We start from the raw sequence: 230686 nt of genomic DNA, 5'->3' as shown, positions 1-230686 counted from the left end.
TCAGGTTCAAACTTATCCTTCCAGAAAGCACATAAACCAGCATATAATCCTTGCCTCCCGGTAAGATCACATTACTGTCCTTAGCATAGGTTTTTACTACTCCTATATGCGTGAATTCCCTCAGTTTTTCAATTGGATAGAAAGTGTCAGGAATAGCCCTTGCCCCCTCGCATCTTCCATAATCGTATTGCATACGCCTCCCCCTTCCCAATTATTCACCGCCATTACCAGCCCCAGGATTTATTTTGTCACCCACTAAATCCTTTTTGTAATAACAGATGTACGTCCCGCAACTAAACTCTACACCAAAAAACAATTAAAAACGTAACAATTGAATCTAGTCCACGCCAAGGAAGAACATATTAACCAAATACCGTACTTAAAAAGCAATGCAAAGCGAGTACATATATTTTACATTATTCTTAAATTTATTATACAATCATTTTTGCTATTTTAATTTAATATATAACTAAAACCTCAAGTTTTACATTTTTATATTTCCTCTGATCAGGTCTGCAACACTCAGAAAAAGGTAATTCTTTCTACAATTCGATTAAGTATTATTAAGAGGCACGTTCAATAACGTGCCTCTTAATAATACTTAGAAATTAAGTTAATTCAATTAACTGGGAATATTGATTTTATAAAGCTCAGGCCATTCCAGCCACCATTTATATTGGGTAATCTCTTCAGTACCGTAACCGAACATATCATCAATGCTCTTAAGCAATGAGGATGCGGCCTCGCCTTTACTGCCGATCCACAACCCTGCTTCATGGAACCAGGAGTCTTCTTTAGAATTCCACGGACAGACTTTTAAACATCTGCCGCAGTTGACACCTTCGTCATTGCCGGCCCGGAAGGCTGCGCATTTCTTCATATCACTGTTCCAGCGCAGATAACCGTTTTGTACAACAGGATCTTTATCATGGGTAATGGCACCGGCCGGACAATTGTCCGAACATTTATTACAAACCCGGCAGAAATCCAGAAGTCCGAAATCAATAGGTTTATCGGGAACGAGTGGCAAATCTGTTGTGACTGCGCCACATTTGTTACGGAATCCCATTCTGGGATGAGCAACGCAGTCTCCCGTACGGCTGAGCTCGCCCATTCCGGAAGCGATAAGCGCCGGCGGAACAGCCAGATCATAGTTGCCAAAGTGATGCGCCCTGGCATTATAACCTAAAGTCCGAATGTATCGGGCCATAATAACGGCAATATTCGCTACGGCATGATAACACCGGAATGACTGGGATACGGAAATCCCGTCATAGCCGGTCGAGGCCAGATAGGTTTCCAAATGCTGCTCCACCGCAAACGTAATAACATAAGGCAAATCCGGTTCTGTGTTCGGGATCTGGTGAATCGGCGTATCCGGCGGAACGATACCCGCGGGGAACAACCCCTGCGGCGGAACCTGCTTAAACCCATAATAAGCATAGGACGGCATATTGCCGATACCGACTTCATCTGCCCTGAGATAATACGCAACGTCTTTCATATGCTGGGACATTTGTTCCGGATCGGGAATCGGAAGCTTCTCGGCATTCGGGACACCAATACAAATCTCATCCAGGCTGATCGGCCCTATGGCCCAGCCTATTCCATCTGTTAGTGGATATCTCTTGGTCTGGGTAAGGAATCCCCATCTGGCCTTCTCTCCGAGTAACCCTCTAAGCGCCAATGTGAAACCTGAGTCGTATTCACTTGATCTTTCAACCTTTCCCACAATCTTGCTTGTTCCCAACCACTGGTCATTATATTCGGCATAACGGACGCTAGCACCGCCATAGTTGGGTGTGGGCCGCAATTTTGACCATTGTCCCTTTGCGGGCGCATAGTTTAGGGTACTTACAGTAGCGTTTGCTATCTTCGATGGAGCTGCAACCGCTCCCATTACGCCCATAGCTGCTGCAGCCACACCAGTTTTCAAAAAGCCGCGGCGGCTTACCTGCCCAGGCAGCTTTTTACTTTCGGAATGATCCGACATCAATTTTCCTCCCCTCAAGCCTTTATAGACTCGTTGACCTTCTTTTTCATACCAATAAATCCTAAAATACGGGCTAATACGATGGCCAGTACTACCGAGATTCCCCCAAATAGAAAGATAGCTGTGCTTGTCGCCTTGACGTGTCCCACACTGGCATTAATGTAAACAAATGATACCCCTATACATGTCATGAAAAACCAAACAACAAAGGTTACCCAAACAGCCACGGTTTGCCATGTTTTATTTTGCTTGGCCCTGGGTTTGACAAAAAGAATCCCCGCTAAAAAAAGAATACCAGCCAGGAAAATTAACAAAGTACTCATTTTTTCACCTCCTTTAATCTTACGAATTGTATCTCTTACACGCTTCATTGTACTCATTATTAAATGTTGGGCATTATCGGCTGTTAATATTTTCTTCGTTGCTACTAATATTTTTTATCAATGTTAACATAGATGGTCATCTTTTATCTTGACAGATTATAGCCGAAACAGATTAAGTATTTTACTAGGCCCTAAAATATAAGAAGCTGCTGCCAACAAACATAAGTTTGTTGGCAGCAGCTTCCTGTTTAGAAAATAGTATTTATTGCTTATCTGCCGGTATTCTGATCTTATACATTTCCGGCCATTCCAGCCACCACTTATATCGGGTGATTTCTTCCGTTCCGTAACCAAACATGTCATCAATATTTTTAAGCAGTGATGAAGCTGTCTCTCCCTTGCTGCCGATCCATATTCCGAGATCATGGAACCAGGATTTTTCCTTGGAATTCCATGGACAGGTCTTTACACATCTACCGCAGTTCACGCCTTCCTCGTTGCCGGTTCTGAATGCCGCACATTTATAGGCATCGGTATTCCAGCGCATATAGCCGTTAAATTCAACAGGATCCACATCATAGGTTATCGCTTGGTTCGGGCAGGTTTCGGCGCATTTTTTACATACCCTGCAGAAATCCAGCATGCCGAAGTCAAGGGGTTTATCCGGTACCAAAGGCAAATCTGTCGTAACTGCGGCTACTTTATTTCTGAAACCCATTCTTGGATGCGCTACACAGTCCCCCGTACGGGTAAGCTCTCCCATACCCGCCGCAATTAATAAAGGCCCCATAACTGCTTCATAATTCCCAAAATGATGAGCCCTGGCATGATAGCCTAAGTTGCGGATATATTGAGCCATGACGACAGAAATATTGGCTGTCGCATGATAACTGCGGAATGACTGCTCAAGGGAAATTCCGTCATACCCCGTTGAAGCCGCATAAGTCTCCCAATGCTGTTCCACAGCAACACAAATAACGTAAGGCATTGACTCCGTAACAGGTACATCTACATAAGGGGTTTCAAGGGTAACAATGCCGGCAGCATAGGCTCCTTCAGGCGGATCCATAACGGCTTTGTAGTAGCCATAGGATGGCATCTTCCCGATCCCTACTTCATCTGCTCTCAAATAATATGCAAGATCTTTGATATGCATAGACATTTGTTCCGGATCAGGAATCGGAAGTTTTTCCGGTTTCGGAGTACCACTTACAATATTTGGTTTGCTTATTTCCTGCGTTGGAAGCATCAAGGCATCCCCGAGAGGATATCTTATCGCCTGCGAAACAAATCCATATTGGGACTTCGTTCCCAGCAATCCTCGAATTGCATATGGAAATCCACCGTCAGATTCATTCGTTCTCTCTACTTTTCCAATAATCTGAGATGTTCCAAGCCATTGATCATTATGTTCTACAAAATGGACTGAGGCACCGCCGTAATCCATTTTCGGCTTTAATTTTGACCATTGGCCCTTTATTGGTGTATAATCCATTTGTTTATATAATGAGTTTCTATACCCGAGATCAATTACAGCGTTTGCCACTCCGGGCGAGCTTGTAATTGCTCCCACCACGCCAAGGGCCGTTGCAGCGGCCCCTGCACTTGCCTTCAAAAAACCCCGTCGGCTTAAGCGTGTTTGCTGATTGGGTTTTTTATTATTTTTTTCCGGAATTTCTGACATCAGTTCTCCTCCTTTAAGCTTGTGTCGTATGGTCTACTTTTTTCTTCATCGTGATAAATCCCAAGATACGCGCTAAGATGATAGCCAGCACCACGGAAATTCCTCCAAATAAGAAGATTGCGGTGCTTGTCGCTTTGACGTGCCCTACGCTGGCATTAATGTAGACAAACGAAATTCCAATCCATGTGATGAAATACCAAACGACAAATAGAGTCCATACCAGCACTGTCTGCCAAATTTTATTTTTAGCAGCGCGCGGCTTGATAAAAAGGATACCGGCTAAAAAAAGGACACCCGCTAAGAAAATTAAAAAAGTACTCATTGTTTTACACCTCCTTTTACCTTCTCGTTAATAATATCTTGATTAATTAACATTGTATTAAATTTAACAAAACCAGACTTAGTCTAGTATAAGAATTTTTCTATCACAATTTATTTTTTTTATAATGGTATAAATAAAAAAAAATGCCGACAATCACTTTGTCGACAGTCTAAAATGTGATCTTTCGGCTGTGTTTAAGTTTTCATCCACTCTTCAATCAAATTTTGTAACCGAGGCAAATCATAAATGATGATCTTACCTGAATTTTTCTTCAGAATATTCTCTTTTTTCAAATAGCGAAATAGTTTGCAGATTGTCACAAAATGAACACCGGTTATTTCAGATATCGCCTTCTGCGATACTCTTTCATCAATCTCATAAACATGGTCAACCTGGTCAACTTCTTTTCCCTTCTGACGGCAGAGTTCATAAAGCAACCTTAACACCCGGACCGATGGTTTATAAATTGCCATTTCTTTAGATTCACGCATAAAATAAGTGCATTTGGATGCATAACAGGTAATAAATTCAATAAGAACTTCTTTATCCTGTTGGAATATACTAAGAAGTTGTTCTTTATCGAAGAAGCAAACCGTACTCCTTTCCTCTGAAACAACATGAACAAAACATTCCTCAATGGCAAATAATCGATCCGCAAAAGTAAAAGGATCAGCGTAAAACATAAACTTTTGCCTTCCATCATCATTCATAAAGCTAATACCCAATTTTCCCGAAAGCACAAAGACAACTTTATTGATGATCTCTCCAGGCAAAACAATCGTATCTCCTTTGCGATAATTACGTATGACCCCCAAATGCGTATAATTACATAGTTTCAAAATCGGATAAAAATTACCGGGCAAAATACTATAGTGGTTGCTTATTACCCTTTCCATTTTTTGTCCCCCTCCCCGCAAAAGAGTTCCCAAAACAAATTCTAATAATTTCTTTAATAACCTTTTTTAGCATAGGCTAAGATCTGACTGAAGTCATAAAAAAATTAATCTATACTAAGTTCTTACGTTTTAATATTAAAAAAACACCGCTGCCGGTGTTTAGTTTTTGCTGTTCTCATTGATTATTTCTTTAAGCCTCTCTAAATCATTAATAATAATTTTACTTGTTGTTTTATGCAAAATATTTTCTTTTTTTAACCAGCTAAATACTCTGCAAATGGTGACAAAATGAACACCCGTTATTTCTGAAATAGCCCTTTGAGATAATTTGACATCTATTTCATAGACGTTATCATCAACTACTTTACCTTCAGTAATGCATAATTCATGAAGCAATCGCAAAACGCGAACGGATGGATTGTAAAGTGCCATCTCCTTTGATCCATTCATAAAATGAAAACATTTTGATGAATAATTCACAATAAATTCATTAAGTATTTCATCATCCTGTTTAAGGATCATAAAAAGCTGCTCTTTGGTAAAAAAACAAATTTTACTTTTTTCTTCTGAAATAACATGAACAAAACAATTCTCTAACGGAAATAGTCGATCAACGATGGAATATTTACCGGCTTTGTACATTAATTTTTGCCTTCCGTCATCATTAAGAAAATTTACTGTGAGTTTGCCGGAAAGCACATATATTATTCTATTTATCGTTTCTCCAGGCAATACAATGGTTTCCCCTTTTTGATAATTACGGACTACCCCCATATGGACAAAATTCTGCAATCTTTCTATAGGATGAAAAGAATCTGGAATAAGTTGCTCTTTAAGAGTTTCCTTCATAATCATTCACCCCTTCAAAAATTTAATCATGCCAAAAAATTTATGTCGAGTTAGGATAATGTTTGCATACACTAATTTAATCATAGCTTATACCAGATAAGGAATTAACATTATTAGCGTGCGTTAATAATTATAATAAGAAATTTTGTACACTTTATTACTGTTCATAAGATTACTGTCTTTTTAATATAACTACACCATGTTGAAAGAGGTTATATTGAAGTGCCGTTTGAAAAATACAGTCTTAATCATAGAATGTATTTATATTGATAAAATAATTCACACAAATATTAACAAACACTAAAATATCTAAATTAATTGGGGATTATAATTTGATTGCATCCGTCTTATAAGCGTTGCGATTTGTAGAATACTTGGCACTTTATCTATATAATAAGGATTCTAATAGCCCTTTGCGGTTCTGGAGGATTTTTGAAGGTCCGCTGCTATACTTAAGATTGAAAAATTATGGTTTCAAGTAATATGCCGAAAAATAAGAACATATAAAAAATAACCCCTTCAAGCAGGGGATTATGTAATCTAACCCACCGCCTTAAGAGGCGTATCGTTAAGCCTTAATATCCAGGTAGTGAGACTATAGAAATTAAGCAGCTTCACTTTATCAAAGCAGACTTCTCCTGCTTGTCTAATACATCTTTTTCTTTAATTTTGCAGCATTTCTTTCGAATAGCTTTGGCCAAATCCTCGAGTATATCCAAAAAAGCACCGGCTGGACAGAATCCCACGCACCACAATTTTCGGAACAAAAAAGCAGATATAAGCGCTGCGAAAAGGATATACCACAAATAGCTTTCCGCTCTTAAATCCAGTCCAAAGGCGACCCCAAACGGCTCATAAGTTATTGCGTTGGCCTTGGCGGTTATCACCGCTCCCATCAGGACCGCAAATAATAACAGATTGCGTAACCTGACCAGCCAAATTCGCGCTTTTCGGAGCGGTATGTTTTTACCGCTTATTTTGTAAGCCGCTTCTTGTATCCCGCAAAACGGACAAACATAGAGGCAATATATATTTTTGCCGGAAAAAAGAATGGGTGCGATAACACCTGCCAGAACGATATAAAATAACAAATTCGTTTTGGGTGAAGGCAAATATCCTAAAAACAACGAAGAGAACTGGGCAACAGACAGCGATCTGTTCAGCCAAAATCCGAGAATAATAGTACTGGCTCCTAAGAATATCAAGCGATACTTCTGAAGTTTTTTGACCTTGTAAATAACAAAACTCATCGTAAACAGCAAGATAGCCATCATTTCTTTCATACCAAATTGCCACTGGACCACAGGCTGTTCCGGATTCTGATGAAACGCTACGCGGGCTATACTGTGCGCATTCTCCCTTACGCTGTCGCTCACAGCACGGCTGGCCAAAGTTGCGCCGGTAATGGCATCTAAGTCCTGATTTAACATCAAGATGCTGTTGACGGGTAAATCCATATATTGTTTATAGTACCCGCCAGCAGCTAGACGCATCAGGAAAGAGGGAGTCTCATTGTTCTCTAAAATTACCGGTTCCCTCAATTTACCCGAAGGATCAACGATGGTGCCGACCAACATCGGACCACCATAGCCATTATGGGAACTAAGACCGACATAAGCCATGAGTTTACCGGTTGCATCAAACGCTTGGGCCGTTCTGTCGCTCATCGGCTCAAACTTTGCTGCTTCCGGAATTAATTTTTTGTACAGGCCGGCTATAACTTTCTCATCCATTTTCTGTTGGCTGATTCCATAGATATAGCCCCCAATCAGAAAGATGATAGCCACACCTGTAATGATCCACTTTCTTTGCATTCCCCAAAATACCTCCGTGGGGGTCCATTAAAATTATTAGATTTTTTAATTAACGTCCTGTTCGACTGGTTCATTAATTCTTTGTTCTCTTTTTATACCCACAAAAAAGAACCGGAAAAATACGACACCGCTGATTGCTAACAAAACCAGGAATGTAATGCCGCCACGCAAGGCCACCTGGGGCGACCCCTCACCGATCGCTGTTCCAATAAAAGCAAAAACAATCAGTACGGCAAGCAGCCATAGGATGGACAGCGTCCATTTCCACCAAGCGAGTTTTTCGCCCTTTTCTTTTTGATAATTAAACAAGGCGTAGATTGCTATCAGAAGGCTAATTATAACCAAACTGTTAATAATAAGTTCGAACATTTCCTTACCTCCTTCTCTAACTTTCTTTTAAGAAATCTTTAGACTCAAAGAACCACGGTTTTTCGCCGACGAGGCCATATTGACGTGAGCCTTCCTCATAATGATAATGTTCCGGCGTATTCTCCCCATAGAAAGCCCTCTCCATCCATGTAAGGCCCTTGGCTGTTAAACCGGTACGGTCGCGTATCGCAATATCTCTGGCAGTGGTATGCAACCAATTGGATTTTTTGGAGAATGGGCACACCGCAATACAGACACGGCAACCTCCGTTGGGAACTTCCAGCCAGAAATTATGGCATTGCGCTGCATTGATCTGCCATCCGTCATAACCACGGCCACCAATCTCCTTGGGTCCGTCGAGGGAAATAGAGCGGCTTGGGCACTGCTCAGCACAGATCTTACAGTTCATACAGAAATTTCGCACACCGATGTTGATCGGCTTGTCGGGCTCTAATGGCAAGTCAGTTACGACCATACTCGGACGGAAATTTGGCCCGAATTCCGGTGTTATGACGAGTCCATTTCGTCCCTGCTCTCCTACTCCTGCAGCCACCATATGCGGCGGCATGATGAACTCATAACGAGCGTGGGGGGAGTTTTCCCTGGCAGGATAACCGAGCCTTTTTACAAAATCCGACATTCTGGCGGCGTAAATACTGGAATTACCATAAGCTTCCAGAGTATGAAAATAGGAAGGGGCTCCGCCGAGCGTCTCCCACGAAAGGGGTTGGCCCATAATGATACCGTATTTCCAATGCTCCGGTATATTTACGGGCTCTCCGCGAGTATAACCACGGATACTGTCAGGGGCCCGTTCATAGCTCCATTCGGGATTGAGTTTGACAATGCGCACGATCGGTGAGCCAAATAAGGTTCCGATTTTTTTGATGAGCCTGCTCATTTCTTTGGGATCTTTAATCTCGTACCTTTTTTTGGCTACGCCTTGAAAATCGCTATCCTTGGAAGAAACCCTGGAAACATGGTAACCCATATGGACGCTCTGCGCCCATTCGTAAGCGTTGGCTATGGCAAAATCGAAAGCTGTCTCAGCGTTGATCCGGGCGAATCTCGGCTGAACTTCCAGGATATGCCTCAAATCTTCCGCAAAATAGTTCCAACCGTACCGATTAAGGACACCCTGATAGAATGCGGCCAAATCCTTATCTTTAATAATACTTAAGGGCGTATTCGCCAGATTGTTTACATCTACCACCGACTTGAGATAAGCATTGAAGGGCATTCCCTGAGGTACGTCAAAAGCCTTGCTTAGGGTTGACCGGCGGAGCTGCGTTTCTGCGTACATCTCCACGCGTTTTGGTGTTCCTACTTTATTGAAAGGGAGCTGATCCGTTTCAAACGGGGTGCGGTCAAAGAGTTCACCAGGAGTAACGCTTTCCTTTTCCCAACCAGTGTTGGTAGATGGGTCAGCGCCGTTCAAATAGCCGACAACCCCAGCAGAAGCCGCACCTGTCGCTACCGCCGCTATCCCCGCGAGCTTAAAGAAATCTCTTCTTTCCATATCTTTTTTCTCCTCGTATAATAAATTCATTAATTAATCGTGATATATATTGATCGTTAAGGAAGGGTGGAGATTTTCGCCGTCCGAAGGAAATACTACCCGACCTTGACAGCTGGAGCATATTGCACACTGCTGCTTGCCGCACTTGCAACCTTACCAGGGGCCTTCAGTACGCCAACGGCTCCCAAGACTGTCGTTGTCAACGCCGGCTTCCTTCGATTCATCTTTGGTCCGTCACTCACTTCTTTTCCACCTCTTTTCAAGCTTGTTTAGTACTAATTTTTTTGTTTTTCCTACAGTGATGAAACCTAACAAGCGTGCCAAAACAATTGCTAGTACGACGGATATTCCTCCAAACAGGAATATGCTGTACTTGTTGCTTTAACATGCCCTACGGATGCGTTGATGTAAACAAAGGAAACCTCCCATACAAACGATAGCAAAGAAAATAACATTATAAGATCCAAATAATTACCGTTTTCCAGGTCTTATCCTGCTTCGCGCGAGGTTTGATAAAAAGGACACCAACTAAAAAAATTCCCGCCAAAAAAGATTAAGAATTACTTATTTTTTCACCTCCCCTTAACTTGTTTGAATTGATAATATAAATTTTATTAAGTTCATTTTAATCCTTTTTCAGTTTTTGACTTTAGCTATACCTAAGATCGTAAAAAAAGGGACACTCAATATACTTTATCTTAGTGGCCTCTTTTCGTTGCACAATAAAATCAAAAATGCCGCCTTTTAGCGGCATTTACATTTAATGCTTATTATTTAAATTTATCATATCTTTAAGCCTCGGCAAGTCATAGATAATGATTTTATTTGGAGTCTTATGCACAATTTTTTCTTTTTTGAGCCATCCAAAAATTCTGCAGACACTTACAAAATGAACACCTGTTATTTCGGAAATTGTCTTTTGTGTTAATTTAATATCTATCTCATAAATATTATCAACAACCTTACCTTTCGTTAAGCAAAGTTCATAAATCATTCTTAAAACTCTGGCGGTCGGAGTATAAAGGTCCATCTCTTTGGAGACATACATAAAAAAGCCGCATTTACAAGCAAAATTCGAAAGAAACTCTAGATGAGCTTCATCATCCTGTCTAAAAATTTCAAAAAGCTGTTCTTTTGAGAAAAAACAAACCGTACTGTTTTCTTCTGAAACAACATGTATGAGACCAATTTTAAATCCAAACGCCCCATCAATGGGACAATAACGGCATGCATAATACATTAATTTTTGTTTGTTATCTTCGAGAAAGTAAACGCTAACTTTTCCTGAGACCACATAGATGACCCTGTCAAGTACTTCTCCAGGAAAACTAATGGTATCTCCTTTCCGATATTTGCGTACTACTCCCATATGAACATATTTTTGAAGACTTTTAACAGGGTAAAAATTATCTGGGACAATACAATAATCTCTGTTAATATCTGTCATAGATCATTTCCCTCCCAAATAAAATTATGCACACAACGTAGATAACCGTTACGTATGCATTAATAATATTAGCGTAGGATAACTTTTCTGACATAATCGTACCACGCAATCTTCAAAAAATCTACATTAAGTTAATACATAAAAAAGTGTCCCAAAAGTTTCCTTGATACTTTCCGGATTTTTTCACCTCCCCTTGACTTGTTTGAATTGATAAATTACTTTCATCAAGTTCATTTTAATCCTATTATAGTTTTGTACTTTAGCTATACCTAAGATCAGAAATAATTTGAATTCGATAACCAAACAAGGGAGCGCCGCAAAACCTAAGTTTTGTTGCACTCCCTTGTTGTCTATTGGAATATCTTCAATTATCAAAAATTCGAAAACTTCTTTTCTTCGGTAAGCGTATGCTCAAGCGTTACCGTGTCGCCCGGCTTTAACGTAATAAACTCTTCATCCCATGGTCCAAGAAAAAGTTTCTTCAAATAACGCGATGAGCCCGTAATTGTTTCATGTTGCAATTTTAAGGATTTAGCAAAGTTTTCTGTTCTGGCCATAATTTCCTCGGGCCGGCAAGTTTGCGTATCAATGATCATTAATCTTTGATAATGATGCAGCATGGTCTTCATGATCCTGTCGGCTTTGGCTGATCCGTATTTTTCGACATAATGCTGATATTCCGACAATAGGCTCTTCTCATTATCGAGCCAACCTTTAGTCAAGAAATAAGTTCCCATTTCCCGGGAAAGATTCATCCTCTGCTCGTGAGAACCCAATAACAAAGAAATGCAATCATCCACCTTCGGGATTATCAGAGTAGCCGTGGGTGATATAAGCCCAACCAGGCTATTTCCGCAATAACCAAAAGCAAAGAGAATGGTATCAACGTTCTCCAGTTGATTAATGGATTCTTGAAGCCTTTTCCGAAGTAAGTCCGGATAGTTGTGAAGGCCCGATTCAATATATAGCACCGGATAGCCTACCCCGGTCTCTTGCAAAGCTAAACGTACTTCATCTTTTATCGTTTGACAGGCAATGATAATCTTGGACATTCTAATCAAATCCTTTCTTTAAGATGAAAAACGCATCAAAAGAGCACTGCTTTATTGTATACACGTGTATAGTTTATATTCAATTTAATCATGTTCATATCAGATGTCAATAACTTTTCTCCACATTTATAATAATTATTTTCAATTATCTTTAATTGTTTGTCAGATCTTAGAACTTATAAAGAGAAAGCAGCCTTTATTGCTGCTTTCAAAGAAAAATTCACTAAGATAATTAATATTAAACGACTTAAGGAACTTATATATTACATATGATTCTTACGTTTAGAAGCCTATAAATTCATGAAGTTTGGAGCATTGTTAATAATCAATCCTTCTGCGCCGATAACTAACGTTGCAATAGAGGCAGCATTTTTCAATGCCGTATAAGTTACCTGGACAGGATCGATGATTCCACTTACTATCATATCAACGTAGCTATCTTCGGCAGCATTATAACCATGTCCGGCAGGAAGTTCCCGGACGTTTTCAATGACGGAATCTCCGTTTTCGCCGGCATTCTCAACAATCTGGCGTAAAGGCGCTTCCAAAGCCTTTTGGACAATCCGCAGTCCGACCATAGCTTCAGGATCATCCAGCTTGATCTCTGCCAATGCATCCGTTGCTTCGAGCAAAGCGATACCTCCGCCAGGTACAATCCCTTCTTCAATCGCTACCCTTACTGCATTGACAGCATCATCAATCCGATCCTTTTTCTCCTTCATTTCCAGTCTCGTGGCAGCACCGACTTTAATGATAGCTATTCCGCCCTGCAGCCACCCCAGCCTTTCCTGGAGTTTCTCTTTTCTCCAGCCGGGAAGCAAAGGCTCATATTCCGCACGTACTTCAGCGCAACGCGCCTCAATCTCTTCTTTGTCACCTTGTCCGCCAATAATGGTCGTATTCTTCGTATCAACCAGAATCCGCTTTGCTCTTCCTAAGTGGTATCCTTGTACTTCTTCAAGTGGGATTCCGGCCTCTTCTGAAATAACCGTGGCACCAGTAATAACCGCTATATCCTGCAAGTAAGCTTTACGCCGCTCCCCATGACCGGGGGTCTGAATAGCAATGACATTCATGGTCCCTTTTTGCTTATTTGCAAGCAGAAGAGCAAGCAAATCAACAGAAATATCTTCAGTAATAATTACAAGAGGCTTGCCGCTTTTTACGACCTCTTCCATGATGGAGAAAATCTCATAGATATAGCTAATCTTGGTATCGGTTACAAGAATGTACGGATCTTCCAAAACCTCTTCTTTTTTCTCCCAAGACTTTACGATTTTCGGTGTAAAACATCCCTTGTCAAAACGTATCCCTTCCGTAACCTCTAACCGGGTTTTCAGCGCTTGATCTTCTTCCACCATGATCATCCCATGGAAACCAACTTTTTCTACAGCTTCGCTAATAAGCCCCCCGATCTCCGGATCTCCTGACGATACAGTAGCCACCTGCTTAACCTTCTCCAGACTGGATATCTTGACTGCGCTTTTATTAATAGCCTCAATAGCGCTTTCAATTCCTTTTTCTATGCCGCTTATAAGAGAAGTGGGATTACTACCCGCCGCAATATTTTTCATCCCTTCCCGAATCATGGCCTGGGCCAGAACAATCGATGTCGTTGTCCCGTCACCCACCCTGTCGTTGGTTTTGTCTGATACTTCTTTGATAATCTGGCATCCTAAATTTTGGAACCGGTTAGGTGTGGAAATGATATTGGCAATACTAGCCCCGTCATTTGTAATTTTCGGAAGACCAACCACCGGGTCTAAAACAACATTTCTTCCTTTTGGTCCCAGTGTAACCTTAACACAAGAGGCGATAAGGTCTATTCCTGCTGCGAGTGATTGTCTGGCCTTCTCCCCGGCCAATAATGTTGTATCCATGTTGATTACTCCTCATTATTCAGAAATCATCAGGCATTCCAATTACTTATCAAAACCAAAACAATCAGCAAGATGGTAAGGCCATACAAAGCAAAAAGCAAAATTGTAGAAGTTTCTGTCTTTTTTTTCCCCACTTCTTGATCTTCAGGTTTTACTACGGGTTCAGCTTTTTCAGACATTCATATTCTCCACCTTTCTAACCTTTTTCTTGGAGGGCAACCCAATGATTTCCCGAATTTTCCGTCCCAGTTGTGCGACCTTGTCCACAAATGTCCCAACCGGACAAAACGCAACACACCAGAACCGGCGGTAGAAAAAGCTGGTAAGCAATATGACAAAAAGCAAATACCACTGATTACTGGATCCGTTTAAGCCAAATATCGTTCCAAAGGGTTCAAAACTGGAACATGAAGGGTTTACAAAGAGGAAGGCAAAGAACAAAACTAAAAATAAGATAACTTCTTTTATTGTGTGGAACCATTTAACATATTTTCCGATCGGTATATTGACTTTACTAATCATGTGGGTAGCTTCCTGCAAGCCGTGGAAAGGACAAACATACGCACAGTAGATGTTTTTACCGGTTATTAAAGCAGGTGCCAATGCTCCCAACAAAACAAGATACCATATCAGATTTTCGCTCGGAGACGGGAAGTATCCAAGAAGCAGCGCACTGATGTGTCCCATCGATAATGACCTATTTAACCAAAAACCTAAAATAACGATACTAAGTCCCAGAAATACCAACCTAAACTTCGCCAATTGCTTGAAACGGGGTATGAAAACAGAAAGTATAAAGAGTAAAGCAACTGCGATTTCTTTTATTCCTATATTCCAGGAGATCTCTGCTTTTTTAGGTGTAACATTCAATTCTTGGACGGCCACTGTATGCGCAACATCATTCACAGATTTTGCGATAGCCCGTGTGGAAAGCGTTGCCCCCGATACTCTGTCAATGTCAGCGTCCAAAACCAGCGGATCATCCGCATGTTTTTTGGTGTACTGGCGGAAATAGCCGGCCTGGGCTATCTTGTTGAGATAAGAAGGAGTCTCCTTATGCTGCAGGATCACTACATCCTGAATACCCCCGGTCAGATTGATGATAGTCCCTACCATCACGGGCCCCCCATAGCCGACATTACTGCAGATCCCGACATAAGCCATAAGGTTTCCGTCTGCGCCTATCGCCTTGGCCGTCCGGTCACTTATTGAATCAAAATGGTCTGCTTTCGGAAACAACTGCTGGTAATACCCTTGGACAACATCCTGATCCATTTTATTGATGTAATACCCATATACCATTGTTAGAACCAAAATTACAATAGCAAATAATGGAATAAATTTTTTAGCAATTAATATAAATTTTTTCATAAAACTGGCCTCTCTTTTTTATGGCTTGAAACAAATATAAAAGAAATCTGTTTTTTCAACCTAAATCATGGTACTTAGATCAATTGTAAACTGATATTGTTTATCAATGACCCCTTCTGTTGTAAGGAGGATTGAAGCAATACCCATAGCCTTGTTCAACGCGGTAACTGTCACAGCAACCGGATCTACGATCCCTTCAGCCATCATGTCTACAAATTTTCCTGACATTGCGTCGTATCCCATGCCAGGTGCAGCCTTGCTGGTCATCTCTACAACTTTGTCTCCGTTACCACCGGTATTATTTACAATCTGGCGCAACGGTACGGCTAAAGCCTGTCGAATGAGACGGATACCAGATAGCTCATCCTCTGAATCCGCTTTTAAATCATCAAGTACTTTTGCTGCCCTTACATAGGTTGTGCCTCCGCCAGGGACGACTCCACTCTCCACCGCCGCTTTCGAAGCCTGTACAGCATCTATAACACGGTCTTTAAGTTCCTTTAGCGCAATCTTCGTATCAGCGCCAACCCTGATAACGGCTATTCCACCAGAAAGCTTGGCTATCCGTTCTTGCAGCTTCTGGCGCTCTCCAGACTCTGATGTTTGTCTGATTAGTGCTCTCAGCTGGTTTGATTTTTCTTCAATCATTTCACTACTGCCACCACCACCTATCACAGTCGTTTTTTGACGCGTGACAATAATCTTTTCTGCATTACCAAGCATGGATTTCTCAATATTTTCTAACGATAACCCGAGCATTTCCACTAAAACAGAACCGCCTGTCTTGACTGCCAAGTCCTCCAAAATACCAAGACGGTACTCTCCGGTACCTGGAGCCTGAACTGCGATCGCCTTGGCCTCCCTAGCCTCCGTATTATGTGTAATCAGCATTCCCAGCACATCTTTTGTTACTTGCTTTGCTACGATCAACAGCGGCTTTTTCTCCCAGATACACCAATTAAGAACGCGCTTAATTTGCTGGATATTGTCAATCATCTGGTCCGTCATTAAAATATAAGGTTTTTCCAGGTTTAAAATCATACGATCGTTTTCGGATAAGAAATATGAAGAGAGATAACCGCTCTCCAATTCCATACCTTCCGTTGTTTCAATGAAAGTACGCCGTTCGATGGTTTCCTGGACTGTTACAATCCCATTCTGTCCAACTTTTTCTACTGCCTGAGCAATAAGTTCTCCAGTCAAGCGGCTTTTAGCCGATATGGACGCAACTTGGGAAACAGTTTCCGGAGTAGCCGGAACGCCAAGCCTTCCAATTTCTTGGCTGACTGCCTGTACGGCCTTTTCCATCCCTTTTTTAAGGCGGATCGGGTCTGCTCCCGCTTCGACCAGGGGCATTCCACCCTTTACGATGGCTTGTGCGAGGACGATCGACGTCGTAGTGCCATCGCCGACCATGTCGTTGGTTTGCCTGGCAACTTCCTTACACAAACGGGCTCCCATATTTTCCCTAGGGTCAGGCAAATTAATGTGTTTCGCAACCGTTACGCCGTCTTTTGTAACCAGAGGATAACCCATCATCTGTTCAATGACAATGTTTCTTCCTTTAGGTCCAAGCGTTACTTTGACCAAATCAGCTACCTTGTCAACTCCCCTGGCCAACGCATACCGGGCTTCTTCATTTAATGTGACCGTTGTTTTCTCCTGTGAGGTCATTGCCTAATCTCCACAACTACTCCGTCTTTAAAAACAATTTCAGCTTTGGTCGCCGTTTCCAATTTGTCTCCAACCTTGAGTTCATAAGGCCCTTCCACCGAACCAATCACGATTTCTTCACCGGTTTTCAGTTCATCAATCGCTGCCATATTCATCCTAATTTCGTCCATCCCAACATGAAATTTTGTAGCCTGCGTATCAAATTGCTGCCGGATTTGATTAAGTTGAGTAGCTTCAGCTCCTTTCAACGAGAATTCTGTAAGCATTTTGTTTTTGTTTTCTTCGAACTCCGTCTTTTCGTCGTTCAAAGCCACCATTTGTTCGCGCAATTGCTTACGGGTCCTCTCCTTGGATTCTTCCGTTACAATTTGCTTGAGCGTAATCTCTCTGAAAATTTTGATGAATTCCATATGCTTTTCTCCTTGTGTTTTATTATGCATTAAAATCTTAACCTAGGTATACAAATAAATCTTTAAAACATGCTAATTAAGTATAACATAATTGCATATCATGACAATATTTTATCGAATTTTTGTAAAATAAGAATTATTTTTTGTTAAATAAGAATTAATGTGTCAGTATTTTACTTTCTTCCCCCTCCTTATTTTTCATCTGCTCCTAAATATCCCCACAAAAGGTTATTTTTAACCCCCTCCTATATAAAAAACAAAATTTTTATTTGCGCATATTAAAGTGTGATAAACTATTTTATGATAGACTATTCCATGATAAAATAACAACAAAAAAATAATAAAAGAAGGAAGTAGATTGGGCATGCATGAAATCAAACTTGGATCATATAAAGGATTAAAGCTTCCTCCAGTATCTATGTTTTCCGAAGATGATTTGAACCTGGGGGCGAGGGAAGCTGTAAAAAAACTGGCAAACCAATGGGCAAAAAATAATATGCCTGCGGTGTATGGTGATGAAGTTGTCATTGGCCTTCGTGCGGAATGCGACAATATGTTCGTTCCGGAGTTATCGAATTCGAATCTAAAGTTTACCTTGGGGGATCCTTCTGTTCTTGAGGCATTCAGCCAGATTATTAATCACAAAGCCGGAGATGATTTAGTGCTGTCTGTTACTTTCCCCGAAGGTTTCACCGTTGAACGGATGGGCGGAAAAACAGTTACCTTTCAGATTGCCATCCATGAAGTTAACCATAGACTACCCGTTGAACTCTCGGATGAAATCGCCAGGCAAATTAATCCTGAGGTTTCTGGAATAGATGAGCTGCAGGCCAACTTACGCAAAATAATCTCTGAAAACTGGTTACAAAAGATCAAGGAAGAGAGAATTCGATCCATAATCGACACCATTGCCTCGGGTTCGGAATATACTTTAGATCAAAAGGAATTCCAGGAAGTTCTGGATATTCTTAATACCCAATCGCAAAAGGAACTTTTCTCGTCAGGGAATCCTCAAAACCTTGAAGCGCTTATGTCCGGAGATAACAGGATGTTTGAAATGAAGAACATGGCGTTGGCTGAGAAAACCCTTGTCGAAGAACTCATTCTGACCGAAATTGCACGGCTAGAAAACATCGACATCAGTCCTGAGGAAATTCAGGAAGCAAAATCCTTCTTCTTAAAAACATCTCCCGACAAAGCGCAATTCAGTCAGCTCTTTCCAAATGATGAATTTTTGGGGGACTACTTGTTTAGAGAAAAGATTATTCACGCTCTTTGGAAATGGAACGATTGCGATATTTACGGCAAAAGTGATTACGAAAGAATTTTTACATTACAATAACCTAAAACATTTTACTATATTATCTTACCAGATTATTTAGTCCGCGTTAAACTACCATGAAACTTTGGGGCTAATAAAAAGACATGCCGGAAAGTTTTCTCCGGCATGTCTTTAAAATCCACAAATATTGTCCCCGTAGCTTAGTACTCAATAACTTCATTGATTAAACTTTTTAGTTTTTCAATATTATAAACATAAATTTTATTTTTGACTTTTTTGAGGACTTCTTGTTTTTCAAGTATGTTAAATAATTTGCAAACCGTCACATAATGTGTCCCCGTAATATCCGCTATTGCTTTCTGCGTAAGCTTTGAAGTAATGACATAACTACCGCCTACAAACTTCCCTTCATGAATGCAAAGATTATAGAGCAAGCGGAACACTCTACTGGAAGGACGGGAATAGTTTAAATCTCTGGCATGTGCCATAAAATAATATACTTTACTGAGAATATTATGCAAGATATCAAGGATTACTTGTTCATCGTCATGGAAAATTTTCATAACTTGCGCAATGGAAAAAAAACAAACCGTACTGGTTTTGACCGCATGAATTTGCAATTCATGATATTCATTTAGAAATGCTGTCATTCCGACGCAACCTTCAGTAATATTAAACAGGAATTTATTATGACCGTCTTCCATCCCGATACCTACGGATAAACATCCTGATTGTACATATACAATAGAATTTGATTCTGCACCCTGTCCAAGCACAATGCTTCCTTTGGTAAAAGTTCGGGTATTTGCGAGATGCGTGTACATTCCCAAACGTTCAATTCGATTGAATGTTTCAGGAATTAAAATATCAGGAATTTTTCTCTTTATATTATCATCCATCATCCTATCATCCATTAATTTTCCCCTTCTCCTAAAAAATTCGGATGATCAAAAACATAAAGATACTTCAAGTTTTTAAATAATCGATTGTTTTTTGCATTTGATTTCAAGGTTGGCATATGCTAAAATCTAGATGCTTAATTTATGATAACATGAAAGTGTTATGACTGCAATTTTCATATTATTTTTATATTAAATGGAGGCACTATCAATGCATCATTTTCAACTGGGTCAGTATAAAGGAATGAAAATCGCCCCTCAGCCCACGCCTACAGAAACGGAGTTAGAGAATGCGGTAATTCAATCTGTTTTAAAAATGCTTAACGAATGGTCAAAAGACAATATAGTTGTCGAAGAAGGGGATGAGGTTGCAGTCAGCATTTTTGCAACTTGCGACGGTTTGGCTGTTTCGGAACTTTGTTCATCCTATTTAAAATACAAAGTTGGCGATCCCATGATGTTTGGCCAATTCAAAAATGTCATCGGAAAAAAGAAAGCAGATCGTTTCCAAATGATGATTGATATCCCACACAATAGTCCGCTTCAACACGTTGCAGGCAAGAAAGCTGAGTTTTTGGCTACCGTACTGGAAGTCTGGCCGTCAAAACAACTGGAGGTCACAGACGCAATTATCCATGAAATGGACCCGGAAGTTCCGGACTTGAAAACGCTGAAAGAGAAAATCCGCAAGTCCTTGATAGCTGAAAGCCAACAAACCATCGCAGAAAATAATCTACAAACGATCTTAGATACAATTATCGAGAGCTCAACATATGAGTTGGATGAGGAAATGCTGGCCGCCACGACAAAGCAAGTAATAAACAATGCACTTAAAGACTATGAAATCATAAAGAATCAAAACGCAAATACACCTTTTGGCTCAAGTGAGGCTGATGAATATTTCTATGAGGATTGTGCTGTTTTTGCTAAACAACAGCTTCTCCTCAGTTTGGCTTTTACGGAGTTAGCACGTGTTGAAAATATTTGTATTTCCGATGAAGAAGCAGAGTTAGGAAGAAAGCAGGTTCTTGAAGGAATCCAGGGGGATCAACAAATGTTTGAAAAGCTTTTCCCTACCCCCGAACTCTTAAAAGAAAGTCTGCTGCATGAAAAGATTGTCAAACACCTATTTGAATGGAATATCGGTGATAATTGATTTTTCTAATATTCAAGAACTTCATTAATCATATTTTTTAGTTTTTCTAGGTTATAAACATAAATTGCATCCTTGGTTTTTCTCAATACTTTCTGCTTTTCAAGGATCGTCAATAATTTGCTAACCGTGACATAATGGGTGCCGGTGATTTCGCCGATCGCTTTTTGTGTCAGATTTGAATGAATGATGTAATAGTCTTCAATTTGTTTTCCATCATGAAGACATAGGTTATACAGGAAGCGAAACACCCTACTCGCGGGACGGGAAAAATTTAAATCTCTTGATTGTGTCATAAAATAATATACTTTTGAACTAAGATTTTGAATGATATCGACAATCAGTTGTTCATCTTCGTGACATATTTTCAAAACCTCTTCAATGGTAAAAAAACAAATAACACTGTCTTTGACCGCAACGATCTGTAGTTCATGATTCTCACTTAAAAAGGTTGTCATCCCAATGGATTGCTCGCCGATCTGGAACAAAAATTTATTATGACCATCATCAGTCCCCATGCTTACGGCAAGACATCCCGACTGCACATACATTACATTATTGGTTTCACTGCCCTGAGAAAGTACGACGCTTCCTTTGTAAAATGGACGCGTACATCCGAGATGTACATATTTTTCCAATCTTTCAACACGATTAAACGATTCAGGAATGATTGTTCCTGGAATCTGTCTTTTTGTGCTATCATCCATCGATTTTCCCTCCCCTAACAGCAGATGAGTCAGATCGTCAAGCGATTTATCGTATGAACCAATTTGGATAACAATTTAAAAAAATTTGCAAATGCTAAAATTAATTTTACATGACCTATGATAACATTAAATCATTAATATATACATTTACAATAATTTTTAGCCTAATTTAAGGAATAGCATCCGTTTTTTGAACACCTTTAAGCGGCAAGAGAAAAACTCCGCCGCTTAAAGATATGCCTGGTATATGCCTGATGAAAAACTGAACAGCTTAATGCTTGGTAGCTAATACATCATATCTTTCAGGCCACTCCAGCCACCATTTATATTTCTCGATCTCTTCTGTGCCATAGCCAAACATATCGTCGATTTGTTTAAGCAATCTGGATGAGCTCTGGCCATGGCTGCCGATCCAAGTACCTGCTTCGTGGAACCAGGATTGTTCCTTAGAGTCCCAAGGACATACCTTCATACACCTGCCGCAGGAAGAGCCTTCTTTGTTTGTTGCCCGGAATATTGTGCATTTTTTAGAATCACTGTTCCAACGCAAGTAACCATTAAATTCTACTGGGTCCTTATCCTTTGTAATTGCACCGGAAGGGCAATTATCTGCGCATTTGCCACAGACACTGCAAAAATCAAGCATGCCGAAATCAATCGGTTTGTCAGGGAGAAGGGGCAAATCGGTGGTCACAGCTGCTACTTTGTGGCGGAATCCAAGACGCGGATGTGCAGTGCAGTCACCTGTTCTCGTTAATTCACCCAGTCCTGCAGCTATAATGCAGGGACCCATAACCGCTTCGTAGTTGGTGAAATGCTGTGCTCTGGCATTATAACCCAGGTTACGAATATAACTGGCTAAAATACAGGAAATAACACCAGTTGAATGATATGAACGCATGGATTGGGCAGCGCTAATACCATCATATCCGGTCGAAGCCAGCATTGTTTCCAAATGCTGGTCAACCATGACGACAATAACATAGGGTAGATTCTCCGTGACCGGTGTCGATTTAGATAGATCATCCCTAAGCAAATCTTCCAGACTAGGCGTTTTATAGGTATAATAAGCATACGGGGGCATCTTGCCGATTCCTACTTCATCCGCCCGCAAAAAATAGGCGCAATCCTTAATGTGTTGGGACATTTGTTCGGGATCTGGAATCGGTAACTTTTCAGGGGCCGGCTGTCCGCTCACCATGGGTTCAGGAGCAAGATTGACGGCGAACCCGGCAATAGCTGCGTTAAACGGATGCTTAAAGACGAATTGATAGTTGTACGACGTTGTTTGAGCTTCTGCTGTAAGTTTACCACGCATCGCATAAAAGAATCCCGAGTCTGCTTCATGGCTCTTTTTAATAGGACCAACTAGCTTTGAAGTTCCAAGCCATTGGTCGTTATGCTCGACAAATCGGACACTGGCACCGCCATAATCCATATTGGGATGTAGCTTGGATTTGGCTCCGTTCTGGGGGCCTGTCTGGCTTGCCATAGCTTCAGCTGCTTCTGCCGGCAAAACTCCGATTGCGCCAACAATCCCTGCTGCCAGCGCAGAAGCAGCCCCTGCCTTCAGAAACTTGCGGCGGTCCATCTTAAACCGCTGATTCTGTTGGCTTCCTTCTTGTTCTGAAGATCTAAACATCTTTTTTTCACCTCTTTACGCCTTTGCGCTTGAATTGATATTTTCGCGTTTTTTTCCTAAGAATCCTAAAAGTCTGGCTAATACGATGGCTAGAACGATCGATAATCCGATAAACAGAAAGATTGCTGTACTTGTGGCCTTCACGTGTCCTACGATTGAGTTAATATAAATGAATGAAACCCCTATTGCTGTGATCGAATACCACAAGACGTATAATACCCAGTTAAGAACAGTTTTCCATCTCAGCTCCTGCTTAGCTCGCGGCTTTATAAAAATAATTCCGGCTAAGAACAGAATTCCGGCTAGAAATACCAAGAATGTTCCCATTTTTTTCACCTCCCCCTACGCAAAATACTTTTTGGAAACGCGGTTCAGTCTATCGTAACCTTACCGATTTCCAAGGTGCTATCTGAGTCAATCATACCAGGTTGGTGAAAAATATTAATTTAGTATGTATTAACAGCGGCTAATATTTCGTCAGATTAACGAATATTAACCGCTGTTTTGTTAGAAGCCATTCACACTGTAGACAAAATCTTTTTAGAAAGTACATTTTAATGGCATAATAAAAATCTATTGCAGCGTACCCCGGGGTAAGCCGCAATAGATTTTAAAAGCGATGAGTATAAAATCTCACCGCTTTTAAAATTACTAATTATATTGATTGTTACTGTCTTAGTGCTTGAGTGCCGATACATCATACCGTTCCGGCCATTCCAACCACCATTTATATCTTTCAATCTGTTCTTCGCCATAGCCAAACATATCATCAATTTTCTTAAGAAGACTGGCAGAAGCTTCTCCTTTGCTGCCAATCCAAGTGCCTGCAGTATGGAACCAGGATTTTTCCTTGGAATTCCAGGGGCATACCTTCATACACCTGCCGCAGGAAGAACCTTCTTTATTCGTTACACGGAATTCCGTGCATTTTTTAAAATCACTGTTCCAGCGCATATATCCGTTGTATTCAACCAAATCCCGGTCTTGGGTAATGGCACCTGACGGGCAATTATCCGCGCATTTTGCACAGACGCGGCAGAAATCAAGCAAACCAAAATCAATCGGTTTATCCGGAACCAAAGGTAAGTCTGTGGTCACAGCCGCAACTTTGTGGCGGAATCCTAACCGGGGATGAACCGTACAGTCACCTGTCCTGGATAGTTCACCCATCCCTGCAGCCATGATAAGAGGAGGCATGACTGAAGCATAGTTGGTGAAGTGATGAGCCCTAGCGTTATAGCCCAGGCCACGAATATAATTGGCCAGAATAACCGCAACTACGCCGGTCGTATGGTAAGAACGCATGGACTGGGAAGCACTGATGCCGTCATAGCCCGTAGAAGCCAGCATGGTCTCTAAATGCTGGTCAATCATAACCACAATAACATAAGGGAGACGTTCCGTCACAGGAATTGACTTTGACAGGTCGTCTTTCAGCAGATCATCCTGACTGGGAGCCTTATGGGTATAATAAGCATACTCCGGCATTTTGCCGATTCCCACTTCGTCAGCGCGCAAAAAATAGGCAGCATCTTTAATATGCTGTGACATTTGTTCCGGGTCGGGAATCGGAAGTTTCTGCGGAGACGGTTGTCCGCTCACCATTTGAGGGGCCATAAGCGACATTGCAAACTGGGCAATGGCAGCACCAAATGGATGTTTCATGACAAACTTATAATGATAAAATCCTTGCTGCGCCTCCGGAGAATATTTTCCACGATTGGCCATATAAAAGCCCTGTTCCGCTTCGTGATACGGTTTGATCGTGCCTACAATTTTGGTTGTCCCCAGCCACTGGTCATTATGCTCAACAAAACTGACACTTGAGCCGCCATAATCTACAACAGGATGAAGTTTGGATTTGGCTCCGGTTTGGGGACCGGCTGTGTTCTTCACAGCTTCAGCGGCTTCAGCCGGCAAAACGTTCATCGCACCGACCATTCCGGCGGTAAGAGCTGAAGCAACCCCGGCTTTCAGAAACTTGCGGCGGTCCATCTGGAACCCCTTTTTACTATCTTCGTGATCCGAAGATCTAAACATTGCATTTCACCTCTATGCTTCTATATTTGTATTTTGCTGATTGCGTTTTTTTCCGATAAAACCTAAGAATCTTGCCAGCACAATTGCCAGAACAATCGATAAACCTAAGAAAAGGAAAATGGCAGTACTCGTTGCTTTTACATGTCCGACGCTTGAATTAATATAGATGAAAGAAATCCCGGTGCCAGTAATTGCAAACCATAAAACGTACAAAACCCAATTAACAATTGTTTTCCATTTTACATCTTGCATAGCCCGTGGTTTGATAAATATGATGCCGCCTAAAAATAAAATACCCGCCAGAAATACCAAAAATGTTCCCATGTTCTTTTCACCTCCTCTGTTTCCAAAACACTTCTCCTGGAATCCGATACAACCTATGTTATACCGTTTTCAAATGAAGCTTTATGGAGTAATCTTAGCATGATATAAAAAAACCAACGTTATCATTGCTAATATTTTATTTTAATTTTTCTTTTCTTCATTATTTCTGAATCGAAATACAATTTAGGACATAAAAATGCGGCGCACTTAGACGGTGCGCCGCATGAAATTGTACATTAGGTTTTTGACTACATTAGGCGTTTTGACTGTACCTTTAGCTTGGCATCTTGATTTTATAGAGCTCAGGCCACTCAAGCCACCATTTATAATCTTCAATAATTTCAGTTCCGTAGCCAAACATATCATCGATGCCTTTAAGAAATTTTGCAGCACCTTGCCCTTTGCTGCCAATCCAGATGCCTGCTTCGTGGAACCAGGAATCCTCTTTGGAATTCCAGGGACACACTTTAATACATCTGCCGCAGTTGACGCCTTCTTCATTACTGGCCCTGAAAGCTGTACATATTTTTGCATCCGTATTCCAACGCAGATAGCCGTTATGTTCCACTGGATCTACGTCGAAGGTGATCGCTTTAGAAGGACATTCATCTGCACATTTTTTGCAAACCCTGCAGAAATCCAACATCCCAAAATCAATCGGCTTATCCGGGGCTAACGGTAAATCGGTGGTCACAGCTGCTACTTTCGTGCGGAATCCAAATCTTGGATGAGCAACACAGTCTCCCGTGCGGGTAAGTTCACCCATTCCGGCAGCAATCAGGCACGGACCCATTACGGCTTCATAGTTGCCAAAATGTTGGGCTCTCGCATTATAGCCTAAATTCCGAATGTATTGCGCCATAATGACAGAAATATTGGCTGTAGCATGATAGCAACGGAACGATTGCGATACGGAGATTCCATCATATCCGGTCGTTGCCAAGTAGGTTTCCAAATGCTGCTCTACCGCAACAACAATAACATTTGGCAGGTTACCCGTCACAGGAGCTTTTGAGATCGGGGCATCAGGGGGAACTGCGCCCGAAGCATACGCTCCTTGCGGTGGTGCCATTGTACTTGCATAATAAGCATAGGAAGGCATTTTGCCAATCCCTACTTCGTCAGCTCTCAGATAATAAGCAAGGTCTTTGATATGCTGAGACATTTGTTCCGGATCCGGAATCGGCAGTTTCTCAGGGCTGAGGGGTCCATCCACCATATTATCCCCGCTGATTGCCCCAAGAGGGTTTAAGAACCCGGTTCCCAGTGGATATCTTGGGGCTTGCTGGAAGTACCCATATCTTGCTTTTTCACCCAAAATACCTCTGATGGCCAGGCAGAATCCGCCGTCCTGTTCATCGGTCCTTTGAACAGGCCCGAGAAGCTTGCTGGTCCCAAGCCACTGGTCGTTATGCTCCACAAAACTGACCGAGGCTCCTCCGTAACTCATCTTCGGCTTTAATTTTGACCATTTACCCTTGCCTGCTGCCTCATAACCCAACGTATTAACAGTTGCGTTCGCCATCTTTGATGGAGCCGCAATTGCACCCATAACACCCATAGCGGCAACTGCTGCCCCGGTTCTCAGAAAACCGCGGCGGCTTACCGAAAATTGCTGCTTGGATTCTTTCTCTTTATTTCCTGAAATTTCGGACATTAACTTTCCTCCTCTAAGCCTGTAATGACTCGGCCTTTTTCTTTGTACCGATAAATCCTAAGATACGGGCTAAAACTACAGCCAAAATCAGCGAAATCCCCCCAAACAGGAAGATAGCCGTGCTTGATGCTTTGACATGCCCTACACTGGCATTGATGTAAACAAAGGAAACTCCCATACAAGCGATAACAAAGAAAATTACATATAAGGTCCAAATAATCACGGTCTTCCAAGTCTTATCCTGCTTCGCACGCGGTTTGATAAAAAGGACACCGGCCAAGAAAAGAATCCCTGCCAAAAAGATTAAAAATGTACTCATTATTCTTTTCACCTCCTTACCCTAATTTCTTTTAGAAGTTACATCTCCATAATTTATTTTAAGCATAATTTAAATTTAAAGTTTTAGTCTCACATAAAAGTATTATTTATTAGGCAAAAAATTTTATATTTTTATTTTAACTGGTTTCAAATTAACACCCATTAACTTTTTTATGTGTATTTTGTATTATACTAATTGATAAAAAGAATCAAATGGGAAATTTGTATCAAAGTTCCATCCACTCATTAACTAATTCTTTAAGCCGTTCCAAGTCAATAACCATGATCTTATTTGTTGTTTTATACAAAATGTTTTCTTTTTTTAGAAATCCGAATATTTTGCTTATAGTCACAAAGTGTACACCTGTTATTTCAGAAATAGCCTTTTGAGATAGTTTAATGTCTATTTGATAGACATTATCCACCGACTTCCCTTGGGTAAGACAAAGCTCGTAAAGTAAGCGCAAGACCCGGACAGATGGATTATAAAGCACCATCTCCTTGGCTTCCCGCATAAAATAGCCACATTTTGATGAATAGTTTGTGATGAAATCAAAAAGCACTTCTTTGTCCTGCTGGAAGATTTCAAAAAGTTCTTCTTTAGAGAAAAAACAGACTGTGCTATTTTCTTCTGCAATAACATGAACATAACAATCGTCAAATGGAAATAATCTATCGGCATAGGTATGAGGATCAGCATAGTACATTAATTTTTGCCTTCCGTCTTCATTTAGAAAGTTTATGCTCAATCTTCCTGAAAGCACATAAACGATCTTGTATATTAATTCTCCAGGCAAAACAACGGATTGTCCTTTGGAATAATTTCGAACAACTCCCATATGAATGTAATTTTGCAGCTTTTTGATGGGATAAAAATTATTCGGTAAGATGTAATAACTATTTGTTTTTTCCATACTTACATTCTCCCCTTGAATTTTTACTGACAACTTTCTCACAGGTAAAAATACTTAGTTTACAAAAAGATACTTATCTTCTTATACTTTTTATTCCCTACATCACTTCCTTACCTTACAGAAGATGGTGAGAAAAGGCAGAAGACCATCTTTGATTTGCTTTGCAGTTCAAACAATTCACAAAGCTTGGTTATAATATTATATTTTTTTTCTATATATTTTTTTAGTAGAAACTAAATGGCCTGGATTTATTTAGCATGTGCTAAATGGCCTGCCATTATAACATGATAGACTTCTATGTGATAACCACTCGATAAGAGTGGTTATTTATTATTTCCGTTCATTATTTCTTATATTTTTATTTTTCCAAAGGGAGGATTTATTATGGAAAATGCAAATCAAGAAAACCCTTATAATCCTGAGGCCGGTAATGGAGCTGATATTCTGGAATGTCTCAATAGAGCACTCCCTTACTTTCACAAAATGATACCTCTGGATAACATGATTGCCCTCTCTGATACCGAAAAGTATCTTAACAGTGTCGAAAGTGAAAAAACAAGGATGCCTTTCAACGTCATAGGAATGCCGCTTCCTCCGGGTGATGCCCTTGCTGAAGCGGTACGCACTGGTCAGCATACTGTTATGACAGTCCCTGCGGAAGTATTTGGTTTTTCCTTTAAAGGCTTTTCCTTTCCGGTCAAAGATGATAACGGTAAAATAATCGGAGGCATCGGCCTGGCCTTTAATCTGGAAACCCAGAATTTACTTACCGACACAGCACAATCTTTGTCCGCCTCTTCACAAGAGGTCACAGCAACAACCGAGGAATTGTCTGCCGCTGCCATGAAACTGGCCCAGGAATTGGAAGGAATAAAATCCAGGGGCGAAAGAGTTTTGGAAGAAATCAAAAAAACCGATGAGATCCTCAAGTTTATTAATGATCTAGCAGCCAACTCCAACCTCTTAGGCATTAATGCCGCTATTGAAGCTGCCCGGGCAGGCGAACAAGGACGCGGATTTGCCGTTGTCGCGGAAGAAATAAGGAAGATGGCTACCAACAGTGCTTCTTCAATCAAAGATATAAAAGAAATTGTTTCTTCTATTAAAGACGAATCCACTAAGTTAATTAGTCAAGTAATTCAGGCCTCCGGATTAGGCGAAAGCCAAGCTGCTGCTTCTGAGCAAATCACAGCGTCCATGTCCGAATTGGCATTATCCGCTGAAAATATCATGAAAGTAGCCCAGATACTTTAACTTAATACGAATACCGAAATTTGACTTTATTAAATCTAAGATAAAAATGCAAACAGATTTAACTACATCGAGAATAAAGCAGTAGACCCAGCTACTGCTTTATTTTCATCTCCAGAACAGGTACCTTCATATTATTTTATCCGTTAATCCAAACAAAACTTAGTAGTCTGGACTACACAACAACATTTTCTCCTCCTGCGGCAATTTGCTGCAGTCACTTAGGCCATGATGTATTTACATGAGAGACATGAATACAGTGAAACCGATTAGCAACCCTGCTTTAGCTTCCTCAGAAGGAAGAAAGTCCAACATGGACTTTAAGGCCTCATGCCCATCTGGATATTTTGTGTAATCAATTTTTTCTCCCATTATCTATTCCTCCTTATTTGTATAAAATAATTATTATTTGTAATTCCTGACAAATTCACTGACAGCTAATAAATTTTCCCTGTTGCAATCCTGCGGTACTGTTGTAAACTTGTTTGTGCTGAGAATAAGACCCCCATCTGTCCCAACTTCATCAATAACCTTTTTTACATAATCAATACATTGCTGCTTTGTTCCCTTGCTAATTAAATCCAGAGGTATTCCACCCCATAAGCATAAGTTCGGGAATCTCTTTCTGGCTTCGAATATGTCATCCGATTCAACGTAGAAACAAAAATGTCCTTTGGGAAGTTCCTGCAAGTATTCCGTTATATGCTTTGTTGTTCCTTCACTAAGTATAAACATTGTATTGCCGGTTTCGACGACCTTATCCACAATTTCTTTAAAGTATCGCCAGTAATAAGTCCCAAACTGTTTGGGGTTAACCATATTCTGGCTTAATAAGATGGCGAATGCTGTAAAAACTCGTTGGGGAATCCACCTTTTTGATTTTATTGATCTCATTTTTGACAAAAAACTCATGATACGTATCGCAAAATGCCTTTACTTTTTCGGGGTGAACCCTAAGGTCTCTGGAAAGTCCCTTCATACCCCTTAAGAAATTATATAAACATTCAAAAGCAGGGTATATTCTTGCGCCATTTTGCACATCTAAGATGGGCGGGACTCCGCACTCATCAATAAGCCTTATCGTTGTTTTCTCCATGGCTTGGGCGTATTCCAAAAATTTGCCCAGAGTATTCTGCAAAGTCTCTAGCGGCATATCCTTCGTAAATAAAGAATACTTTCTCGGCATGATGTCTTCCCACAAGGTCTTAACAGGATTATTAATAAACTTGTCATAATCCTCTTCTAGGAAAAAGCATTGTTCTTTTAACATCATCGTGTTATTTTCGTCATTGATGAGATATTCATAATTACCCAGACTTCTTGTCATTTGCAATGGGTTTCTGTCTCCGATGTCCAATAGCAAGTCAAATTGATACCTTTTTTGAAAGTTAATAACTGCATCTTCTACACCCTGCGTACTTAACAAAGCCTCACTCAATTTCATACCTAAGTCATGATAACGCCACAGACAGTCATTGGTAACAAAGGGTACTCTGGATGGGCGTTTTTTCATGCGTACGGCATCATCAAATATCTGAATCCTTTCGTTAAACAGTTGTTTGCTGTCCATAATCTCACCTTTCTTCACATGATTATTTTTTTTAATTCACCTGCCGTTTGTAATAAACAATATTTTAGCCTTAATTTACCCATTTTTGACATATTGTTACGCCTTCTGCAGCATTCGTGGTAAATGCATCTGCACCAATCTGTTTGCAAGCTTCCGCCGTAACAGGATTCCCGCCAATGATCACCTTCACTTGCTCCCGTAACCCCGCATCCTTAATAGCTGCTGCGGTACTTTTCATAGAATCCAAAGCAATGGTCAAAACGCCGCTCATACCTACTATTTGAGGCTTTGTCTCTTTTACTTTTTCTACAATAGTATTGGCAGATACGTCGATCCCGAGGTCAATGACTTCGAAGCCGGCTGCCTCCGACATGCTCTTGAAAATATTTTTGCCGATATCGTGCAAGTCACCTTGAACCGTAGCGAGGAGAATTCTTCCGACTTTTTCAGTATTTTCTCCACCCAGAAAGGGCTTAAGCGTTTCAATTGCAGCTGTAAGCAATTCCCCGGCGAAAATCAGATCGCCAACAAAATACTCACCCTTTTCGAAAAGATCTCCAACTATCGCCATTCCCTGTTGGCAAGCATTTAGGACCTTTCCGGCTTCATTGTTACTGGGGTTGGTTGCCACAAATTCATTTAAGATCCCTAGCACCTGTTCTTCATTAAGATCCCCATCGCCTGGGTCAATATCTGGTAATCTCTCATCGCAAAATCTCTCCCTTTCATATTTTTTGATTTTGACCAACCTTTCTAACTATATTTCCAGCCATTTTGTGCTTGTTTCATATAATTTTTTAATTGTTTCAGGTTTATCCTCTCCCGCAAGATTGATATCGATATCGTATCCCTCCTTGGCAAGCATATAAGAAAGGCTGGCATAACTCGGCCGGTATTTTCTTAATTGCTCCTCCTGGATGACAATTTGATTATTCGGATAAACAGGGACTAATAAATCTTTTTCGCAAATACAGTCAAAAGAAGAGATTCGCCAAATACCTTCTCTTTTTTCCACTCTAAAATGCAGCCTTGAATATGACATAAGATCTACCGGAAACCCGTCGAGTTCTCCAAATATATGAATAGTTGCCATCATCTCGACAACTGCCCTGTATTTGTTCAACCAAATCAAGGTGTCATTAATTTTATGCTTCGCATTGGACTGCATTTTCTTGGACGCTTCAATAAATTCATGTCCCGTTCCACTGAACCATGATATATTGACAGAAGAATCAGGATGAAAACATTTTTCCATTTCATCCCATAGTTTCTGATCCCTGCAGTATCGCTCAAACTCAACCAATTCTTTAATATTAAATTTATCAATAATCTCTTCTGCCGTGTTATTACCCATGCTTCTTTCAAACAACCTATACCGCCTAATATAAACATATGTCTTTATGAAAGTTGTACACTCTATTTTCTTACTGAATTAATAAGATCTCAAAGCGATATTACCGATTTTTGTCACCCAGCTGTTATTCAGCTGGCAAAAGAAGAAAGGGATAACGGGACGCCTTTTCTAGAAACACTAAAATATTATTTATACTATACACATTCTCCGAATGATGCCGCTAAAACTTTGTGCGTTCATCGCAATACATTATTTTATAGAATTAATAAAATAAAGCAGCTTACGGGCGTCACTTTGGACAACGCTGATGAACGCTTCCAACTTTATCTTTCAATATTGTTATTGGAGTTTAGTAGTATAAGTCCGGTAAATTTATAAAAAGCGATGACACAAATAAATGTGCATTTTCTAAGTTAAATAAATATTTTCATTTAATTAATTCCTGCTAAACTTTTATTGAATTAATCGTATTATAATATTTAATAGTTGCAATTCACCATTTTTGATGGCGTTGCAATTGTACCCATAACACCCATAGCAGCAACTGCTGCCCCGGTTCTCAGAAAACCGTGGCGGTTTACCAAAAAAATTGCTGCTTGGGTTCTTTTTCTTTAACCCCTTACCCTAATTTATCGAAGATTGCAACTTCGTGGATTTATTTTACGCTTAATATGTACAGGCGCTTTTCGTGTTGTTAATAAAATACGGCGTACCTAAAGGCACACCGTATTTTACCGAATATTATTTCATAATAATTATTCAAATCATATGATCTGATTCTCCATCAGTGATGAATAAAACAAATCATTTTTTTACCGGTGGATATCCGGCCGGCATAGGAAATAGTTCAGGCCACTCCAGCCACCATTTGTATTTCGTGATTTCTTCAGTACCGTATCCAAACATATCGTCGATCTGTTTGAGAAGAGATGCTGATTGTTTTCCTTTGCTTCCGATCCAGACACCGGCCTCATGGAACCAGGAATCTTCTTTAGAGCTCCAAGGACAGACCTTGACGCAGCGTCCGCAACTGAATCCCTCCTGATTGCCTGTACGGAAAGCCGCACATTTCCTAAAATCGCTGTTCCAGCGCAGGTAGCCGTTGTATTTTACGGGTTCTTCATCAAACGAAATTGCTTCACCCGGACAATTCTCTGAGCATTTCCTACAAACCCGGCAAAAATCAAGCATTCCAAAATCGATTGGTTTATCCGGGACAAGCGGGAGATCCGTAGTAACAGCCGCAACCTTATTGCGGAAACCCATACGCGGATGAGCAACGCAGTCACCGGTGCGTGTCAGTTCTCCCATACCGCACGCAATCAGGATCGGTCCCATCACTGAAGCATAATTGGCAAAGTGATGAGCACGGGCCCGGTAACCAAGCGAACGAATATACTGCGCCAGCATAACGGTAATGTTGGCTGTTGCGTGATAGGCACGGTAGGATTGGCTTTTGGCGATGCCGTCATAACCGGTGGAGGCCAACCACGTCTCAAGATGCTGCTCCACAGCGACACAGATAACATACGGCAGCCGCTCCGTAACAGGTATTTCCTCCATGAGAAGATTGGGATCAATTTTGCCGGTAGCATAGTCCCCATGTGTCGGCGAGATTCTATGAGAATAATATGCATAAGCCGGCATTTTGCCGATACCAACTTCGTCAGCCCGCAAGTAATAACATGTGTCTTTGATATGCTTGGACATGATTTCAGGATCAGGTACAGGCAGTTTTTCCGCCCTCGGCGGGGCAGGACCTTCCACGGCTTTGTCTGTACTTAAAAAACTTATGGCAAAACCCAAGCCGGAAGCCATTGGATCGCGTTTGCCCTGGGTCACATAGTTCCAACGCGGTATTTCGCCCAGTTCTCCGCGGATCGCCATGGTAAAACCATTATCGTACTCACTTATATTTTGTACTTCGCCTACAATCTGTGATGTGCCCAACCATTGGTCGTTATGCTCCGCATAACGCACGGAAGCTCCACCGTAATTCATTTTAGGCACGAGTTTGGACCAGTTCCCGCTCGCGGGTGATGCATAATCCAACGAAACCAACGAAGCATTTTCAGCTTTCAGGACATTCGGATTGATTGCACCCATCACTCCTGCCGCTGCCGCCGCCACGCCAGCTTTAAGGAATCCACGTCGACTAAAGTTTATCTTTTTATCTTCCATCTTGAATCTTTACACCTTCTTTACTGAATTTTTACCATTAAGCCTGCATCGTTTGATTGCTCTTCTTTTTGATACCGATATAACCTAATAGACGGGCCAGAACAACAGCCAATACAACAGAGATTCCTCCAAACAAGAAGATTGCTGTACTCGTTGCCTTAACATGTCCGACCGAGGCATTGATGTAGATAAAAGAAATTCCAATCCAGGTTATTGCATACCACACAACGTATAAAGTCCAGTTTAAAATTGTTCTCCACTTCAGTTCATGCTTGGCACGGGTTTTCAAAAAGAGTCCGCCGGCTAAAAATAAAATGCCCGCCAGAAAAATTAAAAATGTACCCATAACTTTCTCACCTCCTTGCCGGTAAAAATAACCTTTATGGATACATTATATTTAAAATTTCAAGCTCAAAGTTTTATCACGACTTTAACATTTTTATTATTTTTTACAAAGAGAACAAATCGTTATCCAAGCTTCTGCCTTGATTACTAAAAATGTGCGTTTCTTGCGTCAGGCGTTTTAATCCTTTCAGATCATGAATGATGATTGTATTCTTATTCTTTTCGATGATATTCTTTTTTTTCAGCCCGCCCAATACCTTCGAGACTGTAACATAATGTGCACCTGTGATTTCTGAGATCCTTTTCAGAGAAAGGTCGATTTGTATTTCAAATGAATCTCCTACGGCAACACCTTTCGTCATACACAGTTTATATAATAACCTTACCACCCTGATCGTGGGATTATATAAATCCATTTCAGCCATTTGCCGCATGTAATAAGAAATTTTAGCATGATAGTTTTTTATAATATCAAAAAAAACTTCCTGATCTTTTTGAAAAATTAGTTCCAACTGCTGTTTTGTAAAATAACAAATCTCTGTTTTCTCGAGCGCAACAATATAATACTGATTATAAGCTTCAAATAATCTGCCCATCATATTGTATTTACCGGCAGTATAAATAAACCTTTCCCTTCCATCATCAACTACCAAATTAACTCTTATTCTACCCGATAGAATATAAATGAGAGCCTTGGGTTCTTCTCCCGGTATAAGGACGGCACTGCCTTTTTTAAAAGTTTTTCTGGTCCCCAATTCAATGTACGCGTATAATCTTTCGACGGGATACAAAGAATCGGGAATAATCATTTCAAATTTGATTTCTTCAATACTGCTCCCGCCATTTTTCCCTTGCATTTTCTTGCGTGTCGTTGAAGGATTCATTTTTACACCCCATTTTTAGGATTGATTAAATATTTTCACTTTCCAAAAAGAGGTCAGAATCATAATAAATGTATAAGTTCTTGTGGCAATTAACAAATTGTTTTGTTTAATAGCTAAAATGATAACAATTCCATAAAAAATAATAAATATTTCTCTAATTATCATTACGTATCTGGTATTCTTTGATTCAGATCTGACTTCATGTTTCCATTTCTCCTTTCTTAATTATTTTATTACAACTATTGAATTTATTTATATCCTGATCCGTTAACAAATTTATGATTGATTGTAGAATCAAATACAACACATAAAACAATAAAACCATAACATGAAACCGAGTACAATCTTGGTGTCTAATCAAATGACATACGGAGGTTTCATCTATGGCTCAAAAAATAATACCACATCCGCACGTCATTTTAAACATCTTTCAACTTATTGAACGCGGTAGTATCATGCACTGATATAAAAGGTTTCTAGAAGTGTTGCATTTAATATTAATTCAAAGGTCAACAAATATATGAGTAAAATTGAAAATGTTCAAACTAATCTTATGTGTTTACTATACAATAGTAAGAAGGATCAATTGTTTAAACCGTGATAACATTTTTTACGGTTTAAAAATCAATACACACCTCAATATTGCCCAATATTTATAAAAAATTTCAATTTTATTTGCATATATTAAAGTTTTAAAACTATATCCCTGTTAAAATGCAGAGTAATGGGACAACTGATAAAACTAACGTAACCATAATAAAAGGAGTATCCTAAGCTACTTAAATTAGTAGTTTAGCAATACTCCATAGTTAATCTGCTCTTTATTAATGTTTATTATTTATTGGCCATCATTAATGCGTCAGAATGCCAGGGCCATAGATTAGTATTTTTGAAGGCCTGGCAGTACTTCAGGGGTAGGCCAAAGTTCCGGCCACTCCAGCCACCACTTGTACTTTTCAACTTGCTCAGTACCGTACCCGAACATATCATCCATGGACTTGAGCAACGTAGATAAAGTTTCTCCAGAACTACCGATCCATACCCCAGCATCATGGAACCAGGATGCCTCTTTCGTGTTCCAGGGACAAACCTTCATACAGCGGCCGCAGGAAGCGCCTTCTTCATTCGTTGTACGGAATATGGTACATTTTTTAAAGTCACTGTTCCAGCGCAGATAACCGTTATACTCAATAGGATCGGCATCCTGGGTAATGGCGCCGGCCGGACAATTGTCCGCACACTTTTTGCATACCTTGCAAAAGTCTTGCAGACCAAAATCAATGGGTTGATCGGGAAGCAGCGGCAAATCCGTCGTAACAGCGGCAACTTTATGACGGAATCCTAAGCGTGGATGAATAGCGCAGTCGCCCGTTCTGGAGAATTCGCCAAGACCGGCGGCAATGACGCAAGGAGTCATAACTGCTTTATAATTGCGGGCGTGATGAGCCCGGGCATTGTAGCCAAGGCTACGAATGTAGTTAGCAAGTGTGACAGCAACGACACCGGTAGCATGGTAACCCCTAAACGATTGCGCAATACTGATTGAATCATACCCTGTAGACGCTAGCATCGTCTCCAGATGTTGGTCAATCGCAACGACGATGACGTAAGGAAGTCTGTCCGTTACCGGCGTAACTGCATTGGCAACATCATTCATTGCCAACGCTTTTGGATTTGTAATCTTATCCGAATACCAAGCATACTCCGGCATACGGCCAATTCCAACTTCATCGGCCCGCAGGTAATAGGCAAAGTCTTTGATGTTTTGAGACATTTGTTCCGGATCAGGAATGCTCAGTTTAACAGGAGATACTTTGCCTTGCACTGCAGCCTCTGTGGCCAAAATCACTAAAGTATCATTCTCAGCAGCTCCTTCTGGAGCCTTTCTAACAAAATACATCCTGCCTCGTTGGGCTTCAGGGCCGTATAAGCCGCGGCCAGCCTGTGAAAATCCTGCTTCCGCTTCACTTATATTTTTGATTTCACCAACGATCTTCGAGGTGCCAAGCCATTCATTATTGTATTGAGCTAATTTGACTTTTGCTGCTCCATATTGTCCACTGGGTTTTAATTTAGATTGTGCTCCATTTCTGGCAGCGCTTGATCCAACAGCAGCCTCAGCAGCAACAGCAGTTTTCGTACCTATTGTGCCCATAATTCCCATCGTTACTGCTGCAGCAGCCCCTGCTTTTAGAAAATTTCTGCGGTTGATTTGCAACTCTTTTTTCTGACCGTTATTCTCCATTTTTTTATCACCCCCCTGTTAAGCTTGTAATGTAGTTTCCTTTTTCTTAGCACCAATGAAACCGAGTAAACGGGCCAGGACAACTGCAAGCACTACCGATATCCCCAGGAACAGGAATATTGCCGTGCTTGTTGCTTTGACATGCCCGACTGAGGCATTGATGAAAATAAAGGAAATCCCGATCCAGGTTATCCCATACCATACAACATACAGGCTCCAGTTAAGGATCGTTTTCCACCTCAGCTCCTTTTGGGCGCGAGGCTTAATAAAAAGAATACCGGCAAGAAATAACAGACCCGCTAAAAAGACTAAAAATGTACCCATAGCTTTTTCACCTCCCCTTTTCCAAGTGGAAATTAAATCGTTACAGGTACATTGTATTAAATCAGTATCGCTCAATTTATGTCGTGGATTAAATCTATATCCTTTTTAAGATATTTTTTTAAATTTATCATCATCGTTATCATGAAACAGGATTACTTTCATGACCGGTAAAAATATGCGTTTCATGTGTCAACATTTTAAGTTTTTCCATATCATAAACAAATATTTTCTCCCTCTTTTTTTCCAAAATATGATGTCTTTTTAAGTAACCTAATGCTTTGGAGACGGTTACATAGTGGGCCCCGGTAATTTCTGAAATACTCGTTAAAGATAAGTCATTATTTACTTCACAATAATTAGCCTCTGCTGTACCTTTCGAATTACAAAGTTCATACAGCAGCCGTATGACTCGAACTGCCGGATTAAAATAATCCATCTCGGCGACTTGCCTCATGTAATAAGATGTTTTAGAAAGATAGTTTCTTATCACATCGAAAATAATTTGTTGGTCCTCACGGAAAATTCTTGCAAGCTGCTCTTCATTTAATAAGCAGACCTTGCTATCTTCCATCGCAATAATATGAAGATTATGATATGTTTCAAATAACCTCCCTACAAAAGTATGCATGCCGGCAAAATACATTAATCTTTCCCGGTCATCATCAAAAACCAAGTCAACTCTTATCTTACCGCTTAATACATAAATGATTGCATGTGGCTCTTCTCCCGGAAAAACCACGGTACTGCCCTTGGCAAAAGATTTTACTGTTCCCAAGTGGACATAGTCCTGTAATTTTGGAACAGGATAAAAGGTATCGGGTACAATTGCTCCACACTTTCCGAAGTTTTCCATCCCCTTCTTTTCCCCCTTATCAACTTTCTTTACCAGAGATTAATATTCAATTTTCCCCATATTTCATCCCTCCATTCTCTAAAAATCTTTAATTTGTTTACATACATTAAGATTATTTTGAATCGTCTGTGCTAAAATATTAAATTGATAAGTTCATTGTCTTTAAGAGTGAAAAGATAGCACAAATATTATATAATAAAATTTCTTTGTATGATTTAATTCACGACAACTTTATGTACGAAGGTTTGTTAAGATTGCTTATTAGGATCATTGATTGGTTAGTTATATTTTGATTCAAAGAAAAAAGGAGTGATGCTAACTACTAAAATATGTAGTTAGCGTCACTCCTTAATTTGATTTGGTATATCGCGGTTAATTATTTATTGAATATTATTAGGTGATTATTGGATGGTTAAAATACGGCGATTAGTATTTTACAAGGCCTGGCATCTTTTCAGGCGTAGCCCACAATTCCGGCCACTCCAGCCACCACTTGTACTTATCAATTTGTTCGGTACCATAGCCAAACATATCATCCATGCCTTTAAGCAGTTTGGATGAGGCTTGCCCATGGCTGCCGATCCATACTCCGGCAGCATGGAACCAAGACTCCTCTTTTGTATTCCACGGGCATACCTTCATGCACCGGCCGCAGGAAGAGCCTTCTTTATTTGTCGTCCGGAATTTCGCACATATTTCCATGTTACTGTTCCAACGCAAATAGCCGTTATACTCAACCGGCTCTGTATCCTGGGTGATGGCACCCGAGGGACAATTGTCCGCACATTTTTTACATACCCTACAAAAGTCCTGCAGACCAAAATCAATCGGTTGGTCCGGGGCCAACGGCAAATCCGTTGTAACCGCAGCTACTTTGTGGCGGAATCCTAAACGCGGATGGATGGAGCAGTCTCCTGTTCTGGATAATTCACCTAGTCCGGCTGAAATAAGACACGGTGTCATAACGGCCTTGTAGTTTCTGGCATGATGTGCCCTGGCATTATAGCCAAGATTACGAATATAATTGGCTAAGACGACAGCAATAACACCGGTAGTATGGTATCCTAAAAAGGATTGGGCGCCGCTGATCTGATCATACCCGGTAGAGGCCAACATTGTCTCTAAGTTTTGGTCGACCATGACCGTAATAACGTACGGTAATCTGTCTGTCACAGGAGTAAGTGCTTTCTCAAGATCGTTCACTGCCAAAGCATGCTGATCCGTGACCTTATGAGAATACCAGGCAAAATCCGGCATTTTACCGATTCCTACCTCGTCGGCCCGCAGGAAGTACGCAAAGTCCTTGATGTTCTGGGACATTTGCTCCGGATCAGGAATATTCAGTTTGACTGGGGACACTTTACCTTGGACTGCCGGTTCTGTTGCCAAGATCATTAAAGTATCGTGTTCGGCTGCCCCGGCAGGATCTTTTCTAATAAAGTACCCCCTGCCAATTTGAGACTCTTTTCCGTATAAGCCACGACCGGCCCGTGAAAACCCTGTCTCTGCTTCGCTGATATTTTTGACCTCGCCAACGAGCTTTGTCGTGCCAAGCCATTCATTATTAAATGTAGCAAATTTGACCGAAGCAGAGCCATATTGTCCGGTGGGCTTTAGCTTAGATCTCGCACCATTTACTGTAACGCTTGAACCTACAGCCGCCTCAGCAGCAACAGCAGGCATCGTGCCAACCGTGCCCATAAGTCCCATGGTAACCGCCGCTGCTGCACCGGCCTTCAGAAACTTGCGACGGTTCATCTGAAGGCCCTGCTGTTGGTTTCTATCATCAGCAAGATTTTTTGACATGACTATTTTGCCTCCTTCATTTGTTTCATTAGGCTTAATCCATTTTTCCCGAGGAAACCCAGGAGCCTCGCCAGAATAACCGCAAAGATAATGGACAGACCAAAGAATAAGAATATTCCCGTACTTGTAGCTTTGACGTGACCAACACGGCTATTCAGAAAAACAAATGAGATGCCTGTACATGTAATCAAGTACCAAATGACATAAAGAGACCAGTTGAGGACCGTCATTATTTTATTTTCGCGTTTCATAAATGGTTTTAGCGCTAAAATACCGGCTAAGAAAGCAATTCCGCCAATAAAAACTAAGAATACGCCCAAAAGACCCACCTCCATAAAATTTTGTAGTTTTTTGTACGTACATTCACTACCACTAAACTAAAAGTACCAAACTGAATACCCAAAAACTTTAGCTAGTGCTAAATTTGATTATTTTCATTCTTCGTGAAGTCTTTCTGATAGATTACAACATCCGTTCATATAGATATCTGAATTTTAATTCCTGCTAAAAATATGAGAGATCCCGTTTGTTACAATAGGTATGATAACGCGTACTGATAACGCGTACAAAAAGGATGGTTCTGAAAAATGCATCAATTTCAATTGGGGCAATATAAGGGCTTAAATATTAGACCTGAACCTATGTTTTCAGAGGCTGATCTGGACACTGCTGTAACCGAAGCAATTTCTAACATGTCCTACCGATGGGCAAAAAAAAATAAGCCTATTTCCATAGGTGACGAAATCATCGTCTCAGTAAATGCACATTATGAGAGGCAAATTGTCCCGGAATTATGTATGGCAGATTTTAAATATACCCTCGGTGACCCGAAGCTCCAAGAACAATTTAAAAACGCCCTCGGAAAAAAAGAGGGCGAGTGCTTTGAAATGGACATTATGATTTCCCAAAACAATCCGATTGAACGTTAAATAACAGCAAAATAATTGCTAAGGATTTAGACGATTAAAAAACATGTGTCCCCTGAGTCATCATTTTCAGTTTTTCTGCATCATAAATGATAATTTTTTTTCTCTTTTTTTCCATCACTTTATTTTTTCTTAACCAGCCTATTACTTTGGAAGCGGTGACATAATGCGTCCCCGTTATTTCAGAAATATTCTCTAGAGATAATTGAATGTTAATTTCATAATGATCACCGGTTTTTACGCCATTGGCAATATAGAGTTCATAAAACAGCCTGACGATCCTGACTGCTGGATTGAAATAATCTATCTCTGCAGCTTGCTTCATGTAATAAGAAGTTTTTGATAAGTAGTTTCTTATGATGTCGAAGGGGATTTCATCATTCAAGCTGAAAATTTTTTTAAGCTGTTCTTTTGAGAAGAAACAAACCTTACTGTCTTCAAGCGCGATCGCATAACTATCATTGCAGGTCTCGTATAACTTGCCCACTAAGCCATGTTTTCCGGTAAAGTAAACAAGCCTTTCCCTGCCGTCATCGAGTAGCTTATTTACTCTTAGCCTTCCGGAGACCACATAGATGAGTGAAGAACATTTGTCTCCCGGCCACATGACAGCACTGCCTTTAGCATAAGTCTTTACAGTCCCCAAATTAATAAATTCCTGCAACCTTTCAACTTCAAAAAATGTATCCGGAATAGCCCCTCCACATTTTTCGTTTTCTTCCATCCACTTTTCCCCCTTCACCAAGATTTTCACCGAATCCACATCATATTAAAATTCTATCATATTTTGATCCACCATATTCTAAAAAAGTATAATTTGTTTGCATAAAGTATAATTCAGATCATTTTTCTGAAATAAACGAACCCTCATGAATAAAAATCCATGAGGGTTTGTCTATCAATAACTTCTGCACATATTCTTAACTCAGTCTCGATATAAAAAAGCTGTTGACGCCCAGCTTTTTCGTTCGTCGTACAACAGCTTTTTTATTGCATTCATTAATTTTTCAGAGATACCTTTGGAAAATTAAAGTTTATAGAACTCCATGAGACGGCAGCGGCGCGGTTAGAATGCTTACGGGAGGCAGTTTGTAATTTTCCGGCCACTCAAGCCACCATTTATATTTCTCGATCTGCTCGGTGCCATATCCAAACATATCATCAATGGCTTTCAGCATCGACGCAGAGGTTTTAGTCTGGCTTCCAAACCAAGTTCCCGCCTGGTGGAACCATGAATCTTCCTTCGAATTCCACGGGCAGACCTTCATGCATCTCCCGCAGGATGCACCTTCTTCATTACTTGCCCGGAATTCGGCACACTTGTCTGCATTGGTGGTCCAACGCAGGTAACCGTTCACTTCTTTCATATCATCATCGAGTGAAATAGCGCCGGAAGGACAATTGTCGGCACATTTTTTACAGATACGGCAAAAGTCAAGAAGGCCAAAATCAACGGGTTTATCCGGAGCAAGCGGCAAATCTGTTGTAATAGCAGCCACCTTATGGCGGAATCCCAAACGGGGATGAATGGTACACTCACCTGTGCGTGATAATTCACCCAATCCTGCCGCTATAATAACCGGAGGCATATTTGCGTTATAATCCACAGCGTATTGCGCCCGGGCGTTATAACCAAGATTTCTGATATATTGAGCGATGATAACAGAAATCATTCCTGTTGAATGATATCCCAGGAAAGATTGGGAGAGGCTGATGGCATCATAACCTGTGGAAGCGAGCGTTGTTTTCAAATTCTGATCGACCATAACCACAATAGCATATGGCATGTCCGGTTCAGTCATCGGTTTGACGCACTTTTCCCTGGGCAACTCTAACAATTCTCTTCCGGGAAACGGTTCATATATTACCTTTTCGGAATAGTAAGCATACGACGGCATCTTGCCGATTCCCACATCGTCGGCTCTTAAAAAATAAGCCAGGTCTTTGATATGCATCGACATTTGTTCTGGATCAGGGATTTCCGTTTTCACAGGAGCAACAGGACCTTCCACGAGGGGTTTCGGTAGGGCGGTGCTCATAACTATCGCCATGGCCATGGGGTCTTTGGGTATAAGATTGTAGAGTCCCAATTGTCCCCTTTCACTGACTTTTCCCTCAGCACAACGATCAAACCCGCTGTCGTATTGGCTAGTTCTCTTTATCGGTCCGACAATTTTAGTAGTTCCCAGCCACTGGTCGTTTTGTTCTACAAAACGAAGTGAGACGCTGCCCATATCATGAACAGGATGTAGTTTGGACCATTGACCTTTGGGTGCGGGTGTATACTTAAACGTCTCGCCCGCCGCACTGGCGACCTTGGCAGGTGCTGTCAGCGCCCCAACAACTCCCATAGCAGTAGCTGCAGCACCGGCTTTCAGGAAATTTCTCCGGTTTATCTTTAACTGCTGTTTTTGTTCGTTACTCAATTTTTTCCCTCCCAATCAAGCTTGTTGTGAACTTGCGTTTCCCGTTTTTTTCACGCCGATAAAACCTAGCAACCGTGCCTGAACGACAGCAAGCACCACTGATATCCCTAAGAACAGGAATATAGCCGTACTTGTTGCTTTAACATGGCCGACCGATGCGTTAATGTAAACAAAGGAAACCCCCATCCACGTGATGGCATACCAAATAACATATAAGGCCCAGTTCAGTACTGTTTTCCACATTAAGTCCCTTTTGGCGCGAGGTTTAATAAAAAGAATCCCCGCTAAAAATAACACACCGGCAATAAAAATTAAGAATGTACCCATTATCTTCACCTCCCTTTTAATATAATTTTAAAGATTTACTTGATAGGAATTTTAGTATGAACTAAGCATTAATAAATTTTTCGTATCATCACCTTCTGTAATTAGTTATAAATCCGATAAATAAAATATAAATAAATTTATATTTTTTGATATCTGTAATAAACAAACCCTCAGGAACAAAAATCCATGAGGGTTTGTTTATTGCAGATATAGTGTTTTAGAAAAATTTGTATCTATATGTTACTATCTTTAAAAAAGACGTTTTTCAAATGTTAACTCTTTTAATCTATCTAAATCATGGATAATGATTTTGCCTTTTTTTTTCTCAATAATTTTTTGCTTTATTAAATATCCTAATACTTTAGATACTGTAACAAAATGGACTCCTGATATTTCAGAAATTTGTTTCTGAGACAATTCAAGACGGACTTCATATGAATCCCCTACTGGTATTCCGTTAGATATGCATAGACCATAAAGAAGTCTTACAATTCTGACCGTAGGATTGTATAATTCCATTTCAACGGTCTGTTTCATAAAATAAATGCCTTTGGCAAAAAGATTTTTCATAATTTCAAAATATAAATCACTGTCAGTTTGAAAAATTGTTAAAAGCTGCTCCTTTGAAAAAAAACACACTCTGCATTTTTCTATTGCAGTCGCGTAGGCATTATCATTATTCAGCTGAAAAATCCTATCCATGACTCCATTTTTGCCGCAAAAATATACCAACCTTTGCCTACCTTCCTCTGTAACCATGTTGAGCTGGATTTTTCCCGAAAGTACATAGATTAGCATGCACTCATCCCCTGGTAAAATAACGGCACTTCCTTTGGCATAGGATTTCACAACTCCTAAATGGACAAATCTTTGCAATTTTTCAACGGGATAGAATGTGTCAGGAATTGTTCTTGTCAATTCATTAAAAAAATCGTATTCCATGGCTTTCTAACCCCCCCAATAATATACTTTCTTATTAATTTATATATTTTCCTTAAAAAATAATCTTATTTGTTTGCGCATGTATTAAATTTTTTTGTTAGTAAACTGTGTTAAGATACGATAAATAAACGGAATAATAACTTCATATATTGTTTTTTTTCAATTTCCATACATGCCGAAAATCATAATTTTATTATAGAATTTGCGATATTAGAATACAATAACCTTTTATCAAACTTTTTTATCAATTATAAAAATGCTGGTAACGGTCTATCTGACTATTACCAGCATATATCGGACTATTTACTCTTATTTAGGTTATTCCAACGTTTGATATAGAGCCATTAATTATAATTCAGGTCTGGTTATCAGAATGGCATTTTATCCGGAATTGATAACAGTTCAGGCCACTCCAGCCACCATTTGTATTTTAAGATCTGTTCCGTACCATAGCCAAACATGTCATCAACCGATTTGAGCAATTTGGCTGATGCTTCATTTTGGCTTCCGATCCAAGCCTGATGGAACCATGAATCTTCCTTGGAGTTCCAGGGGCAGACTTTCATACAGCGACCGCAGGAATTACCTTCTTCATTTGTTGCCCGGAAATCCGAGCACTTTTTGAAATCACTATTCCAACGCAAGTATCCATTATATTCAACAGGACTCTCATCATGTGTAATTGCTTGGACTGGACAGTTTTCCGCACACTTTTTACATATTTTGCAAAAATCCTGTAAACCGAAATTAATTGGCTTATCGGGAGCAAGCGGCAGATCCGTAGTAACACAAGCACCTTTATGGCGGAATCCAAATTTAGGATGGACTGAAGTATCACCTGTACGGGATAGTTCCCCTAACCCACTAGCTATAAAGGCAGGAGTAAAAACCATTAGAGAATTTTTAGCATGATGAGCCCTGGCATTATAACCAAGTTTTCGGATGTATTGAGCCAAGACAACAGCAACACCTGCTGTTTCACTTGTAGGACTGCGTACCACTGATTTGGTCATACCCTGTGGAACCCGACATCGTCTCCAAATGCTGGTCAATAATAAACGAAATAACATAAGGAAGGCGTTCAGTTACCGGGGCGACACATTGTTCCCAAGGCTTTTTAAATAGGCCTTTAGGATCTTCTACATGGTAGGAATAATATGCATATTCCGGCATTTTCCCTCCCAATCAAGCTTGTTGTGAACTTGCGTTTCCCGTTTTTTTCACACCGATAAAACCTAGCAACCGTGCATGAATTATAAATTTTCAAATTTTTTATATCGTTCGTACAATCCATATTAACTTTTTTTGCATGAAAAGATACTGTAAAAGAGGTGCTTCTCCAAGCACCTCTTCTTTTTGTCCCAAACCCAGAAATAACTGACGAAAGGTTCGTCAGTTGCTGATCAGATCTTTAAGTCTTTTTAAGTCAAAGATTATAATCTTATTGGATGTTTTACGCAAAATGTTCTTTTCTCTTAGATTTTGGAATATTTTGCAGACAGTCACATAATGGACACCTGTCATTTCAGAAATAGCCTTTTGCGACAACTTAATATTAATTTCATAAACATTGTTAACTAACTCTCCTTTAGTAAGGCAAAGCTTATAAAGTAATCGCAGAACCCGAACCGAAGGATTATAGAGCGCCATTTCCTTAGATTCATGCATAAAATACCCACATTTTGATGCATAACTCGTAATAAATTCACAGAGAACTTCCTTATCCTGCTGAAACATCTCAAGCAACTGGTCTTTTGAAAAATAGCATACAACGCTCTCTTCTTCTGAAACAACATCAACGAGACAATCATCAGACTGAAATAATCGATCAACAAACGTGCCAGCATCAGCATGGAACATCATCCTTTTTTTTCCATCCTCAGTTAGAAAGGTAATACCTAATTTTCCTGAAATAACATAAATAACGCTATCGATGATCTCTCCGGGTGAAACAACGGAATCTCCTTTTTGGTAATTTCGGACAATCCCCATATTGAGATAATTTTTTAACTTATTTATTGGATAAAAATTATTCGGTAAAATATAATTGTTGTTAAAAATTTTTTCCATAATTATTATTCCCCTAAAAATTTCATTCTATTGTCCTTTTTGTTTCTACGGCCTCCGACTTGTTATATGAATATTATCATAATTTAAAAACTCATAATGTTGGCGCATGCTACATAACATAAAAAATATTATGATCTATATCCCCTCCTTAAAATTTTATATAACATTTTGTTAATTCTGTATGATTAAAGTAACTCGATTATCTAAAAATAGAGAACTGTTCCCTAATATGAAAGGTCAGTCCTCTGCGATTATTTTCGTTGTATTTACTTAACGGAAGACCTTGATCTTATAGCCTTTCAAATTTTCGAAGTCCATATCACTAAACGGGGAATAAAATATCTGTCTTAACAAGTGCTTTCATGTTTAAATATCTGTGTTTGTTGCATTAACTTTTTTAGTTTTTCTTTATCATATATCAGCAATTTTTCCTTCTTCCTTTTTAGTATTTTCTGCTTTTTCAAGATACAAAATACCTTAGAGACCGTCACATAATGGACTCCGGTTATATCCACTATTGTATTATAAGATGGCAGCATGCTCGCTTCAATATGGTTATTGACAGGTATCCTTGGAAACACACAAAGATTATAAATCAATTTTACAATTCTAATCGTTGGGTTCAAAAATATTAAGGGGAAATTGAAAGGTTAAATCGATATGGTATAATTTGAAATCTAGTATAAACTAAACTAAAAACCTTTATCATTTAAATGACCATAAAGTAAATTACTAGAGGTATATATGGGAAGGGGCGAAGAAGGTATGAAATACGATTTTTCTGATGAGGTGTCAAGAACCATTCCTGACACATTTTACCCTGTCGAGAGACTGCAAAAATTTACCCATCTAGGAATTGTGAAATCCTATGCAAAAGGGAGCGCTATTACTTTACCAGGGGATAGGGAGCCGATGCTAATCTATGTGCTTTCAGGAAAAGTCCAAAACAAAATGGTAACAGAGGACGGCAGGGAAATATTGCATTATTTTTGCGGCAAAAATGGAATCCTGTGCAAGCTCTTTCCGATGAAACATGATAATTCCTATATAACTACTATAGAAAAATGCAGCGTATGTTTTTTCACGGAGGCGCAGCTCAAAGTAATATTTCAAATAGATGATGATATATTTTTTGAAATCTTAAAGAACACTTTTTCTAAAAGCCTTTATTATATGATGCAAACAGTTGAAATGGAATTATACAATCCGACGATCAGGATAGTAAGACTGATTTACGGTCTATGCATTTCCAACGGAATACCCGTAGGAAATTCATATGAAATCCGTCTCGAATTGTCTCAGAGAACTATTTCTGAAATCTCAGGAGTCCATCATGTCACGATATCCAAAGTATTAGGATATTTGGAAAAGCAAAAGATTATTGAGAAAAAGAAAGGCAAAATCATTATCCATGATTTAGATAGATTAAAAGAGCTAACATTTGAGAAACATCTTTTTTAGAAAAAACAAGGCTTATAATATATTCTTGCAACAACCAATTTTGAAGGGTGTCGTAGGTCAGACCAAAAGTATTATTAAGACTAGTCAGATGATGAAAGAGGTAGATCTCATCAATCAGGCAGTTACCAAATCCTATATTACAACAGTTCAGGATAGTGCTTCCGGAGAAATCCGGGAGATTTTTTTTATGTGCACAGGCCTGAAAAATATTAGCAATGTTAATTTAAATTAACATTCCCACCGGATAAATCAGTAGACTTATATCTAAAAGGAGGTGGATTTATGAGTACATTCTTAATTTTTCTTGCCGGTGTGTTATTTTTAGCGGGGATACTTTGGATTAGACCTCGCGCCCAAAAGGATCTAATGTGGAAAACGGTACTGAACTGGTCCTTATATGTTATTTGGTATGCCGTTACTTGGATGGGGATTTCCTTTGTTTACATTAATGCTAGCGTAGGACACGTTAAGGCATCCAGCACGGCAATTTTCCTATTCGGAGGCATTTCGATCATAATGGCAATAGTGCTGGCGCGCTTCTTAGGGTTTATCCGTATCAATAAAAAGGTCAATGAATCAATCGAGGCTTAGAGGAGGAAAATTAATGTCCGTAAATTCAGAAAATAAAGAAAAAGGAATAAGCCGCCGTGGTTTTCTGAAAACCGGGGTAGCAGCCACTGCAATGGGCGTCATGGGTGCGATTGCGGCACCCGCCAAGATCGCCAACGCAGCGGTAGCATCACCTAGTTTGGACTATCAGACCACCAAAGGACAATGGTCAAAATTGCGTCCTAAAGCGAATTATGGCGGTGCATCCGTCCGTTATGTCGAAAATAACGATCAATGGCTGGGGACAACCAAGATTGTTGGAAAAGTGAAGCAAACCAATGAGAAAGATGCCGGATTTGCCCTGGCTGTATCAGGAGAATTGGGTGATAAAGCAAGGGCCGGACTTTTTACTACACTGTTTAGACATCCTATGGCATTACCGTTTGCAAGTGCTATTGGAGCAGTCTCAGGTATATCTATGCTTACAGGAGAGCCAAATCCGCATAAATTGCCTATACCAGACCCTGAACAGATGTCCCAGCATATTAAAGATTTCGCCTATTACCTTCGAGCAGACGAAGTAGGTATCGGCAATATGCCTGATTTTGCTTATTACGAAAGTAACATGGAACCGCCCTTAGCCGCATATCTCATGCAAGCTGTTCCCATCAATACACCATTTGGAAAGGTGCCTATCACAGATAAAATGCCTTACGTTATTTGTATGGCTGTAGAGATGCATTTGGAAACTTGGTTGGGTTCAACAGGATATGACGCCATGGGTGTCACCCAATCGAATCGGTGTTACCATGCCGCTGCCAATGCGGCAATCATCATGGCAAGTTATATTCGTCAGTTGGGTTATCATGCCAGGGCCCATCATTTTGGGAATTACGAGGTTCTTATTCCACCTTGTCTGATTGCCTGCGGAATGGGTGAACTTACCAGGACAGTTGATACTGCTCTTCATCCTCGTATTGGTTTCCGTCATAAAACTTCAGCAGTTACAACGGATTTGCCTTTGGCAACGGATAAACCGATTGATTTTGGTCTGCAGGATTTCTGCAGAGTATGTAAAAAGTGTGCGGATAACTGTCCTTCTCAAGCTATTAGCTTTGATGATGACCCTGTACCGCACAATGGTTATCTCCGTTGGAATACTGATTCTAAGAAGTGTACGGTATTCCGCGCTGCTAACGATGAAGGCGTCAGCTGCGGAAGATGTGTGAAAGTATGTCCTTGGAACTCCAAAGAAGATTCTTGGTTCCATGAAGCTGGCTTGTGGATTGGCAGTAAAGGAGAGAATGCTTCAAAATTGCTTAAAGGTATCGATGATATGTTCGGATACGGCACGGAACAGATTGAGAAATATAAGTGGTGGCTGGAGTATCCGGAACTTTATAAGTATGACGTTGAAGCAACTCTCAAACGCATTAACTCTGCTGCACCTGCTGCAACTCACGGAACTCACGGAACTCACGGAGCTTCCGGAGCTTTATAAGTATGACGTGAAGCAATTCTCAACGTATCCAGTTAATCGGAACGATTTTAAGGCGTAATTTTTGAGGACTTTATCTTCTAAAAGAACTGGTGACAGTCTATCAAACTGTCACCAGTTCTTTTGTGGCTATGGCTAACGTGATTGATCCGCTTTTAGCGGATCCGTGTGTAGACGGGGCGAAGAATCTAAATATTTATTAAGAAATAACATGGTGAGACTGAACTTCACTTATTACAATCATGATGGCGACAGCCAAAGTCAATAAGATAAATAATAAATCCTCCATGCTTAATTTGCTTTTCATTCTTTTACCTCGATGTTATCCAATTCATTTGCAGATCTTACTTCAATTGCTTCGATTCCTTTGATTCCTTTACTTCCCCGAACTTTTTTCAATTTGGCTTTTTCTAAAATCCCCATAATATATCTCCTAGGGCGCAAAATGATCTCATTGAGTATCAAGCCCGGACAGAAAAACCTGCACCAGAATCTGCTGATAAAGAAGGAACTAAAAATCACGACCGGCAAGATAAGCCACTGAATGCCGAACCCCTGCCGGCCAAACAAAGTAGCAAAAGGTTCGTAGCCGGCAAAACTCGGTGATTTTGTCAGGAATGCGCCTATGAGTGCCAGGTAGATGAGTACATATCTTATTTTAGCCGCTTTGGCTTCGACTGCTTTATTGCAGCATTTGAATTTGCCGCCGCCTACTTTGGCCGTGATTTCCTGCAAAGCACCAAACGGGCAAAGCCAGAAACAGTAAACATTCTTTCCTAAGATAAAGGTGATCACCGGGATGCCGATTAAGAGGATATACCAAACGAGGTTTTCACGAATAGACGGGAAATTCCCCATGAGAAGTCCGGTAATATTTGCAAGCGAAATGGGCGTATTATATTGGAAACCAATGATGACTAAACTTCCTAAAAGGGCAAGCCAGCGTAATTTTTTTTGTTTGAATGCCACGCCAATCACCATCAGGATGACCAACGCTATGACGGCAATTTCCTTGGATCCGAACTTAAACGGTTCCACTTCATCCTTAACATTCAGCCCGAACTCGCTCCTGGCTACGGCATGGCTTCCCTGGGAAACCGCTTTGGCTATCCCCCTTGTAGAAAAGGTTGCGCCCGATATCCGGTCGATATCCTTGTTAATGGATAAAGGATCTGTGATGTCTTTTCCGATAAATCTTTCCAAATATTTCTGATCTAGAATATTATCGATAAATGATGGTGTATCCTTGTGTGCGGCGATAACCGTCCCGACAATTTTTCCTTGCAGGTTAATTCCGGTAACCATCTTGATCGGACCGCCATAAGCAACCGCTTGCTCGATTACGACGTAGCCTATTTTTTCTTCGCTGCCGTTTTGATCTTTTGTTTGCCCTTCGTATATAACAGGGGAAGACGCAATCTTTTGAAAAGATTGCGCTTCCGGAAAAACTTGATTCATAAAAGGCATGATATCGTTATCTGTATGAGTCCAGCTGAAACCTAACGTTATGAGGAATATAACTGCTGCAAACACAATGATTTTATTTGCTGAGTTTTTCATTTCTTGCTCCTGTTAAAGGTCTGCCTGACTGAAATTATGCGGCCTCTACTTTATCAGCTTTCTTTTTGGAGGGTATTAAAGAATTTAACCGTACCGTAACGATAACTAAGACAAGAAGGATCGCTCCGAAGATTAACAGCCCCATGCCTGCAGCCTGCATCTCACCTTCGGCAATGCTGTAGACGATCCAAGCCAGGAGAAATGCTCCCCAGATCACGGATATTGCCGTTAAGATCCAGCGGGCTAAGGACATTTTTCCTGCAGCCTGGAATTTGATATATACGAACCATATGGATGATGCCATGAGTGCTCCCAAGATTAACCAGAAAATAATCATATTACCTCTCCTCTTTTCTTATTTATTCCAGAATTCCTTTATTGCATCCGGAACAGAAATCTTACCATAACCGAACAAATCGTCAAAGAACCTCAGAACGGGTTTTGCAGGTGTTTCTGTGCCCAACCTTACTAAGTCGTGATGCCATTCCTGGCGTTTGTTGTAAGGGCAGACCTTAATACAAATACCGCAGTCAGTACCGACTTTTGACCATTGGGTCATACACTTCACGCCATCTTGAGCCCATTTTTTGACTCCTGGATTCGTTATGGAAGATGTTTTAAAACTTGGTTCTACATCATGGGATATGGCTTGTGACGGGCAAGCGTCAGCACATTTCATGCAGGTTTTGCAGAATTCCATCGCTCCGAAGGTAACCGGTTTATCAATAGCCAATGGCATATCCGTGAACAATTTATATATCCGCACTCTCGGCCCATATTCCTTAGTGACCATAATACCGATTCTGCTGATCTCCCCTAGGCCGGCCTGAATTGCCAAGGGAATACTTAAAGCCGTATCATTGGAACAAGGTATGGCCTGGTAGCCTAATGTCCTGATAAATTTAGCCAACTTATGGAGGAGAACACCCGCATCGGAGTATTCATTGCCGGAAGCAGCCCCTTGGGGCAAAGCCGGGGCAGTCTGATAGCAGTCATAATCCATTTCAAAAAGCGCCACAATAACATTTGTAGGCGTAAACGGTAACTTATTTGGAACAGGTTTACCCGTTGCGAGATCGAGAACTTCAGAAAAGAGCCACCGTTCATCATAAGGGCCAATCCCGACCTTACATGATCCCCAGAATTTTGTTACTCTTTTGATGATCGCGCTCGCAGCTTCGGGGCTTTCAAATTGGTACTTGTTGGGGTTTACTTCACCTTCCCAAGTAAATAACCCTTGCGATTGAAAACCCGGAGCGCCCAGACCCTTATTGATATCCTCTTCAATCGACCAGCAGGCATGATCAAAGGCGAACTCAAGCTGTCCCCAGCCCTCTCCTCCTTCTTGAGGTATTGTCCCAAACCTTTTTCCGGCATATTCTGCAGAGACAGCACCAATCGGAGCCTGAGAAGCCATGCTATACCGTTTGTAGTCACTGGAGATTTCCACCGGCATGTCATCATGCTCGACAACTTGTGCATTGGCGATGCTATTACTTCCCAGCAGTTCAGAACCGAACAATGCGGCACCTGCTGCTCCAACCCCTACTCCTAGAGAGGTCTTCAAAAAACCGCGTCTGCTAAATTCTTTGGAAAAGGTTTTTTTCTTCTGAGTTTTTTTCTCTTTGTCATTTTCAGGAATCATACCTTATCTCCTCCTTAAAATATTTGAACTACAAATATCATAGATAAAATAAAATATAATGAATAGATCTCTATTCAACAGATGTTCACTATACAACATTAATTAAATTTTAGGACAAAATAGAATTAGTTGTTTTAATATTAAAAGGGAGAATCAAGCGTAATAAAAAAAATTAGGCTGGTCTCTGACAAAAAATTGGTGTACACTAAATATTGTCAAAACAATATTGCAGGATCATATTAAAGAAATATCCTCTAACAACGAAATTATGATGCTTTATACCCTAGATGAATTTCAGGAAAATCTATCGAAGGTGAGTGTGCCATTTATGAAAGAAATTAGAAAAGATAATTTTACACAAATCATCAAACTTTCTAATATCTCTCAAAAATTATTGGACGTAGGAGAAGAAGTTTTCTTTGCCAGAAATAAGATACTTGTTTCTGCCGGAGATGTCCCCGATGGATTTTATTATCTAAAAGATGGACTGGTTAAATCTTGTGTATACTCTACAAATGGTGATGAATATGTATGTGGCCTTATAGACAAGGGAAGTATCTTTTTGGAAGCCAACGCAATTTTCAGTATTCCTAGTGATGGTTATTTCAAAACCATGGAGCCTTCGCATTTACTTTTTTTTAAGAAAGAAAACTTTTTGAATTTGTTACAAACCGACTTTGATGTAACGCTATTAATGTTACGATCGATTACCTGCAAATTTTTAGCAAGTGGTTATTTTTTCACTGAACTGCTGGCTCATGACTCAGAATGGAGACTATGCCGCCTATTATTAACATTTGCCGATAATTTTGGAATAGAAATAGAAAATAAAATAAAGCTGAATATTAAAATCAGTCAGCAGTTTATTAGTGACATGCTGGGTGTCAATAGAGGTACGGCCATAAAGGTGATCAATAAATTAAAAGAAATGAATTTAATCGAGCAAACAAACGGCTATTATTTTATTAAAGATTTGCAACGGCTAAAAAACCATCAGGCCAAAATTACGACTTAAATGGTAGCTGATACTGTCCATCCCCCGTAAAAGTCGCCAATGAAAAAATAACCAAGGCTGAAAGCCAGGGCTATAGTGAATTTTATATTATTAATAAACTTACTTTTTGGAGTATTGCTTATATGCGATGTTTCATATTATTACAAACATAAGTCAAAATATTTGTTAAGAAACAGCATGATAAGCCTGCCATTCACTTATCATAATCATGATAGCGACAGCCGATATCAATACAATAAATAATAAATCCCCCATGCTTAATTTGCTTTTCATTGTTTAACCTCGATGTTATTCAATTCATTTGCAGATCTTCCTTCGATTCCTTGGGTTCTTTCAATTCCCGGAACCTTTTTCAGTGTCCCTTTTTCTAGAATCCCTTTTTCTAAAATCCCCATGATATATTTCCTGGGACGCAAGATGATCTCATTGATGATGAGTCCCGGACAGAAAAACCTGCACCAGAATCTGCTGATAAAGAAAGAAGTAAAAAACACGACCGGTAGAATAAGCCATTGGATGCCGAACCCCTGCCGTCCAAATAAAGTAGCAAATGGCTCATAACCGGCAAAACTCGGGGACTTCGTCAGGAATGCGCCTATGAGTGCCAGGTAGATGAGTATATATCTTATTTTAGCCGCTTTGGCTTCGATTGCTTTATTGCAGCATTTGAATTTACCGCCGCCCACTTTTGCCGTGATTTCCTGCAAAGCGCCAAACGGGCAAAGCCAGAAACAGTAAACATTTTTTCCTAAGATAAAGGTGATCACCGGGATTCCGATTAAGAGGATATACCAAACCAGGTTTTCACGGATAGACGGGAAATTCCCCATTAATAGTGCGGCAATGTTAGCAAGGGAAATCGATGTGTTGTATTGAAAGCCAATGAAGACTAAACTGCCTATCAGGGCAATCCAGCGCAGTTTTCTTTGTTTGAATGCGACGCCAATTACCGCCAGGATGACCAAAGCGATGACGGCAATTTCCTTTGACCCGAACTTAAACGGTTGAACTTCATCCTTCACATCCAGCCCAAATCGCTCCCTGGCTACGGCATGGCTGCCCTGGGAAACCGCTTTGGCTATCCCGCGGGAAGAAAAGGTAGCGCCCGATATACGGTCTATATCTTTATCAATCGACAGAGGGTCCGTGATATCTTTCCCTATAAACCTCTCCAGATATTTCTGGTCGATGACCTTATCAATAAAGGACGGCGTATCCTTATGGGCGGCGATAACTGTCCCGACAATTTTTCCTTTGAGGTCGATTCCAGTGACCATTTTGATCGGCCCGCCATAAGCAACAGCTTGCTCGATTACGACGTAACCTATTTTTTCTTCTTTACCACTTTGATCTTTCGTTTTCCCTTCGTATATAACAGGGGAAGACGCAATCTTTTGAAAAGATTGCGCTTCCGGAAAAACTTGATTCATAAACGGTATGATATCGTTATCTGTATGAGTCCAACTGAAACCCAACGTTAGGAGGAATATAACTGTTGCTACAAAAACAATAATATTACTTAAAAATTTTTTCATAATTTTTTCATTTTTGCTCCTGTCAAAAGGTCCTGCCTTACCCTGATGTTATGCGGCCTCTACTTTATTGGCTTTCTTTTTTGAGGATATCAAAGAATTTAACCGCACTGTAAGGATAATTAGTCCAAGAAGAATGGCTCCGAAGATTAACAGTCCCATACCGGCAGCCTGCATCTCACCTTCAGCAATGCTGCTGACAATCCAGGCCAGGGTAAAGGCTCCCCACAGTACGGATATGGAAGTCAAAACCCAGCGGGTTACGGACATTTTGCCAGCAGCCTGAAATTTGATATATACAAACCATATAGATGATACCATGAGTGCACCTAGAATTAACCAGAATATGATCATATTAGCTCTCCTCTTTTCAATGAAATATTCTTACTTATTCCAGAAATTTTTTGTCGCATCTGGAACGCTTACCTTCCCATATCCAAACAAATCATCAAAAAACCTTAAAATAGGCCGGGCTGGAGTTTTTGTTCCCAGCTTCACGAAATCATGGTGCCATTCATCAAGTTTGTTATATGGACATACTTTAACGCAGATTCCACAGTCAGTTCCAACTTGTGCCCATTGGGACAAGCATTTTTCGGCATTTAAAGCCCATTTTTTTACACCGCCACTTGTGGATACCGTTATAGTTTTAAAACTTGGTTCTTTGTCATGCAATATCGCTTGTGAAGGACAAGCGTCGGCGCACTTCCTGCAGGTCTTACAAAATTCTGCAACCCCGAAAGTAATCGGTTTATCAACAGCTAACGGCAAATTGGTAAAGATTTTGCACAATCTGACTCTTGGTCCATATTTAGGCGTAATGAGGATCCCAATTCTGCTAAGTTCTCCTAATCCTGCGTGAACGCCCAAGGGAACACTTAATGCTGTATCATTGCCGCAAGGTATGGCCCGATAACCTAATCTTCTCAAGAAAGTTGCCACCTTATGAGCCGTTACACCCATATTGGAGTAGATATTGCCGGCAGAAGCACCTTCAAGCAGGGCCGGAGCAGCTTGAAAACTTTCATAATTCATTTCAAAAGCCATTACGATTACGTTTGTCGGTTCAAACGGGAAGACATTTGGTTTTAAAGTCGCCGTCTTCGGGTCAGTGATAACATCCGTGTAGACCCATCTATCATCATAGGGTGCGATTCCTACTAAATCTGCTCCAAAAAAGGTGGCTGCCTTTTTTACCGCTTGGCTTGCAAGTTCAGGCGTTTGAAATTTGTAAGCATTAGGACTTACTTTTCCTTCCCAGTTATATAATCCTAAATTTGCGAATCCAGGAGCATGATAGCCATTGACATCATCCTCAACGGACCAAGCTGCATCATCCATAGCATATTCAAGCTGGCCCCAGCCCTCTCCGCCTTCTTGAGGGATTTCACCGGTTTTTTTCCCGACATACTTAAAAAAGTCTGCTTGAACAATTTGATCCCCGCGAAAAGCTCTCATAAACACAGTATTCTTTTGATTATAACGTTTGTAATCACTCGAAATCTCCATCGGCATCGTATCATGTTGTTCAATGCCTGCAGCATTCGCTACGCTGTTTACCCCAGGAAGCTCGTAACCTAACAAAGCCGCACCGGCTGCCCCAACCCCCATTCCTATAGATTTTTTCAAGAAGCTCCGCCTACTCAGCCTTAACTTTTTTCCATCAGAATCCACTTTGACCAAAGTCATGTTTTTGCCTCCTTTTTTCTTATTTTATTCAAAATACCATGGAGAAAAAAAGAGAACCAGTAGTCTGGATTACCGTGGTGAACCCAAATTACTAGTTCGTATATCTGAAATCGTATTTTATAAGAAAATTATTTAATCTTTTTTCTTGCCTGGTACTGTTCTAGTCCGTTTAAATCCTTAATATAGTAGTAGCCGTCAATTTGCTCAATATAATTCATACCTTTAAGCTTTTTGATAATTTTGATGCTGGTGATCCTATTGATCCCGAGTAAATGGCCAATAAATTGGTGACTGATTTTGAAATTCAATTTAATCATGTTTTCTGTTTCGATACCATAAGATTTGGCCATTGATATAAAAAGATTGCATATTCTCCATTCAACATCATGAAAAAGTAATTCTTCTATCCGAGACATGCTTGAAAAAAATTTCTTTGTCAATGATTCCATAATAAATAATGATATATCCAGATTATTCAATATTAATTCCATAAGTTTATTTTTGGATAGATGAATTATATAAGAATCTTCAACTGCTTTGAAGTATGTAAAAGCCGGAACATCGAAAAGCAGATTAGACTCTAGGAAAATACTTCCATCTTCAAGAATGAATTCTATTTTTTCGTTACCTTCAGGAGAGTATTCTATACATAATACCCTTCCCTTTAAAATATAATAAAATTTGTCAATGATTTCGCCTGGCGAAGCTATCGTTGTATTTTTTTTGTAAAATACTTTCTCTCCCGCTTCAATTAAAGTCTTTGATACTCTTTGTGATCCGAGGATGCTAGAAAACATTTCTTTCAAAATTAATTCACCCCCTAAGACCAATTTTCAGAAAATCAAATTGGAGAGTCTCTATCTTAGATCAGTTTTTATCAAATGTTCTCATTTTGGACACCTCCGTGATTTATTTTATCACGCGTTCCGGGTGTCTATAAAATCGTGGTAAGGTCACTCAGAATATTTTAAGAAATAGTATAATCCTGCCTAACATTCAGAATATAGCAAAATACAGAGATTAACTAGTAGTCCAGATAACTAACGACCCTGGCTTTTGATCCGTTATACCCTTTATCTGGAATCCTGAAATTCGCCAACGTAAAAATGACCAAGGCTAAATGCCAAGGTCATAGAGAAGTTGAGATATTTGTTTAAGAAATAGCTTGGAAAGCCTGCCATTCACTTATCACAATCATGATGGCGACAGCCGAAATCAATAAGATAAATACTATATCTCCCATACTTAATTTGCTTTTCATTCTTTGACCTCGATCTTATTCAATTCATTTGCAGATCTTAATTCAATTCCTTCAATTGCTTCGATTCCTTTGATCCCCGGAACCTTTTTTAATTTCCCTTTTTTTGGGATTCCTTTTTTCAGAATCCCCATGATATATTTCCTGGGACGCAAAATTAGTTCATTGAGTATCAAGCCTGGACAAAAGAATCTGCACCAGAACCTGCTGATGAAGAAAGATGTGAAAAACACGACCGGTAAAATAAGCCACTGGATACCAAACCCCTGCCGGCCAAACAAAGTGGCGAATGGCTCATAACCGGCAAAACTCGGCGACTTCGTCAGGAACGCACCTATGAGTGCCAGGTAGATGAGGATATACCTTAATTTAGCCGCTCTTGCTTCAATTGCTTTATTGCAGCATTTAAATTTACCGCCGCCTACTTTTGCCGTGATTTCCTGCAAGGCGCCAAACGGGCAAAGCCAGAAACAGTAAACATTCTTTCCTATTATAAAGGTGATCACCGGGATTCCGATTAAAAGGATATACCAAACCAAATTTTCACGGATAGACGGGAAATTCCCCATGAGAAGTGCGGCAATGTTGGCAAGGGAAATCGATGTGTTGTATTGGAACCCAATGAAGACCAGACTGCCTATCAGGGCAACCCATCGCAGTCTTCTTTGTTTGAATGTGACACCAATCACCGTCAGGATGACCAAAGCGATGACGGCAATTTCCTTTGACCCGAACTTAAACGGTTGAACTTCATCCTTAACATCCATCCCGAATTGCTCCCTGGCTACGGCATGGCTGCCCTGGGAAATAGCCTTGGCAATCCCGCGGGAAGAAAAAGTAGCGCCCGATATACGGTCAACATCTTTGTCAATCCACAAAGGGTCCGTGATATCTTTTCCGATGAATCTCTCCAGATATTTCTGGTCGATGACTTTATCAATAAAGGATGGCGTATCCTTATGGGCGGCGATAACCGTCCCTACAATCTTTCCTTGCAAGTCAATTCCGGTGACCATTTTGATCGGACCGCCATAGGCAGCAGCTTGCTCGATTACGACGTAACCAACTTTTTCTTCCTCATCGTTTTGATCTTTCGTTTTTCCTTCGTATATAACAGGGGAAGACGCAATCTTTTGAAAAGATTGCGCTTCCGGAAAAACTTGATTCATAAATGGGATCATATCATGATCTGTATAAGTCCAGCTGAAACCTAACGTTATGAGGAATACGGCAGCTGCTGCAAACAAGATGATTTTATTTGCTAAGTTTTTCATTTCAGCTCCTGTAAGATCTGCCTTACTGTATTATGCGGCCTCTACTTTATTGGCTTTCTTTTTTGAGGATATTAAAGAATTTAACCGCACTGTAAGGATAATTAGTCCAAGAAGAATGGCTCCGAAGATTAACAGCCCCATACCGGCAGCCTGCATCTCACCTTCAGCAATGCTGCTGACAATCCAAGCCAGCGTAAAAGCTCCCCATAGTACAGATATGGACGTTAAAATCCAGCGAGCTACGGACATTTTGCCTGCAGCCTGAAATTTGATATAGACAAACCAAAAAGATGACGCGATGAGTGCTCCCAGGAACATCCAAAATATTATCATATTATCTCTCCTTTTCTCACAAATACATTCTTATTTTTTCCAGAATTCTTTTACTGCATCAGGAACCGTTGCTTTTCCATATCCAAACAGATCATCAAAGAACCTCAGAATCGGTCTCGCGGGTGTCTTTGTCCCCAGTTTCACTAAGTCATGATGCCATTCATTCGGTTTGTTGTACGGACATACTTTGATACAAATTCCGCAGTCAGTGCCGGCATCTGCCCACTGTTTCAAACATTTTTCAGCATTGCACGCCCATTTTTTTGCACCGCCATTTGTGGAGATTGTTATCGTTTTAAAACTTGGCTCTTTGTCATGCGATATCGCTTGCGAAGGACAAGCGTCGGCGCACTTCCTGCAGGTTTTACAAAATTCTGTAACCCCAAAAGTAATCGGTTTGTCAACAGCCAAAGGCAAGTCGGTAAATATTTTGCATAACCGTTGTCTCGGTCCAAATTCCGGAGTGATAAGAATCCCTATTCTGCTAAGTTCTCCCAATCCGGCATGAATAGCCAGAGGAACACTTAAAGCAGTATCATTGCCGCACGGTATGGTCTGATAACCTAAGCTTCTTATAAAATGAGAGACCTTATTCACTAATACACCCATATTAGAATAAATATTTCCGGTAGCAACAAGTTCGAGAGCAGTCGGGGCAGCTTCAAAAGCCTGATAATCCATTTCAATGGCCATAACAATAACATTTGTAGGTTTAAACGGGAACTCATTGGGCACGCTATCCAGTTTTTGCATATCGAATACATGTGAAAGTACCCACCGCTCGTCATACGGGGCTATCCCGACTAAACTTGCGCCAAAAAATTTTGCGGCTCTTTTTACAGCCTGACTTGCTGCTTCAGGGTTCTCAAAAGTGTATTTATCAGGGTTTACTTTGCCGCTAACTTGTGAGGGCTTCCATTCATAGAGTCCCTGACTGGCAAAACCCGGTGCATGATAACCATTGAGTCCATCTTCTACACCCCAGGCGCCGGCTACCATAGCTTCTTCAAGTCTGCCATAACCGTCCCCGGTATTTATCGGTATCAACGCATTGTGTTTCCCGAAATACGTCTCAAATGAAGTCTTGACTGCCGGATCTCCCATAAGAGCACGCATAATCACTTGATTTTTTTGATCATACTGTTTGTAATCTGCGGAAACTTCCACTGGAAATGAATCATGCTGTACGACCTCTGCAGCATTGGCTATGCCATCGTAACCTAACATAGCTGCACCTGCTGCCCCAACCCCCATTCCGACTGAGGTTTTTAAGAAACCTCGTCTGCTAAATTTTTGAGAAAAGGCCTTTTCTTGTTTTGTACTTTCTTGCTTTGTGCTTTCAGTTTTTTCATTGTTTAGATCCATAGTGCATCTCCTCCCTAAAATATTTCTACCCATAAATTATCATGTCTCAAAATTTAAAGTAGGTGTCCACACTACAAATGTAGTCTGGACTGCATTTTATTTATTTTGATAAAAGTATAATTAGTGTGTAATAATATTAATGCAGGAAGGGAAAGTACTATTAAATATTGGGGAGTTTGATTTTTATGAAATACTCACCCGTTGAAGAATTTTCAAGAATCTACAAGCTTGATAATTTTTCTAAAGCACTGACTGAAAATGGCAAGGAATTATTCTTTAAAAAAAATTCAGTTATTGCGTCTCCCGGAGACGTCATGGAAGGATTTTATTTTGTCAAGGAAGGCAGAGTCATTGCTTCTGAATTCTCTCCTAAAGGAAATGAACGGATCATATGCATTCTTGAGAAGAGTAGTATTTTTTTGGAGTCCAATGTTCTTTTCAATGTTCCGGTTTTTTGTTACTTTAAAGCAAGTGTGGATACCACGCTAGTCTTTATGAGAAAAGAAGATCTATTGGGTCTTTTGTCAACAGACTTAAATGTAACGCTTTTTCTCTTGCAATCCCTCACAAAGAAATTTTATTCCAATATGAATCATATTGATGAATTGCTTTATCATGATACCGAATGGGGGATGTGCAACATTTTTTTAACACTTGCCGAAAATTTCGGAGTGGAAGAAGACACAAAAATTAAGTTAAATATTAAGATCAGCCAGCAGTTTATTAGCAATCTTCTTGGTATAAATCGAATAACGACATTAAGGAATATTAAAAAGTTAAAGGAATTAAAGCTAATAGAGCAGACCAACGGGTATTACTATATTAAAGATATTCAGAAGTTAAGAGACTATCAAACAAGTATCTATACGCAATTATAAATTTCTATTGGTTTCATAAAAGCATTTAATAAATTTGAGAACTCTATTTTCCCGTCATAAGCGTACCATTCTGCCAACAGGCCATAAAAATAAGTCATGATAAACCACGCAGCCTGTCTATTTACCCTAACTGCTTTTCGTCATTGCGCCCTCCTTCGCAAGCCGCTCCTTGCCATCCTTGGACGTCGAAAAGCCTCGCTCAACAAAGTGAAAAACAGCGGGTTATGAACCGCGCTGTCGATAAAGTAAATATTCGGAGAATGGCAAAGACGTTCTTTTATACTGCATTATTAATCAGGATACCAATGAAAATTGTTTATTTGTCCACGATTTTTGCACCAAAGGGAACCAAAGCCAGCTGAGCAAACTTAAAATGCTGGAGCCCAAACGGAATGCCGACGATGGTGATGCAGAAAATAAGGCCGATAATTAAATGATGTACGGCCAGCTCCCATCCCAGGAAAATCAGCCAGAGAATATTCAAAAGTAATCCCCCAACCCCAAAGCTGCCAAGGATAACTTCTTTGCCGAATGGCCACAAAACGAGCAGGGATATTTTAAAACACTGAAGGCCAAAAGGAATGCCGACGATTGTGACACATAAAACCAATCCTGCCATAAACCATAGAATTGCTCCGATAATGCCGCCCAATATCAACCAAATCAGATTGCCAATGAAGTTCATCTTTGTTTTCCTCCAATCCTCATTGAACGTATAAGCCTATAGCCCTCGTTCTGCTTATTTGATAACAAGTCCGAACAAGCTGGCCAGAGAAACAGCCTGCATCGCATTGACGACAGCTCCGTTCACGTCGGCAAAGTTGACACCCAGCCCTTCAATATCACAGCTGGTGAAGTCGATCCCTTTCAGCTTGGTGAAATTGAATTGCGTCTGACGAAGATTGGAATCCGGAAACTCGACTTTCGTAAATGCACAATTTTTAAAATCCGCGAAGGCCAGCTGGCATTGCAGAAAGGATACCTGTTTGCAATTCGCATAACTGAAAAAAGCATATTGGCCATTGCAATTTTCGAAGGTCGCATCCCGCAGCGTGGCTTCACTTAAATTAATCCCGATCAGCTTACAGTTAATAAACTCAACGCGATGCAGGATCGCTTCACTAAAGTCAGCATTAGACAAATCACAATTCTGGAACCGGACATTCATCAGGTCGGCACGCGGAAAGGCTGCTTCAGTAAACATGACTTTTTGGAAGACGACTTGTTTAAACGTGATCCGGTCCGCTTCAATATGATCGAGCGTGCAGTCGCTCACTTCCACGTAGGAAAACATTGCTTCATCCGTGATATTCTCTCTTAATAACGTGGCAGGTTCCAGTTCGTTATCAAATATTGGGCGGGTCGCATAAAATTGCTTATTCTGCATTGGTACTCGGTACTACCGGGATCTGAACCCATCTGCCCCTCTTTTTATCCTCAGCATAAACCACATAGGTATCGCCGATGATATCGGTCAAGGCCTGTTTTCGAGGATGAAATGCGCAAATCAAATAACCCAAGTAGGTGCCGAGCAGCTGTGCCAGTGTTCTCCCGGCGACTTCCCGCATGGCCACCGCAGACCAGCTGAGAGGGCTTCCATCTTTGCTTACAACTTTAATTCCCATGATCATTTTCCCGAGCGTTTGTCCGAAATACATCGTCAGCAAAACGAAATATATACTTCCCCAGATGCCCGGAAAGAGTGCATTGATCAGGACAAATGATTTAATGGTTGTCGTTTCAAGACCTGCCGGCCATATAACCCGGAAAAATATCTGACTGCTCATTGCAATGACTGCCAGATCAATGACAAAGGCCCAGAATCGGGTCCAAAAACCAACGACTCTTAAATCTACCACATTGACACTTTCCACTGTATTTGCACTTTCTGCTGTCTGATCACCGCTGTTTGTAATATGATCAATATCCATGGATGATTCACGCTCCTTTAGCGATACAGGTACATCACGGTAGGTACCGCGCTGTCCTGCAAATCCTGTTTGATCCCCAAGAAATCAAGTTGGGGCGACACCATGGAAAAGAGCCGATTCAAATCAAACAGCGTTTCATTTTGATATTGGATAACGTTGGGATCACTTTCGTTAATCATTTTTGCTGCTTCGGCAATAGCTCCATCCAGATCGCCGATCTGATCGATGAGGCCCAGCGATTTGGCCTGTGTCGCTGTATAAACCCTTCCATCGGCGACTTTGATGACGGCCTGACGGTCCATTTTTCTTCCTTTAGCCACTGCATCGACAAAATAGCCATAATACTCATCAATGATTCCCTGCATGATCTGCTTTTCTTCCTCTGTCGCTTCACGCATCGGATTCATGATGTCTTTGTTTTTACCGCTTTTGAAGACAATTTCGTCAACACCCAATTTTTTTGCCAGCTCGCTGTAATTATACGTGCTCATAATGACGCCGATGGATCCGGTCAGCGTATCCCGAGTCGCCAAAATTTCATCCGCAGGCATCGAAATAAAGTAACCGCCTGAGGCTGCCAATGTCCCCATCGAAACAACCAAAGGTTTTGGGTATTTTTCTTTTAAGCTGATCAGTTTTTGATAAATCTCATCACTTTCATATACCCCGCCGCCAGGCGAATCAATAGCCAGGACAACCGCCTGAATCTCAGGATTAGTAAAGGCATCTTCAATTTCCTGTAAAAATATCTGGTGATTATAGGTATCGGTGGATGACAATGAATCACTTGTGGACTGAATAGTTCCGTTGACGTTGATCAGCGCAATCGTTTTACCGGTTCCTTCCTGATAAGTCCCGGTGGTGAATGAGGATTCTGAAGGCAACAGGGATTTTTCCAATTTCCCCATGTTTGTTCCCCCGGAAATAACATCTGTCTGTACATATACCACCAGCAAAACAATGATAACCGCGATAGAAATCCAGCGTTTTTTATTCATACTCTCCTCCTACTGTTTTTCAACATTGATCGTAAATTAAGATTGGATATGATTGGATATGATTTTGTATCTCCTAGATGTTATTCTATGCAAAACCTTTTGTATTTAAAAACGGAACTATTTCCTTTTCTGTTAATATAAACTTTTAGAATAATTCGCTAAATTTCCGCACTTTCCTTCAAAATATCCATATTTTAGACGATAAACCTCCCGGAGCACATCCCCAGGAGGTTTACAGATCTTCCTCTATCACGTTTTTGACAAGGTTTCAGGATTTTTTCGTAATCGGCAGCCACACCAGTATTAGATAATAAAATAATAGCAGTGAGTATGTAGAAGAAAGGTTAGCCCCCTTTGCTTGGTGGCTAACCTTTCCGCGCTTCATCTCTTCTTTGTCCAAACACACGTGGAGTACTCAGATGAAGGAAATCGCTCCATATTAAGCATTGGATATGATGTGCCGATCATCAGATGCCGACCAGATTCCAATCGGCAGACCGCATTTGGCGCGGAAACCACATGGTATAGCTCATATCTTATTTTTCACTTGTCAATGAAGACTTTACTTAATAGTTATAGTTTCCGGAATTTTGTACATTTCCGGATATTCAAGCCACCATTTATAATCCAAAATCTGCTCGGTGCCATATCCGAACATATCATCAATCTTTCTAAGGAGACTGGCTCCTGCCGAATTCTGGCTTCCCATCCAGGTTCCCGCCTGATGGAACCATGAATCCTCTTTGGAATTCCATGGGCAGACTTTCATGCACCGTCCGCAGGAAACGCCTTCTTCGTTTGATACCCGGAATATACTGCACTTTAAAGTACTGACGTTCCAGCGCAGGTATCCGTTATATTCCACAGTATCGGCATCATAGGAAATGGCTTGAGCCGGACATTCCTCCGCGCATTTCTTACACACTCTGCAGAAATCCTGCAAGCCAAAATCGATTGGCTTATCCGGAGCAAGCGGCAGATCCGTAGTAACGACAGCAGCTTTATGGCGGAATCCTAGCCGGGGATGGAGACTGCCGTTACCTAAGCGGCACATCTCTCCCAACCCGGCTGCGACAAGACAAGGGGTAACTGCCACAATGTTATTGAAAGCATGAGAAGCCCTTGCATTATAACCAAGCCTGCGGATGTAATTTGCTATGATGACAGATACAAAAGCTGTAGCAGAATAAGCATTAAAGGACTGCGCATCACTGATCCCGTCATAGCCAGTGGAACCCAGCGTCGTTTCTAAATGTTGGTCTTTCAAAATCCCGATGACATATGGCAACCGTTCGGTTACAGGTTCGATGCATTCCTCCATAGGTTTTTTCGCCATATCCTTCAAGCTTAGATAATGATGGGAAAAGTAGGCATATTCCGGCATTTTGCCAATTGCTATATCGTCGCAATGCAGAAAGTAACCCAGATCTTTAATGTGCATTGACATTTGCTCGGGATCAGGTATCGCCAATTTATCCGGATTAGGCTTTCCTGACACAGCTGCCGGCGTAGCAATAAGAACAGCGGCTTGACCAATTGCTGTGTTTAAAGGGTGTCTCGCAGTTTGGGTCATGTATCCGCGAAACGCCTTATCTCCAACCCCGTTAGCTCCTAGTTCACCAAGCTGACGTCTTACTACCAGTGCAGTAGCATTTTCAGCTTCGCTGATATTCTTGATCTTTCCAACGATCTTAGTGGTTCCCAACCATTGATCATTATGTTCCACATAGCGTACTGCAGCACTCCCCATATCGTGCACAGGATGAATTTTGGACCATTGTCCTTTTGGCGCAGCAGCGTACTGCACAGCGTAGTTGTTTGCTGCACTTGCAAACTTACCAGGTGTTTTTAATACTCCGGCAACACCAAGGAATGTGGCTGCAACGCCGGCTTTCAGAAAATTCCTTCGGTTGATTTGAAGTTGTTTTTTTTGCTCACTACTCATTCTTTTTCACCTCTTTTCAAGCTTGTTCAGTATTTGCCTTTTTCGTTTTTCCAATAGTGATGAAGCCTAACAAACGTGCCAGTACAACTGCAAGGATGATAGCTAATCCTCCAAATAGGAATATTGCAGTACTCGTTGCTTTAACATGCCCTACTGATGCGTTGATGTAGATAAAGGAAATTCCCGTCCAGGTAACAGCATACCAAATCACAAATAAGACCCAGTTAATTACTGTTCTCCACATTTGCTCCATTTTGGCGCGAGGTTTAATAAAAAGAATTGCAGCTAAAAATAACACGCCAGCAATAAAAATCAACAATGTACCCATCATTTTCACCTCCTCTCTTAGCGATTTGGCCAATCCGGATGACTAGGTACATTGTACAAAATAAGGTAATTAAATGATTCAATCTAAATTGAAAATGGAAATATTTTATTCAATCTAAACTGAAAATGATAATATTTTATAAATGAAAATAATAACAGTGAGTATGTAGCAGAAAGGTTAGTCACCTTTGCTTGGTGGCTAACCTTTCCGCGCTTCATTTCTTCTTTGTCCAGACACACGTGGCGTACTCAGATGAAGGAAATCGCTCCATATTAAGCGTTGGATATGATGCGCCGCTCATATCTTATTTTACACCTGTCAATGAAGTCCTTGTTGTAGTCAATGTTTCCGGAATTTTGTGGTTTTCCGGCCATTCAAGCCACCACTTATAATCCAAGATCTGCTCGGTACCATATCCGAACATATCATCAATCGATTTAAGGAGACTGGCTCCTGCCGAATTCTGGCTTCCGATCCAGGTTCCCGCCTGATGGAACCATGAATCCTCTTTGGAATTCCATGGGCAGACTTTCATGCACCGTCCGCAGGAAATACCTTCTTCGTTTGTTACCCGGAATATTTGGCACGTATTAGAATTGACGTTCCAGCGCAAGTATCCGTTATATTCCACAGGATCGGCATCATAGGAAATGGCTTGAGCCGGACATTCCGTTGCACATTTCTTACACACTCTGCAGAAATCCTGCAAGCCAAAATCGATTGGCTTATCCGGAGCAAGCGGCAGATCCGTAGTAACGACAGCAGCTTTAGTGCGGAATCCGAGCCGGGGATGGGCACTGGTGTTACCTGTGCGGGATAGCTCTCCCAACCCGGCTGCGATAAGACAAGGGGTAACTGCCAAAATGTTATTGAAAGCATGAGAGGCCCTTGCATTATAACCAAGTTTGCGAATGTAATTTGCTATGATGACAGATATATTAGCTGTAAGGTGATAAGCATTAAAGGACTGCGCATCACTGATCCCGTCATAGCCAGTGGAACCCAGCATCGTTTCTAAATGTTGGTCTCTCAAAACGGTGATGACATATGGCATCCGTTCAGTTACAGGCACGACGCATTCCTCTACAGGTTTTTTCGCCAAATCAAACGCGTTTAATGTATGATAGGAAAAGTAGGCATATTCCGGCATTTTACCAATTGCTACATCATCTGCACGCAGAAAGTAAGCCAGATCTTTAATGTGCATTGACATTTGCTCGGGATCAGGTATCGCCATTTTCTGAGGGGCAGGCTTTCCTTCCATAACTGCGGGCGAAGCAATAGGACCAGCGGCTTGAGCAATTGCTGTGTTTATAGGGGATCTCAGAGTTTGGGTCATGAATCCTCGAAATGCCTTATCTCCAAGTTTACCTCTTAATAGCAGTCCACCACCACCGTCAGCTTCGCTGATATTCTTGATCTTTCCAACGATCTTAGTGGTTCCCAACCATTGATCATTATGTTCCACATAGTGTACTGCAGCACTGCCCATATCGTGCACAGGATGTATTTTGGACCATTGTCCTTTTGGCGCAGCAGCATATTGCACACTGCTTGCTGCACTTGCAAACTTACCAGGTGTTTTTAATACTCCGGCAACACCAAGGAATGTAGCTGCAGCGCCGGCTTTCAGAAAATTCCTTCGGTTGATTTGAGGTTGTTTTTTTTGCTCACTACTCATTCTTTTTGACCTCTTTTCAAGCTTGTTCAGTATTTGTCTTTTTCGTTTTTCCAATAGTGATGAAGCCTAACAAACGTGCCAGTACAACTGCAAGGATGATAGCTAATCCTCCAAATAAGAATATTGCAGTACTCGTTGCTTTAACATGCCCTACGGATGCGTTGATATAGATAAAGGAAATTCCCGTCCAGGTAACAGCATACCAAATCACGAATAAGACCCAGTTAATTACTGTTCTCCACATTTGCTCCATTTTGGCGCGAGGTTTAATAAAAAGAATCGCGGCTAAAAATAACACGCCAGCAACAAAAATCAACAATGTACCCATCATTTTCACCTCCTCTTTTAACGATTTGGTCAATCGGATGACTAGGTACATTGTACAAAATAAGATAATTAAATGATTCAGTCTAAATTGAAAATAATCATTTTATAAATGATAATATTTTACAAATGCTAATAATCAGTGCCATCATGTTTGAATAATTGTGTTTCTTGTGTTAATTCTTCCAGCTTTCTGATATCAAAAATAACGATCTTGTCTCTCTTCTTATCTAAAATATGAAGCTTATTCAGCGTGCAGAATACTTTGGAGACGGTTACATAATGAGCTCCGGTTATTTCAGAAATATCTCTCAAGGGTAAATCAATGTTGACCTCTATATGATTATTAACAGGCTTCCCCTGAGAGACGCATAATTGATAAATCAATTTCACAATCCGTATTGTCGGATTTAAAAAGTCCATCTCGGCCGACTGTTTCATAAAGAAATTGCATTTGGCACTCTCATTTCTCATTATTTCAAAGAAAAGATTTCCGTCCATATGAAAAATCTTTTCAAGCTGTTCCCAAGAAAAAAAACATAGTTGGCTGTCTTCTAAGGCTATAATATAAGCCGCCATACGATTGTCGGAGTTATATTGAAATAAATAGTTGAACATACAATGTTTGCCGCCAAAATAAACCATCCGTTCTCGTCCATCGCTGAACACAAAGTTTACTTGCAATTTACCGGTAAGCACATAGATAAATTTATGGATTGCTTCACCCGGTGAAACAACTAAACTATCTTTTAAGTAAGATTTGACAGTACCGTATTGAACATACTTCTGCAATTCGCTTATCGGATAAAATGTATCTGGAATACCCACCCTCCATTTTTCAAAATTCTCCTGCATAATTCCCACTCCTTTCTTACAATTTCCTTTTTGTCAATTATTTCAAAGCTTTTGTGTCAATAATCATAAATTTAGTATAGGCTTAATTTATGAAAAATTCTTCAATTCATACTTATTTTGCTTTGCAATGCCGTACGCACCAATAAACCATGACAACATGCTCCTAAGTGTCCCGGCTATTATAACAAAAGGGTGTATTTGTTATATTGAGGGTTGGCTAATAACCTATTTAATTTTATTGCTTAAAAATATTTTTGCCTTCAACTTAAGGCTATGATTGAACACGGCCACGAAGGGGACGTAACGAAATTTTATTTCGCGACGTCCCCTTAACCTATCTAGCCCAATTTTTTCAGCTCATCTTTTATCAGTTAGTACTGCCATCTTCCTCATATTATGAGCAACACAGTGCAAATGCTTACCCTAATATTAGAACCTGATTATCCAAAAAGTATATCATGATTAAGTTTTTTTTGAGTCATAGAATAGAATTTAAACAGTTATAATGTTTACAGGAGGAAAATCATCTTTACGCTCGTCATAGTTTCTGGAAAGTTAATTGACTAATTTTTTTAACGTTTCTGCTAATTTAGAATATAATTCATTTTCATTGTTAATAAAAACTATCAGGGTAATCTTGGCCGTGACTTTTGGTTTCAAGGTTTCCTTGATCTGTACATCTTCGCCTGTCGTGGATAGCATGCAGGTATAGCCGGTTTCAGCAAGAAAAGCCTTGATATGCCCCACAAGCCCTCCCTGCTCTTCAACCCAACCGGCTAAAGACTGTAGCTCTTTGTTGAGCCTATCTCTTACCCACGAATATTCTTTGGCAATGACACGTTCAGTAGATAAAATAACGGCTCCTTCATGGTGGGTAACTGTGATTTCTTCCTGATTGCAGAGCACCGATTTCTCATGCTGTTCATGCTGTTCATGCTGCTCGTCATGATGGTGTCCGCACTGACAGGCTTGGCCTTCGTGTTCATGGTGTTCGTGGTGTTCGTGGTGTTCGTGTGCCATTTTAGATCCCCGCCTTTTCAAATAAATCGTTCCAAAATCCGGTTGAAAGCTCGTTAGTAGCGGATACAGGGTAACAGTACGCATCCCGGTTATATTTCCGGATACTCTCCTGTACTTTTTCCACTGTCGTTTCATCTACCAAATCAATCTTGTTAACTAACACTGACTTCGTATCCTCTAGCTGCTCTGAGACGAAGTTTTCCATAGCACCAACCAATCGGAACCACCGTTTGGCATCAACTACAATAATTGTCATAGCCTGCATCCCGAGTTCTGTCTCCACCGCGCTTTTTATTTTACTCGGAAAAGCAAGCCCAGTTGCCTCAATGATGATCCATTCCGGGCTGTATTCCTTACTAAGATAATTAACTGTATCCGTGAGTTTAGCGGAAGATGTACAGCAGGCGCAGCCGGCAAAAAGGTTCTTGACGGTAAAATCTTCATTCTCTAGTAGAAGGTTATCAATTCCGGCTGTACCGATTTCATTTTCTATGATTACAACCTTTTTGTCGTTCTCATTACCATTAGAAGTTTCAACGAGATGTCTTGCAAGCTGCATTAACACACTGGTTTTACCTGACCCCAAGAATCCGCTTAATATGATTACTTTGATGGCAACCCTCTCCTTTTCAGTATAATCGTGCTTCTGGGCCCTCTCCAGTACTTATATAGAGAAATCTGTTTGCTATTCGGGGATCTTTTTTAACTATGGGGTCCGGAAAAGAGCCATTCGAATATAAGCAAAATCCCCTTGAATAAAATTATCCAGAGGATTTTGCAATCTTTCACTTAAATAATGATTTAAATATTTATTCTATTGAGTGTATTATAACTTATTGACTTCATGCCAGGTTTTCATTAACGCAGGAATTCTTTCGTCACCGGTCATAAAGGCATGCCCTTTTTCGTTCATGAGTACTGGGAACAGTATAAAATTTCCTTTTTTCCCGTATTGCTCTGCACATCTTTTCGTTTCTTCAATGATTGCTTCTACGGGAGCGCCAATATAACTGGCAGGTCCGGATGTATCCCAACCGCCTTCTACAATTAAGCGGCCATGATATTTCGTCAGGATTCCCTCCAAATCATTACAAACCTGAGCAGCATCCCATATTTTAATACCCATTTCAACATAGTCTTCGATGATATCTTCACATTTCCCACATGTATGTTGATTAAAGATAACGCCACGGGAAGTCACAGCCTCAATGATTCTTTTGTGGTGCGGCTTAATGACTTCGCGGTAGGTTTTTGGTGACATAAATAGTCCGCGAGCAGTGGCAAAATCATCAAAATAGATGATGACATCCGGCTTATATACATCGATATATCGGTTTATACAAGCGATTTTGTAATCCGCCATTGCCTCGAAGAATTCATTACAGGAATCCGGATCTTCAATCAAAGCACATAAGGTATTTTCAAACCCCATAAATGCAGCCATCCGTTCAAAGAGACCACATGCATTAAATACTGCAACCGGTTGTTCCTTTCTTTTTTCGTCAGTAAAGTCAGCCAATTCAATTTGTGCCATCTGCTCAATTCCAAGAGAATCAACATCAGGGAATTTCACATATTTTTTCCAATCGGCGATGTCATCAAATAATATTTTTCCTGACTCCGGTATGACTCCCTCAGCCGTGGCTACCCAATTTACGCCAAACGGATCCTTCCCGCCTTGCCATGGTTGGTCTGTATTATTCGTTGCTAACATGCACACTTTATATAGTTCATACAGCAAAGGGGCGAATTCCGGTTTTCCTCCGTTAAGCATGATCTCAAAATTTTCTCTCTGAGTCAGCGTCATATTGATTTACCTCCCTTTATTTAGCAAGATCTTTCATCTTATAAAGATTTTACCAACTCAGCAGCTTTTACTGCAGCACTGCCGGCATCAGGAGCAAAACCATCGGCATTGATTTCATCAGCGAATTGCTGGGTAATAGGAGCACCACCGACGAGAACTTTAAAGCCTGTCAAACCGCTGGACTTGACCGTTTGCACAGCGTCCTTTAATGCTGGCATCGTTGTGGTCAAAAGCCCGGAACAAGCTACTAAGGTAACATTTTGATTTTCTTTGATAGCTTCAATCCATTTTTCATGCGCTACGTCCACACCGAGGTCAACCACGGTGAATCCGGCACTTTCGATCATCATAGAAACAAGGTTTTTACCGATATCATGCAGGTCGCCTGCTACGGTTCCGATAATGCAGGTACCTAAGGAGCTTGAGGTGTCGCCAGCCATCAGCGGTTTCAGAACATCAACACCTTTGGCCATGGCTTTGGCGGCCATTAACATTTCAGGAACGAAGATTTCGCCTGTGGAGAACTTGTCCCCGACAACCCCCATCGAATCTACCATTGCCTGCAGAATTTCTTTTGCTGCGCTTCCTTCATCGAGCGCTTCCTGTACCAATCCAGGAACAAGTTTTGCTTTTCCTGCTTCTACCATTGCTTTGACTTCTTCAATTTTAGCCATTTTTTATAATCCCCCTTAAAATTTTATAATTAAACAACAATTTTGTGATTGAACAGCGCTTATAACTATTTTTTCTGACCAAAACGTCCTTCTCTGAAGGCTCCAATGTATTCCATGCAATATTCATCCTGACCTAAGAGTGCTTCCGTCGCAAAGATCATACCGACCAAATCCTGATTCGTCGGGTCAAGGATCCCGCTGTCCATGCCGGCGTTCATTGCCAGAACGCAGAAGGCCTGATTGACAAGCTTTCTAGCAGGCAAGTTAAACGAAATATTGCTGAATCCGCCGGTGATGTGAATTGACGGATATTGTCTTTTAATCTCTTTAATCACGTCAACAATCATGTTGATACCTTCTTCCGAAGTACAGAGCATTTCGACCAGTGGATCAATGTGCAGACGAGACGGAGCAATATTAAATTCTTTAGCTCTTTTCATGATGTTTGCAAATACTTCGAGACGTTTCTCCGCAGTCTTGGAAATTCCGCTGTCATCGCAAAGAAGCGCAACGCATTCCCATTTGGTATCGGCAATGACCGGGAATACGACATCGATCTTGTCTCCTTCGCCGGATACGGAGTTGATGAGTCCCGGACGTTTGCAAAATTGAATCGCATCGACGCAGGTCTGATCATGCGGGCTGTCGATACAAATCGGGGTATCTGTCACTTCCTGTACCAAGTCAATCAGCCATTTTAAGGTTTCGAGTTCAATTTTGACGTCCGTGGATGCACAGACATCAATAAAATCCGCGCCGGCATCAGATTGAATTTTGGCGAGATTTCGGATGAAGCCTGCATCCTTCTCAGCGATTGCTCTCGCTACAGAAGGAATGGCACCGTTGATTTTTTCTCCAATAATAATCATAGATAGTCTACCTCCAGTAATACTTTGTTTTTCTGGTTTCGAATAATTGTGTTTCCTGTGTTAATTCTTCCAGCTTTCTCATATCAAAATAACGATCTTGTCTCTTTTCTTATCTAAAATATGAAGCTTATTCAGCGTGCAGAATACATTGGAGACCGTTACCTAATGAGCTCCGGTTATTTCAAAAATATTTCTCAAGGGTAAATTAGTGTTGACCTCAATTTACTTATTAACAGGCTTCCCCTGAGAAACGCATAATTAATAAATCAATTTCACAATCCTTATTGTCGGAGTTGTATTGTAAACCATTCGTTCTCGTCCATCGCTGAACAGAAAGTTTACTGCAATTTACCGGTAAGCACATAAACTTATGGATTGCTTCACCCGGTAAAACAACTAATTCACCTCCTCTTTTAGGAATTTGGTCAATCGGATGACTAGGTACATTGTACAAAATAAGATAATTAAATGATTCAGTCTAAATTGAAAATAATCATTTTATAAATGATAATATTTTACAAATGCTATTCAATTAGTGCCATCATGTTTGAATAATTGTGTTTCTTGTGTTAATTCTTCCAGCTTTCTCATATCAAAAATAACAATCTTGTCTCTCTTTCTATCTAAAATATGAAGCTTATTCAGCGTGCAGAATACTTTGGAGACGGTTGCATAATGGGCTCCGGTTATTTCAGAAATATCTCTCAAGGGTAAATTAATGTTGACCTCGATATGATTATTAACAGGCTTCCCCTGAGAAACGCATAATTGATAAACCAATTTCACAATCCGTATTGTCGGATTTAAAAAGTCCATCTCGGCCGCCTGCTTCATAAAGAAATTGCCTTTGGCATTCTCATTTTTCATTATTTCAAAGAGAAGATTTCCATCCATATGAAAAATCTTTTCAAGCTGTTCCCAAGAAAAAAAACATAGTTGGCTATCTTCTAAGGCTATAATATAAGCCGCCATACGATTGTCGGAGTTGTGTTGAAATAAATAGTTGAACATACAATGTTCGCCGCCAAAATAAACCATTCGTTCTCGTCCATCGCTGAACAGAAAGTTTACTTGCAATTTACCGGTAAGCACATAGATAAATTTATGGATTGCTTCACCCGGTAAAACAACTAAACTATCTTTTAAGTAAGATTTGACAGTACCGTATTGAACATACTTCTGCAATTCGCTTATCGGATAAAATGTATCTGGAATACCCACCCTCCATTTTTCAAAATTCTCCTGCATAATTCCCACTCCTTTCTTACAATTTCCTTTTTATCAATTATTTCAAAGCTTTTGTGTCAATAATCATAAATTGAGTATAAGCTTAATTTATGAAAAATTCTTCAATTTATACTCATTTTGCTTTGCGATGCCATACGCACCAATAAACCATGACAACATCTTCGTGGCAAAGAATCGTTCGTTACATCCATATTAAGAAAAGGCACCGAAATTTCGGTGCCTAACAAATCATAGCCTAGATAAATATTCATTTGCCACTTACAATTTTGATGGTTCGATGGGCATGACAATTTCCGTAACATACTTATTGGGGTTCCCCCTGAAAATCATCCCGGGACCTTTATGATAAATCTCCCTGGAAGGCAGCTTGTACTCCAGGCTATGCTCGCTGGCATAATCCAGCACAGCTTTATAGGCGAAACTCAAATTTTCATAACTGCCGACATGCGTTGTGCAGATTGCTTTGATCTTCGGTAACTTTTTGCAGTGTATATTCGATCCGGTCACGGGTCCTTTGACCGGAACGCAAAGCTCGATATCCGCTTCTTCTTTGAAATCCTCATCGTAATAGCAGCAAAACGGTTCTCCGAAAGTCTTTCCTCTTGCTTCTTTATAAATGGTCCCAATGTACTTCCCGACGTCGCTGTACCTGCCTTTATAGCGGATTGCGGCGACTGTCATTTCCTCAAATTCTTTCGTCTCAATGTTGTAGTTCATACTCCCTGCCTCCATTTCTTTGGGTCCAAGGTAGAGGTTCATCTTTTTAATCAGTTCTTTCTCTTTGCTAATCTGTTCCGCAAGCATATCTTGCTTTTCAGCTAAATAGTAGGACAGATCATCGGGACTTTCACAATGGGCTAGGATATCCTTAATTTCTGAAATAGAAAAGCTTAGATCACGCAATAAAACAATCAGCCTTGCCCGGCTAAAATCATGGTTGTCATAATAGCGATAGGAATTTTCCGCACGGTAAGACGGTTTCAAAATATCTTGGTCATCATAATACCGCAAGGCCTTAACCGTTATATTGGTGATCTTGGAGAACTCACTGATTTTATACACGACCTCACCTCCCTGCAAACAGTATAAACCCTCCACTACGGGGGAGAGTCAAGGCCATTACTCCTTTTTCTCTTTCTTTTTCTTTCGGGATAAGGACGCCCCACCGAAGCCGCTGATCACAGCAATATAAAAGCCAAAATCATACCACCAGCCTGTATTTACGGTCTCATAGATTCTGATATTATCCTTAAATAACCCGACAATCAGTGAAATTGGCGCAATCCACCCATGCCAAACGCCCCATAAAAACCCTGCCGGTCTTTCAGATGTATACGTGCCATCTCCCGGTATACATCCTGTCAATGTGAAGGAAATTAAGATTGCCATAATCATGAAGATAATATATTTCTTTTTCATAGATAGGCCTCCTTATTATTGTTCATTGATATTAGCTTATTTCCATTTTACATTTGTTGCCGCTTTTTTAAAAGGTAAATTTGACAGTCTGTTTGCAGCCAACTACAATTAATTTCAGACTTAATCCATTGAGAGATGATATCACACTAAACGATGGCAGGAGATAAATCATGGACTATTTAGGCAAAAATATACGGAAGCTCGGTTTTGGACTGATGAGGCTTCCGATGATCAAAAAAGAAATTGACCTTGAGCAGACCAAAGAAATGGTTGATCTGTTCATGGCCAAGGGTTTCACTTACTTTGATACGGCGTACGGCTACATCAACGGGAAATCGGAAGCGGCCATAAAAACAGCCCTTGTTGACCGCTATCCCCGCGAAAGCTTTCAGCTTGCTACTAAGCTTCCGGCCTGGGCGGTCTCCACTGCCGCAGAGGCCAAAGAGATGCTCCATACCTCGCTTAGGCGCACAGGAGCCGGATATTTTGATTACTATCTGATGCATAATGTGAGTGAAAGCCGCAAGAAAGTCTTTGACGACTTCGGTATCTGGGATTATATGCTGGAGCTGAAAGAGAAGAGACTTGCCCGTCATATCGGTTTTTCCTACCATGACAAGGCTGATTTACTCGACCGCATCCTGACTGAACACCCGGAGACAGAATTTGTTCAACTCCAGATCAACTATGCCGATTGGGAGAGCGAATCCGTCCAGTCGCGCCAATGCTATGAAGTGGCACTTAAGCATAACAAACCAATCATTGTCATGGAGCCTGTGAAGGGCGGCGTACTGGCAAATCCAGCCGACAGTGTCCGGAAAATATTTGAAGAAGCTGATCCTAAGGCCTCTTTGGCATCTTGGGCCATTCGCTTTGCCGCTTCTTTGGACAAGGTCATCACTGTGCTCAGCGGGATGTCTACCACCCAGCAGATGAAAGACAATCTTTCCTATATGGAGGATTTCCGGCCTTTGAGTCTGGAAGAAACGGCCGTGATCGTACGGGCACGGGAGGCTCTCCGTGCGATTCCCTCTATTCCTTGTACCTCGTGTGCGTATTGCGTCAAAGGATGCCCGCAGCAAATTCACATACCGGTTTTTTTAGATGCCTTGAACCGGAATATGATCTTCGGTGATTTACAAGGTGCGAAAAGGACTTATCAAATTGCCTTGATGCTGGGCAGCACAAAGCCTTCCGCGTGTATTGCCTGCGGCAACTGTGAAGACGTCTGTCCTCAGCAAATCCATATTATTGACACGTTAAAGGATGCTGCAGCTCTCTCGGAATAGGATCAATTCGTTTGCAGTTCAACCATCTTGGCTTGAATTGCATTCAATAAATCCTGCCAAGTCTTGTTATATTTTTTAAGGAACGGGATTGGATCAATATGATCTGTTTCCCGATAGGCATAAGAGATGTCCATATGACTGAAGATATCTTTTTGAGGGTCCCAGCCATACCGGATACAAGCATCTGCAACCAAAAGAACGGTCTGATCCCAAACTTTTTTAAATTGCTCGGGCTGATTTCCTTCCGGTTCACACATTTCTACGGAAAGGTACCTTTGGTTGGCTGTTTGGGCAGCATGCCAGGCCATTTCGTCTTCCGGAATCATTTGCACGGTTTCAGTCCAATCCGCAACATAATGGGTAGAGGAATAACGGTTGGGGTAATTAAAATATTGAACTATTTTCTGCGCGGTGGCCCCAGGATCCGCTGTGGAATGAATGACAAATCCTTTTGGGGATAAAGGCGTAGCCGGCCGGTTGTAAGAGAGCAGCTGTATCCCCACTTTAAGACTCGGGAAACGAACTGGAAGCGTCCTTGACTCCGTAAGACTTCCTGAGCTTGGTCTAAGAATTCCTGAGCCATCTGCATCCGCGATCACCTTAAAACTGTAGTTGCCAACGTCCTGAACGCTTTTGTCATTGAGTGTCAGGATTATTTTTTGACCGGTCGTAACGTTCAGTCCCGATATCCTGACCCTTTGTCCAGCATCGGAAATCTGTTCAGAGGTTAATGAATTTACAATGCCGTTTATCGTGATTTTATCCTGTCCGGCTATCGCCAAGTACCTATCCGGAAGGAAGAACTCCACGGTTCCGTTGTTCATGTCCTCCCCAGGAAGATAGACCAGGTAAATATTCTTGATGGCTCCCGCGATTGTACTCGCCGGAGATACTGAAAGTTTGCCATCATTGGTATTGGCTAAATTAATGATCCGCTGCAGGACCGAAGATTTAACCGCATTCTCTCCGCCAAGTCCCGTCACAACCGTAAAAGGTGTGATCTTCCCTTTGAGATATTTTTGCGTGACCTCCGGCAGGGTGTCACGCACGAGAATAAGCGGGGATGATGATTTAGCAGCCAGTACAGCACCGGTTAAAGCATCGGCGAACTCTGTTCCTTTGGGCCCCTCACCCACCGCGACAAACAACCTGGAAAGGTCCAATTGGCCGGAAAAGTGTTCTAAAACCGCTACATTGGTGGCATAACGGTCAGACCCGGCTAACCGGAAAGCTCCCGGCACTTGTTGGGCTACCCCCTCGCTGATTACGCCTGTACCTCCAACAATATAGGCTTGCTCAATGTTCTGTTTTTGCACATATTCCTTAACGCTTTGCGGCAGCCTGTCTTTACCGGCGAGTAAGATCGGTATTTCCGCTTGGGCTGCCACCACCGCAATGGAGAGTGCATCCGGATAATTCTTCCCTGTCGCCAGAATCATCTTGTTGCTGTTTAACGCTTCGGCAATTTTTACTGATGTTTCATAGCGGTCATTACCGGCGAGACGAACAATCTCGATTACACCGGCTTCACGCAGCGTTGTCTCAATCTCCGCAGAGATGCTCGAAGTCCCGCCTGTAATAAATACGCGCTTGACACCAAGCCGTTGAATCTCACTCTGTGCATCAGCATTCAGGGATTGAGACTCAGTCAGTAGGATCGGAGCATGATACTTCGCCGCCAGTGGTCCCGCGCAGAGAGCGTCTGCAAAGTCATCGCCGCGGGCCAAGACAGCATACTCCGACGATTCCCATCCTTTCTGGGAAATGGCTGCCGCTGTCGCATAACGGTCTGAACCATAGATTCGATCGATTTGAGTCGTATCTGCATTCACTGCGCTTGTCATCCATCCGGTGAAAAAAAGAAAACAAAGCATAAGCAATCCACCGAACCGAAGATGCCGTAATAATTTTATGTACAATCTACTTTCCTCTTTTGTTTTATTTCTTGCCAAATCATGATGTTTCCATAAGAGAATTGTACTATATTCATTCCTTTCACCACTAGTTGATATGTTTTCCTCTCATGTAAATAGATGTAAAACCTCCAAACAAAAAAATTGTAAGGAGGTTTTGCGAATCCAGGATTTTATTTTTGAATAACCGGCATTACAATTTTGGTCAGAAGTTCACTCTCCGGAACATCGCTGGGGGCATTATAGTAGTATTCGTAATACTCGCCTGCCGGTTTGCAGCCATTTTCTTCGATCCAGCGGAACATTTCGTTATAAGGCTGCTCCATCCCGCTATAGGGTCCTTTGTAAATGCAGCTGGCAAATTTGCCGGCTGGAATCTCCCGAGCATGAATGTCCTCCTTATCCGGGAAAAGCTTAGCAACGGGAAACCCCATTTCTACATCCAAGTTTTCCATATCCAGGTTGTAGTAGGCGGTATATGGAGCATCGATCGGCTGGACACCGAGTTCATTCAGATACCCCATGATCTTCCCATAGCTTTCGCCGATCACTTTCGGCAGTTCGGCCACGGCCGTTTTCGCTCTGACCACCAGAGCAGGCTGAGCTTTACGCTCCAAGAGTTCAACTTGAAACATCATGACACTTTTTCTCCCTTTCAAATATTATTGTTCCATTAAGTTTTCACTACCTCTATCTTACTGGAACGTATTGACAATAGGATGTCATATTTGAGGAGTTTCGTATTTTTCTAAAGCCTGTTTTAACCGTTCGGTAACGATTCGCCGGATATGTACGGGCTCCAATACTTCAACATAGCTGCCGAAAGAAAGGATATAGCCATAGACCCACTCATCTTCCGGAAAGTCCACCTCGACGACCAAAGTGCCGTCCTCATTTTTCTGAATGAGTTCCTCGGCAAAATCATCGTAAATCCGGTTTAAGATCCTGGGCTGAAACTTTAGTTTTAGATGGACAGAATCCGGTAGGCCGCTTGCCTCTTCTTCCCATTCCGGACAAAGCCTCGGGGTAAATGGCTCTTCCAAGACCGTGACGTTTTTAACTCTTGTCAGACGAAAAATGCGGTGCTCTTCCCGCTTGCGGCAGTAAGCAATTAAATACCAGGTATGACTTTTGTACAGCAGCCTTTCCGGCTCAGCCGAACGGCTGCTTTTTAGGCCATTAGAATTTACATAATCAAAAGAAATTACCCTGTGCTGCCAAATCGCTTCTTTAATATCGTTGAATTTATTCTTCTCATTGGGCGTGCTGTTCGAATAAGAGAAATCGATCTCGACCCAATCCTTGCGGGAGGGCTTTTTTAACACCACTCCCAACTTTGCCAGGATATCCTCACTTTGCGGATACCTGGTAGCCTGCAGGGTCTGCAAAGCAAGCAGCAAACCGTCCCTCTCCTGCTCACTGATCATGACCTTGCTCAGAGAATACTCCTCCAGCAGCGATATTCCCCCACCGTTACCTCTGGTCATCACCACCGGAACCCCGGACGTGGATAGAATATCAATATCCCGGTAAATCGTCCGCACAGATACCTGAAACCGGTCGGAGAGTTCACCGGCAGTGATGGTCCCTTTATTCAGTAAAAGAATTATCATTTCCAAAAGCCGGTTGATCTTCATCGTTTCACCGTCTTTCCATGTCAGATTTTTACCGGCGCTATAACTCTCAATAAAAATAACCGGGTTATTTCCCCTAGAATTGGCTCAAAAATTTTGTTTCTTTAAAGCTTGGGGGTAAAAATCAAAATACTTTTCTAAGATCTCCAGCTTTAAGGGACCGCCGAATGATTGTTCCATTAGTAACCTCTTTTTGCCTCTCTTAGAACATATGTTCTATTGGTATTTTATACCATCAACAGATTAAATGCAATCATTTGAGGTTAAAATTTATTTCTTCTCTTATTCTTCCTTTGATATCCCGACAATACCTGACGAGAAATACATAGGAGGCCAATTGGCTGATAGAAGATCTAGCCTATTGCTATTTATTCAATAATAGCTAATACTAAAATGCCAGAGTTTTTTTATACATAATGGCAATTATCTTCTGGAAAGATCTTCGCTTACTCAAAATAATATGATTATGAAGGGGTTAACAGATGAAAAAAGCAAATACCAAACATCGTCCTGAGAAACAAACTTCCCTTATCGTTGATAAAGAAAATGAATTGTTAAAATTCCTTATTGCTCAGTTGCCACAACAAGGGAGAAACTCTATCAAGTCACTTCTCTCCCATCGCCAGATTTCTGTAGACGGCGAGGTAACAACTTTGTTTAACTATCCGTTGGTTGCAGGTCAAAAGGTTAACATTAATCGGAGCAAAGTCTATCAAGAAAGAAGAGAGCTCAAGCCCCTGGGGCTAAAGATTTTCTTTGAAGATGAATATCTTATCATCATAGAAAAACCTGCCGGAATGCTTTCAATCGCGACCGACAGAGAAAAGGAATTAACAGCTTATAATGTTTTAAGTACACATATCAAAAAAAGAGATAGTCAGAGTCGGGTTTTTGTTGTACATCGGCTGGATAAAGAAACCTCCGGGGTCATGATGTTTGCCAAAAGCGAAGAGATAAAGGAAAAGCTCCAAAACGCCTGGAAGGAAGTTGTTCTGGAAAGAAGTTATGCCGTGGTTGTTCATGGTCCCCTAACCGATGATCAAGGGACTATTACCTCTTGGTTAACAGAAAATAAAGCGCTTCGAATGTACTCCAGCAAGACTCCCAATGGTGGGCAAAAAGCCGTGACCCATTACAAGGTATTGGAAAAAAACAATTCCTATTCTTTATTGGAGGTAAAACTGGAGACCGGCCGCAAAAATCAAATACGTATTCATATGCAAGACATCGGGCACAGTGTTATCGGGGATATAAAATATGGAGGAGTAAAGAGCAGCATCAACCGGTTAGGACTTCATGCTCACATCCTGGCTTTCAAGCATCCGGTAACCAATGAAATTATGCATTTTGAAAGTCCGATTCCTAAAGAGTTCTTGAGTCTTTTTCATAAAAAACAAAATAAGTAATCCTAGGGAATGATTTGTTTTACTCGGCCTACAATGCCATTACTTAGCCGGACTTTAATTCCATGAGGATGATTCGATGAATTGGTTAGAATATCTTTAACGATTCCTTCGGTCAATTTTTCTGTTCGCTGATCTTGTTTTTGTACGATAAAAACGTGTGTACCGGGCTTAATATCGGCACGGTTATTTCCATCCATTAATATAAACACCTACTTATTGCTAATTTTTCCGGCAGCTAAATCTCAGAAAAAATATCAGGTAAAGGTATCTCCAAATCCGGAAAGACAGTCGATTGAATCGTATCTCCCTGCTGGAGACTCCTTAGATTGTCTATATCCCTTTCTTTTGAAAAAGAATATTGAAGAATACTTTTGTTTTCCGGGTTTACAACCCAGTATTCTAAAACGCCGCTTTTCATATAGAGATTTAATTTTGCAACCAGATCTTTGGCTTTGGTGGATGGCGACAAGACTTCGACCGCCAGTGTCGGTATACCTTCATACTTGTTCTTCTCATTCACCTTGTCTTCATCACAGATCACGACGACATCCGGCTGAACCACATTCGGATCTTCTTCGAACTTCGTCGCATAACCAAATAGCCGGACATCCAACGGTGCGGTTAAGGAACGGCAAGGTTTTCCCTTAAAATAGTTATAAAAACAACCTGAAATTTCGTTAACGACTACCTGATGGGTGAATGATGGCGACGCTAACAGATAAATCTCACCGTCGATCAGTTCATACCTTTGATCAGAGGACTCTACCAGCTCCATGTATTCTTCATAGCTCACCGTTTTTGTCGATCGATATGTATTTGCTTCTTCATGGACAAGAAAATAGTCCGGTTCGTTATAGCGGATGAGTTTGGCAACACTCTTGCCGTTCTTTGTAATAATAATATCTTCCTTCTCTACCAGAGAAAGATATTTTCCAAAAGCATTTTGCATATCTGTGGTGTTAATACGCATAGGATCACCTTCATCCTGAATTTACTAATTTAGGTATAATTATAAAAAATATTAGCTACTGTGTCAACTTATTATTAGCTAATGTTCTTTTCTCACATTTTTATAAAGCGAGAATAAGGATGGTCTATGTACTGCAATGATGCAGGACTTCAATAAGCCACCCTTCGAAGTCTATATGACGGAAATCGGTATTGTATTGGATGAAATCAGATTCCATATTCGCCATCTGCCCGGATGGAGATGTTTGACTCTTTTCATCTAGAGGTATTATTCCTTCTAAGCTGCTCAAAATAAAGACAGGAAAGGGCAAGTTAAAATAAAGGAGGGCTTATAATTAACAAAACAAAGTTAATTGCATTATCCCTAACCGTTGCTTTAATTTTTACTTTGTCATTGTCTTTCGTGGCAATTGCTGCTACGGAGCAGAATAGTCCGAACGTACAATCCCCATCCTGCTATGACAAAATGATCGACAAAATATCGCAAGAAAAGGGAATTACTAAGGAAGAAGCTAAAGTTCGATTAGAGGCAAAGCTCAAGGAGATCGCCCAAAAAAAAGGTATTACGGTCGAAGAACTGAAAAAGCGGATTGCGGAAGGTAAATGCTGCAAAGGCCACGGAAAAATGGATGAAGCGAAACTTAAGGAAATAGCTGAAAAAAAAGGCATAACGGTTGAAGAGCTAAAGCAGAGGATAGAAGAACATCACAGCATCAAGGAAAAAGCTCTTCAGTAGAGGATAGACACCCTGCTGACAACATGATTATTCTTGCCCTTTCCTTTACCATTCACCTCAATCTATTCTTGTCCAAACAACTGGAAAGTGATATGATATTGCTAAAGGTCAGGAGGACGTGCCTATGGATAAATCGGATATAATCCTGGATAAATTAAATTCAATGGAAAAAGCTTTGCGCGTAGAAAATAAAACGCTAAGTGACAAAATAGATAGACTTGAGAACAAAGTTGAAAAACTCGAGAACAAAGTTGATAAAGTCAGCGAAAAGCAAGATATGTCCTGGCAAGCAATACAAGAGATACGGGATGATTTGACGGAAAACAGTGCCCAAATTAAAATCATTGATAACAAAGTGAAGGCTTTATAGCCTTTATTTTTTTATTGAATTAAGATTGATTCAATGTAATAGCCAAAGTCATCTAAATAAAAAAGATAGCCGTCGACGAGATACTCGGCTTCATAATCATCGCAAGGCAGCTTAACCCGATATGTCCCCCTTTGACCGATGGGCCCGCCATCTATCGTGTCGGGCGTAAATTATTACGAAATAAATTCTACCCTTTGGAACATACTAATTGGAACATACGAATTCAAGGCAGAAAAATAGGGGTGAGACTATGGTCCCGGATAAAATCTTCTATGAACCGGCAATCCTTGATTATAAACTGGGGAAAAAATTAAAGCATCAATTTCAACAAATCCCCTGGATTCCAATAGAAAACCACAATAACATTACGTCATTGCGGCAAAATGAAAACCGTGAATTCGCCAGGATGAAGCGGCATCTTATCATCGGCGTCCGAAAATCGTTAACCTATACACCTAATCACAAAGTCTCCGATTACCTGGTCCCGTATACGTCCTCCGGCTGCAGCGCCATGTGTCTTTATTGCTATCTGGTCTGCAATTACAACAAATGTTCCTATCTCCGACTCTTCGTCAACCGGGAGCAAATGATGGAAAAGCTGCTCAAAACGGCACGGAATTCGGATAAAGATCTTGTCTTCGAAATCGGCAGTAACAGTGATCTGGTGTTGGAAAATACCATCACCGGCAACCTGGAATGGACGATCGAGCGCTTCAGTCTGAGCGAAAAAAGCTTTTTGACCTTTCCAACCAAATTTGATCATATTGGCCCTTTGCTTCCCTTAAATCATCGGGGCCGTATCCTGATGCGCATGAGTATGAACCCCCAGGAGATCATCCAAAAAGTCGAGTTCGGAACCTCCTCATTGCAAACACGGATCGCAGCGCTTAACCAGATGGGTGACGCCGGATACAAAGTGGGGATACTGATTGCCCCCGTCGTCCTCGCGGACAACTGGAAGGCGCTCTATGGTCAGCTGATCGATGAATTGGCTGACAAGCTCTCCGAGAATACCAAAAAGCACTTGTTTATTGAAATCATTTTTATGACCTACAGTTATGTGCATCGCGCCATCAACACCGAGGCCTTTCCGAATGCGCTGGAATTATACGATAAATCCCTGATGACCGGGCGCGGCCGAGGAAAATACTGTTACCGTCCTGAAGCGCGGGGGGAAGCAGAGCAATTCTTAAGAGAACAGCTTGCGCAAAAACTTAAAGATGTTCCGATCCTATATGTGGTCTAGATCGCGAAACCATATAACTACCTCTTGACGTCCATTTAATTCCGATGTAGAATTAAATTACTTCGAAGGAGGAACTAAGTTTGGATGCTGAAAAACTCTTAATGGAAGATACCCTATTTCAGTTCATCGACCGGATCAAGCCGCTGATCGCTGGTGATCTATGGGCGAATATTCTGATGAACGCCACCAAAAACGAATTACTCGTCCTGCTGCTTTTGTATCGTCAAGAGGATGTCACCATGACGCAGGTTGCCCAGTATCTGAATGTCCCGCTGAATACGGCTACCGGCATTATCTCCCGCATGGAGAAGCAAGCATTGCTCAGCCGCGAGCGGAATGACGACGACAAACGGGTCGTGACCATCCGCCTCCATGAATCCGGCAGGAACCAGATCCGCCAGATTCTTACGACCTTCAGGCAATACGGGCAAAAGGTGCTCGCCGAGCTGACCTCCGATGAAACAGCCCTGCTCTTCACGATCATCGAGAAAGTCTTCTGTGTCTTGCAAAAGGAACAGTCACGAGCGATGAACAGTCCCGCGCAGACGATACGAAAAATCATCATCGAGTGAGTCATCGAGTGAACATCAACTGAATGATCAATGAGTGAATGATTACGATTAGTCTGCTTCAGAGTAAATACTTCCACGCTAGAACTATTCGTATCTCGAATTTAAGAAAGGGGTCTATTAGATGGGTACGATTTTGATATTTACAGGCAAAGGCGGTGTCGGCAAAACGAGCGTCGCTGCAGCCCATGCCATGCTTTCCGCCGGTGAAGGCAAGAAAACGCTTCTTGTCAGCACCGACATGGCCCATAACCTCGGCGACTTATTTGAATTGACCCTTGGCAGCGAGATCACCGTTCTGGACAACGGCCTGCATTTGCTGGAAATCGATCCGCACGACGTCATGGAAAACGACTTCAAGGATATGAAAAAAGCCGTCCTCGGCCTGATTGGCGAGAGCGGCGTGGGCGGTGAACAATTGGAACAGCTCGCCGTTTTTCCGGGTATGGACGAATTGTTTTCCTTGCTTAAGATCTTGGCGCTGCATCAAAGCGGCCGTTATGACCGCATCATCGTAGACTGCGCACCCACAGGCGAAACGCTGGCGCTGCTTAAATTTCCTGAACTGCTGTCCTGGTATATGGAGAAAATGTTCCCGATCGGCAAGGCCGCGCTAAGGATTTTGTCGCCGATATCCAAAACGCTCTTCAAAGTCCAGCTGCCTGACCGCAAGGCCATGACGGATATCGAAAGGCTCTACGCCACACTCCTTGAACTTCAGACGCTGCTTAAAGATCCCGCCCTAACGGCCATCCGGCTGGTCACGATCCCTGAAAAGATGGTGGTTGAAGAAACCAAACGCAACTTCATGTATCTGAATCTTTACGGCTTCAACGTGGACTGCCTGTATATCAACCGGATATTACCGCAGGATCTGGATAATCCGTTCTTTGCTGAATGGATAGCCATCCAAACCCAATACACCGAAGAACTTGAAAGTTTGTTTGCCGGCAGGACGATCCGCCGCATCCCTTGGTTTGACAGCGATTTAAACGGTGTCGGCGGCATCGGACGCCTGGCGGATATCTTGGCCGAAAGCAGCCCACTGTTCGAGCTTCAGCCCCCTTCTTTGGGTGAGCATTATGAAAAGACCGAAACCGGCTATGCCTTAATCCTGGATCTGCCGTTTGTAGAAAAAGACGACATCCGTTTCAACGAATCCGCAACCGATCTGATTCTGAAAATCGGTAACTTCAAACGCAGCATCCCGAAACCGTCAACCCTTCGCCATCATCTGGTCAGCTCCGCCAAGTTAACCGATGGCAAGCTAACAGTACGGTTTGAACCAAAATAGAGGAGGTCACCCCTATGGATACAACCATTAATCCTGAATTCATCCAAAAAATGCTCGAAGCGAAACGGCTGCAAAAAGAAGCCCTGGAAACCCTGATGCCCGAAAATGTCAGAGAACACCTGTCCGTCATCGAAAAAGAAGTCAAAGACTTGCTGGTGGAATGCCTGGTGAACAGCTCCAAAACCTCGAAAACCACAGACCCTACTAAATCTGACAGCAAAGTTCACACGGTAACCATCGATTAGGAGGAAAAGAGCATGCGTATTATTTTATATACCGGCAAAGGCGGGGTCGGCAAGACCAGTGTCGCCGCCGCAACCGCCATCAGGCTGGCCACAAAGGGCCGTCGCGTCCTCCTCATGAGCACCGACCAAGCCCATAGCCTGACTGATTCACTCGACATGAAGCTTGGCAGTGAACCGACTGCGGTCATCCCCTGCCTTGACGCCCTGGAAATCGACGTCGTCAGGGAAAGCGAGGCGGCTTGGGGAAGCTTAAAATCCTACATCAAGCAAATGATCCTGTCACGGGCCGAAGGCGGAATTGAAGCGGAAGAGCTCCTCATTTTCCCCGGTCTTGAAGAGCTGTTTTCCTTATTTTCCGTGTTGGACTATTACGAAAAGAATAAATATGATGTGTTGATCGTCGATTGTGCGCCGACGGGTGAAACGCTGAACCTGCTGAAATACCCGGAAATGTTCGGAGAAATGGTCAGCAAAATTCTTCCCGTGAAGCGCCAGGCCGTCAAGGTCGCCGGGCCGGTCATCGAAAAAGTCCTCAAGATGCCGATGCCCAAAGACAATGTCTTTGAAGACCTGACGAAGCTGATGGCTAAGCTCGAACGCCTTCAGGCGCTGATGCTCAACAAAGATGTCCTGACCGTACGCCTCGTCACAACGCCTGAAAAAATCGTCATCAAGGAAACAAAACGCAGCTTCACCTGGCTGAGCCTGTTTGATTACCAGGTAGACGCCGTCATCATCAATAAAGTATTTCCGCAGGAGGCGCTGTCCGGTTATTTCAACCGGTGGGTTGAACTTCAAAATGAAGGCTTAAATGAAATCAGGGAAAGCTTTGCCGATCTTCCCGTCTTTTATCTGAATCTGATGAAGCACGAACTCAAATCGGTCCCGGTACTGGCCCAAATCGGGGATCTCTACGGTAAAATGAATCCGGAGGCCGTTTTATGCCGGACACGCCTGATGGAGACCTTCCGGGACAACGATCAGGATGTCCTGATTTTCCACCTGCCCTTTGCCGACAAATCGGAAATGACGCTTTCTCAGGCCGGTGGCGAGATTCATATCGCCATAAAAAATGAAAAGCGGTGCATGATGCTGCCACCGCATTTATTGAATAAACAGATTGCTTCCGCCAAGCTGGATGAGGGGAAATTACAGATCCGGTTTCATCATCATGTTTGATCGAAAAGTAGAATAAACAGTTTGTGGTAAAGCCGAATCATTTTCCACTTGTATCGGCAAGTACTTTAATCTGGTTTTTGAAAATTGATTTTAGTATGGGGAACATAAAATGCTCTTTATTCAAAGAGTATAAATTCCAAACTGCTTCTTGGCGTTTTATAAGAAGCTCATTGTCGGAGAGTATTTTTAAATGGTATGAAAGTGCAGATTGCGATATTTTAAAGTAATCAGTTAATTCGCATACGCATTTCTCGCCATTCTGATAAAGATGGAAAAGAATATTTAGCCTTAACTCATCCGACAATGATTTAAAGTGGCTTGCATAGTCAGAAAATGAAGGATCTATGGTTAACGCCTCCTTTTATATCAAATAAAATCGATAACAATATCAAATATGCTTGATATAGATCATACACCCATCTCATCCTGTATATATTTTTTAATTTCATCTTTACTTGGGACTCTTCCCATAGATTTTACTTTCTCATTTATAACAATGGCTGGACCCTTCATAACGCCATAGGACATTAGCGTTTTCATATCTTTGACTTTCTCGACTGTCGCGTCTATACCTATTTCTTTAATCACTTCATCGGTTTTCTCTTTTAGACCATAATCGGAACAGCAGGATACCAAGACTTTAATATTCATTGAAAATTCAACCCTTTCATATTTAAAAAATTGTCTAGCTATTTCACCTGTTTAAAAGGTCCCTGTAAGCGGAGTGATTTATTGCCCGGCAGCGTTATATTTGTGTAAACGATACCTTTTTCGAAATCCTCAATATGGGTTACGGTTGTTTGGTTTTCTTCCTGCCAACCAACCATAAATACACCTGGCCGAATGGGCATTACACTTATCTCAACAGTTTGGGTAAATCCCTTGTGTTCGCCTTTCAGTCCATAAATTGTCATTGAATTTACAGAGTATTAATGCAGGTACAATGATTGATTATTCTAGACTAAAATTATATTGAAAAAGTAGCCTATAAATATAATGGTAACTGCCATAATCCCTATAAATACTGCAAGTAATTTGGGCTTTAAAACCTTGCGGAGTATTATCATTTCCGGCAGGCTTAAGGCCGTTACCGCCATCATAAACGACAACGCCGTACCCATAGGGACTCCCAACTTAGTGAGTTCGCTGATAATAGGCAGTGTTCCTGCAGCATTGGAATACAGGGGTATACCCATAAGAACGGCGATTGGAACTGCAAAAGGATTGCCTTTTCCTGCATACTTTGCAAGCCAGTCACCAGGAGCCCAACCGTGTATGGCAGCTCCAATTGCCAGGCCGATAACTACATACGGCCAGATTTTCTTGAGCAAATTCAGGTCATAGCGCCAGGCATCTGAAATTCGCTGCTTCCAGGTAGGCTTTACTAGCTCAGCATCGCCCATACGTATAGAAAATACATCGTCTTCAAGATATCTTTCCATCTTTAGTTTGCCAATGATGAATCCTGCAACAATTGCTACGATTACTCCTGTTGTAATGTATAAGATAGCTATTTTCCAACCGAACAAGCCCCAAAGCATGACGAGTGCAACCTCGTTTACCATTGGTGAAGATATAAGGAATGAGAAGGTTACGCCCAAGGGTATTCCTGCTTCTATAAAACCTATAAATACGGGAACAGCAGAACAAGAGCAAAAGGGAGTTACAATACCCAGAAGGGCAGCAGCAATATTACCGATAAACCCGCGCGCTTTTCCTTGCTCCCCCAAAAGTTTTTTGGTTCTTTCAGGAGGAAAGAAGCTCCTTAATATTGATACGATGAATATGATAATAATCAGCATCAGGAAGATAACTATCGCATCTGTGAAAAAGTATTCTACGGAGTCCTTGAAACGTGCTGAATTCAGGAATTCCGGATTTTGGCTGAACAAGCCAAAGATCCATTTTAGCAACGCAGTTAGCAAATTGTATAAAAAACTTGATATATGACCAATTACTGAGAACACCTATACCACACCTCCAATTTTGAACCCATAATCACCTTTGCGAATTATAGCCACTGCCAATTCGGTATAATGAGTGAATTGCGTCTCCTTTGCTGGATTTGAGCTGACCGCGACTGTTTCTGCATATCAAAATAATTTGTTATATATATCAAATTATTTTGATATAATAGAGTATATGCTACACAAAACAAAAAGTCAATACATCAAATATATTTGATGTATTGACTTTGGAAAAGTACTTAACCGTTTTATTTAAATATGAGCCTGAGGATGACAGGAAATAACTTTTGAAACTTTATTACTTTCCAGTTCTCAGCACGGGCATATCCATGCGGTGCAAAACGCCCCTGGACAGCGCGAAGCAGCCGAGCGCAGCCAGCAATTCCCATAAGGCCAGCACCCCAAGTCCGATCAGCACGCCGCTTCCCGCGATCTTACTGCCGATGACAAAGGCGGCAATCAGGCCGGGCAACATGATAACGATAACGGCAATGGTGTAAATGAAAATCAGGAGCCCCGCGCTGATGTCCGCGCCCGTCCAGCGCAAAGAAAGATAGTTGACGCCCAAGAGTAAAAACGAAAATAGGGTGAAAACCACAATGGCCGCAGCAATCAGCCAAACCGAATCCCCCATGATCAGGCCCGCGATGCCGAAAATAACCACACTTTCTACCAGTACCTTAAACGCGATTTCCAGGTTGCTCCAGACGATTTTCCGAAAAGAGCTTGCGGGAATCAGGTAGATATAATGCATATAAAGCTCTTTCAAGCCGCGGCCCGTTCCGATCAGAAAAATCTGCATCCACATCAGAGTTTGCAGCAAAATGAAGGTCCCGCCGTCCTCGCCGCGCAGAAACATTGAAAACAGGGCTGCGCCGAATACCACGATGATGGACGACACTCCCCAAAGACCGAGACGGTTGGCACGAAAGGATTCCCGCAGGTGCTTATAAAAAATGGTGCTGGGTCCCAGACCATTGATACCGGTTTTTGCAACCTTCACTTTTTTTGTTGATAACGCTTCTGTGTTGATCTGCCCTTCGGCTAAGACGCGCTTTTTCTCAAACGCGGTTTCCGTGGCAACCAGGACATCTTCATAATAATCGGGGTTGCTCAAGGCGATATAGAGAATTAAGAGCGCCCCGGACAGCACCAGCAGCCCCAGAAAGAAAAATCCGGTTCCCAGATCGCCGGAAATCAGGGAAACTGTACCTGCCGATGCCCAGCCTGCCACCGGCGTCCAAGCGGCAAATGGCGAATGCAGCGTGTTTTCCAGCGCCGAAAGAAGATCACCTGTGCCGAGAAGCTGGATGCCGGTATAAACAATAAGCGGGAGAAAGGCCAGAGCGGTAAGCAGCCGGACAGCCAGCTTCCGCGCCGGTTTTCCATTGGTCAGGCTGTAGATAAGAAGCGACAGGATTTGGAGCATGCCGACAGCCAGGATAAAACCGAGCAGTACCAGGAGCACCGCATCAAAGCCGACCCCAAAGCCCTGGCTTAAGGAATTGCTTTGAAACAGGATAAAAAAGCCTGCCAAGAAAGACATCTTTGCCATGCGCACGATGCCGTACATCAGGATCATACGGGAACTGACCGGTGAAACAAACAGCAAATTGACATCGTTCATCTCGAAAATAACGTCACCATTGGCTAAGCCCTTTTGGATGGCGGTCACGACAAAAATCAGGATGAGAAGGAAAAGGATGCCCTTGAGCCAAACAAGATCATGCGAACCGGCCGTGCTTTGCTTTGTAAACAGGGAAGTGAGAAACACTCCGCCAATCCCTGCAATCACAAGCACCCATAACACCAGCTTCGCCGGCTTCCGAAGCAGCTCCAGCAGTCTGTTCCTGGCGCTTTTTACCAGCAAAAAAACGAGACTGTTCATGGCGTTTCCTCCTGGATTTTTCCTTCCGTGATGCTGAAATAAACATCCTCAAGGCTTTGGCCGGCTGCGATATCCGTACGGCGGCAAACGCGCGCGATCCGGCCCTTGACCATGATATAGGTTACATCCCAGTTTTCCTCCAGGCTTTCGATCATATGGGTGCTGACAAGCAGCGCGCAGCCGCTGTCCCGCAGCCCCGCAATGACCGCTTTCAGTTCACGGATCCCATGCGGGTCCAGACCGACCAGCGGTTCATCCAGAATAACAGCCTTGGGCTGGGGCAGGAGCGCACAGCAGACACTGACCTTTTGCTGCATTCCTTTGGAAAGCTCTTTACCAAGCTTCATTTTTTTATCGTCCAGCTCAAAACGGCGAAGCAAGGCCTCCCCTCTTTCCTCCCAAGCCACCAGCCGGTATGCTTTGGCAATGAACTCCAGGTGCTCCGCCACTGTCAGCATCGGGTACAACACAGGAAACTCCGGCACATACCCTAGTATCCGTTTGGCCTCCACCGTATGATTCTTATGCCCGTCGATGGTGATGGTACCTTGGAAACGCAGCAGACCGCAAACAGATTTGATCAGCGTTGATTTACCCGCCCCGTTGGGGCCGAGCAGTACGGCCAGCTCGCCGCGTCCCACGGACAGGTTAATGTTGTCATTGGCCGCCAGCTTGCCGTATTTTTTGGTCATGTTCCGGACGTCAATCATATATTAATCTCCTTTACTGCAATCGATAAGTTCGTTTTATAATTCTCTATCCTTCTGCATATCCCTTTTTTAGTATCTGTACAAAAATCCTGCGATCATAATAAAAATCCAGCCGGCTTATGAAAAAGCCAAGCTGGATACACAGCGTCAATCTGACCTATATGAAAAATGGACTCGTACAGGGCCTCGGTTTCTGCCGGGGATTTGCCGTTGACAATGACATATCCCGGATTATCCCCGTCCAGCTGCAGTACAATGTATGATCCACCTTGCTTATATATCTCTGCGCCCAAATGACTGAATCCCGAGCAGCAGAATCAAGAGTACATAAACAACACAGTAAACGAGCATCAGGGTACTCGGCGAACCGGTGCCAAAGAGAAGGGAAGCCGGATTAAAAGATCCGGCATTGCCGGCGTCCAGGAGGGTGTTCATATAGCGGAACAGCGTATCGGCGGGAAACAGCAGGCTGGATACGACCCCAATATTCACTAAGGCTGTGTTTTGCAGAATGTTTCCCAGTTGTTCCACAAAACCGCCGATAAAGCTCATGCCATAGAGAACGATCAGAATGATCCCGCTATTCATCGTACCGAAATTCGCACTGAAGAACAACGCCGGAGCAATCATGATCAAGGGAACGCAGGCGAAAACAAAACTTGCTTTCAGGATGTTGCTGAAGAGCAGATTCGCTTGCAGCAGACCTCCAAACAGATGATTCACGAGAATGATCGCAAGAAAGAAAAACAACGTATATCCCATCAAAAGGATTCCATATCCAAGATATCTACCTAACACAAAATCCATACGCCGGATGGGCCGGGTTAGGATCGGATCGATTTGATGGCTTTCGATATTACCGGCAATACTGCCTACCGTTGCCAGAATCGTCAGCAGACCAATAATAAAGTTGGCAAAAAAGAGGCCCATACTCAAAAGCTGTGAACCGACCATTTTCAGTTGCAGGCTCATGGCTGCTTTTTGGTCCGGATCCATTTGATTCAGCGATTCCAACGATGACGCCGCGGCATAATGGGTCGCGATTCCATACAGCAGCAAGTAGGCCAACGTCATGATCAGAGCAATCAGGAAGATGCGTTTATAGAGGATTTCTTTGAAAGAAAGTTTAGCGATGGTCCACATTTTCCGGCTCCTTTCGGTTCATCCAATACAGGAAGATTTCTTCCAGATGCGGTTCCAGCGGCGTGAGCTCGTAGACCCCGATCCCGTGCTCACTGAGTGTCCGAACCAAAGCCGGAAGTTCTTCGGTGCTTTCGATCTCAATCTGCCATTCCGTTTTTCGGGCCGTCCCTGCTTCAGCTTCGAATGTTTGACGCTGCTCTGCACGAAGGACGCTCGGAAGTGTGCTTAAGACTTTCGGGTCCAGACCGGAAGCGATCAACTTGTACCGGTTTTGAAAATGGCAAAGTTTACGCCAATCTCCTTGCGTGATCAGCTTTCCGCGATCGATGATCGCGACCTGGTCACAGACCGTTTCGATTTCCTGCAGCAAGTGGCTGTTCAAAAAGACCGTTTTGCCTTCGCGCCTTAGCTCTGCCAGGAGGTTGCGAACATCCATCCTCCCCAGCGGATCCAACGCGGAAGTCGGTTCGTCCAGAAAGATTAATTCCGGATCCCCAAGCAACGCACAAGCCAAACCGATTCTTTGCTGCATGCCCTTGCTGTATTTAGCGATTTTTTGTTTTTCGCTGCCGCTTAGACCTACCCTTTCCAGTAATGTCTGAAAGTGCTGGGGGCGCAACGACGATTTCATCCCGATCAGATCGGCATGCGTATGTAAAAGCTGGAGTCCGGTTAACCAATCCGGATAACGAAAAAGCTCCGGCAGATAGCCAATTTTTCGGCGTGCTTCGAGGTCCCCGAGCGGCTTACCTAAGAGTTCGGCCTTGCCGCCGGTTGGCTTCAGTAAACCTAAAAGCGTACGGACAAAAGTGCTCTTGCCGGCACCATTGGGGCCGATAAATCCATACACCACACCTTTAGGGACATGGAGGGTAATGTTTTGGCAGCCTCCTTTGCCGTTGTATAGCTTGCTTAAGGCGGCGGTATTGATTGCCGAATCCGTCATCAAAGGTCTCCTTTCCTAAACAATAAATAGCCGCAGCAGGACAGCAGGATATATCATCTGGGTTAGTCTGTGTGTCACAATACTGCTTTTCGGCTGTTTGCGCCCTCCATGGCGCAAACAGCCGCGCTACGCACTCCATACTACGCTTGCCGCAGTACTTGTGACCCACAGACTGATTTTAAGCTTTGAGCAGGTATGCATGTCGTGTTTTGCGCAGTTATCCAAATACAAAAATATTCATTTGGATCTGGTCTGCGCGCCGCATTCCGCTTACGCTGGAGCTGTAGCACACAGGCCCAGCTATGAAGGTTTTAATGTCTAGTTATTTAGAGAACGGTATACTCGTTTGCCTGCTGACGGCAAGATGAGCGTAGGAAACTAGAAATTTTCAGCAAGTTTCAGTAAATCCGCTTTCACAGAGTTTCCATCTGCTCCCGCGGTGAGGTTTGCCCGTAGAGAATGCAGCTGACCGGCGTCTTCCCAGAGAAGGATCGCGGAATGGTCTTTGGCCAGCATATAGGCGCCGTTCCCGCCGTTCACCGTGACTTTTTCGGTGCGGTCAATTTCTGTCGTTCCCTGAATTGCCGGGACAGGAAGCGTATTCTGCCAGTCGTCGATACCGGCGAGTTGGCTGCGGATATTTTCCGGAATAAACGGAAGCTGCAGCAAGGTGGTTCTGAGCTTTTCAATATCGGTCACAGATGGCGCCTGAATTTCCGGAGAGTTCATGACGGTGTATGTCAAATCTGTATAGGTTTGATCCGAGTCTCCCTGATACGTTATATCGGTAAAGCCGGGCCAAGCGACACTGAACGTCTTGCCGTTAAGGCTTTCATCGAAGGTCGCCTCGGAGCCTAAATTTTTCATGGCAGCATTGATCGTTTCCGTATTGAGCTTCATATCTACTTTGGCCGCCGATTGCACAACGACATTGCCTACCGTGTAACCATCAGGAGATGCCGGGAGACTGACACCGGCCGCTTTGGCTTCGGTGGCGGAAGCATAGACAGTTTGTTTGAAATCACCTTCGGTGATCGTGATCGTGCCGATATCATCCATGTCAATCTGGGCGTTTTCCCCGGATTCAAAAAAGTTTTCGATTTGCTGAAGATCCTCAGGGGTAAAAGTTACAATTTCAATCTTATCCACTCTGAATAACGCCAATACTTCTCCGGCGAACGTCTGAACCTGCGGGATCATCAGGAAAGTAACGAACAAGACAGCGGCAGCGAGACCTGTCGCCAGTTTACGGTATTTTTTCATAAGGGTTTTCCAACTCCTTTCAAGATAGGTGGGTGAACCAGTCGTTAAAGAAGGAATCTGCGACGAGCAAGGCTCTATGGGTGAAGAGGCGGAATCCAGGGTGTCCGTGCCGAAATCGCCCGCGCTGATTTTTTGGCTGAATCTTGTCCAGGCGAATTCAGGATTGGTCTGTTCCGCAGACAATACAGACGCATCAGGAAAAAAAGCTTGATCGAAAACTTGGTCGGACCATTTGGCAAGGCCGTCCAATTCTACGAGCTGATCACGGCAGGAAGAGCATTGTTCGAGATGGATCATGATCGCTTTGCGCTCTTCTTTATTCAGTTCTCCGTCCAGATACGCTTGCAGTTGGTTTTCAAATGAACAGGTCATGCATCTTCCCTTCCTTTCTGATATAGATTTTGAAACTGTTTTCTGGCCCGGGCCAGCAGTGTGCCAACGGAAGCGGGGTTCAGCGCTAAGGTTTCAGCGATTTCCCGGTAGCTGTAATCCTCATACTTCAGCAAAAGGAGCAGCCGGTCCCGTTCTTCGAGTTCAGAAAGCGTCTCAAATACGGCATGTCTTGTTTCTTCCCGGATCAACAACGCTTCGAGCTGGGTTTCTTCATCCGACTTCAGATTCGGATAATTCATCTGGTAATCCAAGGCCTCCCGGGCCACTCTTCTTTTCTCTCCGCGGACATAATTGCAGGCGGCATGAAAACTACATTTCGTAAGCCAGGCATTCAGGTTCTGGATTTGGGCCCAATCCACATTGTATAAGCGGAGAAAAACCTCCTGAGCAAGGTCTTCGGCTGTAGCGGTGCTTCCGGTAAAACCGGAAATTTGCCGGACAACCTTCGGATAGTGCATCCTGAAGATCGTTTGAAAATCAGGATGGGGCAGTTTCTTGCTCAAGGTTATACCCTCCATTCGACGATCCTCCTTTAAATGGTTTCATTCTTTGGAAACCGCTAAAGGAAGTTTTGTGACAAAAGAATTGATCGTCCCATATTATACCATAATACTTCCTATTACTTTCACATTTAATTATTTTTGGCAGTAATGAGTTTGTAAAAAAAATGGCGCCCTAAATGGCCGCCATTCTATTTATTTATCCTGCTTTTTCTTTATTGCAGCAGATCTTCAAATGCACTGATGAATCCACCCAGGATCGCATCTGCGAATTTGTCATCCATGGTAATTGTCCAGCTATTATTATTCTTCACAAGATTCACTTCGATTGTGACTGTTGTTGTCTGGTCCTCATTGGCAATGGCGTCAAATAAGAGCTGCTGTATCGCCTGTTCAGCTTCTTCATCGCTTAATTGTTCCTCTTCAGGCAATAATCCCTGTTCAATCGCCAATTCTATGACCGCATCGAGGTAAGCATCCAAGACCGCCGCGAAATCGGTATTGGTGATTTCCGCTGTCACGGTTGCCGTATCACCGTTTATGGCTGAGGACACAATGTTGTAATCGAGTTTCGCAAAGAAAGAGGCAATATTTTCATCGGTGATCGTGGTGCTGGTCGATTCATCAGAATTCATGAGTCCGTCGTAGCTGAAATACCGGTCAGCGGTATCCTGATCCAGCGTTTTGATCGCGTTCATCGCGTTGGCAAATGCTTCGGCGGGTTGCTCCAAAACGATACAAGAATAGATCTGGTTCAGGGTGAGTGGCTTCACAACACTGGTACCACCGACAGAATAAATTTTATTGATTTGTCCTACCTTACCTGCTAAAAAAGTTTCTACGGAAGGATCAATGCCATTGCCGACGAGCAGAATGGCTTTCCCCTGCTTTGCCGCTAACGCGGAACCTGCCAAGGCATCGGGGAAGTTGAGCCCTGTGGCAACAAAGAGGGTATCCGTCGCTTGACCAAGGCCGTTAATAATGTTGACTGCTGTTTCATAGCGATTATTTCCGCCATAACGGGTTGGATTCGGAAGTATGGATTCGACTTGCGCACTGATGACGCCAGTCCCGCCGGTAATAATCGTATCGGTTACTTGCAGCGTAGTTAAAGCTTCGCTTGTCGCTGCCGGCAGGGAATTTGTTTCGGATAACAGAATCGGTACGCCGTTTTGCGCTGCCCAGGATGAGATCGCCAAGGCATCCGGGAAATTCTGTGCATAGGCGATGACAGCCTTTTTCGTCAGCAGTTTATGATTGTCTTGCAGATATTTGGCAATATTTGCCGAAGTCTCATAACGGTTGCCGCCTGTGATACGCTCGACCGTATAGTCCGCAGACAGATCCTCTTCAATCGCTGCGGATACCGCACCGGTACCGCCAAGGATATAGATCGTTTGCGCTTGGAGCCGTTCGATCTCCAACGCAGTGTCAGGAGAGAGTGATTTACTGTTCGTTAAAAGTATCGGGGCATCATAGGCTGCCGCCAGGACAGCACCGGCTAAAGCGTCCGGAAAATTGTTATCACGGACCAGGATCACGGCATTTGAACCTGCAGCCCATCCCTCCTTGGAGATTTCAATCGCAGTTAGCGTCCTGCTATCCCCAGCAAGTCTTTTATTTTCTACTGCCTGGGCAGCATACGCTTGTAAAGGCATCGCAGGAATCGTAATTGTGATTACCAGTGCAATAGAAAGTAGAAATTTCAGCCAATTTTTACGAAAGTTCAATTCTTTTTCCTCCTTAAAATTGAAAAGATAAAAATAAAAAAATGACACCAAGAAGAATTATATATGGAATAATGTTTTATTTCCTTCTGAAATTACTGGGAAAATGCTTAATGGCGGCCCAGTAGGCCGCCAAATCCTGATTACAAAATCTCCTCTTATCGTTTCAAACTTACCACTTGCCTCGTCCAACATGGCCTGCGATTTCTGCTTTGCTTCTTTGTTTGATGACCCAAGCCTCGTCATGAGCTTGTTTAAACAAAGCAACGCATGGCGGGTCAAGATTGATTTCAATACCTTCTTTTGCTAAATCTTTTATTCTCATCGCTAATTTGATGATTTCCATGTGGATGTCATTGGTTCGGTCTGAATTCAGGATCTTTTTGGCATCTTCTTCAGATAAGACGTTGAATTTTTCCTTCGGCGCTCCACATTTCGGACAAAAATTGGGGGCCTCGCTTCCCTCATGAACGTAACCACAAACAGAACAATCTTATCCAGCTCTTATAAATTGTATCTTATATTCTTCAAATATTCTATGGAGAAGAAACCTGGCTATCCAGCACCAGGTTTCTTCTTTTATATTAAGAGGCGCTTCTCATGGCACTTACATCATATGGCCTGTCTTGCTTATTGGTTCAATTTTTTTGTGAATTACTTTTATTTTATGTTAGAATATAGTCCTTACGGTTTGCCCCACCAAGCAGACCGACCTTAAATGATATTAGAATGGTAAGGTATACACAATGATTTTCTTTGGACATTTGGGATTGACAGGATTGGCTGCCAAAGCAGCCGAAAAATCCTTAGGAAATATTCAAATTGATTATCGAATCGTCTTTGTCGGGTCCATTTTGCCCGATTTGATTGATAAGCCGATCGGCCGCTTTTTGTTCGCGGAAACCTTTCATACCGGCAGGGTATTTGCGCACACCGTATTGTTTCTATTTCTCTTATTGGGGATCGGATACTACCGTTGGCAGCGGTACCGAAAGAATGGCTGGCTGGTGCTGGCTGGAAGCTGTCTTTGCCATGACATTTTTGACGCCATGTGGGTGATTCCTCAGACATTTTATTGGCCGCTTTACGGCCCAAAATTTTATGCTTCAACCGAAGCGTCATGGCTTCAGGCGGATTGGATCAAGCTGATGACCGATCCGGCATCTTATGTACCGGAGATTGCAGGGCTATTAATCATCCTGTATTTCCTCCGGAACCTGATTGTACACCATCAGGTTAAAGATTTCCTTAAAAACGGGGGACTATAAGCATTTTCGACGATGATTCTCCATAGCATTGCGGTACTTAATAATTAAGCGGGCTGTTAGGCCCGCCGAAAGGATACGTATTAACTTTCTTTGTTATTGAGAATTTATTATTATATACGAAAAAACCTAAATTGAGTTTATTGATGCCGTCTTTTTCCACGCCGTCTTATTCCGCCTCCCGAAGCCGCTCGACAATACTTTGCTTGTCAGTCAGGGCATACGATACCAGAGGAATCATCACGCCAAGCACAAGCAGGAAAGGCAGTACGCTCAAAACCGGCCATAAGATAAAATGATAACTGAAGAACCACAGAAGGCGACAAAATGCTTTGACAATCAAAAGTGAAAACAGCGTGGTGAATACGAACGACAGGATGCAAGTGCCAAACGTATAATAAAAACCTTCAAACATTAACATGCGGCGCAGCTGCTTGCGTGTCATGCCAATGCTTTGCAGCATCGCAAATTCCTTGCGTCTAGTCAGAATGCTGGTGAGAATGGCATTGACAAAATTGAGAATGCCAATCAATCCGATGATTAAGCTGAGTGCCCCGCCAATCATCACAACAGTCATTTGCATACCGGAAAACTCCTTGAGGGAAGTAAATTTTGAGGTGTAATTCATAACAGGTTCCACCAGACCAGTGTAGCTTTGCAAAAAACGCTCCATCGCTGCTTCCTGATCTTCGGAAACATTAAAAGCATAGCTCATTATAGCAGGCATTGTGACTAATTTTTTGTAGACATCCGCCGGAAGATAGAAGTTATAGTCCCATCCTGTGCGGTCGGAATTGGAAAAATGTTTAATGGCTACATGGCCCAGCACGATAAACTCCTGCGTCGTGTACTCTCTATCAGTAAATGCTTCCGACGTTCCCTTATAGTTATGAAGCGTGACCGTTTCACCCACTGCAAAATGCGCGCTGTCCATTTTCGGAATGCTGTTGTCATCAAGTTGAACGCCTTCCAGAATATACTTGCCGGTGGCCAGCTTAGCATCATCCAGTTCCCCGTCGATCAGCTCCAGCCGCTGAAGCGGCAGGTCTTCAAGACCATAGCCCGCAGCAAAGAAGTGACCATAAGGGTTTTTATTATAATCCTGGGCGGTGTTTTTTTCGTCCTCGACGGCAAATCCTTCCTCTCTGCCTCCGTACAGTCTTCCACCTTCCTCAAAACCGGGCTGCGCTTTCACCGCCTGGATAAAGCTCTCGGTGGTCTGATTTTCGGAACCGGAGAAGTCATTTTGAAAATAATCGGCATGGGCAATCAGAAAATCGGTGTCTACAAATTTAGCAAGGAACTTATTTATGTCAATACTCTGAGACAACGTAAACACCGTGTTCAGCAGCACAAGGCTTAAGGCCATGTTAATCACGACCAAAACGGTACGCCTTTTGTTACGTACTAAATTAGCCAGGGCCATCCTGGGCATTTTCCCGCCATCCGTAGTCTTTTTCAGTTTGCCGTTTTGTATTATATTTCCGTCAGTATAGCGTACTGCCTCCACCGGTGAAACAGCGGCGGCGATCCTGCCCGGCTTAAAGGTGCTGATGAGCACCGTGACCAAGGCAAACAGCGCAGAACCGATAAAAATCCGGGGGTTTGCTGAGACAGAGACCGTACTCCCGGCATAGGCGGTATTGTTCATGATGATAGGAACAATCGATCTGCCGATGAAGAAACCGATAATCAGTCCGATTGGAATGCCCATAGCGGAAAGGATCAGCGCCTGTCTGCGGATAATCCGGCGGATCTGCGTCCCGGTTGTGCCGATGGTTTTTAAGAGGCCATAAAAGCGGATGTCCCGAATGACGGAAATTTGAAAGATGTTGTAGATAATCAGATAGCCGGTAAAAACGATTAATAGTAAACCCAAAAGCAGTGCCATAACAGTACCTGCGTCCATACCAAAGTTTGTGGAGAGGTATGCCCAGTTCACATTATGCGCCAAATAATTCGGCGCATTTTCGTCAATCGAATAACCGCTGTCGGTAATGACTTTGCTAAGCTTCCCCTCTAAATCCATACTATTTTTGAACATAATATACGCATTAATGGCACCGGCAAGCGAGCTATCTTCCTTATAGGTATTATGCAATTCAGCCAAATGGGCATCCACATAAGCCCGGGAAGCAAAAATCTGTCCCACGTTAAAGACGGGATCGCTCTCCCACCAGCCGGCAAGGAAAAAATTGCGCTGTATTTCTTTCCCACGGATATTCAGTGTCAGCGTAAGCGGCGCGCCGACCTCAAGTGGAACACCCATTAGCTCCAAAGTCCTGGTATCGGCAATCACTTCCTTTTCAGCTACAGGTTTGTGTCCGCTTGTGGGTTCGCAAAATCCGAGTTTCAACCCGACATCATCGTAATACCAAAACTCGGCACGGCGCTTTACAAACGCTTTGTTTTCCACACCATCGCACAGTATACGGTTATAGGCAATTTCTTTGATCAGCGGATGTCCTTTGATATTGTCATATTCCTCGTCGGTGATATATTTGAGCACAGCGTGACCGTCACCGCCTGCCTGCCTCATTGTGGCCTGCTGAATACTCTCCACCGTACCGATCCCCATAGTAAAAAGGGAGGTAAGAAGCACCGTTGTCAAGGCAATGGCAATGATCGCAATGATATTGCGGGCTTTATTGGCCCGAAAACTCTTCTCGGCCAAATGGCGAATCGCTTTTTTGTTTTCTACTTTGATCATTTGCTTTCACCGCCCAAGATTCTCCCGTCTTCAATCCGGATGACGCGGTCGGCCAACTGGGCGATTTCCTCGTTATGGGTAATCATAACAATGGTTTGACTAAACTTCTTGCCTGTAACTTTTAACAGACCCAGGACATCTTGGCTGGTTTTACTGTCGAGATTTCCTGTCGGTTCATCGGCAAGAACGATAGCAGGCTTAGCCGCCAAAGCTCTGGCAATTGCTACCCGCTGCTGCTGCCCGCCGGAAAGATTGTTGGGCAGATTGTTCAATTTGCTTTCAAGCCCCAATGTCCGGATGATTTTATCAATATAGTGTTTATCCGGCTCATTGCCGTCGAGCTGAATCGGCAGGATCATATTCTCGTACACATTTAATACAGGAATCAGATTATAATTCTGAAAGACAAAACCGATTTTTCTACGGCGGAAAATCGTCAGTTCTTCGTCTTTCAACAAAAAGATCTCCTTTCCGTCTACCGTGACTGTTCCGCTTGTAGGACGGTCAAGCCCACCCAGCATATGCAGAAGCGTCGACTTTCCGCTGCCTGATGTGCCTACTATCGCAACAAATTCCCCGTTTTCCACCGCGAGGTCGACACCGTCTAAGGCTTTAACGATTGTCTCTCCGCCACCGTAATATTTTTGCAATTTGCAGGTTTCAAGTATGGGCATGATGTTCTCCTCCCCCAAATCGAAAATAGTCAATATTGCAGTGCCTGCAATATTGACTATATCACAACAATCTTTCAACGTTCTTTCTAAAGTCTAACAGTTTTGACAGATTTCATTTTATTCCTGCTTCACTTTACTCCCGGTAAAAATACCGAAAAGGTAGAACCGCTGCCCAGCTGTGATGACACCTTAATATAACCGCCCTCGGCTGAGATGATCTCTCTGGCCAAAAACAGTCCAAGGCCAACCCCTTCCTGATTGTCCACGGCTCGCGAGCGATAGAACCGGGTAAATATTTTACTTTGTTCATCCTCGGCAATCCCAATTCCATTATCGGTAATATCGATGCGGCAGAACAGTTCATAGGGTATGACTTTTATATGAATACGGCCACCGCTTGGCGTATACTTTACAGCGTTATCGATGATATTATACACAGCTTCCGTCGTCCATTTCAGATCAAAATAGGCCCAACTCGCTGTATCTTCCAGATCAATCAAAATGCCTTTGGCCTCTGCCTTTGGCCTGATTTGCGCCCGTACTTCATCCAGCAGCTTTTGAATGACTTCCTCTTTCGGTGAAACAGTCATAATGCCCGTTTCCAGCCTTGAGGTTTTCACCAAAGCACTGATAAGAAAATTGAGCTTTTCCGCCTGGGCGGACAAAGCTTGCATACAAGCTTTACCGTCTTCCGGCAATTCGTGTTCGCTGAGCAGCTGGGCATAAAGCAGGATATTGGCAAGGGGTGTTTTGGTTTGATGGGAAATGTCTGAAATCAGGCTATTTATTTTATCCTTTTCCGCAAGCAGGTTCTGCGAAGATACTGTACAGATGGAAAGGTACCTGGCCAACTTCGCTTCCACCGCCGATAAAGCAGATTCATCAAAAATACCTTGGGCAAAGCTGCCGTTTATGGCTGTGTCCAACATGTTCGCTATTCTTGCGAGCGTTTTCTTTGTTCTTTGGTGGTAAAAGACAATCGCCATCGCGGCTGCGCCTGCCGCAGCAAGGGCAAACCCGATACAGATGCAAGCAAGTGTATTCATCTCACCGTACCGCCCATGTGTAGCCAAGGCCATAGACTGTTTTGATATATCGCGGTGAAGACGGAAGATCTTCCAATTTCGCACGCAGTCTTTTGATCGTCACCGACAGGGCATTTTCGTCAACATACTCAGCCCCGTCGGTCCAAATCCTGTCCACCAAATCGGCACGGGGAACAGTCTTCCCTCTGTTTTCGATCAAAATCCGGAGTAGTTTCTGCTCGGTTTTGCTGAGTTCAATAGGATTGCCGTCTCGCCAAAACGCCATCTTTTCAAAGGAAAAAGAAAACCCGTCAATCATTACGGTATCAGAAAGCTGCTGCCTCAACTTCCGCAATTGGACGCCCACTCTGGCCCGCAGCACCATCAGACTGAAAGGTTTTGTGATATAATCATCCGCCCCAAGCGCTAACCCGGTTACAATATCCGTCTCCAGATCATTGGCAGTCAGGACAATAACAGGCAACACAAGCGTCTTACGGACTTCCGCCAAAAGGTCAAGACCGTTTCCATCCGGTAGATTGACATCGAGTATTACCAGATCGAAGGCCTTGCTTTGCAGCTGTTTCTTGGCGGAAGCGATATCATAGGCCTGTACAAAGTCACAATGATCTTCTTTGAGGGCCAGGACAATGCCTTTGCTTAAGGTGATATCATCCTCAACGATTAAAATGCGGTTCATCATGCGCCTCCTGTCTAACAGTCGGATAGAATAAACTCAGACGGCACCAATCTTCCGTTAAGCTTAAAGCCGAATATAGATCTTACCAATTTCCTGCCCAAGCTCCAGGAAACTGAGCCTGTGAGGTCTGACTGAATTTGATTATTTTCCAACTCCCTGAGATATCCCTTTAATTTCTTGCTGTCGATAGGAAATACCTGCTTTAATTGCTCGTATCTGTTCCAATTCCATTTGGGATATATTTTTGCGTAGAACTTTGCTGTTTCATCAATACTGTATTGAGAAAAGAAATACAAATCGTCAGGTATGTAAACCATTTGAGCCTTAACCTCAGGATTTTCGTAGACCGGCTTATGGTCAATCGTCACTGTTCCTTGATCCTGGCGGTATAATCCGGTTAAATGCTTAATCAGCGTCGTTTTCCCGGCGCCATTCGGCCCAAGCAGGCCATATACCGATGCTTTCCTGACATGAATATTTAAGTCATCCAAAACTTTATTTTTGTCAAAACATTTGGTCAGATTTTTAACCTCAATCAATTTTCTTGCCCTCCTTCTTAAAATATATTTCTTCGATCCTGGAGATAAGCCGCTCTTTGGGTATATTCATGTAGGCAAGCTCTGAGACAAGTTTATCTATCTCCAGCATCAAGTCACCCCTTCTTGCTTGATTGACTTTGTCATTAAAGGGTGTAACAAAGCTTCCTACAGTTCCGAATTTCTGGTAGGAATTACTTTTTGTGAAATAAAATGACAGAATTGATCTTTCCGGGCATAATGGCCTGGGCATAGGCGCCGAATGACAGATGGCGCATGCATCTGCACCATGTCGTTGGCAGCTTCCATCAATGTACGCATTCCTGTTTGATTTTTCAGTTTGGTCAGGACCATTTCCAGCCATCGACCATTGCTGACCTCTACTTCACAAGTCCAATTAAATTTCCGTACCCTTCCCGCTCCATATCTTCTTTGGGCACGAACCGCAGCGAGGCGCTGTTGATACAGTATCGCAGACCGCCGGATTCCCTTGGTCCATCAGCAAACACATGCCCCAGATGAGCGTCGCCGGCGTGGCTCCTGACCTCGGTCCGCAGCATGCTATGGGAAGTATCGGTCTTTTCCCAGACCACATTGGGGTCAATAGGCTTGGTAAAGCTCGGCCAGCCGCATCCTGATTCGAATTTATCCGAGGAGGCAAAAAGCGGCTCGCCTGTTGTAATATCCACATAAATGCCCGGCCGGAAAGTGTCCCAGAACGCGTTATGAAACGGCGGCTCGGTGGCATTATTCTGCGTCACTTCGTACTGCGTTCCGGTCAGGGTTTGGCGCAGCCTGTCAGGATCCGGCGCATGATAATCGGCCGGGTTGATAATGGCCGCTGCCGCCTTCGTGAATTTATCCTTGCCGATGTGACAGTAGCCATCCGGATTTTTATCCAGATATTTTTGGTGGTACTCTTCCGCCGGACAAAAGTTCTCCATTGCTTTTATCTCGATCACGACAGGTTTATCGTAGCTTTTTTGCAGCTTGGCCACGGATCGTTCTATCACCGGCAGATCATTAATATCCACATAATAAATCCCGGTACGGTATTGGGTCCCCTTGTCGCCGCCCTGCCGGTTGAGCGAGACCGGATCAATCGCCTGATAATATAATTCCAGCAAGAATTCCAGCGGCACAATCTCCGGATCATAGTCTACATACACCGTCTCGGCATGTCCGCTGCCGCGCTGACACACATCCTCATAGGTCGGGTTCGCGGTCTTGCCATTGGCATAGCCCACTTGCGTGGAATGAACCCCGCGAATAGACGCAATCAATTTTTCCACACCCCAAAAACAGCCGCCCGCAAGATAAATCTCAGACATAACAGACCCTCCATGACATTAGGTGAACATCAGATGATTATATAATACTCCCGAAGCATAGGCTTTATCCATACAAAGAAATCCAAGGCTTGTTCAGATGAATGCCTTCAATAACCGAATAAATTGTATGCGCATACTCGAAAACAAGCAGGAATCCAGCTGTTCTACGCAGCCGGATTCCTGCTTATGATTGACACTACTACCAATGACCTATATGACCCAATATTATTATATGACTTGTCTATCATAAGTGTTCAAATTTTACATAGGGTAAGCGCTTTGCCTTTAAGGTTACAAACCTGTTGTCACTGTTGTCAAGCTTATCCCATATGATGCCAATAAAGTACAGGAAAGACGGTATCAATATGAGCGATTTGCTGACAGAACGCACGCCGCCTGTCATCGCGGCTGAAATCAATACGATTAAACAACAAACCAGTAAAATTCTGCTGGCCAGCGCCGTCGAAGTAGGAAAACGCCTGAAGGAAGCCAAAGCGCTGCTGCCCTATGGGGAATGGGGCAAGTGGCTGGAGGAATCGGTAAGTTATTCTCAAAGAACTGCAGATAGGATGATGCAAATCTTTGATGAATATGGGGCTAAACTGCTTGTCTCATCCGAAGATCAGGAAATGTCAGATTCGTCACCGGTGACGAATCTAACCTACACCCAGGCCCTCATTCTTCTTGGGCTCCCGGAAGATCAGCGGGATGCGTTTATCGCTGAGAATGATGCAGGCAGCATGAGCAAGCAGCAGCTGCAGCAGGCGGTATATGTGAGGAACCAGGAGCTTGCCGGGAAAGAAGAGCTGCAGAAAATCTGTGATGAGCAAAAAGATAAAATCTCCAAATTATCAGATGAGCGCGATCGGGCGAAAAAAGAAGCCACGGATAACCTGCAAGCCGTATGGGCCGAGCAAGGAAATGTTTTGAAGCTGCAGCGTAAGCTTGATGTCCTGGAAAATGAAAATACGACAGCCAAACACATCGCCGAGATAGAAAACGAAAGCAAACTCTTAAAGCTCAACCTCTCCATGAGCCAGGCAGATGCCCGCTTTGAGCTGATAACCAAAGGACTGGAGGAACTCTTTGTCGCCATCAAAGAAATGGCCGCAGCGGACCCGGACGCGTGTAGCTTATATATAGCCCATGCCAATCAGTTAATGACAAAGACAATCAACAAGTTAACGCGAATAGAGAAAGCTTCCCGGGCAGCTTCGAAAGTACAGGTAAATCAAGTAATTGATGTAAAAGATTAATTTCTTTACAGTCACCCCCGGAAAACGATGGGCATATACTAAAAAGGACATGCTCTTCGGACAAGCAGAAAACCAGGAAAAGAGGTAAGCTTATGACATTAGTGGTAAACACATTGGATTCAGTGCTGGCAACCCGCTATCAGACAGGGACTACCGCCGGCGGTGCGCCTGTTCTCCGGCAAAAAAGCCTGACCGGCGTTAAAGCAACGGCAACCGATCAGGACGTATACGATGTGGCTGTCGCTTTATCAAGCCTGGTGGATTATCCATTGACAGATATCCGCCGCCTGAAAATTTTCGAGCTGACCGATGAATAAACCGGCCGGAGCAAATAATTCCAGGGTGGTGACAGAGCATGGCAATCACTAACCAGAAAGTTTTAAGAATGGTATTCACGACCGCAGGTGGTAATGCGTTTACCATTACCCTTCCCCAGCCAAAGACAGGCCTTACGCTTACCCAAGTCGGGGCGGTCATGGACCTCATCACGGCAAAAAATATTTTTGCAACTCCCAGTGGGGATCTGGCAAGCAAGAGAGATATTAAAGTGGTAGATACTACCACGGACGACCTCTACGATCCCCCCCAAGAATAAAATATTCCGGCTAAGCTGTCCGGAGAGCATGGCTGGTTCCAAGGCATCATTTTGAGGGATTGGCGGCCGCAAGGCCGCCCTAGTACAATGAGCTTTACGTAATTCTGCACCTTCAGCACTTCCAGCGCCCAACGGCGGAACTGCGTACCCCGAAGGGATTTTACACGATAGCCGACAGAAACTTTTAAAGAAATTTTTTTCCACCAGAAACAGTTATTCGAATTTTTTGAATTACTGTTTTTCTAAATTCCCAAATTTTTTCACAAATATTTAGTAAATTATGTTAAAATAAACTTGTAATTTTCTAAAATCGGAATTTTTAGCAATTGAATCAAAAAATGTATCCATAATTTGAACTGTTATTCTTGAAAGAATAATGGTTCTTATGTTGTTAAGGGGTTTCGACTTTTTTATATAGAAATTTACAATTTTCAACACTTAACTAGGCTCATTCTTTACTATTACTAGGGAGATGTTTCGTTGATAAGAGAAAAAACAAAAACAATTGGAAGAATCCTATTATCTATCGTAATTATTTTGTTGTTATTTTCATCTAATACTTTTGCCCATTCAGGAAGAACTGATTCAAACGGTGGACACAGAGATAACAAAAATGCTAGTGGATTAGGTTATTACCATTATCATCATGGTTACGGCCCTCACTTACATCCTAATGGAGTCTGCCCATATGAAACACCAGAAAAAACAACAATCCCTGAACCAGTTGACGTTAGCTCTGTAATGATCAATTCTATGGATAACACTGTATTAGAAGTTGGAGCCGAAACTGTATTAAGTGCTGCTATTTACCCTTCAGATGCAGAGAATAAATCTATTACTTGGTCATCAAGTGATATCAATGTTGCTATAGTTAGTGAAGATGGTATGGTTACAGCAATAAATCCTGGTTCCGCGATCATAACAGCTAAATCAAGTAATGGAAAAACAAATAGTATCACTTTAAATATTGACGAAAAAGCAAAGCCTGTTTCAACAGTCACTGAAGAACAAGCTTCTTCGGAACAAGAAACTCAAGAAATGATAGAGACAAATAGCAATCAAGATGAATCCGGTTCTTCTGTTCTCGGCTATGGTGTTGTAGCTGCTATTGTGGCTTGGTTTCTATTAAGAAAAAAGAAAAAATAAAGAACTCCTATAAATTAACTTAACCATGATCCCCCGTTTCGATTTTTTAACAACTGATGATAAATTCACTTTAGGTCCCGTTATTATGAAACCTCATTTATCTTTATTTCCTTTCTGATCCGTTCTTTAATATCTCGGCACATTTGCTCCGTTCCGATTCTCTCCCATTCATTTGCGATCTTTTCCGTAACAGTCTTGGTAAGGGCCTCATCGATCACCGGATCGTGGCGATTCTTCATCAAAAGAATGAAGATCATATCGTAGAATGAATATTTCTCCAGCATTTCGATCATTTCGATACACTCTCCCGCTGTCGATTCAAATTCCCCATCACACAGCCTGCTTTGGATTTTGGGATGTTCGGATAACCACCTTACGAGCCGGATCGTATCATCCATTTGCTTATGTTTGCCTTCTTGCATCTTTTCCCGCTCCTCATAAATTCTTTAGGGTTACTTGAATCATCAGGACGGTCATTGCTAACTCAATAAATGATTCTTCGGTATTCATACTATGAGATGATTCAGCAAATACTATTTTATGCGAAAAGCGCATAAAAATCAATATGCGCTTATTGCATAATTTACAATAGTACCCAGGTGATTATTATGTACCAACGACTCAGAGATTTAAGAGAAGACCGTGACCTCAATCAACAAACGCTCGCTGATTTGTTAAATGTCAGCCAGACAACCTATTCCAGGTATGAAAGCGGAACTTTGGATATTCCCAGTGTCTCGCTGATTAAACTCGCGAAATTCTACGGTACAAGTATTGACTATTTGCTCGGGCTTACTGATAATAGAAAACCTTACCGTTAATCACAACAGTGATATACTTAATGAAACTCGCTACAGTGTATTTTTCGAAATAATCATTTAACGGGAGCTTACTTTCGAGAGAGCACCCATTTTTCTATCTGCGATTTATCAATGATAACATGATATCGGGGTGTTATTTATGAATGAAATATTTAGCTGGGCAGCAATAGTGTTTATAGGTGGCCTGTTTGTTCAAGCAATTATTCTATTTAAAATAGAACCTCTTGAACGAAAACTTATTGATGATAAAAAGAAGGTACTTTTAGATTTTGTATTAGGTACATTTATTGGATTTCCAATTTCTTTGGTTATCTATAATTTTTATCTTCAACAAGATTTACAAAATGCAACAGCATTTGTTACAGTCTCAATATTATGTTTTTTCCTTGCATTAGAAGTTCTCTACTTCTTGTTTATTCCTATTGCGGAAAGGCTTGGTTATGGTAAAAACTTCTATATAGAAGACAAGGAACATGATAGACTCTATATAATAAAGAATTCAACTAACAAGTTTATTCTTTTGGCTGATAAACCTATGTTGAAAGAAGCTACATACACAATATTTATAGACGAAGAATCTATAAAGAACCAGAAAATATTTACTGAGAACAAAAAACTAAATAATGATCAAAAGCAAATATCTAATGAAAAAAAAGAAGCTACTAAATGATGAAGAAACACTTTTTTATATCAACTATTTCTTCTGGTCATACGATAAGCATAGCAATTCTTACAGCCGTCAGATATTTTGGTGCAGCCCGTCACCGGATTCCAGGTGTTCTCGGTCCATATAATTTAATGCGCGTAGTGCAGAGCCAATTACAGAACGTATTCTCGAACCTGAACGTTGCCGCTGCAAAACAAAGGAATCGTTTCTTATTCTATTTCCTTATACCTATTCTTATGTTCTTTCTCAATTTGCTGAATGCTCTTCCCAGGTGTCGGTAAATCCTCCGGCATGGTTCCTCCCAATTCTTTGATCGTTTGCCGTACCTTTTTCCCTACTTGGAAATGAGTCTGATTGGCTTTTTCTTTTCCTTTAACATTCTCTCTTCTCAATTTTTCATCGGTTTGAGTGGCCCGGAATAGATTTGCCGCCAGTTCCGTGCTTCCCATATGGTCGAGTATTTTTTGGCTTTTCTTTAAGCCTTTGCGTTCATGGATTTCTTTCACCCCTAAGCCGCCATACAACCCTTGGTACCCTTTATTCTGAAAAATCGCATAATCCTTTGCTTCAACAACGCCGGCCCCTTTTGCCGCCTCAGCTAAAGACTTATTATGGGCAATAATCTCGTTACGGATTGCAAAACGCTTCTGTTCTTCGGTCAACTGGTCATAGTTTTCGATTAATTCTTGTTGACGTGTCTTTACGGCAAAATAGGTTTGTCCGATTGCAATCACTTTTTTACGAGAGTCTCCATTTTGAACAATTAAATAACATGCGTAACGGGAAAGCATTATATCTTCTATCTCTCGTTCAGCACCTGAACCGATATCAACCATTTTGCCAACGTTGGCAAAATGGTCAGACAAAATATTGCCACTGTTTTGGCAAGCAATTTTTGCTTTATCGATAACTTCACTAAACCTGCGCCATTGCTTGTATTCCAAAACAGCCTTTAACTCTCTGGCATACCAAAACTCTATACCTTCTGCAGTAAAATGTTTGATGGCTTCAAAAGTTTTTTCCGAATATCTTTCAATCTCAGTCATATGAGCTCTCCTCCTCTGAGACAATTATAAACGAACATACGTTCTAATTCAACGTAAGCGTCAAAGACACCATCACATAGAATTGTAGCCTTGAAGATAGTACAATCACAATAAATATGGTTGAAAAAGTTGAAAAAGTTTGCACACTTTTTCAACCAAAGCGGAGTGGTTGTATGAATATACAAAAAGTCACAACAGAGTACCGACTATCACAGTGGATGCAGGTGATACAGGACCGGCAATGCAGCGGACAGAGCATTAAGGATTTCTGCCAGGAGAAAGGAATAAGTAAGCATGCATACTTTTATTGGCAGCGACAGTTACGAAAGGTTGCATGTATGGAACTTTCAAAACGGAAAGAAGAAACCATCGTAAGCTGTGTCCCGGAAGGGTGGATGCAACTTTCCCAAGGTCAAGAAATAAAATCAACGCTGGATATTGAAGTCGGTGGCTGTCACGTCACCGTGTATGCGGAGACGGATCCTGAACTTCTGAAAAAAGTCTGCCGCATATTGAGGGTGCTGTAATGAGATGGAGTGACAAACCCGTGTACCTATGCTGCGGGCATACCGATATGAGGAAATCAATCAACGGACTCATGGCGCTGGTTAAAGACAACTTTTCCATCGATCCGTTTTCAGAAGCATTGTTTGTATTCTGCAACCGGCATCGGAACAGAATAAAAATCCTGGAATGGGACGGCGACGGATTCTGGTTGTATTTCAAACGTCTGGAGCGCGGACATTTTCGCTGGCCGGCAAAGGGAGACACTGCCACCATGGTTCTTGAAACCAAAGAATTATCTTATCTTATTGAAGGTGCGAAACTGGAGAAAAAGCTGAAACGAGAAGAAGTTTTCGAGCGGCAAATCTCTTGAAATATTTATCTCGAAACAGCGTTTAGAACCGCATGAAATCTAGCTTTTTTGCGGTTTTTATGGTATAATTTTCTTATGAAAACGCAAGAAACTTCAGCAGAACAACTGCTTGGAATAATTGAAGAAAAGGACCGCAAAATTGCTGAATTAGAGCAACAAGTACAGTGGTTTATGTCACAGATCCGCCTTGCTAAGCATAAACAATTTGGCGCATCAAGTGAAAAGACAGACGGTATTCAGATGCTCATATTCAACGAGGCCGAATCAAGCGCCGATATAAGCAAGCCGGAACCGAAGCTTGCCGAGGTAAAAGCGCATTATCGTAAACGGACACGCCTTACAACTGACAAATTGCCGAAGGATTTACCTGTTGAGGTAATTGAACACGAGCTTCCGGCAGAAGAGTGTATTTGTCCGAATTGCAGCAGTCAGTTACATACAATGGGCAGGGAAACTCGCGAAGAACTCAAAGTCATTCCTGCCAAAGCAATCATTGTACGGCACGTACGGCATATTTACGCCTGCCGTAATTGTGAAGGAACTGCCGAGCATGTTCCTATCATAAAAGCAGATATGCCGGAACCTGTCATCAAAGGCGGATTTGCTTCCCCCGAGACAATTGCCCATATAGCGGTACAGAAATTCATGATGGCATCCCCACTATACCGACAGGAGCAGGAGTGGAAACAAAACGGCATCCTGCTTTCCCGGCAGACGATGTCAAACTGGATGATCAAAGCCAGTGAGGACTGGCTGGAACCGATATATGAAGAGATGAAGCTTAGATTATGTGAGCATGAAGTGCTCCACGCAGATGAAACCACGCTGCAGGTGTTGAAAGAACCGGGAAAGACGGCGCAGTCAAAGAGTTACATGTGGCTGTACCGCACCAGCGGAGATACAAAACACCAGATTGTAATTTATGACTATCAAGTTGACAGAAAACATACCCATCCTGGAAAATTCTTAAAAGATTTTACAGGTTACCTTCATACAGATGGATACGAAGGTTATCATAAGCTTCCTGAAAACATAATCGTTGTGGGCTGCCTGGCACATCTTAGGCGGAAGTTTTTCGATGCCTTTAAAACCCTGCCCAAGGAGAAACAACCGGAATCCAGTGCGGCAAAAGGGGTTACCTATTGTGACAAGCTGTTCCACCTTGAAAAACAGTTTGCTTCCCTTACCCCGTATAAACGCCTTCAAGAGCGCAAACGCTTGTCAAAGCCTGTATTTGATGACTTTTACAATTGGATCAATGGGCTTGCTGCTTTGCCTAACACACTTCTTGGTAAGGCGGTACATTATGCCAAGTCCCAACAAAAATATCTTAAGAGATACCTGCTGGACGGACGTCTTGAAATTTCAAACAACCGTGCGGAACGTAGTATTAAACCTTTTGTAATCGGTCGAAAGAACTGGATCTTTACTAACACACCAAACGGCGCCAGGGCCAGTGCGATTTATTACAGCCTAATTGTGAGTGCGAGAGAAAATGGCTTGAATCCATTTGAATATTTAACATGGATTTTTACAAATGCCCCTAACTTAGGAAGAGCGGGTTACATATCTGAAATTAAAGACTTTTTACCTGGTAGTGCAGCCTTGCCGGAGAAAGTATTCACCCCGCAGCCCGGTAACGGAAGTCCGGAAAAATATGCGTGGGAGGAAGACTGATGAAGGTTGGAAAACATACGGCGTTTATGATAGATTTTATCTCTGATTTTGCTGACGGAAAGATATCAAGATATCTCTTCGAAATGGATTATTCAGGCTATGTTATTGAGCATTTTCCGAAGATGAAAAGGGAGAATGCTCGTTTAGCGCAAAAATTCGTCAGCACTGTCGATGATGTCTTCGAATATGCTCAAGCTAACAACATATCTGATGATGATTTTAGGATAATGGTTAACAATGCTCTTTGCGATCTTCTTGGAGTGGATGAGCCTGATTTAATGTAGCTCACGTCTGAATCTGTTTGACGCTTACAATTCAACTAATAAATTCCATTACTTATATGCAGTGATACCTTTAGTAAGCCAAGCAGTAGGCCAGCTCAACCGGGTATTTCAGAATGAGCTGCGCCAGACCACCTGTTCACAGATTTGAGAGTGGAATTTATTTGTTCATATCTCTCTTTCCACCAACCTTCTTCTTATACTATTTCCATTCTGGAAACTGTTGCTTTCACAGTTCGTTACGAACATATGTTCTATTGGTATTTTATACCATTGGCGATAGTTTAGCAAGAGAATTATGAACAATTATTTGTCTACCCCAAATAAACATTTTGATTATGCCACTCCAGATAATAGGGATCGGGCAGCTGATCCTTCCGCTCCGGCAAAGCAAGCAACTTACTGCCATGATGGGCATATCTCGTTTCCTGCCGGTTAAATTAATTTTTCCATTTGAGTATAAGCCACTTATTCTTTATGCTCTGAACTTATCACATCATCTTCCCTCGCTAACAGAATCATTTTTGGTTCGGAGCTTTCTATGTATATGCGCTCTGTTTGCCGCTGAACCTCCTGCAGCTGCTCAATAATAACGGTTACTACCTTATTGAACAGTTCCATATACATCTTCTTGTAGTCCGCCATTTTGTATCACCTTAATAATTGAATATTTTTCAGATTCTTGCGGTCCCTTGGGATCAGACCCCTTTGGTTCGGTTATTAATAATTCTCGTACGATACCATTCGGTATCTATTTTACTTTTTCTTCCTGATAAAATCAATAAAAAAGGATACTATATAGTATCGTAACAGGAGGAGCGTGCAATGCAAAAATTATTACAAGATGTACACATTGGCGTGAATATTCAACGTTTGAGAAAAAGCCGGAACTATTCACAAACTGATATGATAACCAAGCTGCAATTATTAGGCCGTTCCATGTCAAGAGCCAATTATGCCCATATTGAGCAAGGAGTCAGGAACATCTATGTCAGCGACCTTATTTTATTAAAAGAGATTCTCAATGTTGATTATGAGGAATTTTTCAAGGGCTTAACCGTATGAAGAAGTACGTTCTGGGCCGCTCAAATATGGTATAGATAACTTAATCTTTGCTCCTCAGTCATCAGGTTCAATTTCGCCAAAATCAGTATCTTCATCCAAGATAGCTTATATCTTTTTATCTCGAAGCAGTTCAAATGGATCAGCAGACTTTTTAGGCATTCATTCCCCCCGATTTATTTACTCACGCCGCCTGTGCATTTTTGTTGATGCTTTCAATAACAGTCCGCAGGTTGATGAACACCGCCACATCATCAAACAATTCGCTGATACTTCCCATATCTGTGAATGGGCTTTCCTGCAGCACCGACAGGTCTTTCATCATGCCGTTTTTCACGATGTAATTAACAACCTGCCGTACAAAATACATCTGTCTACTGTCCAACCCAGCTTCATTTAGGAAGCCGGAAAAGGCTTCGTTGGCGGCTTTCTGGCTAAGCCCCACAATGGATCGCACCAACTCGCCAAGTGGGGCTTTTCCATACTGGGCGTCATACTGTTCTTTTGTACCCAACTCGTTCCACAGGATGCATTCGAGCACCTGTACATCATCCGAAGTCAACGGCTGGTTGCTCTTGAGCTTGGCAATAGCCGGAATATCCTGATGCTGAAGGATATAGTAGTTGACCTTTTTCTTGTAGTTTGCCAAATCATCGTTGTCCAATTGGGATTCTTTCCATTCCATGGATAAAACATCATCCGTGAAGTCGGTATCATAACGTACCCGGACCCTTTCCGGTATGAACTTTATCAAATCCCGCAGCTTCAGCCTGATATCCTCATAGTCCGAAATACCCGCGCGATCCAAATAATCGTTATGTATGATTTGCTCAATTAGCTCCTGCTGCTGGGCAATGGCCGGAATCGTACCGTATTTTGATAGTTCCGCCGCTTTGTGAACCACATCGTTTTTTGCCCGTTTGCAGCTTTTTTCAGACAACATAGCCAGCTCAATCTGATAGATGAGCATGTCAAACCGCGCCGCCGCAATATCGTCGGCTGTAGGCAGTACAAGCGGAGCAATATGCTCGGCAATCTGCAGGGTGTTTTCATAAGTCAGGGTATCAAAATCATCCTCGGACTGGTATTTATCAATAATGCGCAGGTGTTGTTTTACGGCAAAGTTGTCCCGCGGCAAGGCCTTCACCTGCGCCGCCAGATCCTGCACAAGCTCTTTACGGTATGCTTTAAGCGCATCTGTCTGGTAAGGGAGTTCTTGCAGCTTGTACACCAGCTCGAGCTTTATATTGAACATACGCTCCTGGAGCGTGCTGACCGTCCCTGCCTCGCGCCCTTTGACATGCAGACGGAAAAATTCAAAGTTTCTGCACAGGTCAAAAATATAAAACAGGCGTTTGTCCCCACTGTCGATAAGCCCTGCGCATGTACGGGTACCACGTCCGATCATTTGCCAGAACTTAGCCCGGCTCATGACCTTTTTAAAAAAGACAAGGTTGAGAATTTCCGGTACATCGATACCGGTATCCAGCATGTCCACAGAGATAGATATTTGCGGCATTTTGTTTTTATCCGAAAAGTCGTCAATAATGCTCTGGGCGTAATTAGTATAGTTATCGATCACCCGCACGTAATGGTTGGGATAATCGGGGAACTCCCGATTCCACACCTCCAGAATTTTTTCGGCATGATTATGATTCTTAGCAAAGATGATGGTCTTGCCAATTTTTTCGCCAAACTCCACCCGCTGTCCATGTTGCATCAGAATATGCAGCGCCTTTTTGATGGTGTCGCTGTTAAAAATCCACTCGTTGAGGGCGCTGGAATCGATGGTGGCAGGCAGATTGCCTTCTTCATCGGCAAAGGTGTTCTCATACTCTTCCTTTTCTTCCGGCGAAAGATCCTCATAAGTGATGCCTTCGCTCATAAATTTCAGCTCGGTTTCGATGGAGACAAAGTCTACCAGATAACCATCCTGTACCGCCTGGGAAAGTTCATAGCCATAAGTAGGCACGCCGCTTTCTAAATCAAAAATCCCATAGGTGTTTTTGTCTATTTCATCCTTTGGCGTGGCCGTCAACCCTACCAGCAGCGCATCAAAATAAGTAAAGATATCCTTGTATTTGTTATAGATACTGCGATGGGCCTCATCGACGATAATCAGGTCAAAATGCCCCGGCGTAAACAATCGGTTATCGTTCTCATCCCGGGTAGCGTCGATACAGTTCATCATCGTCTGATAGGTGGAAAACACCGCACGTGCGCTGGCCTCCTCCTTTCCCTCGGTGAGGTTACACAGCGAAAGGTTTGGCATAAGATTATGGAAGGTACGTTTAGCCTGGGTTACCAATGCATTGCGGTCGGCCAGAAACAGCAGATTTTTCACCCATCCATGGCGGATGAGTACATCTACAAGGGAAATAACTGTCCTCGTCTTACCGCTACCGGTAGCCATGACAAGCAGCGCTTTACGGCGGTTACGTTCGTCAAATGCATCGCAGATTGCTTGTACGGCCTCTTTCTGATAGTAACGGTTTGATAGTTCATCACTGATCCGTACCGCCCTTAGAGCAGTACGGCTTTTCATTTTATTAAACTCTTTTTCCAAATCCCGCTTGGAATAGATACCTGAGACTGGACGCTCAGGATAATATTTGTCACTCCAGATGCGGGTTTCGTAGCCATTGGTCATAAAGATGACCGGCCGCTGGCCGTGTTTCTTTTCCAGAAAGTCAGCATATAATACAGCCTGCTGACGTCCCTTTTCCACATTGACACTGGTGCGCTTGGCCTCAATGACTGCCAACGGCAGGCCGTTATCTCCAAGAAGAACATAGTCGGCGGAACCCTTGCCAGATTTATTTGGCATCTCATCGATGGGATACTCGTCAATCCAATTAGGGCCGCGCTGCCAGCCGGTATCCTGAAGCATGACATCGATATATGCCTTGCGGGTCTGCGCTTCCGTCATATCCATGGGTTTGACGGTATAGCCCTGCTTGAGCTGTTGCACACGCTTGGCAGTGAGCTTTTCGCGTTTGGGGAAGTTCTCATCCAACAGGGTCTGGAAGTCCACCTCATCAGCATCTGGCGGCATTACTGTGACGACTGCCGGTTCCGGTTTTGCTTCCAATAAGGCTTTGTCAAACGTAACCTCGGTGTACTTTGTTCCGTAACAGTAGGCAACGAAATCCAGAAAGCTGTGCAAATTCTGCAAAGCAAGTACCGCCTGGTCGCGGCTGACGCTCTTGGCATTGTGAGTGGCGTTATTGCCAACTTTGCGCAGATAGTCCAACTTGGCAAGCATACCTGGGGGAATTAAATCCTTGAAATCCTCGGTGCTGATCAGGGTAACCAGCTTATCCTCATAGGGCTTTTGAAGTGACCCATCCACACTGTAGACCCACTTGACCGCAAATTCCAAGGCCGTCCGGCACGCGGTAGCGCACAATGCTGGCGAAATGGGCAGCACCCGCTCCGCCGAGACGGCTGCCTCGGCAAAGGGTTTAAATTGTGGATCATTTAATAGGAAATCAAAGTTGGTGCGCATGGCGGGTCACCTCATTATAATTTGCGTCGCATAGAATCCAGATGGTATGAAATGTTCCTCAACGCATTTGCTTCATCGCTAAGATTGCTCTGCTTGTTGTCCGTATACCCCATTTGATGAGCATATTGTAATGTCAGCATATATTTTTCACTGTATTGCTTTCCTCTTCCGTCAACAGATGTATACTGAATACTGACCGCGTAATCATTTTTTAAAGTTTCATCTTTTTTCTCTAATACAATGAACTCAAGTGTTTGAGATGGAGCTAAAATAACATTTTTAAGGAAGTTCTCTGGCAATGCCCCATCACACAATTTGAGATTTGGCGTTATCGAGACATTATCAAACTTTGCACCACTTTTCCCATAGTTCCTAATACGTAAATAAAAGCATAAGTCTCTGGGGTCTTTATCTAAATAAACAAAAACATATGGCCGAGACTCCGCCTCTCTGCTTTCCTTCATTTCTTTGATAGTTTTACGATTATATAAAACAATGATCACTGTAGCAATAACGTATATTAATGTTAGCAGGGACATTACAAATCCTTGATTTGTGTTTAACCAATTGATCATAATCAGAAAACCTCCCCTCTAAAGCACTTTTGCATTAGGGATTTGTAGTTGAGTCTCATCTTTTTGAGGGATTTTTGGAGCAGAGATTTTTGCGCTTCGGTTTTTTCTACAAAAGCTTTAAATTCATTCTGCAGAGAAATAGGCGTTATTGGGATTTTAATATTTTGTAATTCCTGTGCATTTATATTGGCCTGACCAACAATTGCTTTACACATATCATAAAGCAATTCTTTGCCATATCTCGAATTTAGAAATGCGGAGATATACTCAGGATTAGCTTTTTCATTTGTTCTAACACGAATAATATACCCAGCAATAATCATAGGAGTATTTTCTTTGAAAATCGCGGTTTTACCAACTAATTCTTTACTATTAGTTCGGTTAAACAACAAATCGCCTTTACGAATAACATATTTCTCATATTCCTTCTCATCAACATTGATATATTTCAAATCGGTTAAGTCAATACCACCACTATAGGTGATATTGTTCATCCGTAAATAGACGTATACCCCATCTGCTTCTGCGGGCTTACTTGTGCCATACTTCACATCCCTTACCAGATCTCGAATCGCCCCAATCTCCCACCCCTTCGGGTTGGTCGCCGGGTCGCCGAACATCTCGATAAATTGCGATTTTATGAGCAAATCCAGCTTGTCCAGTTGAGCCTTGCGCAGTTCAATAAGCGCGGAGGCTTTGTTCAGCACATCAGCTATCTTTTGTTGGACATCCAGCGGTGGCACAGGGATAGGAAACTCTAGCAATTGATTCTTTGATAACTCGATTTGATTTGTTGAGCCATTAACACACTTTTTGTATAATTCTCGTTGTGTCTCGTCCATCATAAAATAATAACGAACAAACAAAGAATTGATATGATCATAAGGTCTTAACAGCGTTACATGGCTATCTATTGAATAAATAAAAGCATCTTCTATATTAAAGACATTACATCTTCCTAAAGTACCAGTACCTGTTGAATTAATCAACACATCTTGTGGTTGCAGAAAAACAACTTTATCTGCATTATTCTCGTTTTGATACTTCACATTATCTATCCTAATACCATCCCAGTACACACAGGCTTGATTTATCACTCTTATTCTAGATTCTGGCACATAGGTAGGGGATTTTCCGCGCATTACACATGAAAAACAATTTCTAACTTTAGATATATCCCACCTACCCATGGAGCATCTCCTCCAGCTCCGCAAGCCCAGCGGTAATCTCCATTTCCAGCTCGTTAATCTCCGTCATGATCTCCAGAGGATGGAGGTACTCCTCCTCCACATAGGCGCTCTGCTTATATTTGTTGATGGAAAGATCATAATCGTTACTTACAATTTCGTCCTTGGGCACAAGGAAACTCTGCTCGGTGCGCGCTCTGCCTTCTTCTTGATCCAGCGCATGAAAACGCGCCACGATATCAAGGATATCGCTCTGCTCGATCGGCGTACGCTTGTCATCCAGGCTGTAGCCGTCGGACTGCATATCGTAAAACCACACCTTGTCGGTACCGCCGCCCATCTTGGTAAAGATGATGACGGCAGTGCTCACTCCGGCATAGGGCTTGAACACACCGGAGGGCATGGAGATAATCGCCTCCAGCCTGTGGTTTTCAACGATTTCCTTACGGATGGCCTTATGCGCCGTAGATGAACCAAACAGCACGCCGTCCGGCACGATGGAGGCGCAACGTCCGCCGTTTCTAAGCATCCTGAGAAACAGCGCCAGAAATAAAAGCTCAGTCTTTTTTGTTTTTGTCACTTTAATAAGGTCGTTAGATACAATATCATAATCCAAGCTGCCCTTAAAGGGCGGATTAGTCAGGATCTTTGTATATATTCCAGTATCGTTGTTCTGGTCAGAAAGGCTGTCCTTATACACGATCTGCGGATTGGAAATGCCGTGGGTCATCATGTTCATGGCACCGATGCGCAGCATGGTGCGGTCCATGTCGTAGCCGGTGAACATGGTACTATCGTAATGGGTCTTGGCTTCTTTGTTATAGAAAATTTCGTTCAGATAATGTTCTTTCAGATATTCGCCCGCTGCAACCAAAAAGCCGCTTGTACCGCAGGCCGGGTCGCAGATGATATCAATCGGTTTCAGGTCAAGAAGCTCCACCATCATGCGGATAATATGCCGCGGTGTACGGAACTGACCATTGGTGCCCGCTGTGGAGAGCTTGGAGAGCATGTATTCATACAGGTCGCCCCGAGCATCCCGCTTATCCGGCAACTTGTCAATCAGAGCATACATCTCATCAAGAGCTGTTACGATTTTCTCAAGCAACTGCGGAGTAGGCACCTTGAAAATCGCATCGGCCATGTATTTGGCGTAAGTCCCGCTATTTCCGTTTAATTCCTTTATAAACGGGAACACTTCGGCCTGCATTGTCTGATACATGGATTCTGCAGGCTTATCCCGCAGGACAGTCCATTTCAGATGTTCTTTTCCGGCAAACATGCTGGTATAAGGAATACCCAGCATACTGACTTCTTTCTGACGAGTATTATCGGTTTGATCGAGGTCACGGATAAACATTAGGTATGTAATCTGTTCAATGACGTCCAACGGGTTCGTCAGTCCCCCTGTCCAAAACATCTCCCAGAGTTTGTCTACTTTGTTTTTCGGTTCGCCTGTTATCATGCTTGTGCTCTCCAATTCGTATGTTAGTCCTGTTGTAATATTTGTTTTAGTATATCGCAGAAGCGAAATGTAGACAATCGTTGACGTACCTCCTTTTAAGTGCAAAACTGATTTAGAGATAAGCCAACTTTTTTCGTCGGATAATTTTTCCTCCTACAAATGGTGATTAAGCATCAGGCCTTTCTGGACTCCGTTAGGGTACAAATAAATTAGCTTCTTTCGGTTAAATACCGGATTGGTCTATGAATAATACTGTGATGATTAGGGCAAACGATGAGCTGGTTATTCGCGTCATTGTTAAGGCTCTGGACAAAATAATCAATGTGATGCGCTTCGGCAACTTTTGCACCATATTCTGCGCCGACATACTGCCCACAGATTTGGCACCTGTAACCATAGAGCAGTTTTAAGTTCTCTCCGATTTTCCGGTTTAGCTTGCGAAATTTTACTATTCTTTCATCTTCAAGAATGCTCGCGGTTTTATCTTCTATGTCATAATTAAATTTTGCTTCCATGACCAATTCGGACTGGTTTTGGACTGCTTTCTTAATTGAGATAATATCTTCGGCTTCGATAGTCTCCAATATATAGGAACTTCTTATTATTAGCCTATTGGTATAAAAGACTATTAAGTAATATACTTGATTATTTCTTCTTGTGTTGTAACGCTATAGCATCTTCGTGTGTTTGAAATTTTCTTTGAAAACAGCGATAGAACCAGTTGGGAATGAGCACAGCTTTCTTTCGATGATCAAAAATAAAAGATTGTAGAGTTTCGAGTTGGGCATATAATTCTGAATCAGAATAATTTACTTTATTGTTTAGAATCAATTCATACTCATTTTTCAGCTCTTTTAACGTACCTAAATCACAATAAATATCTTTGCACTGATTTAAGAAAAACTGCCATATAGGGATAGCCCATGCCAACATTGCAAAGAACTGGAATAAGCTTGATTTCGCCAGAATAGCAATTAGTAAAATTGCAACTGACAATATCATGCAAGCCGCAATATTAAACCATAAATAATTTTTACGAAGTTTGCCGTCCCATCTGATATTCTCTTGCTGGCAGTGAAATATCTGTTCTGAGATTGAAAGGCTATAATAATCACTATACCAATTTTCAACTTTTTTTAAATCTAGAGAAGCATAGTCAGCTGTTACATTGGCAATATCATCTCTATTGAGTATCCCAAAATTCATATGCATACCATATAATTTAACATCAAAAGTCTGCTGGATTTTGGCACCAATTTCTTTCAAATTATTCGAGATAATTCCACAACAAAAATTGACTGCCAACAAAATCATAGAAAACAAAATAGATAAAGCATTTACTGTATCTGAAGAACATTTAGTTGTGAGAACCGCAAACGCTGCAGTTCCGATAGTACTTAGTATTATACCTATATACAATATTTTTTTTGCCTTGTTGTAAAATTCTTGCTGTGCCATAAGTAGCAATAGCATATCTCGTTTATTCTGTTGTTTATAAATAAATTTTTTATCCATAGGCCGGAAAATCACTCCCAAACACTTCTCCCCAAAGATTTATAGCCTTTTTTTGATCCTTTTCTGTTAATTCTGCATATGAAGCTTTGCATGCCTTATCATAATCTGTAAGCGCTTTATTACTTATTACTACTCTATCTGCATATGAAAGGGCATTGATATCTCCCTGAATATTCTTCATATCATAAATAGGATTGTAAATATGCTGAGATACATAAGGCAAGGCATCTCTGAAGCGCAGATCAATATATTCTGAGAGACTTGAAACTGTTTGACAATAATCTATTAAAAGCGTTTCTAATAGATATGAAGGCAATGTTGTGGCATTTTTTACCTTGTTCCACTTCTTAAACAGTCGTATGAGTTCTAATACTCGTTCATCTTTATTTTGATTTGTGCTTGTGACTTTTTCCTTATCAATAGTAGGATCAGTTTTTTTCCAATTTCCCTTACTATTTGGAATTAAGTAATATGCGCGTCCGTCACTCTCAGTAACTGTATGAAAACATGGTATAATATCAAACGACCAATCTTTGGATCTTAGATTTAGAACTATAGCTTCACCGCTTCGTTTAACTTCTGATCTTGAATATTCTCGAACATTTTCAAGTTGTTTCTTGAATTTGTTAACAACTTGCGTGCTGTTTAATGTTTTATCATCTCTTGTACAATCTTTTTGCGCCTGATTAGTAGTACTAGCTGTAATTCTAACATTATCCCAATTATCATAAGAATTGTAAGTAGCTCCATTGGCTGCAATACCAACCATGAGATCAATATCGTTAAGTTCTCTACATTTTGTATGTCTGGCAAATGACCCAAAATGGATATTAAATGATTCGCATAAATCAAAAAAGCCATCAATGTTATCAAACTCTGCTATATTTGAAAGCAGATTGTCCCGACTTTGTCTAGCATTGGTAGTCACGTTTGGGTCGAGGTTTACTATATCTCTCATAAATTCCGAAAAAGCAGAATTAACTGTTATTGCCATTTGTTACCCTCCCATTCCTTTGCAATATCTTGATGTTTCCATTTTATTCTTTTATACGAATCCAATTTTGGTGCGCATTATAGACATACTCCTACTTCCCTTTAAGGACTAATCGTATCATTCTTGCACCTTCCCCAACCTCTCCGCTACCTCGACATCTGCCGGACAAAACGCATACTGTCCCAACTCCTCCGCCCTAACCCACCGAATATCCCGGTGAACCTTTCTTTGCAACTCCCCCTCAACAATCCGTCCCTCAAAGAAAGTAAAGCTCATCTCTTTATCCCCATATGTATGCCGAGTCTCCGCGAACACCTCTTCGACCTGTATCGTCACTCCCAGTTCCTCCCGGCATTCCCGAACCAGACATTCCGCCAAGCTCTCCCCTTCCTCCAGCTTTCCGCCCGGGAATTCCCAAAGCAGTGGACAGCTACCGCTGTTGTCTCGCTGACAGATTAAGATTTTCCCATCCTGCCGTAGAATTGCCGCAGTAACCTGCGTTATTTTCTTCTCTTCCATCGTCTCAACCCACAATCAATTGATTGGTTTTCTTAATAAATTTAAATTCCTCAATAAGCAAACGAAGCCCGCTCCATTTAATAAAGGAGACGAGCATATCGATCCGGTCGCAGGATAAGATTTCTCTTTTTAGTTCAGCGAACATGCTGGGCTCATGCCCTACTCCGGTGAATAAGGAGCTTGCCGCCAGGGAAGTCACCGGACGCACGACCTCCGCTTTATCATTTAACTTTAAGGCATAGATACTGTTTTCTTTATCGAGCAAAACAAGTAACAGCTCTGCTTTCTCATCAACAGATAATGCTGTGAGTCTGTCTTCGGGAAGATCATTAGCCAGAAGGTCAATCATCCGGTTGGCCAGTGCCGCTTGGTCTTTAATACCGCCGCCATTGTCCTTAACATTGGACAAGGCTGTTTCCAGGACTTCAGCCAGATATTTGGAGAGTATTCTCGGAGCTTCTTCCTGGTCGATTGCTGATGTTTTAATCAGCTTTTCATTGGAGGCGGAAAGTTCTTGACGAAGAAGCTTATTAATCAGTTGTTCATAGAGACCGGTTTTTAGCATAGGTTGTCTCCTGTATATTGAAACAAACATAATATGGGTAAATTCACCATATACGTTATTATTCTCCCTAAATCTTTCATATCCTGTTAATTTTTCCAAAAATAAACTAAAAAACGAAAGAAAAAAACACAGTTTATGACTATGTTTTTTTCTTTCGTTCCATAAAAAGAAATTAACCGCCCACTCAGATGAATAACGGTCTATTCCGTTACAACAGCCGACCGCCCTTAAAGCAACTGTTGCGGGGAATCATGTCTCCAGCACGATTCCTCTATTTGTATTATATACCATATTAAAGTAAAAATAAAGAGTAATTGTAAATTTGTGTTAATATATGGTTTATTATGGTAATTTATGTTATAATAACCCTGCAACAGATGGCGTGCAGGGCGGTCGGCATTCCCTCCGGAAAGGAGGTGATGCCATGGAAGTATATCAAACATTAACACTGATGATATCCTTCGGGACATTGGTGGTTTTGATACTTTCTTTCCACAAACGGAAATAGACCGCCACACTGCAAAGTAAACGGTCTATTTCGTTTACCAAAGCCGACCGCCCTTAAAGCGGCTGTTGTGAGGAATCATGTCTTCAGCATGATTCCTCTTTGCTTATATTATATACCATATTTAAGTTAAAATACATAGTTATATGTAAAATTTTGTTAACCACAGGCTTTCCTCTACATTAATTATACCAAAAACATTTCTCTAATAACATTCTTATATTTATCCTATATTTTGTGTAAGATAGAGATTATCATACTTATGCCAAACTTAGGGGGTAAACTTTTGGAACGGAACGGCCTTGATCAAGATTTTGAAGTCAGGCGCCTGGAGCAGGTGCTGGCTATTGCCCGGGAACAATTAGACTGTGCCCTGCAAAAGAGCGAAGAAAATAAAGACGCCATTATTGCGGCTAAATTAGATATGTGGGAAGATACTTCCCGCTCCATCTCCGGCCTTTGGAATATGGATAATTTTCATGAGCTTGTCGAGTTGAGCCAGTACGCCAATCCGGTGTCGGAACGGGTGTCGGATTATGAACGGGATGCCGCTAAGATCCTGGCTTTAAAAAGATTGCTCTATTCCCCCTACTTTGCGCGGATCGATTTTCAGTTCGAGGGCGAGGAACTGTTTGAGCCTGTCTATATCGGGCGGTCTTCGCTTCAAGACGGCCTTACCCGGGATATAATCGTCTATGACTGGAGATCTCCCATCGCCAGTGTCTTTTACCGCTTCGGCCCGGGGAAAGCGTTCTATGAGTCGCCGGGCGGCAAAATAACGGGAGAGGTTCATTTAAAACGCCAATACGAGATCAAAAACGGCGAGCTGCAATATTTCTTCGATGCGGATATCCAGATCATTGACGAATTCCTGCGCGAACTGCTTTCCCGGAATGCTTCCCCTAAAATGAAAACTATCGTCGAAACCATCCAGAAAGACCAGGATATGGTGATCCGCGATCTGGAAATGGATTTGCTGATGGTCCAGGGAGCTGCGGGAAGCGGCAAAACTTCGGTGGCGCTGCACCGCGCGGCTTATCTGATGTATCAGGGGCTGGCGGCCAAGCTGGCTTCCAATGAGATTGTGATTATTTCTCCCAACACGCTGTTTGAACAATACATCGCCAATGTCTTGCCTGAGCTGGGCGAAAAGAATGTCCATTCGCTCGTCTTTGAAGAAATATTCGGCAAGGTTTTGCAGACTGATTCTATCCAAAGCAGGAATCAATATTGGGAAGGCCTGCTCTCCGTAGGCCTTAGCGGCAGGAGTATCGCCAAAAGCAGCATGGCCTTCAAGGGCTCGGGTGTATTCGCTGAAATTTTAAAACGTTTCATTCAGGACTTGCCTTACCGCTGGCTTCCGTTTGCTGATATTTACTATGACGGAAAGGTTGTTGCCGGCCGGCAATTGCTGAAAGCGAAAATCCTGAGGGGCGGTCAGGAATTCCTGCTGAGTGTGCGGTTAAAGCAATTGGAAGCGTCGATTCTGCAAATCGTCCATGAGCTGCGTCCCAGCCGTCTGGAAAAGTTAAAAAAGTTTATTCAGGCCAAGCCCGAGCATGAATTCGAAGCGGAAGAAGTTACCCGGCGGTTATCCATTCTGGAAAGCGCCGCCTTGCTGAAGAAGATACGAAGGTTTACCGAGCTGGATTGTGCGGAGCTTTACCGGAAGCTGTTCAGTGATAAAAGCTATTTTTATCATTTAGCCGAAGGTCTGGAGCTGCCTGATTGTATGGAAGAGATTATTGACTACACCAGGGAAAACCTGCAAAAGGATGATTTGCTCTATGATGACGCCCTGGCCCTTACTTTTCTCCATTTAAAAACATTCGGGTATACCGCTTACCGGGATATCAAGCAGGTTGTGGTCGATGAAGCCCAGGATTATGATCCCCTGCATTTCGAAATACTCCACGGTCTGTTTCCCAAAGCGCATTATACCATCCTGGGCGACATTCATCAGACCATAGGAAAACGTGTTGATCCAGCACGCTATGAACAGATTGGCAAAATATTCGCCAGACCTAAATCGACGCTGGTGACTTTGGACAAAAGCTTTCGCTCCACCAATGAGATCTTGACGTACAGCGCCAGGTTTCTTGACCAAAGCGTTAAGCTCCATAGTTTCGGAAGATCGGGAGATGTGCCTGCCGTGTTTACGGCGCCAGACCGGGCGGCTCTGACTGCTCTCCTGCTTGCGGAAATTAAAACCTGCCGGGAAAAGGGTTACCAATCGGTCGGATTAATCTGTAAAACGGAACACGACGCCCTTTCCTTATATGCGCAGCTCAAGGACCAAAGCGATATTCAGCTGCTAAAAGGTGACGTTCAATTTGATTTAAGCGGTGTATTCCTGATCCCGGTCTATCTGGCCAAAGGCCTGGAATTTGACGCCGTACTCATCTGTGAAGCCGATCAAGCGCATTATCACAGCGCTGATGATAAAAACCTTTTATATATTGCCTGTACGCGGGCGCTGCATAGACTGAACCTGTTTTATACCGGGGAGATCAGCCCGTTTTTATAATACCGCTAACCAAGGAATTCAATCGTATTGCGGTTTTGCATTCAGCTTTGAATTATAAACCCTGTTCGTTCCGGATTAGTGTCCGATAATATGGATTAGTGGCTTGAATCTTTTAAAGCTTAAGATTGCAAAAAGGAAAAAGATGCTGCAAGTTTAATGTGCAGCATCTTCTTTTGTTAGTATATGGTTTAATCTGGTAATTTATGTTATAATAGCCCTGCAACAGATGGCGTGCAGGGCGGTCGGCATTCCCTCCGGAAAGGAGGTGATGCCATGGAAGTATATCAAACACTAACACTGATGATATCCTTTGGAACATTGGTGGTTTTAATACTTTCATTCCATAAAAGGAAATAGACCGCCACTCTGCAATGGATAACGGTCTATTCCGTTTTTCAAAAGCCGACCGCCCTTAAAGCGGCTGTTGTTGTGGGGAATCATGTTAGCTGCATGATTCCTTTACTTATATTATATACCATATTTAAGTTAAAATACATAGATATATGTAAAATTTTGTTAATCATGCGAATACTCCCTTTCCATTAATTATGCCAAGAACATTTCTTTAATAGTATTCTTATAATTTATTTTTTGGGCTTAATACTGCCTTGGCAATGGCTGCACCGCCATCGGGTTCGATTTGGAAGAATACAACGAGACATTGATTATTTTCAATATCAAGGGTTACAGAATATAAAGAGGTTCCTATTTCTGGCCGGGGGAAATAGATTTTAGCCGGTTTATCCTCAGTACAGTTTTTTAACGCCAAGAACGCTCCAGCCCCATATTCGTTTTTGTCCCCGCCCTCGGTGTTAACCATGATCTCATCTGCAAGTTCTCTGCTGCAAAGGGCTTTAAGATTATCATATTTTTGTTTTTGGGAAGCAATATAGCTCTTAACTGCCCAGCTCATGATTATCTCCTCCTGCCGGGGGGAAATACATTCCAGCAGCTTGGTTGCCTCAGCTTCCGTAGGTTTTTGATAACCTATTTTTGTTCCCATGATTTCTACCAAGCCATCAGAAAAACAGACAATATCATCATACCAATAAAGGCCGTCTTCTGTTAAACTGGAATATCCTGTTACGGTCCAGATACCGCCTTCCCCTTTTTTCTCAGGTTGGACAAGGTTTATAAATACCGCATTATGATCATCCCATGCATAAAGAAATGAAGAAGTCCCATCCGGTCCATGATACAGATTCTCGGCTTGCCCTCCGGAAAGGTTTAACATTCGAATGGCGCTTGTGTCTGGAACCAGGAGAAAGCCTGCCTTTCCGTTATCGGCTTGTTTTTGCAGCGCCGCTGTTTCTTCCCGGGAAAGAGAAGGAATCACCTTTTGATAAGCCTGAGCAAATTTTGCCGGCGAATCAATTTGAGTAGTAGAAAATACGGGAACTTGATTCGCAGGCTCCGATTGGACCTGTGAATTTTTGATTGCTGAACTGCAGCCTGATATGGATCCAAAAATAAAGATCAAAGCAAGCATTACGCTCACTCTGTATATATCGTTGTATATATTGTTGTTTATCCTGAACATCCGGTCCCCTCACCTTACTGCCTAATTCCAATCCATTATATCACTTTTAAGGATTTATTTGTCTATTTGGCCTGTATAAGGTTCGATTATTTTCAATATAATCATAGAGATTATGTTACAATAAATGGTAGGATAAATTATTTCAATCATTCCTGCGCAAACAGCAGACAGCCTCCGCTTATTCAATCACGCATCCGGATCTTCTTCTTCGTTTTTTCCTTCTTTGCCTATATTATACTCAAAGATTAGCGGGAAACAAAACAAAAAGCCGGAACAAAACGAATCGCTCCAGCTTGAATTCCCGCCTTGTGAAACCTATTTTTTCAATTCCCTGACTGGCCTGGCCTCGATATACCCTCTGTAGCCCATGGGCGCCAGCTGGAATCGCGGGCCGTCCTCGTCCGCCCACTGAAAACCATAGATTTCCGGATTGTAACTTTTCATGACTTCCCATAATTCTTCGATCGCCTCGCCAAATTTCGAATCATCAAAAGGCTGACCCTGAAAAACCATCATCTTGCACGGCGACAGGTTCATGCTCTCGTAACCATCCGGAATTTCCCCCGTATAATCCGCCGGAACCTCAACCCCTTGGGCATAAAGCGACGTATCCGGCCGGCGCAAATTGTCCGGCAGCCACATCCCAATGGGTTCATAGATGGCTTCTTTAATTGCGGAGAGCTGTTCCCAGACAGCACACCCTACTTCTTCGCAGTATTCAAAATAATGGGTCGCTTTTAAGCCGCTTTTGAAGATCAGTTTCCGGGCGGAACGTTCCACCACTTGTACAAAGACCGTGTTTAACTGAGAATGATCAGACATATTGCTCTCTCCTTTTTGTTTCGTCAGGTAATAATCACGGACATAGCCGGGTATGAAAAGTTTAAGAGATGCCGTTTCTTTGTTTTGGCTGTACGTTTTCGGCGTAATTCCGAATTCTTTGGAAAAGGCCCGGGTGAATCCTTCATGGGAATCAAAGACGAAGTCGAAAGCAACATCAATGATTTTCCGATCCCTGTCCTTCAGTGTAACAGCTGCCTGGGATAACCTCAAAGCCCGGATGTATTCAAACGGTGCTTTTCCGATCAGATCCTTAAACATTCTGGCTGAATGCCAGGGCGAATACCCCGCCGCCCGGGCCAGAGAATGCAGGGTAATGGGTTCGGTCAAATGTTCATCGATATACTCCTGCATCCGCTGTACTGCTTTAATTTTTTCCCAGTTTTCCATGTTCTCACCTGCCAGTTCAAAGGATAACAAATATGCTTATTTTTTTCTTGACTTCTTTTGCGATTGTGAAGCACCGCCCTGTTTTAAAGATTGATTTCCCATAGTTCCTGACCCCAAAAAAGCTGCACATTTGTACAGCTTTTGTAACGATGGTTTATTTTACCGGAATATGCTTTAACTCTAAAAGTATAACGGTCTAGAATTTGATCCTCGGTATGTCCGCTTCCTTAAGATTGTCTCCCCAGGTCCAGAAATGGGCTTCCCCGTTGACTACCCGGAAAAGAATAAAGTTCGGATTATTCGGGGTATCAAAACCAAGGGCCTTGAGAAAAGGTCTTTCTTCCAGGGCCTTTTCCCTTAAAGCGGAATCCTCAACAAACTCCACATCGCCCATTATCCGTAAATGCTTGATGGGCTGCAAGGTGACAAAACAAAGTTCCACCTTGGAATTGGCACGCAGTTGTTTATACAAATCCTTAGAAGCAGCAGTCGTAAAATAGATTCCGTCATCTTTCACCCACAAAGGAACCATTCCCCTACCCCGGGGCTGGTCTCCCTCAATCGTACATAGGGTACAGGTCGCCTGACTCTCCGTAATAAATTGCATACAATCCTTAAAATCCATTTCAGTACCTCCTTTAGATTTTTCATTTTTTAAAGATAACTTATATTTATCGTATTTTTAGTAAATAGGAAGGGCTGTCCTTCTAGATTATCCTATAAAAATTATCCTGATTGCTGTAATTTGACTTCTTCTATATCCCCGTCAATATCTAATCGTAAACTGGGGTTCTTTCTCTTATAATTTTGATAACTTTCATTATCATGCAAAAAGATATTTTTTTGCTAATCATCGACACTCCTGCCATAGAAGCCCTTTAATTTTGCCTTGTGTGTATACATAGCTTTATCAGCTTGAGTAAATGTAGAATATATACTTTCATTTTCATTTTTAATATAAAAAGAATATCCATAAGCAAGAACAATTTTAATGTCGCGTTTTTCATTAATTGCAAATAAGAAGTGATCTAAATTCGTTAAGGCGCTATCCACTTGTTCCCTCGAAGTCTCCTTGCAAATAATACAAAATTCATCACCGCCAATCCGAAATGCTTTACCAATGCCCGAAAAACTTTCCTGTATGATTTTTGCGGCATGGTAAATTATTTCATCTCCGACTTTATGCCCGTATTTATCATTAATACTTTTTAAGTTATTGATGTCAACCACAACAATTGCTGCATCTTTATCCCCCTTAAGAAATTGATCCATCTCTTTTTCAAATGCTGAGCGATTATTAAGTTCAGTTTGAACATCATGTTTAAATTGTGACTCCCGTAAAAAAATATAATATATCAGTAAAGAAATAGAGACACTTCCCCAAATAACTAGTATTTCTTTAAATAAAATTTGAATAATGATCCCAATTATAGGAATAAAACAGATCAAAGATAAAATAATTTTATCATTCTTTTCAAATTCTGCACTTTTTTCAATGACTGTAATGACCATTAATACGAAATAAAAGATACTAATTATAGTTGGCAGTAGAAATAAATTCCCCCGTGTATATTGATTTTGAGCATCGACGAAAAAAATCCAGCCTGTTTTGTAACTTGAAATGCATACAAAAGCATTAAAATATAAGGGCAAGGCCAAAATACGATTAGCGAAAATCCCTTTTTCCCTTTTGCTATTAAAGAATAATAGAATGTATGGAACTACTGGGCACAAAGAAAAACCTATAATGTTAGCTATGCGGTGAGGTATTACGAGGTGTTTGTTGCTTGATAGTTCCATTAAAATAGTCGTTATTTCTAATAGAAGCAAAATAATTGTAATCAATGACACAAATATATAAATTTTATTCTTATAATTATTAACAACAATGTTCCGCTTAGCCAAATATATTGCGAAGCAAAGAATGATGATTGCTAGAACATCCGTACTGATTGATGTTGTCATATTCGATTCGCTCATTTCATTCGTAAAGATACTATTTAGAATTAAGTATACTATAGAAATGGAAATGTAAATGTAAATAATTTTGGGCAAATAAATTTCTTTGCATTACATTCATATATCTCAGATTTTGGTAATACAGCCTAAGACGCCATGGACGGCGTCTCCCAGAAATCTTTAAGTATTAGAATATTTGATAAAACAATATTGATTTAGTCCGATACGGCTATCTTCCATAGTTTTAATTAGTTGAAATCCCATATGTTCGTACATTGGAATATGATTGGAATTATCTGTTTCTAAGATAATTGGAATACCTTTTTCTTGGCAATTCTCAACAATTGGGGTAATCAATGCCCTTAATTTGCCTTTACCCCGTTCTTCATGGGCAACAGCAACAACATTTATATGATAATAGTTCTTTTTAATAAATTGTTTATGCCAGTTTAAATTAATAGCTTTTGAAACTGATCTGACGTTATTTGCGTATAATTCAAAATCCTCTTTACTAACTTGTTTCCTTATTTTTTGTGTTGCCTGTATACTAAGTATAATTTGCTTTAACATTTTTAATTTCTTTTTTTCATAGCCTATTATTACTGAATTAGACTTATCATCTAACGAGTAAACATCTCTTGTTTTTACAAAAACACCTAATTGAATCTGGAAGAGCTTTGTAAGAAATTCTTCCTGATAAATTATTCCTTTTATCTGTAATACAGTTAAGGGGTCATCAATAAAACACTCTGTCAGAAGCTTAGCAACTGGTTCAATTTGATTTTCAGTTATCCTTATCATATTAACTAACCCCCAGCGAAAATCTTCTACTACTATTCGCACATGGATGTACGGCTATTGCATCCTATTACGTATAACTATGGAATTTCCGAACATTTATTCGGGAATTTCCACTTGGCTAAAATACCCAATTTTGTTTAATTCTCTTTTATTTTTCTATTTCCTTTTCTTTTTTACAATAATTTGCAATAAAACTCTAAGGTATGGACTTTTCCCAATCGCTCCTAAAACAATTCGGACTGACAATTGCGGCACGATTTAAGATCACGGGTCTTTACCACATCATTTTCGCCGACACTGCCAAACAGCAATGGAGATTCCGGATTATGCGCAGCATCATTTTTCTGTGTAACCGGCGAGCTTTGCTGCAAGCGACTTAAAAAACTTAAGATGATACGCCGTTGTATAATCCGCATTGAACAGAATCGGGTCGTACCGCCAAATCACCTTGTCCTTGCCAATTCTTCTAGACAGTTCTTGAAATGTTGGAATCACAATATCATTTTTTGACGGTACATTCGGTTCAATATCTTTTCCGTAGGCATTAAGGGTAAACTGAAAATAATAGGTGTAGGCTCTCAGCTCGTCCAACCGTTCAAGCATCGGCGCCGGATTTTTCGTCCAGAAAACAATACCGTCAACGACATCCGGCGAAAGGTCAATTTTACTGATGTGATGAATATTCATCGGGTTACGGACAAGAACAGACTTTTCCTTTAGGCGATTATAAAACCATTTTGCATAATATGCCGGGATATCTGTTCGCCTGCTTACACTTATTATCATTGTCGTTTTTCCTTTTTAAAATTGGAGAACAAGTTGTAGGCCCGGATAAAAAGAGTTGACGCCAGAGCCCCCAATCATGGAATAACGATGTCTACCTTATACATAAAAAGCATTTAAACAGAGAAACATTAATAACAAATTTTAATACTATGGGGGTATCCAAAAATGAAAGACTCTATTGGAGCTGCTACCATTGCAGGTATTATTGGCACAATGATCATGGACGTCTTATCCTATATAATTATCGCTTTGGGAATTCCGATGACATCTCCATGGAATATAGCCGCAGATGTTTTTCTAAATTGGAGTGAAGTTAATTCACCCATCGGGATATTTTTAGGAATAGTCGGAACAATGGCCTTGGGTATTGGCACAACCATAATATTAGTTATCGTCATGAAAATGACCGGTAAGGATTTTGCCATTTTAAAAGGCATCATCGTGAGCAACGCCGTTGGGTTTGCTTCGATGGGATTGTTTATGCCCTTATTGAATATTGCCCCTCAAATACAATTGGAACCTCTCACCAATCTGTTTGCGCTAATCATTTTAACGATTTTTGGCGTTATTATATCTTTCATCCTTAAAAAATACGGTACATTTGAGATTTAACCCGTTATTTTATTTTCAGCGTTCGCAGGTACGCCTTTGCTTTGTCGCTGATCCGGTAGCTCTCAATCGCTTTCTGGATCGCTTTGTTATGCGTCCACTTCTCCAGACGCTGTTCCTGAATGTACGGTAAAGCCGCTTCGTACTGTTTAGCCAATGCTGTTGCGAAATACCAGGCAATCATCATGTTGACATAATATTCCTCCGACCGGATACCCGCCACCAGATCAAGCATCTCCGGCCGGAAATCGTCATCGAGATAGAAGCTCATCAGCATTCCCATCCCGAAACGCACTGTATAGGTCCGGTTGGATATCAGCCAGACTTTGATTTTTGCGTAGAGCTCTGGTAAATGCTTTTTAAATATCTTCGGTGAAATCAGATCACAGGTTGCCCAGTTGTCGATGTACGGCAGAAAGGCGTCAACGGCGCGAGCTGCGGTCTCATAATCCTTGATCGTTTCAATCAGGAAACCGTGCAGATTATTTTCTTCATAATAGGCGTGCGGCAGGATTTGGAGAAACTCCGAAGCCTCCGGCGTTTTGGCAAATTCCCGGGCGAGCTTCCGCAGATCCGGTGTGCGGACGCCGATCACGGTTTCCGGGTTCACTGTAGGCATAAGTTTGCACGCAAACTCTTTGTATTTCAAATCCTGCAGTTCGAATAGCCGGCGCTGTATCTCTTGTTCTATGCCACTCATCGTTTACCCTTTCATTGATAGAAATCTCGAATTTCCATTTATTTGTATAATAAAATCATCAATCATACCACAGATAATCGGCAGTCTCTTCGAATACCCAAGTAGTCGTTTAACCCCAGATTTAGAATCGTATCCATCTTACCCGAGATTTTTTTGTTTTTTTGAAGGATATTCCATTTATAGAAAGAATTATTTAACTATTGATTGATAAATAAATAATAGGGGGTGTTATTATGGAATTTTCGGGTGCTGCTCTTGGCTTGTATTTTATTTTCATGATTGGAATTATTGTCAGTTATGTTTTTACAATCATCGCAATTTGGAAATTATCGAAAGCCCATCAATCACTCGCAGAAACAGTAAAAGTAATCGCTGAGAACATTAAACCAAAACAGGAATAATAAAGACAAAAATAAGCAGAACACCGATCAAACTGATATGCTCCCCTTGTGTAGACAGTTTAAATAACAAAAACTGTTTATTACAAGGAGGGGCTTTTTTTGGCTCGCGAGTCTAACTCAACGTTAGGAGGAAGTAACGCAAATCCCTTTTTCCGCCGGATTGAATTGGTACCAGAAAACGATCTCCATTTATTCCAATAAAATATCCAGCATTTTTTTCGTGTTATTCAAGAAAGAACGCGTGATTTGATAGTGCTCCGTCTCTTCATAGCGTACCTGCTCAAATCCGTCACGAATCTGATAGATCAAGGCATCCGGGTAGGCCATGATGATCGGGGAATGCGTGGCAATGATAAACTGAGACCCTTCGTTGATCAATTCATGCATCCTTGTCAGCATCGACATTTGCCGTGAAGGAGATAACGCCGCCTCCGGTTCATCCAGAATAAAGATACTCTCCCGGCAAAACCGATTCTGAAAAACCGCAAAAAATGACTCGCCATGCGACTGTTCATGCAGCGATCTTCCGCCATAAGCCCCTTCCAACATTAAATCTTCAACATTGGAGGCAAAATTATAAAAGCTCTCTGCTCTGAAGAAGAAACCATCTCTGGGCCTTTTGGCTCCTTTGATAATTTTGATATATTGATTCAAGTCTGAATGCGTCGCTCTGGAAGTAAAATTGAAATTCTTTGTCCCGCCTTCCGCATTAAAACCAAACGCAACCGCGATTGATTCTAAAATAGTTGATTTCCCCGAACCATTTTCCCCGACGATGAACGTTACTTTGGGGTGAAAAGACAACCTGTCTAAGTTCTTGATGGCAGGTAAATGAAAGGGGTATTCCGCAAAGGAGGGGACACGCTCCCTGTCTAATTCAATATAGCGTATGTACTGGTTAAGGCTGTTGAATTCCATTATCCTACCCCCTTAACGATTTGATCCTAACCGCTCATTGATTGTGAATTCAATAAGGCTCTTGCTTTACCCCGGAAGAATCTTTACCAAAAAAGTCCGTTCTCTGGGACCATCAAATTCACAAAAGTAGATTCCCTGCCATCGGCCAAGGAGGAGCTTGCCATTTTGAATCATCACGGTTTGGGAGGGGCCTACCGTACTGCTTTTTAGATGGGCGGCAGAGTTCCCTTCATAATGCCTGTCTTCAGGATCATGCTGCGGGTAGATCTTATCCAGCCTGCGCAAGAAGTCCGCTTGTACATCCGGGTCAGCGTTTTCATTAATCGTGATCCCTGCTGTGGTATGGACCGAAAAGACAACGGCAATCCCTTCCTGGATGTTTTCCTGCACCAGATATTTTTCAATCTGAGCCGTAATATCCAACATTTCTTCCTTTTTATTCGTTTTTAAATGGATTTCATAGAGCATGATGATTCCTCCGTAAATATGATAGAAGCCAATCACTTATTCCATTTGGTAGTAATATTCATAATTATACCATTATTTATAGTTATTTCTTTTTTCTTTGGTTTTGAGAATATTTTTCTTAGGGCTATTATATTTTCACTTCATGCACCTTGCCCATAAATAGAATCGTCCCCGTTTCATCATCCGCAATGATGAACAGAAATGGCCGGTCGGCGATGAAAGCCAAAGGTTCGCTAAACCCTTCGTCATTTCCACAGCAGTCGCTGCGGCGGCTTCACTGCCCTCTTCGTTGACCTCGATGACCGCTTTATGAAGTACCCGGCTGATACAAATGTCACTTTGGATACCGGAAAAGTCAGCTTTCTCCGTAAAGGCTTCGCCCATCCCCAAAGCGGTCAGGCTGTCGTTTAAATTTTTGATTCGTATTCCAGTTTAAAACGCGGCAGCTGCACCAGCACATTATCCCGTTCTGAGATGCTTTCTTTTATTGCTTTCCACTTACTGGCGTTCAGTGACGCGATAAAATCCCGGAGGGTTTCGTCTTCGCCCGGCAAAATGCAGTACATTGCTGCTTTGCCTTTTCCGTACGGAAGCCGGACAGCGTGAAAATTTTCTCCCTGGCCGTATCCCACCTTCCCCGTTCTGCTCATCATCATCTCGTCCGTCGTGCCGTCTGCCGCATGAAACTCTCGAAAAACATAATAAAAAGAGTTGTTGAAATACATTTTAAAGCATGTTACCGTTCAAATATGTTAATGAAAAAGGAGTGGTGACAATGGCTTATCAGCTTCAAGAAATGCCGGCAAACCGCATAGCATATATGCGGCGGGTTGGCCCCTATGGTGTACAGAATTATACGCTTATGGAGAAATTCAAGGTATGGGTCAAGGCCAATGGTCTGTTTACAAAATCTGCAATCATTTTGGGAATTTCACGGGATAATCCCGAAACAACACCGTCTGAAAGTTGCCGTTATGATGTCTGCATTGTTGTCGCCGATGACTATACAATAACGGATGCTGGTGTAAACGAAGCGAAACTGCCCGGCGGTAGATACGCCGTTTTTACGGTTGCTCACACCGCCGAAGCAGTTCAGGAAGCGTGGAGTGAAATCTTTTCCGAGCTATCAGCCAAAGGCCAGCAGCCGGACGTTTCCAGACCTATCCTTGAAAGATACATACCTGCCATGATTGACAATCACCTGTGCGAGATTTGCGTACCCATCTAGACCGTTCCCCGTATCGCAGCCGCTAAATATTTTATTTTCTTTTAATAAGCTCTGACATCATGCTCAAGAAAAACAATTTCATTTGTCTTCTCATTGAGATAGAATTTAAAACGCTCCGTACTGACCTTGTTAAGTTTAGCCGTATCGCCCTCGTTGATCATTTCCCGGATTGCTTGCCAGACCTTTAGCTTACCGCTTTTAATCTTTTCACCTTTTTTCTCCAGCACATATTGCATAGGTTTGGTTAAAGTTTGTTTGTCATCCGGGGCGAGAAGCTGATAGTCATAGATGGAGACGTAAGCAAATTCATCAAAGCCATATTGTTCCACGACCACATCATAGATCGTTTTGCCGTTCTGCTTGAACGATCGGACTTGCTGTAAGCCGTAGATCGGCTCGAGTCTATAGCTGCCGGGCTTAACCGTATAGACCTTGCCGTCAAAATTCCAGTCTCGGTCTGAAGACTGATGAATGACTTTCTTCACTGGAAAATGGGATGTGATCACATCCTCCACGTATTGCTTGGTAAGATAATTGTGACCCGCTTTCCATTCGTTAATGTCAAAAAGAATGAAGGCATAATACAAGTAATCCGGGCTTTCGGCAGGAGCCTTCCCTTCTTCAAATTCGGGAACATAATCGAACCGGTTGGCGATTGCCAGATCAAATAACCAGGCACTGTCTTTCTTTGCAACAGGTACCTGAAAGCTTACACCGATTATTTTCCATTGCGCTGCCCCACCGGAAGCGGATGTATCGGAAATGCGGTTCAGCTGCATGATCATTTCATTTTGCTTTTGCACCCCGAAACGAACGGTTGCCGTGTATTCGTATTCCGGCGGTGCTCCCTCGTCCAATTCAAAATCTTTGCTGGTTTTCACGACCGGATCAAATGTTTCCAGCTGGTACTGTTCAAACTTAAGTTCACTTCCATTTTCCGGCGGCGTACCTTGCTCATAAAGTGCAATCATCTCCTGAACCGGCTTCAAAAGCTGTTGTTTATCCAGGGTGTCGGGATCGGCTGGAATCACCCCAAAGGCTGAGAGGAGAATTTCTTGATAGGCTTTGGCCTTCAGTTCGCTAATGGCGACATAGGGCTTTTCCGCATAGTACTTGCCGCCCTTCTCATAGAGGTAATAGATATTTTGCGGGGACAGTATGACCTTGACATAACTTTTGGCATCGGGGACAACGTTGATACTCTGCATCTTGGTGGGAGAAGCATCGGTTAACAAGGTAGAAATCCGCTCAACCAATTCCTTGTTGCTTTGCGGAATCGCCACCGTATTTTTGACTTCGGCATTGCGGTACTTGAGAAGTTTGATGTCTGTTGCGTATGCTTCCAGTTGGCCTCTCTGACAAAAGCTTTGCAACAGAAGGGGAATTTCGCTTTGGAGCTGCAGATAGTCGTTTTTCAAGGTGTCATCGCCGGGATCATATTGCCTATCAGTCGGGGTCCGGACAAAATAAATCCAGTCTTTGCCGTCTACTTTTTTTTGAGCGAACGGGATCATGTTTGTTCCCCATTCGCCGCCATCCCATCCGTAGCCTCTCAGCTCATCCTCGGGGATCTGCAGAATGCTGAACAGAAAGCCGAAGTCAGGTCTGTATTCTTTGTATTTATCGTGATTACTTTTACTGTAGACTTGAATAAACGTTCGATCGTCATATTCGTGGATCGGCGCGGTGACATATTTACCCTGCCAGCTTTCCGGAAAAACAAGGCTGCCGCCAGTAACAGAATTCGTATAAACATCCAACGTTTTATCCTGTCCCGACTCCATCGCCGGTGATGCCTGATTGCAGGCTGTGAGCCCTCCGATCAGACAAACTGCTGCTAAGAAAACGCCAAAGACACCCAAACACCTGCGCCTTTTATTGGCGTTTATACAATTGGCAAAGCGTTCCTTCATTCTGTTTTTCCCCCTTAGCGAACAGTTATCCTTCTTCTTTTTAACATCAATAATGATACTATTATTGAGACTTTTGCATGCGATATCGACGAGTCTCTTTCGAGTACTCTTTTATGAATTTACTTCCACCTTGGCTTGGCGATGACTACACTACCATTGGGTTCTGCCTATTCCTGAAACGGCCAGCGGCTGACTTCCCCGATTTGCAGATTGATCCGGGCAAAAGTAGGGGGCTGGGCATTTTCGTCTTCCTCAATATAATAGCCATAGCCGTCCAAATAAAAAAGATATCCGTCGACGAGATACTCGGCTTCATAATCATCGCAAGGCCATTTTACCCGGTATGTCCCCCTTTGACCGGTGGGCCCGCCATCCATCGTGTAAAAATAGAGCCAATCACCATACACATAGCTCATGCTATCGAGTCCAAACCGGTCCATTTTCAGGAAAGCAAGTTTCACGGCTTTTCCTGCTTTTTGATCGACCCGGAAGACCGACCAGCCTGCGGAAGAAGGAATACCATCCGGACCCCGCTCTTCAGTCACAATGTAGAATTGGCCGTTATAACGGGAGCCTCCTCCAAACTGTCCAAGGATAATATTTTCACCGGTCCGGTTATTCAGCAAATGCTGCGTTTCACTGTCTTCGTAATCCGTATAAATCAGATAGTCATTGTCGGCAGCAGTGATATAGGTGCGCCCTTCGGCCAGCAATTCACTGCGGCTCCCGTCCAAGGCCGCCCGGTAAAGGTCCCTGTTATTCATGTGGGTGTAATAAATCCATTCGTCCTGGATGGAAAAGTAATTGCCGACATTCTTGATCAAGATCTGGATGTTGGTGCCGTCTTTATTCATCGTACACAAATTTCCGCGCGGGGTCTGGTTAATATCGTCAAAACCGATCTGATCGGTAAAATAGATCTTATCTTCTGTCAGCCACAATTGCAGCGAAGAGTTCGTACAGATCTTTTCTGTGTTTCCCTTAAGGTCAACCCGGTAAATACCCCGTCCCAGATAATAGTAGGGCACATAGTAGACATAGGTGCCGTCAAAGTAGAGCTTATGCACGGAGTGGGTCTTTACCAGTCGCCGTACTGTATTCTTTACGGTATCCACCATATAAATCCCGTCCTGCAGCTCGGCATAATAAATCAGGATGTTGCCGTTCTTGGCGAAAAACTTCCCGCTGTGCATGCTGTCACTTTTTTCATCCGAGATAGCTGCACTATTCTCACTTGAAGCTCCGGTCTCCTGTAGCCCCGGCGCTGTGTCTCCTTGGCTGCCGGTGTTTTCAGTTGCCGGAGATGGTTCAGCAGCACCGGCAGGACCCGTGGCAGACTCAGGCTGCGCAGCGCAGCCTGACACCAGCAAAAGGATTAGCGCAAGGCAAACCCACCCATATTTCATTTTTTTCATCCGGTGCACATTCATCTTATCTCCCCAAAACCTATTATTTTTTATATTTACTCACCTTCGTTGCTGGCTGCCGTAATCGTTACCAATAAATACCTGATTACCGCTTTCATAAACAGGCAAACTATAAGATAAACTCATTTTCATAGGAAGGATATGATCTTATGGCTTTACTTGGAAATCCATTTGTAGCCAATGTCCCTAAGCAAATGTCCAATGAGGAGTTGGCCCAGGCCCTTCGGGTTGATATTGCAGGGGAGTACGAAGCAATTATCGGCTATGAATCGCATGCTATGGCAACAAATGATGAGAGAGCAAAAAAGGTTCTCCACCATATTGCTGATGAAGAAAGACAACACGTCGGAGAATTAGAACAGCTGCTATCCATGATTAGTCCAAAGGACTTGACGTCTATAGAAAAGGGAAGACAAGCCGTACAACAACAGCAATCTCAAAATTTTCAGGCCCCTATGCAATAAGGACTTCATTTTAGTAAAATTCTCCAAATAAATTCGTTCTCCTTTATTTTCCCCATGCTATCAGCGCTTGTCATAAAAAAACAGCCTTGTCCCAAGGCTGTCACTTCTTCATATTTCCTCACGTTTTAACTGCTCAATTTTCCACTGGCATTTCCACACGATCTTTAACATCGCTAAAGCAATGATCCCAAGTAACACTGTAAAAGCCCCAAAGAGAACCTCACCGCTATCAATGGCTGCCATCAACTCCACCAAGAAACAGATGATTTCTATGGCCAAAAAAACGGTGAAAAAACGCTTGATCTTACTGTATTGCATGATTTTAGATTGGGCATCCGTATACATCTCAAAGGGCCCGTCTGCAGCCTTTTTCCGCAAAAAGACCCATCTCCACCACTGACCGATGACTTCTACGCCCGTATCCGTCATGAAAGATGCATAATCAGCCTTGTCGCCGTTCCAATTATCCAGTAAATCTATCTGATAATTGTATTCACCGGGTTCACAAGGCACAAACGTATAAAATCCAAGGAAAAATCTTTTCAAAGCCCATCCTTCTAAAGACATTTTTTGAAGCCAATCCTGTTCGGCATCTTTGTCATAATACATTCTGAATTTTAACATCTTTTAGTTCCGCCCCTCATCCATCTTTTTTGCATTCTTAACAAGTTCATTCAGCCTTTGAACTTCGTGCTGAAAGACTTCCACACCCCGGCCCGTTAGAAGGTACTCTTTTTTCTTTCTGGATTCCTTATCCTCACTGTATAAACGGATCCACCCTTTTGAAAGCATGGAATTAATCGCCCCGTATAAGGTCCCCGGTCCTAATGTGACTCTTCCGCCGGTCATTTCGCTGATATCCTGAATAATCCCGTAGCCATGATTCGGTGTGCGAACTGCCAATAAGATATAAAACAAGGCTTCTGTCAAAGGTGTATTATTATCCAAACCAATCATCCTCCGATATATCTTTTAACGATATATAATATATCATCTGACGATATATGTGTCAATGGTTCCTCCTTGTCTTGACAAAAAAATTCCGTGGAACACCTTTCCACGGAAACAGCAGCATTTTTATTAAGCCGCCTGCTTAAAACTGTTTTGCAAAGCGAACAGGCCTATAAACCTCGCTTCTTCTAATTATTGATAATCGTCCCGCCGTTGATATGCAGGATTTGGCCTGACATATAGGCGGAATCGGCATCGGCCAGAAAAAGGTAGGCGGGAGCAAGCTCCACCGGCTGGCCGGCACGCTGCATCGGGTTCGTACTGCCGAAGGTATGAACTTCCTCGGCACTGAAAGAAGCGGGAATAAGCGGAGTCCAGATCGGGCCGGGTGCTACGCCGTTGACCCTGATTCCCTGTTTGGCTAAGGATTCGGACAGAGACCGCGTAAAAGATACGACTGCACCTTTCGAAGAAGCATAATCGATTAAACGGACTTCACCTTGATAGGCGGTAATTGAAGCCGTATTGATAATCGCAGCGCCTTTTTGGAGATGAGGCAGTGCGGCGCGGGTCAGGTAAAACATGGCAAAGATGTTTGTCCTGAATGTTCTTTCCAGCTGTTCGGAAGTGATATCCAGAATAGAGTTCTGGGGATGCTGCTCCCCGGCATTATTGACCAGAATATCCAGATGACCAAAGGTTTGGATCGTTTCCCGGACGGCCTGATTGCAGAACATCTCGTCGCCGACATCCCCTGCGATCAGCAGGCAGCGACGGCCAAGCTGTTCTATTCTTGCCTTGGTCATTTCTGCATCCTGATGTTCATTGAAATAGATAATTGCCAGGTCGGCGCCTTCTTTGGCATAGAGAATCGCAACGGCCCTGCCGATCCCGCTGTCCCCTCCGCTGATCAGGGCAATTTTCCCCCGGAGTTTGCCTCCCGGCTGATAGTTGGGATCCTCAAAGGCAGGGCTCGGGTTCATTAATGTTTCCAGTCCGGGCTGAAAATCCTGGTGCTGCGCAGGGAAAGTCGGCTGCGGAATGATTGCTTCTGTCATAACGGTTCTCCTTTGGTTTTTCCTTCATTTTCTCCCAAAAAAGCAGTATTCATTCCGCAAACGATCATTCATCATCAGGGTGCGCCTAATCAAGCTAATGTCCTTTATTCATAAGTTTTGTGACTTACAGGAACGACAATTTATGACCGTTTTCCAGCTGCTGGATCTGCTGTTCCCCTTTTTCAGCTAGTTCCTTGAACTGATTGATCGTATCCCGCATTCTGGGAAGGGCTTCTTGCTTATAGGTACTGATGGAATCCAGAGCGGACAAAGCATCTGCAAAGGCGCTTTTCAGGGTATCGACGGAAATATTTGCTTCCATCGCCTGCTTATGGATCTCCATTCCCTGTTCTTTGAGCATTTTGGAAGTACTGCTGATGATATTATTGGTGGTTTCGTTTAAGAGCTGGATCTTTTTCAAGACGATCTTCTGGTTATAAAGAGCGCTCGCGATCGTTACCGAGATTCGCAGAGCAGAAATTGTAACGTTTTTAGCCCGGTCGACACCCCGGATCAGCTCTTTATTGTTGCGGATCACAATTTCAATAGCCATGATGCCCTGCTGGTTTACGACGATCATCTGCTGCAGATCCATCAGCCGCTGCCGGAGAGGGAAGAGCACTTCTTCCGTAATAAATTTGATTTTTTCCGGGTCTTCGTTATTGGCCTTCGCTATTTCTGCTTGCTTCTCAATCGCCTGGTCCATCAGTGTTCCGAGCTCAATTTCTTTGCGGAGTTTCTTGGTCAGATCCCGCATGGATTGCTGCTCAATCTCCAGTGTTGTATTGTCATTCTTTAAGGTCGTCTTTCCTTTTTCCAAAGAAACGACAATATCGGCAATGGCTGAATCCGCCTTCTCATATTTATCAAAATAGGCTCTGATCGGGTTAAAAATTTTACCGAGGAATCCTGTTTTCGTAAAATCAATGATACTCGGGTCCAGGTCCTTTAATTCCCGGTGAAGTTCCATCAATCCCTGAGCGACGACGCCGCCTTCGTCTCCGTCTTTGGCTAAATTGCCCACAGTGATCTGGAGCAGGGAATTCTTCTCAGATGAGTTTTTCATGGTGGCCGTCCCGAAAGAATCCAGAGACTGCAGGATCTGCCGTCTGCTCTCCAGCGATGCGACGTCCAAAGACATGATTTCCGCGACGTTAGTATTGGCTAAAGTTTGCAGCTGGGCCACCTCTTCAGGCACCGGCTGAACCTGTTCGATCACTTCCTGTTTAATGGCCGCTTCATTGGCGACTTCCATCGAAAAAGACATTTCCTTGTCCTCCCTTATTTATCCGTCCTATATTATAGTATCTTGGCGTTTTTTACATTTGTGCATTGAAAAGGTTGCCGAGCTGATAGACGACATTATCGGTATCGGCGTTGATACTCGCAGCCTCGTTAATACTGGAGATGCTTTGCAGCGCCTCAATTTTGGCATTATAGCCGATCGTGTAAATCGGAATTTGATACGTTTCGAGCACACTTCGGATTTCATCCAGGCTATGGCCTCTATTGGTTGCCCCGTCACTCAGGACAAAGATCATTGGTTTCAGATCCGGATTGGATGCCGTCTGTTCCTGAATCATCTGAGTGGCAACTGCGATCGCATCAAATGTTGCCGTATTACCATTGGCTTCCAGACTATTGACAGCCCCTACAAAATAAGAACGCTGGGTGATATCAAACGGTTGGATCGGAAGATTAATCGTGACATTGTTGGAATAAGAAATCAAACCTACCCGATTGTCTTTGCCGATAAAGTTTGCTCCCTGCAGCAAGGACTGTTTCAGCTTGTTCAAAGGCTCCCCGGCCATGCTTCCGGAAACATCGGCGATGAAAACGGCACAAATATTTTTGGTACCGTTCTTCTTTTCTTTCCACAATTCCTGGGCTTTGCTGATGACGCTTCCGTTAACCGGTCCCAGCTCGGACTTATACTCATTCAAATGATTGAATCCATACTTGGTGGCCAATTTCTGGTATTTGTCCTGCTTGGCAAAATCAATAAAGGTTTTCAGGATATTTGTTTTTTCTGAAGATAAATTGCCAATGGCATAAACCGGGCTGTCATGTCTTACCCCAAACGGTGTGAAGACGTAATCCGATTGCAGCTCCGGCGAATTGGCATATGTCTGATATTCCAGCATGAATCCGTCCAGTACACCGGACTTGGCAGAATCTCTCATCTGCAGGGTGGTATAGGCTACGAACGGAATATTGTTCTGGAACGTTTCAAAGCCCTTTTTTGCTTTATCACTTAACAAATTGCTGCTGTCAAATGTATCCAAGGCCGTTATCAGGAAATTCAATCCTGTCGAGCTGGCAAAAGGATTGGTATATCCCATGGCCAGTTCATTGGCCGAGACTGCATCTGTAACTGTTTTGATATTAATGGCGCCGTATTTTTTGATCAGTTCCTCGTTTTTCGACTTGGAGATCAGGATTCCGGCTACATTTCCGGCCAGCTTCTTCTCTACCAGCTGGGTCTGTACGCCCTCAGACTTTATCATTTCACCCCAAAGTTCATTGGAAGGTGAAAACGCATCCGGCACATACTTGCCGGAAGTAATGTAGTCGGCAGCCACACCGGAGGCAATCCCCCGGATCCTGACCGATACCGGTTTTCCGTCCACCATGATTCCAGCGTTATTAAAGTCTGTGGCGACTTCCGTTAACCAGCCGTCCGTACCGCTGCCCGCTTTTTCCGTGGAAGAGAATATTTCCACATAGGCATCCGTCGTCTTGTCTACCTGCGCGGGATATTTGGAGATATTCGGCAGGGAATCTTTCAGTTTAGCCGCATCCAGGTTCACTTGTCCCTTGACGAGATCAGTCTGATTCACTTTGATGTCTTGGACGATGCTTTCCAGGGTCTTTCCTGCTTTTTCAGCATTTACCTGGACATCATCTTTCCCTAAGTTCTTCGTCAGCGAAATACCGAAGTAGACAACAGTGAAGACAAAAACCGCAGCACCCAGCAGAATCAGGAGCTTTTTTGGAGAACCTACTCTTGCCATTCTTTTGATCCCTTCCCTTTACCGATAATATTTGACTTGTTGAATCAGGTTATTAATTTCTTCCATGCCTGGCATATTTTCAATTTCACTGCTTTCCAGACTGGTTAATTTGGATATTTCAAGCAGCAGCTTATCCAGTTTCAGCAAGATTTGTTCGTTTTGCTGTGCCGCATTGCTGACAAATGCCATATGCTCATGATAGACACTGAGTTTTTCTTTCCTGAATTCTTCCGAAAGCGATTTTCCTGCTTTGCGCGTGATAAATATGTAATCTTCTTCATCAAAGGCATTGAGCCGATTGATAATGCTTTTGATATTAATATAGAAAACTTCTCCCACTTCGGTGACCACTGCCTGAAACTTTTGGAAGCTCATTTCTGACGGGCTGAATTTCTGCTGCAGGACATCTATAATAGTTTCCTGTTTCTTTTCAATTCTCTCAATTTGTCCGGTCAGCAGATCGATGGTTTCGGCAAACGTCTTTTTATGGCGATGAAGCCGTAAGGCTGCTGCATATTCCTCCGGAGAATCAAGCTCTTTGGTCTGAACCATTTTTACTTTTTCCATCAACATTTTGTAATTGCCATAAAGAAACAGGACTGCACAGATAAATAAGATCGTACAGCTCAAAGCGGTGACAAATGCGCCGGATCCCCCTATTTTTAATCCGACAATTCCCGGGGAAAAGATAACAATCAGCACGGCGGCTATGCCAATATTCAGCCCAAGCAGCTTGAGGATTTTATTCATTCCCAATGTCCATCAACGCTCCTAAAAGGATCGGTTATTCCCTATTTCTACAAAATCATACGAAAATAACCTTAAATCCACATTAAAAATAATAAAAGATCATTCTTCCTATAATTATAACATTCTTCATCGGTCTGTGCATTCCTTTTAAGTATTCGGACAATCCATATCCAGATGTAAATCTTGGTTTTATTCTATGATTGATCAATTGAATAAGTTAACATTTGTAGTCAGGTGAGCTTGAACAGTTGCCATACGATCGAAGAGGCAGTCTCGTTGTTCCAGGCAAAAGAAAAGATCCGGTAAGCTGAATAACAGAAACCCTTCAGGATATATTCCCGAAGGGCTACGCTGCATCAAACAAAATTCGACATCTCTGTTCAGGCAGGCGGTTTTGTCCGCTCTTTTTCTTATACGATCTTTATCTTTTCTTTTCTTTTAAATCTTTGACCAGCCAATTACACAGCGAAACAATGAGGGAGGTCACAAAGGCTGCGAAGAACCCGTGAATCCCCAGACCGGGCATCAAGGCTGCCGTCAGCATGACCATCCAGGTATTGACGATCAGGATGAATAATCCGAAAGTCAGTAAGCTGAAAGGAATGGTCAGCAGCAGGATCACAGGCCGTATAAGCAGGTTGATTACGCCGAGCAGCAGTCCGGCCCCCAGCAGTGCTAGCGGATTACTTACCGCAATCCCCGGTACGATATAAGAAGCGATGATCAATGCCAAAACATTGATTAAACATGTCAGGACCCATTTGTGCATGTTCTGTTCCCCTTATTAAAATAAATCCACATAAATTTGAATGGCCTTGTCTTCAACCTCAATCATCCTGAATCTGCCGCAGGTGCGCAACTCCCGGATGATGCCGCTTACGGCTTGAAGCACGGCGCTCACAGGCATCCCTATGATATATTGGCGCCATTGGCTGTCAGCGCGTTTATCCCTGTCGGCTTGTTTATTCTCATCGTGCTTTCCCGAAAGCTTCAGAATCCGCTCCCCTACCCAGGCGATATCCTGTACGGCCTCGAATGTATCTTCCACTACCCAAACCGGAATAGGAATCAGCCATTTCCTGCGGTTTTTGTTTCTGATGCTGACCACGATCAGAAAAGCTTTTCGCGGCCGCTTAGTCCACAAATACCTCAACTTTCATCCTTCCTTCGTGCGGATCATCGACATCGACATCTACCAGTTTACCGCCGGAAGATCCTTGTTCTAATTCCTGGATAAGTTCATTCAGAAGGTATTCAAGGTCGATTCCTCTTTTGTCGATTTCACTTTTTGCTTCCGGCGGGATGAAGGCCATCGCCGCATTGGCCAGCTTTGTCACCGATTTAACCAGGTTCATCGGAATATTGACGTTGACTTTCGGCGCTTTCTCCCCTTCTACCCGGACTCGTAAAAAACGGTTCGCAAAAACCGACACGGCAGGACTGACTTCAGGCGCACTTTCCTCGATGGCTTTCAGAAGCTCCATCCCTTCGGCAGCAGTAATTTTACCCTCTTGGATCATTTCCAGGACTTTTAACCTTTCGCTGCTCATGACACCATTCCCTTTCTTATTTCCACTCTTCTTATTTTCCAGCCTTTTTCAGGCGGCTGGCGGCTTCCTGCGAAGTGATTTCTCCGCGATCCAGGGCGTCCAGAATTTCCTTGCGGTTTTCTCTTTCCTCCTGCAGATCCGAACCATCCACTTTATATCCCAATGCTTGAATGGCGCTGTCCAGGCGTCCCCTGACGGTAGGGTAAGAAATTCCCAGTTCCTTTTCCACATCTTTGATGTTACCCCGGCACTTAATAAAGACTTCAATAAATTCAAGCTGGTCGGGAGGGAGCTGACAAAATTTACATGGGATAAACTGCCCTTCCAGGGTAGTGTTGCAGTTCATACAGTTCAGTTTGCTGACATACAGGCTATGTCCGCAAATCGGACACAAACCCGGCGCTTTGTATTGAATCATTTTCACCCCCAAATTGGAACCACTCTAAGGTTTTACAAATTAAGAATAGCAACAAATATTAATTTTGTCAACTAGTGTGTTAACTATATTAATATAATAATTAATTATATTAATATAGTTGATTATTGTCCTATAATTTATAATCCTTTATAAATTAAGAAATTATAGAAATTGCTTAAGGCGAGAAAAAGCCGCGATGAAGGATCGTATACCCACTTCATCAGCGGCCTGTAGTTAGTCTTTAACCTCTTTGTAAAACCGATTACCGGTTTCCGGTTCATAATAGACTTTAAGTTTCTTCCCGTTAACTGGGTCGATAAAAACCTCATCCGTAGCCATATACCCTTTGGGTATATCGTTTCCCTGATTTTTTCGATAACGTTTATCCCAAAGAAACCAGGAAAGGAAGGCAATGATAAGAAATATACCAACTTCCAATAATATATAGATTTCAGCCGCTATTCTCATCTTAAACTTCTTTCTCCACCACAACCGCAGTCCCAAAGGCGACAATTTCACTCATGGTCTGTCCAATTTCGCTGGAATCAAACCGCATCATCACAACAGCGTTTGCTCCCATAGCCTGGGCATTCTTAACCATACGGTCTATCGCCTGTTTACGGGTATCTTCAAGCAGGGCGGTGTATTCATGGATTTCTCCACCGATAAGACTGCGCAGCCCAGCTATGATATTCCCGCCTAATCCCCGGCTGCGAACAACGAGACCGAACACCTGGCCTTTAACATCCGTTACTTTGTAACCTTTGATATTTTCGGTCGTGACGATTAACATGCTATCGCTCCCTTTTTATTCTTATTTTACAAATCTTTTAGCCAGCTTACAATTACTTTCTGCAATTCCGGATGAATGTGTTGAGAACCGGTATGTAATCCTGATTGGTACGAGAACTATACACATAAATTGTGTCAGAAGTGGACAATGTTCATATGATGTACCAGGGAAAAGTCTGTCCTAATTTTTGGAGGGTGATTAAGTGTTCAATAAATATGGTTTCCAAAAAATAACTCCCCTAAACGGTTTTGATACAAACCCCAACAACGCCATGCAAAACAACTATGCCTGGTCAATGGCTGAGATGGGAGAATATCTCTATGTAGGAACCGGAAGAAATATTCTCTATAACATTCTCCTGACGATTAAGAATGCAGGAATATTGGGGGATTTCGAAATCCCGAAGGAGCTAACCCCTGAGGTTGTCGATAACAGAGCAGAAATCTGGCGTTATAACAAAGCACTTCCCCATGCCGGTTGGGAGAAAGTTTTTAAAGCTCCAGCTGATTTCAATATCATCCAAGGTTTTCGGTATATGATCCGTTATACCGACCTAAACGGTCAAACGGCTCTTTATGTCGGTGGATATTGTCAGAGTAAGGTAAGGACATTTAGGTCAACAGATGGATTGTCCTGGCTTGAAATACCCAATGATAATCTTAACGGTACTTCCACAAGGGCGATGGTGATTCATACCAACCAAAAACTCTATATGTCAACTGTAGATGAGATCTCTCAAACTCTAACTGCTCTGATTTATGAATATATCCCTCCTGCCGTTCACTTTCCAAATGGCAGATGGGAGCAGGTTACTGGGGATCCAGGCAATCCCGGATTTATCCAAGGTAAAAACCCAAGCGGGCAAGTGATGATGATGGCAAGCTTTAAAGGACACCTTTATGCCGCTACCTCTAATCAGGTGGAAGGATTTGAACTTTGGAGAACTGAAGGCACAGGACCAATTATTAATGAATGGAAATTGGTGATTGATAAGGGGGCCGGTGATGCACTTAATATTATTCCCTTAACACTTGGAGCGTTTCAAGATCATTTATATGTTGGCGCCATTATGTTCCCCCTTCTTGCTCAACAGCCGATGAATCTCTCTGCATTTAAACCCTTTGATCTGGTAAGGATAGACGCGCAGGATCATTGGCAGCTGGTAATCGGGAGTAAGGCTAAAAAGCCTACCAATCCCACCACGGGCACACGCGGCAAAGCTTTGAGCCATAAACCCTCGGGTTTAGGAAATCCCTTTAATTTATACTGCTGGCAGCTGGAAGAATACAATGGGGAGTTCTTCCTGGGCACATTTGACTGGTCTGTACTCCTTAAACCGCTCGTTCCCGCTATCATTCCTGCAATTCTAAATTTGCCGGGATTTTTAGAAGAACTTCTGCGAATCATTCTTACAGTGCTGCTTACAGTAGGCGATGCAATCTATCCATTTAATGGATTTGATTTGTTTAAGTCTAAGGATGGCATTCATTGGTCTCCCATTACCTTAAACGGCCTGGGAAATCCTCATAACTACGGCGCAAGGATCTTGTTTAAAACAGCAAACGGGCACTTGAATTTAGGAACAGCCAACCCATTTGATGGTTGTGAAGTTTGGTTCCGCTAAACCAGCGCCTCCTTTGTCACCATTATTAAACAATCAACTATAAGAAAATATTTTTGCTCAAATGGTTATAAATGGTAAAGTTAGTTCTTGTAGAAGTATTCGCATGGTGATATGATAGATCCTAGAAGCAGGGGGATGAGCGTATGGATAAATCGGATTTAATTCTGGAAAAGCTAAACTCCATGGAAAAGGCTTTACGAACAGAGATTAAAATGCTGAGCGACAAGCAAAATGAATTTACTGAAAGACAAAATGAATTTACCAAAAAACAAAATGAATTTTCCGAAAAACAAGATATGACTTGGCAAGCTATCAGGGAAATGAGAGATGAACTGACAAATAATAGCTTAAAAATAAAAATTATTGACAACAAGGTAAAGGCTTTATAGCCTTTATTTTTTTGACATAAAGTTGAACATTCATTTGCATTATAAGGCAATTCTGTAAAATAGTTGATGCTTTCTGAAAAATGATGAAGGAAAATGTAGTTAAAAGTAGAATAATTTGTTGAATAGCCATTGATTACTTTATTGAAAATGATGTAAATCTGATCTTAGCAGTATTTTCATCAGAGAAGGGAAATATGGAATCATCACATTTCTTTTCAGTTTTATTTTTCTTTTCTTGTGTAATGAGCAGCTTTCTTGGGGCCTATACACTTTATCTTGACCCGAAAGCCGGATTGAACAAAGCTTTTTTTGCGCTGTGCATTTCCTTGAGTCTATGGGCTTTCGGGTTTTCCATTTGCGTTTCTGCCCAGACTCAAGAACTTAGCTTAATCTGGCGCAGGATCTCAGTCGTTGGTTGGGGTTCGTTTTTCAGCATCCTGCTTCATTTCAGTATCATTCTAACCGAGAAAAAAAATTTGCTAAACAAATGGTGGCTGTACCTTCTGCTTTATTTCCCCTCGGTCCTGACAATGTATATTTATGGGCTCTCCGGTTCCGCGGAATCGAAGTATAAATTAATCCATACAGCCAATGGCTGGATTAATGTTCCGAATAGCGGCTTTAATTCTTTTTTCAATTATTATTATATTATTTTCTGCATCGTTTCCGCAGGAATGATCTGGTTATGGGGGAGAAAAGCTTCTTCCTGGAATAGTAAGAAAAAGGCAAGGCTCATTCTATCTTGGATTATTGCGACTTTAATCTTTGCATCCTTTACGGATATTGTCGCCAGTACTTTTTGGAAAATGCCGCTTCCCCAATTGGCTCCTTTTATTATCTCGATGTCGCTCATCGTCATTTACTACGCAATTAAAAAATATGGACTGATGAAGCCGGAAAAGATCATCACTGATGAAGAAACCATCTTAAATGAATCCACCCGCGGCAATATTATCAGCTATATGGCCTATGCTATGTTTGCCTGCGGCTTTATTAATTTTGTTTCGTTTTTTCTTTTTGACATGACGAACGATTTGACGCCCGTCATATTGACAAGTATCGCTGTCCTTTTTTTAGGACTTATCATTTTGTTCGTGAAGTGGATGCCTATAGCGGAAGATAAAAAAGATATTACTTATTTTGTGGCGAGTGTTCTCTCCATTCCAATTTTCACTTTAAGGTTTATTGAATCCGGAAGTATTACGGTTTGGGCGTTTCCAATTATTTTTGTAATTATTGCCCTGGTGTTCAATCAACGCATTATCTTAGCTTCATTGGCAATTTCCATCATATCTACCCAGATTCTGGGCTGGTTCATAGCGCCAAAGGTTAACGTTGAGATCAATGCTCAAGACTATTTGGCAAGAATCTTGTTTTTCCTTGTCGTTCTTGGGTTGGCTCTCTATGTCAACAAACTGTACATTCGCAGACTGAAAGAAAACGCTGAGCAGATGAAGCTGCAGAAATTAATCTCGAAGATTTCTTCGGATTTCATTACAGCAAATCAAATGAATTTAGAGCAGAAAATCAGTCAGGCGCTTGAGGAATGCGGACGGTTTTTTGAGATGGACAGGGCATGGATTTATTTACTGGACCGGGAGCTACATCGCGTTACCCTTCCGTTTGCTTGGTACCGGCATGATCGTGTTATCAGAGAAGCGATAGAATGCCCGGGAGCGGAAGACTCGATCCTCATGAATCAGATATCAGAGGGCAAAATGATTCATACAAAATCAGTCATTTGCCTGCCCATTGCTGGAAACGGTCAGATATTAGGCTCATTCGGGATTGACTCCCGCAGAACCCCTAAAAAATGGCGTGAAGACCAGATTGATTTACTCAAGGTCATTGCAAATATTTTGGGAGACGCTCTGACGAAAGTCCAGGCGGAAAAAGAAATTAAACAACTAGCCTACTATGATCATTTGACAAAGCTACCCAACCGGGTGTTGTTCCAGGACAGGGTCACGCAAGCGATCCACCAAGCCGGCCGGATTCAAAAGATGCTCGCGGTGATTTTCCTGGATCTTGATTCTTTCAAAACGGTTAATGATACTTTGGGCCATGAAGGCGGGGACGAACTGATCACTAAAGTCGGGCAGAAATTATTGGAATGCACCCGCAAAACCGACACGGTATCCCGTTTTGGCGGCGATGAATTTCTGATTTTGCTGAATAATATTTCCGACTATCAAGATGTTATGATCATTGCCGATAAAATCATGGGTTTATTCAAAGAACCGGCGGTATTAAGAGGTAAGGAATTCTTTGTTACAGCAAGTGCAGGGATTGCGCTATATCCTATCGATGGACAAGATACGGAAACGTTGATTATAAACTCAGATATTGCGATGTATCAGGCCAAAGAAAAAGGGAAAAACCAGTATGCCCTCTGTTCTTCCGAGATGAAAGAGGACATTCGGAATAAAATGATACTGAAAAACAGTCTGTTCCGAGCTTTAGAACGCGAAGAATTGCTGGTGTATTACCAGCCTCAGGTCCATCTTCCGGAAGCAAAAATCATCGGAATGGAAGCTTTGTTAAGATGGAAGCATCCGGAGTTGGGAATGGTATCCCCGGCAGTATTTATCCCGATTGCCGAGCAAAGCGGGATCATTAACACGATCGGAGAATGGGTACTTAAAACAGCTTGCCGGCAAAATAAGATCTGGCAGGAAAAAGGTTATCCTCCGGTGCGGATGTCTGTTAATATTTCGGTAAATCAACTTCGTGACCCGAATATTGTTGAGCAGATCGCAAATGTCCTTCAAGAAACCGGACTTCAACCCAAGTATCTGGAATTGGAAATTACAGAAGGTTCTGCGATAAATGAAACAAATATTGTTCAGGTTTTAAACGATTTTAAGAAATTAGGGATTACCATCTCTATCGATGACTTTGGCACAGAATACTCCTCTTTAAACAGGCTAAAGAATTTGCCGATCGATCGTTTGAAGATGGATATGCATTTTGTTCATGGTATTGAAAAAGATGAAAAAGACAGAGCAATCACCAAAGTCATCATAAATCTTGCTAAAAATCTAGACCTGGAGGTTATTGCCGAAGGGGTGGAAACCGAGAAACAAGTACAATTCTTAAGCCGGAACATGTGCAACGAGGTTCAGGGTTATTATTTCTACCGACCAATGCCTGCTGAGGAAATCGAAGGATTATTAAGAAAACCATGCGCCAATATCCTATAGATACATAGATTCTCTACAAAATCAGCTCCAACCACCTGTCGTCTTCGCCGTAAATTCCGCATGTACTTTCTTCAGCAAGACCGGGATATTCAGCGCCTGCGGACAATGTTCCTCACAGCTTCCGCAAGAGATACACTGATCAGCACCGGAACCGGAGGGGAGCAAGTTTTCCCTGTACATCCCTTTGTCCACCCAATGCGTTTTCATAAGCTGGTGGCTGTTGTAGAGTCTGAATATTTCAGGAATGCTTACGCCTTGGGGACAGGGCATACAATAGCGGCAGCTTGTACAGCCGATGCTGTTATTGGACTCGAAAGCTTCCCGGATTTTTTTGATCAGGTTTTGGTCAGCCTCGGACATTACGTTGACTGCAGATTCATCAAAGATCCGCAAATTATCCTTCAACTGCTCCAGCGTGCTGGCCCCACTAAGAATTACGGAAACCTCAGGCATATTATAAAGCCAGCGGAAACACCACGCGACCAAGGATCTCTTTTCCGGATATTGATGAACCAAATCAACGACTGCTTCAGGAACGTTCGCCAGCATGTAGCCGCCCCTTAGCGGTTCCATGATAACGACCGCCAGGCCCTTGCCTGCCGCATATCTCAACCCCTCGATCCCGGCCTGCTGATTTTCATCCAGAATATTCAGCTGAATTTGCGCCATTTCCCAGTCAAAGGTATCCACAATCTGTTTGAATGCCGGCAGTGTCCCATGAAAAGAAAAACTCTTGTGCAGTATTTTACCCTTTTGGATCATTTTATCAAGAAAAGTAAGGCCATCAAAATGATTGACTTTCTCCCAATTGTCATGATTCATGTTGTGAAGAAGATACATGTCGATATGATCGGTTCCCAAGCGTTCCAGCTCTTCATCCAAGTATTTCTCAAAGTCTTTGTGACTGCCGATTTTCCATATAGGGCTTTTGGTGGCGATCAACGCCTTATTCCGATAGCCCCCTTGAAGCGCTTTCCCGGTAATTATTTCACTGTTTGGATACATGTAAGCGGTGTCCAGGTAATTGACTCCGTGATCCACCGCATACCGCACCATTTCTATCGCTTCTTTTTCACTTTTCGGGAACCGCATACAGCCAAGCCCCAGCCTTGAAACTTGGAGTCCTGTTTTTCCTAGTATCGTATATTGCATGATATTACGCTCCATTTTATCTTCATTCTTTGTTATACCCTATTGCGTTATTTACTAAACATCCCTTTAATTTTCTTCCACAGTCCGGTGCCAACCATATGATCGGCAACTTTTATGATTTCCTGGACTTTAATCAGGATATCGCCCTCGCCGGCCCAGTGCCTGCGGACAACTTCCGGGTTCGTGTTATTAATAATGGTGTTCAGGACATAAGCAGCCACGGATATATCGTCAACAAATCCTACCGGGCCTACAAAGAGCTCAGGGATTAAATCAATCGGTGAAACAAAATAAGCAATCGCAATCGCCAGTTTTGCTTTATCGTCTACGTTGACTTCCTTGTCTACAGTCAATTTGCACAGAAGATGAAATAAGTCGGGGGCAATCAGGATATACTCTGCATACTTATTCGTTTTACCTTCTTCGCTTGTGAAGTAGTCCTTGATCTTTTTCCTTAGAGATTGATAAAAATCATCATGGTCGTTCTCATGGTCGTTCCTCATTTGGTCACTCATGATCTAACCTCTTTTCGTTATTTTTCGTTATTTTATGTACAACAGAATATTTTATAGGCTTCGTCTTTTATTGCTTTTATTGTATCTTCTTTCTCTAACAATTGCACCAAGGTTTGTCTATTAAAATTGGTGGGCTAAGCTTCATTCAAAGGGTATTCTCTTATCCATGACGAATATCTTCTTAACCGACAATAACCTATTACGTTTGGAGAAGGTAAATCATGAAAATTACTGACAAGAAGCTTCTTACGATTACCGTCCTATTGCTCATAAGTACCTTGATCCTTTCCGCTTGCAGCTTTAAAAACAATTCTTCTGCTCCTTCGGCTGCAATCTCCTCCGCTGGAACCGATGACACCAGTGATCAGGAAGTGGTTTCAAACTTAATTATGAAAGGTACAGGTCTCAGAGAGATTTCTTATCATCTTGTAACAACGAATGCGGGAGTATCTTCCGAAAGCAGCGTTTGGTTCCAAGATACCAAAATGAAAACGGATACGATTACGGATGGGCAAAGAACGATCTCCATCTTCGATTTAGAAAAGGGAGAAATCGTTTCCTACCGGCCAGGACAAAATGTGGCTGCTAAGATAAATATTACCGAATATAAAGGGAATGACAATATTACCCCCATGGACTATTTAGCGGCATTAGATACAGATGAAAACGCTGATGTAAGTTACCAAATCATCGGGACACAAACGCTTAACGGATTGGAATGCAAAATACTTTCTGTAACCAGCGCCCAAGGGAATTATAAAGATTGGTTAAGTACAAAATACGGAATCGTCATTAAGTTTGAACTGGTTCAGGATGGGCAGACCAACACCTCAGAATATACAGACATTAACGTCGGTGCAGGTTCTATCCCCGAAGGTACATTCGACTTACCGAAAGAGATTCTTATTCAATAAATCCATGAGGATATCTATGACTTCTTCCAGATACTTTTAGGAATTTTTTACCGGCATAATGATGTAAATTTTAAGGCATCCTATTTAAGGTTAAAGAAGAGGGAACCGTATTCTCTCACGGTTCCCTTCCGGCTTATCATTTGCTCTCGAAAATCAGTTTTTGTTAACGCATACCAAGGCTTTCAAAAGTCTTCTTCACCATGTATCCACCTACGGAACCATTCTGTCTAGCGGATGTATCAGGGCCTAAGCTTACACCCATTACACTAGCTGCCTGACTCTTGTCTACGGGAAGTCTATATTTTGCCATTACTTTTTCCCTCCTTTCCTTTTGGAATGTACACTTATTATTAACATATTTACCTTTTCTACACTGGCAGTTTTTGTTATCGATTATATAGTCGAAAGAAGACCGGCACTCTTGATACTGCCCCCTGAATATATTGACATTAAACGAAGATGCTTTTGGGCGGGTGGTATCCTATGAACGCTGTGGATCGTATATCCAAAGCTTTTCAATCTGCTGAAGAAATCCCTATTGACGATTCCTCAAAGATGATCTTAATGAGCGATGTCCATAGGGGTGACGGCAGCTGGGCTGATGATTTTTCCGGGAATGAGAATCTGTATTTTGCAGCGTTAACGCATTATTATAAGGAACAGTACACGTATATCGAGCTTGGTGACGGTGACGAACTGTGGAAGTATAAAAACATGTCGGACATCGTGCCTGTTCATAAGGACACACTTTCACTCCTGCAAAAATTTTATAATGAAGGCCGCGTTTATTTCATTTACGGAAACCATGACATGGTGAAAAACAACGATCATTTTGTACGGAAATGCTTTAACCGGTACTATGATGCCGAGGAGAAGCGTCACGTTCCTTTATTTGAGAATGTTAAATTTCGCGAAGGGCTCGTTTTACGGTATAAGGATTCAGAGCGGAAAATTCTTTTGATCCACGGGCACCAAGGCAGTATGTTGGATTATACGTTTTGGGGGTTACGAAGATTTTTGGTCAGATATGTATGGAAGAAACTTGAGTTGTTCGGTTTTAAAGACCCCACCAGTACAGCTAAAAATTATCATAAGAAAGATTCTATAGAACAAAACCTTACTGAATGGGTCAACCAGGAAAAGCACATGCTGATTGCCGGTCACACCCATAGGCCCATGTTCCCTGATGCGGGGAAACCGCTTTATTTTAATGACGGCAGTTGTGTTCATCCCCGTTCGATCACGGGGATAGAGATCGCGGAAGGCAATATTACACTGGTTAAATGGCATGTCAAAACCAAGGATGACGGTACCTTGTATATAGGCCGGGAAGTTCTCGCAGGACCCAGAGGCTTAAAGGAATACCTTTAAGTCTCTGGTCTTTCCTATTATTTTGTATCGTCAGCAGTGTCGCTTTTGGCCTGCTTGCGAAAAGCCTTGAGGGGTCAGGCGTGTTCAGCTATCTTTTGATGATATTGATATTTACAAGCTCCGCATTTGCGCCGACCGAAACCATGCCGGCCGCACTGCGCCATTTTGCGGAGGTTCAACCCATGACGCCGATCATTGATAGTGTCCGCTCCTTATTGATGACTGGGACTGTAAGTAATGCCTTCACAATCAAAAGAGGCTGTCGGAGCTATCAGAGCATCTTTCTGATGCTTTCCGCCATATGCCGCTGAAAATTGAAATCCCGGAATGTCTCTTGACGCGACGCTCCGAGCGCAGATCCAGCTGATTGATCAATGGCTGCTTTAAGATCCGCCTTCAGGCTCTGATCCGTTGTTTCCTGGTATAAGGTGTAGATATACGGGACTGCTGCCTCAGACAGGCTGGACAAAGCCTGCACATCGAGATTCTCCAGTGTTCCGTTACTGTACCTGTCAATATTATAGGCAGCTATTCGTCCGTCGATGTTTCCGTAGCTCAGGACCATGAAAAGCACTACAAATCCGACCAGCATGATCCTGGCTGCGTTAAATTTTTTAAACTGTCTGACAGCGATCACCGCGAATAGAAAGAGCAGCACAAGCATAAACCAGGTCGTATAGACACGCAGCGGGGTCAAACCAAAATAATTAATGTACATCACCATCTTGCTGATGGCCGTGATGATCAACATCAAGGTAAAAAGACATAAAATGGCTGTTTCTATTTGCAGGATCTTGACCTTGTCCCTTTTCACAATAAGATGGGCCACCGTAATCACGACCATATTGATTCCGGCTACCGCACAAAGTTCAAAAAAGCCTCTACGGGCATACTCCGCATGCGTCATGAGTTCCGGGAGACGGTCATTGAATGCCGAGAAAAGATAGGTGACCTGAGAAAGAAAAAAGACCATAAAGACAAGATTCAATGCTGTCAAGGCGGTGTATACGGTCACTCCCGGGGAAAAACGGAAAGCGGCGGCCGTTTTGTCAACAGTCTCGACGGTGACATATCCCGTATTCCTCCCATGCCGGTCGCCGTAAATCAAGCCGTACAGATAACAAGCGACGGGAATTCCCATCAATATCTGGACAATAATATTCATCGATACCGAAAACTGCAGATTGGCGATCACCCCTGCGAAAACAGCATCAGCTCGTGTCAATAGGTTGATGACTGCGGCCAGAATCGGAATCATCACAAGAATACCAACCGCGCCGGCCAGAAGAGATTTTCCCTTTTGATTTCTGCCAAACAGTCCCTTGACCGCACCAAAGCAGCAGGCCAAATTGCAAAATGGGATGACCAAAACTTGATTAAAAAAATCGCCCAGGATATAAACGGAAATCCTTTTCTCCAGGTTTCTGCCCGTAGACAGGCTGATCCAATAGATGACAGCGGCTGTAAGAAAGATAAAATTCAGTCCTTTGATCAGGATATTGTCAAAAAGCAAGAAAACCAGGGCCGACATGACAATAATGATGAAGCATAACAAGCTCGTTCCTGTTTGACGGAACTCACCTGATTTCAGATATAGGACGGTACACAGACAGAATACCGCTGCAAATAAGGTAACCCCTGCGCCAAGCCCGGCAGCCGGGATCAAGTTCCAATATAAGAAGCCGCAGACCAGCATGGCCAATGCGAAAACAATATCACTCCTTGTATAGGTTGCCGTATCCGTACTGTTATTCATCTCCCTGTTATTCATTTTCCTGTTCTCCTTTCCGGTACTCTAATAAATCTCCGGGCTGGCAATTCAGAACCTTGCAAACTTCTTCCAGGGTCGAAAAGCGGATAGCCTTGGCCTTGTTGTTTTTTAGAATTGAAAGATTAGCCGGAGTGATTCCGATTTTATCCGCCAGCTCACCGGCAGAAATTTTTCTTTTTGCCATCATAACGTCGAGATTAACGACAATCAATGAGAATCCCTCCCCCTAAATCGTAAAATCATTTTCTCTTTTAATAACAATCGCCTGTTCAAAAACATTTTTGATCACTCTCAGGATCAGCCCTAAAAAAGCGGCACAAACGGCTATAATCACAAAAAGAATATAATAAAATCCTGAGATGAACAAAATGGCGGAGACGACAAAACTGCACCATGACAACGCCCGCAGGAGCTTGACATTTTTTTCTACAAATACTTCTTCCCGCCTGATGTTGGAAAGAAGCCTGCCAAGGCAGATCAAGGATAACATCCCCGGCAGAACACAGGCATAGACCGTTAGGAGCAAGGAATGAATGATTTCAGGATTTTTTCCTGTGTAGTTTACATATGTAGGGATTAAATTCGGCATAGCAAAAGCTGCGCAAATGACCAGGACAATGGCGATCTTGGTACAAATGGAAGATAGTCTTACGGACTTACTTGGATTCCACATTGTATCATACCCTTTCTATCTATTTTGGTTCTATTGTAAATGGCATATTATTGTAAGTCAATATTAATTTATCATTTATCGATATATTTATGTTGTTTATAGATAAACTCAGATTGAGTCGGATTGAAGCGCAATTCCTGACGGTAATGAAAGAAAGATATTAAACAGATCATGAAAGCAAAATATTAATCGAAAAAAATAACCTTGGAATGACTTGAAGTTCCAAGGTTATTCTTTTTAGTTCTTACCGTTTATAAGTACTACTATTATATCAAACTTATTTGTTTTTAATTATAAGCGGATACAGAGCTCAAATTCATGATGGCAGCAAGGGCACTTTACTGTATGTTTGCCTTTTCGCCGCGGCAGCCGAAGTACTCTTTTACAGTGCGGACATCTGCGGAAACGATGGGTTTTAATTTCTTTGATTCGGCGTATCGTCAAAGAACCTTCAGCCTTAATCCTATTCCACATTTTCATGAATTTATCGTTTTCCTGGCGTCTTTTATAGATGTTCCGGGATAAGGTTCTGAAGATCATTCCAGCCAGAACGGCCCCCATCAAAATACTGATGATACCGGAACGGATAAACGTATTGGCGATCAGTAATACAAACCAGACTCCAAGTAAAGCATAATACAACTGATCAATGCCGTACCGGCCAATCATCAAACGTGTCAGCTTATTTTTCAAATTACCCATTGCACACACTCCTTACGCAATTCTCATCAACAGAACGGACAGCAAAGGTCCGCGATACATAAGCCAAAACAGAGTTTGTCCAGCGTGTCATTCGGCATGCCGAAGCCGCGTCTTTGTTGCTGATAAACGCGTCCGCCGCGTTGCAGCATATTTAAGATGCGTTGGTATTCCGGATTGCCGGGACTCATGCGTACGGCTGTTTCGGCGTGGTTCAGCGCAATGATGATGTTGCCGATACCGGCATTGGCGACGGCACTGCAATAGTACCATTCGGCACTTCGGTCACTCATCCTGGCCAGAATATTCAGTGCCTCGCGAAAATAGCCCAGATTGATATAGTGTTTTACCGAATCATACGCTGAGGAAGCATATTCTCTGGAAGCGTTGCTCCCGTTGTAATAGGTGTTTGGGTAGGGGGTTCCGCTTTTGATCTGTTCGTAAGCGGCATTGATTTCACTCATTTTCTTAGCCGCTTCCGCATTGCCGGGATTCAGGTCAGGGTGGTATTTTTTGGCCAGTTTGCGATAGGCTTTTTTTATTTCACCATCCGCAGCCGTCTGAGGAACACCAAGTACTTGATAAGGATCGGATATCATTCTTTCTTATCTCCCCTTTGCTTTCTTATTCGCTGCTTCATACCTTGTCCAAACGCCTGAATAGAGAATGTTTTCAATAAGGTTTTGATCGCGTTTGATTGGCAGTTGCCGGTATTTTTCCATACAGTCGGCCATGAGCAGGTTTAATATTTGCGGAAAATGATCTGTTGACAACGCCGTCAGCGGATTATAGCATTCCTTTTGGATGTCCTTTTTGAGATCAAGACAGGCATCCATAATGTAAATGAATTTGCCAAGCGCTTCTCCAAAGTTACGTAAGTCTTGGGCATCGTCATCTTCTTGGAAAACGAAGACCTCACCCATGAGCCTGCCGAAGCAACCTGCAGGAAGATCCGGTTTCAGTTCCCCTGATTTTTCAATGTCGGAAAGGGTACTCAAGCACTCACTGATGACAGCACATTGCCGGGGATAGCGAATAGCAGCCTGCCTGTATTTCTTTTCGAACAGCTTGGCTTCACCCAGCGACAGGATCTTCCGTTCGTCCTTCCAATCATCGAGAAATTTGAAATAAGTCAGGACAATACTCATATCGGCGGTATAGTCTGAGATCTCGTTATGCCAATAGCCGTGAGGTTTGCGGGGATGCATGATGCACCGCCCAGTTTGAATGGTGGTATCTTTCTGATAAAGCGCTGAAAGAAACAGTACGAGGAAAGTCATGTCATAGTTTAGGGTGATACGGCTGAGGGTGCCGTGACGCTCTCCCAGCGTTCGGCATAAACCGCAGTAGCACGACCGATAGTGTAGTTTTTCTTCGGCAGTTAGCTTCTCAATATTGGCGACGACATAACCGAACATATTTTTCACCTGACTTCATTCATATCTTATTTAAATATAAATAAAAAAACCTTCACCCCCAAGGGCAAAGGTCTCGCTTACAATGGTCAATTGCAATAAAGCCGGGATCGAAATCCGTCTTGACGACTTTATTATCCAGCTACTCCCCTTTGATTTACGAACAAGGCTATTATATCAGAAGGAAAATTTTGATGCAACTACGAATATTTTGTACGAATATTCTGTATTGCAAAAAATTACTGCTAAAATAACATAAAAAAAACCGGCTGTGATACAATAGGTCTAACTTAAGGAAAGTATTATGTTCATTCAAAAATGATGTGTGTATCCTTAACAGACAAGGAGGAGGCAACATTAATGACTGTCATTCAAACGAAGAATCTCACGAAAAGTTACAACAAGGCAAGAGGCATCGTTGACGTGAATCTTGATGTCACGGAAGGCGAGATCTTTGGGTTTATCGGGCCGAACGGCGCCGGCAAATCGACGACCATCCGAACGTTGCTCGGGCTTATCTACCCCACCGGGGGAAGCGCCGAAATCTTCGGTAAAAATTGCAGTGAGTTCCCGGAAATACGCAAAGAAGTGGGCTATCTGCCAAGTGAGGTATTTTATTACGATAACATGAAGGTTATCGATCTACTCAAATATTCCGCGAGCTTTTACAAAAAGGACTGTATGAAGAGAATCAAGGAGCTTGCGGAGATCATGGATCTCGACCTTAAGAAAAAGATCGACGATCTCTCTTTTGGCAACAAAAAAAAGGTTGGCATTGTCCAGGGGCTGCTCCACGAGCCTAAGCTGATCATACTCGACGAGCCAACCAGTGGCTTAGACCCGCTGATGCAGCAAAAATTCTTCGACATTATCGCGCAGGAGAATCAAAAGGGTGCGACCGTATTCTTTTCATCGCATATTCTCGGCGAAGTTCAGAGGATGTGCGACAGGGTAGCGTTCATCAAAGACGGTAAAATCATAAAACTTGAAAAAATGAGCACGCTTCAGGCAGATAGCTATAAGAGTTTTAAAATTGAAGCAAAATCTCCCATAGCCGGAGAGATCTTCAATATCAGTGGTGTAAGCCGGCTTGAAATCAAAGAGAATACGGCTGATTTTATTTTCAAAGGCAACATTAATTCTATGATGAAAAAAATTGCGGAGCTTGAGCTTGTCAACATATCCATTTACGAACCTGACCTTGAAGAGATCTTCATGCATTATTATGCCAAGGAGGGTTGATCGTTATGAATATGTTCTGGCACGAGCTTAACTCCCTGCGAAAATCGACGATTCTATGGACATGCACTTTGATTGCGCTCGCTGGGATTTACTTTTCTGTCTATCCAGCAATTGCGAATGATGCGGCAGATTTTAAAAGGCTGCTGGGCGGCTACCCGGCGTCGGTGAGGGCAATACTCGGTATTTCGCTTGACAGCATCACCTCTCTTTTGGGCTTTTATTCGATGATATTCTCCTTCATCACATTGTGCGGTGCCATTCAGGCCATGAATCTCGGCGTCTCCATTCTTTCCAAAGAAACGAGGGAAAGGACAGCGGATTTCCTTCTCGTCAAGCCTGTTTCGCGTTCGGCTATTGTCAGCTCCAAGCTTCTGGCTGCACTAACCATGCTCATAATCACGAACTTAATTTATTATGCGGCTGCCTCCATCCTTGCCACCATGGTTAAGACAGCTGATTTCAGCGTTATGCTGCTTTTTATGATCAATCTCACGCTACTTTTCATTCAGCTCATTTTTTTCTCGATCGGGGCTGCGGTCACGGTGATCATTCCAAAGTTAAAATCCGTACTTCCGGTTTCACTCGGGGTCGTTTTTGGATTTTTCTTTATCGGAGCGTTTTTAGCCACCGGTGAAAATGATGCCGCACGCTTTCTCTCACCATTTAAATATTTTAATCCTTCTTACATTATCAGAAATTCAAACTATGAAGCTCCCTACCTTATCACAGGCGCTGTTATTGTTATTATCGCAACGGTAACAGCCTATATCATTTATGCCAAAAAAGATATCCATGCCGTGAGCTGATTAACTTTGGGTTTCACTAAAAGGGAGGTCGGATCATGAATATTTTTTTAAGAGAATTAAAAGCCAACAAAAAAGCGTTGATCATATGGTGCGTTTGTATGTTTTTGGGGGTTCTAAGCGGCATGGGCAAATATACCGCCTATTCGGCAGGCGGACAGTACAACAAAATTTTTGACAATATACCCTACTCCATCAAAGCACTGTTGGGAATGGGCTCATTTGATGTAACCACGATGTCCGGGTATTTTGCAATGTTGTTTCTTTACATTGAGATTGCAGCTGCCATCCATGCTGTTTTGCTCGGAGCCGGTATCGTTGCCAAAGAGGAACGAGACAAGACAACCGAATTCCTGATGATCAAACCCGTCTCAAGAGATACCATTATCACTTCCAAGCTTCTTGCGGCCTTTGTGAATGTGGTTATTCTGAATATTGTAACGCTTGTTTCTTCCCTTGTTATGGTCGCTGCTTACAATAAGGGAAATGACATTTCAAGTGAAATCGTAATGTTCATGTTGAGCATGTTTATCGTTCAGCTTATCTTCCTTTCGCTTGGAACAGCACTGTCAGCTTTCCTCAAGAATCCAAAAACTTCCGGTTCCCTTGCCGCGGGGATACTCTTCGCTGCATTCGTGATATCCAAAATAACCGACATAACAGACAAGCTGAACGCTCTTAACCTGCTCTCTCCTTTTAAATATTTTAGTTATGTTGATTTGGCAGAGGGCAATGGGCTCAACCTAACGGCTGTCATACTCTCGCTTGGGCTTGTTTCTATCTTTTGCATCTCCACCTATATCTTTTACCGAAAAAGGGATCTGCACGTTTAACCCTTCGGCCGGGTATCTTCATCTTCACTTGATCCCTTTCGATAAGGTCTGTCGCAGGTCATTGCATCCTATGAATCTGCAACCGTAATAGGGACCGTATTCGTGTATTCCCTGCATTCTTTCCTGTCAATGCGATCCTCTTTAAATCAATTCATTCCAAAAACTCATAAAAGCATTGCTGTCTACTTTAAAGAATAAATCAACACCGTTGTAGTAAACATATCCCTCTTTAAAAAGCCTTAGTTGGACTTTACTGCCGTCATTCAAGGTTACGTATATAAATTTTTGACTGGTTTCACCTTGATCTTCAAATAAGTCGGGTAAACTCTCCCGCGTATTGGGAACAGCGTTTTCCAGAGCAGCAAGAAAGTGATTGACGCCATCCGGATTCGTCAGAGATTGAACTTCATTCTTACCATTGTTCCAGCTGCCGAAATTTTCATATTTCACTGATTCAATATTGTTTTCCATTTTAAATTTTTCAAAAATATCATTTCCGGTTTTAACTGTCAACCCGTTCAAACACTCATAAAAAAACGCATAAGTTTCACCGTTGATTTTTTCACAGGTCATGATTCTATAACTTTTATCATAGCCTTTAACCGTATAAACTGCTTGTACCCCTACCGTCGAGGCCAATTCGACAGCGTAATCATCCTGCTTGCTCCATTCGGTTATATTGGCCTTGGTCATACCCAGCTTTTCTCCAATCAGTTTCTCCGCATTGTTCGCATCAATTTGCAAGGCGCTTTGCGTATATATTCTGCCTTGATAGACGATTAGCCCGATCATTTTGGCTTTTACTTCCGTGTTCTCAGATATTTGTACCTGCGGGATATAAATTCCAACTTTATTTTGATCAACTTTGCCGAAATTAGAATTAACAAAAGTCCCAGCCCCAATCATGATAACAAGTGCGGCAGCGATGGCAGCAGCAGGTTTTATACTAACTCTCCGCTTCGGCTTTTTTACTAGTTTTTCTGATATTCTATCCGCCATTTCCCGGTCAGGTTCAAGCTTGGCAATCACACGTTTAATATCATTTCCATTCATCTTTCATTCTCCCTTTAATTCAATTCGAAGGATTTCACGACCGCGATGTAAGCGCATCTTTATTGCTGATTCCTTTATCTTAAGAATTTCTGATATTTGCTTAATCGAATAATCTTCAACGTAAAACAGATAGATCACTGCTTTTAATTTTACAGGGAGTTTAAGAATCTCCTTCATGACATCACTGTCAATAGGATCTTCATAGTACTCTTCTATCGCCTCCATTTTTATAACGCGTTTGTGCCATACACTCCGAAGCCTATCTTTGCAAAGATTTACAGTAATTTTGATCAGCCAGGCCTTTTCGTGTTGATCATCGTTAAACCCAGGTGAGTTGTACAAGAGTTTACAAAATGCGTCTTGCATGACTTCTTCCGCATCTTCTTTACTTCCAAGATGAACCATGGCGATTTTAAAAAGCATCTCGCCATAACTACTGTATTTTGTTGAAAAAGTGTTAGTAAGCCGCGGTGACAATTCTTGCATAGGGTAAATTCTCCTTTCATCCATAAAACGAGTGAGCTCTGGAAAAAGTCACATTCTTTTCCAGAGAGTCCCAACCTTACCCTAGACGAACTTTGCACCCTCTTTCTGATATTCAGACTTATATAAAAAAAAACGGATGAACATGTCATTGTTCACCGGTTTTTTCGTAACAGAAGGGAAATATCAATCGTAGCCTGAAACATCTTGTCCCAAAAAGCATATGATGTACAAACTCGAATTTTCAGTTACAGTCATTAATTTTGAGAGAAGGTATGAAAATGGCTACGTTAACCCTGAATATACCCGATACGACTTTCGTATCATCTTACCTGCCCGACATGAATTTTTCATCCTACCCACTGGTTTATTCCGGTACAGATCCTTCATTTCAAAACTGCATCAGTTTCCTGCAAATTGTTTTGCCTGTGTTACCGGTCACTTCCGTTGACAGCGCCTTGCTCGAATTATCTGTGATTGTTAAAAGCGGTGCTGCTCCAAGTCCGCTTGTTGTCAACAGAGTAACCGATCCATTTAGTACAGCCACCGTGACTTACAATACACGTCCTGCTTTCACCGCAACACCATCCGGGATTGATATTACAACAGAAGATTTATATACCACTGTCCAAATTGATGTCACAACGCTGATCAATGATTGGCTGAACGGAGCTTATTCCAACAACGGCATCGCACTGACAAATTCTGACGGCACTTCTGTCGTTGCCGTTGCCACGAATAGCATCAACTACGAACCATTTGATCCAAGATTAGTTTTAACTTACACCCCGGTGAAACCGGATACCGCGCTTTGCTTCAGCTATGCGCAGTTGGCGCACCTTATTGAGCAGCTGATCACCTTGTATCCGACAAATACCATGTCCGTTTTTTTAACAGGTTTTAGTCCTTCCGCGATCACCGGAACTCCGTATCAACTGTATGTATCCCCCGAAGGAACCTATGGAATGATTTTTATTTTGCTTGATAACGGACAGCAAGAAGCGATTCCGCTCAATGCCATTGCCGCAATTTATACAGGCGATGGAACGGTATACGATCCTTCGATCACCTACCTGCCCCCGCCACAGTTCCCAGACGGTTGTGACAAAAACCTGATTACTGCTTATCACGACTATGTGCCGGTTTCAACAGATGTCCAAATGTATTTGGGGTCTATCGTTCAGGCTTCAGGACTGGTTTATAAAAATGAATATGGCATCTTGGTCCTGTCTGATGCAGATGGCAATACGCCTGTCTTTATCCCGGTTATGAATATAACCTCCATTTTCCCGGTAACTCAGAATAGCAGCGGACAAAAGACCGCTCTCCCCCGAATCACCATTACAAACAAAACGTGACCAAAACCGTTCCGCCGTACGCAGTATTCTGCCTTTGAAATCAGGATCTCTTCAATCCGACTTCAAAGGCAGTTTTGTTGGAAGTTCTTCAATTTCTTTCTGAATTACATGTTTAATCGGTTTATTTCAAAATACTTTATGAACATAAGCACCGCTATTTTAGCAAAATTCACACTGAAAAGGACAACCCCGGCTGGTTAATACGGTATTGGTATACGGCATCATCGTAGAAACACCGCTGTTATGACCCCTGATCCGGCCGCATTTGTCGCTGTTGCGCCCGGTACTGTGAAATAGTTTGCGCCAATGCCTTCCAAGGTATATCCTTCTTTCGGAACCAGTGTGATGGTCGCTGTGTATTGCTGGCCTTCCACAAAGAGGGCGTCGGCCGGTGTCCAGGTGACCGACCCCGTATACTGCTCCGTTTCGGTGATCGCTGTCACAGGTGCCGCTCCCGGTGCGGGCGGTGTAACCCCGGCTATTCCCGAAATGTCGATGGTGGCTGCTGACGCTATAGGTGATGACGCCGGGAACACCGCCGTAATGACCCCGGATCCTGCAGCATTATGCGCTGTTGCTCCCGGTACGGTAAAGAAGTTCGCACCGACGCCTTTTAAGGTATACCCTGCTTTAGGAATGAGCGTAATCGTCGCTGTATATTCCTGACCTGCAACAAAGGTACTGTCGGCAGGCGACCAGGTGATTGTCCCCGAATACTGCTCCGTTTGGATCGTCGTCACGGGTATCGCTCCCGGTTCAGGTGCAGTTACGCCGGGTATTTCCGGTATATCAATCCCAGCTGCCGTAGATGGGGCCGCAAGGTGGGATTTAACTTCCGGATCCAAGGAGGCAAGGACCGTACTGTCCCAGACTTTATCGGTGGTTTTACCCAAAAGAAGGTTCTGAGCGACTTCTTTGGCTGCGTCTCTGTTTACCTCCCAGTAGCTTAACCCGTCAAGATTAATCGCATCGCCGGGCAGTGTTTGGGTCACGATCGTTGCATCTTCAAAGGACTTGGCCGCCCCGGCGAGTTTTAGGAGATCTTTCAGAGACAAGTCTGTTTCCACAGCCTTCATTAATTCCGGAATTAGCTCGGGCAATTTTAATATGGTGGCAGGCTGAAGCATTTTTTTACCTACAGCGGTCAGTACTTTCTGCTGCCTGGCGGTTCTCCCGATATCGGCGGTTGCGTCATGACGGAAACGGGCATATTGGAGCGCTTTTGTCCCGTCTAATTCCTGTACCCCGGCTTTTAGGTTGATATAGCCGTCCTCTTTATCCCCGGTCTCATACTTCATGTCTTTTTCCACGTCAATGGTGATCCCGTCCAGCGTATCGATCATGTCCTTGAACCCATTAAAATTCGTCAGGACATACCCGTCCAGCTCAATACCGGTCAGTTCGGTAACCTGTTTTTCCAGCTCCGGAATCCCTTTTAACATGGGAACGGCATTGATCTTACAATAGCTTTTTGATCCGGGGAGCGTTACCCGGGTGTCTCTCGGAATGGACAGTAAGGAAATAAGTTTCGTCTTCGGGTCAAAGCTGGCTACAATAATCGAGTCCGAATTGTAAGAACTTGCCCCTGGCCTTTTATCCGTCCCTATCAAAAGAATACTGACCCGATCGTTCAAATTCACACTGTCGCCGGGCAGATTGCCTCCCTTCGCGAAATAGAAGGCAAATGCTGCCGTCCCGGCAACAATGCCTGCGATTACCAGTGCTATGATCATAAAAACTTTTTTCAGTTTTTTCTTCTTTCTCTTTTTTTCAACCATTACATTCACCCCATTTTGATTTTGTGCCATAAAAAACATACCACTTATTACCGCGGGTATCAATACCAATTTTTTGTTATTCTGCCAACTAAGCAATAAATTTTATCGCAGTATCCAACATTTCTTGCTTAGTGAAATCAATTTGATCTGATTTATGAGATAGTGCCATTATTCTCGGCATGCAATTTGAAAGATAATTGGCAAATAATTTTTATAAAACCAGAGAAAACTAATGAATACTTACTCTTCTAAATGAATACTTACTCTTCTATAGGAGATTTAAAATGGATGAAAAACGAACAGCAAAATTAAAAAGGATCTACGAGTTGGAGAACCTTCAGATCCATTATTATCAGTCCCAATTGTCTGAAAACGACGACCCGGTATTTAACAAAGCTCTATTCAAAATCGTTGAAGCTGATAAAAAGCATGCCAAATTTTTTACTGAGCTTTTTCGTGAACATAACGTAGACATCCCGCTAATCACAGCAAGTATTGCCGACATTGCCGGGAGCATTATCGGGGAGGCGATTGAATTAGCCGGGCAGGAAAATATCTGTAAGATTGGGTTTGCTTTAGAAAATCAGATATTGGAAATATACGCCGACTTAGTAGAAGAAAATCTAAATTCAGATTTATTAGATAAGCTCCTAGACTTTAAGATTGATAAGGAATTTCATGCCTTATGGCTGCAACACTATGCTCATTATCTAAAACACCAAAAATCCCAAAAATCCTATAGTAATAATCTCATCCAAGATTCCATTGAAGATCATCCAACCGTGAATATGAATGTACGTTTGATCTAATAATTTTGACAAAACCATTTACGCTATCCAATGTGAATAATAAATGAATACTAGATTGAAACTAATCTTTAAAAGAAACTGATGAACAAGTCATTGTCCACCAGTTTTTTCATAACAGAAGGAAAATATTTGATGTCAGATGAAGATGGCAATACGCCTGTTTTTATCCCAGTTATGAATATAAGCATGAGCTCGGACATTCCGATACCCATTCTTTTTTTGTGAATCTAAACTAGGACATACTGCTAATATTAAGTAATAAAGCAATAAGAATGATTATATTTACTATGGAAACAAGAACAAGGTATAACTTATCCTGTCGACTCATCCCGGAAATCTTTTGGGGACAAGAAGCATTGTCACAATGATTACAATTTGCATTTTCCCTAATCTCTATTTTCTTTCTCTTTAATTTCCGTTGAAGGCGCGCCATAAAATCCAGCATCAAACCTACTGGACAAAAACTATGGCACCAGAAACGAAACAAAGCAATTGACATCAACAGGATGATCGACATGATGATCCATTGAGCAATATTCCCACTGCCGTCAAAGCAAACAGAGAACGGTTCGTAGCTGGCAATCCCGGCATTATTAAAAATTAACGCGGTCATGGCCGCTACCCACAACATCCACCAGCGATATTTACCGACTTTTGATTGGATGTTTTGAGAAGGGGAAAACTTAAACAGGTTTAGACTGCGATATATTCCCTCCTGAACCGCACCAAAAGGACAAAGCCAACTGCAATAAAAATTCTCCCCCCGGAACAGCGTAATAATCAGGATACCGGGTACCATCAGGTACCAAATCGGGCGTTCTACAAATGACGGCAGGTTACCCGAGAAAAGACTGACAAAGTTACTGAAAGTTAAAGAATTATTTAAAATAAATCCAATGAAAATTACGGATAAAAATAACAGCCATGGGCGTAACTTTTTAATCTTTCTGGCAGAGCAAATGATTGCCGTCAAAACTAAGGCTAGGGCCGCCATATCCTTCCAGGTTGGATTAACGCCATCATCGTTGGGAATTTTCATACCCAGTTGCTCATTCGCTATTTGGACCGAACCCTTTTGCACCGCAGCAATAATCGCTTCCGAAGTTATGGTTGCTCCGGACACCGCATTGATATCCCCAAATCCTTGCTCAGGATTTCTTCCAAGAATCTTTTGCAAAAATCCAGTGGCTAGGACTTTATTCAAGTACAAAGGCGTTTCACTATTTTCGGTTAGAGAAACCTTGGTGATTTGTCCTGCCGGATTCAAGACACTGAGTACTGAGAGTTTGCCGCCATAACCAGAAGCACCGGCAATTACACCGTATCCCAAAAAGTTTTCTTGGGCATCCCATAATTTATAGCTGGGATAGTTTCCACCTGCATTTTCAAAACGTGCTGCCGCCGGTTCTCCCTGTCTTAGAACCGACAAGGTATCTTTTTCGTTAGCAAAATGTTGATAAATGACAGCAAAAATGAGTAGCAATACCGTAATACCTATGAGCTTTTTGTCTCTTTGCTTCTCCTTATTCACTTAACTCCCACCATCTAAAGTAATAGTTTTCTGTATTTTTCTTTAATCTCATCATCAATAGCGGTTTCTTCCCGGCACCAATAACATAAATGCCTGGTATTATCAAAGGTAATACTCGTGCATCGCCGGCATTTTATAGCAGCCGCACTGAAGAGTGTAGTTGCTTCAAAGGGTTTCTCAACTTTTTCCCTGTCTCTGCTTATAGCCTCTCTCGGACAAAACAATTGGCAAATCCGGCAGTCCAAACACAACCCACTGGTAAAATAGCGCGTACAGATACCGCCTTCTACAGTATTTTTCAAGGTCTTTGAGGGACAAAAATTAGTACACATTCCACAATTTACGCATTTGTCATTTATTTGAATTGTTGGCCAATAAGCTGGAGAAGCGCCTTTAATCCTGTTATTAGGATACACTTCAGCCAGACGTTTCTGCCAATCAGGCAAATAACTATTTCGTCGTTCTTGATCACGTTCCTTAGAGAAAGATTTTGTATTGTTACGTATGTTTTCGCTTATCTGCCTGCCTTTGCCTATCACAGACAAAAACAAATCCCGTCGTGAAGTAACTTTGAGTCCGGTTTCGATCGCTTTAAGATTTTTTTTGGTTTTACCCTTACTACTCTGGTGTATATAGCTGATTTCCGGTGTACACCCTGAAGCCTCCAACCATTCAGCCGCTGTCCCTACATTGAAGTCCAACCGGGATAAAGTGCAAGACATAGAACACCCCTCACACTGGTCCAAATGGAGTTCAATTGCTGTTTTTAAGCCGAATTCATACCAAGCTCCCTTAGAAATCATACTTAGACAAGCCGGTAATTGTACTGCTCCCATTTTCCACGTCTTGTCTTTATTAAAAGGAGACGAATGTTTACCACAAAAAAACTCTGTAGCTTTCCATTTCTGTTCCTCTACTTCTTCCACTATTGAGGTCTCATCCCATAGACTGGAGCTAAAGACCTGGGTTGGACAATCATTAAAACATAACCCACAACCACAACATAAGTCTTTATTCAGATAAACGCTATGTTCATGTAATAAAATAGCCTTTGAGGGACAATTCTCTATGCAATGATTGCATTCTACTGCATGATGAGTCTGGTTTAAACATCTATTCTCGGCTATCTTAATCGAAAAACCTTTTTCGAATCTCATGCAAACACCCCTATTTCTTAGGAGAAATTTTTAATAGTTTTTAACCAGCATTTCTCGCATAAAAGCGCTTCCTATTTCTCCGAGAGTACGGTAAACCTCGCTGTTACTTAAGGTAATGCAATGATTAAAGAACTGTTTTGCCCATTTCTTCAAATGTACTTCTGAAAATTCTTGGATTTCCGCCTCTCTCCTATCAAGTTTTTCTTGATTGTTTTCCTGTAAGGCTCTGGCCTTTTCCAGATAAAGATACATCATGAATTCCATCTCAGTGGACATATGGTCACCAGGTTCGTTGACCTCCTTAGTCATCATTAGTCCAGCCTTCTTATAACAACGCTCTGCATCAAGAGCCGCCGGGCTAATGAAAAGACTGGGGCTTCCTTCATTCTTTTCGGGATTAAAGCAAAACAATGTTTCATAGATATCCATTGCCGGTTTTTTCGGATTGGTAAACAATCGTGTATACTCTTGGCGTATCTCTGTAAGAAGCTCTTCCTTTGTCTTTTCATCATTCTGGAACGTTGTAAATTTGGTTTTAATGTGTTGAATCTCTTCTATTGAGAAATTCAGCTCGCAGTAAATAGCTATAACATCTTCCGCTAGACTTCCGTTTAACAAGGCAGTAGCCATTTCCACTGTGGGTAGGCGAAAAAACATAGACAACAATTGATACATATCGGATGCTGCCAAAGATCTTCGAATTTCTTGTTCTTGCGTGTTTACTTCTTGCGTGTTTACCATTTTTTCTCTCCTATCCATTTTCTATATTGAAGATTTTACCGCTTAATTATTAATTGCTTTACCGGCAGGCTGAAACCAATCAGCCTGCCGGTTTGCCGAAAAAAGAGATATTCTCTGACTAAGCCTGCTCAGATCTCGCGCCAAGCCTATGTTTATCCAGGCTTTGATTAGTGTTCGCACCGAGATCAAGCTTATTGAGACCGATCATGACCAGTAGACAACCCAAGGCAATAATACCTACTGCTAGTCCGATTTCAATTATTGAAGGTAGGTAGATTCCCTGACCGCTAACGTAACCTTCAGGACCGGGATAAGAAAGCAGTGGATTAAGTAATTGGGCCTGTAAAAGTGTGTATTTAATCATGAAGATCGCAAGAATCCCGACCCCCGCTCCTGCGACGAGCGTTCCCTTGTTGAGCAGGAGAACCACACCTGTTGCAATAGCAATTAGTTCTATCCAGAAGAGTGGTGCCCCTTTACCGAGTACCAACCAGTTAAGGATCTTATATTCATCTCCAGCACCGGCATACAAACCGATCGCTGCTTCACCGAAGACTACCATCAATTCGACCGCGAGAAATGCTCCGGCCAGCTTGCCCAGTTTAGATAGTTTTTCGTTGCTTATCTCTATATAACCGCTCTTATTAAGTATCGCAAAGAGGATAATCAGCAATGCCAACGCTGCCACTAGGGCTGCCGCCAAAAATGACAGCGGTTCTACCGGGTTATTCCACAAGGGTCTGGCTACCTGCATCGAGAAGGCGAAGGAGGTAACCGTCACGAATAAACCCGCAATAAAGGCTACCAGAGAAATGCCGTACAAGGCCTTCTCCTCTTTTTCGCCCTGTTCCGCCATAATTAACTGACGTGTAAATACAATGCCGATGACAACATAGGCTGCTAAAATCACAGTATCCCAAAACATCGGGGATTCAATATTAGCGCTAAGAATAATATTCCAGACTCTTTCCGGATTGCCGATATCCACAATGATGAAGAGTCCGGCGGCAACTACACTGCCGATAGCCCCGACGAAGGCCGCTATCCTTGTAAAAGGCTTATATTCCGCCATCCCTTTGAAAAGGTAGGCGGAGGAGGAAAAGATCAGAGAACCTGCTGCTATACCTGTGAAAAGCATGAACCCGATAATATAAAGTCCCCAGCAATTATTGTTATCCAAATTGGTCAGCTGCAAACCCTTGGTCAGCTGCAAAACCCAGCAAGCCAGGCCAATCACTGACAGAAGGGCGAAAATAATCAACCAAAGTTTTGAACCACCTTGCTTCGCCACTTTTGCATTCATTTTATTAGCCCCTTTCTTAAGTTAAATAGTACACGGACGGGCCGGTACCTTTTTCTTCAAGCATCTTGACATAGTTGCGGCCTTGGATCGCTTTGCTGACTTCACTGTTCGGATCGTCCAAATCTCCCCAGTAGCGGGCACGACCGATACAAAGCTCCATACACGCCGGCTCTGCACCTCTGGCAATCCGGTTCACGCAAAAAGTACACTTTTCCACCACATTATACTGATGCACCGGGGCATCGATATCACCCAGCGTATGCTCTAAATAATACTCCGGCTTGCTCCAATTAAAGCTGCGGGCACTGTAAGGGCAGGCCACCATGCACATCCTGCAGCCAATACATTTATCATAATCCTGAATGACAATTCCGTCCTCATCCCGTTTGTAGGTAGCTCCTACAGGACAAGCCTTGACACAAGCAGGATTTTCACAGTGCTGACAGTTCATCGGTACATACTGTATTTTTGCATTAGGGTATGTGCCCGATGCCGTATCCATTCCCTCTCCGCCAACGGTCAATACCTTGTTCCACCAAATATGATTAGGCAAGTTGTTATTGGACTTACAGGCCACCGAACAGGCATGACAACCAATACAACGTTTTAAATCTATCGCCATTCCATAACGCATTGTTTATTCCCCCTTTACATTTTTTTAACTTCGCACAAGACATCATAGTAGGCATTATTGGGGACCGCAGGATTAAACGCTCTGGAGGTTAAATCACCTTCGTCTCCATCAATAAACTGATCATGCTCAAACCCATGGTTGAGAACTATCATTCCAGGGCGAACAGCTGCAGTCACAAATGCTTTCAAAACCATATGACCCCGATCATTAATAACCTTTATTGTATCTCCTTGGACAATCCCACGCGCAGCCGCATCCTGAGGATTGATCTTGGCAAAAGGTTCTGGCATTATTTCTAATAACCACTGAACATGGGTAAAACCGGTATTTGCTTTTAATCTACTCCGTTCTGTGGCGAAGATTAAAGGATATTTGGAAGACAACGGATTATCTTGCCAAGCTTCTATTGGCGGTTCCCAATAAGGCAAACTCTCTTTTTTCTGATCAATTTTTTGACCATAATCGAGATAGGGTTTAAAGGCTTCCTGATAGAATTGGGCACGTCCGGTAGCAGTCGGGAAAGAACCATTTCCCGAGTGAGCTTCTGCACCAGTCATAAATGCGGCTCCGCCACCTGACCTGGCATATGCTCCATGAATATAGTCATCCGGCATATAGCGCATTGTCTTTTCCTTTTTCAAATTCTCCCAACTAATGCCGACCGCCTTACAGGCATCGTTATCCATAAGTTTTGTGTAAAACTCATCTCTGGTAACTACGAACTCATCCCCAAGACCCATACCTTTTCCTAGTAAATTGATGATTTCCAAATCTGGTTTGCTCTCATAAAGAGGGTCTATTGCCTTTTCAGTCATTTTAGCAAATGGGTTAAACATAGTGAGTACGCTTTCATATTCAAAGTATCCGCATACAGGTAAAACGATATCTGCATATTTGGCGGTATCGCTCATATATTGATCGGCAATAACAACCAAGTCCAGCTTTTTGAATGCTTCAATCCCAGCTTTTCTCTCGGACTGAGCCCGAAGAAAGTTTGAAGTGCTAAGATATAAACTTTTTAACGTTAAAGGAGTATCACCAATTTTGCCTTCATTCAAAACATCAAGTAACTTAAGTGAAGGAACAACTGGCCCGGGAACTTTCCCCGGCGGGTAGATAATACTTGAACAATCGAATATCGTTCCTAAAGCCATGGACTCATCACCATTAAGTCCTGCTCCAGGCTTCGCCACTTGACCTGTTATCATAGCCAAAGCATACATTGCCATATATGCTGGTGCTCCATTACCCGTATGGTCAATCCCATTAGAGGTATATATGGTAGTAGGACCGGCAGCAAACATACGAGCAAGTTCATAGATGGTCTCCACGGGAATGTCGCAAAGCTCAGAGGCTTTTTCAGGCGTCCATTCGGCTGTTCTTTCCAACAGCAAATCATAAGCGGTGGTTACTTTAACGCCATTAATCTCAAACGTACCATTAATAACGGGGTTGAGAATTTCTGAAGGCAAACCGACTTTCCCGTCGGCTCCTCTGACAACAATCGCGTTATTTTCAGCATTGGCTGCTCCTCCGAGATCACTCTGGCGCAAATATAAACCATCGCTTTCTTTTACTAAGAAGGGGCCAACGGTATTTTGAGCAATAAATTCCTTATCTGTTAAACCTTCCTTAACAACAATATTAATCATTGCCATAGCTAGCGCAGCGTCGGTCGCCATCCGAATCGGTACAAACTGGGTTCCCTTAGATGCGGTAGTTGTGTAATTTGGGTCAATAACGATCAACTTTGACCCGTTTTCAACCGCTTCCTGTACAAAATGCCAATTTTGCTTGTACGACGAGGTAGGATTGGTCCCCCACATAAAGATGTATTTGGCGTTTATTATATCAGGAATAGCATTCCCGAAGAACCAAGGTCCGTAGCCAAATGATCTACCCCCAGAGTCCACTGCCGCCATATCAAACATATGAAAAAGAAAGGTGCCCCCCATCCAATTAAACAGCCTCTTATAATAATTGTTTACGCATACTGTTGAATTTCCTCCACCAAAGGAATAGGCAATACTGGAATTACCAAACTCCTGTTGATAACCTTTCCACTTTTCACAAATATATCGAATGGCTTCATCCCATGAAAGCTGCTCCCATTTGCCTTCACCACGTTCCCCGACTCTACGCATCGGATATTTCAGGCGCCTTTCTTCATAGGTTCGTTGTGCGTGTGAAAGACCTTTCCCACAAATACGATTCCATTTCTTATCTGGAAAATCCCGCTTAGATGTTTTAACGATTTTCCCATTCCTGACATGTACATTGAGGCTACAGCCGCCAAGACAACAGGCTGGGCAGGCACCCGCGAAAATTTGCTCCTCTAGGCTAGTAGTTTGCGCGTCATCACCTGCAGCCAAAGCCTGCAGTACCGTACTTCCCGGAGACGCCGCAACCGCGCCAGCCATCGCTGCCGCAGCCGCCGTGCCTTTAAGGAAGGTTCTTCTGCCAAAATTTCTCCTGAGAATGTTTCCATCTTCTTTTCCCATCAAATTTACCTCCTTTTCGTTTAAAAGCATTTGTTGTTTTTGCAAGGCTTGGTGAAGGGCAGGCAAAAGCATTTTGTCCGCTTTTTCCTTTTCAACAATGAAACAAGCGTCGATGCTTTCTGAATAATGAGCATAGACTGACTCGTCCCTGGAAAGGAGAAGAACAATTGCAAGCGTGGGGTTTTCCGTTTTGAGGCGGGCTATGGTATCTGGACAGCTTTCCTTATAGGCGAAAATGTCAATAATTAAGATACCGCCGGATTTTTTTTTCACCCTTTCATATAATTCCGTCATGCTTTTGACGTGAATATACCCTTTCCTCATCAAGAAAAGCAAATCGACAATCGGTAGCCGCAGCCAGACATTAGGAACAGCTACGATTATTTCAGCTTCCTTTGTTCCTTTGTTTTCCTTCATCCATCTCACCAAAAACAACTCCTTTAAATCGTACGCGCATACAATTTGACTTTAGTTTACAAAAAAGAGATTTATCTGTCTGTCATGAAGAACCATCGATCTTCTTTCCCTATTTGGTCACGTATTCCATGACAACTGCTACATATCTTCAAATATTTTATGACGGATGGTGTATTCCACTAAATCCGCTTTCTTAAATAATTTTAGTTTTTCACTGATACGCCGTTTGTAAGTTTCAACGGTACTGGCGGATAAAAAAAGTATCTCACCGATTTCCCGACTGCTATAACCATGGGAAAGCAGACCAAGTACCTGTCTTTCTCTGTAAGATAGAACTTCAGGGGATATTTCCTTCTGGGGTACTGCCGATGGAATTGAACTCTGAACCCTGTATTGGCCGGCTATTACCTGCACACCATCTGTGCTTAAGAAAACCTCACCCCGCTGAACTTGCTCAATTGCCTTAAGCAGATCCCGGTCAGCCGCAGATTTATGAAGATACCCCATCCCGCCGGCTTCGAGAAACTTTAGCAAATAAAGCTGTTCCGGATGCATGGTAACAGCAATCACTTTAATATTTGGCAGACCTTTGATAATTCGGGCCGTGGCTTCTACTCCATCAAAATCAGGCAGAGAAATATCCATCAGTACCAAATCCGGCTGCAAATAGAGTACTTCCGCAACCGCATCGGCTCCATTGCCTGCCTCGCCAACCACCCGAATATTCGCTTTACTTTCCAGGAACATCCGCAGGGTGTCCCGCAACAGTTTATGGTCGTCTACCAAATAAATTGTTGTCTGCTTTTCCATGCTAACCTCCTACTTGCTTAAACCAAGGGCAGTAAGATATTGAGAGTTAATCCCTGATCCTTTTGATTAAGCAACCAGAATTTACCCTTAGCCAGCTTCACCCGCTCCTCTATCCCCAAAAGACCGAGGCCACTGCTTTTTCTTTCTTCCATGCCTTTACCATTATCTGCAATTTGCAGCAGAAGTTTGTTGCTTTTTACCGTCAAATTAATCATAACGGAACTGGCTCCGGCATGGCGGGCGACATTGGTCAGTCCTTCCTGCACCGCCCGGTAAACGATGATCTCCACATCATCGGGTAAGCGTTCCTCCAGATTATGGTGCCTAAACTCCACCGCAATTCCCGTGGAATCTGTGTATTCCTTAATATGAGATTCCAACGCCGCCTGTAAACCTAAATTTTCTAATAGAGCAGGCCGCAAATTATGGGAAATACGCCGGACTTCCTCAAGGGTTTGCTGCGTAATATGAGAAAGACCACCAAGACGCCCTTTCACATAGTCCAAATCCTCTGATTGTTGCAGAATATTCAATTGAAGCAATATTGAGGTCAGCACTTGTCCCACCTCATCATGAAGGGCTAGAGATACCTGTCTGCGACCGTTTTCCAGCTCTTGTTCAGCTTTCTGATAAAGGATGGACAGGGATTTTTCTCTCTCTTTCAGGGCAGTGATCAGATGCGTGGTGCAATAGATATCTGATAAAAGCTGGGATATAGGCTGCAATAGCCGTAGCTCTTCCTGTAATAAACCGTCTAAAGGAGAGGCCCCCGCCCAGCCTGCCAGCAAAACTCCCTCAATCTTATCTTCTCTTAGCAAAGGCAACAACAGGCATCTCTGCCAGATTCCGCCCTGAAAATAGCGACCGGCTGTTTCTGGAGCGTCAATATATACAGCAGCAGTCGATAAATTCCATCCTATCTGCTGCCAGAAAGAAGCAAAGTGAGAAGAAACCGAAGCAGAATATTGTTTATGTAAAATATAGTTATTAATCTTTTGCTCATAAATCGCACAACCATCTGCCTTGATAACTTCGCAAAACAACTTTGGCAGTTCTTCTTGGATCTGCGGTTGCCCATAATTCGACAGGGCTTCACTTAACTCCAGTAAAAATGACAATAATAGTTTATTCTCCGACACGATATCCCTCCTTTTTTATATCTTTATCTTATTATAAAATATAATTCAGATCATTTCTGTCGTGAAAAACGTTACAAACCTTGACAAACTGAGCTTTTCGTGAACATAACATAGACATCCCGGTAATCACAGCGAGTATTGCCGACATTACCGGGAGCATTATCGGGGAAGTAAGTGAATTTAAGATTGATTTTAAAATAAGCTCATATCAAAGGGCTCGAGCCGTTTTCATTACACTAGAAACACTATAAAATGTACTTATATCTTTGTCCAAAGGCAAAAACGAAAATATTTTGCACAAACATATGTTCCCTTGTATTCCATTATATGGTATAATAAGGATGTCTCAGGAAGTAAAATTACTGAAAGGAGGTAAAACAGATGGATAACGATCAATTTCAGGAACTGGTACTGGATCAATTGGGTTCTCTTGGGAATAGAATGGAACGACTTGATAGCCGACAGGATCGATTCGAAGAAGGGCTACAACAACTTCAGTCTAACCAACAAGAAATTCGGTCTGGCTTACAGCATCTTCAGTCTGACCAGCAAGAGTTCAAGGCCGGCCAGCAGCAAATCTGGACGAGTATAGATACAATTGCTGTTAGCCAGGAGCAGATGCAGCAGGACATCCAAACGATTAAGGCGGACATTATCAACATTCGCCAAAGCCAAGCGCGTGTGGAGCATGATCTTTCTGGAAAAGTCAATGCTTTATTCGATTTCCGCGAGAGCCAGATCGAAACCAATCAACGTGTTTCTGAAAGACTAGAACGGCTTGAAGCTAAACGATAAATATTTTTTGGATTGTTAGACGAGGAATTTTACATAACGGTTTTATTTACGTTGATGAAGATAAAATTTCCCCGTTAAAATAAATCAGATCTCCTTCCGGATAATGCCAGACTGCCTTTAAAATGGTCGGTTTGAAGATACCGTTCTCATTCCTCTCATAACCTTCATATACCGCAGACCAGGGGATGCTTTGCTTACTGCCGTCAAAACTTACAGCCATTCGGTCATTGGTGGTAAATTCAAGTATTTCTCCTGCTTCATTGAAGGTAAAGATGCCACTCGCGCTTATGCCGAAGGAAGTAATCGACGCTTTGGCATGCATATCGTCAATCGCTTCCCAAGTGATGTAGTCTTGTAAGGCAATGTTTGGTACATACAAACTCTCTGCGAGCACCGTTGCCAGACAGGCCTTATCCATTTCGACACCCTTTTGGTCAAACAGCGTAAAGGCTTTGGCGATCACGCCTTTCATAGAGCCCACGCCTTGATTGTAGCTATCGAAGCCCTGAAAAGGGATTCCGTACATCGCACTGTCGATGAAAGCCAAGCGGTTCGGCGTTTCAACAAAGTTATACTGCATATAGTCAATGGTAAGCGTTGCCTTATCCACGCCGGTGGAAAAAGGTACGTCTTTAAATTTGGTTTTCATCCAGGACATTTTGGAAGTACCGATATAGCCGCAGTGAATAAAATATTTTCGGACAGGCTCAGGCAAACGGGCAATATCCTGCTGCGAAAACATTTTTGTTTCCGGTTGGGTCTCAGAAATAAGTTGGGCAGCCGTCTTATTAAAGTCTGATTTTAAAGACGAATAAGGTTGGCTAAAGTAGACGACGGCCAGCAGAATAATCGATGCAAGAATACCTGTAACAACACCTAACGTTATCATTTTTTTACTCCTTAATCTCTTCATTTTCAGTCTCCATCATTTCAATATTGTGGCCGAGCTTGACTAAACCTTGATAAAATCCATCCGTTAATTCAGGGTCAAATCCGTTAAAAAGCTTCTGCATGAATACCAATTCTCTCTGTCTCCGTTCCCCAAAATAGGTGTTGAATTTTGGGGTGAGTGCAATTCTCAAAGCTCTGGCATCTTTTTTATCTTTTGAGATGATTATAAATCCGCTTTCTTCGAGCGTCGCTGCCAAGCGTTTGGCATTCTGCCTGGAATAACCGATGTAATCAGCCGCTTCACTAACCGTCGGCGGCTCTTCAAAATGGACCACACTGACCAGAAAAAGCCACTGCTTAATGGTAATATTCTTATCAAAAGCATCCCCAAGTACCTGCAGCCTGTTTGACAATACAAAGATGGTTCCGAAAATATCAGCCTGTTGTTCCAGTTCGTTCATCATTTTTCGCCTCCATAAACAGAAGGTAACATGTTACGTTGTTATTATACGTAACATGTTACCTTCTGTCAATAACCAATATGTGAAATAACATTCAATTTTCATAAACAAAGTATGTAAGCGAAGTCAACCTATAAGCCGAGTTCTGTACCTCTTGCGAGGTGATGATCATCTATCTAGGACTGCCGTTACCGACAGCCTCAAGCGACCTTACCCGGGAACAGAGCGGGCAGCTCCATCGTTCCTCTATTTGGTCTTGCTCCAGGTGGGGTTTGCAGGGCCAGCCAGTTACCTGACTGCCGGTGAGCTCTTACCTCACCTTTCCACCCTTACCGCTTGGCAGCGGCGGTATATCTCTGTTGCACTTTCCTCGAAGGGATTCTCCCCCCGCCGGGCGTTACCCGGCACCCTGCCCTGTGGAGCTCGGACTTTCCTCAGAGACGACCTTTCGGCACTTGTCCCCGCGACCATCCGGTTGACTTCGCTATCCAATCTTACTAGATTATCTGTTTTTGGTCAAATAATTCTTAAACGTATCTAAAGTAAATCGCCGTAATCAATTTGTTGCTTATTTCATAAGCGTATATCAGGAGTGCAATGATTTGTTTCGACATTAGTTGCTTCGACAAATTACGGCGTAATCACAGTATATCATCCCAAAAACAAAATTCAAGCTACAATTTATAACACTATAATCAAATTTTCCCTATAATTTTGTAATTATTTTAATTCTTAGTTATGCACAAGTTGTGAACAAATTGTGCATAACTTTTGAGCTCTTATGATCATGCGTCCAAAAATAACCAGGACGCTATTGGAGCCAACTATAAATTTATCTTTTAGACAATTCAGTCATGTTGATAACTTTATCCACGTTTCAACCACGGTATTTTGCTCGCCGCGCTGATAACCAGTTCTACGTCATTCATTGTTCGATCGGCTCTAATATAATCGTAAAGCGCATGGATCATTGGGATTTCGCTAAGAAAATGCCCGAGCTCACCGACGGCCATACCTGATTCGAGACAATCCAGCACGTTATGGTAGCCGATTTCCCCTGTGATATATAAATCAGCGCCTTTAAAGGCAGCCTTCGCCACAAAACTGCTTCCGCTGCCGTTTAATATGGCAATTTTTTTGATCTTTCTGTCAGGATCTCCGGCCAATCGCACCGAAGAACAGTCATGGCCATACTTCTCCGTAAGCTGTTTCAGAAATCCTTCCCACAAATCGGGCAGTCTGACAGGTTTCGGTAATGTCCCGACCACCCCGTATCCTCTAGGTTTTCCGGTATTCCGGAGTGGTATCAGGTCGTAAGCGGGTTCTTCATATGGATGTGCCTTATGCAAAGCCTTGACCGCCCTGCCAAGGCTGTGCTCTTCGACAATGCTCTCGAGCCGGATCTCGGGTACTCTGGTCAGCTCTCCGACTTTTCCTATCGTTGGCTCGGCTCCATCCAGCGCCCGGAACATGCCTTCACCGTTCGTCTGGAAGAAACATTCGCTGTAGGCATCACTGTGCTCGCCATCGGTAATTCCACTGCCGACGCCTTCGGCGGTTAGAGCCTTCCGGACAGTCTCGACGTGTTCTTCCGGAACAAAAGTGACGATCTTAATCAGTTTCTCAGCAGAGGTGGTTTCCAGGAACTCTGTTTTCTGCAATCCGAGCATTTTAGCAAACATCAGGCTCGACGACAGATACGACTGGTCCAGATTCGTGTGGGCAGCATAAAATGAGATCCCATTGCGGAAAAGCGATAGGGGGACCAACGCCGCCTGATTGTCCATTCGGAGATTCTTCAGCGATTTAAACAGCAGCGGGTGGTGGGAAACAATCAGTTCAGCTTTTTCCGAAACAGCTTCTTCGACGGCTTCCATGGTTCCGTCCAGCGTCAATAGAATCTTATTGACTCGCTGCGCGCTGCTGCCGACCAGGAGTCCGGGATTGTCCCAGTCTTCTGCCCAGGAACGCGGCGCTATCTTTTCGATGAGTTGTTCAACCTGGCCTACTGATACAGCCATTTTTTTATTACCTCCATCATGGCGATTTCCTGCCTCATCTGTTCTGCTTTCTGGGAAACTGTAACCCTGTTTGTGCGCATCATTTCCAGAACGACTCTTCTGAGATTACTCGTGGTGTCGGCAATGATGTTGTTTAAGCGGGGTTCTTTGCGTTCGATGATCAGCGGTCCGAGCTGCCAGATAAAATTACGCAGCGTCTGTTCCAGATCCTTTGCTGCTTCCAACGCAGGCATTCCGGTACAGTCCGCGGCAATATCCTGAATGATCTGCTTCATCCGCTGTTCGACTTCTTCTCTATCCAGGCCTTCTAAGCGGGACAGGCAAATGACGGTATACAGCCTGCCGTCCTCTTCAGTCAGACATTCTTCGCTCAGCCTCCAACCCTCGGAAAGCAGCTCCAATCTGACTCTATTCTCAGCGCCCTGCGGCTGAAGGATCAGTGTCTGGACGTTCTGCAGCACTTCCGGCTTCGTGGCGAGTATTTCCAGGATCGTCACACCGCCCATACCGGCAATGACCAATGTATCGACTTCCCCAGACTCCAGCGGAGTCAGTCCGTCTCCGTGCCGGATCTGGATTTTGTCCTGTAGTCCATAGGCTTTAACATTTTCGACAGCAGATTCATAAGGCCCGCTGTGAACATCTACCCCGACAGCCTGGCAAATCACTCCGGCCTGTACCAGATAGACAGGCAGATAGGCGTGGTCCGTACCGATATCCCCGACCCTGGCGCCGGCGGGCACCAGTGACGCAATTGTCTCCAGGCGGGAGCCAAGCTTTATGGCCGTTTTATTTTCCAGCTTATTATCTTGCTGTTCTGAAACCATTGTATTCCTCAATGTTATCATCCCTATAACAATAAACTCCGGCTTGCACCAGAGTTTTGTTTTTGATTTCAAATTCATTATTTTTGGTGGTGGGCCCACCTGGGATCGAACCAGGGACCAACCGGTTATGAGCCGGCCGCTCTACCGCTGAGCTATAGGCCCAAAAAATATGGCTCCCCGAGCTGGATTCGAACCAGCAACCTATCGGTTAACAGCCGATTGCTCTACCGTTGAGCTATCGAGGAAAGCCTGCGACGTTTATTATACGGAATTATTGCGCGACGGTCAAGCATGTTTTATCAATTTTATCTTGCGTTATCTGGATTTATCTCAACTTTTCTTAATCCTTTTTAGTCTTATTTATCGTCTTTAACATAAGAAAAATTTTTAAGAAAGTCCTGATTTTAGTCTAAATAATCCTTCAATTTTTTGCTGCGGCTTGGATGGCGGAGCTTGCGCAGCGCCTTGGCCTCGATCTGCCTGATTCTTTCTCTGGTTACGCCGAATTCCTGGCCAACTTCCTCCAAGGTCCTGGTGCGTCCGTCATCGAGTCCGAAACGCAGTCTGAGGACTTTCTCTTCTCTCGGGGTGAGCGTCTCAAGGACCTCTTCAAGCTGTTCCTTGAGCAGGATGAATGACGCGGCTTCAGAGGGAGCCGGAGCATCCTCGTCGGGAATAAAATCTCCGAGGTGGGAATCTTCCTCTTCCCCGATCGGTGTTTCCAAAGAAACAGGTTCCTGAGCGATCTTCAAGATCTCCCGCACACGTTCTTCCGGTATCTCCATGACCTTGGCTGTTTCATCCGGGGTTGGATCGCGGCCCAGTTCCTGCAGGAGCTGTCTGTTGACCCGGATCAGTTTATTAATCGTTTCGACCATATGGACCGGTATGCGGATCGTTCTGGCCTGGTCGGCGATCGCGCGCGTGATGGCCTGTCTGATCCACCAGGTTGCATACGTACTGAATTTAAAGCCTTTGCGGTAATCAAATTTTTCCACAGCTTTAATCAGACCAAGATTGCCCTCTTGGATCAGGTCCAGGAAAAGCATGCCGCGGCCCACATAGCGCTTGGCAATACTGACCACCAGACGCAGGTTTGCTTCCGCCAGACGGCGCTTGGCCATTTCATCCCCGGCCTCCATCTTGAGAGCCAGTTCAATCTCATCTTCCGCTGTCAGCAAAGGAACCCGGCCGATCTCCTTCAGGTACATCCTGACGGGATCGTCTATCCCCACACCTTCAGGAATGGAAAGGTCAATGTCTGTCTCATTAGCGATCTCGTCGGCAAGATCTTTTGTTTCTTTGTCGATGACCACTTCGACGCTGTCATCAACAACATCAATGCCGAGCCCGCTCAGCTGGTCATAGATCTCCTCAATCTGATCCTCAGAAAGGTCGACCTTCTGCAAAGCATTGGCAATCTCATCATAGGTAAGATTACCCTTGGTTTTGCCCAGCTCAATTAAAGTCGAGACATTTTCCTTCTTCATTTCATCTACGGTCACGGAATTCTCCCCTTCCAGCGGATAATTCGCAACAAATTGTTTCTTATTATTTTTCGCCACGTTTCAACCGCTCTCCTATCTCCTGGAGCAGGGCAAACGCCCCAGTCATATCCCCAGTTTTTTCCAATAAAATCATTTTGGCCTGCAAATCTTCGATCGTCTCTTTCTTCTTTGTCTCCTTAATCAAAGCAATGCAGTCCTTAAGGAGCATATCGGCTTTATCGAAATCGATGGACAATTCATATATTTCGGCAAGACGCCTTTGAACCTTCTCATACCAGCTATCATTATTGATAAGATTCAAACTGTTTTCCGGGAAATTCTCGAAGATATATCTATGTTCCTGCAGCCTCCAAAATTCCTTATCCAGGTTGTCAGCTACTTGATTTTTATAATTGGGATTCTCCAGGATGATTCTGAGAATGGTCTGTTCGGCCCGGAAAACTCCTAAATGGACATAAGATTCCTGAGAACTGTCAATGTCCGTCCCTTCTATAGTATTTCTTTTTTTTACAGAAATATCCTGTTGTTGCGAAAAATTTTCGAAATTGCCCCTGTTTTCTCTGGTTTTCTTCGTCAAGCTGTCGATCTCGTGCTGAACTGCTTCGAGCGTGAGACCGAGCTCCAGACTTAGATATCTTTCATATCCTTCTTTCTCAACAACGCTTGAAACTTTAAGGATATCGGGAGCAAGCTTTCTGATCAGCTCTGCTTTATCCGGTATGGTCCGCAGGGGGGTGTCCCGGATCAGCATTTTATATTTAAACTCGATAAAAGTGATGGTATTTTCGAGTTTTTTGCGGAATTCAGCGACGGTGTGCTTTTTCAGGAATTCATCGGGATCCTTGGCATCCTCAAACAGCAGCACCTGAATGTTCAGACCTTCATCAAGAAGGATCTCACCGGCCCGCAGGGCTGCCTGAATCCCTGCCTTATCCGAGTCATAGCCAATTACGATCTTGCCTGAATATTTTTTAAGCAGCCTGGACTGATCCTTAGTCAGGGCGGTTCCGAGTGAGGCGACAGCATTTGTGAAGCCTGCTCTCTGCGCTGCGATTGTATCCATATACCCTTCAAGGAGTAAAGAATACCCTGCCTCCCTGATTCCCCGGGAAGCCAGATGAATGCCGTAAAGATTGCGTCCTTTATGAAAAAATTTTGTTTCCGGTGAATTCAAATATTTAGGTGTAGAATCATCGAGCACCCTTCCGCCAAAAGCAATCGGAGCCCCTTTGACATCGAGGATGGTATAAATCACTCTGTTGCGGAATCTGTCGTAATAACTGATTTCCTGCTCACTGGTTTCCCTGCGGACAGCGAGCCCAAATTCAGCCAGTTCTTCCGGTGCGACTCCTTTGTCTGCAAGCTCCCTGATCAAGCCATCCCACCTGTCCGGCGCAAACCCAAGACGGAAATCCTGGATGACTTCGGGGCCAATCCCTCTGTGTTCAAAGTAAGCCAGTCCATCCTGTCCTTCGGGACGATGCAGAAGCACGTCGTGGTAGTAGCAGGCAGCCCACTCATGAATCTCCCGCCAGCGGCTGCGCTGGGCTTCGTTCTTCCTTTCCTCCGAAGAAAGCTCTCTTTCCGGCAGCTCCATCCCATACTTCCCGGCTACCTTCTTCAAAGCTTCGATGAAGGCTAAGCCTTCTTTCTTCATCAGGAAAGAAAAAATATTTCCGCCGGTGTGGCAGCCAAAACAGTAGAACATCTGACGATCGGGATTTACATTGAAACTCGGCGTCTTTTCAGAATGAAACGGACAAAGCCCTTGATAGTTTTTGCCCGTACGTTTCAGCACCACATGTTCAGAGATAATTTCAACAATGTCAGCTTGGCGGCGTACTTCTTCGATAAAATCCTCAGATATTTTATGATCCATACCAGCACGCCCTTCATGGATTTACGTTTTTCTGACAAGCCTTTATCTTTTTCGATAAACTTTTTATTTTTCCTTCTTATTTTGAGACAATTTTTTGCACTTTTTGTTTAGTACCTTATTTCCCTGCTACTCTTTAGGAATAAAAAGATGTTTGAAGATGCTGATGGCATAGTTGTCTGTCAGACCCGCAACATAGTCAGTGATGGCTTGTTTCAGATCTCCCCCTGTCCATCTCAGATAGTCTTCAGGCAGAATTTCCGGATGATGCAGGTAGTAATCGAAAAGAATTCCCAAAATCAATCGGCTTTTGCTGCGTTCCTCCTGCAGTGAGCTGCTGTAATATACTCTCTCAAACATGAAGTCGCGGAATTCTTTCATGATTGCAGAGATTTCTGCGGACTGACAAATCGTGTCCTTGCCTTCGGAAGCCTGAATCATATCGAGGACCATGGTCGTGATCATTTCGCTGGTGCTGGAGCCGATCTCTTTTCTGATCGTGGCCGGAAGGTCGTTCACGGACAGAATCTCAGCGCGCAAAGCATCGTCAAAATCGTGGCAGAGATAGGCAATCCTGTCTCCAATCCTTACAATCTGCCCCTCCAATGTATTAGGCATCCCAGGACCGGTATGGTGTAGAATTCCGTCCAGAACCTGCTCCGTGAGGTTTAGACCCTCGCCGTTTCCGGTAAGGACAGTGTAAATCCTGACCGACTGTTCATTGTGTTCAAAATGGCCGATCAGGGAGGCCAGCGTTTCTTCTCCGACGTGTCCAAAAGGTGTATGACCGACATCGTGACCCAGGGAAATTGCCTCAATCAGATCTTCGTTTAAGCTCAGCGCCCGGCCGATAGTCCGGCAGATCTGTGCGACTTCCAGGCTGTGCGTCATCCTGGTCCGATAGTGATCTCCGACAGGAGCAATATAGACCTGCGTTTTGTGTTTCAGGCGGCGAAAAGGCTTGCTGTGCAAAATTCTGTCCCTGTCTCGTTGAAACCTGGTTCGAACGCTGCATTCGACTTCTTCTCTCGCTCTCCTTGCTTCGGCGCTTTTCGCTGCCAGAGGCGAGAGCCGCTGAAATTCATGTTCCTCCGTTCTTAACCTGATCGACTGGGACATCTACAACCACCTTCTTCACAAGAATCAAAAGGGATCAGACGTGAAAACAAAAGAAATAGCACCTGAGGCCACAATTCCGCCACTTTCTGGCGGAATAAGCTAAGATTCTGTACTTCGTCTTTTATTTTTCACAAAAATCCTTCAGACGTTCTTTCAATTCTTTAACTGTTTAATTCAACATTAAGTTTAAAAATCCTGCTTAAAGCATTAAATTGTATCATAAAATAAAATATTTACAAAATACTGTAAAAGTCATCTTTCACGTTAAATTGTCAGTTAACTGCGCTCTGAGGCTGATTACTTACCGCATTACGTAAATACATTATACTGACAAGACCTCTCAATATTCGGGTAGGTAGGTATGGGTATCACAATACAGCCTACAACTACAACCACCCAAACAAAAAAAATGACGCCTCAATGTTGTTGATGACGTCATTCCCATGGGTCTAGGTTTTGATATCGTGCAGTGCCGCTTAAGCGCGATTCTTTAAGGCAGCCTGCGCAGCGCCTAGGCGGGCAATTGGTACGCGGAAGGGTGAACAGGAGACATAGTCCAGGTTGATTTCCTGGCAAAATTCGATCGAGGAAGGATCTCCGCCGTGTTCACCGCAGATTCCGATTTTGATGCCCGGATTTGCTTTACGTCCGAGATCGACGCAGATCTTCATAATCTTGCCGACGCCGTCCCGGTCTAAGACTGCAAATGGGTTATTGGCCAAGATATTCTGGTTCAGATAGTCGGGCAGGAATTTGCCTTCGGCGTCGTCACGGGAAAAGCCTAAAACGGTCTGGGTAAGGTCGTTGGTCCCAAACGAGAAAAACTCGGCGAACGGTGCAATTTCGTCTGCGGTAAGCGCCGCTCTCGGCACTTCGATCATCGTTCCGATTTGGTAGTTGATCTTGACGCCTTCGGCTTTGATGATCTCCTGGGCGATTTCCTCGGTCTGCTTGCGCAGAATCTCGAGTTCTTTATGATGAATGACGAGCGGGATCTTGACATGCGGACGCACGTCAACTCCTTCTTTCACGAGTCTAGCTGCAGCTTTAAAAATAGCTCTGGACTGCATCGCGTAGATTTCCGGATACGAGATTCCAAGACGGCAGCCGCGATGGCCGAGCATCGGATTCATCTCCTGGAGACCGCGGACTTTCTTCAGCAGAACCTCTTTAGCCTTGATTTCCTTTTGGACTTTTTCATCCTGCAGGTTGGCCGTGAGTTTTAATTCCTGAATCTCGAGAGCAAGTTCTTCGCCATTTGGCAGGAATTCATGGAGAGGCGGGTCCAGCAGACGGATCGTCACCGGCAGTCCGTGCATGGCCTTCAAGATGCCGTAAAAATCGCCTTCCTGCATCGGCAGAAGTTCAGCCAAGGCAGCTTCTCTTTCGGGGAGCGTCTGAGCCAGAATCATCTTCTGGACAATCGGGATACGGGCAGGATCCATAAACATGTGTTCCGTCCGGCAAAGTCCGATGCCCTGGGCTCCGAATTCTCTTGCTTTGGCGGCATCAGGCGGATTATCGGCATTGGCCATAACCTGAAGCTTTCTGATTCCATCGGACCACTCCAGAATTTTTTGGAATTCACCGCTTAAGTCAGGATCCTTCATCGGAACAGTTCCCCTGATGACCCGGCCTGTTGCGCCGTCGATCGTAATCTCGGTACCTTCGGGATAAGCATCATCGCCGATCATAAAGATCTTGTCGGCAAGGTTAATTTTCAAAGCATCACAACCGCAGACTGCAGGTTTGCCCATATGTCTGGCTACAACAGCAGCGTGGCTGGTCATGCCTCCCCTGCTGGTCAGAATCCCTTGGGCTGCAAGCATGCCGTGAATATCGTCCGGGGTGGTTTCCGTACCAACGAGGATGACTTTTTCTCCGGTCTGGCCAAGCTTTTCAGCTTCATCCGCACTGAAGATAATCTTGCCGGAAGCTGCTCCCGGTGAGGCAGGCAGTCCTGTCGCTACAACATCGAGCTTCGCGGCATCATCGATTCTGCGGTGCAGCAGTTTTTCCAGCTGATGCGGATCAATTCTCTCGACTGCTTCTTCTTTGGTGATGAGGCCTTCCTGACAAAGTTCAACAGCAATGCGGATTGCAGCAGAAATCGTACATTTTCCGTTACGGGTCTGGAGTATGTAGAGTCTGCCTTTCTCAATCGTGAACTCGATATCCTGCATGTTTTTATAATGGTTTTCCAGATTCTTGGCGATCTCGCTGAACTGGCGGTAAATTTCCGGATTGTCATTTTGCAGGCTGTCGATCGAAAGCGGTGTACGGATACCTGCAACGACGTCTTCACCCTGGGCATTCATCAAATATTCCCCATACAAGTGTTTTTCACCGGTTGACGGGTTCCGGGTAAAGGCCACGCCTGTGCCGGAGTCATTACCCATGTTGCCGAATACCATCGACTGGACGTTGACAGCGGTGCCATAGCTGTCCGGAATACCGTTGGCTTTCCGGTACACGATCGCCCGGTGGTTGTTCCAGGATTTGAAAACGGCGGTGATCGCTTCCTTAAGCTGTTCATACGGATCATCAGGGAATGGTACGCCGGTCTCCTGCTTAACAAGCGCTTTAAACTTGACCACAAGTCCTTTCAGACTTTCCGGAGAAAGCTCGGAATCGAACGTTACACCCTGCTTTTCTTTGACTTCTTCCAGGATATTCTCAAATTTGTGGCTGGCTATTCCAAGTACGACATCGCCAAACATCTGGATAAAGCGTCTATAGCAGTCAAAAGCAAATCTCTCATTGCCTGTTGCCTTGCTGACGCCGCTGGCTGTACCTTCGTTCAGACCAAGGTTCAGGATTGTATCCATCATCCCGGGCATGGAAACCCTCGCACCGGAACGGACCGAAACCAGAAGCGGGTTTTCGGGATCGCCAAATTTCTTGCCGCTTGCTTTCTCGACATCCTGGATCGCGGGAAGGATCTGTTCCCATAATCCTCCGGGCAGCTGCTCGCCGCAGTCATAGTATTCGAGACAGGCTTCCGTGGTAATCGTAAAGCCTTGCGGGACATTCAGTCCGATGTTGGTCATTTCAGCCAGGTTTGCTCCCTTGCCTCCAAGAAGGTTTTTCATGTCGGCACTGCCTTCACGAAACAAGTACACATATTTTTTGTCAACCATCTTTTCTCAACTCCCCGTTTATTGTTACTTTCTGCAGAATCACACTTGCGGTTTCTTCGACCGCTTTATTGGTGGTATCTATGATTACACAGCCAATCTTCTTCATGATCTGTTTGGCATAGTCGAGCTCTTCCATAATCCTGTTCAGATTGGCATAATCGGCAGATGCTCCAAGTCCCAGCGTTTTCAGCCGTTCACTGCGTATTTGGTTCAGCTTTTCCGGGCCTAAGATCAGCCCGAAGACCTTATTTCGGGGAACTTCATACAGTTCCCGGGGCGGTGTCACTTCCGGCACCAGCGGGATATTCGCAGCCTTAATCCCTTTATGGGCAAGGTACATGCTTAGCGGTGTTTTTGAGGTCCGGGACACGCCTATTAGGACGACATCAGCATACAGCAGCCCTCGCGGGTCCTTGCCATCGTCATATTTAACTGCAAACTCCACAGCCTCTACCTTCCGGAAGTACTGTTCATCCAGTCGGTGCGTAACATTGGGTATATTTTTGGGATCAAGTCCGGTTTTATCAGCCAATGCCGAAATCAGCGGACTCAAAATATCGATAGTGATTAGATTTTTTTCCTTGGCCCGTCGTTCTATGTAGAGCCTCAAATTTGTCAGGACCAGCGTGTAAACGAGAATTGCCTGTTCCTCTACCGCTTCTTCCAAGATGTCATCGATATGCGTTTCATCCAGAACATAAGGCACCCGGCGAATTTTTGTCTTTATTCCGTTAAACTGTGCTGCTGCCGCTCTGCTGACAAACTCTGCCGTCTCTCCCAGCGCATCGGAAATTACATAAATTACCGGGATTTGATCGGTCACCAAAACACCCCCTCGCTTTCTCCTCTAAAACCACTTTGCGGTATTTGGAAATTTATCCTGTCCCAGTTCTACAAACAGGCTGGTTACATTGGTCTTTGTAAATCTGCCAACTACCTCAAAACTTTCGCGGCCTCCCTCATTGATATAGCTTTCGACGACCGGAAGCGTATCAATTTGGTGCTGTACCAGCTTTTTGGCGGCCTCGAGTACAGATTCATCGGATGCAGCCATGATAATATTCGGCATCCTGGTCATGATGACACTGATCGGCATCCCGTGCAGATCCATATTGCCAAGTGAAGCCTTCAGGATATCCTTGCGGGAAACCATCCCCTTAAGCTCACGTTCATCATTAATCACGATCAGACTGCCGACATTGTTGGTAAACATGGATACGACTGCATCGTAAATCGAGACGCTCTCCTTGACAGCAGCTGCAATCGATTTGAAATCACCGACTCTGAGCTGCCTGACCCTTTGGGCGATAGGTGAAGGTCCCGCATTTCCATTATAAAAATAGCCGACTCGGGGACGCGCCTCCAATACACCCGCCATGGTCAGAATTGTCAGATCAGGTCTTAAGGTCGCCCTGTTCAAATTCAGTTGACTGGCTATTTGTTCTCCCGTCATCGGGCTGGATTTTTTCACAAGTTCGAGGATCTTCTCCTGGCGCTCGGAAAGCTGCATTTTTCTCACCCTCCGGAAAATAGAAACTAAAGTTCAAATATCGTAGCACATTGACGGTAATCCAATGATATAGTATGTCATATTTCTATATTATATAACATATTCGAAAAAAGGAAAGCCTTATCATTAAAAAGAAAAACAAAATATACATTTTAAGAAAATATCCAAAATGCCTCCAGAAATAATCTAAATCAACCCTCAGAAGAATCAGACATACAGAGACGTACAGAGACGTAAAGGGGATCAATGTCATCCCTTTGAAAAATGAGGCTGAACCTACGCTAGAAGTGTCAGGTCTCCGAGACAGCCCAGGGCTTCCACACAGCTCTTCAACAATCCTAAACGAGCATTTCTGAGCTTTTCATCTTCGACCATGATCATGACGTCTTCAAACAGTTTTTCGATCAATGGCACAATCTCAACAGCAAATGCGTAGGCTTTCCTGAAATCCACATCGTTCACAGCCCTCCGGATCAGTGGAGCTTTTTCGTGCAGACATTCGGCGAGCGCCAACTCCGAGCTTACTTGTAAATCGGAAACCTGCCATGCCACGGCAGCTGCTTTCTTACCGAGGTTCACACAACGGACATAGGCATTACTGTAGGAGACAAAGTCAGCTTCATCCCTGACTTGGGCGAGAACCACGGCCTTTTTCATCAGATGAGCAGGCTTTTCTGTTCCGTGGGCCATGACAGCGTCAATCGTATCATAGCGCAGTCCGGATTCCTGGAGCAGGTAGCGGACCCTTTGGACGAAGAAGTCCAGAAGGGCCGGTCTGATCTTCTCTAACGGCTCCAACGTAATTCGCTGTGTGCTGAAGATGCTGTAAGACGCTTCGATTAGCCGTAGAAGAGACAGGTCCAGTTCATCTTGAACCATCAGGCCGACGATTCCAAGCGCCTGACGCCTTAGCGCATACGGGTCCTGCGAACCAGTCGGCTGGATGCCGATCCCGAAAGAACCGACGATCGCATCAAGTTTATCAGCGAGACTAACCACTTTCCCGGTTACAGAGGAAGGGAACGCGTCTCCGGCATGACGCGGCCGGTAATGTTCAAGGATTCCGGCACAAACCGCCGGGTCTTCGCCATTGCTTCCGGCATAGTACGCACCCATGATTCCCTGAAGTTCAGGAAAATCGTAAACCATATGCGACACAAGGTCTGCTTTGGCCAGATAGGCCGTCCGATTGACCCGTTCTGTTTCTTTTGTATCCAGACCCATTTCGTTCGCAATCACGACGGCCAGTTTCTGAAGCCGGTCGACCCTTTGCCCGACTGTGCCGAGCTTTTCATGATACACGACCCTGTCAAGCTTTGAAACAAAGGTATGCAGCGGACTTTTCAGATCTTCCCGGTAATAGAAAGCGGCATCTTCCAGACGGGCTTTGAGCACTTTCTTATTGCCTTCTTTCACGATATCGAGCGAGGTTCTGTCGCCGTTCCGTACCGTAATGAAGTACGGCAGCAATTTGCCGTCCTCCGCCCTGACCGGAAAATAACGCTGATGTTCCTTCATCGGCGTGGTAATGACTTCTCCCGGCAGGACCATATATTTGACATCAACTTCGCCCAAAAGTGCGGTCGGATATTCCACCAGATGACAGATCTCAGTCAGCAGGTCCTCGTCCTGGTCGACTTCGCCGCCGACCTTAGCGGCCAACAGCTGGATCTGGCTCCAGATATTCTGTTTTCTTTTCTCCTGGTCAGCCAGCACAAAGACCGATTCCAACGCGTTCAGATATTCAGCCGGCTGAACAATCCGGATATAGCTGCCAAGCGTACGGTGTCCGCGCGAAGTTCTTCCGGCCTGAACCCCGGCATAGCTGAAAGGAATCACCTCGTCACCAAACAGCGAGATCAGCCAGCGGATCGGGCGTGCAAAGCGGATCTCATAATCTCCCCAGCGCATCGGTTTCGGAAAGTTGAGGCTCGTAACCAGATTCAGCGAGACCTGTGGCAGCAGCTTTTCGGTTTCTTCGCCTTTTTGGGATTTTACAGCATACACATAGGGCACACCATTGATTTCTTTCAGAAAAAAGTCTTCGGTCTTGACGCCCTGTCCGCGCGCAAATCCTTCAGCCGCTTTGGTCGGTTTGCCTTCAGCATCAAATGCTGCCTTCTGGGCAGGTCCTTTGACTTCTTCACTGATATCCTGCTGTTTCTCAGCCAGAGCTTCTACATAGAGCGCCAGACGCCTCGGTGTCACGTAGCACTGCAGATTCTTATACGCTAAACGCAGTTCCGCCAGCATTTTTCGGGCATTGTTCTCCAGCTGGGCCACTGCACCTGGTGCAAATTTGGCGGGCATTTCTTCCATGCCGATTTCCAGTAAAAAGTCCTTGCTCATTTTTATTCCCCCCTTTTTTTCAGTAAAGGAAACCCGAGTGTTTCTCGCTGGGTGACATAGGCCTGGGCACACAGACGGGCCAGGTGTCTTACTCTGGCAATGTACCCGGTTCTTTCCGTCACACTGATCGCCCCCCGGGCTTCCAGAAGGTTAAACGCGTGAGAGCATTTCAGTACATAATCGTAGGCCGGCACGACCAGGCCTGCCTGGACGGTCCGCTCTGATTCCTTCTCGTACATATCAAACCACTGCCGCAGCGCATCAATGTCAGCCACTTCAAAGTTGTAGCGTGAAAAATCAATTTCATTCTGCAGATAAATATCACCGTAGCTAATGTCTCCGACCCACTCAATATCAAAAACGCTCTCCTTGCCCTGAATAAAGGTCGCCAGCCTTTCTATCCCATACGTAATTTCTGCGCAGACGGGTTTGCAGTCAATACCGCCGCACTGCTGAAAGTAGGTGAACTGGGTGACTTCCATGCCGTCCAGCCAAACTTCCCAACCAAGGCCCCAGGCCCCCAGTGTAGGGGATTCCCAGTTGTCTTCCACAAACCGGATATCATGGTCGGCCGGATTGATTCCGAGCCGCTCCAGGCTTTCCAGATAAAGCTCCTGGACATTATCCGGCGAAGGCTTCAGAATGACCTGATACTGAAAATAGTGCTGCAGACGGTTCGGATTTTCACCGTATCTGCCGTCGGTCGGACGCCTGGACGGCTCCACATAAGCCACATTCCAGGGTTCCGGTCCCAGTGCCCGTAAAAAAGTGGCCGGGTTCATCGTTCCTGCGCCTTTTTCAATATCGTAGGGCTGAGCAATAATACATCCCTGCTCCCCCCAAAACTGGTTAAGGGCCAGAATAAGATCTTGAAATTTCATATGATTTCCTCCGTTCAAAAATAAAAACCCCCATCCATACAGCAAATAATTGCTGCAGGGACGAGAGCATTTCCCGCGGTTCCACCCTGCTTGATTCCAATATACTTACGTAACTTTGTCACGTAACTTGGAATCCTCTTTGAACCTGGTCCGCTCCAGACTGCCCAACCTGTTTTCACCTGTCCGGCTCTCACCCTCCCGGACTCTCTTAGCGGCTATCGCAGGCATCTTTTCCATCTATGCGGACAAAATATTTTCCTAAAAAGAAAGCTGCTTACATGCAGTATAACCTTTATCTGAGATATTATATGCCAATAAAGCTTCACTGTCAATCTTCCAGAACTCACCGAACTCACCTTCCAGAACTCACTTGTTCCAGAACTCACTGCCTTGTCTCCAGGCCAGGAGTTTGCGTTCAAATTTTTGTTCACAGTAATGGCAAAGGCTTTCGAGGATTTCCTGCCGCATTTTTTTGTTCCAGCGCAGTCGATCAATCTTCACGAGATCGGCCTGGTACAACTGGCGCATCAGGGCCAGGCTTCCCGGGTTCAGCGCTCTGACGATCCGGTTGTTTTTACAGGCCGCGCAAAGAAAACCTCCGGCCTCCGCACTCAAATAGACCTGCTCGCCGGAAAGGTCTCCGCCACATTCGGTACAACCCTCCATCGACGGCAGATAACCCTGCAGGTGCATGAGCCTGAGCGCATAAGCAGCCTGAGCCATATACGGGTCAAGATGTTTGAGCAAAAAAAGAAAGCTTAAGGTAAGAGTGAACAGTTCCGGATCAGGCTGTTCCCTGACAGTAGAAATATCCAGCAGCTCGACCATTGCCGACGCGGTGATCGTCCGGTCAAAATCGTCCCAGAGATGGATGAAGTTCTCCCGGGGCTGAGCCTGATTCACCGTATCCAGTGTCTTCCCCCTGTACAACAAAAAATCGGCATACGTAAAAAGCTGCGTCCCGCCCCTCTGGGTGCTTTTGGGTTTTCGAACCCCCTTGGCCACAGCCTCTAGCTTTCCTTTTTCCCTTGAAAAAAGCGTGATAAGCCTGTCCGACTCACCATACTCCCTGCTGCGGATCACAATCGCATCCGCCTGATAGACCGCCATCTCCCAACATCATCCCCGGTCGTGTCTTTATTCCCTATTATATTTTCAATAGATGCTATCTATTTGGATAGCATTCCTATTTATGTAATTTCTATTGACTAAACAGTTAATACATCTAAGAACTAGATACTACTGGATTATTACGATCCCGGAGCTGGTTCCGAGTCTGTCGGCACCTGCCTTGATCAGTTCCAAAGCAAACTCTTTCGTCTTGATTCCGCCGGATGCTTTGACTTTAACAACAGGGCCTGCCCAGTTTTTCAGGTTTTTGACGTCTTCAACTGTTGCGCCGCCAAAATAGCCCGTCGATGTTTTGATATAGTTTGCTCCAGCTTCCCGGATAATTTCAGCCGCCTTCCGCTTTTCGTCCTCGTCCAAAAGCCCCGTTTCAATAATCATTTTTATTTTTAGACCGCAGCCCTGGGCCGTCTGAACCATCAAATTCACGTCACGCTGCACGGCTTTCCAATCGCCGGATTTGGCTTTGCCGATGCACATCACGGCATCAACTTCCCTCGCGCCATGGGCTTTCGCTGCCAGAATCTCCTGCATCTTTATTTCGGTAAACTCAGCTCCAAGCGGAAAACCTATGACCGTGCACGGTATGACACTCGTTCCGTGCAGCAGGCGTGCGGCGGTACAGATATATATGGGGTTTACACAAACGGAAGCAAAACCGTGTTTGACAGCCTCATGGCAAAGACCGACGATATCCTTCTCCGTAGCTTCAGATTTCAGAAGCGTATGGTCAATTTTTCCGGCGATATTCATAAGTCTACCTTCCCTTCAGCGTTCTTTTATACTTTCCCGTACCGCTAATATGATAAGATACCTTATTTTTTAATAACCCTAATGTACCCCGCGGCATTTATTCTTTCAGGTCCTTCAGATTATATCCCAGATCCCTGAGCTGGTTATTCTGGTTGCGCCAGTCCTTCTTGACTTTGACCCAAAGTTCAAGGAATACCTTGCTGCCCAGCAGCGTTTCAATTTCTTCCCGGGCAAGCCTTCCGACTTCTTTTAAGACACTTCCTTCCTTGCCAATCACAATTCCTTTCTGGGAATCACGCTCGACGAGGATCACAGCCTCTATCTTAATCAGGGATTTTTTCTCTTCCATCTTATCGACCACGACCGCGACCGAGTGCGGAACTTCTTCTCTGGTCAGGTTCATCAGCTTTTCTCTGATCAGCTCTGCAACGACAAACTTCTCCGGCTGGTCTATGACGACATCATCCGGAAAATACATTGGGCCAGGCAGAAGCGCTTCAAAAATCAGATCCATTAACTTCGTGGTATTCTCGGACTGTAAAGCTGAAATTGGAACGATTTCTTTAAAATCTGCTATTTTGGCAAAGCCGGCTATTTTCTCCAGCAACTGATCCTTGGAAATCAGGTCAATTTTATTTAAGGCCAAAATGCACGGAGCTCCGCTGTCCTTAATGACCTGAAGCACGTATTCATCCCCCGATCCAAACGGTACGGAGGCATCGACGACGCATATCGCAAAATCGACGCCCTGCAAAGTGCTTTTGGCGGCCGCGACCATATATTCGCCCAGGCGGTGCTTCGGTTTATGAATACCGGGCGTATCAAAAAAGATGACCTGCCCGCGCTCTTCGGTAAGGATACACCGGATTCTGTTTCTGGTTGCCTGCGGCTTATCGGATATAATCAGCACTTTCTGACCCAAAAGCGTATTCAGCAAGGTCGATTTCCCGGCATTGGGCCGTCCGATCACCGCAACAAAACCCGATCGAAAACCTTTTTTCTCCTGTTTGTTCAAATGCTTTACCTTCCTTGTATCATAAAATCTTGTATCATAAAATTGTGTATCCTATCGTTGTATATCCTATAGCTGTATATCATGTGGTCTCTTATCCTAAATGCTTTTTAAAAACTCCGGGCCAAACGAATCAGGGAGAAGATCCTTCAAACAAATTTTCCTGATTTCTCCGCTGCCATTGCTGAGCAAAACAAGGCAGTCCGAGGCGAACTCCCGGATCACCTGCCGGCAGGCACCACATGGGGACGGCATCTCCTCGAGCGGAACTGCGATAGCAACCGCTTTGATCCGCCTTTCCCCCAATCCGATCCCATGGAACACGGCATTGCGTTCCGCACAGACACTCAGGCCATAGGAAGCATTTTCGACATTGACACCGGAAGTAATCCTTCCGGATTCCCAGAGAACGGCGGCGCCAACCTTGTAGCAGGAGTAAGGGGCATAAGCCTCTTCACAAGCCTGATGCGCCTGGCGAATCAGCTCCGTAGCCTGATTGATATCCACAGCCTGTTCGTTCTTCATCTCATTCCGCCCCCCGTCTTAGATAATAACAACGCTACGACTTGCAGACCTCCTTAAACAATCCTAAGATCAGTCTGTGGGCTACAGTTCCGCCGTGAGCGGAGCATGGAGTGCGAAGCGCGGCCTTTTGACGGCCACGGATGGCCTAATGTCGCGATGCCATGGATGGCAATGGCAAGAAGCGACGCGTCAAGGAGGACGCAACAACCGAAAGGTGGTATTGTCGCCCACAGACCTACCCTAAAAAATCTTTATCAAATAAGATCCAAAAATAATGATCCCAATAACGACAGCCTGGATAGCGGCAACCAGTACGGCACCGGAAGCAACATCCTTGCCGAGGCCGGCAAGGGGATGGTACCCGGGTTCAGCCAGATTAATCGCCCTTTCCAGCGCGGTATTGAACAACTCCGCCACCAGAACGCTGCCAATGGCATAAATAATAAACAGCCAGTGAACGCCTGAAAGACGAAAGTAAGCGCCTGCCAGAACAACAACCGCAGCGGCAAAAAAATGAAATCTGAGGTGTTTTTCTGTTCTCAGCGAGTAAGCAATCCCGTGCAAAGCCCCTCTGCAGCTGCCGATAAAACCAGCAGGCTTACGGATATCCGGCATTATTCTTCCCCCTTGTCAGCGCAGCAGGCTCAGCTGATCCATAACCTGTTCCTCCAGACGCCGCATGACACTGGAATCCTCCTCACTGCCATGATCGTACCCCAGAAGGTGCAGTGTTCCGTGCACTGCCAGGTAAACAATCTCTCTGGCAAAGGAATGCCCATACTCAATGGCCTGAGAACGGGCTCTTTCGACAGAAATCACGATATCACCGAGAGTCGTATCGCAGTAGCTGAAATCATCGTCATCCTCTTCGTACTCCTCAAAATTATCTTCTTCGTATTCGTCAATATTTTCATCTTCTTCGTCAATAATTTCTTCGAGAGAATACTCAAGCCATTCTTTCTTATCTTTGTCCGACTGAGGATTATAATAAATCTCCGGCTCCCCTTCCCCCTTTTCCCGAAGGGCAAAAGACAGGACGTCCGTAGGGCTGTCAATTCCGCGGTACGTCTTATTCAGGAGATGAATGGATTCATCATCGGTCAGGACAAGTCCGATCTCAGCGTCATCCGGGCCGCCTCCCTCAAGAAGCGCTTTCTGAATGCCCGTACGAAGCAGTTCTGCTATTTTATTTTGTTCATCTTCTGCAACAGAATCCTCTTCCCAACTGATATCTAGTTCCATTTCCCAGAAAAGACCTGCCTTTAAAGAGCAAGTCTTTTTCTCCCCCCTATCCGTGAGAATTATTTTTTTCAGATGACGAACCAGGCTCGCTGTCCTGCTTAGTCGGAGACTCATTCTCTTTTTGCGTTTTGGGTTCCTCCTGTTTCTGACCCGTGCCCGCTTCCTCTGCCACTTTGGTCTTGGCGGACGGCAATTCAGGGTACTCGATCCTGGAATGGAATATTCCGCTTAGAACCTTAACAAATGCTATAGATATCTTATCCAGATCCTTAAAGGTTAAGTCACATTGGTCAAGCAGACCCTCATCAAATTTCTCCTTGATAATCTTACGCACCAATCCTTCAATTTTTCCCGGCGAACTGTCCTTCTGGGAACGAACGGCTGCTTCAACATTATCCGCCAGAAGAACCAGCGCCGCCTCTTTAGACTGGGGACGCTGCCCGTCATACCTGAAAGCTTCTTCCGAAATATCTGGATTCTCTTCGAGTGCTTTATGGTAAAAGAACGATGCCGTGCTGTCCCCGTGATGCTGCGCAATAATATCCTGAATATTGGATGGAAGCTTATGCTCTTTGGCCATTTCTAGTCCGTCTTTGATATGGGAAATGATAATTAGGGAACTAAGCGTCGGGGCAATCTTTTCGTGGGGATTATCCTTGGAAAACTGGTTTTCTATAAAGAAGTACGGTCTTTTCAGCTTGCCGATATCATGATAGAGCGCACCGACTCTGACCAGCACAGGGTCAGCTTTAATTTCTTCAGCGGCAGTTTCAGCCAGATTCCCAACCAGGACGCTGTGATGGTAGGTCCCTGGAGCTTCGATCAATAAGCTTTTCAACAGCGGCGCATTCGGGTTGGATAATTCCAACAGCCTTACCGCCGATGTAATGTTAAAGCCCTGTTCCAGCCAAGGCAAAACACCCATGGTAAGAACAGACGTCAGAAATCCGTTGGCAACGCTCAGCATGCATCCGATCAGCCAATCGGTCGGACTAATCTGAAGGATCAAGGCAACACCGCTTACAAGGGCAATGTTTACCAAAGCCACAAACAATCCTGCCCTGGCCAGCTCAGAACGACGGTCCAGTTTAGCAACACCCTGTATTCCGACGATGCCGCTAAGCAAAGAAAATAAGGCTGCCAGCGAACCTGCTGCTCCCATATTCCCTGGATCTGCCATCATCCCGGTGAAAATAGCCAGAATGACGCCTACCAGAACTGCGATCTTAACGCCAAGCAGGAGTGTAACCGTCATCGTAACCCAGGCCGCAGGTATCAGGATAGCCGTCAAAGTGTTTAAATCATTGTCCCCAAGACTGATCGCCATAAAGGCTTTACCCATGGCCAGCGCAACAATCATCAGAAGTCCGATCAGCACCATCCTTTGCCAGTGGGTAAACGTGTCGGGGCTGAACTGGTAGGCGAACAAAATCAAAATAATCATCGAAACCAAGACAATCATTGCAATACCGGAAGCCGGCTTCCATGGAGATTCTACTTTGATCAATCCGTACGCCTGCAGGGCCTGATAAATCTGATCATCAACAATTTCCCCCGGTCCTATAATTTTTTCATTTTCTCGATAGGTCCGGATGGATGGTTTAACCTTAGAAATGGCAATATCCTGCATTTTCTTTGTCGCTTCTTCATCGATGGTCAGTGTCGGTTTGATCACACACTGTTCAATAAATTCATTGATAAGTTCTTTCACAGGTTCAGTTACATTGGATTGATTGATCTGTTCACTCATTCGGTCCTGTAAAAGTGATACTTCTGCCTGATATCTCGCTCCGGTCTCGGCATCGCTTGCTATCCCAAGGATGACAACTGAACTAGTTCCGGAGGCAGATACAATCTCGTGATCAGACAAATTCAGCAGCGCTTCAAGCGTGCTGTTCGACAATTCGCTATAAGGGACTTTCTTGCGGAGCTCGTCCATTTTTTCTGTAAGACTGTCCTTAGAATCTTTCTGATCCGCCAGAATCTCAAATGTCCGATCCAAATCTTTTGACAAGTTGGAAATTTGATCGTCATCGGCCATATAAACAGGTCCGACTGCATTCGCTGCTGCTTTTTGTTCCTCCTGGAACTTGGCAAGATCCGTCACTTTCTTTTCATAAGGTGCCGTGATCAATTCCGGACTGGGCTCACCGGATTCAATATTTAATTTGGACTGAAAAAGATCCGAGGCCAATATCGCGGTTAAAAGAATAAAGAACAGCAGAAATAATGCTATCTGGTATTTTGTCATAGCATTCTTGGTCTTTTTAGGCAAAAGCATTGTTTTCAATTTTTTATTCAAGTCCCATCAATCCTTACCGGACTGCTTGTCCTCTTTTATATCTTGCGCATCGTAAGCGTGAATAATGCTTTGTACAAGCGGGTTACGTACAATATCGTCCAAAGTAAAGTAATGGAAGGAAATATCTCCGATACCTTTCAGGATATGTTGTACTTCAATCAGCCCTGAATAATTACCGCGGGGAAGGTCAACCTGAGTAATGTCACCGGTAACCACTGCTTTGGAGGCAAATCCGAGCCTGGTCAGAAACATTTTCATTTGCTCCGGAGATGTATTTTGGGCCTCATCCAGAATAATAAATGAATCGTCTAGCGTACGCCCGCGCATATAGGCCAACGGAGCAATCTCAATCGTGCCTTTCTCAATATACCGTGCGGTCGTTTCCGGTCCAAGAAGATCATAGAGCGCATCATAGAGCGGCCTGAGGTACGGATTGACCTTCTCCTGCAAATCCCCGGGCAAAAAACCGAGTTTTTCTCCGGCTTCCACCGCAGGCCGGGTGAGAACAATCCTGTTCACCTCTTTGGCCCTCAGCGCCTTGACCGCCATGACCACCGCCAGATAGGTCTTTCCTGTCCCGGCGGGTCCGATGCCAAAGACGAGTGAATCCTTGGCAATGGCTTTAACATACTTGGCCTGTCCGAGCGTCTTGGGTTTAATCGGCCGCCCCCTTTGCGTCGTCGCGATGATATGGGTGAGGTTTTGAGCCATATCCTTCACGCTGCCCTCTTCCACCTGGGAAACAACATAAGTTACATCGGCCAGAGTCAGTGTATTGCCTTTCCGAATTAAGTCCAGAAGCTGTTTGAGGACTGCTTCGGCAAGCTTGACCTGTTGTTCTTCACCTGAAATCGTCATCTCTTCACTGCGAAAAACAATCTGACAACCAAGACGCTCTTCCAGAAATCTTAAGTTGACATCCTCGAGACCGAACAGGTTTAATGCTTCATCTTTGTCTTTCAGGTTTAGTTTCGATTCATTACGCAAATGTGAGTTCCTCCAAATGCAAGGATATTTGCTTATTTTTTATATACCGCGATATCTTCAAAGGTCTCAATTTCAACCCTGACATGTTCCGTTCCTTTTTTGGATGAAAGGATCCGGACTTTATCGTGCAGTACTTTGACCCCTGAAGGCAGTTTTTGTTTCAATTCCTCCCTGGCCAGGGTCTCGGCAAGCTTCTTTGCTTCTGCTGCTGTACGGCTTACATGTGCTTTTTGAGTTTCTTCATAATGTACTTTTAACAATTCGACAGGAAAACGCCAATTCCTCCAACCGGGCAATGCATATGTGCAGGTTTCTTGGATCGAATCTGAATAGGGGCTGTCCTGATTCATTATCATTATTACACGATTATTTATTTTTATTCCCCAGCCATTGGTCCTATTTGCTGTCTTTTCCGTCCTATCTTCTTCCATGGGAATAATCTTGTCCGCGCTGTACCAGACCCTTGCCCGGACAAAGCCTTTGGCCGCCGGAGCATCGGTCGCGTTTTGTTTGGCTCTGTTCTGACCAGATACATCAAAGCTGTATTCCGTCATTCCTCCTGCAGCCTTGATCAAAACCTGTCCGGCAGTAACCAGCTGTCCTTCAGCAATTAGCGCCTGCCCCTGAATGACGATCACATCTTCCACATAGCCTGTTTTGGCTGCCAGAAGATCTCCCTGGAATAAAACAGTTTGCGGCAGGGTTTTTTCGACGACTCTGATTTTGATATTCGTTCCGCGCTCTTCCATCGTCATCCAGACCAGGTCAGGTATGCTCTCTTGAACTTGTTTGCTCATCTGATCAAGGTCAAGGGAACTTTTCAGCACCCATTTATTTAAGCCGGCTTTCCCGGCTTCAGCAATAATCTGATCCGCTGAAACTCTGCTGTTTCCTTCCACACTAATGGAAAGTACATACTGAGAAAGAACCGTGAGTGCTGCAATGATGATAAAAACACCAAAAATCAGACCCTTGCGTTTTTGCCAGCGTAGCGCTACAAACGGAAACCCGTATCTGTTCCGGATGTTGATTTTGATTCCTGCTTTTTTGGCTGCCTTGCGCAAACGTCTGAAATCTGCGGCATTGATCTCGGCCAAAAAGCTATCCGTCAATTTTTTTCCATTATAAAATTCAATCCTGTCTTTAAGCGCCTCATTAATAAATCCAGCTAAATTCTTACCCTGCGCTTGAATGGTTACCCTTCCGTGCAGGTATCTGCCAAATTTTCCGAACACCTTCAGCCCTCCCCAAAGCTTAGTCCGGTTAACCGGCCGCGGATACTGATCTCATGATCCTGCACAGCGGTAAGAATAAATTTATCTCCGTTAAGGCAGAGTTTACCCTCGGAAGTCCGCAAAGTAATTTCCTGATCCGAAAATCCGACCACTTCATCAAAATATTCTATGATGATCTCACTGCGTCCGATAATGGTTATTTTAGGTCCGTTATCCAGGACATCCGTCGGAAACTCCAGGATCTCACCAGCATGTTTCTGAAGCCTTTTCAGCACGCTTACCACTCCCTTCATAGCATGTCTATGCACCAGGAGCAGAGAATAGTCCAAGCAGTTAGCGGGAGACCCAGAGGAACAGGGGAGAGCAAAGGAAAATGAAAGAGCAGATGCTCGCTCATTTTTAATATGATAGCTTAATGGACGCAAAATTTAACGTCAGATTTAACGTCATGTAGCCTATTCTCGGCCAAGCGGAGCACGCGGCGGCACTGAATGTGCCTAGGGTCGAATGCGTCATGGACGACATGGCATTCGATAAGAAGCGCGGCTTTTCAACGTCCATGGCACAATAGACGAAGAGCGGTTAGGGTTATGGCTTAAACCCAGAGTATACCAATTAAAACAAAAAAACTGCCGCTTATGTTTTAGCGGCAGTTTTTCACTACTCTTTTTTAGGAACCCAAGAGTCCTCTCACGACTTGATTCACAAGCTTCCCTTCGGCTCTTCCTTTTATCTTCGGCGTAATAATTCCCATGACTTTCCCCAGATCTTTGGGGCCTTGGGCACCGGTTTCAGCGATGATTTCTTTAGCTATTTCGCGGATTTCCCCTTCAGTGAGCTGCTGAGGTAAGTATTCCATTAGGATGGCGACTTCCTCTTCGAGCTCCTGAACTTTGTCGGGCCTGTTCGCGTTGGCAAACTGTTCCATCGCATCCCGCCGCATTTTTAACTCGCGGGCAAGAACCTCGATAACCTGATTATCATCGTTGAACTCCATTTTCTTGTCTATCTCAGCGTATTTGATGGCAGCCCGTACCATTCGGATAACAGAAAGTCTAACCTTCCCCTCCTCTTTGGCCTTCATAGCTGTCTTCATATCCTCAACCAGACGATCCTTCAGGGACAATTGGAGCCAACTCCCTTATTTGAATTTACGTTTCCGCGCAGCCTCAGATTTCTTTTTTCTCTTAACGCTTGGCTTCTCGTAATGCTCGTGTTTGCGAGCTTCCGATAATACCCCCGAACGTTGACAATTTCGCTTGAACCGGCGGAGTGCGGAATCCAGGGATTCATTTTTACCGACTCTGACTTCACTCATTTTTTATCCCTCCCTCCACTGGTAAATGATACGAAATAATTATAAAGGATGAATATGGACACGTCAAGCTGGAAGGAGCCTGCTTTTTTGGCATATCAAAACACAACTCAGTCCTAATCTGACGGTTTTTCCAAAAGATGTTTAGCCGATTTTCTTGCCCAGCGGCTTGCCGCCGATCAGATGATAGTGCAGATGTCCGACTTCCTGACCTCCGTCAGGCCCGCAGTTTACAACAACTCTGTAGCCCGATTCCGCGACCCCGAATTCTACTGCAAGCTGCTTGATCAGGACAAAAATCCTGCCGGTCACAGCCATGTCATCTTCTGTCAGATCATTCAGACTGGTCAGGTGTTTTTTCGGAATAACCAGAATGTGAACAGGCGCCACGGGGTTAATATCCTTAAAACACAGGATATCTTCGTTTTCAAAGACGATTGCTAAAGGAATTTCCTTGTTCACGATTTTGCAAAAAATACAATTGTCCATAGGCCGAACCTCCAATTTTTTATCCTGGCGGCCTTTGCTGCCGGGTTATTCGCTTTTCGCAATGACTGTCTTGCTGAGAATATTCTGGTCACATTGCTCCAGCGTCTCTGCAAAAGGAGTAAAGATATACAAAAGGACTGTACTGTCAAACTCCTCAAAATATCTCACATAAATTCTTGTACGGGATGCAATCAGCGGGAAATCCTCCAGGCTGGTTTTTTTGAGCGGATTGCCGTACTGAATGTAAGCGCGACGGCTGCCTTCATATTTGTGGGCCGGACTGTTTACCAGGATGATTGCATCGATTTGTTCCCAGCCCTCATAACCCGCATATGCGACTCTGCTCTTGACCTCGGAGGAAAGAACATCCATTTTTTGCTGCTCGACAGGGCAGCCCAGGCTGTCCAGGACCAGCTTCTTATAATCATATTCCGTTACAGCCGTTATTTCACTGATATTCAGCTTTCCATCTGCAGAAAAACCATACTTGCTTTGCCCAGAGTTGTCCTTGATCAGATATCCGCCATAAAAGCTCGCATAATAAGGCGAATCATCCTTGTAAAGCGTGGACGAACCGTAATTCCAGCTGAACGCGCCAAAATTATAGATCATCGACAGGGAAAGGTCTCTTCCGGTGTACTGCGAAAAACCTTCATTATCGTTAAATACCATGACAAACGGGTACCAGTCTTTTGCTTCCGTACTGGAACCGCCCGGGATCTGAACAGAGACTTGCTGTTTATCCATCAGGCTCTTGGAATTTTCATATTTGGTGTAAGCCCACATCACCGCATAGCTTCGGACTTGTGCGTACAATGGTGCTTTTAATAATAATACACCCAGCGCAATGACTACAATTAAAACAATAATAAGGGGCTTCTTCCAATTCCCGATCTTCTTCATTGTAGCTCCTTGTATTTTGAGGATCATTTGTTAATTATTATATTATAAAATATTAGAAGATTAAACACCATTTGACAAATTGTGCTTTATTCAGCTTCATTGATTTCTCGGCTAGCAGCGTTTCCCGGGACAGAAACCAGATCCTCCTCGCGGACAGTATAAGTGATGAGATCACTCTCAGCCAGGCTGGACGGAATTCGAAGTTCCAGATAATTTTGGGTATGTCCGCGGGCTCTTCCGTCTTGATCCACATTTTCCAAAATTACTTCAAGCTGTTTTCCGATAAATTTTCTCTCGTATTTTCTTCGGCTCTTTTGACCGATCTGAATCAGTTCCCTGACCCTGGCTGTTTTGATACGGTTGGGTATCTGCTCCGGCATATCCGCCGAGGGCGTACCGGGCCTCCGGGAATAAGGGAAAACATGAATACCGGAAAATTCGCAGCTCTCAACAAAACGCAGGCTGTCCTGATAATCCTGATCTGTTTCTCCGGGAAAGCCGACCATAATATCGGAGGCGATTGCCGCGTCTGGAACTCTGGCCCTTATCTGCTTCAGCAAAGCAGCATAATCCTCTGTCGTATAAGGTCTGTTCATTTTTTTCAGGATCTTGTCGGAACCGCTCTGAAGCGGAATATGGAAATGGGGACATACTGCTGCATTGACAGCAATAACCTCCAGCAATTCCAGCGAAAACTCCATCGGTTCAATCGAACCAAGCCGGAGTCTCTTCATCCCCGGAAGCTTCACCAGCTCACTGACCAGAAGTCCCAGATTCATATTCTTATGGGCAAAGTCCCTGCCAAAGGCGCCGATATGAATACCGGTCAGTACAATTTCCTTGTATCCTGCCTTCAGAAGTTCCCTGGCCTCCCGGTAGACATTTTCAGGATCACGGCTGCGTGACGGCCCCCTGGTATAAGGTACGATGCAGTATGTACAAAACTGGCTGCAGCCATCCTGAATCTTCAGCATGGCCCGTGTCCTGTTCTCATTTTTGATCAGCGGAAGCTCCTCATATTTTACGCTTTCCTCAAAGCTTTTGACCTTTCGGAGAGGTCTTAAAGATTCGATCGGCCTCTTTGCTGAAGCATCGACAGCACGTTCGTCCTGAATATCGCGTAAAAACTGAAGCAGGGAACTCCGGTCCTGAGTTCCCATGATCAGACCGACTCCATCGATCCCTGCAACCTCATCAGGACTTAGCTGGGCATAGCAGCCCATGACAGCAATGATCGCCTCCGGATGATCCTTGACCATCTTGCGGATGAGCTTACGGGATTTCATGCTCCCTGTACCGGTTACGGTGCAGGTATTAATAATGATCACGTCGGCAGAATCAGCCTCCTGGACGGTCTTATAACCTTCACCGGCCAGCAGCTGAGAAAGTGCTTCGCTTTCAGTCTGGTTGACCTTGCAGCCAAGCGTCAGAAAACTTACCTTCAAGCCTTTCAGGGTTTTTGAGCCCTCCGGGCCTTCAAAGCTCCCTGCACTTCCTATGCTATCAAAGTTCTCCGAACTCGCCTTACTCCCGGTTATTTTTTGATTATTTTTGTTATTCATACGCTTGGCTTCTTTCCCTCGCAACAAATACAACCTTCTTCAAATAACTGCCTGTATAGAAAACATAAGAATTATTTCCGGCTTATAGACTGACATAAACGACCATATGATCAGGCTGGGGGGCAATTCCGCTGTGATTGGAGCACGGCTTTTGAATGGATTATGCCATCCATGGCACGCGGATATTATGTCCTACAAACTTACCCCAGATTTACCCGAGATCATCGAAGTAAGCGAGCGTCATCACAAGAGCTGCCAGAGCCGCCGTCTCTGTCCGCAGAATACGCGGTCCCAAAGAGACACTCCTGGCCTGAAGTTTTTCCTCGGCCCAGGCCACCTCTTCCGGCGCAAAGCCCCCTTCGGCCCCGATAAGTACAGCAATCGGGTATCTGGGTTCATATCCCTGAAGCACTTCCTTTAAGGAGTGCGTCTTTTCATCTTCATAAGGAATCAGCCACTGCGTCTCTGCCGGCAGCAGTCCCTTCAGTTGCGTCCAATCGGCTACTTCCATAATTTCCGGTTCGATGACCCGGTGAGATTGTTTCACAGCCTCAGCCGCGATTCTTTGCCAGCGGACTACCCTGTCCCGTGCTTTAGTTCCTTCCAGTTGCAGGACAGACCGTTTCATCCTTAAAGGGATAAATCCGGCCATTCCGAGCTCAGTCCCTTTTTGGATGACCCACTCCATCTTTTCTCCCTTGGCCAGTCCCATGACAAGGTATACCCTTGCCTCTGCTTCCACGTCAGGGAATTCCTCTTCAACAACTCTGCAGCGAGCTGAGTCCCTGGCTAGTTCTTCAATGACCCCGACCCACTGACCGCCGGAATTATCAAAGCCCATGACTTTAGCGCCGCATTCAAGCCGCACCACATGCGTCAGGTGATGAAGTTCTTCTCCGGTTATGTTAAAAGTGTCCTTTTCGCGGGACGAGATTTTAAAACGGTGCATAGGATTCCCTCTCTCAATACACTCAAGCAAACGTAGCTTTCAGCAGTACCCAGCCTGCATCTTCAAGCCTTCCGATACAGCGGAGACCTGCCGCATTCATTTTTTCCAGAACATTGTCTTCCCGGGTATCAATGATGCCGGAAGCAAGAAGGATACCCTCCGGTTTCATCAGCTGAGGCAGGGAAGGCAGGAGTTCAATGATTACATCCGCGATGATATTGGCGATGACGACATCAGCTTTCCCCGTAAAGACCTCACCGAGGTTTCCCGTTTCGACCTTAATTTTATCTTCCATGTGATTCAGCGCTGCATTTTGCCGCGCAATCCGCACAGCCAGGCGGTCAATGTCTCCGGCCTGGACGTTTGCGCCAAGCTTGGCGGCCGCCACAGCCAGGATCCCGGAGCCGGTGCCAATATCAAAGACGTCCGAACCTTCCTGAATATGGTCTTCCAGCTCCTCCAGGCAGAGAGCGGTTGTCGGATGGGTACCCGTCCCAAAAGCCATCCCAGGATCAATCTCAATGATGACCACCTGATCCTGCGTATCCACCTGTTCCCAGGTCGGTTTGATCAGGAAGCGTTTGCCGATTCGGACTGGTTTAAAGTATTGCTTCCATTCGTTCTCCCAGTCTTCTTCCTTCACCATCACGGAATTCGTTTCCACTATCCAGTCCGGAAATAATTCCTTGAAGAGCAGAAGTTCTTCCCGTAAGGAGGCGATCCTGGGACTTAAGCTTTCATCCTCCGGGAAATAGCCCTTGACCACACACTTTCCCGTTACTTCCAAGTCCGCATAGATGTGATAATCCCAGATCCCGGATTCAACATACCCATTAATCAGCTCAGGCGATTCGATAACCACACCCTTGCTGCCTATCCGATATAAAAGATCGGTAACAGCCTCCTCTCCCTCAGATGATACTGTTACCGCTATCTCAGTCCAATTCATGGCTAACTCCCTTTTCTCAGATCTTATTCGCCGTTAAACTGCAATTAACCGATAGCATCCCGGACATTATCCTTCACCTTGTCCCAAAGCGATTTTTTACCAAGCTGCTGGCCTTCGGTCGTTATTTTTCCAAATTCGCTGAGCAACTCTTTCTGCCGTTCCGTGAGTTTGGTAGGCGTTGCTACAATCACCCTGACATGCTGGTCACCGCACCCGCTGCCTCTCCGGTAAGGAACACCCATTCCTTTGATTCTGAAGACTTTCGATGTCTGGGTTCCTTCGGGTATCTTTATTTTGACATCGCCGTGAAGGGTAGGCACGTCAATTTCATCACCCAGGGCGGCCTGAACAAAAGTGATCGGAATTTCAACGTAGATATCATTGCCGTTTCTCTGGAAGAATTCATCCTTCTTAACGAGCAGAACAACATACAGGTCTCCGGACGGTCCTCCTCTTTCTCCGGCCTCGCCATAACCGCTGTAACGCAGACTTAATCCATCCTCCGTGCCTGCCGGGATATTGACTTCGATCTTTTTTACTTCTTTTACTTTACCCTTGCCATTGCATTTGCTGCACGGAGAGCTGATCATTGTCCCTTTTCCGCCACAAGCAGCACAAGTCTTGGTCGTAGCGATTTGCCCGAACGGTGTACGCTGAGTTGCCCTGATCTGCCCGGTACCGCCGCATTGTGAACACGTGGTCGGATTCGTGCCGGGAGCTGCACCGCTTCCTCCGCACTCGGTACAGTATACTGAGACCGGAACTTCAATCTGCTTCTTCATGCCAAAGGCAGCCTCATGCAGCGTGATGGACAGATCATATCTCAAATCGGCGCCTTTCACCGGGCCTTTTCTTCTGGAGCCTCCGCCCATACCCCCGCCGAAAAACATTTCAAAAACATCTCCAAGGCCGAAATCAGCAAAATCAGAGAAATCGCCAAATCCTCCAAAGCCCTGTCCGTTAAAGTCCACCCCGGCGTGGCCATATTGGTCATATTTTGCTTTCTTATCCGGATCGCTCAATACCGCATAAGCCTCAGTAGCTTCCTTAAAGCGTTCTTCCGCTTGCTTATCTCCCGGTTTGACATCGGGATGGTTTTCCTTTGCTATCTTCCTGTAAGCTTTTTTAATTTCATCCACGCTGGAAGATTTGCTGACACCCAGAACTTCATAGTAATCGCGTTTCATAATTTAAGCTGAAACTCCTCCCTAAATATCAATACAAGACCGCATGAGACATAAATAAGACCTGCATTCCTCCGAATGCCGAAGCAGGTCCAAAGATACTGCTGCACCCTTAGACCCTTTTGATTACCTATAGACTCTTTCTAATGTATCATTATACTACCATTATTATTAATATGTTAAGATTCAAGGCGCGTTGTACCGGTATTTAGCTTTAAGGCTAAATACCGGTACTTTTTGTGTTTTAATATCGTTGTTATCTGCGGACTCTTCATGATCAATCGATTAAACAAATGATCTGATTCATACTGATTCTGTTTATTTATCCTTGTCCACTTCGGTATATTCAGCATCGACAACATTGTCATCTGCCTTGCCGGCTCCGGTATCCTGCTGTCCTGGGTTTGGTCCCGCGCCAGGTCCCTGCGGACCTGCACCGGGTGCTCCCTGCTGCTGATACATTTTTTCCACAAACGGATAGAGGATTTTGGTCAGCGCTTCCGATTTTGTATTAATTTCCTGGACATTATCGCTGCCGGCCGTGGCTCTGAGTTCTTCAGCAGCCTTCTTAATCGCATCCCGCTCGGCGGCGTCACCTTTGCCTTCAAAGTCCTTCAGGGTCTTTTCAGCCTGGTACGCGAGTGAATCTGCTTGGTTTCTGGCATCAATCAGTTCTCTGGCCTGTTTGTCTTTCTCAGCATTGGCCTCGGCATCCTGACGCATCTTTTCAACTTCATCTTTGCTTAAGCCGGTTGAAGCCGTGATGGTTACTTTCTGTTCATTACCGGTTGCCATATCTTTCGCCGAAACGTGTACAATACCGTTTACGTCAATATCAAATTTGACTTCGATCTGCGGCACACCTCTTGGGGCAGGCGGAATTCCGGTAAGCTGGAAGCGGCCGAGCGTCTTATTGTAAGCAGCCATCTCGCGCTCACCCTGAAGCACATGGATATCTACCGAAGTCTGGCTGTCGGCTGCAGTCGAAAAGACTTGGGATTTGGTGGTCGGAATGGTCGTATTCCGGTCAATGATCCTGGTGAATACACCGCCCAGGGTTTCAATCCCGAGGGAAAGCGGGGCAACGTCGACTAGAACAATATCTTTCATTTCACCAGCCAGAACCCCGCCCTGGATAGCCGCGCCGAGCGCAACGACTTCATCCGGGTTAACACCTTTATGCGGTTCCTTGCCGCTGATTCTCTTAATGGCTTCCTGGACTGCAGGGATTCTGCTAGATCCCCCGACAAGAATCACCTGATCGATTTCGTTGAAGGAAAGTTTGGCATCTTCCATCGCTTGACGGGTAGGTCCCATCGTTTTTTCGATCAAATCTGCTACAAGCTCTTCAAATTTGGCGCGGGTGATATTCATATCCAGATGAAGCGGCCCTTCAGCAGACATCGTAATAAACGGCAGATTAATATTGGTTTGGGCAACGCCGGAAAGCTCAATTTTGGCTTTTTCAGCAGCTTCCTTCAGACGCTGCAGGGCCATCCGGTCTTTGGCAAGATCAACACCGTTGCTCTTTTTAAATTCGGCAACAATGTAATCCATTAAACGCTGGTCAAAGTCGTCACCGCCGAGAAGGTTGTTTCCGTTTGTCGCTTTAACTTCGACCATTCCCTGACTCAGTTCAAGGATCGAGACGTCAAATGTTCCGCCGCCAAGGTCGTAAACGAGTACAGTCTGGTCATGTTCTTTGTCAAGTCCATAAGCCAGTGCTGCTGCAGTAGGTTCATTAATAATACGCAGAACTTCAAGACCCGCGATCGTGCCGGCATCTTTGGTAGCCTGACGCTGAGCGTCGGTAAAATACGCCGGAACGGTGATGACAGCCTGGGTGACCGAAGACCCTAGATAAGCTTCCGCATCAGCTTTGAGCTTCTGCAGGATCATTGCAGATACTTCCTGCGGTGTATAGGATTTATCCATCAAAGTCACTTTATAGTTTGTGCCCATATGACGCTTAATCGAACTAACCGTGTTGTCCGGATTGGAAACAGCCTGGCGTTTGGCCACCTGACCTACTAGTTTCTCGCCGTTCTTGGAGAAGCCGACGACTGAAGGTGTAATGCGCGCTCCTTCAGGATTAGGGATTACAACAGGTTCACCACCTTCAAGCACTGCAACACAAGAGTTGGTGGTTCCTAAGTCAATACCAATTACTTTACCCATTTGATTTCCTCCTTGCAAATTCTCATATCGTATTTTTCGTTTCTTTTAACTCATATACTCTTTGATCAGACTGAGATTTAGCTTAATACTATCAGCCTGAAACTTTGACCCGGCTGGGCCTGATCACTTTATCCTTCAGATAATATCCCTTTTGAAGTTCTTCCAGAATCATATTCTCCGGCTGGTCGGATTCTTCTTTCAGCAGGGCTTCATGGAGATTCGGATCAAATTCCTGGCCGACGGTTTCAATGATCTTGAGCCCCTCATCTTCCAGGACTTTCAGAAACATTCTTTCGATCATTTCCACACCCTGTGATAATGCTTCAAAATCGTTGTTTTTTCGACTGGAAGCAATTGCTCTTTCAAAATTATCCAGGACCGGCAGCAAGGAATGTATGACCCTTTCCGAAGCATACCGGGCAGTGTCTTCTTTTTCCTTCTGGGTTCTTTTGCGGAAATTGTCAAATTCAGCTTTCAGTCTTTGCATCTGGGCATAATAGTCTTCCGCTTTGGACTTATGCTCTTCAATTTCCTCACGCAGGCGCTGCAAATGATCGACAGGATCAATCTCCTCAGTCAGGCATTCTTCATTCTCCTGCCCAATGTTCTGGTATTCTTTATCTTCCTGAGCGTTTGCAGACGCTTGATTTGTTTTTTCTTTGTTCACGCAGTTGCCTCCCTTCTTGATCTAAGTCCGGGGCCTCCGGTACCTCTCTGTCAGCAATTCGGTCAAGCTGTTTGTCATATAGTCTACAATCGCGATCGCCTTGCCGTAATCCATTCTGGTCGGACCCAAAACGCCTACTGAACCAATCTGTTTCCCGTTAACCTGGTAGGTTGCAGATATAATACTGCAGTTTTTAAATACCTGATCAGCATTTTCCGCTCCGATCATGATACTTAATCCTTTTTGATCATGACTTAGAAGCTCCTTCAGCTTATTGTTCTCCTCAAATACGGAAAAGAGACTTCGCACTTTATTGATATCCCTGAATTCAGGCTGATCAAGCATATTTAATGTCCCGCCAAGGTAGACCCGTTCTTCGGACTCTCCATCCTTATCATCAAACATTCTTTCCAGAGTACCCATCATTCCATCAATAATGCGGCGTTTTCTGGAGAGCTCGCTGTATATTTCGTTGATCAGGCCTTTTTTCAGATCCTGTACCCTGGTTCCACTCATTTTCTGGTTGAAAATATTCGCCAGAATCTGAAGTTCCTCCGGGCTTGTATCCGGACCGATATCGACAATATTATTCTCTACCGAACCATTCTCTTTCACGGTCACCATGATGGCCTTCCCCTGCTCGTAGGGGAGAAAATGCAAATTCTTTAGAATACCGCTTCGGCTTTTTGGTCCAAGTACAATGCTGGTCAGGTTCGTCACTTGAGAAATAAGCTTTCCGGTGTATTCGATGACTTCCTGCACTTCGCTGAGTCTGCTGGTGATCTCCTGGTTGATATTTTTCTTTTCATCATGGTTCAGGCTTAAAGGATCCATCAGATAATCGACATAATAGCGATAGCCCGAGTCGGAAGGAATCCTTCCTGCAGATGTATGGGGCTGTTCAATAAGTCCCAACTCTTCGAGATCTGCCATCTCATTGCGGATCGTCGCCGGAGACACCCCCAGCTCAAACTTTTTGGAAACGGTTCTGGAACCGACAGGCTCCGCGGTGGCAATATAATCCTGCACAATCGCTTTTAAAATCTTGTGTTTTCTTTCATCCATTTCCATCAAAGTGCCACCTCCGATTGATTTGTTAGCACTCTACCAAGGTGAGTGCTAATCATCTGAACATAATTTAGCATGATGGTAAAATAATGTCAAGAGGAATCATCATCGAATCGTGTACAATGCAGCTGCAATTCAGCTTAGAGCATCGTTAAATTCAGCTACAAAATGAAATCCACCAGAACCGCATTGAGCACGAAAAAGCAGGCAGGGTTAATTTTCAACCTGCCTTCGGCAAGCCGGAAAATATCTCTATCAATATAGTTTTGCAAAATTTGTCCATAAATATCCTGAATTTCTGTTTGAAATTTGGCAGAAAATTCTACGGTGTCGATTCCATCTGCCGTACGCAGCCCCAGCATCATAAATTCAGAGATCTGCTGCTCTCTGGTCAGTACTTCGGTTGCAGAAGGGTCCAAAGGCCTTTGTCCTGATTCCAGCATCCGTGCATACCCCGCAATATCCTCCGTATTCTTGGTTCTAGCATTGTGCAGGCACGAGACTGCCCCCGGTCCAAGACCGATATAATCCTGCCCTCGCCAATAAGACCGGTTATGTTTGCATTCAAAACCGGGCCTCGCAAAGTTGGAAACTTCATAGCGACCATAGCCGCAGCTTTGAAGATAAGAAACCGCCCATTCGTACATATCGGCCTGCAAATCGTCATCCGGCAGACGATCCAGGCGATTCCGGCTGTTCAAGCCATCCAGGGTTTCTTTGCAGTCCGGACTGCCTGCCTGACTGTATGCATATTCTTTATGCAGCGGGGTATCTTCCTCAAGCGTAAGTGCATAGAGTGAAAGGTGTTCAGGCCACAACGCGATGGCCTGGCGAAGCGTATTCTGCCAATCTCCCATTTTCTGTCCCGGAAGTCCAAAAATCAGGTCAAGATTCAGGTTATCTATCCCCGATTGTCTGACAAGGGTGACGCTCCTGTGAATATCTTCCGCGGTATGAATTCTGCCGATGCTTTTCAGCAGACGGTCATCAAAGCTCTGAGCGCCGAGGGATATCCGGTTAATCCCGTACGTCCGGCAGATTATCATTTTTTCCCGGTCGAGTGTACCGGGATTGCACTCAATTGTCTTTTCGATAACCTGACCGTTTCCGGAAGCATCGCTAAGGGGATTCTTTATTGGATCAGAAATATCTGTTGGGTTTGTCCGGTTCGGGGACTGAAAATAATACCGGCAAATTAGACTGAGCAGCCGGTCAAACTGACCTGCATTCAAAACGGTGGGTGTTCCACCCCCGATAAAAAGAGAAGAAACCCCCTGGGGGGCTTCCTTCGCTCGCAGCTCAAGCTCCCGTTCCAGTCCGTGCAAATAGACGGAGACCAAATCGGAGGCCGGGTCTGACAATAACATATGATCAGCTTCATCTACGCTACCGGATATTCTACTGTCTGCGATAATGGGGGCAGTATAAGGCACCGAATAGAATGCGCAGTAGGAACATTTTTTTATACAAAACGGAACATGAACATATAAAGAAGTCATGCTAATCACCTAATACAGCGGTTTTTAATATTTACGTTCCCAGGCTGCAGACTAAGTCACCGTAATGGATGGTCAACACCAAGCGGAGCACGGCGACGGTGCAGGAGGTGCCTAGGGTCTAACCCGAGCAAAGCAAAAAATTAATCGTCCATCTTGAGCACGGCCATGAAAGCGTCCTGGGGTATTTCCACGCTGCCAACTTGTTTCATGCGTTTCTTGCCTTCTTTTTGCTTTTCCAGCAGTTTGCGTTTCCGGGAAATGTCACCGCCGTAGCATTTGGCCAGAACATCTTTGCGCATAGCCCGGATATTCTCCCTGGCAATGACCTTTGCTCCGATCACGGCTTGGACAGGTATCTCAAACATCTGCCGCGGGATCAGGCTGCGCAGCTTTTCAACAAGTTTGCGTCCACGGGAATATGCTTTGTCTTTATGGACAATGAAAGAGAGTGCATCGACAATTTCAGCGTTCAGCATGATATCGAGTTTCACAAGATCCGCTTCCTTGTATCCAATCAGTTCATAATCCAGAGACGCATACCCTTTGGTTCGGGATTTGAGCTGATCAAAATAATCGTAAACAATTTCGCTTAACGGGAGCTCATAATAAAGACTAACCCGGGAAGCGGTGATGTAATCCATGTTTAGGAACGTACCCCTTTTCTCCTGGTTCAGTTCCATAATGGTACCTACGTACTCGGAGGGTACCATAATCGTAGCCTTGACCACAGGCTCTTCAATCGATTCGATCTTTCCTTCAGGCGGCAGAAGCGCAGGGTTATCAATAAAGATCTGTTCCTTGGCCGTGGTATTGACTTTATAAACAACGCTCGGTGCAGTCGTGATAATACTGAGACCGAATTCCCTCTCAAGTCTCTCCTGGATGATTTCCATGTGCAGGAGACCCAGGAAGCCACAGCGGAAACCAAAGCCCAGCGCTGCGGACGTTTCATTTTCATACATTAAACTCGCATCATTCAGCTGAAGTTTCTCCAGCGCATCCTTCAGCCTGTCAAAGTCGGAGGTTTCAACCGGATAAAGGCCGCAAAAAACCATCGACACCGCTTTGCGGTAACCCGCTAGCGGTTCCGCAGCCGGATGGTCGTTATCCGTCACGGTATCCCCAACGCGGGTATCCCCAACATTCTTGATACTGCCTGCGATATAGCCAACCTGGCCTGCCCTCAGCTCATCGACAATCGTCATTCCTGGGGTAAAAACACCAACTTCGGTGATTTCAAACATTTTTCCGGTGGACATCATCCTGATGTTCGTTCCTTTGGAGACTTTACCGTCAAATAATCGAATATAAGGGATCGCACCTTTGTAGGAATCAAACTTTGAGTCAAAAATCAATGACTTTAAAGGTTCTTCGTCATCGCCCTTCGGCGGAGGAATCCTCTTGACAATGGCTTCCAGGATCTCTTCGACCCCAATCCCCATTTTGGCCGATGCGAGGATCGCCTCACTCGCGTCAATCCCAATCACATCTTCAATCTCCTGTTTGACTCTGTCAGGTTCTGCGCTTGGCAGATCTATTTTATTAATAACCGGAATGATCTCCAGGTCATTTTCCAAAGCAAGATAGACATTGGCAAGAGTCTGGGCCTCAATACCCTGGGCCGCATCGACCACCAGCAAAGCCCCTTCGCAGGCAGCCAGACTCCGGGAAACTTCGTAAGAAAAGTCAACATGTCCGGGAGTATCGATCAGATTCAGCTCATAGACCTCTCCGTCTTTTGCCTTGTAGCGCAAACGGACTGCCTGCAGTTTGATGGTAATACCACGCTCCCGTTCCAAATCCATGGAGTCGAGAACCTGCTCCTTGAGTTCCCGGGTGGACATGGTTCCGGTATACTCAATCAGCCGATCGGCAAGAGTAGATTTGCCGTGATCGATATGGGCAATAATCGAAAAATTTCTGATTTTAGATGAAGCGTTTGCCATGGATTTTCTTCTCTCCCCGAATATAATGCCAGCATATCATTATACCAAACTACCGCCTTGAAAAGCAAGGCGGCTCCGGAATTCCGGGGGACAGGGGGAGTCCTTTTGTCCCCCGGTCCTCCTTATTTGCGTCGTTTGATCAGCATCTCGATGGCCATTTGGTACTCTTCCATCTTCAGCAGACGGGCAACTATAAAAAACACGAGCATGCCTACGAGTGCTCCGCTGATTAAAACAATCGTGGAGCCCATTTTGCCAATTCCGACCCAAATGGTCAGCAGATTCGCCCAAATCATGACGACAGCTGCCATAGCCAAAGCGGCTGCCAGGGTTTTACCAAACACGGCTGCAATTCTGCGCCCGTCAATTTTGCCGAGCTTGCGGCGCAGTACGATAAACAGCAAGAGCATTTGCATAATGGCTCCGAGAGTTACAGCCAGGGCCAAGCCGCCGCAAGCCAAAGGACCTACTAAAATGTACATCCAGATTATGCTGGCAGCCATG

The 230686-nt window shown here is 43.3% G+C and carries 231 protein-coding genes, 2 tRNA genes, 1 other RNA gene and 7 pseudogenes (2 of these 241 running past the window's edge); 47 read left to right on the top strand and 194 right to left on the bottom strand.

What is annotated here, in order from left to right; genetic code table 11:
• From NC238_12900 to NC238_12810, 19 genes and pseudogenes are all read right to left on the bottom strand, one after another.
• Positions 1–193: the beginning of a Crp/Fnr family transcriptional regulator gene (locus NC238_12900; protein MCM1566813.1), read on the bottom strand. It extends 521 nt beyond the left edge of the window; the window shows 193 of its 714 coding nt (coding positions 1–193); its start codon is at positions 191–193; its stop codon lies beyond the left edge, outside the window.
• 429 nt (positions 194–622) lie between these two features.
• Entirely contained in the window at positions 623–1993 is a 1371-nt protein-coding gene (locus NC238_12895; protein ID MCM1566812.1) for a reductive dehalogenase, read from the bottom strand.
• Between the two features lie 14 nt (positions 1994–2007).
• Positions 2008–2316: a dehalogenase gene (locus NC238_12890; protein ID MCM1566811.1), complete on the bottom strand. Its 309-nt coding sequence runs from the start codon at positions 2314–2316 to the stop codon at positions 2008–2010.
• A 262-nt stretch (positions 2317–2578) separates the two neighbouring features.
• On the bottom strand, positions 2579–4000 hold the full coding sequence (locus tag NC238_12885) for a reductive dehalogenase (protein MCM1566810.1): 1422 nt from the start codon (positions 3998–4000) through the stop codon (positions 2579–2581).
• 13 nt (positions 4001–4013) lie between these two features.
• Positions 4014–4322: a dehalogenase gene (locus tag NC238_12880; GenBank protein ID MCM1566809.1), complete on the bottom strand. Its 309-nt coding sequence runs from the start codon at positions 4320–4322 to the stop codon at positions 4014–4016.
• A gap of 194 nt (positions 4323–4516) precedes the next feature.
• A complete protein-coding gene (locus NC238_12875) occupies positions 4517–5218 on the bottom strand; it encodes a Crp/Fnr family transcriptional regulator (GenBank protein ID MCM1566808.1) in 702 nt (233 codons plus the stop codon).
• A 159-nt stretch (positions 5219–5377) separates the two neighbouring features.
• Positions 5378–6067 carry a Crp/Fnr family transcriptional regulator gene (locus tag NC238_12870; protein ID MCM1566807.1) on the bottom strand — a complete coding sequence of 230 codons (690 nt, stop codon included), beginning with the start codon at positions 6065–6067 and terminating at the stop codon, positions 5378–5380.
• A 614-nt stretch (positions 6068–6681) separates the two neighbouring features.
• Positions 6682–7881, bottom strand: a complete 1200-nt coding sequence (locus tag NC238_12865) for a 4Fe-4S binding protein (protein ID MCM1566806.1) — start codon at positions 7879–7881, stop codon at positions 6682–6684.
• A gap of 45 nt (positions 7882–7926) precedes the next feature.
• The gene (locus NC238_12860) at positions 7927–8250 is read right to left on the bottom strand and encodes a hypothetical protein (protein ID MCM1566805.1); all 324 of its coding nucleotides are present in this window, start codon (positions 8248–8250) and stop codon (positions 7927–7929) included.
• 16 nt (positions 8251–8266) lie between these two features.
• A complete protein-coding gene (locus tag NC238_12855) occupies positions 8267–9769 on the bottom strand; it encodes a reductive dehalogenase (protein ID MCM1566804.1) in 1503 nt (500 codons plus the stop codon).
• A gap of 95 nt (positions 9770–9864) precedes the next feature.
• On the bottom strand, positions 9865–10011 hold the full coding sequence (locus tag NC238_12850; protein ID MCM1566803.1) for a hypothetical protein: 147 nt from the start codon (positions 10009–10011) through the stop codon (positions 9865–9867).
• Positions 10004–10316, bottom strand: a pseudogene (locus NC238_12845) (dehalogenase). The gene NC238_12850 and the pseudogene NC238_12845 overlap by 8 nt, the downstream one beginning before the upstream one ends.
• 213 nt (positions 10317–10529) lie before the next feature.
• A complete protein-coding gene (locus NC238_12840; protein MCM1566802.1) occupies positions 10530–11216 on the bottom strand; it encodes a Crp/Fnr family transcriptional regulator in 687 nt (228 codons plus the stop codon).
• A 371-nt stretch (positions 11217–11587) separates the two neighbouring features.
• Positions 11588–12268, bottom strand: a complete 681-nt coding sequence (locus tag NC238_12835; GenBank protein ID MCM1566801.1) for a DUF1638 domain-containing protein — start codon at positions 12266–12268, stop codon at positions 11588–11590.
• A gap of 290 nt (positions 12269–12558) precedes the next feature.
• Positions 12559–14148 (bottom strand): chaperonin GroEL, encoded by a 1590-nt coding sequence (gene groL, locus NC238_12830; protein ID MCM1566800.1) that lies wholly within the window; start codon positions 14146–14148, stop codon positions 12559–12561.
• 29 nt (positions 14149–14177) lie between these two features.
• On the bottom strand, positions 14178–14327 hold the full coding sequence (locus tag NC238_12825) for a hypothetical protein (protein ID MCM1566799.1): 150 nt from the start codon (positions 14325–14327) through the stop codon (positions 14178–14180).
• On the bottom strand, positions 14320–15519 hold the full coding sequence (locus NC238_12820) for a 4Fe-4S binding protein (protein ID MCM1566798.1): 1200 nt from the start codon (positions 15517–15519) through the stop codon (positions 14320–14322). The genes NC238_12825 and NC238_12820 overlap by 8 nt, the downstream gene beginning before the upstream one ends.
• Positions 15520–15579: 60 nt before the next feature.
• Positions 15580–17193: a molecular chaperone GroEL gene (locus NC238_12815; GenBank protein MCM1566797.1), complete on the bottom strand. Its 1614-nt coding sequence runs from the start codon at positions 17191–17193 to the stop codon at positions 15580–15582.
• Entirely contained in the window at positions 17190–17603 is a 414-nt protein-coding gene (locus tag NC238_12810; GenBank protein MCM1566796.1) for a YlqD family protein, read from the bottom strand. The genes NC238_12815 and NC238_12810 overlap by 4 nt, the downstream gene beginning before the upstream one ends.
• A 364-nt stretch (positions 17604–17967) precedes the next feature.
• Here NC238_12810 and NC238_12805 point away from each other — a divergent pair, with 364 nt between their 5' ends.
• Positions 17968–18945, top strand: a complete 978-nt coding sequence (locus NC238_12805; GenBank protein MCM1566795.1) for a trigger factor — start codon at positions 17968–17970, stop codon at positions 18943–18945.
• 140 nt (positions 18946–19085) lie between these two features.
• Here the strand turns inward: NC238_12805 and NC238_12800 are convergent, their stop codons facing one another.
• Positions 19086–19799: a Crp/Fnr family transcriptional regulator gene (locus tag NC238_12800; protein ID MCM1566794.1), complete on the bottom strand. Its 714-nt coding sequence runs from the start codon at positions 19797–19799 to the stop codon at positions 19086–19088.
• Positions 19800–19995: 196 nt separating this feature from the next.
• Between NC238_12800 and NC238_12795 the strand changes: the two genes are divergently transcribed.
• Entirely contained in the window at positions 19996–20940 is a 945-nt protein-coding gene (locus NC238_12795; GenBank protein MCM1566793.1) for a trigger factor, read from the top strand.
• 5 nt (positions 20941–20945) lie between these two features.
• On the opposite strand, the gene NC238_12790 is transcribed toward NC238_12795, so the two are convergent.
• From NC238_12790 to NC238_12755, 8 genes are all read right to left on the bottom strand, one after another.
• Positions 20946–21644 carry a Crp/Fnr family transcriptional regulator gene (locus NC238_12790; protein MCM1566792.1) on the bottom strand — a complete coding sequence of 233 codons (699 nt, stop codon included), beginning with the start codon at positions 21642–21644 and terminating at the stop codon, positions 20946–20948.
• 271 nt (positions 21645–21915) lie between these two features.
• Complete coding sequence (locus tag NC238_12785; GenBank protein MCM1566791.1) at positions 21916–23286, bottom strand: reductive dehalogenase; 1371 nt, start codon at positions 23284–23286, stop codon at positions 21916–21918.
• 15 nt (positions 23287–23301) lie between these two features.
• Positions 23302–23613, bottom strand: coding sequence for a dehalogenase (locus NC238_12780; GenBank protein ID MCM1566790.1), 312 nt, complete (start codon positions 23611–23613; stop codon positions 23302–23304).
• Between the two features lie 348 nt (positions 23614–23961).
• The gene (locus tag NC238_12775) at positions 23962–25326 is read right to left on the bottom strand and encodes a reductive dehalogenase (protein MCM1566789.1); all 1365 of its coding nucleotides are present in this window, start codon (positions 25324–25326) and stop codon (positions 23962–23964) included.
• Positions 25327–25338: 12 nt separating this feature from the next.
• Positions 25339–25650 (bottom strand): dehalogenase, encoded by a 312-nt coding sequence (locus NC238_12770; GenBank protein ID MCM1566788.1) that lies wholly within the window; start codon positions 25648–25650, stop codon positions 25339–25341.
• 274 nt (positions 25651–25924) lie between these two features.
• Positions 25925–27307, bottom strand: coding sequence for a reductive dehalogenase (locus tag NC238_12765; GenBank protein ID MCM1566787.1), 1383 nt, complete (start codon positions 27305–27307; stop codon positions 25925–25927).
• A gap of 13 nt (positions 27308–27320) precedes the next feature.
• Entirely contained in the window at positions 27321–27626 is a 306-nt protein-coding gene (locus NC238_12760; GenBank protein MCM1566786.1) for a dehalogenase, read from the bottom strand.
• 226 nt (positions 27627–27852) lie between these two features.
• Positions 27853–28539 carry a Crp/Fnr family transcriptional regulator gene (locus NC238_12755; protein MCM1566785.1) on the bottom strand — a complete coding sequence of 229 codons (687 nt, stop codon included), beginning with the start codon at positions 28537–28539 and terminating at the stop codon, positions 27853–27855.
• A 384-nt stretch (positions 28540–28923) separates the two neighbouring features.
• Between NC238_12755 and NC238_12750 the strand changes: the two genes are divergently transcribed.
• Positions 28924–29793, top strand: coding sequence for a methyl-accepting chemotaxis protein (locus tag NC238_12750; GenBank protein ID MCM1566784.1), 870 nt, complete (start codon positions 28924–28926; stop codon positions 29791–29793).
• 402 nt (positions 29794–30195) lie between these two features.
• Here the strand turns inward: NC238_12750 and NC238_12745 are convergent, their stop codons facing one another.
• From NC238_12745 to NC238_12690, 12 genes and pseudogenes are all read right to left on the bottom strand, one after another.
• On the bottom strand, positions 30196–30609 hold the full coding sequence (locus NC238_12745; protein MCM1566783.1) for a hypothetical protein: 414 nt from the start codon (positions 30607–30609) through the stop codon (positions 30196–30198).
• A complete protein-coding gene (locus NC238_12740) occupies positions 30602–31360 on the bottom strand; it encodes a hypothetical protein (GenBank protein MCM1566782.1) in 759 nt (252 codons plus the stop codon). The genes NC238_12745 and NC238_12740 overlap by 8 nt, the downstream gene beginning before the upstream one ends.
• Positions 31361–31430: 70 nt before the next feature.
• Positions 31431–32068, bottom strand: a pseudogene (locus NC238_12735) (cobalamin-dependent protein).
• A 49-nt stretch (positions 32069–32117) separates the two neighbouring features.
• Complete coding sequence (locus NC238_12730) at positions 32118–32729, bottom strand: nuclear transport factor 2 family protein (protein MCM1566781.1); 612 nt, start codon at positions 32727–32729, stop codon at positions 32118–32120.
• A 789-nt stretch (positions 32730–33518) separates the two neighbouring features.
• Complete coding sequence (locus tag NC238_12725) at positions 33519–34895, bottom strand: reductive dehalogenase (GenBank protein MCM1566780.1); 1377 nt, start codon at positions 34893–34895, stop codon at positions 33519–33521.
• A 37-nt stretch (positions 34896–34932) separates the two neighbouring features.
• Positions 34933–35241, bottom strand: a complete 309-nt coding sequence (locus NC238_12720; protein ID MCM1566779.1) for a dehalogenase — start codon at positions 35239–35241, stop codon at positions 34933–34935.
• Between the two features lie 103 nt (positions 35242–35344).
• A complete protein-coding gene (locus tag NC238_12715) occupies positions 35345–36124 on the bottom strand; it encodes a Crp/Fnr family transcriptional regulator (protein MCM1566778.1) in 780 nt (259 codons plus the stop codon).
• 880 nt (positions 36125–37004) lie between these two features.
• Positions 37005–38369, bottom strand: a complete 1365-nt coding sequence (locus NC238_12710) for a reductive dehalogenase (GenBank protein ID MCM1566777.1) — start codon at positions 38367–38369, stop codon at positions 37005–37007.
• 18 nt (positions 38370–38387) lie between these two features.
• Positions 38388–38693, bottom strand: coding sequence for a dehalogenase (locus tag NC238_12705; protein ID MCM1566776.1), 306 nt, complete (start codon positions 38691–38693; stop codon positions 38388–38390).
• A 139-nt stretch (positions 38694–38832) separates the two neighbouring features.
• Positions 38833–39546: a Crp/Fnr family transcriptional regulator gene (locus NC238_12700; GenBank protein ID MCM1566775.1), complete on the bottom strand. Its 714-nt coding sequence runs from the start codon at positions 39544–39546 to the stop codon at positions 38833–38835.
• Positions 39547–39972: 426 nt separating this feature from the next.
• Positions 39973–41352: a reductive dehalogenase gene (locus NC238_12695; GenBank protein MCM1566774.1), complete on the bottom strand. Its 1380-nt coding sequence runs from the start codon at positions 41350–41352 to the stop codon at positions 39973–39975.
• A 2-nt stretch (positions 41353–41354) separates the two neighbouring features.
• On the bottom strand, positions 41355–41672 hold the full coding sequence (locus tag NC238_12690) for a dehalogenase (GenBank protein MCM1566773.1): 318 nt from the start codon (positions 41670–41672) through the stop codon (positions 41355–41357).
• 267 nt (positions 41673–41939) lie between these two features.
• Here NC238_12690 and NC238_12685 point away from each other — a divergent pair, with 267 nt between their 5' ends.
• Positions 41940–42281, top strand: coding sequence for a hypothetical protein (locus NC238_12685; GenBank protein MCM1566772.1), 342 nt, complete (start codon positions 41940–41942; stop codon positions 42279–42281).
• Positions 42282–42315: 34 nt separating this feature from the next.
• Here NC238_12685 and NC238_12680 read toward each other — a convergent pair whose 3' ends face one another.
• The 6 genes and pseudogenes from NC238_12680 to NC238_12655 form a co-directional block, all read right to left on the bottom strand.
• Positions 42316–43002 (bottom strand): Crp/Fnr family transcriptional regulator, encoded by a 687-nt coding sequence (locus NC238_12680; protein MCM1566771.1) that lies wholly within the window; start codon positions 43000–43002, stop codon positions 42316–42318.
• Between the two features lie 310 nt (positions 43003–43312).
• Positions 43313–44704 carry a reductive dehalogenase gene (locus tag NC238_12675; GenBank protein ID MCM1566770.1) on the bottom strand — a complete coding sequence of 464 codons (1392 nt, stop codon included), beginning with the start codon at positions 44702–44704 and terminating at the stop codon, positions 43313–43315.
• 15 nt (positions 44705–44719) lie between these two features.
• On the bottom strand, positions 44720–45031 hold the full coding sequence (locus NC238_12670) for a dehalogenase (GenBank protein MCM1566769.1): 312 nt from the start codon (positions 45029–45031) through the stop codon (positions 44720–44722).
• Positions 45032–45280: 249 nt separating this feature from the next.
• The gene (locus NC238_12665; protein ID MCM1566768.1) at positions 45281–45973 is read right to left on the bottom strand and encodes a Crp/Fnr family transcriptional regulator; all 693 of its coding nucleotides are present in this window, start codon (positions 45971–45973) and stop codon (positions 45281–45283) included.
• Positions 45974–46341: 368 nt separating this feature from the next.
• Positions 46342–47152: pseudogene (locus tag NC238_12660) on the bottom strand (reductive dehalogenase).
• 213 nt (positions 47153–47365) lie between these two features.
• Positions 47366–48043: a Crp/Fnr family transcriptional regulator gene (locus tag NC238_12655; protein MCM1566767.1), complete on the bottom strand. Its 678-nt coding sequence runs from the start codon at positions 48041–48043 to the stop codon at positions 47366–47368.
• A 744-nt stretch (positions 48044–48787) separates the two neighbouring features.
• On the opposite strand from NC238_12655, the gene NC238_12650 reads away from it, so the two are divergent.
• The 3 genes from NC238_12650 (at position 48788) to NC238_12640 (ending at position 51554) form a co-directional block, all read left to right on the top strand.
• The gene (locus NC238_12650; GenBank protein ID MCM1566766.1) at positions 48788–49504 is read left to right on the top strand and encodes a Crp/Fnr family transcriptional regulator; all 717 of its coding nucleotides are present in this window, start codon (positions 48788–48790) and stop codon (positions 49502–49504) included.
• A 282-nt stretch (positions 49505–49786) separates the two neighbouring features.
• On the top strand, positions 49787–50095 hold the full coding sequence (locus NC238_12645; GenBank protein MCM1566765.1) for a dehalogenase: 309 nt from the start codon (positions 49787–49789) through the stop codon (positions 50093–50095).
• A 13-nt stretch (positions 50096–50108) separates the two neighbouring features.
• Complete coding sequence (locus NC238_12640) at positions 50109–51554, top strand: reductive dehalogenase (protein MCM1566764.1); 1446 nt, start codon at positions 50109–50111, stop codon at positions 51552–51554.
• Positions 51555–51854: 300 nt separating this feature from the next.
• Here the strand turns inward: NC238_12640 and NC238_12635 are convergent, their stop codons facing one another.
• From NC238_12635 to NC238_12625, 3 genes are read right to left on the bottom strand one after another with little or no spacing between them, the layout of a single operon-like run.
• Positions 51855–53111 (bottom strand): 4Fe-4S binding protein, encoded by a 1257-nt coding sequence (locus NC238_12635; GenBank protein ID MCM1566763.1) that lies wholly within the window; start codon positions 53109–53111, stop codon positions 51855–51857.
• 34 nt (positions 53112–53145) lie between these two features.
• A complete protein-coding gene (locus NC238_12630; GenBank protein MCM1566762.1) occupies positions 53146–53448 on the bottom strand; it encodes a dehalogenase in 303 nt (100 codons plus the stop codon).
• Positions 53449–53466: 18 nt separating this feature from the next.
• Entirely contained in the window at positions 53467–54756 is a 1290-nt protein-coding gene (locus NC238_12625) for a reductive dehalogenase (GenBank protein ID MCM1566761.1), read from the bottom strand.
• A 328-nt stretch (positions 54757–55084) separates the two neighbouring features.
• Here NC238_12625 and NC238_12620 point away from each other — a divergent pair, with 328 nt between their 5' ends.
• A complete protein-coding gene (locus NC238_12620; GenBank protein MCM1566760.1) occupies positions 55085–55771 on the top strand; it encodes a Crp/Fnr family transcriptional regulator in 687 nt (228 codons plus the stop codon).
• A 269-nt stretch (positions 55772–56040) separates the two neighbouring features.
• Here NC238_12620 and NC238_12615 read toward each other — a convergent pair whose 3' ends face one another.
• The 7 genes from NC238_12615 to NC238_12585 all read right to left on the bottom strand — a co-directional run bounded on the left by NC238_12615 (position 56041) and on the right by NC238_12585 (position 63222).
• Complete coding sequence (locus NC238_12615) at positions 56041–57306, bottom strand: 4Fe-4S binding protein (protein ID MCM1566759.1); 1266 nt, start codon at positions 57304–57306, stop codon at positions 56041–56043.
• 48 nt (positions 57307–57354) lie between these two features.
• The gene (locus tag NC238_12610; GenBank protein MCM1566758.1) at positions 57355–57657 is read right to left on the bottom strand and encodes a dehalogenase; all 303 of its coding nucleotides are present in this window, start codon (positions 57655–57657) and stop codon (positions 57355–57357) included.
• A gap of 30 nt (positions 57658–57687) precedes the next feature.
• Positions 57688–58992: a reductive dehalogenase gene (locus NC238_12605; GenBank protein MCM1566757.1), complete on the bottom strand. Its 1305-nt coding sequence runs from the start codon at positions 58990–58992 to the stop codon at positions 57688–57690.
• Between the two features lie 128 nt (positions 58993–59120).
• Positions 59121–59789 (bottom strand): Crp/Fnr family transcriptional regulator, encoded by a 669-nt coding sequence (locus tag NC238_12600; GenBank protein MCM1566756.1) that lies wholly within the window; start codon positions 59787–59789, stop codon positions 59121–59123.
• Positions 59790–60249: 460 nt separating this feature from the next.
• Positions 60250–61524 carry a 4Fe-4S binding protein gene (locus NC238_12595; GenBank protein MCM1566755.1) on the bottom strand — a complete coding sequence of 425 codons (1275 nt, stop codon included), beginning with the start codon at positions 61522–61524 and terminating at the stop codon, positions 60250–60252.
• A gap of 30 nt (positions 61525–61554) precedes the next feature.
• Positions 61555–61857 (bottom strand): dehalogenase, encoded by a 303-nt coding sequence (locus tag NC238_12590; protein MCM1566754.1) that lies wholly within the window; start codon positions 61855–61857, stop codon positions 61555–61557.
• 30 nt (positions 61858–61887) lie between these two features.
• Positions 61888–63222, bottom strand: coding sequence for a reductive dehalogenase (locus NC238_12585; GenBank protein ID MCM1566753.1), 1335 nt, complete (start codon positions 63220–63222; stop codon positions 61888–61890).
• Between the two features lie 185 nt (positions 63223–63407).
• Between NC238_12585 and NC238_12580 the strand changes: the two genes are divergently transcribed.
• Positions 63408–64100 carry a Crp/Fnr family transcriptional regulator gene (locus NC238_12580; protein ID MCM1566752.1) on the top strand — a complete coding sequence of 231 codons (693 nt, stop codon included), beginning with the start codon at positions 63408–63410 and terminating at the stop codon, positions 64098–64100.
• A 316-nt stretch (positions 64101–64416) separates the two neighbouring features.
• On the opposite strand, the gene NC238_12575 is transcribed toward NC238_12580, so the two are convergent.
• The 17 genes from NC238_12575 to NC238_12495 form a co-directional block, all read right to left on the bottom strand.
• Positions 64417–64785, bottom strand: coding sequence for a YccF domain-containing protein (locus tag NC238_12575; protein MCM1566751.1), 369 nt, complete (start codon positions 64783–64785; stop codon positions 64417–64419).
• Between the two features lie 54 nt (positions 64786–64839).
• Positions 64840–65487, bottom strand: a complete 648-nt coding sequence (locus NC238_12570) for a pentapeptide repeat-containing protein (protein ID MCM1566750.1) — start codon at positions 65485–65487, stop codon at positions 64840–64842.
• On the bottom strand, positions 65477–66031 hold the full coding sequence (locus NC238_12565; protein MCM1566749.1) for an RDD family protein: 555 nt from the start codon (positions 66029–66031) through the stop codon (positions 65477–65479). Before NC238_12565 ends, NC238_12570 begins: the two co-directional genes overlap by 11 nt.
• A gap of 17 nt (positions 66032–66048) precedes the next feature.
• On the bottom strand, positions 66049–67029 hold the full coding sequence (gene sppA, locus NC238_12560; protein MCM1566748.1) for a signal peptide peptidase SppA: 981 nt from the start codon (positions 67027–67029) through the stop codon (positions 66049–66051).
• Between the two features lie 562 nt (positions 67030–67591).
• Complete coding sequence (locus tag NC238_12555; protein MCM1566747.1) at positions 67592–68974, bottom strand: reductive dehalogenase; 1383 nt, start codon at positions 68972–68974, stop codon at positions 67592–67594.
• Between the two features lie 16 nt (positions 68975–68990).
• Complete coding sequence (locus NC238_12550) at positions 68991–69302, bottom strand: dehalogenase (protein MCM1566746.1); 312 nt, start codon at positions 69300–69302, stop codon at positions 68991–68993.
• 304 nt (positions 69303–69606) lie between these two features.
• Complete coding sequence (locus NC238_12545; protein MCM1566745.1) at positions 69607–70983, bottom strand: reductive dehalogenase; 1377 nt, start codon at positions 70981–70983, stop codon at positions 69607–69609.
• A gap of 16 nt (positions 70984–70999) precedes the next feature.
• Positions 71000–71314, bottom strand: coding sequence for a dehalogenase (locus NC238_12540; protein ID MCM1566744.1), 315 nt, complete (start codon positions 71312–71314; stop codon positions 71000–71002).
• 125 nt (positions 71315–71439) lie between these two features.
• On the bottom strand, positions 71440–72162 hold the full coding sequence (locus NC238_12535; GenBank protein MCM1566743.1) for a Crp/Fnr family transcriptional regulator: 723 nt from the start codon (positions 72160–72162) through the stop codon (positions 71440–71442).
• Between the two features lie 555 nt (positions 72163–72717).
• A complete protein-coding gene (locus NC238_12530; GenBank protein ID MCM1566742.1) occupies positions 72718–73182 on the bottom strand; it encodes a hypothetical protein in 465 nt (154 codons plus the stop codon).
• A 1-nt stretch (position 73183) separates the two neighbouring features.
• Positions 73184–73741 carry a cobalamin biosynthesis protein P47K gene (locus NC238_12525; GenBank protein ID MCM1566741.1) on the bottom strand — a complete coding sequence of 186 codons (558 nt, stop codon included), beginning with the start codon at positions 73739–73741 and terminating at the stop codon, positions 73184–73186.
• Positions 73742–74008: 267 nt separating this feature from the next.
• Positions 74009–74956 carry a uroporphyrinogen-III decarboxylase gene (locus NC238_12520; protein ID MCM1566740.1) on the bottom strand — a complete coding sequence of 316 codons (948 nt, stop codon included), beginning with the start codon at positions 74954–74956 and terminating at the stop codon, positions 74009–74011.
• 71 nt (positions 74957–75027) lie between these two features.
• Positions 75028–75663, bottom strand: coding sequence for a corrinoid protein (locus NC238_12515; GenBank protein ID MCM1566739.1), 636 nt, complete (start codon positions 75661–75663; stop codon positions 75028–75030).
• Positions 75664–75728: 65 nt separating this feature from the next.
• Positions 75729–76532, bottom strand: coding sequence for a methyltetrahydrofolate cobalamin methyltransferase (locus NC238_12510; GenBank protein MCM1566738.1), 804 nt, complete (start codon positions 76530–76532; stop codon positions 75729–75731).
• A gap of 528 nt (positions 76533–77060) precedes the next feature.
• Positions 77061–77780, bottom strand: coding sequence for a Crp/Fnr family transcriptional regulator (locus tag NC238_12505; protein MCM1566737.1), 720 nt, complete (start codon positions 77778–77780; stop codon positions 77061–77063).
• Positions 77781–78038: 258 nt separating this feature from the next.
• Positions 78039–78842 (bottom strand): MerR family transcriptional regulator, encoded by an 804-nt coding sequence (locus tag NC238_12500; GenBank protein MCM1566736.1) that lies wholly within the window; start codon positions 78840–78842, stop codon positions 78039–78041.
• A gap of 57 nt (positions 78843–78899) precedes the next feature.
• The gene (locus tag NC238_12495; GenBank protein ID MCM1566735.1) at positions 78900–79199 is read right to left on the bottom strand and encodes a hypothetical protein; all 300 of its coding nucleotides are present in this window, start codon (positions 79197–79199) and stop codon (positions 78900–78902) included.
• A 170-nt stretch (positions 79200–79369) separates the two neighbouring features.
• Here NC238_12495 and NC238_12490 point away from each other — a divergent pair, with 170 nt between their 5' ends.
• The gene (locus tag NC238_12490) at positions 79370–80488 is read left to right on the top strand and encodes an aldo/keto reductase (GenBank protein ID MCM1566734.1); all 1119 of its coding nucleotides are present in this window, start codon (positions 79370–79372) and stop codon (positions 80486–80488) included.
• A 2-nt stretch (positions 80489–80490) separates the two neighbouring features.
• Here the strand turns inward: NC238_12490 and NC238_12485 are convergent, their stop codons facing one another.
• The 3 genes from NC238_12485 to NC238_12475 all read right to left on the bottom strand — a co-directional run bounded on the left by NC238_12485 (position 80491) and on the right by NC238_12475 (position 84038).
• Positions 80491–82362: a cell wall-binding repeat-containing protein gene (locus NC238_12485; GenBank protein MCM1566733.1), complete on the bottom strand. Its 1872-nt coding sequence runs from the start codon at positions 82360–82362 to the stop codon at positions 80491–80493.
• Positions 82363–82574: 212 nt separating this feature from the next.
• The gene (locus NC238_12480; protein MCM1566732.1) at positions 82575–83039 is read right to left on the bottom strand and encodes a GyrI-like domain-containing protein; all 465 of its coding nucleotides are present in this window, start codon (positions 83037–83039) and stop codon (positions 82575–82577) included.
• 84 nt (positions 83040–83123) lie between these two features.
• Positions 83124–84038: a YafY family transcriptional regulator gene (locus NC238_12475; protein MCM1566731.1), complete on the bottom strand. Its 915-nt coding sequence runs from the start codon at positions 84036–84038 to the stop codon at positions 83124–83126.
• Positions 84039–84517: 479 nt separating this feature from the next.
• On the opposite strand from NC238_12475, the gene NC238_12470 reads away from it, so the two are divergent.
• A complete protein-coding gene (locus tag NC238_12470; GenBank protein ID MCM1566730.1) occupies positions 84518–85441 on the top strand; it encodes an RluA family pseudouridine synthase in 924 nt (307 codons plus the stop codon).
• Positions 85442–85443: 2 nt separating this feature from the next.
• Here NC238_12470 and NC238_12465 read toward each other — a convergent pair whose 3' ends face one another.
• Together NC238_12465 and NC238_12460 are read right to left on the bottom strand one after the other, a co-directional pair.
• On the bottom strand, positions 85444–85638 hold the full coding sequence (locus NC238_12465; GenBank protein ID MCM1566729.1) for a YwbE family protein: 195 nt from the start codon (positions 85636–85638) through the stop codon (positions 85444–85446).
• A 38-nt stretch (positions 85639–85676) separates the two neighbouring features.
• Entirely contained in the window at positions 85677–86411 is a 735-nt protein-coding gene (locus NC238_12460; GenBank protein ID MCM1566728.1) for a type II toxin-antitoxin system Phd/YefM family antitoxin, read from the bottom strand.
• A 402-nt stretch (positions 86412–86813) separates the two neighbouring features.
• On the opposite strand from NC238_12460, the gene NC238_12455 reads away from it, so the two are divergent.
• From NC238_12455 to NC238_12425, 7 genes are all read left to right on the top strand, one after another.
• The gene (locus tag NC238_12455) at positions 86814–87146 is read left to right on the top strand and encodes a hypothetical protein (GenBank protein MCM1566727.1); all 333 of its coding nucleotides are present in this window, start codon (positions 86814–86816) and stop codon (positions 87144–87146) included.
• A gap of 124 nt (positions 87147–87270) precedes the next feature.
• Entirely contained in the window at positions 87271–87516 is a 246-nt protein-coding gene (locus tag NC238_12450) for a hypothetical protein (protein ID MCM1566726.1), read from the top strand.
• Between the two features lie 250 nt (positions 87517–87766).
• A complete protein-coding gene (locus tag NC238_12445) occupies positions 87767–88762 on the top strand; it encodes a spore photoproduct lyase (GenBank protein MCM1566725.1) in 996 nt (331 codons plus the stop codon).
• A gap of 80 nt (positions 88763–88842) precedes the next feature.
• A complete protein-coding gene (locus NC238_12440) occupies positions 88843–89334 on the top strand; it encodes a MarR family transcriptional regulator (GenBank protein ID MCM1566724.1) in 492 nt (163 codons plus the stop codon).
• A gap of 121 nt (positions 89335–89455) precedes the next feature.
• Positions 89456–90625: an ArsA family ATPase gene (locus NC238_12435; GenBank protein ID MCM1566723.1), complete on the top strand. Its 1170-nt coding sequence runs from the start codon at positions 89456–89458 to the stop codon at positions 90623–90625.
• Positions 90626–90639: 14 nt separating this feature from the next.
• Positions 90640–90870, top strand: a complete 231-nt coding sequence (locus tag NC238_12430) for a hypothetical protein (GenBank protein ID MCM1566722.1) — start codon at positions 90640–90642, stop codon at positions 90868–90870.
• A gap of 12 nt (positions 90871–90882) precedes the next feature.
• Positions 90883–92049 carry an ArsA family ATPase gene (locus NC238_12425; GenBank protein ID MCM1566721.1) on the top strand — a complete coding sequence of 389 codons (1167 nt, stop codon included), beginning with the start codon at positions 90883–90885 and terminating at the stop codon, positions 92047–92049.
• 37 nt (positions 92050–92086) lie between these two features.
• On the opposite strand, the gene NC238_12420 is transcribed toward NC238_12425, so the two are convergent.
• The 11 genes and pseudogenes from NC238_12420 to NC238_12370 all read right to left on the bottom strand — a co-directional run bounded on the left by NC238_12420 (position 92087) and on the right by NC238_12370 (position 103076).
• Positions 92087–92353 (bottom strand): metalloregulator ArsR/SmtB family transcription factor, encoded by a 267-nt coding sequence (locus NC238_12420; GenBank protein MCM1566720.1) that lies wholly within the window; start codon positions 92351–92353, stop codon positions 92087–92089.
• A gap of 104 nt (positions 92354–92457) precedes the next feature.
• Complete coding sequence (locus NC238_12415) at positions 92458–92700, bottom strand: thioredoxin family protein (protein MCM1566719.1); 243 nt, start codon at positions 92698–92700, stop codon at positions 92458–92460.
• Between the two features lie 305 nt (positions 92701–93005).
• Entirely contained in the window at positions 93006–94016 is a 1011-nt protein-coding gene (locus NC238_12410; protein MCM1566718.1) for a permease, read from the bottom strand.
• A 298-nt stretch (positions 94017–94314) separates the two neighbouring features.
• On the bottom strand, positions 94315–95904 hold the full coding sequence (locus NC238_12405; GenBank protein MCM1566717.1) for a putative ABC exporter domain-containing protein: 1590 nt from the start codon (positions 95902–95904) through the stop codon (positions 94315–94317).
• Complete coding sequence (locus NC238_12400) at positions 95901–96614, bottom strand: ABC transporter ATP-binding protein (GenBank protein MCM1566716.1); 714 nt, start codon at positions 96612–96614, stop codon at positions 95901–95903. Before NC238_12400 ends, NC238_12405 begins: the two co-directional genes overlap by 4 nt.
• A 273-nt stretch (positions 96615–96887) precedes the next feature.
• Complete coding sequence (locus tag NC238_12395; GenBank protein MCM1566715.1) at positions 96888–97757, bottom strand: ABC transporter permease; 870 nt, start codon at positions 97755–97757, stop codon at positions 96888–96890.
• Entirely contained in the window at positions 97741–98703 is a 963-nt protein-coding gene (locus NC238_12390) for an ABC transporter ATP-binding protein (protein ID MCM1566714.1), read from the bottom strand. The genes NC238_12395 and NC238_12390 overlap by 17 nt, the downstream gene beginning before the upstream one ends.
• 378 nt (positions 98704–99081) lie before the next feature.
• Positions 99082–100338, bottom strand: a complete 1257-nt coding sequence (locus tag NC238_12385) for a zf-HC2 domain-containing protein (protein ID MCM1566713.1) — start codon at positions 100336–100338, stop codon at positions 99082–99084.
• A complete protein-coding gene (locus NC238_12380; protein MCM1566712.1) occupies positions 100335–100877 on the bottom strand; it encodes a sigma-70 family RNA polymerase sigma factor in 543 nt (180 codons plus the stop codon). The genes NC238_12385 and NC238_12380 overlap by 4 nt, the downstream gene beginning before the upstream one ends.
• A gap of 197 nt (positions 100878–101074) precedes the next feature.
• On the bottom strand, positions 101075–102589 hold the full coding sequence (locus NC238_12375; protein ID MCM1566711.1) for a cell wall-binding repeat-containing protein: 1515 nt from the start codon (positions 102587–102589) through the stop codon (positions 101075–101077).
• 169 nt (positions 102590–102758) lie between these two features.
• Positions 102759–103076 (bottom strand): annotated as a pseudogene (locus tag NC238_12370) (rubredoxin).
• 256 nt (positions 103077–103332) lie between these two features.
• On the opposite strand from NC238_12370, the gene NC238_12365 reads away from it, so the two are divergent.
• Positions 103333–103854, top strand: coding sequence for a metal-dependent hydrolase (locus tag NC238_12365; GenBank protein ID MCM1566710.1), 522 nt, complete (start codon positions 103333–103335; stop codon positions 103852–103854).
• 166 nt (positions 103855–104020) lie between these two features.
• Here the strand turns inward: NC238_12365 and NC238_12360 are convergent, their stop codons facing one another.
• The 7 genes and pseudogenes from NC238_12360 to msrB all read right to left on the bottom strand — a co-directional run bounded on the left by NC238_12360 (position 104021) and on the right by msrB (position 110827).
• The gene (locus NC238_12360) at positions 104021–106561 is read right to left on the bottom strand and encodes an FtsX-like permease family protein (GenBank protein ID MCM1566709.1); all 2541 of its coding nucleotides are present in this window, start codon (positions 106559–106561) and stop codon (positions 104021–104023) included.
• Positions 106558–107235, bottom strand: coding sequence for an ABC transporter ATP-binding protein (locus NC238_12355; GenBank protein MCM1566708.1), 678 nt, complete (start codon positions 107233–107235; stop codon positions 106558–106560). Before NC238_12355 ends, NC238_12360 begins: the two co-directional genes overlap by 4 nt.
• 128 nt (positions 107236–107363) lie before the next feature.
• Positions 107364–108281: a HAMP domain-containing histidine kinase gene (locus NC238_12350; protein ID MCM1566707.1), complete on the bottom strand. Its 918-nt coding sequence runs from the start codon at positions 108279–108281 to the stop codon at positions 107364–107366.
• A gap of 1 nt (position 108282) precedes the next feature.
• Complete coding sequence (locus NC238_12345; GenBank protein MCM1566706.1) at positions 108283–108960, bottom strand: response regulator transcription factor; 678 nt, start codon at positions 108958–108960, stop codon at positions 108283–108285.
• 173 nt (positions 108961–109133) lie between these two features.
• A pseudogene (locus tag NC238_12340) lies at positions 109134–109499 on the bottom strand (ATP-binding cassette domain-containing protein).
• Positions 109492–109860, bottom strand: a complete 369-nt coding sequence (locus NC238_12335) for a hypothetical protein (protein MCM1566705.1) — start codon at positions 109858–109860, stop codon at positions 109492–109494. The pseudogene NC238_12340 and the gene NC238_12335 overlap by 8 nt, the downstream one beginning before the upstream one ends.
• Positions 109861–109876: 16 nt before the next feature.
• Positions 109877–110827 carry a peptide-methionine (R)-S-oxide reductase MsrB gene (msrB, locus tag NC238_12330; protein MCM1566704.1) on the bottom strand — a complete coding sequence of 317 codons (951 nt, stop codon included), beginning with the start codon at positions 110825–110827 and terminating at the stop codon, positions 109877–109879.
• Positions 110828–111192: 365 nt separating this feature from the next.
• On the opposite strand from msrB, the gene NC238_12325 reads away from it, so the two are divergent.
• The 4 genes from NC238_12325 to NC238_12310 all read left to right on the top strand — a co-directional run bounded on the left by NC238_12325 (position 111193) and on the right by NC238_12310 (position 113824).
• A complete protein-coding gene (locus NC238_12325; GenBank protein ID MCM1566703.1) occupies positions 111193–112083 on the top strand; it encodes a DUF3102 domain-containing protein in 891 nt (296 codons plus the stop codon).
• A gap of 92 nt (positions 112084–112175) precedes the next feature.
• Complete coding sequence (locus tag NC238_12320) at positions 112176–112400, top strand: DUF1659 domain-containing protein (protein MCM1566702.1); 225 nt, start codon at positions 112176–112178, stop codon at positions 112398–112400.
• Between the two features lie 38 nt (positions 112401–112438).
• The gene (locus NC238_12315) at positions 112439–112678 is read left to right on the top strand and encodes a DUF2922 domain-containing protein (protein MCM1566701.1); all 240 of its coding nucleotides are present in this window, start codon (positions 112439–112441) and stop codon (positions 112676–112678) included.
• Between the two features lie 504 nt (positions 112679–113182).
• Positions 113183–113824 (top strand): Ig-like domain-containing protein, encoded by a 642-nt coding sequence (locus tag NC238_12310; protein MCM1566700.1) that lies wholly within the window; start codon positions 113183–113185, stop codon positions 113822–113824.
• An 83-nt stretch (positions 113825–113907) separates the two neighbouring features.
• Here NC238_12310 and NC238_12305 read toward each other — a convergent pair whose 3' ends face one another.
• Entirely contained in the window at positions 113908–114246 is a 339-nt protein-coding gene (locus NC238_12305) for a hypothetical protein (protein MCM1566699.1), read from the bottom strand.
• A 186-nt stretch (positions 114247–114432) separates the two neighbouring features.
• On the opposite strand from NC238_12305, the gene NC238_12300 reads away from it, so the two are divergent.
• Positions 114433–114645, top strand: a complete 213-nt coding sequence (locus NC238_12300) for a helix-turn-helix domain-containing protein (protein MCM1566698.1) — start codon at positions 114433–114435, stop codon at positions 114643–114645.
• Positions 114646–114784: 139 nt separating this feature from the next.
• A complete protein-coding gene (locus tag NC238_12295; protein MCM1566697.1) occupies positions 114785–115315 on the top strand; it encodes a hypothetical protein in 531 nt (176 codons plus the stop codon).
• A 20-nt stretch (positions 115316–115335) separates the two neighbouring features.
• On the opposite strand, the gene NC238_12290 is transcribed toward NC238_12295, so the two are convergent.
• Positions 115336–115410, bottom strand: coding sequence for a phage Gp37/Gp68 family protein (locus NC238_12290; GenBank protein MCM1566696.1), 75 nt, complete (start codon positions 115408–115410; stop codon positions 115336–115338).
• A 111-nt stretch (positions 115411–115521) separates the two neighbouring features.
• Positions 115522–116358 carry a DNA damage-inducible protein D gene (gene dinD, locus NC238_12285; GenBank protein MCM1566695.1) on the bottom strand — a complete coding sequence of 279 codons (837 nt, stop codon included), beginning with the start codon at positions 116356–116358 and terminating at the stop codon, positions 115522–115524.
• 173 nt (positions 116359–116531) lie between these two features.
• On the opposite strand from dinD, the gene NC238_12280 reads away from it, so the two are divergent.
• From NC238_12280 to NC238_12265, 4 genes are all read left to right on the top strand, one after another.
• Positions 116532–116885: an IS66 family insertion sequence element accessory protein TnpB gene (locus NC238_12280; GenBank protein ID MCM1566694.1), complete on the top strand. Its 354-nt coding sequence runs from the start codon at positions 116532–116534 to the stop codon at positions 116883–116885.
• Between the two features lie 47 nt (positions 116886–116932).
• On the top strand, positions 116933–117235 hold the full coding sequence (gene tnpB, locus NC238_12275; protein MCM1566693.1) for an IS66 family insertion sequence element accessory protein TnpB: 303 nt from the start codon (positions 116933–116935) through the stop codon (positions 117233–117235).
• Positions 117236–117310: 75 nt separating this feature from the next.
• Positions 117311–118912 carry an IS66 family transposase gene (locus tag NC238_12270; GenBank protein ID MCM1566692.1) on the top strand — a complete coding sequence of 534 codons (1602 nt, stop codon included), beginning with the start codon at positions 117311–117313 and terminating at the stop codon, positions 118910–118912.
• Positions 118912–119196 carry a hypothetical protein gene (locus NC238_12265; protein ID MCM1566691.1) on the top strand — a complete coding sequence of 95 codons (285 nt, stop codon included), beginning with the start codon at positions 118912–118914 and terminating at the stop codon, positions 119194–119196. Before NC238_12270 ends, NC238_12265 begins: the two co-directional genes overlap by 1 nt.
• Before the next feature lie 465 nt (positions 119197–119661).
• Here the strand turns inward: NC238_12265 and NC238_12260 are convergent, their stop codons facing one another.
• Positions 119662–119838: a hypothetical protein gene (locus NC238_12260; GenBank protein ID MCM1566690.1), complete on the bottom strand. Its 177-nt coding sequence runs from the start codon at positions 119836–119838 to the stop codon at positions 119662–119664.
• Between the two features lie 180 nt (positions 119839–120018).
• Here NC238_12260 and NC238_12255 point away from each other — a divergent pair, with 180 nt between their 5' ends.
• Positions 120019–120258, top strand: a complete 240-nt coding sequence (locus tag NC238_12255) for a helix-turn-helix domain-containing protein (protein ID MCM1566689.1) — start codon at positions 120019–120021, stop codon at positions 120256–120258.
• 181 nt (positions 120259–120439) lie between these two features.
• Here the strand turns inward: NC238_12255 and NC238_12250 are convergent, their stop codons facing one another.
• The 9 genes from NC238_12250 to NC238_12210 form a co-directional block, all read right to left on the bottom strand.
• Positions 120440–123763, bottom strand: a complete 3324-nt coding sequence (locus tag NC238_12250; protein ID MCM1566688.1) for a DEAD/DEAH box helicase family protein — start codon at positions 123761–123763, stop codon at positions 120440–120442.
• A 14-nt stretch (positions 123764–123777) separates the two neighbouring features.
• Entirely contained in the window at positions 123778–124338 is a 561-nt protein-coding gene (locus NC238_12245) for a hypothetical protein (GenBank protein MCM1566687.1), read from the bottom strand.
• Positions 124339–124340: 2 nt separating this feature from the next.
• Complete coding sequence (locus NC238_12240; protein MCM1566686.1) at positions 124341–125528, bottom strand: restriction endonuclease subunit S; 1188 nt, start codon at positions 125526–125528, stop codon at positions 124341–124343.
• Positions 125521–126990, bottom strand: a complete 1470-nt coding sequence (locus NC238_12235) for a type I restriction-modification system subunit M (protein ID MCM1566685.1) — start codon at positions 126988–126990, stop codon at positions 125521–125523. Before NC238_12235 ends, NC238_12240 begins: the two co-directional genes overlap by 8 nt.
• Positions 126991–127199: 209 nt before the next feature.
• Positions 127200–127574 (bottom strand): hypothetical protein, encoded by a 375-nt coding sequence (locus NC238_12230; protein MCM1566684.1) that lies wholly within the window; start codon positions 127572–127574, stop codon positions 127200–127202.
• 61 nt (positions 127575–127635) lie between these two features.
• Positions 127636–128505 (bottom strand): S-4TM family putative pore-forming effector, encoded by an 870-nt coding sequence (locus NC238_12225; protein ID MCM1566683.1) that lies wholly within the window; start codon positions 128503–128505, stop codon positions 127636–127638.
• A complete protein-coding gene (locus tag NC238_12220) occupies positions 128498–129499 on the bottom strand; it encodes a nucleotidyltransferase (protein ID MCM1566682.1) in 1002 nt (333 codons plus the stop codon). The genes NC238_12225 and NC238_12220 overlap by 8 nt, the downstream gene beginning before the upstream one ends.
• A 117-nt stretch (positions 129500–129616) precedes the next feature.
• Positions 129617–130018: a (deoxy)nucleoside triphosphate pyrophosphohydrolase gene (locus NC238_12215; GenBank protein ID MCM1566681.1), complete on the bottom strand. Its 402-nt coding sequence runs from the start codon at positions 130016–130018 to the stop codon at positions 129617–129619.
• Between the two features lie 4 nt (positions 130019–130022).
• Positions 130023–130583 carry a hypothetical protein gene (locus NC238_12210; GenBank protein ID MCM1566680.1) on the bottom strand — a complete coding sequence of 187 codons (561 nt, stop codon included), beginning with the start codon at positions 130581–130583 and terminating at the stop codon, positions 130023–130025.
• 791 nt (positions 130584–131374) lie between these two features.
• On the opposite strand from NC238_12210, the gene NC238_12205 reads away from it, so the two are divergent.
• Positions 131375–133615, top strand: a complete 2241-nt coding sequence (locus NC238_12205) for an AAA family ATPase (protein ID MCM1566679.1) — start codon at positions 131375–131377, stop codon at positions 133613–133615.
• Positions 133616–134192: 577 nt separating this feature from the next.
• Here the strand turns inward: NC238_12205 and NC238_12200 are convergent.
• The 6 genes and pseudogenes from NC238_12200 to NC238_12175 form a co-directional block, all read right to left on the bottom strand.
• Positions 134193–135104, bottom strand: a complete 912-nt coding sequence (locus NC238_12200; GenBank protein ID MCM1566678.1) for a hypothetical protein — start codon at positions 135102–135104, stop codon at positions 134193–134195.
• Positions 135105–135470: 366 nt separating this feature from the next.
• Entirely contained in the window at positions 135471–136385 is a 915-nt protein-coding gene (locus NC238_12195) for a helix-turn-helix domain-containing protein (GenBank protein MCM1566677.1), read from the bottom strand.
• 196 nt (positions 136386–136581) lie between these two features.
• Positions 136582–137010 carry a pyridoxamine 5'-phosphate oxidase family protein gene (locus NC238_12190; protein ID MCM1566676.1) on the bottom strand — a complete coding sequence of 143 codons (429 nt, stop codon included), beginning with the start codon at positions 137008–137010 and terminating at the stop codon, positions 136582–136584.
• Between the two features lie 221 nt (positions 137011–137231).
• Complete coding sequence (locus NC238_12185; GenBank protein MCM1566675.1) at positions 137232–138350, bottom strand: GGDEF domain-containing protein; 1119 nt, start codon at positions 138348–138350, stop codon at positions 137232–137234.
• A gap of 174 nt (positions 138351–138524) precedes the next feature.
• Complete coding sequence (locus NC238_12180; GenBank protein ID MCM1566674.1) at positions 138525–139145, bottom strand: GNAT family N-acetyltransferase; 621 nt, start codon at positions 139143–139145, stop codon at positions 138525–138527.
• Between the two features lie 339 nt (positions 139146–139484).
• Positions 139485–139931: pseudogene (locus NC238_12175) on the bottom strand (DUF1848 domain-containing protein).
• Positions 139932–140096: 165 nt separating this feature from the next.
• On the opposite strand from NC238_12175, the gene NC238_12170 reads away from it, so the two are divergent.
• Positions 140097–140543: a hypothetical protein gene (locus NC238_12170; GenBank protein MCM1566673.1), complete on the top strand. Its 447-nt coding sequence runs from the start codon at positions 140097–140099 to the stop codon at positions 140541–140543.
• Positions 140544–140547: 4 nt separating this feature from the next.
• Here the strand turns inward: NC238_12170 and NC238_12165 are convergent, their stop codons facing one another.
• Complete coding sequence (locus tag NC238_12165) at positions 140548–141240, bottom strand: DNA alkylation repair protein (protein ID MCM1566672.1); 693 nt, start codon at positions 141238–141240, stop codon at positions 140548–140550.
• A 233-nt stretch (positions 141241–141473) separates the two neighbouring features.
• On the opposite strand from NC238_12165, the gene NC238_12160 reads away from it, so the two are divergent.
• Positions 141474–141641 (top strand): hypothetical protein, encoded by a 168-nt coding sequence (locus NC238_12160; GenBank protein MCM1566671.1) that lies wholly within the window; start codon positions 141474–141476, stop codon positions 141639–141641.
• Positions 141642–141830: 189 nt separating this feature from the next.
• Here the strand turns inward: NC238_12160 and NC238_12155 are convergent, their stop codons facing one another.
• The 5 genes and pseudogenes from NC238_12155 to NC238_12135 form a co-directional block, all read right to left on the bottom strand.
• A complete protein-coding gene (locus NC238_12155; GenBank protein ID MCM1566670.1) occupies positions 141831–142559 on the bottom strand; it encodes an AAA family ATPase in 729 nt (242 codons plus the stop codon).
• Between the two features lie 66 nt (positions 142560–142625).
• A complete protein-coding gene (locus NC238_12150) occupies positions 142626–143027 on the bottom strand; it encodes a secondary thiamine-phosphate synthase enzyme YjbQ (GenBank protein MCM1566669.1) in 402 nt (133 codons plus the stop codon).
• A 127-nt stretch (positions 143028–143154) separates the two neighbouring features.
• Positions 143155–143253: a hypothetical protein gene (locus NC238_12145; GenBank protein MCM1566668.1), complete on the bottom strand. Its 99-nt coding sequence runs from the start codon at positions 143251–143253 to the stop codon at positions 143155–143157.
• Positions 143254–143333: 80 nt separating this feature from the next.
• A pseudogene (locus tag NC238_12140) lies at positions 143334–143411 on the bottom strand (serpin family protein).
• 23 nt (positions 143412–143434) lie between these two features.
• Positions 143435–143752, bottom strand: a complete 318-nt coding sequence (locus NC238_12135; GenBank protein MCM1566667.1) for a hypothetical protein — start codon at positions 143750–143752, stop codon at positions 143435–143437.
• 50 nt (positions 143753–143802) lie between these two features.
• On the opposite strand from NC238_12135, the gene NC238_12130 reads away from it, so the two are divergent.
• A complete protein-coding gene (locus NC238_12130) occupies positions 143803–144255 on the top strand; it encodes a GyrI-like domain-containing protein (protein ID MCM1566666.1) in 453 nt (150 codons plus the stop codon).
• A gap of 41 nt (positions 144256–144296) precedes the next feature.
• Here NC238_12130 and NC238_12125 read toward each other — a convergent pair whose 3' ends face one another.
• Positions 144297–146168: a DUF5301 domain-containing protein gene (locus NC238_12125; protein ID MCM1566665.1), complete on the bottom strand. Its 1872-nt coding sequence runs from the start codon at positions 146166–146168 to the stop codon at positions 144297–144299.
• A 167-nt stretch (positions 146169–146335) separates the two neighbouring features.
• Positions 146336–147574, bottom strand: a complete 1239-nt coding sequence (locus NC238_12120; GenBank protein MCM1566664.1) for a DUF5050 domain-containing protein — start codon at positions 147572–147574, stop codon at positions 146336–146338.
• A 170-nt stretch (positions 147575–147744) separates the two neighbouring features.
• On the opposite strand from NC238_12120, the gene NC238_12115 reads away from it, so the two are divergent.
• Positions 147745–148059, top strand: coding sequence for a demethoxyubiquinone hydroxylase family protein (locus tag NC238_12115; protein MCM1566663.1), 315 nt, complete (start codon positions 147745–147747; stop codon positions 148057–148059).
• Between the two features lie 108 nt (positions 148060–148167).
• On the opposite strand, the gene NC238_12110 is transcribed toward NC238_12115, so the two are convergent.
• From NC238_12110 to NC238_12055, 12 genes are all read right to left on the bottom strand, one after another.
• Positions 148168–148683: a DUF2812 domain-containing protein gene (locus NC238_12110; GenBank protein ID MCM1566662.1), complete on the bottom strand. Its 516-nt coding sequence runs from the start codon at positions 148681–148683 to the stop codon at positions 148168–148170.
• A 3-nt stretch (positions 148684–148686) separates the two neighbouring features.
• A complete protein-coding gene (locus NC238_12105) occupies positions 148687–149007 on the bottom strand; it encodes a PadR family transcriptional regulator (protein MCM1566661.1) in 321 nt (106 codons plus the stop codon).
• A gap of 191 nt (positions 149008–149198) precedes the next feature.
• A complete protein-coding gene (locus tag NC238_12100) occupies positions 149199–150068 on the bottom strand; it encodes an SDR family oxidoreductase (protein MCM1566660.1) in 870 nt (289 codons plus the stop codon).
• Between the two features lie 124 nt (positions 150069–150192).
• The gene (locus NC238_12095) at positions 150193–151335 is read right to left on the bottom strand and encodes a toxic anion resistance protein (protein MCM1566659.1); all 1143 of its coding nucleotides are present in this window, start codon (positions 151333–151335) and stop codon (positions 150193–150195) included.
• 52 nt (positions 151336–151387) lie between these two features.
• Positions 151388–153082, bottom strand: a complete 1695-nt coding sequence (locus tag NC238_12090; protein MCM1566658.1) for a VWA domain-containing protein — start codon at positions 153080–153082, stop codon at positions 151388–151390.
• 18 nt (positions 153083–153100) lie between these two features.
• Positions 153101–153838, bottom strand: coding sequence for a hypothetical protein (locus tag NC238_12085; GenBank protein MCM1566657.1), 738 nt, complete (start codon positions 153836–153838; stop codon positions 153101–153103).
• Positions 153839–154253: 415 nt separating this feature from the next.
• Positions 154254–154601 carry a phage holin family protein gene (locus NC238_12080; protein MCM1566656.1) on the bottom strand — a complete coding sequence of 116 codons (348 nt, stop codon included), beginning with the start codon at positions 154599–154601 and terminating at the stop codon, positions 154254–154256.
• Positions 154602–154616: 15 nt separating this feature from the next.
• Complete coding sequence (locus tag NC238_12075; protein ID MCM1566655.1) at positions 154617–154985, bottom strand: hypothetical protein; 369 nt, start codon at positions 154983–154985, stop codon at positions 154617–154619.
• Positions 154966–155382, bottom strand: coding sequence for a hypothetical protein (locus NC238_12070; protein MCM1566654.1), 417 nt, complete (start codon positions 155380–155382; stop codon positions 154966–154968). The genes NC238_12075 and NC238_12070 overlap by 20 nt, the downstream gene beginning before the upstream one ends.
• 31 nt (positions 155383–155413) lie before the next feature.
• Entirely contained in the window at positions 155414–155797 is a 384-nt protein-coding gene (locus NC238_12065) for a DUF2089 domain-containing protein (protein ID MCM1566653.1), read from the bottom strand.
• A 237-nt stretch (positions 155798–156034) separates the two neighbouring features.
• Complete coding sequence (locus NC238_12060; protein MCM1566652.1) at positions 156035–156268, bottom strand: hypothetical protein; 234 nt, start codon at positions 156266–156268, stop codon at positions 156035–156037.
• Between the two features lies 1 nt (position 156269).
• On the bottom strand, positions 156270–156593 hold the full coding sequence (locus NC238_12055) for a heavy metal-binding domain-containing protein (protein MCM1566651.1): 324 nt from the start codon (positions 156591–156593) through the stop codon (positions 156270–156272).
• A 202-nt stretch (positions 156594–156795) separates the two neighbouring features.
• On the opposite strand from NC238_12055, the gene NC238_12050 reads away from it, so the two are divergent.
• The 3 genes from NC238_12050 (at position 156796) to NC238_12040 (ending at position 161809) form a co-directional block, all read left to right on the top strand.
• Entirely contained in the window at positions 156796–158217 is a 1422-nt protein-coding gene (locus NC238_12050) for a hypothetical protein (protein MCM1566650.1), read from the top strand.
• Positions 158218–158360: 143 nt separating this feature from the next.
• The gene (locus tag NC238_12045; GenBank protein ID MCM1566649.1) at positions 158361–158606 is read left to right on the top strand and encodes a hypothetical protein; all 246 of its coding nucleotides are present in this window, start codon (positions 158361–158363) and stop codon (positions 158604–158606) included.
• 194 nt (positions 158607–158800) lie between these two features.
• Complete coding sequence (locus NC238_12040; protein ID MCM1566648.1) at positions 158801–161809, top strand: EAL domain-containing protein; 3009 nt, start codon at positions 158801–158803, stop codon at positions 161807–161809.
• Between the two features lie 21 nt (positions 161810–161830).
• Here the strand turns inward: NC238_12040 and NC238_12035 are convergent, their stop codons facing one another.
• Positions 161831–162961 carry an aldo/keto reductase gene (locus tag NC238_12035; GenBank protein ID MCM1566647.1) on the bottom strand — a complete coding sequence of 377 codons (1131 nt, stop codon included), beginning with the start codon at positions 162959–162961 and terminating at the stop codon, positions 161831–161833.
• A 47-nt stretch (positions 162962–163008) separates the two neighbouring features.
• The gene (locus NC238_12030) at positions 163009–163476 is read right to left on the bottom strand and encodes a DUF1232 domain-containing protein (protein MCM1566646.1); all 468 of its coding nucleotides are present in this window, start codon (positions 163474–163476) and stop codon (positions 163009–163011) included.
• A gap of 221 nt (positions 163477–163697) precedes the next feature.
• Here NC238_12030 and NC238_12025 point away from each other — a divergent pair, with 221 nt between their 5' ends.
• Complete coding sequence (locus NC238_12025) at positions 163698–164390, top strand: DUF4412 domain-containing protein (GenBank protein MCM1566645.1); 693 nt, start codon at positions 163698–163700, stop codon at positions 164388–164390.
• A gap of 163 nt (positions 164391–164553) precedes the next feature.
• Here the strand turns inward: NC238_12025 and NC238_12020 are convergent, their stop codons facing one another.
• Positions 164554–164700: an alpha/beta-type small acid-soluble spore protein gene (locus NC238_12020; GenBank protein ID MCM1566644.1), complete on the bottom strand. Its 147-nt coding sequence runs from the start codon at positions 164698–164700 to the stop codon at positions 164554–164556.
• A 173-nt stretch (positions 164701–164873) separates the two neighbouring features.
• On the opposite strand from NC238_12020, the gene NC238_12015 reads away from it, so the two are divergent.
• A complete protein-coding gene (locus NC238_12015; protein ID MCM1566643.1) occupies positions 164874–165761 on the top strand; it encodes a metallophosphoesterase family protein in 888 nt (295 codons plus the stop codon).
• Between the two features lie 50 nt (positions 165762–165811).
• A complete protein-coding gene (locus tag NC238_12010) occupies positions 165812–166072 on the top strand; it encodes an ABC transporter permease (protein MCM1566642.1) in 261 nt (86 codons plus the stop codon).
• Here the strand turns inward: NC238_12010 and NC238_12005 are convergent.
• The 6 genes from NC238_12005 to NC238_11980 all read right to left on the bottom strand — a co-directional run bounded on the left by NC238_12005 (position 166033) and on the right by NC238_11980 (position 170322).
• Positions 166033–167532, bottom strand: coding sequence for a DUF4173 domain-containing protein (locus NC238_12005; protein ID MCM1566641.1), 1500 nt, complete (start codon positions 167530–167532; stop codon positions 166033–166035). The genes NC238_12010 and NC238_12005 overlap by 40 nt on opposite strands.
• Positions 167525–167743 (bottom strand): helix-turn-helix transcriptional regulator, encoded by a 219-nt coding sequence (locus tag NC238_12000; protein MCM1566640.1) that lies wholly within the window; start codon positions 167741–167743, stop codon positions 167525–167527. Before NC238_12000 ends, NC238_12005 begins: the two co-directional genes overlap by 8 nt.
• A 15-nt stretch (positions 167744–167758) precedes the next feature.
• On the bottom strand, positions 167759–168205 hold the full coding sequence (locus NC238_11995) for a DUF2975 domain-containing protein (protein ID MCM1566639.1): 447 nt from the start codon (positions 168203–168205) through the stop codon (positions 167759–167761).
• 291 nt (positions 168206–168496) lie between these two features.
• On the bottom strand, positions 168497–168907 hold the full coding sequence (locus tag NC238_11990) for a hypothetical protein (protein ID MCM1566638.1): 411 nt from the start codon (positions 168905–168907) through the stop codon (positions 168497–168499).
• 26 nt (positions 168908–168933) lie between these two features.
• Positions 168934–169503, bottom strand: a complete 570-nt coding sequence (locus NC238_11985) for a DnaJ domain-containing protein (GenBank protein ID MCM1566637.1) — start codon at positions 169501–169503, stop codon at positions 168934–168936.
• A 6-nt stretch (positions 169504–169509) separates the two neighbouring features.
• Positions 169510–170322, bottom strand: a complete 813-nt coding sequence (locus tag NC238_11980; GenBank protein MCM1566636.1) for a DUF5685 family protein — start codon at positions 170320–170322, stop codon at positions 169510–169512.
• A gap of 357 nt (positions 170323–170679) precedes the next feature.
• On the opposite strand from NC238_11980, the gene NC238_11975 reads away from it, so the two are divergent.
• Genes NC238_11975 through NC238_11965 form a run of 3 tightly spaced genes read left to right on the top strand, consistent with a single transcriptional unit; the run spans position 170680 to position 173197 of the window.
• Positions 170680–171561 carry an ABC transporter ATP-binding protein gene (locus NC238_11975; GenBank protein MCM1566635.1) on the top strand — a complete coding sequence of 294 codons (882 nt, stop codon included), beginning with the start codon at positions 170680–170682 and terminating at the stop codon, positions 171559–171561.
• 5 nt (positions 171562–171566) lie between these two features.
• The gene (locus tag NC238_11970; protein MCM1566634.1) at positions 171567–172367 is read left to right on the top strand and encodes an ABC transporter permease; all 801 of its coding nucleotides are present in this window, start codon (positions 171567–171569) and stop codon (positions 172365–172367) included.
• A gap of 35 nt (positions 172368–172402) precedes the next feature.
• Positions 172403–173197 carry an ABC transporter permease gene (locus NC238_11965; protein MCM1566633.1) on the top strand — a complete coding sequence of 265 codons (795 nt, stop codon included), beginning with the start codon at positions 172403–172405 and terminating at the stop codon, positions 173195–173197.
• A gap of 141 nt (positions 173198–173338) precedes the next feature.
• On the opposite strand, the gene NC238_11960 is transcribed toward NC238_11965, so the two are convergent.
• Complete coding sequence (locus NC238_11960) at positions 173339–174250, bottom strand: hypothetical protein (protein ID MCM1566632.1); 912 nt, start codon at positions 174248–174250, stop codon at positions 173339–173341.
• A 3-nt stretch (positions 174251–174253) separates the two neighbouring features.
• Positions 174254–174736: an RNA polymerase sigma factor gene (locus tag NC238_11955; protein MCM1566631.1), complete on the bottom strand. Its 483-nt coding sequence runs from the start codon at positions 174734–174736 to the stop codon at positions 174254–174256.
• 278 nt (positions 174737–175014) lie between these two features.
• On the opposite strand from NC238_11955, the gene NC238_11950 reads away from it, so the two are divergent.
• The gene (locus NC238_11950; protein ID MCM1566630.1) at positions 175015–176091 is read left to right on the top strand and encodes a DNRLRE domain-containing protein; all 1077 of its coding nucleotides are present in this window, start codon (positions 175015–175017) and stop codon (positions 176089–176091) included.
• Between the two features lie 221 nt (positions 176092–176312).
• Here the strand turns inward: NC238_11950 and NC238_11945 are convergent, their stop codons facing one another.
• The gene (locus tag NC238_11945) at positions 176313–177869 is read right to left on the bottom strand and encodes an LCP family protein (GenBank protein MCM1566629.1); all 1557 of its coding nucleotides are present in this window, start codon (positions 177867–177869) and stop codon (positions 176313–176315) included.
• 284 nt (positions 177870–178153) lie between these two features.
• Between NC238_11945 and NC238_11940 the strand changes: the two genes are divergently transcribed.
• Positions 178154–178678, top strand: a complete 525-nt coding sequence (locus NC238_11940) for a demethoxyubiquinone hydroxylase family protein (protein MCM1566628.1) — start codon at positions 178154–178156, stop codon at positions 178676–178678.
• 232 nt (positions 178679–178910) lie between these two features.
• Here NC238_11940 and NC238_11935 read toward each other — a convergent pair whose 3' ends face one another.
• The 8 genes from NC238_11935 to NC238_11900 form a co-directional block, all read right to left on the bottom strand.
• The gene (locus tag NC238_11935) at positions 178911–180209 is read right to left on the bottom strand and encodes a 4Fe-4S binding protein (protein ID MCM1566627.1); all 1299 of its coding nucleotides are present in this window, start codon (positions 180207–180209) and stop codon (positions 178911–178913) included.
• A 14-nt stretch (positions 180210–180223) separates the two neighbouring features.
• A complete protein-coding gene (locus NC238_11930; GenBank protein ID MCM1566626.1) occupies positions 180224–181366 on the bottom strand; it encodes a 4Fe-4S binding protein in 1143 nt (380 codons plus the stop codon).
• 30 nt (positions 181367–181396) lie between these two features.
• Positions 181397–182107, bottom strand: coding sequence for a molecular chaperone TorD family protein (locus tag NC238_11925; GenBank protein MCM1566625.1), 711 nt, complete (start codon positions 182105–182107; stop codon positions 181397–181399).
• Positions 182108–182225: 118 nt separating this feature from the next.
• Complete coding sequence (gene nrfD, locus NC238_11920) at positions 182226–183410, bottom strand: polysulfide reductase NrfD (protein ID MCM1566624.1); 1185 nt, start codon at positions 183408–183410, stop codon at positions 182226–182228.
• Between the two features lie 16 nt (positions 183411–183426).
• The gene (locus tag NC238_11915; protein MCM1566623.1) at positions 183427–184044 is read right to left on the bottom strand and encodes a 4Fe-4S dicluster domain-containing protein; all 618 of its coding nucleotides are present in this window, start codon (positions 184042–184044) and stop codon (positions 183427–183429) included.
• A gap of 14 nt (positions 184045–184058) precedes the next feature.
• Positions 184059–186962, bottom strand: coding sequence for a molybdopterin-dependent oxidoreductase (locus NC238_11910; protein ID MCM1566622.1), 2904 nt, complete (start codon positions 186960–186962; stop codon positions 184059–184061).
• A gap of 138 nt (positions 186963–187100) precedes the next feature.
• Positions 187101–187772, bottom strand: a complete 672-nt coding sequence (locus NC238_11905; GenBank protein MCM1566621.1) for a response regulator transcription factor — start codon at positions 187770–187772, stop codon at positions 187101–187103.
• Positions 187773–187789: 17 nt separating this feature from the next.
• Positions 187790–188911 (bottom strand): sensor histidine kinase, encoded by a 1122-nt coding sequence (locus NC238_11900; GenBank protein ID MCM1566620.1) that lies wholly within the window; start codon positions 188909–188911, stop codon positions 187790–187792.
• Positions 188912–189292: 381 nt separating this feature from the next.
• Between NC238_11900 and NC238_11895 the strand changes: the two genes are divergently transcribed.
• Entirely contained in the window at positions 189293–189706 is a 414-nt protein-coding gene (locus tag NC238_11895) for a hypothetical protein (protein ID MCM1566619.1), read from the top strand.
• Positions 189707–189752: 46 nt separating this feature from the next.
• On the opposite strand, the gene NC238_11890 is transcribed toward NC238_11895, so the two are convergent.
• The 39 genes from NC238_11890 to murJ form a co-directional block, all read right to left on the bottom strand.
• Positions 189753–190595: a hypothetical protein gene (locus NC238_11890; GenBank protein MCM1566618.1), complete on the bottom strand. Its 843-nt coding sequence runs from the start codon at positions 190593–190595 to the stop codon at positions 189753–189755.
• A gap of 4 nt (positions 190596–190599) precedes the next feature.
• Entirely contained in the window at positions 190600–191061 is a 462-nt protein-coding gene (locus NC238_11885) for a MarR family transcriptional regulator (protein MCM1566617.1), read from the bottom strand.
• Positions 191062–191176: 115 nt separating this feature from the next.
• An RNA gene (gene rnpB / locus NC238_11880) (RNase P RNA component class A) lies at positions 191177–191541 on the bottom strand.
• 383 nt (positions 191542–191924) lie between these two features.
• Positions 191925–193079: a Nif3-like dinuclear metal center hexameric protein gene (locus NC238_11875; GenBank protein ID MCM1566616.1), complete on the bottom strand. Its 1155-nt coding sequence runs from the start codon at positions 193077–193079 to the stop codon at positions 191925–191927.
• The gene (locus NC238_11870; protein ID MCM1566615.1) at positions 193064–193927 is read right to left on the bottom strand and encodes a class I SAM-dependent methyltransferase; all 864 of its coding nucleotides are present in this window, start codon (positions 193925–193927) and stop codon (positions 193064–193066) included. Before NC238_11870 ends, NC238_11875 begins: the two co-directional genes overlap by 16 nt.
• A 66-nt stretch (positions 193928–193993) precedes the next feature.
• Positions 193994–194068 (bottom strand) — tRNA-Ile (locus NC238_11865).
• A gap of 8 nt (positions 194069–194076) precedes the next feature.
• Positions 194077–194151: transfer RNA gene (locus NC238_11860), tRNA-Asn, on the bottom strand.
• 159 nt (positions 194152–194310) lie between these two features.
• Positions 194311–195396, bottom strand: coding sequence for an RNA polymerase sigma factor RpoD (gene rpoD, locus NC238_11855; GenBank protein MCM1566614.1), 1086 nt, complete (start codon positions 195394–195396; stop codon positions 194311–194313).
• Positions 195397–195457: 61 nt separating this feature from the next.
• The gene (gene dnaG / locus NC238_11850) at positions 195458–197293 is read right to left on the bottom strand and encodes a DNA primase (protein ID MCM1566613.1); all 1836 of its coding nucleotides are present in this window, start codon (positions 197291–197293) and stop codon (positions 195458–195460) included.
• 126 nt (positions 197294–197419) lie between these two features.
• Positions 197420–198409: a deoxyguanosinetriphosphate triphosphohydrolase gene (locus NC238_11845; GenBank protein MCM1566612.1), complete on the bottom strand. Its 990-nt coding sequence runs from the start codon at positions 198407–198409 to the stop codon at positions 197420–197422.
• A gap of 476 nt (positions 198410–198885) precedes the next feature.
• Positions 198886–201549 carry a pyruvate, phosphate dikinase gene (gene ppdK / locus NC238_11840; protein MCM1566611.1) on the bottom strand — a complete coding sequence of 888 codons (2664 nt, stop codon included), beginning with the start codon at positions 201547–201549 and terminating at the stop codon, positions 198886–198888.
• Positions 201542–202372, bottom strand: coding sequence for a kinase/pyrophosphorylase (locus NC238_11835; protein MCM1566610.1), 831 nt, complete (start codon positions 202370–202372; stop codon positions 201542–201544). Before NC238_11835 ends, ppdK begins: the two co-directional genes overlap by 8 nt.
• Positions 202373–202396: 24 nt before the next feature.
• Positions 202397–203059 (bottom strand): helix-turn-helix transcriptional regulator, encoded by a 663-nt coding sequence (locus NC238_11830; protein MCM1566609.1) that lies wholly within the window; start codon positions 203057–203059, stop codon positions 202397–202399.
• Between the two features lie 276 nt (positions 203060–203335).
• Positions 203336–205408, bottom strand: coding sequence for a glycine--tRNA ligase subunit beta (gene glyS / locus NC238_11825; protein ID MCM1566608.1), 2073 nt, complete (start codon positions 205406–205408; stop codon positions 203336–203338).
• A gap of 2 nt (positions 205409–205410) precedes the next feature.
• The gene (gene glyQ, locus NC238_11820) at positions 205411–206289 is read right to left on the bottom strand and encodes a glycine--tRNA ligase subunit alpha (GenBank protein MCM1566607.1); all 879 of its coding nucleotides are present in this window, start codon (positions 206287–206289) and stop codon (positions 205411–205413) included.
• A 366-nt stretch (positions 206290–206655) separates the two neighbouring features.
• Positions 206656–207399, bottom strand: coding sequence for a DNA repair protein RecO (gene recO, locus NC238_11815; GenBank protein ID MCM1566606.1), 744 nt, complete (start codon positions 207397–207399; stop codon positions 206656–206658).
• A gap of 129 nt (positions 207400–207528) precedes the next feature.
• Positions 207529–208170 (bottom strand): deoxyribose-phosphate aldolase, encoded by a 642-nt coding sequence (gene deoC, locus NC238_11810; GenBank protein MCM1566605.1) that lies wholly within the window; start codon positions 208168–208170, stop codon positions 207529–207531.
• Between the two features lie 97 nt (positions 208171–208267).
• The gene (gene era / locus NC238_11805) at positions 208268–209185 is read right to left on the bottom strand and encodes a GTPase Era (GenBank protein MCM1566604.1); all 918 of its coding nucleotides are present in this window, start codon (positions 209183–209185) and stop codon (positions 208268–208270) included.
• Positions 209186–209281: 96 nt separating this feature from the next.
• Entirely contained in the window at positions 209282–209707 is a 426-nt protein-coding gene (cdd, locus tag NC238_11800; protein ID MCM1566603.1) for a cytidine deaminase, read from the bottom strand.
• 240 nt (positions 209708–209947) lie between these two features.
• The gene (locus tag NC238_11795; protein ID MCM1566602.1) at positions 209948–210322 is read right to left on the bottom strand and encodes a diacylglycerol kinase family protein; all 375 of its coding nucleotides are present in this window, start codon (positions 210320–210322) and stop codon (positions 209948–209950) included.
• 15 nt (positions 210323–210337) lie between these two features.
• A complete protein-coding gene (ybeY, locus tag NC238_11790; GenBank protein MCM1566601.1) occupies positions 210338–210949 on the bottom strand; it encodes an rRNA maturation RNase YbeY in 612 nt (203 codons plus the stop codon).
• A 46-nt stretch (positions 210950–210995) separates the two neighbouring features.
• Complete coding sequence (locus NC238_11785) at positions 210996–213251, bottom strand: HDIG domain-containing protein (GenBank protein MCM1566600.1); 2256 nt, start codon at positions 213249–213251, stop codon at positions 210996–210998.
• 6 nt (positions 213252–213257) lie between these two features.
• On the bottom strand, positions 213258–214238 hold the full coding sequence (locus tag NC238_11780) for a PhoH family protein (protein MCM1566599.1): 981 nt from the start codon (positions 214236–214238) through the stop codon (positions 213258–213260).
• Between the two features lie 32 nt (positions 214239–214270).
• Positions 214271–215473 (bottom strand): sporulation protein YqfD, encoded by a 1203-nt coding sequence (yqfD, locus tag NC238_11775; protein MCM1566598.1) that lies wholly within the window; start codon positions 215471–215473, stop codon positions 214271–214273.
• A 2-nt stretch (positions 215474–215475) separates the two neighbouring features.
• Positions 215476–215748 carry a YabP/YqfC family sporulation protein gene (locus NC238_11770; GenBank protein MCM1566597.1) on the bottom strand — a complete coding sequence of 91 codons (273 nt, stop codon included), beginning with the start codon at positions 215746–215748 and terminating at the stop codon, positions 215476–215478.
• 395 nt (positions 215749–216143) lie between these two features.
• Complete coding sequence (locus NC238_11765) at positions 216144–216599, bottom strand: GatB/YqeY domain-containing protein (protein MCM1566596.1); 456 nt, start codon at positions 216597–216599, stop codon at positions 216144–216146.
• A 15-nt stretch (positions 216600–216614) separates the two neighbouring features.
• On the bottom strand, positions 216615–216791 hold the full coding sequence (gene rpsU / locus NC238_11760) for a 30S ribosomal protein S21 (GenBank protein MCM1566595.1): 177 nt from the start codon (positions 216789–216791) through the stop codon (positions 216615–216617).
• A 141-nt stretch (positions 216792–216932) separates the two neighbouring features.
• Positions 216933–217277, bottom strand: coding sequence for a histidine triad nucleotide-binding protein (locus NC238_11755; protein MCM1566594.1), 345 nt, complete (start codon positions 217275–217277; stop codon positions 216933–216935).
• Positions 217278–217322: 45 nt separating this feature from the next.
• The gene (locus NC238_11750; GenBank protein MCM1566593.1) at positions 217323–218180 is read right to left on the bottom strand and encodes a hypothetical protein; all 858 of its coding nucleotides are present in this window, start codon (positions 218178–218180) and stop codon (positions 217323–217325) included.
• Positions 218181–218266: 86 nt separating this feature from the next.
• Positions 218267–219742, bottom strand: a complete 1476-nt coding sequence (gene mtaB / locus NC238_11745) for a tRNA (N(6)-L-threonylcarbamoyladenosine(37)-C(2))-methylthiotransferase MtaB (protein ID MCM1566592.1) — start codon at positions 219740–219742, stop codon at positions 218267–218269.
• 211 nt (positions 219743–219953) lie between these two features.
• Positions 219954–220691 (bottom strand): 16S rRNA (uracil(1498)-N(3))-methyltransferase, encoded by a 738-nt coding sequence (locus NC238_11740; protein MCM1566591.1) that lies wholly within the window; start codon positions 220689–220691, stop codon positions 219954–219956.
• A 22-nt stretch (positions 220692–220713) separates the two neighbouring features.
• Complete coding sequence (gene prmA / locus NC238_11735) at positions 220714–221640, bottom strand: 50S ribosomal protein L11 methyltransferase (protein MCM1566590.1); 927 nt, start codon at positions 221638–221640, stop codon at positions 220714–220716.
• A 44-nt stretch (positions 221641–221684) separates the two neighbouring features.
• A complete protein-coding gene (dnaJ, locus tag NC238_11730) occupies positions 221685–222827 on the bottom strand; it encodes a molecular chaperone DnaJ (protein MCM1566589.1) in 1143 nt (380 codons plus the stop codon).
• Positions 222828–223142: 315 nt separating this feature from the next.
• Positions 223143–225002 carry a molecular chaperone DnaK gene (gene dnaK / locus NC238_11725; GenBank protein ID MCM1566588.1) on the bottom strand — a complete coding sequence of 620 codons (1860 nt, stop codon included), beginning with the start codon at positions 225000–225002 and terminating at the stop codon, positions 223143–223145.
• A gap of 91 nt (positions 225003–225093) precedes the next feature.
• A complete protein-coding gene (grpE, locus tag NC238_11720) occupies positions 225094–225669 on the bottom strand; it encodes a nucleotide exchange factor GrpE (GenBank protein MCM1566587.1) in 576 nt (191 codons plus the stop codon).
• A gap of 21 nt (positions 225670–225690) precedes the next feature.
• A complete protein-coding gene (hrcA, locus tag NC238_11715) occupies positions 225691–226740 on the bottom strand; it encodes a heat-inducible transcriptional repressor HrcA (protein MCM1566586.1) in 1050 nt (349 codons plus the stop codon).
• Between the two features lie 158 nt (positions 226741–226898).
• Entirely contained in the window at positions 226899–228236 is a 1338-nt protein-coding gene (gene hemW, locus NC238_11710; GenBank protein MCM1566585.1) for a radical SAM family heme chaperone HemW, read from the bottom strand.
• Between the two features lie 140 nt (positions 228237–228376).
• Positions 228377–230182 (bottom strand): translation elongation factor 4, encoded by a 1806-nt coding sequence (gene lepA / locus NC238_11705; protein ID MCM1566584.1) that lies wholly within the window; start codon positions 230180–230182, stop codon positions 228377–228379.
• A gap of 122 nt (positions 230183–230304) precedes the next feature.
• Positions 230305–230686, bottom strand: partial view of a murein biosynthesis integral membrane protein MurJ gene (gene murJ, locus NC238_11700; protein ID MCM1566583.1) — the final stretch only. 1178 nt of this gene lie beyond the right edge of the window; 382 of the gene's 1560 nt are visible here — the last part of the coding sequence; its start codon lies off the right edge, out of view — the gene reads right to left on this strand; it ends in the stop codon at positions 230305–230307.

The sequence above is a fragment of the Dehalobacter sp. genome, from assembly GCA_023667845.1.
Lineage (GTDB): Bacteria > Bacillota > Desulfitobacteriia > Desulfitobacteriales > Syntrophobotulaceae > Dehalobacter.
The sequence above is the reverse complement of the archived record's forward strand: the minus strand, read 5'-3'. Positions and strand labels throughout refer to the sequence as shown.

Excerpts from the sequence above, each read along its gene's own strand:
- NC238_12895 (MCM1566812.1), bottom strand. The coding sequence starts at position 1,993 with ATGTCGGATCATTCCGAAAGTAAAAAGCTGCCTGGGCAGGTAAGCCGC.
- NC238_12890 (MCM1566811.1), bottom strand. The coding sequence starts at position 2,316 with ATGAGTACTTTGTTAATTTTCCTGGCTGGTATTCTTTTTTTAGCGGGG.
- NC238_12885 (MCM1566810.1), bottom strand. The coding sequence starts at position 4,000 with ATGTCAGAAATTCCGGAAAAAAATAATAAAAAACCCAATCAGCAAACA.
- NC238_12880 (MCM1566809.1), bottom strand. The coding sequence starts at position 4,322 with ATGAGTACTTTTTTAATTTTCTTAGCGGGTGTCCTTTTTTTAGCCGGT.
- NC238_12875 (MCM1566808.1), bottom strand. The coding sequence starts at position 5,218 with ATGGAAAGGGTAATAAGCAACCACTATAGTATTTTGCCCGGTAATTTT.
- NC238_12870 (MCM1566807.1), bottom strand. The coding sequence starts at position 6,067 with ATGAAGGAAACTCTTAAAGAGCAACTTATTCCAGATTCTTTTCATCCT.
- NC238_12865 (MCM1566806.1), bottom strand. The coding sequence starts at position 7,881 with ATGCAAAGAAAGTGGATCATTACAGGTGTGGCTATCATCTTTCTGATT.
- NC238_12860 (MCM1566805.1), bottom strand. The coding sequence starts at position 8,250 with ATGTTCGAACTTATTATTAACAGTTTGGTTATAATTAGCCTTCTGATA.
- NC238_12855 (MCM1566804.1), bottom strand. The coding sequence starts at position 9,769 with ATGGAAAGAAGAGATTTCTTTAAGCTCGCGGGGATAGCGGCGGTAGCG.
- NC238_12840 (MCM1566802.1), bottom strand. The coding sequence starts at position 11,216 with ATGACAGATATTAACAGAGATTATTGTATTGTCCCAGATAATTTTTAC.
- NC238_12835 (MCM1566801.1), bottom strand. The coding sequence starts at position 12,268 with ATGTCCAAGATTATCATTGCCTGTCAAACGATAAAAGATGAAGTACGT.
- groL (MCM1566800.1), bottom strand. The coding sequence starts at position 14,148 with ATGGATACAACATTATTGGCCGGGGAGAAGGCCAGACAATCACTCGCA.
- NC238_12825 (MCM1566799.1), bottom strand. The coding sequence starts at position 14,327 with ATGTCTGAAAAAGCTGAACCCGTAGTAAAACCTGAAGATCAAGAAGTG.
- NC238_12820 (MCM1566798.1), bottom strand. The coding sequence starts at position 15,519 with ATGAAAAAATTTATATTAATTGCTAAAAAATTTATTCCATTATTTGCT.
- NC238_12815 (MCM1566797.1), bottom strand. The coding sequence starts at position 17,193 with ATGACCTCACAGGAGAAAACAACGGTCACATTAAATGAAGAAGCCCGG.
- NC238_12810 (MCM1566796.1), bottom strand. The coding sequence starts at position 17,603 with ATGGAATTCATCAAAATTTTCAGAGAGATTACGCTCAAGCAAATTGTA.
- NC238_12805 (MCM1566795.1), top strand. The coding sequence starts at position 17,968 with ATGCATGAAATCAAACTTGGATCATATAAAGGATTAAAGCTTCCTCCA.
- NC238_12800 (MCM1566794.1), bottom strand. The coding sequence starts at position 19,799 with ATGGATGATAGGATGATGGATGATAATATAAAGAGAAAAATTCCTGAT.
- NC238_12795 (MCM1566793.1), top strand. The coding sequence starts at position 19,996 with ATGCATCATTTTCAACTGGGTCAGTATAAAGGAATGAAAATCGCCCCT.
- NC238_12790 (MCM1566792.1), bottom strand. The coding sequence starts at position 21,644 with ATGGATGATAGCACAAAAAGACAGATTCCAGGAACAATCATTCCTGAA.
- NC238_12785 (MCM1566791.1), bottom strand. The coding sequence starts at position 23,286 with ATGTTTAGATCTTCAGAACAAGAAGGAAGCCAACAGAATCAGCGGTTT.
- NC238_12780 (MCM1566790.1), bottom strand. The coding sequence starts at position 23,613 with ATGGGAACATTCTTGGTATTTCTAGCCGGAATTCTGTTCTTAGCCGGA.
- NC238_12775 (MCM1566789.1), bottom strand. The coding sequence starts at position 25,326 with ATGTTTAGATCTTCGGATCACGAAGATAGTAAAAAGGGGTTCCAGATG.
- NC238_12770 (MCM1566788.1), bottom strand. The coding sequence starts at position 25,650 with ATGGGAACATTTTTGGTATTTCTGGCGGGTATTTTATTTTTAGGCGGC.
- NC238_12765 (MCM1566787.1), bottom strand. The coding sequence starts at position 27,307 with ATGTCCGAAATTTCAGGAAATAAAGAGAAAGAATCCAAGCAGCAATTT.
- NC238_12760 (MCM1566786.1), bottom strand. The coding sequence starts at position 27,626 with ATGAGTACATTTTTAATCTTTTTGGCAGGGATTCTTTTCTTGGCCGGT.
- NC238_12755 (MCM1566785.1), bottom strand. The coding sequence starts at position 28,539 with ATGGAAAAAACAAATAGTTATTACATCTTACCGAATAATTTTTATCCC.
- NC238_12750 (MCM1566784.1), top strand. The coding sequence starts at position 28,924 with ATGGAAAATGCAAATCAAGAAAACCCTTATAATCCTGAGGCCGGTAAT.
- NC238_12745 (MCM1566783.1), bottom strand. The coding sequence starts at position 30,609 with ATGGTTAACCCCAAACAGTTTGGGACTTATTACTGGCGATACTTTAAA.
- NC238_12740 (MCM1566782.1), bottom strand. The coding sequence starts at position 31,360 with ATGGACAGCAAACAACTGTTTAACGAAAGGATTCAGATATTTGATGAT.
- NC238_12725 (MCM1566780.1), bottom strand. The coding sequence starts at position 34,895 with ATGGAAGATAAAAAGATAAACTTTAGTCGACGTGGATTCCTTAAAGCT.
- NC238_12720 (MCM1566779.1), bottom strand. The coding sequence starts at position 35,241 with ATGGGTACATTTTTAATTTTTCTGGCGGGCATTTTATTTTTAGCCGGC.
- NC238_12715 (MCM1566778.1), bottom strand. The coding sequence starts at position 36,124 with ATGAATCCTTCAACGACACGCAAGAAAATGCAAGGGAAAAATGGCGGG.
- NC238_12710 (MCM1566777.1), bottom strand. The coding sequence starts at position 38,369 with ATGGAGAATAACGGTCAGAAAAAAGAGTTGCAAATCAACCGCAGAAAT.
- NC238_12705 (MCM1566776.1), bottom strand. The coding sequence starts at position 38,693 with ATGGGTACATTTTTAGTCTTTTTAGCGGGTCTGTTATTTCTTGCCGGT.
- NC238_12700 (MCM1566775.1), bottom strand. The coding sequence starts at position 39,546 with ATGGAAAACTTCGGAAAGTGTGGAGCAATTGTACCCGATACCTTTTAT.
- NC238_12695 (MCM1566774.1), bottom strand. The coding sequence starts at position 41,352 with ATGTCAAAAAATCTTGCTGATGATAGAAACCAACAGCAGGGCCTTCAG.
- NC238_12685 (MCM1566772.1), top strand. The coding sequence starts at position 41,940 with ATGCATCAATTTCAATTGGGGCAATATAAGGGCTTAAATATTAGACCT.
- NC238_12680 (MCM1566771.1), bottom strand. The coding sequence starts at position 43,002 with ATGGAAGAAAACGAAAAATGTGGAGGGGCTATTCCGGATACATTTTTT.
- NC238_12670 (MCM1566769.1), bottom strand. The coding sequence starts at position 45,031 with ATGGGTACATTCTTAATTTTTATTGCCGGTGTGTTATTTTTAGCGGGG.
- NC238_12665 (MCM1566768.1), bottom strand. The coding sequence starts at position 45,973 with ATGGAATACGATTTTTTTAATGAATTGACAAGAACAATTCCTGACACA.
- NC238_12655 (MCM1566767.1), bottom strand. The coding sequence starts at position 48,043 with ATGGAAAAAATTTTTAACAACAATTATATTTTACCGAATAATTTTTAT.
- NC238_12650 (MCM1566766.1), top strand. The coding sequence starts at position 48,788 with ATGGGAAGGGGCGAAGAAGGTATGAAATACGATTTTTCTGATGAGGTG.
- NC238_12645 (MCM1566765.1), top strand. The coding sequence starts at position 49,787 with ATGAGTACATTCTTAATTTTTCTTGCCGGTGTGTTATTTTTAGCGGGG.
- NC238_12640 (MCM1566764.1), top strand. The coding sequence starts at position 50,109 with ATGTCCGTAAATTCAGAAAATAAAGAAAAAGGAATAAGCCGCCGTGGT.
- NC238_12635 (MCM1566763.1), bottom strand. The coding sequence starts at position 53,111 with ATGAAAAACTCAGCAAATAAAATCATTGTGTTTGCAGCAGTTATATTC.
- NC238_12630 (MCM1566762.1), bottom strand. The coding sequence starts at position 53,448 with ATGATTATTTTCTGGTTAATCTTGGGAGCACTCATGGCATCATCCATA.
- NC238_12625 (MCM1566761.1), bottom strand. The coding sequence starts at position 54,756 with ATGATTCCTGAAAATGACAAAGAGAAAAAAACTCAGAAGAAAAAAACC.
- NC238_12620 (MCM1566760.1), top strand. The coding sequence starts at position 55,085 with ATGAAAGAAATTAGAAAAGATAATTTTACACAAATCATCAAACTTTCT.
- NC238_12615 (MCM1566759.1), bottom strand. The coding sequence starts at position 57,306 with ATGAAAAAATTTTTAAGTAATATTATTGTTTTTGTAGCAACAGTTATA.
- NC238_12610 (MCM1566758.1), bottom strand. The coding sequence starts at position 57,657 with ATGATCATATTCTGGTTAATTCTAGGTGCACTCATGGTATCATCTATA.
- NC238_12605 (MCM1566757.1), bottom strand. The coding sequence starts at position 58,992 with ATGACTTTGGTCAAAGTGGATTCTGATGGAAAAAAGTTAAGGCTGAGT.
- NC238_12600 (MCM1566756.1), bottom strand. The coding sequence starts at position 59,789 with ATGTTTTCTAGCATCCTCGGATCACAAAGAGTATCAAAGACTTTAATT.
- NC238_12595 (MCM1566755.1), bottom strand. The coding sequence starts at position 61,524 with ATGAAAAACTTAGCAAATAAAATCATCTTGTTTGCAGCAGCTGCCGTA.
- NC238_12590 (MCM1566754.1), bottom strand. The coding sequence starts at position 61,857 with ATGATAATATTTTGGATGTTCCTGGGAGCACTCATCGCGTCATCTTTT.
- NC238_12585 (MCM1566753.1), bottom strand. The coding sequence starts at position 63,222 with ATGGATCTAAACAATGAAAAAACTGAAAGCACAAAGCAAGAAAGTACA.
- NC238_12580 (MCM1566752.1), top strand. The coding sequence starts at position 63,408 with ATGAAATACTCACCCGTTGAAGAATTTTCAAGAATCTACAAGCTTGAT.
- NC238_12575 (MCM1566751.1), bottom strand. The coding sequence starts at position 64,785 with ATGAACTTCATTGGCAATCTGATTTGGTTGATATTGGGCGGCATTATC.
- NC238_12570 (MCM1566750.1), bottom strand. The coding sequence starts at position 65,487 with ATGCAGAATAAGCAATTTTATGCGACCCGCCCAATATTTGATAACGAA.
- NC238_12565 (MCM1566749.1), bottom strand. The coding sequence starts at position 66,031 with ATGGATATTGATCATATTACAAACAGCGGTGATCAGACAGCAGAAAGT.
- sppA (MCM1566748.1), bottom strand. The coding sequence starts at position 67,029 with ATGAATAAAAAACGCTGGATTTCTATCGCGGTTATCATTGTTTTGCTG.
- NC238_12555 (MCM1566747.1), bottom strand. The coding sequence starts at position 68,974 with ATGAGTAGTGAGCAAAAAAAACAACTTCAAATCAACCGAAGGAATTTT.
- NC238_12550 (MCM1566746.1), bottom strand. The coding sequence starts at position 69,302 with ATGGGTACATTGTTGATTTTTATTGCTGGCGTGTTATTTTTAGCTGCA.
- NC238_12545 (MCM1566745.1), bottom strand. The coding sequence starts at position 70,983 with ATGAGTAGTGAGCAAAAAAAACAACCTCAAATCAACCGAAGGAATTTT.
- NC238_12540 (MCM1566744.1), bottom strand. The coding sequence starts at position 71,314 with ATGATGGGTACATTGTTGATTTTTGTTGCTGGCGTGTTATTTTTAGCC.
- NC238_12535 (MCM1566743.1), bottom strand. The coding sequence starts at position 72,162 with ATGCAGGAGAATTTTGAAAAATGGAGGGTGGGTATTCCAGATACATTT.
- NC238_12530 (MCM1566742.1), bottom strand. The coding sequence starts at position 73,182 with ATGGCACACGAACACCACGAACACCACGAACACCATGAACACGAAGGC.
- NC238_12525 (MCM1566741.1), bottom strand. The coding sequence starts at position 73,741 with ATGCAGCTTGCAAGACATCTCGTTGAAACTTCTAATGGTAATGAGAAC.
- NC238_12520 (MCM1566740.1), bottom strand. The coding sequence starts at position 74,956 with ATGCTTAACGGAGGAAAACCGGAATTCGCCCCTTTGCTGTATGAACTA.
- NC238_12515 (MCM1566739.1), bottom strand. The coding sequence starts at position 75,663 with ATGGCTAAAATTGAAGAAGTCAAAGCAATGGTAGAAGCAGGAAAAGCA.
- NC238_12510 (MCM1566738.1), bottom strand. The coding sequence starts at position 76,532 with ATGATTATTATTGGAGAAAAAATCAACGGTGCCATTCCTTCTGTAGCG.
- NC238_12505 (MCM1566737.1), bottom strand. The coding sequence starts at position 77,780 with ATGCAGGAGAATTTTGAAAAATGGAGGGTGGGTATTCCAGATACATTT.
- NC238_12495 (MCM1566735.1), bottom strand. The coding sequence starts at position 79,199 with ATGAAAAAGAAATATATTATCTTCATGATTATGGCAATCTTAATTTCC.
- NC238_12490 (MCM1566734.1), top strand. The coding sequence starts at position 79,370 with ATGGACTATTTAGGCAAAAATATACGGAAGCTCGGTTTTGGACTGATG.
- NC238_12485 (MCM1566733.1), bottom strand. The coding sequence starts at position 82,362 with ATGCTTTGTTTTCTTTTTTTCACCGGATGGATGACAAGCGCAGTGAAT.
- NC238_12480 (MCM1566732.1), bottom strand. The coding sequence starts at position 83,039 with ATGATGTTTCAAGTTGAACTCTTGGAGCGTAAAGCTCAGCCTGCTCTG.
- NC238_12475 (MCM1566731.1), bottom strand. The coding sequence starts at position 84,038 with ATGAAGATCAACCGGCTTTTGGAAATGATAATTCTTTTACTGAATAAA.
- NC238_12470 (MCM1566730.1), top strand. The coding sequence starts at position 84,518 with ATGAAAAAAGCAAATACCAAACATCGTCCTGAGAAACAAACTTCCCTT.
- NC238_12465 (MCM1566729.1), bottom strand. The coding sequence starts at position 85,638 with ATGGATGGAAATAACCGTGCCGATATTAAGCCCGGTACACACGTTTTT.
- NC238_12460 (MCM1566728.1), bottom strand. The coding sequence starts at position 86,411 with ATGCGTATTAACACCACAGATATGCAAAATGCTTTTGGAAAATATCTT.
- NC238_12450 (MCM1566726.1), top strand. The coding sequence starts at position 87,271 with ATGGATAAATCGGATATAATCCTGGATAAATTAAATTCAATGGAAAAA.
- NC238_12445 (MCM1566725.1), top strand. The coding sequence starts at position 87,767 with ATGGTCCCGGATAAAATCTTCTATGAACCGGCAATCCTTGATTATAAA.
- NC238_12435 (MCM1566723.1), top strand. The coding sequence starts at position 89,456 with ATGGGTACGATTTTGATATTTACAGGCAAAGGCGGTGTCGGCAAAACG.
- NC238_12430 (MCM1566722.1), top strand. The coding sequence starts at position 90,640 with ATGGATACAACCATTAATCCTGAATTCATCCAAAAAATGCTCGAAGCG.
- NC238_12425 (MCM1566721.1), top strand. The coding sequence starts at position 90,883 with ATGCGTATTATTTTATATACCGGCAAAGGCGGGGTCGGCAAGACCAGT.
- NC238_12415 (MCM1566719.1), bottom strand. The coding sequence starts at position 92,700 with ATGAATATTAAAGTCTTGGTATCCTGCTGTTCCGATTATGGTCTAAAA.
- NC238_12405 (MCM1566717.1), bottom strand. The coding sequence starts at position 95,904 with ATGAACAGTCTCGTTTTTTTGCTGGTAAAAAGCGCCAGGAACAGACTG.
- NC238_12400 (MCM1566716.1), bottom strand. The coding sequence starts at position 96,614 with ATGATTGACGTCCGGAACATGACCAAAAAATACGGCAAGCTGGCGGCC.
- NC238_12395 (MCM1566715.1), bottom strand. The coding sequence starts at position 97,757 with ATGTGGACCATCGCTAAACTTTCTTTCAAAGAAATCCTCTATAAACGC.
- NC238_12390 (MCM1566714.1), bottom strand. The coding sequence starts at position 98,703 with ATGACGGATTCGGCAATCAATACCGCCGCCTTAAGCAAGCTATACAAC.
- NC238_12385 (MCM1566713.1), bottom strand. The coding sequence starts at position 100,338 with ATGACCTGTTCATTTGAAAACCAACTGCAAGCGTATCTGGACGGAGAA.
- NC238_12380 (MCM1566712.1), bottom strand. The coding sequence starts at position 100,877 with ATGGAGGGTATAACCTTGAGCAAGAAACTGCCCCATCCTGATTTTCAA.
- NC238_12365 (MCM1566710.1), top strand. The coding sequence starts at position 103,333 with ATGATTTTCTTTGGACATTTGGGATTGACAGGATTGGCTGCCAAAGCA.
- NC238_12360 (MCM1566709.1), bottom strand. The coding sequence starts at position 106,561 with ATGATCAAAGTAGAAAACAAAAAAGCGATTCGCCATTTGGCCGAGAAG.
- NC238_12355 (MCM1566708.1), bottom strand. The coding sequence starts at position 107,235 with ATGCCCATACTTGAAACCTGCAAATTGCAAAAATATTACGGTGGCGGA.
- NC238_12350 (MCM1566707.1), bottom strand. The coding sequence starts at position 108,281 with ATGAATACACTTGCTTGCATCTGTATCGGGTTTGCCCTTGCTGCGGCA.
- NC238_12345 (MCM1566706.1), bottom strand. The coding sequence starts at position 108,960 with ATGAACCGCATTTTAATCGTTGAGGATGATATCACCTTAAGCAAAGGC.
- NC238_12335 (MCM1566705.1), bottom strand. The coding sequence starts at position 109,860 with ATGGCTGGAAATGGTCCTGACCAAACTGAAAAATCAAACAGGAATGCG.
- msrB (MCM1566704.1), bottom strand. The coding sequence starts at position 110,827 with ATGTCTGAGATTTATCTTGCGGGCGGCTGTTTTTGGGGTGTGGAAAAA.
- NC238_12325 (MCM1566703.1), top strand. The coding sequence starts at position 111,193 with ATGAGCGATTTGCTGACAGAACGCACGCCGCCTGTCATCGCGGCTGAA.
- NC238_12320 (MCM1566702.1), top strand. The coding sequence starts at position 112,176 with ATGACATTAGTGGTAAACACATTGGATTCAGTGCTGGCAACCCGCTAT.
- NC238_12315 (MCM1566701.1), top strand. The coding sequence starts at position 112,439 with ATGGCAATCACTAACCAGAAAGTTTTAAGAATGGTATTCACGACCGCA.
- NC238_12305 (MCM1566699.1), bottom strand. The coding sequence starts at position 114,246 with ATGCAAGAAGGCAAACATAAGCAAATGGATGATACGATCCGGCTCGTA.
- NC238_12300 (MCM1566698.1), top strand. The coding sequence starts at position 114,433 with ATGTACCAACGACTCAGAGATTTAAGAGAAGACCGTGACCTCAATCAA.
- NC238_12295 (MCM1566697.1), top strand. The coding sequence starts at position 114,785 with ATGAATGAAATATTTAGCTGGGCAGCAATAGTGTTTATAGGTGGCCTG.
- dinD (MCM1566695.1), bottom strand. The coding sequence starts at position 116,358 with ATGACTGAGATTGAAAGATATTCGGAAAAAACTTTTGAAGCCATCAAA.
- NC238_12280 (MCM1566694.1), top strand. The coding sequence starts at position 116,532 with ATGAATATACAAAAAGTCACAACAGAGTACCGACTATCACAGTGGATG.
- tnpB (MCM1566693.1), top strand. The coding sequence starts at position 116,933 with ATGAGGAAATCAATCAACGGACTCATGGCGCTGGTTAAAGACAACTTT.
- NC238_12270 (MCM1566692.1), top strand. The coding sequence starts at position 117,311 with ATGAAAACGCAAGAAACTTCAGCAGAACAACTGCTTGGAATAATTGAA.
- NC238_12265 (MCM1566691.1), top strand. The coding sequence starts at position 118,912 with ATGAAGGTTGGAAAACATACGGCGTTTATGATAGATTTTATCTCTGAT.
- NC238_12260 (MCM1566690.1), bottom strand. The coding sequence starts at position 119,838 with ATGGCGGACTACAAGAAGATGTATATGGAACTGTTCAATAAGGTAGTA.
- NC238_12255 (MCM1566689.1), top strand. The coding sequence starts at position 120,019 with ATGCAAAAATTATTACAAGATGTACACATTGGCGTGAATATTCAACGT.
- NC238_12250 (MCM1566688.1), bottom strand. The coding sequence starts at position 123,763 with ATGCGCACCAACTTTGATTTCCTATTAAATGATCCACAATTTAAACCC.
- NC238_12245 (MCM1566687.1), bottom strand. The coding sequence starts at position 124,338 with ATGATCAATTGGTTAAACACAAATCAAGGATTTGTAATGTCCCTGCTA.
- NC238_12240 (MCM1566686.1), bottom strand. The coding sequence starts at position 125,528 with ATGGGTAGGTGGGATATATCTAAAGTTAGAAATTGTTTTTCATGTGTA.
- NC238_12235 (MCM1566685.1), bottom strand. The coding sequence starts at position 126,990 with ATGATAACAGGCGAACCGAAAAACAAAGTAGACAAACTCTGGGAGATG.
- NC238_12225 (MCM1566683.1), bottom strand. The coding sequence starts at position 128,505 with ATGGATAAAAAATTTATTTATAAACAACAGAATAAACGAGATATGCTA.
- NC238_12220 (MCM1566682.1), bottom strand. The coding sequence starts at position 129,499 with ATGGCAATAACAGTTAATTCTGCTTTTTCGGAATTTATGAGAGATATA.
- NC238_12215 (MCM1566681.1), bottom strand. The coding sequence starts at position 130,018 with ATGGAAGAGAAGAAAATAACGCAGGTTACTGCGGCAATTCTACGGCAG.
- NC238_12210 (MCM1566680.1), bottom strand. The coding sequence starts at position 130,583 with ATGCTAAAAACCGGTCTCTATGAACAACTGATTAATAAGCTTCTTCGT.
- NC238_12200 (MCM1566678.1), bottom strand. The coding sequence starts at position 135,104 with ATGCTTGCTTTGATCTTTATTTTTGGATCCATATCAGGCTGCAGTTCA.
- NC238_12195 (MCM1566677.1), bottom strand. The coding sequence starts at position 136,385 with ATGGAAAACTGGGAAAAAATTAAAGCAGTACAGCGGATGCAGGAGTAT.
- NC238_12190 (MCM1566676.1), bottom strand. The coding sequence starts at position 137,010 with ATGGATTTTAAGGATTGTATGCAATTTATTACGGAGAGTCAGGCGACC.
- NC238_12185 (MCM1566675.1), bottom strand. The coding sequence starts at position 138,350 with ATGACAACATCAATCAGTACGGATGTTCTAGCAATCATCATTCTTTGC.
- NC238_12180 (MCM1566674.1), bottom strand. The coding sequence starts at position 139,145 with ATGATAAGGATAACTGAAAATCAAATTGAACCAGTTGCTAAGCTTCTG.
- NC238_12170 (MCM1566673.1), top strand. The coding sequence starts at position 140,097 with ATGAAAGACTCTATTGGAGCTGCTACCATTGCAGGTATTATTGGCACA.
- NC238_12165 (MCM1566672.1), bottom strand. The coding sequence starts at position 141,240 with ATGAGTGGCATAGAACAAGAGATACAGCGCCGGCTATTCGAACTGCAG.
- NC238_12160 (MCM1566671.1), top strand. The coding sequence starts at position 141,474 with ATGGAATTTTCGGGTGCTGCTCTTGGCTTGTATTTTATTTTCATGATT.
- NC238_12155 (MCM1566670.1), bottom strand. The coding sequence starts at position 142,559 with ATGGAATTCAACAGCCTTAACCAGTACATACGCTATATTGAATTAGAC.
- NC238_12150 (MCM1566669.1), bottom strand. The coding sequence starts at position 143,027 with ATGCTCTATGAAATCCATTTAAAAACGAATAAAAAGGAAGAAATGTTG.
- NC238_12135 (MCM1566667.1), bottom strand. The coding sequence starts at position 143,752 with ATGTATTTCAACAACTCTTTTTATTATGTTTTTCGAGAGTTTCATGCG.
- NC238_12130 (MCM1566666.1), top strand. The coding sequence starts at position 143,803 with ATGGCTTATCAGCTTCAAGAAATGCCGGCAAACCGCATAGCATATATG.
- NC238_12125 (MCM1566665.1), bottom strand. The coding sequence starts at position 146,168 with ATGAAGGAACGCTTTGCCAATTGTATAAACGCCAATAAAAGGCGCAGG.
- NC238_12120 (MCM1566664.1), bottom strand. The coding sequence starts at position 147,574 with ATGAAATATGGGTGGGTTTGCCTTGCGCTAATCCTTTTGCTGGTGTCA.
- NC238_12115 (MCM1566663.1), top strand. The coding sequence starts at position 147,745 with ATGGCTTTACTTGGAAATCCATTTGTAGCCAATGTCCCTAAGCAAATG.
- NC238_12110 (MCM1566662.1), bottom strand. The coding sequence starts at position 148,683 with ATGTTAAAATTCAGAATGTATTATGACAAAGATGCCGAACAGGATTGG.
- NC238_12100 (MCM1566660.1), bottom strand. The coding sequence starts at position 150,068 with ATGACAGAAGCAATCATTCCGCAGCCGACTTTCCCTGCGCAGCACCAG.
- NC238_12095 (MCM1566659.1), bottom strand. The coding sequence starts at position 151,335 with ATGTCTTTTTCGATGGAAGTCGCCAATGAAGCGGCCATTAAACAGGAA.
- NC238_12090 (MCM1566658.1), bottom strand. The coding sequence starts at position 153,082 with ATGGCAAGAGTAGGTTCTCCAAAAAAGCTCCTGATTCTGCTGGGTGCT.
- NC238_12080 (MCM1566656.1), bottom strand. The coding sequence starts at position 154,601 with ATGCACAAATGGGTCCTGACATGTTTAATCAATGTTTTGGCATTGATC.
- NC238_12070 (MCM1566654.1), bottom strand. The coding sequence starts at position 155,382 with ATGAGCAGCGAAAGGTTAAAAGTCCTGGAAATGATCCAAGAGGGTAAA.
- NC238_12060 (MCM1566652.1), bottom strand. The coding sequence starts at position 156,268 with ATGAGAATAGCGGCTGAAATCTATATATTATTGGAAGTTGGTATATTT.
- NC238_12055 (MCM1566651.1), bottom strand. The coding sequence starts at position 156,593 with ATGTTAATCGTCACGACCGAAAATATCAAAGGTTACAAAGTAACGGAT.
- NC238_12045 (MCM1566649.1), top strand. The coding sequence starts at position 158,361 with ATGGATAAATCGGATTTAATTCTGGAAAAGCTAAACTCCATGGAAAAG.
- NC238_12040 (MCM1566648.1), top strand. The coding sequence starts at position 158,801 with ATGGAATCATCACATTTCTTTTCAGTTTTATTTTTCTTTTCTTGTGTA.
- NC238_12035 (MCM1566647.1), bottom strand. The coding sequence starts at position 162,961 with ATGCAATATACGATACTAGGAAAAACAGGACTCCAAGTTTCAAGGCTG.
- NC238_12030 (MCM1566646.1), bottom strand. The coding sequence starts at position 163,476 with ATGAGTGACCAAATGAGGAACGACCATGAGAACGACCATGATGATTTT.
- NC238_12025 (MCM1566645.1), top strand. The coding sequence starts at position 163,698 with ATGAAAATTACTGACAAGAAGCTTCTTACGATTACCGTCCTATTGCTC.
- NC238_12020 (MCM1566644.1), bottom strand. The coding sequence starts at position 164,700 with ATGGCAAAATATAGACTTCCCGTAGACAAGAGTCAGGCAGCTAGTGTA.
- NC238_12015 (MCM1566643.1), top strand. The coding sequence starts at position 164,874 with ATGAACGCTGTGGATCGTATATCCAAAGCTTTTCAATCTGCTGAAGAA.
- NC238_12005 (MCM1566641.1), bottom strand. The coding sequence starts at position 167,532 with ATGAATAACAGGGAGATGAATAACAGTACGGATACGGCAACCTATACA.
- NC238_11995 (MCM1566639.1), bottom strand. The coding sequence starts at position 168,205 with ATGTGGAATCCAAGTAAGTCCGTAAGACTATCTTCCATTTGTACCAAG.
- NC238_11990 (MCM1566638.1), bottom strand. The coding sequence starts at position 168,907 with ATGGGTAATTTGAAAAATAAGCTGACACGTTTGATGATTGGCCGGTAC.
- NC238_11985 (MCM1566637.1), bottom strand. The coding sequence starts at position 169,503 with ATGATATCCGATCCTTATCAAGTACTTGGTGTTCCTCAGACGGCTGCG.
- NC238_11980 (MCM1566636.1), bottom strand. The coding sequence starts at position 170,322 with ATGTTCGGTTATGTCGTCGCCAATATTGAGAAGCTAACTGCCGAAGAA.
- NC238_11975 (MCM1566635.1), top strand. The coding sequence starts at position 170,680 with ATGACTGTCATTCAAACGAAGAATCTCACGAAAAGTTACAACAAGGCA.
- NC238_11970 (MCM1566634.1), top strand. The coding sequence starts at position 171,567 with ATGAATATGTTCTGGCACGAGCTTAACTCCCTGCGAAAATCGACGATT.
- NC238_11965 (MCM1566633.1), top strand. The coding sequence starts at position 172,403 with ATGAATATTTTTTTAAGAGAATTAAAAGCCAACAAAAAAGCGTTGATC.
- NC238_11960 (MCM1566632.1), bottom strand. The coding sequence starts at position 174,250 with ATGAATGGAAATGATATTAAACGTGTGATTGCCAAGCTTGAACCTGAC.
- NC238_11955 (MCM1566631.1), bottom strand. The coding sequence starts at position 174,736 with ATGCAAGAATTGTCACCGCGGCTTACTAACACTTTTTCAACAAAATAC.
- NC238_11950 (MCM1566630.1), top strand. The coding sequence starts at position 175,015 with ATGGCTACGTTAACCCTGAATATACCCGATACGACTTTCGTATCATCT.
- NC238_11945 (MCM1566629.1), bottom strand. The coding sequence starts at position 177,869 with ATGGTTGAAAAAAAGAGAAAGAAGAAAAAACTGAAAAAAGTTTTTATG.
- NC238_11940 (MCM1566628.1), top strand. The coding sequence starts at position 178,154 with ATGGATGAAAAACGAACAGCAAAATTAAAAAGGATCTACGAGTTGGAG.
- NC238_11930 (MCM1566626.1), bottom strand. The coding sequence starts at position 181,366 with ATGAGATTCGAAAAAGGTTTTTCGATTAAGATAGCCGAGAATAGATGT.
- NC238_11925 (MCM1566625.1), bottom strand. The coding sequence starts at position 182,107 with ATGGTAAACACGCAAGAAGTAAACACGCAAGAACAAGAAATTCGAAGA.
- nrfD (MCM1566624.1), bottom strand. The coding sequence starts at position 183,410 with ATGAATGCAAAAGTGGCGAAGCAAGGTGGTTCAAAACTTTGGTTGATT.
- NC238_11915 (MCM1566623.1), bottom strand. The coding sequence starts at position 184,044 with ATGCGTTATGGAATGGCGATAGATTTAAAACGTTGTATTGGTTGTCAT.
- NC238_11910 (MCM1566622.1), bottom strand. The coding sequence starts at position 186,962 with ATGAAGGAAAACAAAGGAACAAAGGAAGCTGAAATAATCGTAGCTGTT.
- NC238_11905 (MCM1566621.1), bottom strand. The coding sequence starts at position 187,772 with ATGGAAAAGCAGACAACAATTTATTTGGTAGACGACCATAAACTGTTG.
- NC238_11895 (MCM1566619.1), top strand. The coding sequence starts at position 189,293 with ATGGATAACGATCAATTTCAGGAACTGGTACTGGATCAATTGGGTTCT.
- NC238_11890 (MCM1566618.1), bottom strand. The coding sequence starts at position 190,595 with ATGATAACGTTAGGTGTTGTTACAGGTATTCTTGCATCGATTATTCTG.
- NC238_11885 (MCM1566617.1), bottom strand. The coding sequence starts at position 191,061 with ATGATGAACGAACTGGAACAACAGGCTGATATTTTCGGAACCATCTTT.
- NC238_11875 (MCM1566616.1), bottom strand. The coding sequence starts at position 193,079 with ATGGCTGTATCAGTAGGCCAGGTTGAACAACTCATCGAAAAGATAGCG.
- NC238_11870 (MCM1566615.1), bottom strand. The coding sequence starts at position 193,927 with ATGATAACATTGAGGAATACAATGGTTTCAGAACAGCAAGATAATAAG.
- rpoD (MCM1566614.1), bottom strand. The coding sequence starts at position 195,396 with ATGAAGAAGGAAAATGTCTCGACTTTAATTGAGCTGGGCAAAACCAAG.
- dnaG (MCM1566613.1), bottom strand. The coding sequence starts at position 197,293 with ATGGATCATAAAATATCTGAGGATTTTATCGAAGAAGTACGCCGCCAA.
- NC238_11845 (MCM1566612.1), bottom strand. The coding sequence starts at position 198,409 with ATGTCCCAGTCGATCAGGTTAAGAACGGAGGAACATGAATTTCAGCGG.
- ppdK (MCM1566611.1), bottom strand. The coding sequence starts at position 201,549 with ATGGTTGACAAAAAATATGTGTACTTGTTTCGTGAAGGCAGTGCCGAC.
- NC238_11830 (MCM1566609.1), bottom strand. The coding sequence starts at position 203,059 with ATGCAGCTTTCCGAGCGCCAGGAGAAGATCCTCGAACTTGTGAAAAAA.
- glyS (MCM1566608.1), bottom strand. The coding sequence starts at position 205,408 with ATGAGCAAGGACTTTTTACTGGAAATCGGCATGGAAGAAATGCCCGCC.
- glyQ (MCM1566607.1), bottom strand. The coding sequence starts at position 206,289 with ATGAAATTTCAAGATCTTATTCTGGCCCTTAACCAGTTTTGGGGGGAG.
- recO (MCM1566606.1), bottom strand. The coding sequence starts at position 207,399 with ATGGCGGTCTATCAGGCGGATGCGATTGTGATCCGCAGCAGGGAGTAT.
- deoC (MCM1566605.1), bottom strand. The coding sequence starts at position 208,170 with ATGAATATCGCCGGAAAAATTGACCATACGCTTCTGAAATCTGAAGCT.
- cdd (MCM1566603.1), bottom strand. The coding sequence starts at position 209,707 with ATGAAGAACGAACAGGCTGTGGATATCAATCAGGCTACGGAGCTGATT.
- NC238_11795 (MCM1566602.1), bottom strand. The coding sequence starts at position 210,322 with ATGCCGGATATCCGTAAGCCTGCTGGTTTTATCGGCAGCTGCAGAGGG.
- ybeY (MCM1566601.1), bottom strand. The coding sequence starts at position 210,949 with ATGGAACTAGATATCAGTTGGGAAGAGGATTCTGTTGCAGAAGATGAA.
- rpsU (MCM1566595.1), bottom strand. The coding sequence starts at position 216,791 with ATGAGTGAAGTCAGAGTCGGTAAAAATGAATCCCTGGATTCCGCACTC.
- NC238_11755 (MCM1566594.1), bottom strand. The coding sequence starts at position 217,277 with ATGGACAATTGTATTTTTTGCAAAATCGTGAACAAGGAAATTCCTTTA.
- NC238_11750 (MCM1566593.1), bottom strand. The coding sequence starts at position 218,180 with ATGAAGAAGATCGGGAATTGGAAGAAGCCCCTTATTATTGTTTTAATT.
- mtaB (MCM1566592.1), bottom strand. The coding sequence starts at position 219,742 with ATGAATAACAAAAATAATCAAAAAATAACCGGGAGTAAGGCGAGTTCG.
- NC238_11740 (MCM1566591.1), bottom strand. The coding sequence starts at position 220,691 with ATGCACCGTTTTAAAATCTCGTCCCGCGAAAAGGACACTTTTAACATA.
- prmA (MCM1566590.1), bottom strand. The coding sequence starts at position 221,640 with ATGAATTGGACTGAGATAGCGGTAACAGTATCATCTGAGGGAGAGGAG.
- dnaJ (MCM1566589.1), bottom strand. The coding sequence starts at position 222,827 with ATGAAACGCGATTACTATGAAGTTCTGGGTGTCAGCAAATCTTCCAGC.
- dnaK (MCM1566588.1), bottom strand. The coding sequence starts at position 225,002 with ATGGGTAAAGTAATTGGTATTGACTTAGGAACCACCAACTCTTGTGTT.
- hrcA (MCM1566586.1), bottom strand. The coding sequence starts at position 226,740 with ATGGAAATGGATGAAAGAAAACACAAGATTTTAAAAGCGATTGTGCAG.
- hemW (MCM1566585.1), bottom strand. The coding sequence starts at position 228,236 with ATGACTTCTTTATATGTTCATGTTCCGTTTTGTATAAAAAAATGTTCC.
- lepA (MCM1566584.1), bottom strand. The coding sequence starts at position 230,182 with ATGGCAAACGCTTCATCTAAAATCAGAAATTTTTCGATTATTGCCCAT.